At 73.3% G+C, this 225,226-nt stretch carries 208 protein-coding genes, 3 pseudogenes and 3 riboswitches (2 of these 214 running past the window's edge); of the genes and pseudogenes, 87 read left to right on the top strand and 124 right to left on the bottom strand.

Annotated features, from left to right (window positions below; translation table 11 throughout):
• The 8 genes from trpC to ACFYUY_RS06660 all read right to left on the bottom strand — a co-directional run.
• A protein-coding gene (trpC, locus tag ACFYUY_RS06695; protein ID WP_360212466.1) for an indole-3-glycerol phosphate synthase TrpC crosses the window boundary here: on the bottom strand, positions 1-798 show its 5' portion. 9 nt of this gene lie to the left of the window's left edge; 798 of the gene's 807 nt are visible here — the first part of the coding sequence; it begins with the start codon at positions 796-798; its stop codon lies beyond the left edge, outside the window.
• A 351-nt stretch (positions 799-1,149) separates the two neighbouring features.
• Positions 1,150-1,590, bottom strand: a complete 441-nt coding sequence (locus tag ACFYUY_RS06690; protein ID WP_387898526.1) for a DUF2752 domain-containing protein — start codon at positions 1,588-1,590, stop codon at positions 1,150-1,152.
• 88 nt (positions 1,591-1,678) lie between these two features.
• On the bottom strand, positions 1,679-1,951 hold the full coding sequence (locus ACFYUY_RS06685) for an HGxxPAAW family protein (protein WP_360212470.1): 273 nt from the start codon (positions 1,949-1,951) through the stop codon (positions 1,679-1,681).
• Between the two features lie 135 nt (positions 1,952-2,086).
• Positions 2,087-2,689 carry a TIGR02234 family membrane protein gene (locus tag ACFYUY_RS06680; RefSeq protein ID WP_360212472.1) on the bottom strand — a complete coding sequence of 201 codons (603 nt, stop codon included), beginning with the start codon at positions 2,687-2,689 and terminating at the stop codon, positions 2,087-2,089.
• A gap of 26 nt (positions 2,690-2,715) precedes the next feature.
• Positions 2,716-3,189 (bottom strand): hypothetical protein, encoded by a 474-nt coding sequence (locus ACFYUY_RS06675; protein WP_387898522.1) that lies wholly within the window; start codon positions 3,187-3,189, stop codon positions 2,716-2,718.
• A 41-nt stretch (positions 3,190-3,230) separates the two neighbouring features.
• Entirely contained in the window at positions 3,231-4,754 is a 1,524-nt protein-coding gene (locus tag ACFYUY_RS06670) for an anthranilate synthase component I (protein WP_360212476.1), read from the bottom strand.
• A 70-nt stretch (positions 4,755-4,824) separates the two neighbouring features.
• On the bottom strand, positions 4,825-5,196 hold the full coding sequence (gene hisI / locus ACFYUY_RS06665) for a phosphoribosyl-AMP cyclohydrolase (RefSeq protein ID WP_360212478.1): 372 nt from the start codon (positions 5,194-5,196) through the stop codon (positions 4,825-4,827).
• A gap of 73 nt (positions 5,197-5,269) precedes the next feature.
• Positions 5,270-5,746 (bottom strand): hypothetical protein, encoded by a 477-nt coding sequence (locus ACFYUY_RS06660; protein ID WP_387898518.1) that lies wholly within the window; start codon positions 5,744-5,746, stop codon positions 5,270-5,272.
• A 125-nt stretch (positions 5,747-5,871) separates the two neighbouring features.
• Here ACFYUY_RS06660 and ACFYUY_RS06655 point away from each other — a divergent pair, with 125 nt between their 5' ends.
• The gene (locus tag ACFYUY_RS06655) at positions 5,872-6,453 is read left to right on the top strand and encodes a hypothetical protein (protein ID WP_387898515.1); all 582 of its coding nucleotides are present in this window, start codon (positions 5,872-5,874) and stop codon (positions 6,451-6,453) included.
• A 25-nt stretch (positions 6,454-6,478) separates the two neighbouring features.
• On the top strand, positions 6,479-7,117 hold the full coding sequence (locus ACFYUY_RS06650) for a TIGR03085 family metal-binding protein (RefSeq protein WP_360212484.1): 639 nt from the start codon (positions 6,479-6,481) through the stop codon (positions 7,115-7,117).
• A gap of 1,270 nt (positions 7,118-8,387) precedes the next feature.
• Here ACFYUY_RS06650 and ACFYUY_RS06645 read toward each other — a convergent pair.
• On the bottom strand, positions 8,388-8,747 hold the full coding sequence (locus ACFYUY_RS06645; RefSeq protein ID WP_387898512.1) for a hypothetical protein: 360 nt from the start codon (positions 8,745-8,747) through the stop codon (positions 8,388-8,390).
• A gap of 22 nt (positions 8,748-8,769) precedes the next feature.
• Positions 8,770-10,080 carry a helix-turn-helix transcriptional regulator gene (locus ACFYUY_RS06640; protein WP_387898509.1) on the bottom strand — a complete coding sequence of 437 codons (1,311 nt, stop codon included), beginning with the start codon at positions 10,078-10,080 and terminating at the stop codon, positions 8,770-8,772.
• 197 nt (positions 10,081-10,277) lie between these two features.
• Between ACFYUY_RS06640 and ACFYUY_RS06635 the strand changes: the two genes are divergently transcribed.
• From ACFYUY_RS06635 to ACFYUY_RS06610, 6 genes are all read left to right on the top strand, one after another.
• A complete protein-coding gene (locus tag ACFYUY_RS06635; protein WP_387898506.1) occupies positions 10,278-10,796 on the top strand; it encodes an ATP-binding protein in 519 nt (172 codons plus the stop codon).
• Positions 10,797-11,093: 297 nt separating this feature from the next.
• Entirely contained in the window at positions 11,094-12,215 is a 1,122-nt protein-coding gene (locus tag ACFYUY_RS06630) for a radical SAM protein (RefSeq protein WP_387898503.1), read from the top strand.
• Complete coding sequence (locus ACFYUY_RS06625) at positions 12,212-12,343, top strand: hypothetical protein (RefSeq protein ID WP_360223309.1); 132 nt, start codon at positions 12,212-12,214, stop codon at positions 12,341-12,343. The genes ACFYUY_RS06630 and ACFYUY_RS06625 overlap by 4 nt, the downstream gene beginning before the upstream one ends.
• Before the next feature lie 70 nt (positions 12,344-12,413).
• Positions 12,414-13,223: an aminoglycoside phosphotransferase gene (locus tag ACFYUY_RS06620; protein ID WP_360223306.1), complete on the top strand. Its 810-nt coding sequence runs from the start codon at positions 12,414-12,416 to the stop codon at positions 13,221-13,223.
• Positions 13,213-13,350, top strand: coding sequence for a hypothetical protein (locus ACFYUY_RS06615; RefSeq protein WP_387898500.1), 138 nt, complete (start codon positions 13,213-13,215; stop codon positions 13,348-13,350). The genes ACFYUY_RS06620 and ACFYUY_RS06615 overlap by 11 nt, the downstream gene beginning before the upstream one ends.
• The gene (locus ACFYUY_RS06610) at positions 13,347-13,781 is read left to right on the top strand and encodes an NUDIX hydrolase (protein WP_387898497.1); all 435 of its coding nucleotides are present in this window, start codon (positions 13,347-13,349) and stop codon (positions 13,779-13,781) included. The genes ACFYUY_RS06615 and ACFYUY_RS06610 overlap by 4 nt, the downstream gene beginning before the upstream one ends.
• A 135-nt stretch (positions 13,782-13,916) precedes the next feature.
• On the opposite strand, the gene ACFYUY_RS06605 is transcribed toward ACFYUY_RS06610, so the two are convergent.
• From ACFYUY_RS06605 to ACFYUY_RS06590, 4 genes are all read right to left on the bottom strand, one after another.
• Positions 13,917-14,978 (bottom strand): FG-GAP repeat domain-containing protein, encoded by a 1,062-nt coding sequence (locus tag ACFYUY_RS06605; protein WP_387898496.1) that lies wholly within the window; start codon positions 14,976-14,978, stop codon positions 13,917-13,919.
• Complete coding sequence (locus tag ACFYUY_RS06600) at positions 14,951-15,322, bottom strand: hypothetical protein (RefSeq protein ID WP_387898493.1); 372 nt, start codon at positions 15,320-15,322, stop codon at positions 14,951-14,953. Before ACFYUY_RS06600 ends, ACFYUY_RS06605 begins: the two co-directional genes overlap by 28 nt.
• 131 nt (positions 15,323-15,453) lie before the next feature.
• Positions 15,454-15,729 carry a hypothetical protein gene (locus tag ACFYUY_RS06595; RefSeq protein ID WP_360207192.1) on the bottom strand — a complete coding sequence of 92 codons (276 nt, stop codon included), beginning with the start codon at positions 15,727-15,729 and terminating at the stop codon, positions 15,454-15,456.
• A 37-nt stretch (positions 15,730-15,766) separates the two neighbouring features.
• Positions 15,767-15,997 carry a hypothetical protein gene (locus tag ACFYUY_RS06590; protein ID WP_387898485.1) on the bottom strand — a complete coding sequence of 77 codons (231 nt, stop codon included), beginning with the start codon at positions 15,995-15,997 and terminating at the stop codon, positions 15,767-15,769.
• A gap of 340 nt (positions 15,998-16,337) precedes the next feature.
• Between ACFYUY_RS06590 and ACFYUY_RS06585 the strand changes: the two genes are divergently transcribed.
• Positions 16,338-17,324: a LuxR C-terminal-related transcriptional regulator gene (locus tag ACFYUY_RS06585; protein WP_360207198.1), complete on the top strand. Its 987-nt coding sequence runs from the start codon at positions 16,338-16,340 to the stop codon at positions 17,322-17,324.
• A gap of 170 nt (positions 17,325-17,494) precedes the next feature.
• A complete protein-coding gene (locus tag ACFYUY_RS06580; protein WP_360207201.1) occupies positions 17,495-18,280 on the top strand; it encodes a VOC family protein in 786 nt (261 codons plus the stop codon).
• Positions 18,281-18,408: 128 nt separating this feature from the next.
• On the opposite strand, the gene hisF is transcribed toward ACFYUY_RS06580, so the two are convergent.
• The 8 genes from hisF to hisD are packed head-to-tail and all read right to left on the bottom strand — an operon-like array spanning position 18,409 to position 24,240.
• Positions 18,409-19,179 carry an imidazole glycerol phosphate synthase subunit HisF gene (hisF, locus tag ACFYUY_RS06575; protein ID WP_387898482.1) on the bottom strand — a complete coding sequence of 257 codons (771 nt, stop codon included), beginning with the start codon at positions 19,177-19,179 and terminating at the stop codon, positions 18,409-18,411.
• Entirely contained in the window at positions 19,176-19,607 is a 432-nt protein-coding gene (locus ACFYUY_RS06570; RefSeq protein WP_360207206.1) for a RidA family protein, read from the bottom strand. Before ACFYUY_RS06570 ends, hisF begins: the two co-directional genes overlap by 4 nt.
• Positions 19,604-20,326, bottom strand: coding sequence for a bifunctional 1-(5-phosphoribosyl)-5-((5-phosphoribosylamino)methylideneamino)imidazole-4-carboxamide isomerase/phosphoribosylanthranilate isomerase PriA (priA, locus tag ACFYUY_RS06565; RefSeq protein WP_360207208.1), 723 nt, complete (start codon positions 20,324-20,326; stop codon positions 19,604-19,606). Before priA ends, ACFYUY_RS06570 begins: the two co-directional genes overlap by 4 nt.
• Positions 20,327-20,356: 30 nt before the next feature.
• Positions 20,357-20,992, bottom strand: a complete 636-nt coding sequence (gene hisH, locus ACFYUY_RS06560; RefSeq protein WP_360207210.1) for an imidazole glycerol phosphate synthase subunit HisH — start codon at positions 20,990-20,992, stop codon at positions 20,357-20,359.
• 43 nt (positions 20,993-21,035) lie between these two features.
• A complete protein-coding gene (locus ACFYUY_RS06555; protein ID WP_360207213.1) occupies positions 21,036-21,188 on the bottom strand; it encodes a hypothetical protein in 153 nt (50 codons plus the stop codon).
• Positions 21,185-21,778, bottom strand: a complete 594-nt coding sequence (hisB, locus tag ACFYUY_RS06550) for an imidazoleglycerol-phosphate dehydratase HisB (RefSeq protein ID WP_360207215.1) — start codon at positions 21,776-21,778, stop codon at positions 21,185-21,187. The genes ACFYUY_RS06555 and hisB overlap by 4 nt, the downstream gene beginning before the upstream one ends.
• 6 nt (positions 21,779-21,784) lie before the next feature.
• Positions 21,785-22,936, bottom strand: coding sequence for a histidinol-phosphate transaminase (locus ACFYUY_RS06545; protein WP_360207218.1), 1,152 nt, complete (start codon positions 22,934-22,936; stop codon positions 21,785-21,787).
• Complete coding sequence (gene hisD / locus ACFYUY_RS06540) at positions 22,933-24,240, bottom strand: histidinol dehydrogenase (protein WP_360207221.1); 1,308 nt, start codon at positions 24,238-24,240, stop codon at positions 22,933-22,935. Before hisD ends, ACFYUY_RS06545 begins: the two co-directional genes overlap by 4 nt.
• Positions 24,241-24,331: 91 nt before the next feature.
• Between hisD and ACFYUY_RS06535 the strand changes: the two genes are divergently transcribed.
• The 3 genes from ACFYUY_RS06535 to ybaK all read left to right on the top strand — a co-directional run bounded on the left by ACFYUY_RS06535 (position 24,332) and on the right by ybaK (position 27,269).
• Positions 24,332-25,909, top strand: coding sequence for an oxidoreductase (locus ACFYUY_RS06535; protein ID WP_360207224.1), 1,578 nt, complete (start codon positions 24,332-24,334; stop codon positions 25,907-25,909).
• Positions 25,910-26,016: 107 nt separating this feature from the next.
• A complete protein-coding gene (locus ACFYUY_RS06530) occupies positions 26,017-26,745 on the top strand; it encodes an LON peptidase substrate-binding domain-containing protein (RefSeq protein ID WP_360207226.1) in 729 nt (242 codons plus the stop codon).
• A gap of 29 nt (positions 26,746-26,774) precedes the next feature.
• Positions 26,775-27,269 (top strand): Cys-tRNA(Pro) deacylase, encoded by a 495-nt coding sequence (gene ybaK / locus ACFYUY_RS06525; protein ID WP_360207229.1) that lies wholly within the window; start codon positions 26,775-26,777, stop codon positions 27,267-27,269.
• A gap of 52 nt (positions 27,270-27,321) precedes the next feature.
• Here the strand turns inward: ybaK and ACFYUY_RS06520 are convergent, their stop codons facing one another.
• The 6 genes from ACFYUY_RS06520 to ACFYUY_RS06495 all read right to left on the bottom strand — a co-directional run bounded on the left by ACFYUY_RS06520 (position 27,322) and on the right by ACFYUY_RS06495 (position 33,958).
• Entirely contained in the window at positions 27,322-28,143 is an 822-nt protein-coding gene (locus ACFYUY_RS06520) for a hypothetical protein (RefSeq protein ID WP_387898476.1), read from the bottom strand.
• 97 nt (positions 28,144-28,240) lie between these two features.
• On the bottom strand, positions 28,241-29,056 hold the full coding sequence (locus tag ACFYUY_RS06515) for an ABC transporter permease (protein WP_387898474.1): 816 nt from the start codon (positions 29,054-29,056) through the stop codon (positions 28,241-28,243).
• Complete coding sequence (locus ACFYUY_RS06510) at positions 29,053-30,051, bottom strand: ABC transporter ATP-binding protein (protein ID WP_387898471.1); 999 nt, start codon at positions 30,049-30,051, stop codon at positions 29,053-29,055. The genes ACFYUY_RS06515 and ACFYUY_RS06510 overlap by 4 nt, the downstream gene beginning before the upstream one ends.
• A gap of 172 nt (positions 30,052-30,223) precedes the next feature.
• Positions 30,224-31,591: an NYN domain-containing protein gene (locus tag ACFYUY_RS06505; protein WP_387898468.1), complete on the bottom strand. Its 1,368-nt coding sequence runs from the start codon at positions 31,589-31,591 to the stop codon at positions 30,224-30,226.
• Between the two features lie 316 nt (positions 31,592-31,907).
• Entirely contained in the window at positions 31,908-32,954 is a 1,047-nt protein-coding gene (locus ACFYUY_RS06500; RefSeq protein WP_360207244.1) for an aspartate-semialdehyde dehydrogenase, read from the bottom strand.
• 113 nt (positions 32,955-33,067) lie between these two features.
• Positions 33,068-33,958, bottom strand: a complete 891-nt coding sequence (locus ACFYUY_RS06495; RefSeq protein ID WP_387898464.1) for a dihydrodipicolinate synthase family protein — start codon at positions 33,956-33,958, stop codon at positions 33,068-33,070.
• A gap of 72 nt (positions 33,959-34,030) precedes the next feature.
• Between ACFYUY_RS06495 and ACFYUY_RS06490 the strand changes: the two genes are divergently transcribed.
• Positions 34,031-34,918: a LysR family transcriptional regulator gene (locus tag ACFYUY_RS06490; RefSeq protein ID WP_360207249.1), complete on the top strand. Its 888-nt coding sequence runs from the start codon at positions 34,031-34,033 to the stop codon at positions 34,916-34,918.
• 79 nt (positions 34,919-34,997) lie between these two features.
• Here the strand turns inward: ACFYUY_RS06490 and dnaE are convergent, their stop codons facing one another.
• The 5 genes from dnaE to ACFYUY_RS06465 form a co-directional block, all read right to left on the bottom strand.
• On the bottom strand, positions 34,998-38,531 hold the full coding sequence (dnaE, locus tag ACFYUY_RS06485; protein ID WP_360207251.1) for a DNA polymerase III subunit alpha: 3,534 nt from the start codon (positions 38,529-38,531) through the stop codon (positions 34,998-35,000).
• A 157-nt stretch (positions 38,532-38,688) separates the two neighbouring features.
• On the bottom strand, positions 38,689-39,918 hold the full coding sequence (locus ACFYUY_RS06480; RefSeq protein ID WP_387898460.1) for a hypothetical protein: 1,230 nt from the start codon (positions 39,916-39,918) through the stop codon (positions 38,689-38,691).
• A 14-nt stretch (positions 39,919-39,932) separates the two neighbouring features.
• Positions 39,933-40,055 carry a hypothetical protein gene (locus ACFYUY_RS06475; protein WP_360207257.1) on the bottom strand — a complete coding sequence of 41 codons (123 nt, stop codon included), beginning with the start codon at positions 40,053-40,055 and terminating at the stop codon, positions 39,933-39,935.
• Positions 40,043-40,324: a hypothetical protein gene (locus ACFYUY_RS06470; protein WP_360207259.1), complete on the bottom strand. Its 282-nt coding sequence runs from the start codon at positions 40,322-40,324 to the stop codon at positions 40,043-40,045. Before ACFYUY_RS06470 ends, ACFYUY_RS06475 begins: the two co-directional genes overlap by 13 nt.
• The gene (locus tag ACFYUY_RS06465) at positions 40,321-40,683 is read right to left on the bottom strand and encodes an ATP-binding protein (protein WP_360207261.1); all 363 of its coding nucleotides are present in this window, start codon (positions 40,681-40,683) and stop codon (positions 40,321-40,323) included. The genes ACFYUY_RS06470 and ACFYUY_RS06465 overlap by 4 nt, the downstream gene beginning before the upstream one ends.
• Positions 40,684-40,876: 193 nt before the next feature.
• Here ACFYUY_RS06465 and ACFYUY_RS06460 point away from each other — a divergent pair, with 193 nt between their 5' ends.
• Positions 40,877-41,725: a helix-turn-helix domain-containing protein gene (locus tag ACFYUY_RS06460; RefSeq protein WP_387898457.1), complete on the top strand. Its 849-nt coding sequence runs from the start codon at positions 40,877-40,879 to the stop codon at positions 41,723-41,725.
• Between the two features lie 10 nt (positions 41,726-41,735).
• The gene (locus tag ACFYUY_RS06455) at positions 41,736-41,924 is read left to right on the top strand and encodes a DUF397 domain-containing protein (protein ID WP_387898454.1); all 189 of its coding nucleotides are present in this window, start codon (positions 41,736-41,738) and stop codon (positions 41,922-41,924) included.
• 72 nt (positions 41,925-41,996) lie between these two features.
• On the opposite strand, the gene ACFYUY_RS06450 is transcribed toward ACFYUY_RS06455, so the two are convergent.
• On the bottom strand, positions 41,997-44,081 hold the full coding sequence (locus ACFYUY_RS06450) for a transglycosylase domain-containing protein (protein WP_387898451.1): 2,085 nt from the start codon (positions 44,079-44,081) through the stop codon (positions 41,997-41,999).
• A gap of 587 nt (positions 44,082-44,668) precedes the next feature.
• Between ACFYUY_RS06450 and ACFYUY_RS06445 the strand changes: the two genes are divergently transcribed.
• Positions 44,669-44,881, top strand: coding sequence for a cold-shock protein (locus tag ACFYUY_RS06445; protein ID WP_360207276.1), 213 nt, complete (start codon positions 44,669-44,671; stop codon positions 44,879-44,881).
• A gap of 80 nt (positions 44,882-44,961) precedes the next feature.
• Here ACFYUY_RS06445 and ACFYUY_RS06440 read toward each other — a convergent pair whose 3' ends face one another.
• From ACFYUY_RS06440 to ACFYUY_RS06430, 3 genes are all read right to left on the bottom strand, one after another.
• The gene (locus ACFYUY_RS06440; RefSeq protein WP_387898448.1) at positions 44,962-45,780 is read right to left on the bottom strand and encodes a DUF6193 family natural product biosynthesis protein; all 819 of its coding nucleotides are present in this window, start codon (positions 45,778-45,780) and stop codon (positions 44,962-44,964) included.
• A gap of 77 nt (positions 45,781-45,857) precedes the next feature.
• Positions 45,858-46,337, bottom strand: coding sequence for a hypothetical protein (locus ACFYUY_RS06435; RefSeq protein WP_360207282.1), 480 nt, complete (start codon positions 46,335-46,337; stop codon positions 45,858-45,860).
• Entirely contained in the window at positions 46,334-46,840 is a 507-nt protein-coding gene (locus ACFYUY_RS06430) for an RNA polymerase sigma factor (RefSeq protein ID WP_387898445.1), read from the bottom strand. Before ACFYUY_RS06430 ends, ACFYUY_RS06435 begins: the two co-directional genes overlap by 4 nt.
• Positions 46,841-47,095: 255 nt before the next feature.
• Here ACFYUY_RS06430 and ACFYUY_RS06425 point away from each other — a divergent pair, with 255 nt between their 5' ends.
• Positions 47,096-47,569, top strand: coding sequence for a DUF3995 domain-containing protein (locus tag ACFYUY_RS06425; protein ID WP_387898442.1), 474 nt, complete (start codon positions 47,096-47,098; stop codon positions 47,567-47,569).
• 113 nt (positions 47,570-47,682) lie between these two features.
• On the opposite strand, the gene ACFYUY_RS06420 is transcribed toward ACFYUY_RS06425, so the two are convergent.
• Complete coding sequence (locus ACFYUY_RS06420; protein WP_387898439.1) at positions 47,683-48,072, bottom strand: RidA family protein; 390 nt, start codon at positions 48,070-48,072, stop codon at positions 47,683-47,685.
• 72 nt (positions 48,073-48,144) lie between these two features.
• Here ACFYUY_RS06420 and ACFYUY_RS06415 point away from each other — a divergent pair.
• Positions 48,145-49,057 (top strand): annotated as a pseudogene (locus ACFYUY_RS06415) (LysR substrate-binding domain-containing protein).
• Positions 49,058-49,368: 311 nt separating this feature from the next.
• The gene (locus ACFYUY_RS06410) at positions 49,369-50,454 is read left to right on the top strand and encodes a serine hydrolase domain-containing protein (protein ID WP_387898686.1); all 1,086 of its coding nucleotides are present in this window, start codon (positions 49,369-49,371) and stop codon (positions 50,452-50,454) included.
• Positions 50,455-50,527: 73 nt separating this feature from the next.
• Here the strand turns inward: ACFYUY_RS06410 and ACFYUY_RS06405 are convergent, their stop codons facing one another.
• The 4 genes from ACFYUY_RS06405 to ACFYUY_RS06390 all read right to left on the bottom strand — a co-directional run bounded on the left by ACFYUY_RS06405 (position 50,528) and on the right by ACFYUY_RS06390 (position 53,671).
• Positions 50,528-51,169, bottom strand: coding sequence for a response regulator transcription factor (locus tag ACFYUY_RS06405; RefSeq protein WP_360207665.1), 642 nt, complete (start codon positions 51,167-51,169; stop codon positions 50,528-50,530).
• Between the two features lie 119 nt (positions 51,170-51,288).
• A complete protein-coding gene (locus ACFYUY_RS06400; protein WP_387898436.1) occupies positions 51,289-52,566 on the bottom strand; it encodes a sensor histidine kinase in 1,278 nt (425 codons plus the stop codon).
• A gap of 87 nt (positions 52,567-52,653) precedes the next feature.
• Positions 52,654-53,049: a DUF3052 domain-containing protein gene (locus ACFYUY_RS06395; RefSeq protein WP_360207299.1), complete on the bottom strand. Its 396-nt coding sequence runs from the start codon at positions 53,047-53,049 to the stop codon at positions 52,654-52,656.
• Between the two features lie 43 nt (positions 53,050-53,092).
• Positions 53,093-53,671: a dienelactone hydrolase family protein gene (locus tag ACFYUY_RS06390; protein ID WP_360207302.1), complete on the bottom strand. Its 579-nt coding sequence runs from the start codon at positions 53,669-53,671 to the stop codon at positions 53,093-53,095.
• Positions 53,672-53,915: 244 nt separating this feature from the next.
• Between ACFYUY_RS06390 and ACFYUY_RS06385 the strand changes: the two genes are divergently transcribed.
• Positions 53,916-55,613: an alkaline phosphatase D family protein gene (locus ACFYUY_RS06385; protein ID WP_387898683.1), complete on the top strand. Its 1,698-nt coding sequence runs from the start codon at positions 53,916-53,918 to the stop codon at positions 55,611-55,613.
• Positions 55,614-55,755: 142 nt separating this feature from the next.
• Here the strand turns inward: ACFYUY_RS06385 and ACFYUY_RS06380 are convergent, their stop codons facing one another.
• The 6 genes from ACFYUY_RS06380 to ACFYUY_RS06355 form a co-directional block, all read right to left on the bottom strand.
• Complete coding sequence (locus ACFYUY_RS06380) at positions 55,756-56,631, bottom strand: ABC transporter permease (protein WP_387898432.1); 876 nt, start codon at positions 56,629-56,631, stop codon at positions 55,756-55,758.
• Entirely contained in the window at positions 56,628-59,444 is a 2,817-nt protein-coding gene (locus ACFYUY_RS06375; RefSeq protein WP_387898429.1) for an alpha/beta fold hydrolase, read from the bottom strand. Before ACFYUY_RS06375 ends, ACFYUY_RS06380 begins: the two co-directional genes overlap by 4 nt.
• A gap of 163 nt (positions 59,445-59,607) precedes the next feature.
• Entirely contained in the window at positions 59,608-60,069 is a 462-nt protein-coding gene (locus ACFYUY_RS06370) for a GNAT family N-acetyltransferase (RefSeq protein ID WP_360207306.1), read from the bottom strand.
• A gap of 1 nt (position 60,070) precedes the next feature.
• On the bottom strand, positions 60,071-61,009 hold the full coding sequence (locus tag ACFYUY_RS06365) for an RluA family pseudouridine synthase (RefSeq protein WP_360207309.1): 939 nt from the start codon (positions 61,007-61,009) through the stop codon (positions 60,071-60,073).
• 72 nt (positions 61,010-61,081) lie between these two features.
• Positions 61,082-61,717, bottom strand: a complete 636-nt coding sequence (gene lspA, locus ACFYUY_RS06360) for a signal peptidase II (protein WP_387898680.1) — start codon at positions 61,715-61,717, stop codon at positions 61,082-61,084.
• A 162-nt stretch (positions 61,718-61,879) separates the two neighbouring features.
• Entirely contained in the window at positions 61,880-62,347 is a 468-nt protein-coding gene (locus ACFYUY_RS06355) for a TraR/DksA family transcriptional regulator (RefSeq protein ID WP_360207314.1), read from the bottom strand.
• 618 nt (positions 62,348-62,965) lie between these two features.
• Between ACFYUY_RS06355 and ileS the strand changes: the two genes are divergently transcribed.
• Positions 62,966-66,094, top strand: a complete 3,129-nt coding sequence (gene ileS, locus ACFYUY_RS06350; RefSeq protein WP_360207317.1) for an isoleucine--tRNA ligase — start codon at positions 62,966-62,968, stop codon at positions 66,092-66,094.
• Positions 66,095-66,239: 145 nt separating this feature from the next.
• Here the strand turns inward: ileS and ACFYUY_RS06345 are convergent, their stop codons facing one another.
• The 16 genes from ACFYUY_RS06345 to rsmH all read right to left on the bottom strand — a co-directional run bounded on the left by ACFYUY_RS06345 (position 66,240) and on the right by rsmH (position 84,824).
• Positions 66,240-67,568 carry a DivIVA domain-containing protein gene (locus ACFYUY_RS06345; RefSeq protein WP_387898424.1) on the bottom strand — a complete coding sequence of 443 codons (1,329 nt, stop codon included), beginning with the start codon at positions 67,566-67,568 and terminating at the stop codon, positions 66,240-66,242.
• Between the two features lie 59 nt (positions 67,569-67,627).
• Positions 67,628-67,909, bottom strand: a complete 282-nt coding sequence (locus ACFYUY_RS06340; RefSeq protein WP_360207322.1) for a YggT family protein — start codon at positions 67,907-67,909, stop codon at positions 67,628-67,630.
• 98 nt (positions 67,910-68,007) lie between these two features.
• Positions 68,008-68,610 (bottom strand): cell division protein SepF, encoded by a 603-nt coding sequence (locus ACFYUY_RS06335; RefSeq protein ID WP_360207325.1) that lies wholly within the window; start codon positions 68,608-68,610, stop codon positions 68,008-68,010.
• A gap of 295 nt (positions 68,611-68,905) precedes the next feature.
• Positions 68,906-69,694: a YggS family pyridoxal phosphate-dependent enzyme gene (locus ACFYUY_RS06330; RefSeq protein ID WP_360207328.1), complete on the bottom strand. Its 789-nt coding sequence runs from the start codon at positions 69,692-69,694 to the stop codon at positions 68,906-68,908.
• On the bottom strand, positions 69,694-70,425 hold the full coding sequence (gene pgeF / locus ACFYUY_RS06325) for a peptidoglycan editing factor PgeF (protein ID WP_360207331.1): 732 nt from the start codon (positions 70,423-70,425) through the stop codon (positions 69,694-69,696). The genes ACFYUY_RS06330 and pgeF overlap by 1 nt, the downstream gene beginning before the upstream one ends.
• Positions 70,422-71,645: a cell division protein FtsZ gene (ftsZ, locus tag ACFYUY_RS06320; RefSeq protein ID WP_360207333.1), complete on the bottom strand. Its 1,224-nt coding sequence runs from the start codon at positions 71,643-71,645 to the stop codon at positions 70,422-70,424. Before ftsZ ends, pgeF begins: the two co-directional genes overlap by 4 nt.
• A 361-nt stretch (positions 71,646-72,006) precedes the next feature.
• Positions 72,007-72,783 carry a cell division protein FtsQ/DivIB gene (locus ACFYUY_RS06315; RefSeq protein ID WP_387898420.1) on the bottom strand — a complete coding sequence of 259 codons (777 nt, stop codon included), beginning with the start codon at positions 72,781-72,783 and terminating at the stop codon, positions 72,007-72,009.
• Positions 72,776-73,882 (bottom strand): undecaprenyldiphospho-muramoylpentapeptide beta-N-acetylglucosaminyltransferase, encoded by a 1,107-nt coding sequence (gene murG / locus ACFYUY_RS06310; protein WP_360207338.1) that lies wholly within the window; start codon positions 73,880-73,882, stop codon positions 72,776-72,778. Before murG ends, ACFYUY_RS06315 begins: the two co-directional genes overlap by 8 nt.
• A gap of 6 nt (positions 73,883-73,888) precedes the next feature.
• Positions 73,889-75,196: a putative lipid II flippase FtsW gene (gene ftsW / locus ACFYUY_RS06305; RefSeq protein ID WP_387898417.1), complete on the bottom strand. Its 1,308-nt coding sequence runs from the start codon at positions 75,194-75,196 to the stop codon at positions 73,889-73,891.
• Positions 75,197-75,349: 153 nt separating this feature from the next.
• Positions 75,350-76,804, bottom strand: a complete 1,455-nt coding sequence (gene murD, locus ACFYUY_RS06300) for a UDP-N-acetylmuramoyl-L-alanine--D-glutamate ligase (protein ID WP_387898414.1) — start codon at positions 76,802-76,804, stop codon at positions 75,350-75,352.
• Positions 76,801-77,862 carry a phospho-N-acetylmuramoyl-pentapeptide-transferase gene (gene mraY / locus ACFYUY_RS06295; protein WP_360207344.1) on the bottom strand — a complete coding sequence of 354 codons (1,062 nt, stop codon included), beginning with the start codon at positions 77,860-77,862 and terminating at the stop codon, positions 76,801-76,803. The genes murD and mraY overlap by 4 nt, the downstream gene beginning before the upstream one ends.
• Positions 77,862-79,265: a UDP-N-acetylmuramoyl-tripeptide--D-alanyl-D-alanine ligase gene (murF, locus tag ACFYUY_RS06290; RefSeq protein ID WP_360207347.1), complete on the bottom strand. Its 1,404-nt coding sequence runs from the start codon at positions 79,263-79,265 to the stop codon at positions 77,862-77,864. The genes mraY and murF overlap by 1 nt, the downstream gene beginning before the upstream one ends.
• The gene (locus tag ACFYUY_RS06285) at positions 79,262-80,914 is read right to left on the bottom strand and encodes a UDP-N-acetylmuramoyl-L-alanyl-D-glutamate--2,6-diaminopimelate ligase (protein WP_387898410.1); all 1,653 of its coding nucleotides are present in this window, start codon (positions 80,912-80,914) and stop codon (positions 79,262-79,264) included. Before ACFYUY_RS06285 ends, murF begins: the two co-directional genes overlap by 4 nt.
• Before the next feature lie 6 nt (positions 80,915-80,920).
• The gene (locus ACFYUY_RS06280) at positions 80,921-83,197 is read right to left on the bottom strand and encodes a penicillin-binding transpeptidase domain-containing protein (RefSeq protein ID WP_387898407.1); all 2,277 of its coding nucleotides are present in this window, start codon (positions 83,195-83,197) and stop codon (positions 80,921-80,923) included.
• Complete coding sequence (locus tag ACFYUY_RS06275; protein ID WP_387898404.1) at positions 83,194-83,691, bottom strand: hypothetical protein; 498 nt, start codon at positions 83,689-83,691, stop codon at positions 83,194-83,196. Before ACFYUY_RS06275 ends, ACFYUY_RS06280 begins: the two co-directional genes overlap by 4 nt.
• Before the next feature lie 158 nt (positions 83,692-83,849).
• Positions 83,850-84,824: a 16S rRNA (cytosine(1402)-N(4))-methyltransferase RsmH gene (rsmH, locus tag ACFYUY_RS06270; RefSeq protein WP_360207358.1), complete on the bottom strand. Its 975-nt coding sequence runs from the start codon at positions 84,822-84,824 to the stop codon at positions 83,850-83,852.
• Between the two features lie 598 nt (positions 84,825-85,422).
• Between rsmH and ACFYUY_RS06265 the strand changes: the two genes are divergently transcribed.
• The 4 genes from ACFYUY_RS06265 (at position 85,423) to ACFYUY_RS06250 (ending at position 91,038) form a co-directional block, all read left to right on the top strand.
• The gene (locus tag ACFYUY_RS06265) at positions 85,423-85,965 is read left to right on the top strand and encodes a carbonic anhydrase (RefSeq protein WP_360207360.1); all 543 of its coding nucleotides are present in this window, start codon (positions 85,423-85,425) and stop codon (positions 85,963-85,965) included.
• Positions 85,966-86,313: 348 nt separating this feature from the next.
• Positions 86,314-87,285, top strand: coding sequence for a MoxR family ATPase (locus ACFYUY_RS06260; protein WP_360207677.1), 972 nt, complete (start codon positions 86,314-86,316; stop codon positions 87,283-87,285).
• A gap of 1 nt (position 87,286) precedes the next feature.
• The gene (locus ACFYUY_RS06255) at positions 87,287-88,606 is read left to right on the top strand and encodes a DUF58 domain-containing protein (protein ID WP_360207363.1); all 1,320 of its coding nucleotides are present in this window, start codon (positions 87,287-87,289) and stop codon (positions 88,604-88,606) included.
• Positions 88,603-91,038 (top strand): DUF3488 and DUF4129 domain-containing transglutaminase family protein, encoded by a 2,436-nt coding sequence (locus tag ACFYUY_RS06250; RefSeq protein WP_387898399.1) that lies wholly within the window; start codon positions 88,603-88,605, stop codon positions 91,036-91,038. Before ACFYUY_RS06255 ends, ACFYUY_RS06250 begins: the two co-directional genes overlap by 4 nt.
• 102 nt (positions 91,039-91,140) lie before the next feature.
• Here ACFYUY_RS06250 and ACFYUY_RS06245 read toward each other — a convergent pair whose 3' ends face one another.
• The 3 genes from ACFYUY_RS06245 to ACFYUY_RS06235 all read right to left on the bottom strand — a co-directional run bounded on the left by ACFYUY_RS06245 (position 91,141) and on the right by ACFYUY_RS06235 (position 93,297).
• Positions 91,141-91,530, bottom strand: a complete 390-nt coding sequence (locus ACFYUY_RS06245) for a DUF3040 domain-containing protein (protein ID WP_360207367.1) — start codon at positions 91,528-91,530, stop codon at positions 91,141-91,143.
• 408 nt (positions 91,531-91,938) lie between these two features.
• Positions 91,939-92,691 (bottom strand): methyltransferase domain-containing protein, encoded by a 753-nt coding sequence (locus ACFYUY_RS06240; RefSeq protein WP_360207370.1) that lies wholly within the window; start codon positions 92,689-92,691, stop codon positions 91,939-91,941.
• A 45-nt stretch (positions 92,692-92,736) separates the two neighbouring features.
• Positions 92,737-93,297 (bottom strand): SAV_6107 family HEPN domain-containing protein, encoded by a 561-nt coding sequence (locus tag ACFYUY_RS06235; protein ID WP_387898395.1) that lies wholly within the window; start codon positions 93,295-93,297, stop codon positions 92,737-92,739.
• Positions 93,298-93,872: 575 nt separating this feature from the next.
• Between ACFYUY_RS06235 and ACFYUY_RS06230 the strand changes: the two genes are divergently transcribed.
• Entirely contained in the window at positions 93,873-94,511 is a 639-nt protein-coding gene (locus tag ACFYUY_RS06230) for a DUF4126 domain-containing protein (protein WP_360207375.1), read from the top strand.
• 31 nt (positions 94,512-94,542) lie between these two features.
• Positions 94,543-96,033 (top strand): phytoene desaturase family protein, encoded by a 1,491-nt coding sequence (locus ACFYUY_RS06225; RefSeq protein WP_387898392.1) that lies wholly within the window; start codon positions 94,543-94,545, stop codon positions 96,031-96,033.
• 44 nt (positions 96,034-96,077) lie between these two features.
• On the opposite strand, the gene ACFYUY_RS06220 is transcribed toward ACFYUY_RS06225, so the two are convergent.
• Positions 96,078-96,962: a hypothetical protein gene (locus ACFYUY_RS06220; protein ID WP_387898389.1), complete on the bottom strand. Its 885-nt coding sequence runs from the start codon at positions 96,960-96,962 to the stop codon at positions 96,078-96,080.
• A gap of 203 nt (positions 96,963-97,165) precedes the next feature.
• Entirely contained in the window at positions 97,166-98,086 is a 921-nt protein-coding gene (gene metF / locus ACFYUY_RS06215; protein ID WP_360207383.1) for a methylenetetrahydrofolate reductase [NAD(P)H], read from the bottom strand.
• 185 nt (positions 98,087-98,271) lie between these two features.
• Here metF and ACFYUY_RS06210 point away from each other — a divergent pair, with 185 nt between their 5' ends.
• Positions 98,272-99,378: a polyprenyl synthetase family protein gene (locus ACFYUY_RS06210; protein ID WP_387898386.1), complete on the top strand. Its 1,107-nt coding sequence runs from the start codon at positions 98,272-98,274 to the stop codon at positions 99,376-99,378.
• Positions 99,379-99,407: 29 nt separating this feature from the next.
• On the opposite strand, the gene thiE is transcribed toward ACFYUY_RS06210, so the two are convergent.
• From thiE to ACFYUY_RS06195, 3 genes are read right to left on the bottom strand one after another with little or no spacing between them, the layout of a single operon-like run.
• Entirely contained in the window at positions 99,408-100,070 is a 663-nt protein-coding gene (gene thiE / locus ACFYUY_RS06205; RefSeq protein WP_387898383.1) for a thiamine phosphate synthase, read from the bottom strand.
• Positions 100,067-100,432 carry an Rv2175c family DNA-binding protein gene (locus ACFYUY_RS06200; protein WP_360207391.1) on the bottom strand — a complete coding sequence of 122 codons (366 nt, stop codon included), beginning with the start codon at positions 100,430-100,432 and terminating at the stop codon, positions 100,067-100,069. The genes thiE and ACFYUY_RS06200 overlap by 4 nt, the downstream gene beginning before the upstream one ends.
• 47 nt (positions 100,433-100,479) lie before the next feature.
• Positions 100,480-101,688: an NAD(P)/FAD-dependent oxidoreductase gene (locus tag ACFYUY_RS06195; protein WP_387898379.1), complete on the bottom strand. Its 1,209-nt coding sequence runs from the start codon at positions 101,686-101,688 to the stop codon at positions 100,480-100,482.
• Positions 101,689-101,835: 147 nt separating this feature from the next.
• Positions 101,836-101,948, top strand: a riboswitch (TPP riboswitch).
• On the opposite strand from ACFYUY_RS06195, the gene thiO reads away from it, so the two are divergent.
• The 4 genes from thiO (at position 101,943) to pknB (ending at position 106,029) form a co-directional block, all read left to right on the top strand.
• Positions 101,943-103,124: a glycine oxidase ThiO gene (gene thiO, locus ACFYUY_RS06190; protein WP_387898377.1), complete on the top strand. Its 1,182-nt coding sequence runs from the start codon at positions 101,943-101,945 to the stop codon at positions 103,122-103,124. Its footprint overlaps the riboswitch before it by 6 nt.
• Positions 103,121-103,330 (top strand): sulfur carrier protein ThiS, encoded by a 210-nt coding sequence (gene thiS / locus ACFYUY_RS06185; RefSeq protein ID WP_360207399.1) that lies wholly within the window; start codon positions 103,121-103,123, stop codon positions 103,328-103,330. The genes thiO and thiS overlap by 4 nt, the downstream gene beginning before the upstream one ends.
• A gap of 2 nt (positions 103,331-103,332) precedes the next feature.
• Positions 103,333-104,130, top strand: coding sequence for a thiazole synthase (locus ACFYUY_RS06180; protein ID WP_360207402.1), 798 nt, complete (start codon positions 103,333-103,335; stop codon positions 104,128-104,130).
• Between the two features lie 120 nt (positions 104,131-104,250).
• Complete coding sequence (gene pknB / locus ACFYUY_RS06175) at positions 104,251-106,029, top strand: Stk1 family PASTA domain-containing Ser/Thr kinase (RefSeq protein WP_387898677.1); 1,779 nt, start codon at positions 104,251-104,253, stop codon at positions 106,027-106,029.
• An 80-nt stretch (positions 106,030-106,109) separates the two neighbouring features.
• On the opposite strand, the gene ACFYUY_RS06170 is transcribed toward pknB, so the two are convergent.
• Entirely contained in the window at positions 106,110-106,739 is a 630-nt protein-coding gene (locus ACFYUY_RS06170) for a molybdopterin-dependent oxidoreductase (RefSeq protein ID WP_360207404.1), read from the bottom strand.
• A gap of 229 nt (positions 106,740-106,968) precedes the next feature.
• Here ACFYUY_RS06170 and bfr point away from each other — a divergent pair, with 229 nt between their 5' ends.
• Positions 106,969-107,448, top strand: coding sequence for a bacterioferritin (bfr, locus tag ACFYUY_RS06165; protein WP_030239990.1), 480 nt, complete (start codon positions 106,969-106,971; stop codon positions 107,446-107,448).
• Positions 107,449-107,468: 20 nt separating this feature from the next.
• Here bfr and ACFYUY_RS06160 read toward each other — a convergent pair whose 3' ends face one another.
• Together ACFYUY_RS06160 and ACFYUY_RS06155 are read right to left on the bottom strand one after the other, a co-directional pair.
• Positions 107,469-107,750, bottom strand: coding sequence for a (2Fe-2S)-binding protein (locus tag ACFYUY_RS06160; RefSeq protein WP_360207407.1), 282 nt, complete (start codon positions 107,748-107,750; stop codon positions 107,469-107,471).
• A gap of 180 nt (positions 107,751-107,930) precedes the next feature.
• Positions 107,931-109,265, bottom strand: coding sequence for a class II 3-deoxy-7-phosphoheptulonate synthase (locus ACFYUY_RS06155; RefSeq protein ID WP_360207409.1), 1,335 nt, complete (start codon positions 109,263-109,265; stop codon positions 107,931-107,933).
• Positions 109,266-109,568: 303 nt separating this feature from the next.
• Here ACFYUY_RS06155 and ACFYUY_RS06150 point away from each other — a divergent pair, with 303 nt between their 5' ends.
• Positions 109,569-111,503 (top strand): anthranilate synthase family protein, encoded by a 1,935-nt coding sequence (locus tag ACFYUY_RS06150; protein ID WP_387898371.1) that lies wholly within the window; start codon positions 109,569-109,571, stop codon positions 111,501-111,503.
• Positions 111,504-111,560: 57 nt separating this feature from the next.
• Here ACFYUY_RS06150 and ACFYUY_RS06145 read toward each other — a convergent pair whose 3' ends face one another.
• The 3 genes from ACFYUY_RS06145 to ACFYUY_RS06135 are packed head-to-tail and all read right to left on the bottom strand — an operon-like array spanning position 111,561 to position 114,292.
• On the bottom strand, positions 111,561-112,241 hold the full coding sequence (locus tag ACFYUY_RS06145) for a response regulator transcription factor (protein ID WP_360207414.1): 681 nt from the start codon (positions 112,239-112,241) through the stop codon (positions 111,561-111,563).
• Positions 112,219-113,445: a MacS family sensor histidine kinase gene (macS, locus tag ACFYUY_RS06140; protein ID WP_360207417.1), complete on the bottom strand. Its 1,227-nt coding sequence runs from the start codon at positions 113,443-113,445 to the stop codon at positions 112,219-112,221. The genes ACFYUY_RS06145 and macS overlap by 23 nt, the downstream gene beginning before the upstream one ends.
• Before the next feature lie 34 nt (positions 113,446-113,479).
• Positions 113,480-114,292, bottom strand: coding sequence for a lysophospholipid acyltransferase family protein (locus ACFYUY_RS06135; protein ID WP_387898674.1), 813 nt, complete (start codon positions 114,290-114,292; stop codon positions 113,480-113,482).
• Positions 114,293-114,528: 236 nt separating this feature from the next.
• On the opposite strand from ACFYUY_RS06135, the gene ACFYUY_RS06130 reads away from it, so the two are divergent.
• Both ACFYUY_RS06130 and ACFYUY_RS06125 read left to right on the top strand, forming a co-directional pair.
• Positions 114,529-115,323: an alpha/beta fold hydrolase gene (locus ACFYUY_RS06130; RefSeq protein WP_360207423.1), complete on the top strand. Its 795-nt coding sequence runs from the start codon at positions 114,529-114,531 to the stop codon at positions 115,321-115,323.
• 10 nt (positions 115,324-115,333) lie between these two features.
• The gene (locus ACFYUY_RS06125; protein WP_387898368.1) at positions 115,334-116,122 is read left to right on the top strand and encodes a hypothetical protein; all 789 of its coding nucleotides are present in this window, start codon (positions 115,334-115,336) and stop codon (positions 116,120-116,122) included.
• A 25-nt stretch (positions 116,123-116,147) separates the two neighbouring features.
• On the opposite strand, the gene ACFYUY_RS06120 is transcribed toward ACFYUY_RS06125, so the two are convergent.
• The 5 genes from ACFYUY_RS06120 to ACFYUY_RS06100 form a co-directional block, all read right to left on the bottom strand.
• Entirely contained in the window at positions 116,148-116,909 is a 762-nt protein-coding gene (locus tag ACFYUY_RS06120) for an endonuclease/exonuclease/phosphatase family protein (protein WP_387898365.1), read from the bottom strand.
• A 136-nt stretch (positions 116,910-117,045) separates the two neighbouring features.
• On the bottom strand, positions 117,046-117,990 hold the full coding sequence (locus tag ACFYUY_RS06115; protein WP_360207429.1) for an ROK family glucokinase: 945 nt from the start codon (positions 117,988-117,990) through the stop codon (positions 117,046-117,048).
• Positions 117,991-118,182: 192 nt separating this feature from the next.
• Positions 118,183-118,560, bottom strand: a complete 378-nt coding sequence (locus ACFYUY_RS06110) for a DUF5304 family protein (RefSeq protein WP_360207431.1) — start codon at positions 118,558-118,560, stop codon at positions 118,183-118,185.
• A 241-nt stretch (positions 118,561-118,801) separates the two neighbouring features.
• Positions 118,802-119,974: an ArsA family ATPase gene (locus ACFYUY_RS06105; protein WP_387898362.1), complete on the bottom strand. Its 1,173-nt coding sequence runs from the start codon at positions 119,972-119,974 to the stop codon at positions 118,802-118,804.
• Between the two features lie 25 nt (positions 119,975-119,999).
• A complete protein-coding gene (locus tag ACFYUY_RS06100; protein ID WP_360207436.1) occupies positions 120,000-120,461 on the bottom strand; it encodes an SRPBCC family protein in 462 nt (153 codons plus the stop codon).
• A gap of 322 nt (positions 120,462-120,783) precedes the next feature.
• On the opposite strand from ACFYUY_RS06100, the gene ACFYUY_RS06095 reads away from it, so the two are divergent.
• A complete protein-coding gene (locus ACFYUY_RS06095) occupies positions 120,784-122,577 on the top strand; it encodes a long-chain fatty acid--CoA ligase (protein ID WP_360207439.1) in 1,794 nt (597 codons plus the stop codon).
• Positions 122,578-122,627: 50 nt separating this feature from the next.
• Here the strand turns inward: ACFYUY_RS06095 and ACFYUY_RS06090 are convergent, their stop codons facing one another.
• Positions 122,628-123,764: a glycosyltransferase family 4 protein gene (locus tag ACFYUY_RS06090; RefSeq protein WP_387898358.1), complete on the bottom strand. Its 1,137-nt coding sequence runs from the start codon at positions 123,762-123,764 to the stop codon at positions 122,628-122,630.
• Between the two features lie 243 nt (positions 123,765-124,007).
• On the opposite strand from ACFYUY_RS06090, the gene ACFYUY_RS06085 reads away from it, so the two are divergent.
• The gene (locus tag ACFYUY_RS06085; protein ID WP_387898355.1) at positions 124,008-125,423 is read left to right on the top strand and encodes a glycosyltransferase 87 family protein; all 1,416 of its coding nucleotides are present in this window, start codon (positions 124,008-124,010) and stop codon (positions 125,421-125,423) included.
• 78 nt (positions 125,424-125,501) lie between these two features.
• Here the strand turns inward: ACFYUY_RS06085 and ACFYUY_RS06080 are convergent, their stop codons facing one another.
• The 6 genes from ACFYUY_RS06080 to ACFYUY_RS06055 all read right to left on the bottom strand — a co-directional run bounded on the left by ACFYUY_RS06080 (position 125,502) and on the right by ACFYUY_RS06055 (position 132,772).
• A complete protein-coding gene (locus ACFYUY_RS06080) occupies positions 125,502-126,569 on the bottom strand; it encodes a hypothetical protein (RefSeq protein WP_387898353.1) in 1,068 nt (355 codons plus the stop codon).
• Between the two features lie 176 nt (positions 126,570-126,745).
• Positions 126,746-127,792 (bottom strand): NlpC/P60 family protein, encoded by a 1,047-nt coding sequence (locus tag ACFYUY_RS06075; protein ID WP_387898350.1) that lies wholly within the window; start codon positions 127,790-127,792, stop codon positions 126,746-126,748.
• Positions 127,793-128,020: 228 nt separating this feature from the next.
• Complete coding sequence (locus tag ACFYUY_RS06070; protein WP_360207451.1) at positions 128,021-129,163, bottom strand: NlpC/P60 family protein; 1,143 nt, start codon at positions 129,161-129,163, stop codon at positions 128,021-128,023.
• A gap of 10 nt (positions 129,164-129,173) precedes the next feature.
• Positions 129,174-129,327, bottom strand: a riboswitch (cyclic di-AMP (ydaO/yuaA leader).
• A 346-nt stretch (positions 129,328-129,673) separates the two neighbouring features.
• Complete coding sequence (locus ACFYUY_RS06065) at positions 129,674-130,711, bottom strand: NlpC/P60 family protein (protein ID WP_360207454.1); 1,038 nt, start codon at positions 130,709-130,711, stop codon at positions 129,674-129,676.
• A 198-nt stretch (positions 130,712-130,909) separates the two neighbouring features.
• Positions 130,910-132,271, bottom strand: coding sequence for an NYN domain-containing protein (locus ACFYUY_RS06060; protein WP_360207683.1), 1,362 nt, complete (start codon positions 132,269-132,271; stop codon positions 130,910-130,912).
• A 237-nt stretch (positions 132,272-132,508) separates the two neighbouring features.
• The gene (locus tag ACFYUY_RS06055) at positions 132,509-132,772 is read right to left on the bottom strand and encodes a hypothetical protein (RefSeq protein ID WP_387898347.1); all 264 of its coding nucleotides are present in this window, start codon (positions 132,770-132,772) and stop codon (positions 132,509-132,511) included.
• 231 nt (positions 132,773-133,003) lie between these two features.
• Here ACFYUY_RS06055 and ACFYUY_RS06050 point away from each other — a divergent pair, with 231 nt between their 5' ends.
• Together ACFYUY_RS06050 and ACFYUY_RS06045 are read left to right on the top strand one after the other, a co-directional pair.
• The gene (locus tag ACFYUY_RS06050; protein WP_360207459.1) at positions 133,004-133,786 is read left to right on the top strand and encodes a rhomboid family intramembrane serine protease; all 783 of its coding nucleotides are present in this window, start codon (positions 133,004-133,006) and stop codon (positions 133,784-133,786) included.
• Between the two features lie 39 nt (positions 133,787-133,825).
• Entirely contained in the window at positions 133,826-134,107 is a 282-nt protein-coding gene (locus ACFYUY_RS06045) for an Lrp/AsnC ligand binding domain-containing protein (RefSeq protein WP_030240061.1), read from the top strand.
• Between the two features lie 22 nt (positions 134,108-134,129).
• Here the strand turns inward: ACFYUY_RS06045 and ACFYUY_RS06040 are convergent, their stop codons facing one another.
• The 3 genes from ACFYUY_RS06040 to ACFYUY_RS06030 form a co-directional block, all read right to left on the bottom strand.
• Positions 134,130-135,494 (bottom strand): aminotransferase class V-fold PLP-dependent enzyme, encoded by a 1,365-nt coding sequence (locus ACFYUY_RS06040; protein WP_360207462.1) that lies wholly within the window; start codon positions 135,492-135,494, stop codon positions 134,130-134,132.
• Between the two features lie 50 nt (positions 135,495-135,544).
• Positions 135,545-135,662, bottom strand: a riboswitch (SAM riboswitch).
• Between the two features lie 115 nt (positions 135,663-135,777).
• Positions 135,778-136,854, bottom strand: coding sequence for an anthranilate phosphoribosyltransferase (gene trpD / locus ACFYUY_RS06035; protein WP_360207464.1), 1,077 nt, complete (start codon positions 136,852-136,854; stop codon positions 135,778-135,780).
• A gap of 137 nt (positions 136,855-136,991) precedes the next feature.
• Positions 136,992-137,417 carry a hypothetical protein gene (locus ACFYUY_RS06030; RefSeq protein ID WP_360207467.1) on the bottom strand — a complete coding sequence of 142 codons (426 nt, stop codon included), beginning with the start codon at positions 137,415-137,417 and terminating at the stop codon, positions 136,992-136,994.
• Between the two features lie 396 nt (positions 137,418-137,813).
• On the opposite strand from ACFYUY_RS06030, the gene ACFYUY_RS06025 reads away from it, so the two are divergent.
• The 5 genes from ACFYUY_RS06025 (at position 137,814) to ACFYUY_RS06005 (ending at position 142,684) form a co-directional block, all read left to right on the top strand.
• Positions 137,814-138,434 carry a heme-copper oxidase subunit III gene (locus tag ACFYUY_RS06025; protein WP_360207470.1) on the top strand — a complete coding sequence of 207 codons (621 nt, stop codon included), beginning with the start codon at positions 137,814-137,816 and terminating at the stop codon, positions 138,432-138,434.
• Positions 138,435-138,621: 187 nt separating this feature from the next.
• Positions 138,622-139,431, top strand: a complete 810-nt coding sequence (locus ACFYUY_RS06020; RefSeq protein WP_360207472.1) for a c-type cytochrome — start codon at positions 138,622-138,624, stop codon at positions 139,429-139,431.
• Positions 139,432-139,439: 8 nt separating this feature from the next.
• Complete coding sequence (locus ACFYUY_RS06015) at positions 139,440-140,492, top strand: Rieske 2Fe-2S domain-containing protein (protein WP_360207475.1); 1,053 nt, start codon at positions 139,440-139,442, stop codon at positions 140,490-140,492.
• Complete coding sequence (locus ACFYUY_RS06010; RefSeq protein ID WP_360207478.1) at positions 140,489-142,150, top strand: ubiquinol-cytochrome c reductase cytochrome b subunit; 1,662 nt, start codon at positions 140,489-140,491, stop codon at positions 142,148-142,150. Before ACFYUY_RS06015 ends, ACFYUY_RS06010 begins: the two co-directional genes overlap by 4 nt.
• Before the next feature lie 162 nt (positions 142,151-142,312).
• Positions 142,313-142,684 (top strand): GntR family transcriptional regulator, encoded by a 372-nt coding sequence (locus ACFYUY_RS06005; RefSeq protein WP_360207481.1) that lies wholly within the window; start codon positions 142,313-142,315, stop codon positions 142,682-142,684.
• Between the two features lie 40 nt (positions 142,685-142,724).
• Here the strand turns inward: ACFYUY_RS06005 and ACFYUY_RS06000 are convergent, their stop codons facing one another.
• The 4 genes from ACFYUY_RS06000 to coxB all read right to left on the bottom strand — a co-directional run bounded on the left by ACFYUY_RS06000 (position 142,725) and on the right by coxB (position 147,200).
• Positions 142,725-143,981, bottom strand: a complete 1,257-nt coding sequence (locus ACFYUY_RS06000) for an Ig-like domain-containing protein (RefSeq protein WP_360207483.1) — start codon at positions 143,979-143,981, stop codon at positions 142,725-142,727.
• Between the two features lie 176 nt (positions 143,982-144,157).
• A complete protein-coding gene (locus ACFYUY_RS05995; protein ID WP_360207486.1) occupies positions 144,158-144,574 on the bottom strand; it encodes a cytochrome c oxidase subunit 4 in 417 nt (138 codons plus the stop codon).
• A complete protein-coding gene (ctaD, locus tag ACFYUY_RS05990; protein ID WP_387898338.1) occupies positions 144,574-146,349 on the bottom strand; it encodes a cytochrome c oxidase subunit I in 1,776 nt (591 codons plus the stop codon). Before ctaD ends, ACFYUY_RS05995 begins: the two co-directional genes overlap by 1 nt.
• Complete coding sequence (gene coxB, locus ACFYUY_RS05985; protein ID WP_360207488.1) at positions 146,346-147,200, bottom strand: cytochrome c oxidase subunit II; 855 nt, start codon at positions 147,198-147,200, stop codon at positions 146,346-146,348. Before coxB ends, ctaD begins: the two co-directional genes overlap by 4 nt.
• A gap of 362 nt (positions 147,201-147,562) precedes the next feature.
• Here coxB and ACFYUY_RS05980 point away from each other — a divergent pair, with 362 nt between their 5' ends.
• Positions 147,563-148,972, top strand: a complete 1,410-nt coding sequence (locus ACFYUY_RS05980; RefSeq protein WP_360207490.1) for an aminotransferase class V-fold PLP-dependent enzyme — start codon at positions 147,563-147,565, stop codon at positions 148,970-148,972.
• A gap of 9 nt (positions 148,973-148,981) precedes the next feature.
• Here ACFYUY_RS05980 and ACFYUY_RS05975 read toward each other — a convergent pair whose 3' ends face one another.
• A complete protein-coding gene (locus ACFYUY_RS05975; RefSeq protein WP_360207492.1) occupies positions 148,982-149,959 on the bottom strand; it encodes a carbohydrate kinase family protein in 978 nt (325 codons plus the stop codon).
• Between the two features lie 280 nt (positions 149,960-150,239).
• Between ACFYUY_RS05975 and ACFYUY_RS05970 the strand changes: the two genes are divergently transcribed.
• Positions 150,240-150,449, top strand: a complete 210-nt coding sequence (locus ACFYUY_RS05970; protein ID WP_387898334.1) for a hypothetical protein — start codon at positions 150,240-150,242, stop codon at positions 150,447-150,449.
• Between the two features lie 140 nt (positions 150,450-150,589).
• Positions 150,590-151,288 (top strand): hypothetical protein, encoded by a 699-nt coding sequence (locus ACFYUY_RS05965; protein WP_360207497.1) that lies wholly within the window; start codon positions 150,590-150,592, stop codon positions 151,286-151,288.
• Between the two features lie 105 nt (positions 151,289-151,393).
• On the opposite strand, the gene erpA is transcribed toward ACFYUY_RS05965, so the two are convergent.
• On the bottom strand, positions 151,394-151,747 hold the full coding sequence (erpA, locus tag ACFYUY_RS05960; protein ID WP_030391519.1) for an iron-sulfur cluster insertion protein ErpA: 354 nt from the start codon (positions 151,745-151,747) through the stop codon (positions 151,394-151,396).
• 247 nt (positions 151,748-151,994) lie between these two features.
• Between erpA and ACFYUY_RS05955 the strand changes: the two genes are divergently transcribed.
• A complete protein-coding gene (locus ACFYUY_RS05955) occupies positions 151,995-152,855 on the top strand; it encodes a GNAT family N-acetyltransferase (RefSeq protein ID WP_360207688.1) in 861 nt (286 codons plus the stop codon).
• 126 nt (positions 152,856-152,981) lie between these two features.
• Here the strand turns inward: ACFYUY_RS05955 and ACFYUY_RS05950 are convergent, their stop codons facing one another.
• The 3 genes from ACFYUY_RS05950 to ACFYUY_RS05940 all read right to left on the bottom strand — a co-directional run bounded on the left by ACFYUY_RS05950 (position 152,982) and on the right by ACFYUY_RS05940 (position 156,111).
• Complete coding sequence (locus tag ACFYUY_RS05950) at positions 152,982-154,349, bottom strand: pyridoxal phosphate-dependent decarboxylase family protein (RefSeq protein ID WP_387898330.1); 1,368 nt, start codon at positions 154,347-154,349, stop codon at positions 152,982-152,984.
• 210 nt (positions 154,350-154,559) lie between these two features.
• Positions 154,560-155,024 carry an Lrp/AsnC family transcriptional regulator gene (locus ACFYUY_RS05945; RefSeq protein WP_360207502.1) on the bottom strand — a complete coding sequence of 155 codons (465 nt, stop codon included), beginning with the start codon at positions 155,022-155,024 and terminating at the stop codon, positions 154,560-154,562.
• Positions 155,025-155,187: 163 nt separating this feature from the next.
• Positions 155,188-156,111 (bottom strand): NADP-dependent oxidoreductase, encoded by a 924-nt coding sequence (locus tag ACFYUY_RS05940; protein ID WP_387898325.1) that lies wholly within the window; start codon positions 156,109-156,111, stop codon positions 155,188-155,190.
• 193 nt (positions 156,112-156,304) lie between these two features.
• On the opposite strand from ACFYUY_RS05940, the gene nadA reads away from it, so the two are divergent.
• On the top strand, positions 156,305-157,489 hold the full coding sequence (gene nadA / locus ACFYUY_RS05935) for a quinolinate synthase NadA (RefSeq protein WP_360207508.1): 1,185 nt from the start codon (positions 156,305-156,307) through the stop codon (positions 157,487-157,489).
• A 107-nt stretch (positions 157,490-157,596) separates the two neighbouring features.
• Here the strand turns inward: nadA and ACFYUY_RS05930 are convergent, their stop codons facing one another.
• Both ACFYUY_RS05930 and ACFYUY_RS05925 read right to left on the bottom strand, forming a co-directional pair.
• On the bottom strand, positions 157,597-157,890 hold the full coding sequence (locus ACFYUY_RS05930) for a hypothetical protein (RefSeq protein ID WP_387898322.1): 294 nt from the start codon (positions 157,888-157,890) through the stop codon (positions 157,597-157,599).
• A 38-nt stretch (positions 157,891-157,928) separates the two neighbouring features.
• The gene (locus ACFYUY_RS05925; RefSeq protein ID WP_360207513.1) at positions 157,929-158,732 is read right to left on the bottom strand and encodes a PspA/IM30 family protein; all 804 of its coding nucleotides are present in this window, start codon (positions 158,730-158,732) and stop codon (positions 157,929-157,931) included.
• A 330-nt stretch (positions 158,733-159,062) separates the two neighbouring features.
• Here ACFYUY_RS05925 and ACFYUY_RS05920 point away from each other — a divergent pair, with 330 nt between their 5' ends.
• Positions 159,063-159,617 carry a DUF3043 domain-containing protein gene (locus ACFYUY_RS05920; RefSeq protein ID WP_387898319.1) on the top strand — a complete coding sequence of 185 codons (555 nt, stop codon included), beginning with the start codon at positions 159,063-159,065 and terminating at the stop codon, positions 159,615-159,617.
• A gap of 155 nt (positions 159,618-159,772) precedes the next feature.
• Positions 159,773-160,513: a class I SAM-dependent methyltransferase gene (locus ACFYUY_RS05915; protein ID WP_387898671.1), complete on the top strand. Its 741-nt coding sequence runs from the start codon at positions 159,773-159,775 to the stop codon at positions 160,511-160,513.
• A 17-nt stretch (positions 160,514-160,530) separates the two neighbouring features.
• On the opposite strand, the gene ACFYUY_RS05910 is transcribed toward ACFYUY_RS05915, so the two are convergent.
• A complete protein-coding gene (locus ACFYUY_RS05910) occupies positions 160,531-160,731 on the bottom strand; it encodes a hypothetical protein (RefSeq protein ID WP_360207518.1) in 201 nt (66 codons plus the stop codon).
• Between the two features lie 119 nt (positions 160,732-160,850).
• On the opposite strand from ACFYUY_RS05910, the pseudogene cobU reads away from it, so the two are divergent.
• From cobU to ACFYUY_RS05875, 7 genes and pseudogenes are all read left to right on the top strand, one after another.
• A pseudogene (gene cobU / locus ACFYUY_RS05905) lies at positions 160,851-161,417 on the top strand (bifunctional adenosylcobinamide kinase/adenosylcobinamide-phosphate guanylyltransferase); the annotation flags it as partial.
• Positions 161,418-161,486: 69 nt separating this feature from the next.
• Positions 161,487-162,602, top strand: coding sequence for a nicotinate-nucleotide--dimethylbenzimidazole phosphoribosyltransferase (locus ACFYUY_RS05900; protein ID WP_387898315.1), 1,116 nt, complete (start codon positions 161,487-161,489; stop codon positions 162,600-162,602).
• Between the two features lie 92 nt (positions 162,603-162,694).
• Positions 162,695-163,474: an adenosylcobinamide-GDP ribazoletransferase gene (locus ACFYUY_RS05895; protein ID WP_387898313.1), complete on the top strand. Its 780-nt coding sequence runs from the start codon at positions 162,695-162,697 to the stop codon at positions 163,472-163,474.
• A 257-nt stretch (positions 163,475-163,731) separates the two neighbouring features.
• The gene (locus ACFYUY_RS05890) at positions 163,732-165,237 is read left to right on the top strand and encodes a leucyl aminopeptidase (RefSeq protein WP_360207527.1); all 1,506 of its coding nucleotides are present in this window, start codon (positions 163,732-163,734) and stop codon (positions 165,235-165,237) included.
• Positions 165,238-165,637: 400 nt separating this feature from the next.
• Positions 165,638-167,026 carry a dihydrolipoyl dehydrogenase gene (lpdA, locus tag ACFYUY_RS05885; RefSeq protein ID WP_387898310.1) on the top strand — a complete coding sequence of 463 codons (1,389 nt, stop codon included), beginning with the start codon at positions 165,638-165,640 and terminating at the stop codon, positions 167,024-167,026.
• Between the two features lie 61 nt (positions 167,027-167,087).
• On the top strand, positions 167,088-168,875 hold the full coding sequence (sucB, locus tag ACFYUY_RS05880; RefSeq protein ID WP_387898307.1) for a 2-oxoglutarate dehydrogenase, E2 component, dihydrolipoamide succinyltransferase: 1,788 nt from the start codon (positions 167,088-167,090) through the stop codon (positions 168,873-168,875).
• A gap of 230 nt (positions 168,876-169,105) precedes the next feature.
• Positions 169,106-169,621, top strand: a complete 516-nt coding sequence (locus ACFYUY_RS05875) for a DUF4240 domain-containing protein (RefSeq protein ID WP_360207536.1) — start codon at positions 169,106-169,108, stop codon at positions 169,619-169,621.
• A gap of 39 nt (positions 169,622-169,660) precedes the next feature.
• On the opposite strand, the gene ACFYUY_RS05870 is transcribed toward ACFYUY_RS05875, so the two are convergent.
• A complete protein-coding gene (locus tag ACFYUY_RS05870; protein ID WP_387898304.1) occupies positions 169,661-170,719 on the bottom strand; it encodes a DUF2510 domain-containing protein in 1,059 nt (352 codons plus the stop codon).
• A gap of 112 nt (positions 170,720-170,831) precedes the next feature.
• Positions 170,832-171,335 (bottom strand): GNAT family N-acetyltransferase, encoded by a 504-nt coding sequence (locus tag ACFYUY_RS05865; protein WP_360207541.1) that lies wholly within the window; start codon positions 171,333-171,335, stop codon positions 170,832-170,834.
• 72 nt (positions 171,336-171,407) lie between these two features.
• On the opposite strand from ACFYUY_RS05865, the gene ACFYUY_RS05860 reads away from it, so the two are divergent.
• Both ACFYUY_RS05860 and ACFYUY_RS05855 read left to right on the top strand, forming a co-directional pair.
• Positions 171,408-172,313, top strand: a complete 906-nt coding sequence (locus ACFYUY_RS05860; protein WP_387898301.1) for a TIGR01777 family oxidoreductase — start codon at positions 171,408-171,410, stop codon at positions 172,311-172,313.
• 503 nt (positions 172,314-172,816) lie between these two features.
• The gene (locus ACFYUY_RS05855; RefSeq protein WP_360207546.1) at positions 172,817-174,145 is read left to right on the top strand and encodes an NAD(P)/FAD-dependent oxidoreductase; all 1,329 of its coding nucleotides are present in this window, start codon (positions 172,817-172,819) and stop codon (positions 174,143-174,145) included.
• 155 nt (positions 174,146-174,300) lie between these two features.
• Here the strand turns inward: ACFYUY_RS05855 and ACFYUY_RS05850 are convergent, their stop codons facing one another.
• Complete coding sequence (locus tag ACFYUY_RS05850) at positions 174,301-176,193, bottom strand: regulator (RefSeq protein WP_360207549.1); 1,893 nt, start codon at positions 176,191-176,193, stop codon at positions 174,301-174,303.
• A gap of 309 nt (positions 176,194-176,502) precedes the next feature.
• On the opposite strand from ACFYUY_RS05850, the gene ACFYUY_RS05845 reads away from it, so the two are divergent.
• The 7 genes from ACFYUY_RS05845 to ACFYUY_RS05815 all read left to right on the top strand — a co-directional run bounded on the left by ACFYUY_RS05845 (position 176,503) and on the right by ACFYUY_RS05815 (position 184,371).
• The gene (locus ACFYUY_RS05845) at positions 176,503-177,264 is read left to right on the top strand and encodes a 3-hydroxybutyrate dehydrogenase (protein WP_360207552.1); all 762 of its coding nucleotides are present in this window, start codon (positions 176,503-176,505) and stop codon (positions 177,262-177,264) included.
• A gap of 129 nt (positions 177,265-177,393) precedes the next feature.
• Positions 177,394-178,779: an MFS transporter gene (locus ACFYUY_RS05840; protein WP_387898297.1), complete on the top strand. Its 1,386-nt coding sequence runs from the start codon at positions 177,394-177,396 to the stop codon at positions 178,777-178,779.
• An 83-nt stretch (positions 178,780-178,862) separates the two neighbouring features.
• The gene (locus ACFYUY_RS05835) at positions 178,863-180,917 is read left to right on the top strand and encodes a helix-turn-helix domain-containing protein (RefSeq protein ID WP_387898294.1); all 2,055 of its coding nucleotides are present in this window, start codon (positions 178,863-178,865) and stop codon (positions 180,915-180,917) included.
• A 237-nt stretch (positions 180,918-181,154) separates the two neighbouring features.
• A complete protein-coding gene (lipB, locus tag ACFYUY_RS05830) occupies positions 181,155-181,925 on the top strand; it encodes a lipoyl(octanoyl) transferase LipB (RefSeq protein WP_387898668.1) in 771 nt (256 codons plus the stop codon).
• Positions 181,926-182,092: 167 nt separating this feature from the next.
• The gene (locus tag ACFYUY_RS05825) at positions 182,093-183,046 is read left to right on the top strand and encodes a lipoyl synthase (RefSeq protein ID WP_360207562.1); all 954 of its coding nucleotides are present in this window, start codon (positions 182,093-182,095) and stop codon (positions 183,044-183,046) included.
• A gap of 115 nt (positions 183,047-183,161) precedes the next feature.
• The gene (locus tag ACFYUY_RS05820) at positions 183,162-183,392 is read left to right on the top strand and encodes a hypothetical protein (protein ID WP_387898666.1); all 231 of its coding nucleotides are present in this window, start codon (positions 183,162-183,164) and stop codon (positions 183,390-183,392) included.
• Between the two features lie 280 nt (positions 183,393-183,672).
• Positions 183,673-184,371, top strand: coding sequence for a DUF4191 domain-containing protein (locus tag ACFYUY_RS05815; RefSeq protein WP_387898663.1), 699 nt, complete (start codon positions 183,673-183,675; stop codon positions 184,369-184,371).
• Between the two features lie 197 nt (positions 184,372-184,568).
• Here the strand turns inward: ACFYUY_RS05815 and ACFYUY_RS05810 are convergent, their stop codons facing one another.
• A complete protein-coding gene (locus ACFYUY_RS05810) occupies positions 184,569-185,036 on the bottom strand; it encodes an RDD family protein (RefSeq protein ID WP_360207567.1) in 468 nt (155 codons plus the stop codon).
• Between the two features lie 263 nt (positions 185,037-185,299).
• Between ACFYUY_RS05810 and glnA the strand changes: the two genes are divergently transcribed.
• Positions 185,300-186,712, top strand: coding sequence for a type I glutamate--ammonia ligase (gene glnA / locus ACFYUY_RS05805; protein WP_360207570.1), 1,413 nt, complete (start codon positions 185,300-185,302; stop codon positions 186,710-186,712).
• A gap of 116 nt (positions 186,713-186,828) precedes the next feature.
• On the opposite strand, the gene ACFYUY_RS05800 is transcribed toward glnA, so the two are convergent.
• Positions 186,829-187,926 carry a PP2C family protein-serine/threonine phosphatase gene (locus ACFYUY_RS05800; protein ID WP_360207572.1) on the bottom strand — a complete coding sequence of 366 codons (1,098 nt, stop codon included), beginning with the start codon at positions 187,924-187,926 and terminating at the stop codon, positions 186,829-186,831.
• A 228-nt stretch (positions 187,927-188,154) separates the two neighbouring features.
• On the bottom strand, positions 188,155-189,372 hold the full coding sequence (locus ACFYUY_RS05795) for a cytochrome P450 (protein WP_360207575.1): 1,218 nt from the start codon (positions 189,370-189,372) through the stop codon (positions 188,155-188,157).
• A 171-nt stretch (positions 189,373-189,543) separates the two neighbouring features.
• Between ACFYUY_RS05795 and ACFYUY_RS05790 the strand changes: the two genes are divergently transcribed.
• Entirely contained in the window at positions 189,544-189,900 is a 357-nt protein-coding gene (locus ACFYUY_RS05790) for an arsenate reductase family protein (protein ID WP_387898288.1), read from the top strand.
• 60 nt (positions 189,901-189,960) lie between these two features.
• Here the strand turns inward: ACFYUY_RS05790 and ACFYUY_RS05785 are convergent, their stop codons facing one another.
• Positions 189,961-190,431, bottom strand: a complete 471-nt coding sequence (locus ACFYUY_RS05785) for a pyridoxamine 5'-phosphate oxidase family protein (protein WP_360207579.1) — start codon at positions 190,429-190,431, stop codon at positions 189,961-189,963.
• A gap of 79 nt (positions 190,432-190,510) precedes the next feature.
• Between ACFYUY_RS05785 and ACFYUY_RS05780 the strand changes: the two genes are divergently transcribed.
• Positions 190,511-191,059, top strand: a complete 549-nt coding sequence (locus ACFYUY_RS05780; protein ID WP_360207582.1) for a DUF1697 domain-containing protein — start codon at positions 190,511-190,513, stop codon at positions 191,057-191,059.
• Positions 191,060-191,231: 172 nt separating this feature from the next.
• Positions 191,232-191,780 carry an FHA domain-containing protein gene (locus tag ACFYUY_RS05775; RefSeq protein ID WP_387898284.1) on the top strand — a complete coding sequence of 183 codons (549 nt, stop codon included), beginning with the start codon at positions 191,232-191,234 and terminating at the stop codon, positions 191,778-191,780.
• Between the two features lie 80 nt (positions 191,781-191,860).
• Here ACFYUY_RS05775 and ACFYUY_RS05770 read toward each other — a convergent pair whose 3' ends face one another.
• Positions 191,861-192,823: a DUF1152 domain-containing protein gene (locus ACFYUY_RS05770; RefSeq protein ID WP_387898282.1), complete on the bottom strand. Its 963-nt coding sequence runs from the start codon at positions 192,821-192,823 to the stop codon at positions 191,861-191,863.
• Positions 192,824-192,902: 79 nt separating this feature from the next.
• Between ACFYUY_RS05770 and ACFYUY_RS05765 the strand changes: the two genes are divergently transcribed.
• Positions 192,903-193,496: a DUF6891 domain-containing protein gene (locus ACFYUY_RS05765; protein WP_387898279.1), complete on the top strand. Its 594-nt coding sequence runs from the start codon at positions 192,903-192,905 to the stop codon at positions 193,494-193,496.
• Positions 193,497-193,737: 241 nt separating this feature from the next.
• Here the strand turns inward: ACFYUY_RS05765 and ACFYUY_RS05760 are convergent, their stop codons facing one another.
• Together ACFYUY_RS05760 and ACFYUY_RS05755 are read right to left on the bottom strand one after the other, a co-directional pair.
• Positions 193,738-194,541 (bottom strand): hemerythrin domain-containing protein, encoded by an 804-nt coding sequence (locus ACFYUY_RS05760; RefSeq protein WP_360207594.1) that lies wholly within the window; start codon positions 194,539-194,541, stop codon positions 193,738-193,740.
• A 339-nt stretch (positions 194,542-194,880) separates the two neighbouring features.
• Complete coding sequence (locus tag ACFYUY_RS05755) at positions 194,881-195,939, bottom strand: alpha/beta hydrolase-fold protein (RefSeq protein WP_360207596.1); 1,059 nt, start codon at positions 195,937-195,939, stop codon at positions 194,881-194,883.
• A 498-nt stretch (positions 195,940-196,437) separates the two neighbouring features.
• Here ACFYUY_RS05755 and ACFYUY_RS05750 point away from each other — a divergent pair, with 498 nt between their 5' ends.
• Positions 196,438-197,181 (top strand): SDR family oxidoreductase, encoded by a 744-nt coding sequence (locus tag ACFYUY_RS05750; protein ID WP_360207599.1) that lies wholly within the window; start codon positions 196,438-196,440, stop codon positions 197,179-197,181.
• Between the two features lie 97 nt (positions 197,182-197,278).
• Here the strand turns inward: ACFYUY_RS05750 and ACFYUY_RS05745 are convergent, their stop codons facing one another.
• The 4 genes from ACFYUY_RS05745 to pulA form a co-directional block, all read right to left on the bottom strand.
• Entirely contained in the window at positions 197,279-197,500 is a 222-nt protein-coding gene (locus ACFYUY_RS05745; protein ID WP_387898275.1) for a hypothetical protein, read from the bottom strand.
• Between the two features lie 157 nt (positions 197,501-197,657).
• A complete protein-coding gene (locus ACFYUY_RS05740) occupies positions 197,658-199,397 on the bottom strand; it encodes a carbohydrate-binding module family 20 domain-containing protein (RefSeq protein WP_387898272.1) in 1,740 nt (579 codons plus the stop codon).
• A gap of 327 nt (positions 199,398-199,724) precedes the next feature.
• Positions 199,725-202,061 (bottom strand): M4 family metallopeptidase, encoded by a 2,337-nt coding sequence (locus tag ACFYUY_RS05735; protein ID WP_360207607.1) that lies wholly within the window; start codon positions 202,059-202,061, stop codon positions 199,725-199,727.
• A gap of 562 nt (positions 202,062-202,623) precedes the next feature.
• Positions 202,624-208,125, bottom strand: coding sequence for a pullulanase-type alpha-1,6-glucosidase (pulA, locus tag ACFYUY_RS05730; RefSeq protein ID WP_387898269.1), 5,502 nt, complete (start codon positions 208,123-208,125; stop codon positions 202,624-202,626).
• A 316-nt stretch (positions 208,126-208,441) separates the two neighbouring features.
• On the opposite strand from pulA, the gene ACFYUY_RS05725 reads away from it, so the two are divergent.
• Positions 208,442-209,407 carry a phosphatase PAP2 family protein gene (locus tag ACFYUY_RS05725; RefSeq protein ID WP_360207612.1) on the top strand — a complete coding sequence of 322 codons (966 nt, stop codon included), beginning with the start codon at positions 208,442-208,444 and terminating at the stop codon, positions 209,405-209,407.
• Between the two features lie 115 nt (positions 209,408-209,522).
• Here the strand turns inward: ACFYUY_RS05725 and ACFYUY_RS05720 are convergent, their stop codons facing one another.
• Together ACFYUY_RS05720 and ACFYUY_RS05715 are read right to left on the bottom strand one after the other, a co-directional pair.
• Entirely contained in the window at positions 209,523-212,555 is a 3,033-nt protein-coding gene (locus ACFYUY_RS05720; protein ID WP_360207615.1) for a bifunctional [glutamine synthetase] adenylyltransferase/[glutamine synthetase]-adenylyl-L-tyrosine phosphorylase, read from the bottom strand.
• Between the two features lie 198 nt (positions 212,556-212,753).
• Positions 212,754-212,840: pseudogene (locus ACFYUY_RS05715) on the bottom strand (glutamine synthetase); the annotation flags it as partial.
• Positions 212,841-213,203: 363 nt separating this feature from the next.
• Between ACFYUY_RS05715 and ACFYUY_RS05710 the strand changes: the two are divergent.
• From ACFYUY_RS05710 to ACFYUY_RS05695, 4 genes are all read left to right on the top strand, one after another.
• On the top strand, positions 213,204-213,785 hold the full coding sequence (locus ACFYUY_RS05710; RefSeq protein WP_387898265.1) for a DUF6932 family protein: 582 nt from the start codon (positions 213,204-213,206) through the stop codon (positions 213,783-213,785).
• Positions 213,782-214,684: a hypothetical protein gene (locus tag ACFYUY_RS05705; RefSeq protein WP_387898263.1), complete on the top strand. Its 903-nt coding sequence runs from the start codon at positions 213,782-213,784 to the stop codon at positions 214,682-214,684. Before ACFYUY_RS05710 ends, ACFYUY_RS05705 begins: the two co-directional genes overlap by 4 nt.
• A 521-nt stretch (positions 214,685-215,205) precedes the next feature.
• Complete coding sequence (locus ACFYUY_RS05700) at positions 215,206-215,865, top strand: HAD family hydrolase (protein ID WP_387898260.1); 660 nt, start codon at positions 215,206-215,208, stop codon at positions 215,863-215,865.
• Positions 215,866-215,903: 38 nt separating this feature from the next.
• A complete protein-coding gene (locus ACFYUY_RS05695; RefSeq protein ID WP_387898257.1) occupies positions 215,904-216,707 on the top strand; it encodes a DUF1932 domain-containing protein in 804 nt (267 codons plus the stop codon).
• An 18-nt stretch (positions 216,708-216,725) separates the two neighbouring features.
• Here ACFYUY_RS05695 and ACFYUY_RS05690 read toward each other — a convergent pair whose 3' ends face one another.
• The 3 genes from ACFYUY_RS05690 to ACFYUY_RS05680 all read right to left on the bottom strand — a co-directional run bounded on the left by ACFYUY_RS05690 (position 216,726) and on the right by ACFYUY_RS05680 (position 218,887).
• Complete coding sequence (locus ACFYUY_RS05690; protein ID WP_360207630.1) at positions 216,726-217,139, bottom strand: guanylate kinase; 414 nt, start codon at positions 217,137-217,139, stop codon at positions 216,726-216,728.
• Between the two features lie 134 nt (positions 217,140-217,273).
• Positions 217,274-218,275, bottom strand: coding sequence for an AAA family ATPase (locus tag ACFYUY_RS05685; protein WP_387898253.1), 1,002 nt, complete (start codon positions 218,273-218,275; stop codon positions 217,274-217,276).
• 264 nt (positions 218,276-218,539) lie between these two features.
• Positions 218,540-218,887, bottom strand: a complete 348-nt coding sequence (locus ACFYUY_RS05680; RefSeq protein ID WP_387898250.1) for a GntR family transcriptional regulator — start codon at positions 218,885-218,887, stop codon at positions 218,540-218,542.
• Between the two features lie 333 nt (positions 218,888-219,220).
• Between ACFYUY_RS05680 and ACFYUY_RS05675 the strand changes: the two genes are divergently transcribed.
• The 7 genes from ACFYUY_RS05675 to ACFYUY_RS05645 all read left to right on the top strand — a co-directional run.
• A complete protein-coding gene (locus ACFYUY_RS05675; RefSeq protein WP_387898247.1) occupies positions 219,221-219,823 on the top strand; it encodes a hypothetical protein in 603 nt (200 codons plus the stop codon).
• 113 nt (positions 219,824-219,936) lie between these two features.
• On the top strand, positions 219,937-220,224 hold the full coding sequence (locus ACFYUY_RS05670) for a hypothetical protein (RefSeq protein WP_387898244.1): 288 nt from the start codon (positions 219,937-219,939) through the stop codon (positions 220,222-220,224).
• 94 nt (positions 220,225-220,318) lie between these two features.
• Positions 220,319-221,320, top strand: coding sequence for a DUF2637 domain-containing protein (locus ACFYUY_RS05665; protein ID WP_387898242.1), 1,002 nt, complete (start codon positions 220,319-220,321; stop codon positions 221,318-221,320).
• Positions 221,317-221,670 carry a hypothetical protein gene (locus ACFYUY_RS05660; RefSeq protein WP_387898239.1) on the top strand — a complete coding sequence of 118 codons (354 nt, stop codon included), beginning with the start codon at positions 221,317-221,319 and terminating at the stop codon, positions 221,668-221,670. Before ACFYUY_RS05665 ends, ACFYUY_RS05660 begins: the two co-directional genes overlap by 4 nt.
• Positions 221,671-221,673: 3 nt before the next feature.
• Entirely contained in the window at positions 221,674-222,048 is a 375-nt protein-coding gene (locus ACFYUY_RS05655) for an RRQRL motif-containing zinc-binding protein (RefSeq protein ID WP_387898237.1), read from the top strand.
• Positions 222,049-222,298: 250 nt separating this feature from the next.
• Positions 222,299-223,993: a hypothetical protein gene (locus ACFYUY_RS05650; protein ID WP_387898234.1), complete on the top strand. Its 1,695-nt coding sequence runs from the start codon at positions 222,299-222,301 to the stop codon at positions 223,991-223,993.
• A gap of 88 nt (positions 223,994-224,081) precedes the next feature.
• Positions 224,082-225,226 carry the 5' portion of a hypothetical protein gene (locus ACFYUY_RS05645; protein WP_387898232.1) on the top strand. Its footprint extends 958 nt past the window's final position, so only the first 1,145 of its 2,103 coding nucleotides appear in the window; the start codon lies at positions 224,082-224,084; its stop codon lies off the right edge, out of view.

Below are 225,226 nucleotides of genomic sequence, written 5' to 3'. Positions count from 1 at the left end.
GTGCCGGACGGCGGGGTGGGCCCCGGCGGCGACCAGGTCGGCGACCGCGGCGCGCGGGTCCTTGCCGGTCACCAGGGACTCGCCCACGAGCACCGCGTCGGCGCCCAGGTTGGCGTAGGAGATCACGTCCAGCGGGCCGCGCACGCCGGACTCGGCGACCTTGACGACGCTGTCCGGGATGGCGTGGACCACGTTGCCGAAGGTGTTGCGGTCCACCTCGAGGGTCTTGAGGTTGCGGGCGTTGACGCCGATGATCCGCGCCCCGGCGTCCACCGCGCGCTTGATCTCCTCCTCGTCGTGCACCTCGACCAGCGGGGTGAGGCCGATCGACTCGGCGCGCTCGATCAGCGACACCAGGGCCGGCTGCTCGAGGGCGGCGACGATCAGCAGCGCGAGGTCGGCGCCGTGCGCCCGGGCCTCCCACAGCTGGTACGCGGTGACGATGAAGTCCTTGCGCAGCAGCGGGGTGTCCACCGCGGCGCGGACGGCGTCCAGGTCGGCCAGCGACCCGCCGAAGCGGCGCTGCTCGGTCAGCACGCTGATCGCGGCTGCCCCGCCGGCCGCGTAGTCGCCCGCCAGTGCGGCCGGGTCGGCGATCGCGGCCAGCGCGCCCTTGGACGGGCTGGAGCGCTTCACCTCGCAGATCACCCGGACCCCGTCGCCCTTCAGGGCGGCGACGCCGTCCTTGGCCTCGGGGGCCTTGGCGGCGCGCTCCTTGAGCTCGTCCAGGGAGACCCGGGCCTGGCGTTCGGCGAGGTCCTCGCGGACCCCCTCGATGATCGTGTCGAGCACACTCATGCGCCCACCTCGCTTCGCTCGGCAGGCGCTGCGCGCAACACGCACCTGTCAATGGTTCGCTCTCCCCCAGCCTGCGGCTGGAGGTACCCCCATCGCTCGCTCACGCGAAGTGCCCCCATCATTTCTGCTAGTTCGCTAGCGACGAGCCGACCGGGACGGACCCGGTGGCTCTTCGATGGTATCGGCACCGGGGGGCGCGGGGCGCATCCGCCCGGGGCGCGTCTCGCGGACCGGACGCCCCCTGGAGCGGCTCTCAACTGCGGTTTCACCGGACGTCCACCGGTCCTCGAAGCCCCCGGTGGATCGAGTGGACCGATCACCGGCCCACCATGTGGACCGGTGCCCGCCCGCTCAGACCAGCGGCGGGGCCAGTCCCGCGCCGACCGGCAGGTTGCGCACCACGGTGAACACCAGGACCAGCAGCGCGATCAGCACCCAGCGCCGGCCGCCGACCACGAGCCGGGGGCGCGGGCCGCCGGTCAGCGCGGCCCAGCCCCAGCGCAGCCAGAGCAGCGCCAGCACGCCGAGGAGCAGCACGGCCACCGCGTTGTCGTGCAGGGCTCCGGTCAGGTCGCCGTGGGTCAGCGCGTGCACGCAGCGCAGCCCCCCGCAGCCGGGGCACCACCAGCCGGTGGCGGTCAGGAACGGGCAGTCGGGGTAGTGCCCGGGGGAGTTCGGGTCCACCACGGCGACGAAGGCGGTGGGGACGGCCACCGCCGCCAGCGCGGCCAGCGGCGGGCCCAGCCGGCGCAGGACGGGCGACGGGGCGGAGGCGGTGGGGGCGGCGTTCACGCCCCGATTGTGCCCGTGTCGGGCCCGGACGGAACGGAACGGCGGGCGCGCCGCGCCCGCCGTTCCGTCGTCCGCGGAAGGTCCGTCGTCAGGCGGTGGCGGCGGCGAGGGCGGCGCGGGCCGCGTGGGCCTCGGCCTGCTCCTCGCGCGAGGCGTAGACGTTGGTGCTGGGCTGCTTGCCCATGCCCGCCATCGACATGGCCTTGCCGACCACGCCACCGGCCAGGACGACCGCCAGGCCGGCCCAGACCAGCAGCACCGACGGGAGGATCATCGCGACCCCCGCGATCCCGGAACCGATGAAGGAGATGGTCACGCCGGTCCAGGCGGCGGGGGTGTGACCGTGTGCTGCTGCTGCCATCTGATGGTGCTCCTAGCCTCTCGGGGCCCGGCCGGGCCTGCGGGGCCGCCGGCGGGTTGACGACCTCCATTGTGCCGGGCCACACACCGGCTCCCCAAAGCGGGTGCCGGGTCTATCGCGTCACACGCGTGCCGGTCAGCCGGACGTCGGGTCCTCGCCGCGGTCCAGGGCCTTCCACAGGTCCGCCGGGGTCTCGCTCCGCGCCGGGGCCTTGCGGGTCGGCGCCTCGTACCGGCTGCCCATCGCCGGCCAGCCGCGGCCGTAGCGGAGGGTGAGCAGCCCGGCGACGGCCAGCAGCAGTCCGCCGACCAGGGCCACCCACGGCCAGCCGGTGTGGCCGACCCCGGTGGCCGCCGAGCCGGTCAGGGCCAGCTTGCGGGCCGCCTCGGCGTCCAGCGCGGCGGTGTCGCCGGCGCCCGCGGCGGAGGCGGCGGCCGCGCCGAGACCCGCCAGCAGGGTCAGCGCGCCCACCGCGAGCCGGCCAGCGCCGCGCACCGCGAACACCGCCACGGCCGCCGCGAGGCCCACCAGGGCCAGCCCGCCGGGCAGTTCGGAGATCGCGCCGCCGGTGACGGACACCGCCAGGGTGCCGGCCCGGCCCTCCGCCCAGACCCGGCCGACGGCGGTCAGCACCAGGACGGCGCTCAGCACGGTCAGCAGCAGCATCACGCCGAGCGTCCGGCGGCCCGCGGAGGGGGCCGGGGCGGCGGGGGCGGGGGTCTGGTCAGGAGCGGTCACCCGTCCACTATCCCCCGCCCGACGCGTCACACCGAACCCGGGGTGGGCGGCCCGGTCGGGAACTCGTCGGTGCGCAGCACGACCGTGCGCCCGCCGAGCGGCAGGAACAGGTCGTTGCCGAACGGCACCCGCTCGGCCTCCCGGTAGGCGCCGTCGGCGGACGGCGCGGTGTGCACGGTGCAGACCGCGGCCGCCGTGTCGACCACCACGTACAGCGGGATCCCGCCGAGCGCGTACGCCCGTGCCGTCCCGGCCGGGTGCGGCCCGGCCGCCTCCAGCACCGCCTCGACACCGGCGCCCGGGTGGCGGCCGCGGTCGTCGGGCCGGGCGTCCGGGGCGACGACGGCCAGGTCGGCGGTGAGGCCGCCGCCGGGCGCTCCCGGGGCGTCGACCACCACCCCGCGCAGCACCCGGCCGCGGCCCGCCAGCTGTTCGCCGATCTGGGCGGCGGCACTGTGCAGGGCCGCGCGCCCCGGCCCGCCCTTCGGCTCCTCGGTCATCCCGGCCGCCTCTCTCGACGCCCCTCGACGGTTGCGGCGTCCTACGACATCTCCGGCGTCCGCAGCGTATTGGCGGTGGCGACGGCCCGCAGCACGGCGGCCGCCTTGTTGCGGCACTCGGTGTCCTCCCCGTGCGGGTCGGAGTCGGCGACGACACCCGCCCCGGCCTGCACGTAGGCGGTGCCGTCGCGCAGCACGGCGGTGCGGATGGCGATCGCGGTGTCGGAGTCCCCGGCGAAGTCCAGGTAGCCGACGCAGCCGCCGTAGAGGCCGCGGCGGGTGGGCTCCAGCTCCTCGATGATCCGCATCGCCCGCGGCTTGGGCGCACCGGAGAGGGTGCCGGCGGGGAAGCAGGCGGTCAGCACGTCGAAGGCGGTCCGCCCGGGTGCGACCGTGCCGGTGACGGTGGAGACGATGTGCATCACGTGGCTGTAGCGCTCGATCTGCATGAAGTCGACCACCTCCACGCTGCCCGGCTCACAGACCCGCCCCAGGTCGTTGCGGCCGAGGTCGACCAGCATCAGGTGCTCGGCCCGCTCCTTGGGGTCGGCGAGCAGCTCGGCGGCCAGCGCCGCGTCCTCGTGCGGGGTGGCGCCGCGGTGCCGGGTGCCGGCGATCGGGTGCAGCATCGCCTCGCCCTCGGTGACCTTGACCAGCGCCTCCGGGCTGGAGCCGACCACGTCGAAGCCGCCCTCGGCACCGCCGTCCGGCCCGGGGAAGCGGAACAGGTACATGTACGGGCTGGGGTTGGTGGTGCGCAGGACGCGGTAGACGTCCAGCGCGGAGGCCGGGCAGGGGGCCTCGAAGCGCTGCGAGGGGACGACCTGGAAGGCCTCGCCGGCCCGGATCCGCTCCTTGACCTCCTCGACGGCCGCCCGGTACGGCGCGCCGCCGAACGGGGAGCGGGCCTCGCCGGGGCCGGAGGGGGTGAAGGTGGCCAGGCCCGGGTCGACCGGCTTGAGCAGGTCGGCCTCCATGGCGTCGAGCCGGGCCACCGCGTCCGCGTGGGCCTCGTCCACGCCGCTGGCCAGGTCGTTGTGGTTGACGGCGTTGGCGATCAGCAGCACCGTGCCGTCGGCGTGGTCGAGCACGGCGAGGTCGGTGGCGAGCAGCATGGTCAGCTCGGGCAGCTTCAGGTCGTCCGGGTTGAGGTCGGGCAGCTTCTCCAGCCGGCGGACCACGTCGTAGCCGAGGTAGCCGACCAGGCCGCCGGTGAGCGGCGGCAGGCCGTCGTCGGTGTGCCGCGGGGTGTGCAGCGCCTCCAGGGCGGCGCGCAGCACCTGCAGCGGGTCCCCCGTGGTGGGGATGCCGACCGGCGGGGTGCCCAGCCAGCGGGCGTCGCCGTCCGGGCCGGCGGTGAGCACGGCGGCGCTGCGCACGCCGACGAAGGAGTAGCGCGACCAGCTGCGCCCCTGCTCGGCGGACTCCAGCAGGAAGGTGCCGGGTCGCTCGGCGGCGAGGCTGCGGTACAGGCCGATCGGGGTGAGACCGTCCGCGAGGAGCCTGCGGGTGACCGGGATGACCCGGGTGTCGACGGCGAGCTTGCGGAAGGCTTCGAGTTCCATGGCGGGCGGCACCTTCTGGAGTTCCGGTCGGGGTCGGGGGGAGGCGGGGTTCGGTCGGGGAACGCGGGGTTCAGGAGAGCGGGAGCACGTCGGCGTCGAAGCAGGTGCGGTCCCCGGTGTGGCAGGCCGCGCCGGTCTGGTCGACCCTGACCAGCAGCGTGTCGCCGTCGCAGTCCAGCGCCACCGACTTGACCGCCTGGACGTGGCCGGAGGTGTCGCCCTTCACCCAGTACTCGCTGCGGCTGCGGCTCCAGTAGGTGCAGCGGCCGGTGGTGAGCGTGCGGTGCAGCGCCTCGTCGTCCATCCAGCCGAGCATCAGCACCTCGCCGGTGTCGTACTGCTGCGCGATGGCCGGGAGCAGGCCGTCCTCGGTCCGCTTGAGGCGGGCGGCGATCTCGGGGGCCAGGGCGGTGGTGCCGGGGGCGGCGGGTGTGGTGGACATGGGGCCATTGTTGCAGTCCGGACCCGGCCCCCGGCACGTGCCGGACCGGCCCCCGACACCTGCCGGACACGCCCTACGACGCCTCGCGTTCGCAGCCGGACGGCCAGATCCGGTGGACGAACAGCCCGGCGGCCTCGGCCAGTCCGGCGATCCGGGCGGGTTCGCTGCCGGGTTCGCCGTCCCAGACCGCGATCAGCTCGTCGATCATGCCGACCAGGGCGCGCCCGGTGTCGTCGCCGAGTCCGCCGCGCTCCACGGCGGCCAGCCGGTGGACGGCGTTGGCCTCGTTCAACAGGCGCAGCCGGGTGGCCCGGTGCCCGTCGTCGGCACGGCCGACCGCGGGGGCGCTCGCGGGGACGATCACCTCCAGTTTGCCGCCGTGCTCCAGGACGGAGCGGGCGAACCAGCTCTCCGGCCCCTCCTCGACGCAACTGACGCCGACCAGTTCGTACGGGCCGAAGGTGGTGACCAGCTGCCAGAGGTCGCCGCGGACCAGCATCTCCGTGATGCCGCCCGACAGACCCTGGTGACCGGTGATTCCGACGCGCATTCCCAGCTCCCGGGACTCGTGTCGTGCCGCCGGGAGCCTATCCGACGGCGCGCGGACGCTCGGTACCGGGACGATTTCGGCCAACCTCCTGCCGGGCGGGCCCCCGGTGGGCCATCCTCGTGGCCATGACCTCCGAGCAGCAGCCGCCCGCAGCCGCCGAATCCCGCCCGTCCCGGGGCCTGGTCCTCACCGTCGCGGCGGTCCTGGCCGTGCTGCTCGCGGTGGTGGCCACCGTCCTGCTCTGGCCGGAGGAGCGGAAGCCCGCCGCCGCGCCGCCCCCGCCCACCCCCACGGCCACCCCGACCCCCACGCCGACGCCCACCCCGACACCGACCCCCGCCCCGACGAAGACCCCGCCGTACGCCTTCTTCCCGGTCGGCGCCTGCTTCGACCACCCGCAGCTGAGCCCGGTGATCACCAAGGCCGAGGAACGCCCGTGCACCGGCGAGCACGACGGCCAGGTCATCGCCGACCTCAAACTGGCCGACGGACTGGCCGGCGAGATCCCGATCGCGCTCGCCATGCGGGAGGGCTGCAAGGAGGCCGAGGCCGCCGCCAAGGCCCGCCAGAACGACGGAAAGACGTACTACGGGCGCCAGTTCGGCCCCGCCGGCACCAACTACCAGCAGGGCTGGCGGGACTACACCTGCACCCTGACCCTCAGCAACAAGCAGGGCGGGCCCAAGCTCACCGGCGCCCTGCGCTGACCTGTCCACGCCGTAGGCTGGCGGCATGTCGAACCACGCCCTCGCCGAGCGCCACCGTCTCGCCGAACTCCTGGCCGCCGCCGGGCCTGACGCCCCCACCCTCTGCGCCGGGTGGACCACCCGGGACCTCGCCGCCCACCTGGTGATCCGCGAGCGCCGGGCCGACGCGGCGGCCGGCATCCGGATCGGCGCGCTCGCCGACTGGACCCGGCGGGTGCAGGACGACTACGCCGGGCGCCCGTACGAGGAGTTGGTGCGCACGTTCCGCGCAGGCCCGCCGCTGCTCTCCCTGTTCGCCCTGCCCGGCGCGGACGAGGCCGCCAACACCGTCGAGTACTTCGTGCACGCCGAGGACGTCGCGCGCGCGGGCGAGGAGTGGACCGCCCGCCCGGTGCCGCCCGGCCGCGCCGACGCGCTCTGGCGCCGCCTGCCGATGATCGCCCGCTTCGAGGCCGGCCGCCGCTCCCCCGTCCGCCTCGTCCTGGAGCGCCCCGACGGCCGCTCCCTCACCGTCGGCCCCGCCGGCGCCCCCACCGTCCGCCTCACCGGCGAACCGGGCGAGCTGGTCCTCTTCGTCTACGGCCGCGGCGCCCGCACCACCCTCACCGCCGACGGCGCCCCCGACGCCGTCGAAGCCCTCCGCCACATCCTCCCGCTCCCGTAGCCCGGCAGGAGCCGAAAGCCCAGGGAGAAGCCACAGGATTTGGTGAGTGCGGCGGCCCCCTCCCCAGAGGAGGCCGACGCCCCGAGCCACAGGAACCCGGCCAAGCGGCGCCCGACCGCGAATGTGCCGACTCAACAGGCGGTTGCCGCCGGGCGGCAACCGCCTGCGTGCACGGCTCTGGCCGCCAGCAGGGCACGCCGCGCCCGCGTCGCGCCCCCGGCCGTCACGGAAGCTCCGCACCCGATGCCCGGAGCCCCCTTCCCCGGCCCCGCGCAGGACCGGCAGATGCCTGATTTCGGCACCGGGTCACGGCACTCGACACACTCCGCGTACCGGGCCGCTGAAGGACGTCCTGGGGCGCAGGGGGACGGCATCTTGTGCTGCAGCCGGTAGCGGAGCACCGCCGCGGCGGAGTGCACGGGAGCAGGCAGACCCGGCAACAAGGCCTGGGCCAGGTCGGTCGGCGAACTGCCTCGATCCAGCCATTGGAGGACCAAGGGCGCCAACTCCCGCGCCTCGGCCTCTCCGAGCCGAAGCCGGGGTTCGGGCCTGATCACCCGCAACAAGGTGGCCGTTGCCTCAAGGACCGCCTCATCAGGCACGGCCGTCGACTCCCGGGATCTCCCCGGAACACCCCCTCCCGCTTCAGGGTCGCTTCCATCGGCCGGCCCCGCGGGGAGGGAGGTTTCTTGCTCCCGGTCTTTTGGAGAGCCGCCAGCAGGACCGGGGCCCGATCGACCGGGCGCCGGAGGGGCGACACCCGGCGAGAAGCACTGCGGGGTGTCGTAGACGTGGGCCTCGCTACGGATCGTCCCGTCGAGCCGGCGGATCTTCTCGACCCGGTAGAACCCGGCCTCGGTCAGTTCCCTCAGGGCCCGGCGGACGGCGCCGCGCCCCTGCAGACTGGAGTCCGCCATGTGTCGGCCGTCCTCCCGCCAGCCGTCAGGACGCGAGAGGAGATCCGCGAGAAGACCGCGGGCGGTGTAGCTCAACTGCCGGTACTGCAGCACGGCGTTGGGAAGAACGGTGAAGTGCCGTACGTGTTCTGTACGATGGATACGCATCGGGAGGTTGTGCTCCTGGTGCCGGACCCCGGGGTGTTGGTAGCACCGCCGGGGTCGCCTTTTCTCTTGCGGTTCGGAACGTAACACGCCAACCACCGGAACGACTTCCCTTTGCAATAAGGGCGTTTATCCCATAAACCATCGAGGCTATGCGCACTGCCCGTCGGCCTCACGGCGCCCGCGCCGCGAGGCCGACCGACGACAGGTCAGACGATCCGCTCGATCTCCTCGAAGATGTCGGCGTCCGTCTCCTTCTGCCATTCCGGCAGGGCGCCCCAGTCGGCGACATAGCTCGGCTTCGGGTCCGGGATGTGCTTGTGGATCTGGGCGATCCAGCACAGGGCGACGAAGCGGCCCTTCTGCTCCCTGCTGAGCTTCGCGGTCATGCCGCCGCTCACCGTGACGAAGTCGCGAACCTGACCGAACACCGCGGCAGCCGACTCGCGCTCCCAGTCCGGAGTCTCGTCCCAGGGCGTGATGTATCCCGGCTTCGGCTCACCCGGGAAGTGCCTCCTGACCCCGGCGATCCATGCCTCACGGAAGATCCGGCCGTCCTCGTTCTCCATGCTCAGTCCTCTCGTCGTCTGTTCAGGATGGAATCGCGGGCAGACTCGCAATCTGGCTGCTCAGCATAGAGATGCGCTGGTCAGCCTTTAGTGGTTCGAGGTGGCCTCGAAGCTCACGCAACTTGCTGCTGACGTACCCTGATCCGCTCCTCCTGGCGAGCGCCAAGGCTTCACCGGCATAGCACAGTAGGTGATCACGGTCGCTTCGCTGAACTCCGAGTATGGCGAGGTCGGTGAGAACGCTCCCCCGTCGCCGCGGGGACAGCGTCGGCTTCAACGCCTCCGTGAGGGCCTTCTCCGCGAGATCCGGCCTGCATAGCCGGATGTAGCAGGTACCTCGCTCCTCAGCAAGCCGGGAACCGTCGAAGCGTAGCCAGCCACCGTTGTGGATCTGCCCCGAGAGTGCGTGGACCTGCCCTGCGACGTCCAAAGCCCGGTTACATGAGTCGAGGTCACCCAGGCCGGCATACGCCTCGGCTAGGACGGCCGCCACCCAATAGCGTGTCGAGAGTTCTCGGTCTCCTCTTTTGGCCAGCTCAGAGGCGGCGTTGAGCATGGTGACTGCCTTTGCGAACTTCCGCTCGTAAAGGCTGATGAAGGCATGCCGAGTCAGAGCACAGGCCCAAAGATCATGAGCCCTCGCCTCGCGCGCAGCGCTGGCGGCCAGGGCGTAGCAGTGAGCAGCATCGGTGTGGCGATTCCCGTCGAAGAAGATCTCACCGGCAAGCTGGAAGAGGTCTGCAGAGAGGATGCAGAGCTGCTGGCGCTCAGCTTCGGTCTTGGCCCGCTCGAAAGTCTCGATGAGCACTGCAAGTTGTTCTCGAACCATCGGATAGACCGCTGACTTGGCACCGGCGAACGAGAAGCTCCGCCACAGGTGCGCGGTCACCTGTCCGTGGAGACCCAGATCGGTGGCGGACGAAGCTGCTACCCGTTCCACAGCGTGGCCCCGATCAAGGGGCGGCAACGCAACCAGCGTCCCGGTGACGCTCAGCGCCTGGAGGAACTCACGGCGGTTCATTTCGTCAACGTCACCCGCATCCAGATAGGTCCAGGAGGCCGCAGCGGTGGCTGAGGTGACGGCCCCTGCCTGCGGAAGGGCCGCTAAGGGATCGCTGCGGCTCGGCCGCGGCCCGAATACGGCTCCGAGCTCCGAGGTGGTGACCTCCAGGAGCCGGGCGAGCCTGGGCCGGATGTGCGGCTGCGGCTCGGTCTCGCCGCGCTCCCAACGGGCGACCGTCGAACGGTCGACACCGAGTGCCTCGGCAAGCCTCTCCTGACTGTAGCCCAGGGCCTTTCGCCGTTGTGCCAGCCGTGGCCTCGTGGCTGCCATGCGGTTGCCCTTCGCTCTGCTGATGCATCGGTCCAGGTCAGAGCTCCTGGTGCATCGAGTATGCACCAGAGGCGCACCCGGATTGCTCTGGTTCGCGCCAACTGCTGCTTGTTTCCTGGGTGGTGCGGCAAACAGGCCGCGACGAAGACGCGTGAAGGCGCATAGGCGCCGATACGTCGACTTGGAGTACAACGGCTATGAGTCCGCTAAACACCCCAATGGTGCCGATGTCGGGTGAGTGGGACGTCGAGGCAGATCTCGCGTCGGTTCCCGCGACGCGCCGGAACGTCGCCCGCCTCGTTCGCTCATGGGAAGTCCCCATAGCGGATGACGCCGTGCGCGACGTGGAACTGTGCGCGGCCGAACTGCTCGCCAACGCTCTTGAACATGCAGCCGGGCCCTGCCGAGTGACGGTCCGGTGGACCGGTGTGCGTCTGCGGGTCGAGGTGATGGATGCGGACCCGGGCCTGCCACAGAGGAGCGCGCCCGACGACATGGCCACCGCCGGCCGTGGCCTCCTCCTGGTGGAAGCGCTGGCTCACTCCTGGGGCTGGTACCCGGTGGAGACGGGCAAGGTCGTGTGGTTCGAGGTGGCACCCGACCGGATCGTGACGGGAGACGCGCGGCTCGCCGTACTCGTCTCCGCGGTTCAGGTCCGGGCGCAGCAGCAGGCCCGGGCCGGCGAGAGCCGGCTGAGGACGGAGACCGTTCGGTGACCGAGCCTTCCACGCCCACTCGGTACGTAGTCCGCTTGATCGACTCCCGGAGTCCGCACTTTGTCCTGCTGGACTGCTGGGGGATCTATGACCGGGCCCGACACGAGTACGTGCGCGTTCCAGGCTCCTCGGACCGGATCAGGCGCTTCTACACCGTGTCGGCCGCCGAGGCTCACCTGCGAGTCCTACGTGCCGCTGCCGAGTCTCAGATGGTCTGAGGGTGTCGACCGTTCAACCGGACCGGCTGATCTCCCTGCCGAAGCAGCCCCAGGAACCCACCGGCAAAGGAGCCGTACCATGCACGACCTGATCGCGAGCCCGTTTCTGAACAGCTTCGTCGTGTTGCGACCAGGCCGCCTGGAGGGCATCGCGCTGCCCGAACGGCGCTTCCGGGAACTGGCGCAGTCCCACGGATCCGGGCTCGCCGTTCCACTCTGGCTCACGGACGCCGCCCGCAGCCGGTGGGGGATCGACGTCGCCCCTCGGCCGGTCAGTCATGCCGTGCACATCCGCGACGCCCCGGTGTACGGCCATAGCCGGGCGAGCTGGGAGATCAATCTCGGCTGTGACCTGGACTGCGAACACTGCTACCTCGGGGAGAAGCGGTTTGCCGGCCTGGACGCCGAAGGCAAGCAGCGGCTGCTCCTGATCCTGCGGGACGCAGGGGTGTTGTGGCTGCAGATCACGGGAGGCGAGGCGCTGATCGACCCCCACTTCGCGGCCTCCTGCCGGCTCGCGCACGACCTCGGAATGATGGTCGAGGTTTTGACGAACGGCACTCGGCTGACGAGCCCCACCATCCTGGAATCGCTCACCACCAGCAGGCCGTACCGGGTCACGGTGTCGCTCTACGGAGCGACCGCGGAGACGTACGACTCCTTCACCCGCCGCCGGGGCGCCTTCAGAAGGGTCACCCGCGGGCTGGCCGCTGGGGTCGAGGCCGGCCTTCCCCTACGGCTGGCGTTGATCGTCACCGCGCAGAACGCACACGAGAACGACCGAATGCGCGGTATGGCCGACGAACTGGGCATTCCATACAAGGAGTACACCCACATGTCGCCGACGATCTACGGCGGCGCGGAGTCGCTTGCGTCCCAGTCACCCGCCCACCTGAAGGCCCTCGAACGCTTCACGGGCTGCAACGCGGGACACACCTTCCTGCACGTCGATCCGCACGGACGGGCATCGATGTGCAAGGTCGGCCGGGACGAGCAGATCGACCTCATGGCCGAAGGCGTCGAAGGTCTCGTCCGGCTCGGCGCAATCGCCGACCGCCTCATGCTTCGCACCGGTGGCTGTTCCGGCTGTCGTCTCTCCGGACTCTGTTCGGTCTGCCGACCGCTGGCCAAGCGCTATCAGGAGGCGAAGGCACCACTGAACACCTACTGCCAACACGAACAGAAGGGAGACTCGGGATGACCGCTGTCATGGTCGAGCTGACCGCCACCCGACGTGAGGACGACGAGGCGCTGGCATTCATCGACGACATGGAGGACTTCAGTGCTGACGCCCTCCCCGGGTGCAGCGACGACAACCCGTACCGGTAGGGCGCGAGCTCCGGAGGCCGACGGCTGTGGTGCCGTCGGCCTCCGGGCCGACTCTGGGAGCCTGGGTACCGTGACCACCATCCGCATGCACTGGGCAGATCTACCCGAAGCCGTACACCGGGCCGTCGCCGCCCGCCTCGGAACGCCCATCCTTGCTTCGGAGACGGTCTCGGCAGGTTTCAACTCCGAGATCGCCGCCACGCTCACCACCGCCGACAGCACCGTCTTCGTCAAGGGGATGCGGCTGAGTCACCCACGCGTGTGGACCCAACGGCGTGAGACGGAGATCAACCCGTACGTGGTGGGCCTCGCCCCCTCGCTGCTGTGGCACCTGGACGTCGACGGCTGGAGCCTCGTCGCGTTCGAGCACGTCGAGGCCCGCCACGCCGACTACCGCCAGGCCGGGGAGCTGGAGTTGCTGGTCGGGGCTCTCAGCCGGCTCGGCCGCACCCCGTGCCCGCCGATCGAGCTGCGCCGCGCCGAGCAGCGGTGGGCCGCCTACGTGGACGACCCCGGGATGCCGGCCCGGTTCGCCGGGGGTTCCCTGCTGCACACCGACCTGAACAACGAGAACGTCCTGGTTCGAGGCGGCCGCGCTCTCCTGGTCGACTGGGCGTGGGCCACACGGGGGGCACCCTGGATCGACCCAGCCCTCTGGGTGATCTGGTTGATCGCCGCAGGCGGCCACAGCCCGGCCGCGGCAGAGACCTGGGCGGCAAGGGTTCCGACGTGGAAGAGCGGCGATCCGACCGTGGTGGACGCCTTCGCACGGGCTCAGGCGCGCATGTGGACCGACATCGCCGGAGATGACCCGGACCCGTGGACCGCTGGGCTGAACCGGGCCGCCCAGCGGTGGGCGCGGTTCCGGAGTGCTCGGTGACGGTTCGGACCTGAGCACCCACACGATCAAGCTCCCGGTCTGGCATCGTGAGCAGGATCTGAGGGTGGCCGAGCAGTACGTCCGCGCGGCCGTCGAGATCAGCGACCATCACGAGGAGCTGCCGTGACCGTCGCCTCCCCCGAGTTCGTGGCCGGCCTGGCGGCCGACGCCGAAGCCGCTGGGATCACCGGCTTCGTCGCCGCCGCCGTGATCGACCGCGACGGCCGCATCCTGCTCGTCCGTCGCAACCCGGACGACTACAGGGGCGGCCTGTGGGAGATCCCGTCCGGTACGGTCGAGACCGGGGAAACCATCGTGGATGCCCTCCGCCGGGAGACCGCCGAGGAGACCGGCCTGACCGTCGACCAGGTCACCGGCTACATCGGTCACTTCGACTACGCCGACAGCCGCGGCGGCAGGACCCGCCAGTTCACCTTCGCCGTCACGGTGGAGAAGTACGAACCCGTCGTCCTCACCGAACACGACGCCCACCAGTGGGCCCTCCCGGGTGAGCTGCCCGCGGTGAGTGACGCGGTCCGCAAGCTGATCGCACCCTGAGCTACGGAACGAGCCAATCGGGCCGGAACGCGTGCACGAGGTCCTGGCAACCGCCGAAGTGCCGCCCCACGGCGGGCCGTGGGGCGGCACCCGGGGTGGGCCTCCTCTCCCCTGTGGAGGAGGCCCACGCTCCGGTCACCAGCCGCCGGTGCCGATCTCGGTGCGGGAGCTCAGGCCGCTGCCGGTGCCCTTGTACAGGTAGAGCTTGCCGGTCTGGCCCGGGTCGGAGTCGACGGCCGCGAGGTCGCCGATGCCGTCACCGGTGAAGTCCGCACCCGCGTAGTCGGATATCCCGTTCCAGCCGCCGGTGCCGATCTCCACCCGGTCCCCCAGGCCACGCCCCGTGCCCGGGTACAGCCAGAGCTTGCCGGTGGACTTCTCGGTGGCGACGATGTCGTCCTTGCCGTCCCTGTTCATGTCCCCCGGACTGACGATCTTGTTCATCCCGTTCCAGCCGCCGGACCCGATCTCCACCCGCTTGCCGAGGGCGCCGCCGAGGCCGGGGTACAGCCACAGCTTCCCGGTGGAGTTCTCGCTCGCCACGACGTCGGCCACGCCGTCGCCGTTGAAGTCGCCCACGGCGGTGTTGTTCATCCCGTTCCAGCCACCGCTGCCGAGCTCGATCCGGCCTTCGACGCCGTGGCCGTTGCCCGGGTACAGCCAGAGCTTGCCGGTGGACTTCTCGGTGGCGACGATGTCGTCCCCGCCGTCGCCGTTGAGGTCGCCCACGGCCAGGTTGCTCATGCCGTTCCAGCCGCCGGAGCCGATCATCACCCGGCTCCCCAGTGCCCCCGTGCCGGTGCCCGGGTAGGCGAACAGCTTGCCGGTGGACACCTCGACGGCCACCAGGTCCTTCTTGCCGTTCCCGTTGAAGTCACCCGCCGTCAGGTTGGTCATCCCCGGGTCGGAGGGCCCGTCCTCGCGGATGGACTTGTTGCGGACCGGAACGTAGGTGCCGTAGCCGGGGTAGTAGGGGTAGGGGATCTCGCGGTAGTGGACGCCGCTGCCGGTGAACTCGTAGCCCATGTAGTGGCTGGAGTCGGTCCACTTCTCGAACAGCACGACGTGGCCGTTGGCGCCGCTGTTGTCGTTGAGCAGCGCGTCACCGGCCTTGAGGTCGCCCTTGCCGATCTGCTCGGTGACGCCGCGCGGGCCGAAGGTGTCGGTGGTCAGCGAGTCGTCGAGCTTCCAGGCCATCGAGACGTAGCCGGAGCAGTCGGTGCGGTACCCGTTGTGCGAGCCGGTCCAGTGTAGTCGAGGCCGATGCCGACCCAGGTCTTGGCGCGCCGGATGGCCTCGCTGCGGGTGACGGCCAGGGCCAGGACGGACGCGGCCGCCGACGAGGCCCCGGCGGCGGGCGCCTGGGCGGCCCCGACCGGCTGGCCCGCGCCACCGTACTCGCCGCCCGCGACGGCGGTGACGGCGGGATCGGCGGGATCGGCGGCGAACGCGGTGCCGCCCTGGACGACCAGGCCGAGGGAGAGCGAGCCGGCCAGCCCGAGGGCGACGGCGGACGTGCGGAGATAGGCCTTGCGGGACATGGATGCTCCTGGAAGTGGCATGCGGAGGACCGGCGCGGCGCGCAGGCGCCCGGATCACCGGAAGAAGGAACGCCGGGGTGAGTCCGGCGGGAAGGAACGCCGGAGCGGCTCCGGCAGGATGCGGACGGCCGTCAGCCGGCGACGGTGACGCGCCAGGCCCGGAAGGCCGGGGAGCGCGAGAGCGCGGCGGAACAGAGGGCCAGCGAGTGGGCGGGGGCGCGGTCGCCACTTCCGCCGCTGGTGAAGACGACGAGGTCGATGGAGTCCTGACGGGCTCTCGACTGGACGTGCTCCAGGCCGGCGCCGGGATCGGCGTGGGCCCAGAGCACGTCCTTCAGGACGTGGGCGTCGGCGTCGCTGGCCGGTCGCCGGTCGGGGCTGGTGAGCGTCAGGCGGACGATGTGCATCGGGTCGGGTTCGAGCGGCCGTCGCCGGCGGCGGCGGTCACTTCTTGTTGTCCCAGCTGATGCTGCCCGGGTCGCCCAGGCCGGGCTTGCCCTGGCCGCCCGAGCCCGCCCCACCCGTGCCGGGGTCGCTCGCCGCGGACACGCCGGCTGCGGACACGCCCGCCACGGTGTCCGGTGCGGCGGCGACGGCGGTGACGGCCGGCAGGGCGAGCGTGGCCACGACTGCCGCGGCCGCGAGGACGCCGGGAACGCGAGCGGAGATCCGCATGGAGAACAACCCCCTGGTTGCTGGTCGGTCGGTTCGTCGGGACGGACGGCTCTGGCCCCCGTCGTCCCACCCGGCCCGGGGCTCGGCGCCCCTGCGGCTCGGTGATCCATATCCTGCAGGCCCGACCGGCGCGCCGGAAGGCCTTTCCCGCGACAGCATCAGGCCTGGCAGCATCGCGCCACGACCGGCGCCCCCGGTCCGGCAGCCCCGGCCCGGCAGCCCCTGCCGCCCCACCGATGCACCGTCAGATCTCCTTGCACACATATGAGTGAACTGTGAGAATCGCGCAGACGGCCTTGACACCACCTGGCCGCGCGCATCGGCGAATCCGGGGGGAATCGTGCTCGAAGTGCTGGGACTGGACCCGGCGGCGGAGGCCGTCTACGCGGCCCTGCTGGTCGAGCCCGGGTGCGGGGTCGCCGACCTCTGCCGCCGCCTGCGGCTCTCGGAGACGGCCGCGCGGGAGGCCCTCGACCGGCTCGCGGACCTGACGCTGCTGCGCCCCTCCCAGGAGGTCGACGGCGCGCTGCGCCCGGTCAGCCCGGCGGTCGGCCTGGAGGCCGTCATCCGCCGCCAGGAGGACGACCTCGCCCGCCGCCAGCAGGAGTTGGCCGCCAGCAAGGCCGCCGTGGCCCGGGCCGTCGCCGCCTACGCCGACCTGATGCCCAACACCACCTCGGAGGCGACCGAGCGGCTGGTCGGGATGGACGCGATCCAGGCCAGGCTCGAGACGCTGGCGCGCGGCCTGCGGGAGGAGTTCCTCGCCGCCATCTCGGGCGGGGCGCAGTCCCAGGCCAGCATGGACGCCGCCCGTCCGCTCGACCGGGACGCGCTGGAGCGTGGGGTCGCCATGCGGACGCTGTACCAGGACAGCGTCCGCAACGACCAGGCCACCCACGCGTACGCCCAGTGGCTGACCGGGCTGGGCGGCCAGGTGCGGACGGCTCCCCTGCTGCCGCCGCGGCTGCTGGTCTTCGACCGGCACACCGCCGTCGTCCCGATCGACCCGACCCGGACGAGGCTGGGGGCGCTCTGCACCAGCGAGCCCGGGCTGGTCGCCTCGCTGGTCGCCCTGTTCGAGCAGGCCTGGTCCACGGCCGTGCCGCTCGGCGCCGACCAGCCCACCCATCACGACACCGGCCTCACCCCGGCCGAACGCGACCTGCTCCGGCTGCTCGGGACGGGTCTGACGGACGAGGGCGCCGGCAAGCGGCTCGGCATCTCGGTGCGCACCGTGCGCCGCCAGATGTCCGCCCTGATGGAGCGGCTCGACGCCGCCAGCCGCTTCGAGGCCGGGCTGAAGGCGGCGCAGCGGGGCTGGCTGTAGTCGCCCGCGGGGGCCCCGCCCCGCCCGAGCCGCCGAATCCGCGAGGTCAGCCGTGTCCCGGCTGCGGATGTCAGTGGTCGGGTGCAGACTCGCAGGTGGCCGGGAAGGGGGCGTGTGCGCGTCCTCGGGGGGCCGTTCCGGTCACTTCTCCGTCGAAGGGGCACCACCTCATGCTCACCACCGACTTTCCCGCCGGCGCACCCTGCTGGATCGACCTCGGCAGCCCGGACGTGGCGGCCACCGCCGAGTTCTACGGCAAGGTGTTCGGCTGGACGTTCGAGTCCGCCGGTCCGGAGACGGGCGGTTACGGGTTCCTCCAGCTGAACGGCAGGACGGTCGCGGCGGTCGGCCCGCTGCAGGACCAGGGCGCCAGGTCCGCGTGGACGACGTACTTCCACACCTCGGACGCGGACGCCACCGTGAAGGCCGTCGAGCAGGCCGGCGGCACGGTGCGGGTGCCGGCGATGGACGTGATGACGGCCGGTCGGATGGCGCAGCTGACGGACCCGCAGGGCGCCGAGTTCGCGGTCTGGCAGCCGGGTGACGTCCGCGGCCTGGACGTGGTGTCGGAGGACGCCACGCTGGTCTGGTCGGAGCTGCACAGCGCCGACCCGGAGGCCGGCTTCGGCTTCTACCGGGCGCTGTTCGGCTGGCGGGTGGAGAACTTCGAGCCGTCGCCGGGCATGAACTACCGGGTGCTCTCCACGGCCGACGGCGACCAGCAGGCCACCAGCTTCGGCGGCATCGCGCCGGTCATGTCCGCGGAGCAGCCGTCCGCGTGGACGCCGTACTTCGCCGCGGACGACGTGGACGCGGTGATCGCGAGGGCGACGGCGGCCGGCGGCTCGGTGATGATGCCGGCCGAGGACGTGCCGAACGTGGGCCGTCTCGCCTGGCTGGCGGACCCGAACGGCGCCCCGTTCGCGCTGATCAAGGGTGAGCCCCGGCAGTCCTGAGCCCCGGCAGTCCTGAGCCCGGCAGGACCCCGGAGCCCCGCCCCCACCCCGACGCCCGCCGACGACCGCACACACCGAGGGCCCGCCGCACCGGCACCACACCGGCACGACGGGCCCTCGGGCCTGCCTCAGCGCACCGGGTGCCCGGCCTCGCGCAGCGCGTTCTTGACCTCGCCGATCCGCAGGTCGCCGAAGTGGAAGACGCTGGCGGCGAGCACCGCGTCGGCGCCCGCCTCGACGGCCGGCGCGAAGTCGGCGAGCCGGCCGGCGCCACCGGAGGCGATGACGGGCACCGAGACGGCCTTGCGGACGGCCCGGATCATCTCCAGGTCGTAGCCGTCCTTGGTGCCGTCGGCGTCCATGGAGTTCAGCAGGATCTCGCCGGCGCCGAGCTCGGCGGCGCGGCCGGCCCATTCGACGGCGTCGAGGCCGGTGCCGCGGCGGCCGCCGTGGGTGGTGACCTCGTAGCCGGAGGCGGTCTCGGTGCCGGGCGGGCAGCGCCGGGCGTCGACGGAGAGCACCAGGACCTGCCGGCCGAAGCGCTGGGCGATCTCGCGGACGAGCTCCGGACGGGCGATGGCGGCGGTGTTGACGCCGACCTTGTCCGCGCCGGCCCGCAGCAGCTTGTCGACGTCCTCGACGGCACGGATGCCGCCGCCGACGGTGAGCGGGATGAAGACCTGCTCGGCGGTGCGGCGGACCACGTCGTAGGTGGTCTCCCGGTCCCCGGAGGAGGCGGTGATGTCGAGGAAGGTCAACTCGTCGGCGCCCTCGGCGTCGTAGAGCTTGGCCATCTCCACCGGGTCACCGGCGTCGCGCAGGTTCTGGAAGTTGACGCCCTTGACCACCCGCCCGGCGTCGACGTCCAGGCAGGGGATGACACGTACGGCGAGGGTCACGGCTGTTTGCCTTCCAGGGTCTTTGCCAGCCCGGTGCGGTGGGCGTCGAGCTCGACCTCGACCATCATCCGGGAGTCGATCAGGCCCTCGACCACCACCATGGTGGCCACCGGGCGGGCGGCGTCGAAGAGTTCGCGGTGGGCGCGGCCCACCTCGTCGGCGTCGCGGACGTGGGTGATGTACATCCGGGTGCGGACCACGTCGTCCGCCGTCAGACCGTACGCGGCGAGGGCCTGCAGCCCGACGCCGAACGCGGCGAGGGTCTGCCGGTACGGGTCGCCCTCGTGCTCGATCCGGCCGTCCACCCAGGCGGTGGTGCCGGCCACGTGCACGTAATCCCCGGCGGCGACGGCCCGCGAGTAGCCGAAGGCGTCCTCCCAGGGGGAGCATCCGGCGACCCTGCCGCGTACGATCCGACGTTCCGTCATCCTGAAACCGCCTCCAGGGCCTCTTCGAGGGTGAACTTCTGCTCGTAGAGTGCCTTGCCCACGATGGCGCCCTCGACACCCTCGCCGACCAGGCCGGCGATGGCGCGCAGGTCGTCCAGGGAGGAGACGCCGCCGGAGGCGACGACCGGGCGGTCGGTGGCGGCGCAGACGTCGCGCAGCAGCTGCAGGTTGGGGCCGGTCAGGGTGCCGTCCCGGTTGACGTCGGTGACGACGTAGCGGGCGCAGCCCTCCTGGTCGAGCCGGGCGAGGACGTCGAAGAGCTCGCCGCCGTCGCGGGTCCAGCCGCGGCCGCGCAGGGTGGTGCCGACGACGTCCAGGCCGACGGCGATCTTGTCGCCGTGCTCGGCGATGGCCTTGGCGACCCACTCGGGGGCCTCCAGGGCGGCGGTGCCGAGGTTGACGCGGGTGCAGCCGGTGGCGAGCGCGTTGGCGAGCGACTCGTCGTCGCGGATGCCGCCGGACAGCTCGACCTTGATGTCGAGACGGCCGGTGACCTCCTTCAGCAGCGCGTAGTTGGTGCCGGTGCCGAAGGCGGCGTCGAGGTCCACCAGGTGCAGCCACTCGGCGCCGGCGTTCTGCCAGGCGAGGGCGGCGGCCAGCGGCTCGCCGAAGGAGGTCTCGGTGCCGGAGGCGCCCTTGACCAGGCGGACGGCCTGGCCGTCGCGGACGTCGACGGCGGGAAGCAGTTCGAGGCTCATTGTCAGGACTCTTCTGTCGTCAGAGGGTCGTCAGAGGGTGTCGACCCAGTTGGTCAGGAGGGCGGCGCCGGCGTCGCCGGACTTCTCGGGGTGGAACTGGGTGGCCCAGAGCGGGCCGTTCTCGACGGCCGCGACGAACGGCTGTCCGTGCGTGGCCCAGGTGACGAGCGGGGCGTTGATCCGCTCGCTGTGGATCTCCAGCTCCCAGTGCCGCACCCCGTAGGAGTGGACGAAGTAGAAGCGGGTCTGCGGGTCCAGGCCGGCGAACATCCGGCTGCCGGCGGGCGCGTCCACGGTGTTCCAGCCCATGTGCGGGACGACGGGGGCGTCCAGCGGCTCGACGGTGCCGGGCCACTCGTCGCAGCCGGCGGTCTCGACGCCGTGTTCGACGCCCCGCTCGAAGAGGATCTGCATGCCGACGCAGATGCCCATGACGGGGCGGCCCCCGGCGAGGCGGCGCCCGACGATCCAGTCGCCGCGGACGGACTTCAGGCCGCGCATGCAGGCCTCGAAGGCGCCGACGCCGGGGACGAGCAGGCCGTCCGCGTTCATCGCGGCGTCGTAGTCGGAGGTGACGGTGACGTCCGCTCCGGTCCGTTCGAGCGCGCGCTGCGCCGAGCGGAGGTTGCCCGATCCGTAGTCGAGGACGACGACGTTCTTGCCCATGTTCAGGTGTCCAGTCTCTCTGCGTGTCCGGAGGGCGGCGTGCCTACAGGCGCATGGCGCCGGCGGCCAGGCACATCACCGAGCCGAGCGCGAGCACCAGGATGACGCCCTTGGGCAGCTTCTGCTTCCAGAACGAGATCACGCCGCCGGCCAGGAAGAGGCCGACGAACAGGAGGGCGACGGCGGTCTTGCTCACAGGGCCCCCTTGGTGGACGGGAGGATGCCGGCCGCGCGCACGTCGCGCTCGGAGGCGTAGCGCAGGGCCCGGGCCAGGGCCTTGAACTGGCACTCCACGATGTGGTGGGCGTTGCGCCCGTACGGGACGTGGACGTGCAGGGCTATCTGCGCCTGGGCGACGAAGGACTCCAGGATGTGGCGGGTCATCGTGGTGTCGTAGCTGCCGATCATCGGCGCCATGTTCTCGGGCTCGGTGTGCACCAGGTAGGGCCGGCCGGACAGGTCGACGGTGACCTGGGCGAGCGACTCGTCCAGCGGCACCGTGCAGTTGCCGAAGCGGTAGATGCCGACCTTGTCGCCGAGGGCCTGCTTGAAGGCGGCACCGAGCGCGAGGGCGGTGTCCTCGATGGTGTGGTGGGTGTCGATGTGCAGGTCGCCGTCGGTCTTGACGGTGAGGTCGAACAGACCGTGGCGGCCGAGCTGGTCGAGCATGTGGTCGTAGAACCCGACGCCCGTCGAGATGTCGGTCCTTCCGGTGCCGTCGAGATCGATCTCGACCAGGACCGAGGTCTCCTTCGTGGTGCGCTCAACGCGTCCGATGCGGGACATTCGGGGTTACAGCTCCTGACTGGCTGCGCGCGCGGAGCGCGCACGATCAAGGGTGGGGGCGGGAGACTGGACGGCCTTGGCGACGGCCTCCAGGAAGGCGTCGTTCTCGGCCGGGGTGCCGGCGGTGACGCGCAGCCACCCGGGAACGCCGTTGTCGCGGACCAGGACGCCCTGGTCGAGGATGGCCTGCCAGACCGCGTGGGTGTCGGCGAAGCGGCCGAACTGGACGAAGTTGGCGTCCGAGTCGGTGACCTCCAGGCCGAGGCCGCGCAGCGCGTCCACCAGCCGGTCGCGTTCGGCCTTGAGCCGGCCGACGTAGCCGAGCAGGGTGTCGGTGTGCTCCAGGCAGGCCAGCGCGGTGGCCTGGGTGACGGCCGACAGGTGGTAGGGCAGGCGGACCAGCTGGACGGCGTCCACCACCGCGGCGTCGGCGGCCAGGTAGCCCAGGCGCAGCCCGGCCGCGCCGAAGGCCTTGGACATGGTGCGGGTGACGACCAGGTTGGGGCGGCCCTCGATCAGAGGCAGCAGCGAGGCCCGGTGCGAGAACTCGACGTACGCCTCGTCGACGACGACCAGGCTGGGCCGGGCGGCCTGCGCGGCCTCGTAGAGCCGCAGCACGGTGTCGGCGGCGACGGCGGTGCCGGTCGGGTTGTTCGGCGAGCAGACGAAGACCACGTTGGGCCGGTGCTCGGCGATCGCGGCGACGGCGGCGTCCACGTCGATGGTGAAGTCGTCGTTGCGCGGGCCGGAGGTCCAGGCGGTGCCGGTGCCCCGGGAGATCAGCGCGTGCATCGAGTAGGAGGGCTCGAAGCCGAGTGCGCTGCGGCCGGGGCCGCCGAAGGTCTGCAGCAGCTGCTGGAGCACCTCGTTGGAGCCGTTGGCGGCCCAGACCTGCTCGCGGGCGACGGTGAACCCGGTGGTGCGGCCGAGGTAGGCGGCGAGCCCTTCGCGCAGTTCGACCGCGTCCCGGTCGGGGTAGCGGTTGAGGTCGCGGGCGGCCTCGGCGACGCGCTCGGCGATCCGGGCGACCAGCTCCTCGGGCAGCCGGTACGGGTTCTCGTTGGTGTTCAGCTGGACGGGCACGTCGAGCTGCGGTGCGCCGTACGGGGACTGTCCGCGCAGTTCGTCGCGGATGGGGAGGTCGTCGATGGCGGTCACGAGCCGGGTACCGTCCAATCGAAGCGGGCCTTGATGGCGTCGCCGTGACCGGGCAGGTCCTCGGCGTCGGCGAGGTTGACGACGTGCGCGGCGACGTCCGCGAGCGCGTCCCGGTCGTACTCGACGACCTGGACGCCGCGCAGGAAGGTCTGGACGGACAGGCCGGCCGAGTGGCAGGCGCAGCCGCCGGTGGGCAGCACGTGGTTGGAGCCGGCCGCGTAGTCGCCCAGCGAGACCGGGGTCCAGCGGCCGATGAAGACGGCGCCGGCGTTGACGACCCGGTCGGCGACCGCGTGCGGGTCCCGGGTCTGGATCTCCAGGTGCTCGGCCGCGTAGGCGTTGACGACGGCGAGGCCCTGGTCCAGGTCGTCGACCAGGATGATGCCGGACTGCTTGCCGCCGAGCGCCTCGGCGACCCGCTCGGCGTGCTTGGTCCGGGCGACCTGCTCGGCCAGCTCGGCCTCGACCGCGTCGGCCAGCGCCACCGAGTCGGTGACCAGCACCGAGCCGGAGGTCGGGCCGTGCTCGGCCTGGCTGATCAGGTCGGCGGCCACGTCGGAGGCCAGCGCGCTGTCGTCGGCGAGGACGGCGATCTCGGTCGGGCCGGCCTCCGAGTCGATGCCGATCCGGCCGGCGAAGAGGCGCTTGGCGGCGGCCACGTAGATGTTGCCGGGGCCGGTGACCATGGTGACGGGGGCGCACTCCTCGGTGCCCAGCGCGAACATCGCGACGGCCTGGGCGCCGCCGACCGCGTAGACCTCGTCCACGCCGAGCAGCGCGCAGGCCGCCAGGATCGTCGGGTGCACCCGGCCGCCGAACTCGCGCTGCGGCGGGGAGGTGACGGCGATGGCGCGCACGCCGGCCTCCTGGGCCGGGACGACGTTCATCACCACGGAGGACGGGTAGACCGCCAGGCCGCCCGGCACGTACAGGCCGACCCGCTCCACCGGCACCCACCGCTGGGTGACGGTGCCGCCGGGCACCACCTGCGTGGTGTGCCCGGTGCGGCGCTGGTCGGCGTGCACGGTGCGGGCCCGGCGGATGGACTCCTCCAGGGCGGCCCGCACCTTCGGGTCCAGCGTCTCCAGGGCCTCGGCCAGCTGCCCGGCCGGGACGCGGGTGGACTCCAGCCGGACGCCGTCGAAGCGTTCGGTGATCTCGATGACGGCCGCGACCCCGCGATGGCGTACGTCCTCGGCGATCGGTCGCACCTTCTCCAGGGCGGCCGCGACGTCGAACTCGGCACGGGGCAGCAGGTCACGCGGGTCGTCCAGCGAGCCGCGGAGGTCGATTCGAGAGATCACGCCACCCAGTGTAAGGAGTGGCCGGAATCGCTGGTCCCGTATTTCAGTCCGTGATACGAAAGGCGAGACGACCGGGGGGACGGGGGAAACCATGGCGGAGCACGCTCCGGAGGGCTGGACCGACACCGAGCAGGAGCTCTGGGAGGCCTTCCGCCAGGGTGACGTGTACGACCGGCGGTGCGGGGTCCACGCCACCGACGACCCCTTCGGCGACGCCGTCTGGGGCGCCGGGCGCACCGTCCGGGCCGAGGTCCTCGCCCACCTGCTGCTGGCCGGCCCGGCCGCCGCGCCGGGCCGGGTGTCCTCGCTGCGGATGACGGGCGTGCGGGTGACCGGGGCGCTCAACCTGGCGGGCGGCGCCATCCGCCAGTACGTCGAGCTGCGCGAGTGCCGCTTCGAGCAGAAGATCCTGATCTCCGAGGCGGAGGCCAGCACCCTGCGCTTCGTCGACTGCCTGGCCCCGCGGATGGAGGCCTCCCGGCTGGCCACCACCGGGGACCTCCACCTGGCCCGGTGCCGAATACGCGAGGGCGTCCGGCTGACGGACGCCAGGATCGGCACCGACCTGCTGCTCAACCAGACGTGGCTCGGCTGCGACCGCTTCGGCCGCGCGCTCTCCGCCGACGGCATGACCGTCCACCAGGACTTCGAGGCCGACCGGATCGAGGTCCACGGCGAGCTGAGCCTGCGCACCGCCCGGATCGGCGGCCGGCTCTCGCTGCGCGGCGCCCAGCTGCACGCCGTCCCGGACAACCGCATCTGCCTCAACGCCGTCCGCATCACCGTCGGCCACACCTGCTACCTGACCAGCTCCCTCGACGGCGGCTGGTTCGGCTCCCGCAGCTACTACGGCTCCGGCTACGGGCAGACGCCGCCGCCCGACGCACCGGGCCTGCCGTTCCGCGCCCACGGCCAGGTCCGGCTCTCCGACGCCCGCTTCGACGGCGCCTGCCTGATCTCCGGGGAATTCCACCTGGAGGGTGACGACGAGCTGTCGCTGCGCCGCATCCACACCCCCGAGTTGCGGTTCACCTGCCGGATGCGCCCCACCGGCACCGTCTCGCTCTCCCGGGCCCGGGTCGGCAACCTGGTCGACGACCCGGACGCCTGGCCGCTCGGCCGGCACCTCGGCCTCAACGGTTTCGTCTACGAGAACCTGCGCCCGGCCGCGCCCTTCACCGTCCAGCAGCGGATCGCCTGGCTGGAGGGGTCCACCACCGAGTTCCAGCCGGAGTCCTACGAGCAGCTCGCCGCCGCGCTGCGCCGCGACGGCGCCGACGACGACGCCCGCGAGGTGCTCTACGCCAAGCAGCGCCGCCGCCGCCGGACCCTGCCGCTGCCGGCCCGGATCTGGGGCCTGGTCCAGGACGTCGGCGTCGGCTACGGTTACCGGCCCGGCCGGGCGGGCCTGTGGCTGCTGCTCGCCTGGGCGCTCGGCAGCGTCTGGTTCGCCACCCACCGGTTGGCCCCGCTGAAGGCCGACGAGAGCCCGCACTGGAACCCGGTGCTGTACACGCTGAGCCAGCTGGTCCCCGTCGTCGACCTCGGCCAGCAGGGCTGGAACCCGGGCGGCCTCAGCCAGTACGTCTCGGCGGGGCTGGTCATCGTGGGCTGGTTGCTGGCCACCACGGTCGTCGCCGGCGCCTCGCGGATGCTCCAGCGGGGATAGCGGGTGCTCGGGCGGGGGTGGCGGACGCTCCGGCGGGGGGGTGGCGGACGCTCCGGCGGGGCCGACCGCGGGGCGCCGGGGGCGTGCGGGGAACTACGCTGTCCGCCGTGACAGAACGGCTGCCGCTCTTCCCGCTGAACAACGTGCTCTACCCGGGCCTCGTGCTGCCCCTGAACGTCTTCGAGGAGCGCTACCGCCGTCTCGTCGCCGACCTGCTCGAACTCCCGGCCGACACCCCGCGCCGCTTCGGCGTGCTCGCCATCAAGGACGGCCGGGAGGTCGCCCCGGTCCGCCCGGGGGACGGCCCGGCGGGGCCGCTGGACGGCCTGGGCACCGTCACCGGGGATCCGCTGGAAGCGGTCTTCCCCGTCGGCTGCGTCGCCGACGTCGCCTCCGTCCAGGAGCAGCCGGACGGCCGGTACGAGCTGCTGGTCACCGGCACGACCCGGTTCCGGCTCCGCTCGGTGGACGTCTCCGGCCCGTACCTGACCGGCGAGGCCGAGCTGGTCGAGGAGGCCCCCGGCGAGGGCTCCGGCGCGCTCGCGGCCGAGGTGGAGCGGGCCTTCCGGGTCTACCAGAAGCGCCTCGCCGGCGCCCGCGAGGCGAGCACCGTCGGCCGCCAGGAGCTCCCCGACGACCCGCAGGTGCTGTCCTACCTGGTCGCCGCGGCCTCGGTGTTCGAGACCCCGGTCAAGCAGCAGCTGCTGGCCTGCCCGGACACCGCCCAGCGGCTGCGCGCCGAACTCGACCTGCTGCGCCGGGAGACCTCGGTGCTCAGCTGGCTGCCGTCGCTGCCCGCGGTCGACCTCACCCGCCAGTCCTTCAGCCCCAACTAGCACAGCCCCGACGACCCAGGGATCCCGTGATGGCGAGGAAAGCGAAGAAGGGCGGGCAGGGAACGCCCGCGACCGTGGCCCTGGAGGGCGCCGCGGTCCCGTTCACCGTGCACGCCTACGAGCACGACCCGGCCGCAGCCTCCTACGGCGGCGAGGCCGCCGAGGCGCTGGGCGTGACCGCCGAGCGGGTCTTCAAGACCCTGGTCGCCGACGTGGACGGCGTGCTCACCGTCGGCGTGGTCCCGGTGGCCGGGCAGCTCGACCTCAAGGCCCTGGCCGCCGCCGTCGGCGGCAAGCGCGCCGCGATGGCCGATCCGGCGGCCGCCGAGCGCAGCAGCGGCTACGTCCGCGGCGGCATCTCCCCGCTGGGCCAGCGCCGCCCGCTGCGCACCGTGGTCGACGACAGCGCCCTCGCCCACCCGACCGTCTACGTCTCGGCGGGCCGCCGCGGTCTGGAGGTCGAGCTCGCCCCCGCCGACCTGGTGGCACTGACGGGGGCCGCCACCGCCGCGATCGCCCGCTGAGCCCGGCGGGAACCCCCCACCGGGCCGCCGCGGCCCGGCGTCGACGCAAGCCCTACGCCCGGTCCTCCGGCCCCGTGGTGCCGCCGCCCGGGAAACCGCCCGCCGGCCCCTGCGGCTGCCCGTACGGCTGTCCCTGCGGCTGCCCGGGGTACGGCTCCGGGTGCTGCCCCTGCGGCTGCTGTCCGTGCGGGGCCGGCCCGGCCCAGTACGGCGGCGGGTCCTCCTCCCGCTTCCCGAAGGCCGCCGAGAGCGCCAGCAGCACCACCATGGCCGCCATCGGCCAGGCCAGCAGCGCCCCCATCGCCCCCAGGTCGATGCCCGCGTCGAAGTGTCCGCCGTTGCCGACCCGGCGGGCCTCGCCGATCAGGTTGTCGCTGGGCCCGAGCCACCGCCCCAGCCGCCAGGCGCCGACGGAGCCGAGCAGCCCGCCGATCACGAGCCCGAGGGTGACCCCGATGCCGCCGCCGCGCCGCCGGGTGACGAGGAAGGCCCCGAGCGCGGTGAGGATGCCGGCGCCGAGCCCGGCGAGCACGAAGACGGCGTCGGCGCCGGCCCGCTGCTCGCCCTCCGGGTCGGCGTAGAGGATCCGGTCACCGTCCACGACCAGCGGCACCTTGGGCGCCAGCCAGGCCCACACGCCGGCCATGACCAGCCCGACCAGGATGCAGACGAGCACGGTGCCCGCGCCGATCCGCAGTTCCGGCAGCAGCCGTTCCATGAGCCGGGGCCCCGCGGGGGGCTCCGCGGCCGGTCCGGCCGGGGGCTCCTGGGTCCCGGCGTCCGGGGCCGGCGGCGCGAACGGGTCGGGGGTGGCGCCCGGCACCGCGTCCACGTCGGCGCGGGTGGGATCCGGAGGTGTGTTCGGTACGGTCACGGGCCCCATCGTTTCACGACGGCTGCTCCGGCGGGCCCTGCACCCGCTCCCCCGGGGCCGGGGAGGGCCGGGCGGGGCGGCCGGTGCCCGGCGGTGTTCAGCGGGCGACGGCGCGCCGGTAGGCCCAGGTGGCGACCGCCAGGGAGACCACGCCGACGCCCGCGCAGACCGCCAGGTCGCCCGCGACCAGCGCCCAGTCGGGGTCCGGGGTGAAGGTCCGGGCGAAGGCCTCGACGCCGTACGTGGACGGCAGCAGGTCGCGCAGCCACAGCACCGGCTGCGGCAGGTGGTCGACGGGCAGCACGCCGAGCAGCAGCGCCGCCGACATGCCGAGCTGCCCGAGCATGGTGGCGATCTCCTGCCGGGGCGCGAGCAGCCCGCAGGCGGCGCCGAGCCCGGACAGGGCGGCCCCGGCGAGCGGGACGACGGCGAGCAGCACCCAGATCTGCCCGAGCGGCAGCCCGAACATCACCGCGCCGACGACGGCGGTGGCGACGGTCCCGGGCAGCGTGAAGGAGGCGTAGGCGGCGGCCGCGCCGAGGACCACGGAGGCGGCGGGCACCGGCAGGGTGGCGTAGTGGTCGAGGCCGCCGGTGGCCCGCAGCCGGCCGAAGTACTGGGCGAGCAGGTTGAGCGCGACGAAGGCGACGACGAGCACGCTGGAGCCGGCCACCACGGACCGCGCCTCGGAGGTCTGCCCGGCGTCCACCACGCCGCGCATCATCACCAGGATGCCGACGGACTGGAAGGTGGCGACGAACAGCAGCGGGATCCGCGCGACCTTGGCCCGGGCGAGCTGGGCCCGGTAGACGGCGGCGAGGGCGGGCAGCAGGCGGGCCGCCGGGGCGAGCGGGGCGGGGGTGCCGTCCGCGGCGGGGGCGGCGGCCTGGGGCGGCACGGAGAGCAGGGTCACTTGGCCAGTCCTCCGTGGCGGCCGCCGAGCTCGAGGTAGGCGTCCTCGAGGCTCGGGGTGGCGAGGGTGAAGTCGTCGAGGGCGGCGAAGGCCGGGCCGGTGGTGACGGCGGCGACCAGTTCGCGGGCCTGTTCGGGGGTGGTGCGGATGGTCCAGCGGCGGCCCGCGCGTTCGGCCCGGCCGGCGAGTTCGGCGACGGCGGGGACGGCGAGCGGCGCCTCGTCCCGCCAGACCAGGTCGAGCCGGACGTGCCCGTCGACGAGGGCCTTGAGGCCGCCGGGGGTGTCGCAGGCGATGATCCGTCCGTCGTCGACGACGGCGACCCGGTCGAGCACGGTCTCCGCCTCGATGACGTTGTGGGTGACGAGCAGCACGGTCGCACCGCGTTCGCCGCGGCGCCGGTCGACGGCGCTCCAGACGGCCCGCCGGGCGACGGGGTCCATGCCGGTGGTGGGTTCGTCGAGGACGAGCAGCGGCCGGTCGCCGACGAGGGCGGCGGCGAAGCAGGCGAGCCGGCGCTGGCCGCCGGAGAGCTTGGCGAGCGGGCGCCGGGCGATCGGTTCGAGGCCGAGTTCGGTGAGCACGTCGGCGGCCTCGGCGCGGGCCCGGGTCCGGGTAAGGCCGCGCAGGCGCCCGGTGGTCTCGGCGGCGAGGGCGACGGTCAGCTCGTCGAGGGCGCTGGACTCCTGGCCGAGGTAGCCGAGCAGCCGGGCGGCCCGTTCGGGGTGGCGGACGACGTCGTGGCCGAGGAGTTCGATGCTGCCGGAGTCGGGGCGCAGCAGTCCGGTGAGCTGCCGGACGAGGGTGGACTTGCCGGCGCCGTTGGGCCCGAGCAGTCCGAAGATCTCGCCCTGCCGGACGGTGAGGCTGATCCCGTCGTTGGCCCGGATCTCGGTGGCGGCGTCGCCGCGGCCGGTGCGGTAGGTCCTGACCAGGTCGCGCACGGCGACGCACGGCGGGGTGTCGTGGGGTGCTCGCCCGGCCGTCTCGTTCACGACCGGAGACTCTACGCGCTCACACGGGCGAACCGGACAAGGGGGCCGGATCACCACGGCCCCGGAAGGGCCCCGGGAGCCGGGTCCGGCTGCCGCGGGAACCTCCCCGGACCCGGCGGGTACGCGCAGGAGGGCCCGCCGGACGGACCTGCCGGGGCTCCCTGGACGCTCCCTAGTCGTCCACGACCATCGATCCGCCGGGGACCCGGGCGGCGAGCTCCTTCCAGAACCCGGCCCGGATGGCGTAGCGGTCGTGTTCGTCGATCTGGTCGTCCTTGTGCGCGAGCAGGCCGAAGCGGGCGGCGTAGCGGAGCAGTTCGCCGTCCACCCGGTGCGGGATGCGCGGGTAGTCGGGCCACAGCACGGTGAGCCGTTCGACGTCGCCGAGGCGGTCGCTCCAGCGGCGGGCGAAGACCTGGCCGACTTCGTGGGCGTCGCCCCCGATGGTGGTGATGTCCTCCTCGCGGTCGGCCCAGCGCTGTTCGGAGGTGGTGAGCTGGGCGAGGGTGGGGAGGCTGTCGCCGGCGGTGACGGCGGGTTCCGGGGTGGGCCGGTCGACCCACCCGCGGTCGGAGGACCAGCGCAGGACGGGCCCGGTCGGCCCGTGCGCGTGCCCGTTGGCGTGCCCGTTGGCCGGGCCGTTGGCCACCGCGGGCGCGTGCCCGTTGGCCGGGCCGTGGGCGGCCGGGTGCCCGAGCGGGCCGTGCCCGTTGACGGCGTGGGCGCCGGGGGTGGCGGCGACGCGCCCGGCGAGGTCCTTGGGGGTGGGGACGACCTTGAGCGCCGCGGGGGGCTGGGGCCGCCCGTCGGCGGCCGGGGCTCCGGCGGGGGTGCCGGCCGGGCCGGCGGTGGCGGAGGCCGGGGCGGCGGGGGCCACCGCTGCGGGCACCCCGGCGGGCAGCGGGGCCGGCAGGGGCGCGGCGGCGGGCGGGGCGGCGAGGATCTTGGCGATCTCCTGCCGGGCACCGGGCGCGGGGAAGACGGTGGCACTCTCGCGGAGGCTGAAGGAGCCCTCGATCCACTCCCGGTCGAGGACGCGCCGTTCGTCGGCCTCGCCGACCAGGTCCTCGGACTGGTTGAAGTCGCCGTCGGCGGCCTGCAGGGCCCACAGGTGGACGACCACGCCGTGTTCCTTGGCGGACATCATGCCGGGCAGCAGGTCGCCGTCGCCGGTGATCAGCACGACGTCGGCGCAGGCCCGGTTGCGGGCGAGTTCGGAGAGTTCGGCGTGCATGGCGGCGTCGACGCCCTTCTGCACCCAGCGGCCCTCGGCCCGGGTGAGGGCGCCGAGCCGGACGGTGACCCGGGGCAGGACGCGCAGCCGGCGGTGTTCGGGCATCGGGCGGCGGTCGGGGGCGGCGTCGAACCAGTAGATCCGCAGCAGCGGCAGCCCGGTCTCGGCTTCGGCGCGTTCGCGCAGCGCGGTGATCAGCGCGGTGTGGTCGACGGTGACCCGGGAGCGGGACGGGTCGCCGGCGAGCAGGCTGGCCGCGGCACCCAGCAGGTATCCCGCGTCCACCAGGACGACACAGCGGTCCATCGCACACCTCTTTCCGCTCGCCCTCGGGGTCAGGCCGGGTGGGCGCGGTCCGCCCGGGGTGCGGGCGCGGGGTGAGGGGCCCCCGATGGCCGCCCGATCGTTGGGTCACCTTTTCCCCCCGGTCGGCGCGCCGAACCTCGGAGGATGTCGCGGTACCGCAACAGCCGCCGACGGAAACGCGAGGGCGGGCCCCGTTCAACGACGGGGCCCGCCCGAGGTCACTCCGCGGGGCGAGGCCGGGCCCGGCACGCCGGCCGGTGCGCGGCCCGGTGCGGGCCCGGCACCCGGGCCCGGCGCCCGGGTTTCGGCGGCGGGGTCAGGCCTTGAGCTCGGCGGCGACCAGCTCGGCGATCTGGACGGCGTTGAGGGCCGCGCCCTTGCGCAGGTTGTCGTTGGACAGGAACAGCGAGAGGCCGTGGTCGACGGTCTCGTCGGCCCGGATGCGACCGACGTAGCTCGGGTCCTTGCCGGCGGCCTGGAGCGGGGTGGGGATCTCGGAGAGCTCGACGCCGGGGGCGCCGGTGAGCAGCTCGACGGCGCGCTCGGGGCTGATCGGGCGCTCGAAGCGGGCGTTGATCTGCAGCGAGTGGCCGGAGAAGACGGGGACGCGCACGCAGGTGCCGGCGACCTTGAGGTCCGGGATGCCGAGGATCTTGCGGCTCTCGTGGCGGAGCTTCTGCTCCTCGTCGGTCTCGTTGGAGCCGTCCTCGACGATGGAGCCGGCCAGTGGCACCACGTTGAAGGCGATCGGGCGCCGGTAGACCTTGGGCTCGGGGAACTCGACCGCGCTGCCGTCGTGGGCGAGGGCGGCGGCGCCGTCGACGACCTTGGCGGCCTGGTCCTGCAGCTCGGCGACACCGGCCACGCCGCTGCCGGAGACGGCCTGGTAGGTGGAGACGACGAGCGCGGCGAGGCCGGCCTCCTCGTGCAGCGGGCGCAGCACGGGCATGGCGGCCATGGTGGTGCAGTTCGGGTTGGCGATGATGCCCTTGGGGCGGTCGGCGACGGCCTGCGGGTTGACCTCGGAGACGACCAGCGGGACGTCGGGGTCGCGGCGCCAGGCGGAGGAGTTGTCGATGACGACGGCGCCGGAGGCGGCGACCTTGGGGGCGAGGGCCTTGGAGGTGGCGCCGCCGGCGGAGAAGATCACGATGTCCAGGCCGGTGTAGTCGGCCGTGGCGGCGTCCTCGACGGTGACCTCGGTGCCCTGCCACGGCAGGGTGCGTCCGGCCGAGCGGGCCGAGGCGAACAGCCGCAGCTGCTCCACCGGGCCGATTCCGCCCGGGCGCCCCGCGCGCTCCGCAAGGATCTCGCGGACCACGCCGCCGACCTGGCCGGTGGCTCCGACAATGCCGATCTTCATTCCGACTACTCCTCTGGATGGTGCTGTTCACAGCCGCACTCCGCCCATCATGCCTTGTCATGCGGGTGGGGCCACCTGGTATTCCACGGTGTGAGAGGGGACGGTCCGACCGATCAGTGGTCCAGACGACTGACCAGTGCCAGCGCCGTGTCCACCTCCGCCCGCCCGGCCGGCAGCAGCGGCAGCCGGACGTCCGGGGTGGGGATCCGGCCCTGGGCGTGCAGCACGCCCTTGGTCACCGCCGGGTTGGGTGCGGCGAAGGCCGCCAGCGCCAGCCCGGTGAGCCGGTGCCCGAGCTCCCGGGCCCGGGCGGCGTCCCCGGCCCGCCAGGCGGCCGCCAGCTCGACGAACCGGGCGGTGGCCAGGTGGGCCGAGGCGAGGATGCCGCCCGCCGCGCCGAGCGCCAGCAGCGGCGAGAGGAAGGCGTCCTCCCCCGTCAGCACGGCGAAGCCGTCCGGGGCGGCGGCGAGCAGCTGCACGGCCGCCTCGTCCAGCCCGCCGGTCGCGTACTTGACCCCGACCACGCCGTCGATCGCCGCGATCTCCAGCAGGGCCGCGCCGGACAGCTGCTGCCCGGTGCGGTACGGGATGTGGTAGACGACCAGCGGCAGCGGGCTGCCCGCGGCCAGCGCGCGGAAGTGCGCGACGGTGCCGGCCTCGCCGGCCCGCACGAAGCCGGGGACGGTGACCAGCGCGGCCGCCGCCTGCGGCACCCGCTCGCGGATGGCGGCCACCGCCTCGGCGGTGGCACGGGTGTCGCCGCCGTGCGCGCCGACGGTCAGCGTCGCCCCGTGCGCGGCGCAGGCGGCCGCGGCCACGTCGATCACCGCCCAGCGCTCCTCCTCGGTCAGCGCGGCGGGCTCGCCGGTGGTGCCGAGGGCGACGAGGCCGGCCGCGCCGGCGGTCAGCAGCTCGTCCGCGAGTGCGGCCAGCGCGTCCAGCGCGACCGAGCCGTCCGCGGCGAAGGGCGTGATCAGGGGGACGTGGATGCCGGTGAGTTCCATGGTCACGATCCTGCGGCCGGCCGATCGCCCGGGTCCAGTTCACGTTCGTGATGCTTCTCGTAAGCTGAGCCGATGCTCGACGTCCGACGCCTGCGCCTGCTGCGCGAACTCGCCCACCTCGGCACCATCGCCGCCGTCGCCGAGGCGCTGTCCTTCAGCCCGTCGGCGGTGTCCCAGCAGCTGTCCGTGCTGGAGCGGGAGGCGGGCGTCCCGCTGCTGGAGCGCACCGGGCGGCGGGTCACCCTCACCCCGGCGGGGCGCAACCTCGTCCGGCACGCCGAGGCGGTGCTCGCCCTGCTGGAGCAGGCCGGTGCCGAACTCGCACACGCCCGGCAGGGGTTGGCCGGGCCGCTGCGGATCGGCACCTACCCGTCGGCGGCCCGGGCGGTCATCCCCGGTGTCCTCGCCGAACTGGCCGGCTGGCACCCCGGCCTGGAGCCGATGGTCACCGAGGTGGATCCGGCGGCCGTCGGGGCGGCGCTGCGCGCCGGCGAGCTGGACGTCGCCCTGGTCCACGAGTACGACCTCGTCCCGGCCGATCCGGAGCCGGGCCTGGCGGTGACCCGCCCGGTGTTCACCGAGCCGATGTACCTGGCGGCCCGGGCGCCCGGCACGGTCGCCGAGCAGCGCGGCGCGCCCTGGATCGTGTCCCCGCCGGGCACGCTCTGCCACAGCATGGCGGTGCGGGCCTGCGAGTCCGCCGGGTTCGCGCCCAGGATCCGGCACCGGATCGACGACTTCGCGACGGTCCTGGCCCTGGTGGCGGCCGGCCAGGGCGTCGCCCTGGTGCCGCACCTGGGCACCGCGCAGCCCCCGCCCGGGGTGGTCCTCACCCGGCTGCCGATGTACCGGCGCACCCGCGCCGCCTTCCGGGCGGGCGCCGGCTCCCACCCGGCGATCTCGGCCTTCGTCTCGGCCCTGCACGCGGCCGTCCCGGCGGGCCTGGGCGGCTGGTCCTGAGCCGGGCCCGTCCCACCCGCGGAACGGGCCCGGGGCACCCGTGGGCACCCCGGGCCCGGCGGAGATCCGGGAGCCGGCCCTAGACGACCAGGCAGCTCGGGCCGAGCAGCTGCTTGAGGTCGCCGAACAGCGCCGGGTCGGACTTCACCCGGTGCCGGTCCAGGCGCAGCACGGTGGTCTTGGTGCGGCTCTCCAGCCGCACCCGCACCTCGGTGGTGCCCCGGTGGCTCCCCAGCACCTCGCCGAGCCGGGCGACCAGCGGCGGGGTGATCTTCCCGCTCGGGATGTTGATGATGATCGGCGCGTCGGCGTGCGCGTTCGACAGGTCGGGGACGGACAGCTCCATGCCCATCAGCCGCGGCACGTCCTCCCGCTTGTCCAGCTTGCCACGGACGAACACCACGGCGTCCTCGACGAGTTGGGAGGAGACCAGCTGGTAGCTGGCGGGGAAGAACATGCAGTCGATCGAGCCCGCCAGGTCCTCGACGGTGGCGATCGCCCAGGCGTTGCCCTGCTTGGTCATCTTCCGCTGCAGGCCGGAGATGATGCCGCCGATGGTGATGATCGTCCCGTCCGGCCGCTCCGCGAGGTCGGCGACGGCGCAGTCCGCCTTGTCGGCGAGCACGTGCTCGATGCCGTGCAGCGGGTGCGAGGAGACGTACAGGCCGAGCATCTCCCGCTCCTGGGTGAGCAGGAAGGACTTCTCCCACTCGTCCTCGGAGAAGACCACGTCCAGGCCGAAGCTCGGCTCGTCGGAGGTGGCGTCGCCGCCGAACAGGTCGAACTGGCCCTCGGCCTCCTTGCGCTTGACGCCGACGACGTTGTCGATCATCGGCTCGAACTGCGCGCTGAGGCCCTTGCGGGTGTGCCCGAGCGAGTCGAACGAGCCCGCCTTGATCAGCGATTCGACGGTCCGCTTGTTGCAGACCACCGACTCCACCTTCTCCAGGAAGTCCGGGAAGGAGCTGAACTTCCCCTTCGCCTTCCGGGTGCGGATCATCGACTCGACCACCGGCCCGCCGACGTTGCGGATGGCGGTGAGGCCGAACCGGACGGTGTCGCTGCCGTGCGGGGTGAAGTCCGAGTCCGACTCGTTGACGTCCGGCGGCAGCACCTGGATGCCCATCTTGCGGCACTCGTTCAGGTAGACCGCGGACTTGTCCTTGTCGTCCTTGACGGAGGTCAGCAGGCCGGACATGTACTCGGCCGGGTAGTTGGCCTTGAGGTAGGCCGTCCAGTACGAGACCAGCCCGTACCCGGCGGTGTGCGCTTTGTTGAACGCGTAGCCGGAGAAGGGCACCAGGACGTCCCACACGGCCTGGATCGCCGCGTCCGAGTAGCCGCGCTCGCGGCAGCCCTTCTGGAACGGGACGAACTCGGCCTCCAGGATCTCCTTCTTCTTCTTGCCCATGGCGCGGCGCAGCAGGTCGGCCTGGCCCAGCGAGTAGCCGGCGAGGATCTGCGCGGCCTTCTGCACCTGCTCCTGGTAGACGATCAGGCCGTAGGTGGGCCGCAGCACCTCCTCCAGGGGCTTCTCCAGCTCCGGGTGGATCGGGGTGATCTCCTGCTGGCCGTTCTTGCGCAGCGCGTAGTTGGTGTGCGAGTTGACGCCCATCGGGCCGGGTCGGTACAGCGCGAGGACGGCGGAGATGTCCTCGAAGTTGTCGGGCTTCATCAGGCGCAGCAGGGAGCGCATGGGCCCGCCGTCGAGCTGGAAGACGCCGAGCGTGTCGCCGCGGGCGAGGAGTTCGTAGGTCGGCTTGTCGTCGAGCGGCAGCTTGAGCAGCTCGATCTTCTCGCCCTTGTTCTTCTCGATCGCCTTGACGGCGTCGTCCATGATCGTCAGGTTGCGCAGGCCGAGGAAGTCCATCTTCAGAAGGCCGAGGCCCTCGCAGGTGGGGTAGTCGAACTGCGTGATGGTGACGCCGTCGGTGTGCCGGGTCCAGACCGGGATGTGGTCGGTCAGCGGCTCGGCGGACATGATGACGCCGGCCGCGTGGACGCCGGGCTGGCGGATCAGGCCCTCGATGCCACGGGCGGTGTCGATGACCTTCTTGACGTCCGGGTCGGTCTCGTACAACCCGCGGATCTCGCCGGCCTCGCCGTAGCGCGGGTGCGAGGGGTCGGTGATGCCGGACAGCGGGATGCCCTTGCCCATGACGTCCGGCGGCATCGCCTTGGTGATGCGGTCGCCCATCGCGTACGGGTAGCCCAGGACGCGCGAGGAGTCCTTGATGGCGGCCTTCGCCTTGATGGTGCCGTACGTGACGATCATGGCGACCTTGTCGGAACCCCACTTCTCCGTCACGTACCGGATCACGTCACCGCGCCGGCGCTCGTCGAAGTCGATGTCGACGTCGGGCATGGAGATGCGCTCGGGGTTGAGGAAGCGCTCGAAGATCAGGCCGTGCGGGATGGGGTCGAGGTCGGTGATGCCCATGGCGTACGCGACCAGCGAGCCGGCCGCCGAACCACGGCCGGGGCCCACCGCGATGCCCTGGCTCTTCGCCCACATGATGAAGTCGGCGACCACGAGGAAGTACGCCGGGAACCCCATCTGGATGATGGTGTCCATCTCGTACTCGGCGAGCTTCTTGTGCTCCTCGTCGTACCCCTCCGGGAAGCGCCAGTCCATGCCCTCCCAGACCTTGGACTTGAAGAAGTCCGCCTCGGACTCGAAGCCCTCCGGGATCGGGAAGCGCGGCATGAGGTTCTTGAACTTGAACATGCCCTCGGTGTCGACCCGGGAGGCGACGAGGAGCTGGCTGTTGCGGCAGCCCTCCTGCCAGGCGTCCGAGGAGTCGAGGGCGTACATCTCGGCGGCCGACTTGATGTAGTAGCCGGTGCCGTCGAAGCGGAAGCGGTCCGGGTCCGAGAGGTTCTTGCCGGTCTGGACGCAGAGCAGCAGGTCGTGCGCGCCCGCGTCGGCCTCGGTGGTGTAGTGCGAGTCGTTGGTGACGACCGGCGGGATGTTCAGCTTCTTGCTGATCTCCAGCAGCCCGTCGCGGACCCGCTTCTCGATGTCCAGGCCGTGGTCCATCAGCTCCAGGAAGTAGTTCTCCTTGCCGAAGATGTCCTGGTAGTCGGCCGCGGACTTCACCGCCTCGTCGAACTGCCCGAGGCGCAGCCGGGTCTGCACCTCGCCGGACGGGCAGCCGGTGGTGGCCATCAGGCCACCGGACAGCTCGGAGATCAGCTCCTTGTCCATCCGGGGCCACTTGACCAGCCAGCCCTCGGCGTAGGAGCGCGAGGTCAGCTTGAAGAGGTTGTGCAGGCCCTCCTTGTTCCGGGCCCAGATGGTCTTGTGGGTGTACGCGCCGGACGCGGAGACGTCGTCCCGCTTCTGGTGCGGCTGGCCCCACAGGATGCGCTTGGTGTTGGAGCGGGCCTCGGGCGCCACGTACGCCTCGATCCCGATGACGGGGGTGATGCCGGCGTCGGTGGCCTGCCGGTGGAACTCGGCGGCGCCGTACATGTTCCCGTGGTCGGTCATCGCGACGTGGGTCTGGCCCAGCCGCTCGACCTCCTTGAACATCTGCTTCAGCCGGGCGGCACCGTCCAGCATCGAGTACTCGGTGTGGACGTGCAGATGCGCGAACGGCTGGTCGCTCAAGGCGGGGCCTCCGGAGGCTCGTGCTGGTCTGGTGGGCCGGTGAACGCGCAGGTCACAGGGGATGCCCTGGAAACAGATGTGGTCCGAACCACCTCACGGGGTCCGGACCATCACTCACACGTTCACCCGTCTACTCTAGCCCCCGCCGAGCGGCCCGCTACTCCCGGTCGGAGGCTTCGGAGGTCAGCCCGGCGAGTCGCGCCCCGGCCGCGTTCGCGACCTCGGTCGCCTCCATCGGGTCGTCCCGCAGGGCGGCCAGCCGCTCCCGCACGTGCGGGCGGTCGAGGGCGTGGGCGACGCCCAGGAGACGGGCGTCACGCTCGCAGTCCCAGAGCGACTCGGTGTACGCCTCGGCCGTCCCGGCCGGGCTGATCGCGGCCAGCGCGGCCAGGTAGGCGGGGCGCTCGTAGGAGTGCGGCGTCTGCAGCCAGAACCGGCGCAGCAGGGACACCGCGTCCGCGGCGGCCGGGCCGAGCCGGGCCAGGCCCCGGGCCGTGTGCATCGGGCCGCACCAGGTCCGCTCCACCCAGTCCCGCTCCAGGTCGGCGACCAGGGCCGGGGCGTCCTGCTCCTCACCATGGCGGGCGAGGACCTCGTGGCCGAGCCGCGCCAGCCAGGGCGTGCCGGAGACGGCCCAGTCGCGGGCGGCGGGCATGGCCCGGGGGCCGAGCTTCTCGACGATGGTCGGCAGCAGCGGCAGCGGGAACTCGCCGTCGGCGGTCCCGAGGGCGGGTACCAGGGGGACGAGTGCGGGCTCCGGGTCGCGCCCGTGGAGCACTGCCAGCGTGTCGGTCTTCTTCGCGTCGGGCTCGGCCGGGTCGGCCAGCAGCTCCAGCAGGGCGGCGCCGGACAGCCCGGTCAGCGGGTCGGGCCGCTCGGGCCCGCGCGCGGCGGTGGGCACCTCGATGCCCCAGCGGGCCCAGACCTTCGCCCAGGGCGTCGGCTCCCCGCCCCGGGCCAGCCGGGCGCGGGCGGTGTCCGCCAGGTCGTCCCACCACTCGGCGGGCCAGCGGTCGGCGACCGATTCGAGGACGGCCAGCCAGTGCTCACCGTCGGCGACGTGGGAGCGCAGGGCCTCGCGGGCCTCGGCCGAGCCGGAGAGCGCCAGCAGTTCCAGGACGCGGGTGGCGCGCTCGCGGGCGTCCTCGTCGGCGGAGAGGAGGTCGACGACGGGCCGGAGCGGCAGGTCGAGGTCGCGGACGAGGCGGGCCAGGTAGCGGTGGCGCTCGTCGACGGTGGTGTCCCAGCGCCACTCCCAGCGGATGCAGCCGTGGACCAGCTCCGCGGCCGAGGACGGGTCCTCGGCCGCCATCAGCGCGCCGAGGCCGCGGCCGCGCTGCAGGAGCCCCGGCAGGGTGTTCGCCGGGGCGTATGCGTGTCTCCTCACGCCCCCATCCTCCCTCAGGGGCGGGGGCCGTCCTCGTCGGGTGGGTGTGCTCGCAGCGCGGTGACGACCCCGAGGGCGACGGTGGCGAAGGCGAGGGCGAGCAGGACGGCGAAGGCGGCGCCGATCAGGAACCGCACGGCGTGCCCGCGTCGCGTTCGGTTTCGCGTCGGGCGTCGCGATCGGCGTCGAGGAGGAGGGTGAGGAGGTTGAGGAGGGTGGAGACGGGGGCGGTACCGAAGCGGACGAGGACACGGCCGTCGAGGGTCCGGTCGGTGGAGGAGGAGGGCCACAGGAGACCGAACTTCCGTCCGCGCTCGTGGAGTTCGGCGAGCAGGGCGCGGACGTGGTCGTCGGTGTAGTGACGGATCCGGGGGTCGGCGGGGAGCATCGGTCGGCGGCCGTTCACGCGGCGGCGTCCAGCTCGAACCAGACCGACTTGCCGCGCTGCTGGGGGTCGACGCCCCAGCGGTGGGTGAGGCCCTCGACCAGTTGGAGCCCCCGGCCGGATTCGCCGAGGAGGGCCGGCGTCTGCGGCAGGGGAGGAAGCGGGCTCTCGTCCGAGACGGAGACCCGGAGGGTGCGGTCGATCGCAAGGATGAGCACGACCGGCGCGGGCGTCCCACCGTGCCGCCAGGCGTTCACGAGGAGTTCCGTGAGGGCCAGTTCGGCGTCCGCGATGACGGAGGACGGCCAGCCGGAGCGGCTCATGGCGTCGCGCAGCGACTGCCGGGCGATGGCGAGCGAGGGCGTGTTGAGGTGGCGCATGGGACTTCTCCCGGGGCGTGAAGGAGTAATCGGGTTGTCCAGAAGCCGACTTGACGACCCATCGGATCGACGTGTCACCGACCATACCGCAACGACATCACATGTGATCCCAAATCCGGATAGGTTCATCCTCAAGTGGACCCCGCGCACGGCAGCGCGGCAGACTTGGCCCACATCGGCAAGGAAGGAACCAATGCCGCCCCGACTCAACCCGACGCTCCGTCAACGCCGCATCGGCACCGAGCTTCGGAAGATGCGCGAGGCCGCCGGCCTGTCGGTCTCCACCCTGAGCAGAGCTCTCGGCATCGACAGGACCCAGGTCAGCCAGATGGAGGCGGCCAAGGTCGGCATCAGCCCTGAGCGACTCCGTTCCTTCGCATCGGCGTGCAAGTGCATGAATCAGCCCCTGATCGAAGCCCTGGAAGCTGCCATCCAGGACCGCTCCAAGGGCTGGTGGGAGGAATACCGCGGCACCATCCCGGACGGATTCCTTGAAGTCGCCGAATTGGAGAAGGGCGCGCAGAGCCTCATGTTGTGGGTAGTCACCCACATGCCAGGCCCCTGCCAGACCATCAGCTATGCCTCATCAGTCTTCGGGCGCCTGATCCCTCCACTACCTCGGCATGAGCTGGAGACTCGAACCACCTTCAGGATGCAGCGCAAATCCGACTTGCGCCGCGAGCAGAAGCCCATCACCTGCTTCATCTACGAGTCCGTCCTGTGGACGCGGTTCGGCGGCACCGCGATCCTCCGCGAGCAGCTCGATTCGTTGATCGAAGACTCCGAGCAGCCCTGGATGACCATTCGAGTCGTGCCGTTCGACATCGACACCTTCCCCGGAGCGGTCGAGAACCTGACCTACGCCTTCGGCAGCGTGCCAGAGCTTGACACCGTTGAAGTTGAATCCTCTCAAGGCCCCATACACCTCGATGCCGCCAGCGAATTGACCAGCTACCGGTCCATCTTCAAACGCACCGAGTCCACAGCACTCAGCGAGAGCGCCTCTCGCGACCTGATCCGCAAGATCGCACGAAACCTTTGAAAGGCCCAACATGACCGACACCGAGTGGCAGAAGTCCAGCTTCAGCGGATCCGGTGGTGACTGCGTGGAGGTCCGTGTAGCCGGCGAGGCCATCGAACTCCGCGAATCCGACGAAGCCCACACCATCCTCCGCACCACCCCCACCACCCTCGCCGCCCTCCTCCAAGCCATCAAAAACGGCGAATACCACCACCCCTAGCCACAACACCCCTGCGTAGGAAGTCGGCCCGGCCGACTTCCTACGCGGCAAAAAAACGGGGTGCGGCCGCGGTCAGTGCTGCGGGTCGGTGGGGGTGCCGGCCGGCGAGCCCGTTCCGCTCGGGGTGCTGCTCGGGTCGGGCTTGGGCGCCGGGTCGGGGATGTCGGCCAGCGGCAGGCGCTGCTTGGGCGTGCCCCGCAGGGCGCCGTTCATGGCGTCCCGCCAGATCGGCCCGGGGCCGTCGGCGCCGAACACCTCGGTGTGGTACTCCCCGTTGATCCTGATGTTGCGCATCTCGACGCCGCCGTCGGGGCCGCCGAGCCAGACCGAGGTGGCCAGCTGCGGGGTGTAGCCGCTGAACCAGGCGGCCCGCTTCTTGTCCGAGGTGCCGGTCTTCCCCGCGATCTGCCGGCCGTCGTCCAGGCCGAGGTCCTTGCCGGTGCCGTTCTCGGTCACGCCGTTCAGGACGGTGTTCAGCGCCCGCGCCGTGTCCTCGGAGAAGGCCTTCTCGCACTGGCCGGCCGGGGCGGGGACGTCCTTGCCCTCCACGGTGGTGATCCTGGTGATGGCGATCGGGGCGCAGTGCGTGCCCTGGGCGGCGAAGGTCGCGTAGACGTTGGCCATCGTCAGCGGGCTCATCTCCTCGACGCCGAGGGCCATCGCCGGGACCTCCTCCAGCGGCTTGCCGCTGGCCTTGGTGGTGATGCCGAGCTTGTTGGCCATCTGCTTGACCTCGCAGAGGCCGATCTCCTGCTCCATCTGCACGAAGTAGGTGTTGACCGAGAGGGCCATCGCCATCTTCAGCTGGTAGGGGCCCTTCTCGCCGGAGGATTCGTTGGGGACGACCGCCTTGGGCCGGGAGTCGTTCTTCCAGGTGCCGCCGCAGGTCTTCATCGTGGGGTACTCCAGCTTGTTCGGAGCCGAGTACTCCTGGGTCGGCGGCAGGCCTGCCTCCAGCGCCGCCGCGGCGACGATCGGCTTGAAGGTGGAGCCGGGCTGGAAGCCGTTGCCACCGCCCATCGCCGCGTCGACGTTGAGGTTGACGACGGTCTGGTTCTTGTCCTTCGCCAGGCCGTAGGGGCGGGTCTGGGCCATGGCGAGGATCTTGCCGGTACCGGGCTCGACCATGGTGGCGGCGGCGGAGACGCTGTCGGTGACCCGCACGTTGCTGCTGACGGCGTTCTGGGCGGCGGCCTGCTTGTCCGGGTCCAGCGTCGTGTAGATGTTCAGGCCGCCGGTGTCCCAGAACTTCTTGCGGTCCGCGGCGTTCTTCCCGAACACCGGGTCCTGCTTCACGACGTGGCGCACGTAGTCGCAGAAGAAGCCCATGCCGGCCTTCGCGGTGATGCAGCCGTTCTGCGGGTCCTTGAAGTTCAGGCCGAGCGGGGCGGCCTTCGCCTCCTTGGCCTGCTCGGCGGTGATGTGCTTGTTCTCGACCATCTTGTCGAGCACGACGTTGCGGCGGTTCTGCGCGGCCACCGGGTGCAGTTTCGGGTCGTACTGGGAGGGGTTCTGCACCAGCCCGGCGAGGGTGGCGGCCTCGGCGACGGTGAGGTCCTTGTTGCTCTTGCCGAAGTAGCGCTGGGAGGCGGCCTCGACCCCGTAGGCGCCGTTCCCGTAGTAGGTGATGTTGAGGTAGTTGGTGAGGATCTGGTCCTTGGGCAGCTCCTCCTCCAGTTTGATCGCGACCTTGAGCTCCTGGATCTTGCGGCCCAGGGTCTTGCGCTGGGCCTCCAGGACGGCGGCCTGGTCGTCGCCGGCCTTCTCGACGTTGACGTTCTTCACGTACTGCTGGGTCAGCGTCGAGGCGCCCTGGGAGGCGGTGCCGCTCTCGGCGTTCTTGCTGATGGCGCGCAGCACGCCCTTGAGGTCGACGGCGCCGTGCTCGTAGAACCGGGCGTCCTCGATGTCGACCTGGGCCTGTCGCATGGACGGCGACATCTGGTCGGCGGTGATGACGGTGCGGTCGCGCTCGTAGACCTTGGCGATCAGCCCGCCCTTGGCGTCGAAGATCTGGGTCGCCTGGGTGAGCGGCGGGGTCTTGAAGTCGTCGGGGATGTCCTCGAATCCCTCCGCCGTGCCCTTGGCGGTCAGCCCGATGCCGCCGACGGCGGGCAGGGCCAGGCCTGCCAGCAGCACGCCGGACACGACGCTCACGCCGATGAAGGTCGCACCGAAACGGGCCAGCCGGAGCGGAGTGTTCCGGGGCGGGCGGGAGTCCTCACCGTCGAGGGAATTCCCTATCGGGGATTCGTTCGATTCCATTGCGAAATGCTAACTCCCGAACCTCTCCGGTCGAACGGTTTTTCGCGGGCGACTGTCACAGCCGTGCTACAGACGCCGAACCCGACCCCGACGGGACGCATCGCATACGAACTCGACAATCAAGAGGAATTCGGAATTCTGCACCGGTGACACCCGCCCCGCGCGGCGACCTTCCCTCCCGCGCCCCTCCCCCCTTCGCACCCCCTCTCCCTCTTGACGCCGCGAGGCGGGCAAAACGTTGCTCGCACGCGGCCACCTCGCCCCGACGCGGGGGTCGCGACCTCCGAGCACCCGGCACGCCAGCACGGGAAGTCGGGCGGGCCGACTTCCCGTGCCGGGTGCGCGCGCCGGTCGGGCCGGTGCGGCGGCAGCTCCCCGGTGACTCTCCGCCGATTCGCCACCACTCAGCGCTCACGCGTGCCATGATCGGCTCAGCTTTCGCAGGAACCGACAGTCGACAGATCGTGATGGGGACAGCCATGGCCGAACGCCAGAACGGCACCGTGAAGTGGTTCAACGATGAGAAGGGGTACGGCTTCATCACCCCGGAGAGCGGCCCCGACCTGTTCGTCCATTTCCGGGCGATCGAGGGCGCCGGCTTCAAGTCCCTGGTGGAGGGCCAGAAGGTCACCTTCGAGGCCGTCCAGGGCCAGAAGGGCATGCAGGCCGACAAGGTCCAGGTCGTGAGCTAGGGCCGCAGCGTTCTCGCCGTCCCCGGCCCCGGCGGCATCCGCAGGGGCCGGGGACGGCGCCGTTCCCGGCGGCACCCCGCTCAGTGCGCCGGGCCGAGGCCCTCCGGCAGCGCGGCCACCACCAGGGCGACGGCCTCCTCCGCGGTCTCGGTGCGGGCGATCAACTCCCCGCCGGTGTGCACCCCGTACGCCCCCTCCTCCGATCCGTACGCCCCCTCCTCGTACGGGAGGAGGACGTACCCGGTCCGGTCCGTCCAGGGCCGCTCGACCGCGGTGGAGAACCACAGGTTGAAGTGGCTGTGGACCGGCATCAGCCCCCGCAGCACCGGCTGCGCGTACGCCGCGGCCACCAGCGCGTGGACCCGGGGGTGCCGGTCGTAGGGCGGCGTGTGGACGCGGTCGAGCTTGATCCGCCACTCCAGTTCGACCGGGTCGAGCCGCTCCCGTTCGTGGGCGAGGGCCCAGTCCCGGTACCGGACGAACGGCGCGGCGGCCCCGGTCTCCGCCAGCCCCGCGCCGCCCGTCCACGCCGCCGTCGCCCGGGCCACCTCGGCCACGTCCGCGGTCAACCCCCCTGCCAGCGGCGCGCCGTGGCCCTGGAGCCGCACCTGGTAGGGGTGCTCACCCTCGGGCGGGTACACGACCACCCGCCGCCCCGTCCCGGCGTCGGCGTACTCCACGATGCGCTTCCACGCCCCGGCCGGCTCGGGCAGCCGGAGGCCGAGTCCCTCCGCCGTCCGCTCCAACAGCTCCGCGAGCCAGCCGTCGTCGCGCTCGTCGTCCTCGCAGTTCTCGCAGCCCTCGCACCCCTCGACGACCTCCACGCTCCCGCCGTTCCCGTCGCTCCCGCCGTTCCCGTCGTTCCCGTCACCATCGAGCCCCACCCCAGAGTCCGTCATTCCCCCAGTCTGCCCGGAGGCCACCCTCCCGCAGCACCGGAAGTCGGCCGGGCCGACTTCTCACTCCCGGCCCGGCCTCACCCCTCCCCCACCAGCGCCGCGAAGCGCGCCAACGGGTCCCCCGTAAACGGCCGCAGCGCAGGTGCGAGCAGCCGCGCGCCGCGGAAGCGCAGGCCGCCGAGGAAGGCGAAGCGGGTGGTGCCCTCGCTCTCGGGGCGGGCCGCCATGCCGCCGAGCACCAGACGGCTCTGCATCAGGCACCAGCCGGGGGCCAGGTCGATGTCGAAGGTGGCCCGCAGCCGGGTGTGGCCGTGGATCCGCGCCCGCAGCGAGCCGTCCGGCGCGGGGGCGCCGAGGTGGACGGTGCGCACATCCGGGATCCACAGCGGCATCGTGCGCTCCAGGTCCCGGGCGAGCGCCCAGACCCGCTCGAAGGGCGCGTCGATGACGGCCTCGCCAATCCGGGCCGCGCCGGGCGCGGTGGCGGCGATCACGTGCAGGCGCCGCACCGGGTCGAACTCGGCGACGGGCCACGGCGGTGTCGGGTGCTCGGTCACTGCTGCCACGCCTTTCGGAAGCTGAGTCGGGCCCGGGAGAGCCGGGACTTGACCGTCCCGGGTGCGACGGCCAGCAACGCCGCGGTCTGCCGTTCGTCCAGCCCCTCGAGGTCGCGCAGCAGCAGCACGGCGCGGTGCTCGGGCGAGAGCCTGGAGAGCACGTCGCGGACGTCCGCGGCGAGTTGGGGGTCGCCGGGAGCCGGCAGGTCGCCGAGCTCCGCGGGCCGGGAGCGCGCCGAGCGGGTGGCGTGCCGGACGGCCTCGCGCACCGCGATGGCCCTCACCCAGCCGAACAGCGCCTCCGGCTCGCGGAGTTGGCGCAGCTTGCGGAGGACGACGATGAGCGCCTCCTGCGTCGCGTCCGCGCCGTCGTCCAGCGCGATCGGGCCGCAGAGCCGGCGGACGTACGGGGTGACCAGGTCCAGCAGCCGGCCGGCGGCGATCTGGTCGCCGGCCTGGGCGGCCCGGACCAGCTCCGCGAGGCCGGGTGGCGGCTCCTGCATGGCGTGCTCTCCGTCGGTCGGCGACAGGGGTCCGAGGAGGGAGGGCCCGAACGGGCGGAACGTTCCCTGCGTCCTCGGTCCGGCCGCAGTGTTCCTCGTCACAGGAACGGACCGGCGGGCGGGGCGCTCCTCCGGGTGTCCGAACGTCCTGGCAATCCGCCTGACACTCCGCGAGGTGACGACATGAAGCAGCGTGCGGCACGAAGGATCCTGCGACCTGAGGGAACACCCCGCCCCAAGGACCGTGCACATCCGGTGCGGACGGGAGCGGGGGCCGCCGCCGTGGGGACGGTGCTGGCGGTGGACGGCCTGGTCCACCTGTACTGGGCCACCGGCCGGACCTGGCCGGCCTCCGACACCGCCCGGCTCTCCCAGCTGGTGCTCAACCTCCAGGTGCCCTTCACCCCGCAGGTGCTGGTCCCGCTCGCCGGGGTGCTGTTGTCCGGGGCGGCGCTGGTGCTGGCCCACGGCGGACGGCTGCCGGCCCTGGCCCGCCGGCTGCCCCCGGTGCTGCCGCGCCTGGCGACCGGGGTGGTGGCGGGCGGCCTGCTGGCCCGGGGTGCGGTCGGGCTGGTGTGGGCGACGGGAGCGGGCGCCGACCCGGGGGACACCTTCTACTGGCTCAACCTGCTGCTCTACACCCCGCTCTGCCTGGTGCTGGGCCGCACGGCGTGGCGGCTGTCCGCCGCACCGGCACCCGCACCCGCACCCGCACCCGCTGCACAGTAGGCAGCCGGGCCCCAGCAGTCGCCTGGTCCCCTTCAGTCGCCCGGGCACAGGGAAGCACCCGGGCACAGGACGTCGGCCAGGCGCAGGAAGTCGGCCGGTCCGACTTCCTGCGCTCAGGCACCCGGCCGCCGGGCCTCCACCTCGATCTCGATCCGCATCCGCGGGTCGGCGAGGCCGCAGACCATCATGGTGGCGGCCGGGCGGACGTCGCCGAAGCAGCGGCGCAGCACGGGCCAGCAGGGCTCGAAGTCCGCACGCTCCGGCAGCAGGTAGCGCACCCGCACCACGTCGGCGAAGCCGCAGCCGGCCTCGGCCAGCGCGGCCCCGATGGTGCGCAGGCACTGCTCGGCCTGCTCCACCACGTCGTCGGAGATGGTCATGGTGGCGTAGTCGAAGCCGGTCGTCCCGGACACGTGCACCCGGTCGCCGTCAACGACGGCACGGGCGTAGCCGATCCGTTCCTCGAAGGTCGAACCGCCGAGGATCGCGCGTCGCTCTGTCATGCGCCGCACGCTAGGCGGGCGACACCGATACGTCCAATACTCCGGAGGCCTTCTCCTGATATCCCTGGGCGTATGGAGCGCCCCGAGATCCCCCTCCCCCAGCTGCACGCCTTCGTCGTCCTCGCCGAGGAGCTGCACTTCGGCCACGCGGCCGCCCGGCTCGGCGTCGCCCAGCCGCCGCTGAGCCAGCAGATCCGGCGGCTGGAGGAGAAGGTGGGCCATCCGCTGTTCACCCGCGAGCCGGGGCGGGTGGCGCTCACCCCGGTCGGCCGGGAGCTGCTGCCCGCGGCCAGGGCGGCCCTCACCGGCCTGGCCGACGGCCTGGCGGCGGCCCGCGCCGTCGGCACCGGCGAGGCCGGCCGGCCGGCTGCGGATCGGGTTCTCCGCCTCGCTGGCCCTGACCGTCCTGCCCGGCCTGCTGCACACCTTCCGGCAACGCTTCCCTGCCGTGGAGCTGGACATCCGCGAGATGACCACCGCACCGCAGCTCGCCGCGCTGCGCGAGGGCGCCGTCGACGTCGGCCTGCTGCGCGAACCGCCCGCCGCCGAGCCGGGGCTGGACTTCCGGACGGTGCTCAGCGAGCCCTTCGTCGCCGTGCTGCCGAAGGCCCACCCGCTGGCCGCCCGGCGCACCCTGCCGGTCGGGGAACTGGCGGACTCGCCGTTCGTCCTGCTGCCCCGGGAGGTCGGCCCGCAGCTGTACGACCGGATCACCGGCCTGTGCACCGCGGCCGGATTCACCCCGCGGATCGTCCAGCACGCGGTGGAGTGGCAGACGGTCTGCGCGCTCGTCGGGGCCGGGCTCGGCGTCTCGCTGGCGCCGGCGAGCATCCGGCGCATCCGCCTCCGGGGCGTCGCCTTCCGCGGGATCTCCCCGGCCGGCGCCCGCACCCGCGTCGCGGTGGCCTGGCGCGGCGCCGACCGCAACCCCCTGGTCGCCCAGTTGCTGACCGCCGTCACCCAGGACCGGCCGACCGCGTCCTGACGCTCCCGCCCGGGCCCGGAGGAGGGAGGAGCCGCTCCCCCGATCGAGGGAGGTCCGCCGCGGACCGCCCGACCATACTGACGGCACGTGATCAGCCGGGACACGGCCGCCGCCGCGCCGCCGCCACCGCCGATCAGCGCCCGCCGGCGTGCAGGTCAGCACGCGGCCACCGACCTCCCGATTCCCTTCGGCGACCCCTCAGGAGCACGTTCGTGCGTAAGCAAACCACTGGTCTCGCCCCCGCGCCCCGGCCACGGACCACCCGAACCGGCCCGACCGGGCGGCGCGCGGCCCGGTCCGTCGCGGCCGCGCTGGCCGTCGCCGCCGTCACCGCGGGGGTCCTCGCACCGCCCGCCGCCACCGCGGCCCCCGGGCCGGACACGATCCAACGGGGCCTGAACGCCCTGGTGCGCACCGACGGCCTGCCCGCCGCGCTGGCGAGCGTCAGGAGCCCGGACGGCCGCACCCGCAGCTACACCGCGGGCGTCGGCGACGTGGCCACCGGCGCGAAGGTCCCGGTCGACGGGCAGATCAGGATCGGCAGCAACACCAAGACCTTCACCGCGGTCGTCGTCCTGCAGCTGGTCGCCGAGGGGAGGATCGGCCTCGACACCGACGTCGACACCTACCTGCCGGGCGTGGTCCGCGGCGAGGGCATCGACGGGCGCGGCATCACCGTCCGCCGGCTCCTCCAGCACACCAGCGGGCTGCCGGACTACGAGCAGGACCTCGACGAGCCCGGCCTCCGACACCGCTACTACGAACCCCGCGAGCTCCTCGACATCGCCCTCCGGCACAAGGCCGACCGCGCGCCCGGCCAGGCGTTCGGCTACAGCAGCACCAACTACCTGCTGGCCGGCCTGATCGTCCAGCGGGTCACCGGCCGGCCCCTCGCCGAGGAGATCGACCGGCGCGTCGTCCAGCGCCTCGGGCTGCGCCACACGTCCTTCCCCGCCCCCGGCGACCGCACCATCCGGGAACCCCACCCGCACGGCTACCGCAAGGACCCGGCCGGCGGCCCGCTGCAGGACTTCACCGAGATGGACCCCTCGGCCGGCTGGGCGGCGGGCCAGATGATCTCCACCAACTCCGACCTCAACCGGTTCTTCACCGCACTCCTCAAGGGTGACCTGCTGGCCCGGCCGCAGCTCGACCAGATGCTCACCACCGTCGACATCCCGGGCACCGGGGCCAGGGCAGGGCTGGGGATCATCAGCCGGCCGCTGACCTGCGGCGGCGTCTACTGGGGCCACGGCGGCGACATCCCGGGCTACGAGACCCGGGGCGGGGTCACCGAGGACGGCCGCGCCGTGAACGTCGCGGTGACCATGGTCCCGCCCTACGACGCGGTCACCCCCCACGTCGAGTCCGTCGTCGACCGGGCCCTCTGCGGCTGACGCACCGTCCGGGCCCGGCGCACCACGCGCCGGGCCCCACGGCCACCCTCACGACTTCCCGTTCCCCGCCCCCTCAGCCCGCCAGCCCCGGCACCACCAGACCGGACTCGTACGCGATCACCACCGCGTGGGTCCGGTTCTGCGCGCCCAGCTTCATCAGCACGTTCCCGACGTGCGTCTTCACCGTCTCCACGCGCACCGCGAGGGACTCCGCGATCTCCGGGTTGGACAGCCCGGTGGCCATCGCCCGCAGCACCTCCTCCTCCCGCCCCGTCAGAGCCGCGGACGGCAGCGCCTCGGCCGAGGCCAGCGGGCGGGCGGTGACCATCCGGCCCAGCGCCGCCGGGAAGAGGACCGCCTCCCCGGCCGCCACCACCCGCACCGCCTCCGCGATCTGCCGGACCGGCAGCCGCTTGAGCACGAACCCGCTGGCGCCGGCGCTGAGCGCCGCGGTGACGTAGCCGTCGTTCTCGAAGGTGGTGATCACCACGACCTTCGGCGGCTCGACCGATCCGGCCAGCAGCTCCCGGGTCGCGTCGATCCCGTTGCGGCGCGGCATCCGCACGTCCATCAGGACGACGTCCGGCCGCAGCAGCCGGGCCCGCTCGACGGCCTCCACCCCGTCCGCGGCCTCCCCGACCACCGCGATCCCCGGCTGCGCGGCGAGCAGGGTGCGCAGACCGCTGCGGGTCACCTCGTCGTCGTCCGCGATCAGGAGGGTGACGGGCGCGCCGGACGGCCCGGCCTGCGCGGCCGGGCCGTCCGGGGAGTCCGGGGAGTCCGGGGCCTCTGTGGAGCCCGGGAGGCCCGGAGCCTCCCGGGTGCCGGAGCCGGTCACGCCGCCCCCCGCACCGGCAGCCGGACCGCCAGCCGCCAGACCAGGGGCCCCTGCTGCGGCCCCTGCGGGCCCGCCTCGATCTCGCCGTTCAGCAGCCGCACCCGCTCGGCCAGCCCGGGCAGTCCGTGCCCGGACGTCGGGAAGGCCCCGCGCGGCGCACCCGCCCCGGTCGGGTTGACGACCGTCAGCTCCAGGGCGTCCGGCCCGACCGCCACCCCGACCCGGATCGGGCCGCCCGACCCGTGCCGCAGGGCGTTCGTCAGGCCCTCCTGCAGGATCCGGTAGGCCGCCCGGGAGAGCGTGCCCCGGACGTGGTCCAGGGCGCCGGACAGCTCGGGCTCGACCACCGCCCCCGCGTGCCGCAGCCGCTCCAGCAGATCGGGCAGGTCGGCCAGGGTCCGGGGCGGCGCCGTGCCGGCCTCCTCCTCGCGCAGCACGCCCAGCACGTAGTCCAGGTCCTCCAGTGCGGCCCGGGCCGACTCCTCGATGCTGCGCAGCGCGGCCCGCGCCGCCACCGGGTCGGCCGCGAGCACCTCGCCGGCCACCGCCGCCTGGATCGTCGCAGCCGTCAGCGTGTGGCCGATCGAGTCGTGCAGCTCGTGGGCGAGCCGGTTGCGCTCGGCCAGCCGCGACTCCCGCTCGGCCGCCAGCGCCAGCCGCTCGGCGGGCGAGGGCCCCAGCAGCCGCGGCGCCGCCCCGCGCAGGGCGGCCGTCGCGGCGGCGCACACGGCCGCCGCGAGCAGGACGCAGCCGAGCGCCAGCAGCCAGCTCCAGACGCCCGTCACCCGGAGCGTCCGTCCGAACAGGCTGAACCGTGCCTCCGTGCCGAGCCATCCGCCCGGCGCGGCCACCGCCAGGGCGAGCAGCAGGCCGGTCGCCAGCGCCGCCGCCCACCCCACGGCCGTGTGCAGCACCAGCCAGGCCGGCGTCCGCCAGCGGCCCCCGCCGGGCGGTGCGACCGGGGCCGTCCCGACGCCCGGCGGGCCGGCGGCCCCGCGGCGGCCCACCGGATCCGGCAGCGGCACCCGCAGCATCCGGCGGGCGAGCCGGGTCAGCACCCGCCTCGTCGCGGGAGCCAGTCCGAGCAGGCCGAGCAGCACCGCCCAGACGAACAGGACCAGCACGGCCTGCACCGCGTACGGGGCGGACCGCCACGCCGCCGCCGGTGCGAGGGCGAAGGGCAGCAGCGGCACGCTCGCCGCCGCGCCGCAGAAGGCGAACAGAACGCCCGAGTACGTGGAGCCGCTCAGCAGCGGCCGGATTCCCCTGATCATGATCGTCAGTATGGTCAGGCGCCCCGCCCGCCACCTCCCCCGATCGGGGGAGGGCCACCACCGCCCCCGGGCGGGCGGCGGAGCGCCTCAGCCCCGCAGCTCCCGCCGGATCACCAACCGCAGCCCCGACCACACCGCGTCGATCGCGCACACCTTGTTGTCCACCAGCCCGGTGGGCAGCGCGGCCTCCCGCACCCCGTCCCCGTCGAGGTCGCTCACCACCCCCGAGGACTTCTTCGGCCAGGCCACCCAGAGCCCGGCCGCCGGCCGCATCAGCGCCCGCAGGTCGGCGAGCCCGGCCCGGTAGGCGGCGCGCCCGGCCGGGAACCACACGCAGACGTCGAACGGCCCCTCCGTCACCAGGCTGACGCCCGGGGGCAGTTCGGGCACGGTGAAGCCGTCCGGCGCACCGGCGAGCAGCAGCTCGTCGCCCGCCCGGATGCCGAGCTTGCGCGCCAGTGGCGTCCCCTGCTCACCGGCCACCGCTCCGCCTCCCTGCTCCGGAGATCCGGGCTGCGCCGGGCCCTCAGGCGTCCAGCTCGGCGAGGAAGTCCAGCGCGACGGCCCAGGCCCGCTCGGCGGCCTCGGCATCGTAGTCGGCGAGGTCCTGGTCGGTGAACAGGTGCCCGGCGCCCCGGTAGCGGTGCACCTCGACGTCGGCCCCGGCCCGGCGCATGTTCAGGTACCAGGCGTTCAGCCAGTCCTCGGTCTCGAACGGGTCGGGCTCGGCGACGTGCAGCTGCACCGGGATCTCGGTGGCGGCGTCCTCGCGCAGGTCGGAGGTGCCGTGCAGGAGCAGCAGGCCGCGGGCCTTCTCGTCGGCGAGGGCGAGGTTCTGGGCGAGCGAGCCGCCGAGCGAGAACCCGGCGTACACCAGGCCGCCGTCGGAGTGCGGCGCCGCCGCGACGACGGCCCGCCGGAGCAGCTCCTCGCTGCCGCCGAGCTCGTCCTGGTGGGCGATCCCGGCCTCGATGTCGTCGAAGGTCCGCCCGTCGTAGAGGTCCGGGGTGTGGACGGTGTGCCCGGCCGCCCGCAGCCGGTCGGCGGCGGCGTGCACGGCGGGACGCAGCCCGAGGGCGGAGTGGAAGAGGACGATCTGGGCCACGGCGGGGTCCTTCGACGGCTGGGGGCGGGTACTCCTCCATGATCTCCCATGGACGGGCCGGACTCCTCCCGGCCCGAACGGCATCCGGACCGCACCCGGACCGCGCCCGAACCGCACCCGCCCGATCCCGCCCGATCCCGCCCCCGGGCCGGATCCGGCCGATCCGCGACGGACCGTCAGGCCGTCGATTTACCAACGCTTTACCAACCGGTAGCCTTCGGCCGTGAACGATCTTGTCGATGCCATGACCCCCGCCCGCCCCGGCCGCCGCCGGCTGCTGAAGGCCGGGGCACTGGTCGCGGGCGGTGCCGCCCTCCCGCTGGCCCTCACCACCCCCGCCGAGGCCGCCGGGGCCACGCCGGCCGCCCCGGCCCCGGCCCCCGCCACTGCCACCGGGTCAGACCCCGCGGCCCCCGCCCCGCGCTTCCTGCACGGCATAGCCTCCGGCGACCCCCTCCCCGACGGCGTCCTGCTCTGGACGAGGGTGACCCCCGCCCCCGAGGCCGTCCCCGGCTCCGGCCTCGGCCCCGACACCGAGGTCCGCTGGGAGCTGGCCGCCGACCAGGCCTTCACCCGCGTCACCGCCGGCGGCACGGTGACCGCCACCGCCGCCGCCGACCACACCGTCAAGGCCGACGTCCGCGGACTGGCCCCCGACACCACCTACTGGTACCGCTTCACCGCGGGCGCCACCGTCTCCCCCGTCGGCCGCACCCGCACCACCCCGGCCACCGACGCCACCCCCGCCCGGGTCCGCTTCGGCGTCGCCTCCTGCTCCAACTGGGAGGCGGGCTACTTCTCCGCCTACCGCCACCTCGCCGCCCGCGGCGACCTGGACGCCCTGCTCTTCCTCGGCGACTACGTCTACGAGTACCGGACGGGCGAGTACTGCGCCCGCGGCACGGTCGTGCGCCCGCACTCCCCCGCCCACGAGATCGTCACCCTGGCCGACTACCGCACCCGCCACGGCCAGTACAAGACCGACGAGGACCTCCGCTCCCTGCACGCGAGGATCCCCGTCATCGCGATCTGGGACGACCACGAGTTCGCCAACGACGCCTGGTCCGGCGGCGCCGAGAACCACACCCCGGGCACCGAGGGCGACTGGGCGGCCCGGATGGCCGCCGCCAAGCAGGCCTACTTCGAGTGGATGCCGGTGCGCCCGTCCGTCGCCGGGACGACGTACCGCCGGCTGCGCTACGGCCGGCTGGCCGACCTGCACCTGCTGGACCAGCGCTCGTTCCGCTCCCAGCAGGTCAAGGTGGGCGACGGCGCCGTCGACGCGGCCGACCGCACGATCACCGGCCGCGCCCAGATGGACTGGCTGAAGGCCGGGCTCGCCGCGTCCGACACCACCTGGCGGCTGGTCGGCAACGAGGTGATGATCTCCCCCGTCGCCTTCCTCTCGCTCCCGGACTACCTGCTGCGCCCGCTGGCGAAGCTGCTCGGCCTGCCCGGCGAGGGCGTGGCCGTCAACACCGACCAGTGGGACGGCTACACCCACGACCGCCGCGAGCTGCTCGGCCACCTCCGGGCGAACGGCATCACCAACACCGTCTTCCTGACCGGCGACATCCACTCCGCCTGGGCCGCCGACGTCCCGAACGAGGCCGCCACGTATCCGCTGTCCGGCAGCGTGGCCACCGAGTTCGTGGTCACCTCGACGACCTCGGACAACATCGACGACACCCTGAAGGTCGCGCCGCACACCGTCTCGCTGGCGGCGGCCACCGCGCTCAGGACGGCCAACCCGCACATCAAGTGGGTCGACCTCGACTCGCACGGCTACGGCGTCCTGGACGTCACGCCCGAGCGGGCCCAGATGGACTACTACGTCCTCTCCGACCGCACCCGCAAGGACGCCACCAGCAACTGGGTCCGTTCCTACCGCACCCGCAGCGGCACCCAGCGGATCGAACGCGTCGACGCCCCGGTCGGCTGACACCCCGGTCGGCTGACGCCCCACCGGCCCCCGTCGGCCCGCGCCCACCGGCCCCGGGCCCGCCGCACCCCGGCGGGCCCGGACGGCCCCGACCCGACGAGGCACTCCCAGAAGCGTGTCCGACGATCCCCGGGACACCTCCCTAGGACACCACGTCCTTGCGCGCGAACCCCCGGAACGCCAGCGCCAGCAGCACCACCGCGTACGAGAGCGACAGCGAGACCCCCTGCACCATCCCGCCCCACTCCAGCTGCGGCTGCAGCGCGTCCGCCCAGGCGTACTGCCAGTGCGCGGGCAGCCACTCCCGCAGGTCCCCGAGCGCCGTGACGGCGTCCAGCACCCCGGTGATGATCGAGGCGAACACCGCCCCGCCGACGGCCCCGAGCGGGGCGTCCGTCGCGGTGGACAGCCAGAACGCCAGCGCCGCGATCACGATCTCGCTGAGGAAGACGAAGGCCGCCGCGAGGGCCAGCCGGGGCAACGCCTCGCCGGCCGACAGGCTCGCCCCGGTGGGCAGCCTGAGGTCCCCCCAGCCGTACGCGGCGGTGCCGACGAGCAGCCCGATCAGGGGCAGCAGGGCCACCGCGACCGCCGAGAACGCCAGCCCGACCGCGAACTTGCGGGCCAACAGCCTGGCCCGGGGCACCGGCGCGGCCAGCAGGTAGCGCAGCGAGGACCAGCTGGCCTCCGAGGCGACGGTGTCGCCGCAGAACAGCGCGACCGGGATGACCAGCATGAACCCGGTGCCCACGAACAGCATGGTGGCCGCGAAGTTGGGGCCCGAGGCGGTGGCCAGGTCGATGAAGGTGGTCCGGTCCGGGCGGCTCGGGGTGCCGCCGATCTGGAACGCGGCGAGGATGACCAGCGGCATCGCCGCCAGCACCGCGCCGATCACCAGCGTGCGGCGCCGCCGCAGCTGGCGCATGGCCTCCACCCGCAGCGGCAGCGTCCGGCCCGCCCGGTAGCCCTCGGCGTGGTCCGCCGACACGGTGTGCTCCGCCTGCGCGACGTCGCTCACGCCGCACCTCCGATCAACGACAGGAACGCGTCCTCGAGCCGGCGCTGCGGCCCCGCACTCTCCACCGGCACGCCCAGGCGCACCAGTTCGGCCAGCAGCTCGCTGGCCGCCAGCCCGTCCAGGCGCACCAGCAGCCCGCCCTCGACGGCCTCCGCCGAACCGACCCCGGCCAGCGCGCCGACCTTCTCGACGACCGACTCCGGGTCGTACGGGGCGGGCACGCCGATCAGCAGCAGCTCGCCGGCGCCGACGATCTCGCCGACCGCACCGGTGGTGACCAGTCGGCCGCGGTCCATCACGACCAGGTCGGTGCAGCTCTGCTCGACCTCGGCGAGCAGGTGGCTGGAGACGATGACGGTGCGCCCGGCCGCCGCGTACCGGATCATCACCTCGCGCATCTCGCGGATCTGCGGCGGGTCGAGCCCGTTGGTCGGCTCGTCCAGGATCAGCAGGTCCGGCATGCCGAGCATCGCCTGCGCGATCGCGAGCCGCTGCCGCATGCCCTGCGAGTAGGTCCGCACGGCGCGGTCGAGCGCCTCGCCGAGCCCGGCGATCGCCAGCGCCTCGTCGAGGTGGGCGTCCTGCTCCGGCCGCCCGGTGGCCTGCCAGTACAGCCGCAGGTTGGCCCGGCCGGTGAGGTGCGGCAGGAACCCGGCCCCCTCGACGAACGCGCCGACCCGGGAGAGCACCGGAGCGCCGGGGCGCACCAGGTGGCCGAAGATCCGGATCTCGCCCGCGTCGGGCCGGATCAGGCCCATCAGCATGCGCAGCGTGGTGGTCTTGCCGGCACCGTTGGGCCCGAGCAGGCCGAGCACCTGCCCCTGCTCGACGCGGAAGCCCAGCTCCTTGACGGCATAGCGGTCCTGGGAGCCCTTGTAGCGCTTGCTGAGGCCGCTGATCTGCAGCGGCACCGCGGCGAGCGCCGGGTCGTACGCCGGCCCGGCGCCCGGCGTCCGGCGGCGCCGCAGCCGGGGCAGCAGGACCAGGGCGAGGGCCACCGCGACGCCGACCAGCGGCAGCACCCAGGTGCGCGCGGGCAGCGGCGCGGCCTCGGTGACGAGCTGCTCGACGGTCGGCGCGGCGAGCGCCCCGGCGGGCGCGACCCGGTAGGTGGCCGGTTCGACGGGCGAGGCGTACGCGAGGTCGGTGGCGGCGACGACCAGCCGCAGCCGGTGCCCGGCCGGGAAGGTGTGGTCGACGGCAGGCAGCGCGACGGTGACGGTGCGGCCCGCGTCGGCGCCGGTGACCCGCAGCGGGGCGGCCAGCTGTTGGGGCAGCACGGCCTTGCCGTCCGGTCCGACGTCGTACAGCTTGGCGAAGAGCACCGCGTCGGGCCGGTCGGCCTGTACCCGCAGCGGCACGGTGGGCTGCCCGGTCAGGTGCAGCGGGCGGTCCAGCGGCGCGGAGTCGAAGGCGGCGTTCTGGCCGGGGAAGTCGAGCGCCAGCCCGGCTCCGAGCGAGGCGGCCTGGCTGAGCGCGCCGATCCCGGGCACGGTGGAGATCCCGGGCGGGGCGCCGCCGGGCGGGTTCGCGAAGGTCCGCTCGCCGTCGCCGCCACCGCCGGTGAGCTCGACGGACCGGCTGCCCGTGCCGCCCAGTCCGGGGTAGCGGTCGGCGCTGGCGCCGCGCAGCACGGCCTGGAAGCCGGTGGAGTCGACGCCGCCGGTGCGGGTGACCCGGAACGCCGGGCCGGTGTCGTTGCCGCGGCCGCGCAGGTAGTGGTCGAACCAGGCGGTCACCCGGTCGTCGACCCGGGCGCTGGTGTCGGTGCCGCCGTCGTGCCCGCCCGCGAACCAGTCCACCGAGACGGGCGCGCCGTTGGCGGCGACCGCCCGGGCGATCCGGTCGCCTTGGTCGAGCGGGAACAGCGAGTCCTGCTGCCCCTGGACGACCAGCGTGGGCGCCTTGAGCTGCCCGGCCACCGAGGACGGACTGGAGCGTTCCAGCAGGGCGACGGCCTCCGGGTCCGCGTGCCCGGCGGTGGCGACCCGGTCGTACATCTGGCACAGGGTGTCCAGGAACCGGCCGCAGCCGACCTCGGCGTCCTGGGACGGGCCGGCCTGCGGGGCACCGCCCGGCTGCGCCGCCGTCCCGCCGCCGCGCAGGGCGCCGCCCGAGGGTCCGAGGTCGCCGGCCGCGCCGGTGGTGAAGAAGATCCCGGCCCAGAGCTTCTTGAAGACGCCGTCCACCGCGCCGGATCCCTCGACGCCCTGCGGGAACAGCGCGTCGGCCAGGTTCCACCAGGTGATCTGGGTGGCGACGGCGTCGATCCGGTGGTCGTAGGCGGAGGCGAGCAGGGCGACGCCGCCGCCGTAGGAGGCTCCGGTGATGCCGACCCTCGGGTCGCCGGGCGCGTCGAGCTGCACCTCGGGCCGCTGGGCCAGCCAGTCCACCAGGTGCTTGACGTCCTCGACCTCGCGGTCGGGCGCGTTGAGGCCGATCTTGCCGCCGGAGCGTCCGAAGCCGCGCGCCGACCAGGTCAGCACCGCGTAGCCCTGCCGGGCCAGCTGCTGGGCGCGCTCCCGCTCGCCCTCCTTGGAGCCGCCGAAGCCGTGCGCGAGCAGCACGGCCGGCCTGGGGCCGGTGCCGGTGGTGAAGAAAGAGGTGTCCAGCTGGACCTGCCGGTCGCTGCCGGGGGTCTCGGGCATGCTCAGGAACCGGTCCTCCTGTTGGACCGCCTGCTCACCGCCGGACGCCACCGCGGCCGTACCGGCCCCGACCACCGCCACCAGGGCGACCGCACCGGCCACCAGTCTGCGCCGTACCGTCGTACCCCGGCCGCGCCACCGGCGCCACGCCCCACCGAACTCCATAGGGGCTGATCGTATCCGCCGCAGGGGTAGGCGTCCGATAAAGCCGGCCGCCCCGCCCGCCGGGGCCGCCCTCCGACTCCGCCCCGCACCGCCCGGAAAGCCGCGTTCCCCGTGCCCGGACCGGGCACGGGGAACCGTCTGACGGCCCTCCGGGGGGAGGCGGCTACAGCACCCGGGTCATCGTCCGGTGCGGGATCCCGCCGTCCTGGTACACCGGCCCCTCCGCCGCGTACCCGAGCCGCTCGTAGAACCCGAGCGCCTGCACCTGCGCGTGCAGCTCCACCTCACGGGCGCCGCGGGCCAGTGCGGCCGCCTCGATCGCCCGCACCAGGTCCGCGCCGAGCCCGGTCCCCCGGGCCGCCGCGACGACGGCGAGCCGCCCGAGCAGCACCCGCCCCTCGACGCCGCCGGTGAGCTTCAGGGCCTGCTCGCCGTGGATCAGCCGCGCCGTCCCCAGCGGGGTGCCGTCGGCGCCGACGGCCAGCAGGTGCTCCGAGGTGGGGTCGAGGTCGTCCCACTCCTCGTCCTCGGGGATCCCCTGTTCGACGATGAACACCGCGCGCCGGACACCGTGCACCAGCGCGAGGTCCGCCTCGCCCTCGGCGACCCGGACGGTCACCGCCATGTCAGCTCTCCGCCGAGATGATGTCGAGCGCCTTCCGCAGGTCGGCCGGGTACTCGCTCTTGAACTCGACCCACTGCCCGTCCGCCGGGTGCTCGAAGCCGAGCGAGACGGCGTGCAGCCACTGCCGGGTCAGCCCGAGGCGCTTGGCGAGCGTCGGGTCGGCGCCGTAGGTCAGGTCGCCCACGCAGGGGTGGCGCAGCGCGGACATGTGCACCCGGATCTGGTGGGTGCGGCCGGTCTCCAGCTTGATGTCGAGCAGCGAGGCCGCGCGGTACGCCTCGATGAGGTCGTAGTGGGTGATGGAGGCCTTGCCGTCGCGGGTGACGGCCCACTTCCAGTCGGAGCTGGGGTGGCGCCCGATCGGCGCGTCCACGGTGCCGCTCATCGGGTCCGGGTGCCCCTGGACGAGCGTGTGGTAGCGCTTCTCGGTGATCCGGTCGTGGAACTGCCGCTTGAGGTCGGTGTACGCGCGCTCGGACTTGGCGACGACCATCAGGCCCGAGGTGCCGACGTCGAGCCGGTGCACGATGCCCTGGCGCTCGGCCGCGCCGGAGGTGGAGATCCGGTAGCCGGCGGCGGCCAGACCGCCGATGACGGTGGTGCCGGTCCAGCCGGGGCTGGGGTGCGCGGCGACGCCGACCGGCTTGTCGACGAGCACGATGTCCTCGTCGTCGTGGACGATCCGCATGCCCTCGACGGGCTCGGCGACGATCTGCACCGGGGCGGCGGGGGCGGGGATCTCGACCTCCAGCCAGGAGCCGGCGGTCACCCGGTCCGACTTGCCGGCCACGGCGCCGTCGAGCGTCACCTTGCCGTCGGCGGCCAGCTCGGCGGCCTTCGTCCGGGAGAAGCCGAACATCCGGGCGAGGGCGGCGTCGAGGCGCTCGCCCTCCAGGCCGTCGGGTACGGGGAGGCTGCGGATCTGCGCTGCGGTACTCACCCGTACGAGTATGCCGGAAACCCGGGCCGCCCCCGTCCGCCGAGCTCCGCCCGCCCCTGGCGGGAGGGCCCGCTACTCGCCCTTGGCGCTCTGCTGGTGGACGGTGCCGTCCGGGTTGCTGCCCCGGAAGGAGAGCAGCACCACGAGGATGCCGCCGCAGACGATCGCCGAGTCGGCGAGGTTGAACACCGCGAAGTGCTGGACGGAGATGAAGTCGACGACGTGCCCGCGGAAGACGCCCGGCGCGCGGAACAGCCGGTCGGTGAGGTTGCCCAGGGCACCGCCGAGCAGCAGCCCGAGCGCGATCGCCCAGGGCAGGCTGTACAGCCGGCGGGCGATCCGCCAGATCACCACGATGACGGCCGAGGCGATCATCGTGAAGACGACGGTCAGCGCCTGGCCCATGCCGAAGGCGGCGCCGGAGTTGCGGATGACCTGGAAGGTGACGACGTCGCCGATCACCTTGATCGCCGAGTGGTTCTCCAGCCGGGCCACCACCAGCAGCTTGCTGCCGAAGTCGATCAGGAAGGCGAGCAGGGCGACGACCAGCAGCACGCCGATCCGCCGGGGGCCCTTCGGCGCCTCCGCCGCGACCGGAGCGGGCGCCTCGGTGGGCTCGGTGGGCTCGGCCACGGCCACCTCCACGGCTTCGGCGGGGGTCGGGACGGCGTCGTCCCGGGTCTGGGGGGAACCTTGCGTACTGATGATCCGCTCCGCTGCCGATGGAGCTCCCCCGTCCGGAGCGGGGGAGGGTGGGCCCTGGTCGCCGGGCCCGGCGCATCCGGGCCGGATGCGCTGCAGGGGTCGGGCGACGTTACGGGGTCGAGCGTACGGCAAGCCCGACCCCCCGCGTCGCGCCGGTCGGTCGGTTCAGCGGCGTTCCTGCTTGGCCTTGCACTGCACGCAGAGCGTCGCCCGGGGGAAGGCCTGCATCCGGGCCTTGCCGATCGCCTTGCCGCAGGACTCGCAGGTGCCGAAGCCGACGCCCTCCAGCCGGGCCAGGGCGCGCTCGGTCTGGGCGAGGCTGTCCCGGGCGTTGTTGGCCAGCGCGAGCTCGCTCTCCCGGGAGATGTTCTTCGTACCGGCGTCCACCTGGTCGTCGCCGGCTCCGTCGTTGGAGTCGCGCATCAGGCCGGAGATGGCCGCCTCGGCGGCGTCGATCTCGTTGCGCAGGCGGTCCAGTTCGCTGATGAGCTCGGTGTGCAGCTCGTGCACCTCGCCGGTGGTCCACGGGTCCTCGCCGGGCCGGATCGGCAACGTGGCCGGGTCGACGGACTCCGCGCCGCGCGTCACGGTGACGGTGTCGGTGCTGCTGTTCTGCCGTGCGGTAGTGGTCACGGTCCCCTCCCCTGGATCGGCCGCCACGGCCTTGCGTGCCCGCTTGGTGGCGGTACCCGCGCCGGTTGCCTTCTCAGCCATGGCTTCGACCCCATCTACGAACGAATCGAGCCGCCGGTTCCCGGCGGCCTCCAGTGCCGGAACGATAATCCCGATCAAAACCGGTCACAACATGACATACCGACGCCTCACGATGATCCCACCCAGGCAGCCGCCCCAGCCGCCACGCCCCGCGCGCTGACCAGACTTGTGCCCAGATCACCCCCGCCTAACCGCCCCTTCCCACCCCCCGGACGGGCCCCCGGGAAACGGTTTGGACAAACGGGTTCGCCCGGCCGATACACTGGCCGTGCAAGGCGCAGATGGGACGAGTACCGACGTACGCAGCCACCAGCGACCCGGGGACGGTGCGAGCCCGGGGGTGTGCACGGCGGGAAGATCACCCCGGAGCCGCCGGAAGAACGGCCGCCCCCGGCGGCCCGGTAGACCCGGCAGCAAGCCCAAACAAGAGGGCCGCAGTCACCATCGCGGCCAAGGAGGGTGGTACCGCGGGACGGCACGCCGTCTCGTCCCTCCGGAGGATCCAGCCCACGCATCCGCCGGAGGTAGACGCCAGCGATGAGCACCTATAACCCCGTCCCCGCACAGGTCGACCTGCCTGCCCTCGAGCACCGGATCCTGTCCTTCTGGCAGGACGACAAGGTCTTCCAGCGCAGCCTGGAGCAGTCCGAGGGCCGCCCCGAGTGGGTCTTCTACGAGGGCCCGCCGACCGCGAACGGCATGCCCGGCGCCCACCACATCGAGGCCCGCGTCTTCAAGGACGTCTTCCCCCGCTACCGGACGATGAAGGGCTACCACGTCGCCCGCAAGGCCGGCTGGGACTGCCACGGCCTCCCGGTCGAGCTCGCCGTCGAGAAGGAGCTCGGCTTCTCCGGCAAGCAGGACATCGAGGCGTACGGCATCGCCGAGTTCAACGCCAAGTGCCGCGAGTCGGTGACCCGCCACACCGACGCCTTCGCCGAGCTGACCACCCGCATGGGGTACTGGGTCGACCTCGACGAGGCCTACCGCACGATGGACCCGTCGTACGTCCAGTCCGTCTGGTGGTCGCTCAAGCAGATCTTCGACAAGGGCCTGCTGGTCCAGGACCACCGGGTCGCCCCCTGGTGCCCGCGCTGCGGCACCGGCCTGTCCGACCACGAGCTGGCCCAGGGCTACGAGACCGTGGTCGACCCCTCGGTCTTCGTCCGCTTCCCGCTGACCGGCGGACCGCTGGCCGGCCGGGCCGCCCTGCTGGTGTGGACCACCACCCCGTGGACCCTGGTCTCCAACACCGCCGCCGCCGTCCACCCGGAGGTCACCTACGTGGTGGCCACCGACGGGACGGAACAGCTCGTCGTCGCCGAGCCGCTGCTCGCCAAGGCACTCGGCGAGGGGTGGGAGACCACCGGCGAGTCCTTCACCGGTGCCGAGATGGAGCGCTGGGCCTACCGCCGCCCCTTCGACCTGGTCGAGATCGAGGACGCGCACTACGTCCTCAACGCCGACTACGTCACCACCGAGGACGGCACCGGCATCGTCCACCAGTCGCCCGCCTTCGGCGCGGACGACCTCGCGACCTGCCGCAGGTACGGCCTGCCGGTGGTCAACCCGGTGCTGGCCGACGGCACCTTCGCCCCCGAGGTCCCGCTGGTCGGCGGCCAGTTCTTCAAGAAGGCCGACGAGGCCCTGGTCGCGGACCTCCAGGAGCGCGGCCTGCTCTTCCGCCACCTGCCGTACGAGCACAGCTACCCGCACTGCTGGCGCTGCCACACCGCGCTGCTCTACTACGCGCAGCCGTCCTGGTACATCCGGACCACCGCCGTCAAGGACGCGCTGATCCGCGAGAACGAGGCCACCAACTGGTTCCCCGGGACGGTCAAGCACGGCCGCTTCGGCGACTGGCTGAACAACAACATCGACTGGGCGCTCAGCCGCAACCGCTACTGGGGCACCCCGCTGCCGATCTGGCGCTGCGAGGAGGGCCACCTCACCTGCGTCGGCTCGCTGGCCGAGCTCTCCGAGCTCACCGGCACCGACCAGAGCGCCCTCGACCCGCACCGCCCGTACATCGACGACGTGACCTTCGGCTGCCGCGAGTGCGGCGGCACCTCCACCCGGGTGCCCGAGGTCATCGACGCCTGGTACGACTCGGGCTCGATGCCCTTCGCCCAGTACGGCTACCCGTACGAGAACAAGGAGCTGTTCGAGAAGCGCTACCCGGCGCAGTTCATCTCCGAGGCGATCGACCAGACCCGCGGCTGGTTCTACACGCTGATGGCCGTCGGCACCCTGGTGTTCGACAGGAACAGCTACGAGAACGTCGTCTGCCTGGGCCACATCCTGGCCGAGGACGGCCGCAAGATGTCCAAGCACCTGGGCAACATCCTGCAGCCGATCCCGCTGATGGACCAGCACGGCGCCGACGCCGTCCGCTGGTTCATGGCGGCCGGCGGCTCGCCCTGGTCGGCCCGCCGGGTCGGCCACGGCACCATCCAGGAGGTGGTCCGCAAGACCCTCCTCACCTACTGGAACACCGTCGCCTTCCAGGCCCTGTACGCCCGCACCGCCGGCTGGTCCCCCTCCGCCGCCGACCCGGCCCCGGCCGACCGCCCGCAGCTGGACCGCTGGGTGCTCTCCGAGCTCAACACCCTGGTCCGCGAGGTCGACGCGGCCTTCGAGGCGTACGACACCCAGCGCGCCGGCAAGCTGCTCTCCGGCTTCGTCGACGACCTGTCCAACTGGTACGTCCGCCGCGGCCGCCGCCGCTTCTGGCAGGGCGACGCCGCCGCGCTCGCGACCCTGCACGAGGCGCTGGAGACGGTCACCCGCCTGATGGCGCCGCTGACCCCGTTCATCACCGAGCAGGTCTGGCAGGACCTGGTCGTCCCGGTCGTCCCGGACGCCCCGGCCTCGGTGCACCTGTCCGCCTGGCCGGTGGCCGACGAGTCGCTCGTCGACGCCGACCTCTCCCGCCACATGGCGCTGGTCCGCCGCCTGGTCGAGCTCGGCCGGGCGACCCGCGCCGAGTCGGGCGTCAAGACCCGCCAGCCGCTGTCCCGCGCGCTGGTCGCCGCCCAGGGCTGGGACGAGCTGCCCGCCGACCTGCGCGCGCAGATCGCCGAGGAGCTCAACGTCTCCGCCCTGGAGTCCCTGGCGGAGGTGGGGGGCTCGCTGGTCGACACCAGCGCCAAGGCCAACTTCCGTGCGCTGGGCAAGCGCTTCGGCAAGGGCGTGCAGGACGTCGCCAAGGCGGTCGCCGCCACCGACGCCGCCCGCCTGGCCGCCGAGCTGCGCGCCGACGGCGAGACCTCGGTCGAGCTGGACGGCGAGACGGTCACGCTCTCCCCGGACGAGGTGATCATCACCGAGACCCCGCGCGAGGGCTGGGCCGTCGCCAACGAGTCCGGTGCCACCGTCGCGCTCGACCTGGCGATCACCCCGGAGCTCAAGCGGCTCGGCATCGCCCGCGACGCCATCCGCCAGATCCAGGAGGCCCGGAAGAACTCCGGCCTGGACGTCGCCGACCGCATCGTCCTGCGCTGGCGGGCGACCGCCGAGGAGACCGCCGAGGCCATCGCCGAGCACGGCCCCCTGGTCGCCGAGGAGGTCCTCGCCACCGACTTCGCCGCGGGCGCGGCGGACTGGGACTCCGAGACCTTCTCCGACGACTCCCTCGGCCTCGCCTTCCAGCTCCGCAAGGCCTGACCGACACCCGGAGCCGCCGCCACCCCTCACCGGGGTGGCGGCGGCTCCGCCGTTTCCGTCCGGCCGCCCCCTCGAACGACGGGAGCGCCCCCCGCCCGACCCTGGGGGTCGGGCGGGGGGCGCTCCGGAAGGTCGGGCTAGGACCTCAGTTGTCGCCGTCCTCGTCGATGAGGAAGCCGCGCATCGGCGCCGGGGCCTGCTGCATCGGCTGCGGCGGCTGCGGACGGACCGCGGCCATCGGCTGGGTCATCCCGGCCGGCTGCATCTGCGGCGCACCGGTGTTGCCACCGGGGGCCGGCACACCGAAGCTCGGCGCCGGGGCGTTGCCGCCGAAGGAGCTCTGACCGCCGAACGACGGCGTGCTGCCACCGAAGGACGGCTGGTTGCCGCCGAAGGACGGCGCGCCGCCCATCGAACCGGCACCGGCCGGAGCCATCGACGAGGCCGCCGGCGGCAGCGACGCGGTGGCGGGGATCCGCGGCGGGGCGAGCGAGTCGTCGGCCTGCGACTCCAGCTGGCGCAGCTGGGTCTCCAGGTACGACTTCAGACGCGTGCGGTACTCGCGCTCGAAGGCCCGCAGGTCCTCGACCTTGCGCTCCAGCGTGGCGCGGGCGGACTCCAGGGAGCCCATCGCGACGCGGTGCTTCTCCTGCGCGTCCCGCTCCAGGGCGTCGGCCTTGGCACGGGCGTCGCGCTCCAGGCCCTCGGCCCGGCTGCGCGCCTCGCCGACGATCTTGTTGGCCTCGGAGCGGGCCTCGGAGATCGCCTGGTCGGCGGTCTGCTGAGCGAGCGCCAGGACGCGGGCGGCGCTGTCGCCACCGGGGCCCTGCTGCTGCATGGGGCCGCCCATCGGGCCGCCCATCTGCTGCGGCGGGCCGCCCATGGGGCCGCCCATCGGCTGCATCTGCTGCTGGCCCATGCCCTGGCCCATCGGGTTGCCCATCTGCTGCGGGCCACCGGGGCCGCCCATGGGCTGCAGCATCTGACCGCCCATCGGCTGGACCAGCTGCTGCTGGCCGCCCATGGTCTGGTTCATCTGCTGCTGCGGGCCGCCCATCTGCTGGGGGCCGGCGGGGAGCTGCGGGGCACCGGAGGGCAGGCCGAGGGGCTGGTTGCCCATCTGCTGCTGCGGGCCGCCCATCTGCTGCTGCTGGGGGCCACCGGGGCCGCCCATCTGCTGCGGGCCGCCCGGGCCCTGCTGGCCGGGGACCGGCGGGCCGGATATGGCGGCCGGGACGGGGGCGCCGGGACGGCTGTCCTGCGGCGGCTCCTTCCGCATGTTGGCCTGGTTCTGGGCGGCGGCACGGGTGGCGGCCGCCAGCTTGGCGCGCAGGTCCTCGTTCTCGCGGAGCAGGCGGGTCAGCTCCGCCTCGACCTCGTCGAGGAAGGCATCGACCTCGTCCTCGTCATAGCCTTCGCGCAGGCGGACGGTCGTGAACTGCTTGTTCCGAACGTCCTCGGGGGTCAATGGCATCTCTTCACCTCAACGTGATCGTCGGCACACCGGCATCCTGTCGCATCGCTCACCTACGACTAGGGCCGCACAAGCGAGATCAGGACATACACAATGATCATCAGTACGAAGAAGGACAGGTCGAGCGCCACGCCCCCGAAACGCAACGGCGGGATGAACCGCCGAAGAAGCTTGAGCGGCGGATCCGTGACAGTGTACGTGGCCTCCAGGACCAGGACCATGGCCTTGCCCGGCCGCCACGAACGCGCGAACTGGAAGACCCAGTCCATGACCAGCCGTGCAAGCAGGAACACCAGGAAGACGGTCAGGGCGTAGTAGAGCACCGCCCACACGATGTCCATCGCGTTTTCCCTCTCCCCGGTCCGGCCCTGGGGCCTGCCGCTCGTCGCCTGTCGCTAACCCACTGTTGATCGGATCCACACGTAAAGTCGTGGCCGGGTCAGCTCTGGTTGAAGAACCCACCCTCGGCGATCCGAGCCTTGTCCTCCGCCGTGACATCGACGTTAGCAGGCGACAGCAGGAACACCTTCTGTGTCACGCGCTCGATACTGCCGTGCAGACCGAAGACGAGTCCAGCGGCGAAGTCTACGAGCCGCTTGGCGTCCGTGTCGTCCATCTCGGTGAGATTCATGATCACAGGGGTCCCGCCGCGGAACTGTTCCCCGATGGTACGGGCCTCGTTGTAGGTCCGGGGGTGCAGCGTGGTGATGCGGTAGGGCTCTCGTTCGTTCACTACCTTGGGCATGATCACCGGGGCGCTCTTCTCCAGGTTGTGGCGGCGTTCGGGTGTGATGGACGACACTGGTGCCATCCTCGGGGTCTCCTGCCGGATCGGGACCGCCGCCGGCACCGGCTGCGGGGTGATCGAGGAGACCGGGGCGGGCGCGGGGGCCGGCCGGGGAATGTCCTCGGTCCGCTGTCCCGTGCGAATCGGCTCGGGGTCCGCGTCGTAGTCGTCGTCGGGGTCGTACCCCTGGCCGTCGTACGTCTCGTCCTCCACGAGGCCGAGGTAGACCGCCATCTTGCGCATTGCGCCGGCCATGCTCCTGTCTCCTCCGCTCATGGCCACCGCGCAGGCGCCCGGTGGCTGCTTCGCGAAACGCGCACCTTCCGGTGGTCGCTCGCTCCGTGCGGACCGACTCCGTCCCGGCGGCCAGGCCGTTACGGCCCTGCCCGCGGATTCCGCGGTCCACCCACGACGGCGCGTCAGGCCGACGGCCGCTCAGAGTTCGTGGGGTGGGGGCCGCGGAGCTGCGATCCACGGTTCGCTAGCGCTCCGGGGAGCTGCTAGATTCTGTCCTATTTTGTCCTGCAGTCTGATCTACTACCCGGTGACGTTACCTGAGGGGTGACCTCACTCCGAGTACCGCCGTTCCGACGCGCACATGTGTCGCCCCGGCGGCAATCGCCTGCTCGAGGTCACCGCTCATCCCTGCGGAGACCATGGTGGCAGCAGGATGGTCCGTCCGTACGGCGGTTGCGATTTCCGCCAGCCGCGCGAAGGCCCGGGCCGGGTCCCCGGCCAGCGGTCCGGCCAGCGGGGCGACGGTCATCACACCGTCCAGCCGGAGCCCGGGCGTGTCGGCGATCGCGTCGGTGAGCTCCGCGACGTCCTCCGGGGCGACCCCGGCCCGGTGCCCGCCCTCGCCGTGCTCCTTGTCCAGGGCCACCTGCACCAGACAGCCGAGTTCGGGGCGCTCCGCCTTCAGCACCGCGGCCGAGAGCGACTCCACGAGCCGCAGCCGGTCCACCGAGTGCACGTGGTTGGCGTAGCCGACGACCGAGCGGACCTTGTTGGTCTGCAGCTGTCCGACGAAGTGCCAGTCAAGAGGAAGGTTTCTGCACTGCACTGCCTTGGGTGCGGCGTCCTGGTCGCGGTTCTCCGCGACGTCGGTCACCCCCAGGCCGGCCAGCAGCGCGCTGTCCTCGGCGGGGTAGGTCTTGGTCACGACGATCAGGGTGACCTCGTCGCGCGGCCGTCCGGCGGCCGCACAGGCGTCGGCGATCCGCCGCTCCACCACGTCGAGGTTGGTCCCCAGCTCCTCGTACCGGGCCCGCTGGCCCTCCGTCAGCGCGTCCAGGAAGTCCGCGCTCCCCGGGAACGGTCCGTAGATGTCGTTCGTCATCAGTGATCAGGGCCCAACCAGACGTAGCTCGCGAGCCGGCCGGTGCGCTGCTCGCGGCGGTAGGAGTAGTGATCGGCGGACTCCAGGGTGCAGACCGGTGACCGCACCGGTCCCGTGACCCCGGCCGCGGCCAGCTGGGCCGCGACCCCCTCCGGCACGTCCAGTGCCGGCGTCCCCCAGGAGGTCTCGGCGAACGCGGCGGGCACCGCCGCGGCGACCTCGGCCCGCAGCGCGGCCGGCACCTCGTAGCAGCGGCCGCAGACCGCGGGGCCGGTCGCGGCGGCGATCCGGCCCGGCTCGGCCCCCAGTTCGACCATCGCCCGCACCACCGCGGGCACCACCCCGGCCGCCAGGCCCGGGCGGCCGGCGTGGGCCGCGCCCACCACCCCCGCCACCGGGTCGGCCAGCAGCACCGGGGTGCAGTCGGCGGTCAGCACGGCGAGCGCGAGCGGCCGGTCGGTGACCACCGCGTCGACCGTCGGGGCCTCCCCGAGTGGCTGGCGCTCCGTCACCACGGCGACGTCCGCGCCGTGCACCTGGTTCATCCACACCACGTCGGCCGGGTCCAGTCCGAGCTCCCGGGCGGCTATCGCCCGGTTCTCGCGGACGGCCGCCGGGTCGTCGCCCACCGCGCCGCCGAGGTTGAGCTCCCCGTACGGCGAAGTGCTCACCCCGCCCCACCGGTCGGTGAAGGCGAAGTGAGCACCCGCGCGTACCGCGTGATCGATCACTTAAGGAAGTCCGGGACGTCGAGCTCCTCCGCCGGGCTCTCCACGTACGGCTGGCGGGCCGGCTGCACCTGCGGGGGCACCGGGGCGGCGGTGGCGGTGGCCGGGGCCTCCGCGGCGCGCGGGGCGGCCGGGGCCTCGCCCTCCGAGCGGGAGGTCACCGAACCGATGCTCCCGTAGGACGGCCGGGCGGCCGGGCGCTCCGGGGCGGCGGACGGGGTGGTCGCGGCGGCCGGGGTGGACTTGACCACCGGGTCGCGGACGATCGCCGGCGGCTGCCCGCCGTCGAAGCCGGCCGCGATGACGGTGACGCGCACCTCGTCGCCGAGCGCGTCGTCGATGACCGCACCGAAGATGATGTTGGCCTCGGGGTGGGCGGCCTCGCTGACCAGCTGGGCCGACTCGTTGATCTCGAACAGACCGAGGTCGGAGCCGCCCGAGATGGACAGCAGCACGCCGCGGGCGCCGTCGATCGAGGCCTCCAGCAGCGGCGAGGAGATCGCCATCACGGCGGCCGCCTTGGCGCGGTCCTCACCGCGGGCCGAGCCGATGCCCATGAGCGCCGAACCGGCGTCCGACATGACGGACTTGACGTCCGCGAAGTCGAGGTTGATCAGACCGGGGGTGGTGATCAGGTCGGTGATGCCCTGGACACCGGAGAGCAGGACCTGGTCGGCCGAGCGGAACGCGTCGAGCACGCTGACCTGGCGGTCCGAGATCGACAGCAGCCGGTCGTTCGGGATCACGATGAGGGTGTCGACCTCCTCGCGCAGGCTCGCGATGCCGTCCTCGGCCTGGTTGGCACGGCGCCGGCCCTCGAAGGTGAAGGGGCGGGTGACCACGCCGATGGTCAGGGCGCCGAGCGAACGGGCGATGTTGGCGACGACGGGCGCGCCGCCCGTGCCCGTGCCACCACCCTCGCCCGCGGTGACGAAGACCATGTCGGCCCCCTTGAGGACCTCCTCGATCTCCTCGCGGTGGTCCTCGGCCGCCTTGCGGCCGACCTCGGGGTTGGCGCCGGCGCCGAGGCCCCGGGTGAGTTCACGGCCCACATCGAGCTTGACGTCGGCGTCGCTCATCAGGAGGGCCTGCGCATCGGTGTTGATCGCGATGAACTCGACGCCCTTGAGACCGACCTCGATCATCCGGTTGATGGCGTTGACACCACCGCCGCCGATTCCGACGACCTTGATGACTGCGAGGTAGTTCTGCGGTGCTGCCACGTCGAAGGCCTCTCGCCTCGAATTTCCGGGTCGGCCCGGCCCGACGGGGCCGTTCCGACGGATGTCGATGGGTAGGGAGCCTGGTTTCTGACTGAATGTCCGAAATGCCGACCGCCGACCCCAACCCTAAACTTGACCTTTAGGGTTAGTCCTGTGCCTCCGTCACATCACCAGGGGGCACAGTCTGGTGACACAGGACACTAGGTGGCTCCGGGCACGCGTTTCAACGAACACGCCGAGCTTCCCTTTTTCTTTTGAGCCTATGTGATCATCGGCCGGCTAAGGAAACCGGGGTGACCACCAAGGGTCGGGCCGACACTTCGAGGCGTCAACCCCTCCCTCAGGCACAGAACCTACCGGATCATCCCGACACCGCCGGCGCCTCCGGCGCACTCACGTCAAAGTTCGTGCCCTTCTGACCCATCAACGCCACCAGGACCCGGGCCTTTCGATCGATCTGTTCCGGACTCCCCCAGCGCACCGTCGCACCCCCGCTGAGCTGCAGCTGGATGTCGTCGTAGGAATGCACGAGAACCGCCCCGGCCCGCTTGGCCACCTCGGGCGGCAGACCGGCCGCCACCGAGACCGCGCCCTGCACCAGCTGCGCGCGGGAGATGACCCCGTCCGAGTCCTTCGCCTGCTGACTGAGCCGCAGTTCCACCACCGGGACCCCGGCCGGCGGGGCCGACTCGGTGGCGAAGCTCACGCCGGCGGCGTCCACCTGGGTGAACCGTCCGTCGTCCCCCTTGACGGCGGCCACCGGAGTGCGCTGGACGACCTTCACCTGGAGGGTGTGCGGCCAGCCACGCCAGACCTCGGCCTTGGCCACCCGCGGGATCGCCTCCACCCGGTGCTGCACGGCGTCCAGGTCCACCCGGGCCAGCGGGCCGTCACCGACCCGGCCGATCGCCTCGCGGACCTGGTCCGCCGTCAGCTTGTCGTCCTTCGCCCCCTGGACGGCGACCTCGCGCACGTCCAGCACCGAGGAGAGGAAGACCACCCAGGCCAGCACGCCGAGCACCGCGGCACCGAGCACGCTCAGCACCACGACGCCCCGCCGGGAGAGCCGGAGGCGGGGAGCGGACTCCTCGTCCTCCAGCTCGTCCTCCAGCGGGTCGGCGAGCCGGCCGTCAGCCACGGCGGCGGCCGCCGCGGGAGGCCTCGATCGCCTCGTAGACCATGCCGACCAGCAGGTCGTCGGCGTCCCGGCGGCCGAACTCGGCGGCGGCCCGGCTCATGTCCCACAGCCGCTGCGGGTCGGTGAGCACCGGCAGCACGTTCTGCAGCACCCAGTCCGGGGTCAGCTCGGCGTCGTCCACCAGCAGGCCGCCGCCGGCCTTGACCATCGGCTGGGCGTTCAACCGCTGCTCGCCGTTGCCGATCGGCAGCGGGACGAACGCGGCGGGCAGCCCGACGGCCGCCAGCTCGGCCACCGTCATGGCGCCGGCCCGGCAGAGCATCAGGTCGGCGGCAGCGTAGGCGAGGTCCATCCGGTCGACGTACGGCACCGCGCGGTACGGCGGCATCCCGGGGATGTCCTCCACCTGCGGCAGCTCGTTCTTCGGGCCGACCGCGTGCAGGATCTGCACGCCGTACTGCTGCAGCCGCGGGGCGATCGCGGTGACCGTCTCGTTCAGCCGGCGCGCGCCCTGGGAGCCGCCGGACACCAGCAGGGTGGGCAGCCGCTGGTCGAGGCCGAAGTAGTGCCGGGCCTCCGGACGGGCGGCGCCGCGGTCCAGGGTGGCGATGGTCCGGCGCAGCGGGATGCCGATGTACCGGGAGTCGCGCAGCTTGCTGTCCGGCGTGGACACCGCCACGAAGTCGCTGTAGCGGGCGCCGATCTTGTTGGCCAGACCCGGACGGGCGTTCGCCTCGTGCACCACGATCGGCACCCCGGCCCGCTTGGCGGCCAGGTAGGCGGGCATCGCGACGTAGCCGCCGAAGCCGACCACGGCGTCCGCCTTGACCCGCTCGATGATCTCCTGGGCGGCCCGCACCGTCCCGCGCAGCCGGCCCGGGACGGTGATCAGCTCCGGGGTGGGCTTGCGGGGCAGCGGGACGGCCGGGATGAGCTCCAGCTGGTAGCCGCGCTCGGGCACCAGCCGGGTCTCCAGACCGCGCTCCGTTCCCAGGGCGGTGATCCCGATCGACGGGTCGTGCCTGCGGAGGGCGTCCGCGAGGGCCATGGCCGGCTCGATGTGACCGGCGGTCCCCCCGCCGGCGAGTACGACATGCACCGAAATTCACCGCTCCCTGCGTGCCGGCACCGGGGCCGGGCGCGCTGTGGTTCGTCGTCGTGGCAGCACCCGGGCCAGTCGCTTCCTGATCCGGGAGTTCTTGCTCCGGGCGGCCAGCGCCGCCTTCGCGCCGGAGGTGCTGCGCGCCAGGCACAGCAGCACTCCGATCGCGGACATGGCCGACAGCATGGCGGAACCGCCGTAGGAGAACAGCGGGAGCGGGACGCCCGCGATGGGCAGCAGTCCCAGCGCCGACCCCAGGTTGATCATGGCCTGCGCCATGATCCAGGTGGTGGCGGCTCCCGCGGCGTACCTGACGAAGGGGTCCCTCGTACCGATGGCCACACGGATACCCGCGTAGCCTAGTGCCGCGAAGAGGCCGATCACCGACAGCGTCCCCACCAGGCCCAGTTCCTCGCCGGTCGCGGCGAAGATGAAGTCGGTGTGCGCCTCGGGCAGCTGGCCCCACTTCTCGACGCCGGCGCCCAGCCCGGTGCCGAAGCCGCCGCCGTTCGCGAACGCGAAGACGCCGTGCAGGGCCTGGAAGCAGGCCCCCTCCGGGTCGAGCTTGGTGACGCCGATGCAGCTCAGCCGCTCGGCGCGGTGCGGGACGGTCACCACCAGCGCGGTGCAGACCACGACCGCCACCCCGAGGGTGGCCACGAACAGCCGCAGCGGCGCCCCGACCATCCAGAGCAGCGCGAACAGCATCGCCACCAGGATCATCGAGGTGCCCATGTCGCCGCCGAACATGATCAGCGCGAGCAGCAGCAGGGCCCCCGGCACCAGCGGGACGAGCAGGTGCTTCCAGGAGGTCAGGGTGCCGGCCTTCTGCTTGCGGGCGAGCAGGTCGGCGCCCCAGAGCACCAGTGCGAGCTTGGCGAACTCGGAGGGCTGGAACTGGAAGAACCCGAAGTCCAGCCAGTTCTGGTTGCCGTTGATCCGCACCCCGATGCCGGGCACGGCGACCAGTGTGAGCGCGCCGATCACCCCGAACATCACCGGGTAGACGATCACCCGCAGCACGGCCAGCGGCACGGAGGCGAAGCCGATCAGCAGGACCAGCCCCAGGGTGGCCGCGACCAGCTGTTTGAGGAAGTAGTACTGGGCCGAGTGGTGCTGGCCCAGCGCGAGGATCTGCGAGGCCGAGAAGACCATCATCAGGCCGAGGACGACCAGCAGCAGCGTGGTGCCGACGACCAGCAGGTAGGGCGTGAGCGGGCGGTCCAGCCAGTACCGCAGCCGGTCCCGGAAGGCCCGGACCCGGGCCAGCGGCCCGGCCGACTTGTACTTGGTCGTGGTGGCGGAGATCACTCGCCACGGCTCGGCGGCACCCTGCTCCGAAACGCCGGAATCCGCTCTGCCCTGCCCCGCCACCACGCCCCTACCCGTTCTCCCTGTACGCGGCTCGTCCGCCCGCGGGCCGCTCCGATCCGGCGCCGACGGTCGTCGGCGCGGTCCCGAGGCTCACTCGCCGGTGTCCGCCAGCTCCCGGACGGCCGCCGCGAAGAGGTCGCCGCGCTCGCCGTAGTTGGTGAACATGTCCATCGAGGCGCAGGCCGGCGCCAGCAGCACCGTGTCACCCGATCGGGCGAGCGACGCGGCCGCACGGACCACTTCGGCCATCGCCACCGCGCCAGTCTGGCCCTCGGCCGCCTCGATCACCGGGACATCCGGAGCGTGTCGCTCCAGCGCCTCCCTGATCAGCGCGCGGTCCTGGCCGATCAGGACGGCCCCCCGCAGCCGCTCGGCCGCGCCCTGGACGAGGTCGTCGAAGGTCGCGCCCTTGGCCAGGCCGCCAGCGATCCAGACGATCGGCCGGTAGGCGGCCAGCGAGGCGGCGGCGGCGTGGGTGTTGGTGGCCTTGGAGTCGTCGATGTAGGCGACCTCGCGGACCACCCCGACCTCGGCGATCCGGTGCGCGTCCGGGCGGAAGGCCCGCAGGCCCTCCCGGACGGCCTTCGGCTCGACGCCGTAGGCCCGGGCCAGCGCCGCCGCGGCGAGCGCGTTGGCGATGTTGTGCGGGGCCGGCGGGTTGACGTCCTCGACGGAGCCGAGCTCGGCCGCGCTCTTGGCCCGGTCGGCCACGAACGCGCGGTCCACCAGCAGGCCGTCGACCACGCCGAGGTTGGACAGGCCGGGGGCACCGAGGCCGAAGCCGACCGCCCGGCAGCCCTCCTCGACGTCGGCCTCGCGGACCAGCGCCTCGGTGGCCGGGTCGGCCAGGTTGTACACACAGGCGACGACGTTGCCCTCGTAGATCCGGCCCTTGTCGGCGGCGTAGGCCTCCATCGAGCCGTGCCAGTCGAGGTGGTCGGGGGCCAGGTTGAGCACGGCCGCCGAGTACGGGCGCAGCGAGGGCGCCCAGTGCAGCTGGTAGCTGGAGAGCTCGACGGCGAGCACGTCGTACGGCTCCTCGGCGAGCACCGCGTCCAGCACCGAGACCCCGACGTTGCCGACGGCGGCGGTGCGCCGGCCGGCGGCCGTGAGGATCGAGGCGAGCATCTGGACGGTGGTGGTCTTGCCGTTGGTGCCGGTGACGGCCAGCCAGGGGGCCGGCTCTCCGGTGCCGGGCAGCGGGCGGCGCAGCCGCCAGGCCAGCTCGACGTCGCCCCAGACCGGGACGCCGGCGGCGTCGGCGGCGGCGAACAGCGGGCTGTCCGGGGCCCAGCCGGGCGAGGTGACGATCAGCCGGGTGCCCTCGGGCAGGCTGTCGCCGTCGCCGAGGCGCACCGCGGCGCCCAGCGCCTCCAGTTCGGCGGCCCGGGCGACCAGGCCCGGGCCGCTGCCGCCGTCCACCACGGTGACCGCGGCGCCGAGGCCGCGCAGCACCCGCGCGGCGCTGATGCCGGAGACGCCGAGGCCGGCGACGACGACGGGCAGGTCGGTGAAGTCGGGGTTCGTCAGCCCGGGGTCGGTCATCCGGTCACCCATCCCGCGTAGAAGAGGCCGAGGCCGACGGCCACGCAGAGGCCCTGGATGATCCAGAACCGGACCACGATCAGGACCTCGGTCCAGCCCTTGAGTTCGAAGTGGTGCTGCAGCGGGGCCATCTTGAAGACGCGCTTGCCGGTCATCCGGAAGGAGCCGACCTGGATGATCACCGACAGGGTGATGATCACGTAGAGGCCGCCGAGCAGCGCGACCAGCAGCTCGGTGCGCGAGCAGATCGCCAGACCGGCCAGGGCGCCGCCGAGGGCGAGCGAGCCGGTGTCGCCCATGAAGATCTTGGCGGGCGAGGTGTTCCACCACAGGAAGCCGAAGCAGGAGCCCATCAGGGCGGCGGCGACGACGGCGAGGTCCAGCGGGTCGCGGACGTCGTAGCAGTTGGCGGTGGCGGTGATGGAGTAGGCGCAGCTCTGGGTGTACTCCCAGATGCCGATGAAGGTGTAGGCACCGAAGACCATCACCGACGCACCGGTGGCCAGGCCGTCCAGACCGTCCGTCAGGTTCACGCCGTTCGACATCGCGGCGATCATGAAGTACGCGAAGATGACGAACAGCACCGGGCCGATGGACCAGCCGTAGTCCCGCACGAAGGACAGGTGCTGGGAGGCCGGGGCCAGCCCGCGGTCGTCCTGGAACTGCAGCGCCAGCACGGCGAACCCGAGGCCGACGATCGACTGGCCGGCCAGCTTCGCCTTGGCCCGCAGACCGAGCGAGCGGCGCTTGACCACCTTGATGTAGTCGTCCAGGAAGCCGACCAGGCCGAGCCCGGCCGTCAGGAAGAGCACCAGCAGCCCGGAGACGGTGGGGCTCTCGCCCGTTATCGCCTTGGTCGCGAAGTACGCGATCAGGGTCGCCAGGATGAAGGCGATGCCGCCCATGGTGGGCGTGCCCTTCTTGCTGTGGTGCGCCTTCGGGCCGTCGTCGCGGATGTACTGGCCGTAGCCGTGCTTGGCGAGCAGCTTGATCAGGGCGGGGGTACCGAGCAGCGACAGGATCAGACCGATCATGCCGGAGAAGAGGATCTGCTTCATTACTCGGCCACACCGTCCGCGAGGAGGGCCTCGGCCACCTTCTCCAGTCCCACCGAACGGGACGCCTTCACCAGGACCACATCCCCCGGGAGCAGCTGACTGCGCAGCAGCTCGACCGCCGCGTCCGCGTCGGACACCAGCACCGACTCCTCACCCCACGAACCTTCGTTCCTCGCGCCGAGTTCCATGCAGGCCGCCTCGCGTCCGCCGACCGCCACCAGCTTGGTGACGTCGAGCCGGACCGCGAGCCGCCCGATGGCGTCGTGCTCGGCCAGGCTGTCCTCGCCGAGCTCCCGCATCTCGCCGAGCACCGCCCAGGTGCGACGGCGCTCCGGACCGCGGCCCCCCATCGAGACCAGCGCCCGCAGCGCGGCCCGCATCGAGTCGGGGTTCGCGTTGTAGGCGTCGTTGACGACGGTGACACCATCGGCCCGGTCGACGACCTCCATGCGCCAGCGGGACAGCGCACCCGCCTCGCCCAGGGCTGTCGCGGTGTCGTCGACGGACATCCCGAGCTCCACCGCCACCGCGGCGGCGGCGAGGGCGTTCGAGACGTGGTGCTCACCGTACAGGCGCAGCTGCACGGGCGCGGAACCGGCCGGGGTGGTGAGCGTGAACGATGGCCGGCCGGTGGCGTCCAGGCGAACGTCCGTGGCCCGGACGTGGGCGTCCGGTGATTCGCCGAACAGGACCACCTTCGCCCTGGTACGGGACGTCATCGCGCGCACCAGCCGGTCGTCCGCGTTGAGGATCGCGGTGCCCTCGGCGGGCAGCGCCTCGACGAGCTCGCCCTTGGCCTCGGCGATCGCCTCCTGGGAGCCGAACTCGCCGACGTGCGCGGTGCCGACGTTCAGCACCAGGCCGATCCGGGGCGGGGTGATCGTGGTGAGGTACTGGATGTCGCCCTTGTGCCGGGCGCCCATCTCCATGACCAGGTGCCGGGTGCCGGCCTCGACCCGCAGCGCGGTCATCGGGTGGCCGATCTCGTTGTTCAGCGAGCCGGGCGGGTAGACGGTCTCGCCCAGGCGCTGGAGCAGCTGGGCGATCAGGTCCTTGGTGCTGGTCTTGCCGGCCGAGCCGGTCAGCGCGACCACGGCGGTGGCCTCGGCGCGGGCGACGACGGCGCGGGCCAGCTTGCCGAGGGCGTCCACCACGCTGTCGACCATGACGGCGGGGACGCCGACCGGGCGGGAGGCCAGCACCGCGACGGCGCCGGCCGCGACGGCGGTCGCCGCGTAGTCGTGGCCGTCCACGTGCTCGCCGACGAAGGCCGCGAACAGGCCGCCGGGGCGCACCTTCCGCGAGTCGACCTCGACCGGGCCGGTCACCAGGGTGTCGGGGTCGGCGCCGTCCAGGGTTCCCCCGACTGCGGCGGCCACCTCGGCGAGGGTCAGTGCGATCACTGCTGCTCTACTCCTCGGTCGCCCCGGGCGGCCGTGGCCTGCGTGACGGACTCGCGCAGCACCTCCCGGTCGTCGAAGGGGCGGATCTCGTCTCGTACGTACTGGCCGAGCTCGTGGCCCTTGCCGGCCACCAGCACGGTGTCCCCGGCCCGGGCGCGCGCGACGGCGAGCCGGATCGCCTCCGCCCGGTCCGGGACGACCAGGACGGCCCCGCGCTCCGCCTCCGGCACCTCGGCGGCGCCGTCGAGCATGGTGGCGAGGATCGCCAGCGGGTCCTCGCTGCGCGGGTTGTCACTGGTCAGCAGGGCGGTGTCGGCGAGCCGGGCGGCGATGGCGCCCATCGGCCCGCGCTTGTGCGGGTCGCGGTCGCCGCCGCAGCCCACGACGACGTGCAGCCGGCCCTTGGTGACCTCGCGCAGTGAGCCGAGGACGGCCCGCAGGGCGTCCGGCTTGTGCGCGTAGTCGACCACCGCGACGAAGGGCTGTCCGGCGTCCACCCGCTCCAGCCGGCCCGGCACGCCGGGGACGGCGGCGACGCCGGCGACGGCCTGCTCCAGCGGCAGCCCGGCGGCGACCAGCAGGGTGATCGCGGCAACCGTGTTGGCGACGTTGAAGGGGCCGGGCAGCGGCGCGACGGCGTCGGCCTCGGCGCCGTCCGGGCCGAGCAGCCGGAAGGTGGAGCTCACCGGGCCCAGCTGGACGTCCACGGCGCGCCAGTCGGCCTCGACGGCACCGTTCGCGGAGAAGGTGGTCACCGGGATCTCGGCCTCGGCGGCCAGCCGGCGCCCGTACTCGTCGTCCAGGTTGACCACGCCGTGGCGGGACTTGCCGGGCTGGAAGAGCCGGGCCTTCGCCTGGAAGTAGTCCTCCATGTCCGGGTGGAAGTCGAGGTGTTCGGGCGTGAGGTTGTTGAACAGGGAGACGTCGTACGCCACCCCGTCGGTGCGGCCGTAGACCAGGGCGTGGCTGGAGACCTCCATGGTCACCGCGTCGGCGCCGCGCTCGGCCATCACGGCGAGGATCGCGTGCAGGTCGGTGGCCTCGGGGGTGGTGCGCTCGCTCTTGATCCGCTCGCTGCCGACCCGCATCTCGACGGTGCCGATCACCCCGGGGGCCCGCCCGGCGCCGCGCAGACCGCCCTCGACCAGGTAGGAGGTGGTGGTCTTGCCGTTGGTGCCGGTCAGCCCGATCATCAGCAGCCGCTCGGACGGACGGCCGTAGACGGCGGCCGCCAGTTCGCCCATCCGGGCCCGCGGCCGGTCGACGACGAGCAGCGGCAGACCGGTGCCGGCCGCCAGCTCGGCGCCGGCCGGGTCGGTGAGCAGCGCCACCGCACCCGCCGCCGCGGCCTGCGCCGCGAAGGCCGCGCCGTGGTGGTTGGCGCCGGGGAAGGCCACGTACACGTCGCCCGGGCGCACCGCGCGGGAGTCGTGGGTGACGCCGCTGACGGCACCCCCCTCGACGGGGTCGAGGCCCAGCTGGCGGGCCAGCTCGGCGAGCGGCAGGGCGGCGGTCCCGGCCGGGCGCGGCGGACTCACGGTGATTTGATCGGGTTTCGGCACGGCGGGAAGGCTATCCGCCGAAGGGTGCCCAGGGCCAAACCGGGCCTTCGCCGCGCCGTCGTCCAGGCCGGCCCGTTCGTTGCTCATCCTCGCTCACGGCTTCCACTCGACGGGCAGGTTCGGCGCCTGGCTGCCGCTCGGCGGGACCTGCAGGGTCTTCAGGGTGAACTCCATCACCTGCTTGAACACCGGGCCGCAGAGCTGGCCGCCGAAGTGGCCGTTGACCGGGCCCTGCAGGGTGCAGGAGACGGTCACCCGGGGTGCGTCGGCGGGGGCGAACCCGATGAAGGAGGAGGTGTAGCCGTCGTAGCCGACGCCGTTGGCGGCGCCCCGGTCGGCGGTGCCGGTCTTGCCGGCGACCCGGTAGCCGGGGATGGCCGCCTTGCCGCCGGTGCCCTGCTCGTCGTCGACGACCGACTCCAGCATCGAGGTGAGGGTCTTCGCGGTCTGCTCGCCGACCACCCGGGTCTGCTCGCCCGGCGGGGTCGGGGTGTACCGGCCGTCCGGGCTGGTGACGCCCTGGACGATGCTCGGCGCGACCCGGACGCCACCGTTGGCGATGGTCGAGTAGACCGAGGTCGCCTGCAGCGCGTTCATCTGCAGCGGGCCCTGGCCGAACGAGATGTTGTACTTCTCCGAGGCGACCAGGTCCTCCGGCTTCTTCAGCATCCCGGAGGCCTCCCCCGGGAAGTTCAGCCCGGTCGGCCGGCCGACGCCGAACTTGCGCATGTAGGAGTCCAGGACCTTGTTGGACTCCAGCTGGTCGGCGCCGAGCGTCTCGATCGCCTCGATGGTGCCGATGTTGGAGGACTTGGCGAGCACCCCGGCCAGCGTCAGGTACCAGGGGTCGTGGTTGACGTCGTCCTTGAACTGCTGCCCGGCCCGGACCAGCCGGTTGGGCACGGTGACCTTGGTGTCCCAGTTGGCCTTGCCGGTGTCCAGCACGGCGGCCAGGCTCATCAGCTTGGCGGTGCTGCCCGGCTCGTAGGCGTCGACCAGGGCCGGGTTGCCCAGCTGCGACTGCTTGGCGGTGCTGAGGTCGTTCGGGTTGATGCCGGGGGCGGTGGCCATGGCGAGGACCTGGCCGGTCTTGACGTCCTGGACGACGACGTAGCCCTTCTCCGCCCCCGAGTTGGCCACCTGGTCGGTGATCGCCCGCTGGGCGGCCCACTGGACGTCCCGGTTGATGGTCAGCTTGATGTCGTTGCCGGGGACGGCCGGGTCCCTCGACCCGCCGGCGGTGGGCACCAGCCGGCCGCCGGACTGGGCGTAGCTGCTGTGCCCGTCCTTGCCCGCCAGCTGCTTCTGGTACTGCAGCTCCAGGCCGCCCGCGCCCTCGCCCTCGCCGTTGACGAAGCCGACCAGGTTGGCGGCCAGGCCGTCGGCCGGGTAGACCCGCTTCTGGGTCTCCCGGTTGAACACGCCGGCCAGCGGGTTGGCGCACTCGTTGTCGACCCGGGTGCGGCCGCCCTGGTCGGCGGGCTTGCCCAGGAGCCGCTTCTGGGCCTGGCAGGTGCGCGAACCGGCCTGCTTCTCCAGGCCCGCCTTGAGGTCGCTGATCTGGTTCTTGGCGGCCGGGGTCTGCTGGGCGGCGAGCCGCTTGTAGCGGGTCTTGGGGGTGTGCAGGTCCGCGGCGATCCGGTCCTTGGGCACGCCGATGATCGGCGACAGCAGCGCCGCCGCCTGCTCCGGGGCGTCGGGGATGCCGGTCGCCTCCGGGGTGAACATCGCCGGGTCGGCGGTGATGTCGTACGCGTCGACGGTGGTGGCCAGGGCGACGCCGTCGGAGGACGTTATCGAGCCGCGCTCGGCGGTGATCGGGATGTTGAGGTAGCGGTTGGTGTTGGCGTCCGCGGCCAGCGCGTCGGCGTCCAGCAGCTGGAGCTGCACCAGGCGCCCGGCGAACACCGAGAACACCAGCGACATCGCCACGGTGATCACTCGCAGGCGGCGCTTGGGCTCGGCCAGCCGGAGCGCCCTGGGGCGCTGCAGCGGGCGGCGCGGGCGGACGGCGGCCTGGCTGCGGGCCGGCGGTCGGCCCTCGGGGCGGCGCTGCTGCGGCGCCCGCGGGGTGCGGGCGGCGCCGGCCCCGGCGGGCTGCGCCTTGGCGGACGGACTGCGGCCGGGCTGCTGCGACCGGGCGGGCTGGGCCTTGGCGGCGGACTGCCCGCGGCCGGACTGCGGTTTGGCGGGCTGCGGCTTGGCGGGCTGGGCCTTCGGCTGCCCCTTGGCCGGCTGCCCCTTGGCGGGCTGGGCCTTGGCGCCGGACTGGCCGCGCGGCGCACCCGCGCGGGGCGCGGCGCCCTTGGGCGCCGGGCGGCGGCCGTTGCCGGAGCCCGAGCCGCCGGAGGGCTGACGTGGCGTGCTCATCGGCCGGCACCCCCGCTCGGCTGCGGAGCGGGCGCGACCGGGGAGGCCGGGTTGATCTGGACGACGGAGTCGCCGGCCGTCGCGGCCGGGCTCGGCGGCGCGGAGGGCGCGGCCGGGGCCGACGGGGCGGGCGCCGGAGCGCTCGGCTGGGCGGCCGCCGGAGGCTGCTGCTTCACCGGCCACGGCTCGACCGTCGACCGCTTCACCGGCGGGCTGTCCTGCGCCGGTCCGGGCGTGCCGATCACCTTGCCGCCGTTCGGGACGTCCAGGAAGGCCATCCCGCCGGCCGGGACCATGCCCATCTCGGCGGCCCGCTTCGCCAGCGCGTCCGGCGCCGAGCTCTGGTCGATCTGGTGCTGGAGGCCTTGCTGCTCGTCGGTCGCCACGGTGGTCTGCTTCTGCAGCCGGGACAGCTCGAAGGAGCCCTCGTTGAGCGCCGTGTTCAGCGCCAGCAGCCCGAGCAGCCCCGCCGCCAGCAGCACCACCACGAGCACGGCGAAGGGCGTGCGCCCCCGTACCGGACGCCGCCCCGGCCGGACCGTGATCCGTGCCCTGCCCTGTCCGGGGAGTGCTCCCCGCCCCGCCCGGACCTCACCGGCCACCGGCCCCACCGCTCTCCTCCGCCCTTCGGAACCCCACCGGGGCAAACGCCTCAGCCTCGCTTGCTACGGTCCCTGATCCTCTCCGCCACCCGCAGCCGCACGGGCGCGGCGCGCCGGTTCTCCTCGATCTCCTGCTCCGTGGCCAGCTCGGCACCACGGGTGATCAGCTTGAGCCAGGGCTGGTGCTCCTCCGGGATGAAGGGCAGCCCCGGCGGCGCGGTGTTGGTCGCCCCCGCGGCGAAGTACTGCTTCACCAGGCGGTCCTCCAGCGACTGGTAGGACATCACGGCGATCCGGCCGCCGACCGCGAGGACGTCCAGCGCCCCCGGGATCGCCCGGTCCAGGACCTCCAGCTCGCCGTTGACCTCGATCCGCAGCGCCTGGAACGTCCGCTTGGCCGGGTTCCCACCGGTCCGCCGGGTCGCCGCCGGGATGGCGTTGCGCACCAACTCGACCAGACGCGCGCTGTTGGTGAACGGTTCCTTCTCCCGCTCCCGCAGGATCACCGAGGCGATCTTCCCGGCGAAGCGCTCCTCGCCGTACACCTTGAGGATCCGGGCCAGGTCGCCGTGGCTGTAGGTGTTCAGCACCTCGGCCGCGCTGATCCCCCGGGTCTGGTCCATCCGCATGTCCAGCGGCGCGTCCTGCGCGTAGGCGAAGCCGCGGTCCGCCTCGTCCAGCTGCATCGAGGAGACGCCGAGGTCGAACAGCACGCCGTCGATCCGGTCGATGCCCAGGCGCTCCAGCACCTCGGGGATCTCGTCGTAGACCGCGTGCACCAGGGTCGCCCGGTCGCCGAAGGGGGCGAGCCGCTCGCCGGACAGCTTGAGCGCCTGCGGGTCGCGGTCCACCGCGACCAGCCGCACCTCGGGGAACTGGGCGAGCAGCGCCTCGCTGTGCCCGCCGAGGCCCAGGGTGGCGTCCACCACCACCGCCCCGGGGCGCGAGATCGCCGGCGCCAGCGCGTCCATGCACCGCTGCAGCATCACCGGAACGTGCTTGGGGCCCGGCTCATTGGTGGTCATGCGCGGTGGCGCCCTTCCTCAGGTGCGAAGCAGCCCGACGTCCGGGAGCTGGGACCATTCTCGCCCACCGGTTCACGGCACGACGACGCGGCCCGTGGTCCCCGCCCGCTCAGGGGGAAGGTCATGACCGCCCGGCGCCGGGGAAGGTGCGCCAGGTGGGCACGGAGCGGGTGGAGGCCACGGACCGCGTCGGGCCGGGCGCACCGACCGGACGGGCCCGGTTGACGGGCCCCGGCGGGTGTGCTCCACTGCGCCGCAACTCTATCGCCCAGGCCCCGGCAGTCAATGGTCCGCTCCGGCGCACCACCCGGGCGGCGGTACGGATCACCGCAGGTCGCGGCCGTGGGGGCGGCCCCGGTCCGGCACCGGCCGGGGGCCCTCGCGAAACACCGCGCGCCCCACCCCCGCGGCCGGCCCGGGAGCCCGGCCGCACCGGCCCCGGCACCGGCCCCGGCACGGGCACCGGCGCATGCACCCGTGCAGGCCGGCACCACCCCGGGGCCGGGCCGCCCGTTGTGGCGATGCACCCGATCGCGGCGGCTCGTTCTGTAGCTCCTCACCCCACCGCACGGGCCAGGACGGCACTAACGTCACCACCATGACAGTGACACCCGACCGGCCCACGCCGACCGCCGCTGCCGACTCCCCCAGCCCCGCCGTCATCGACCGCTTCGTCACGGCCAACCGCGAGTACGCGGTGACCTTCCGGGACGGCGGCATGGACGCCCGCCCGGTCCAGCGGATCGCCGTGGTGGCCTGCATGGACGCCCGCCTCGACCTGTTCGCGGCGCTCGGCCTCGAACTGGGCGACGCCCACGTCATCCGCAACGCGGGCGGCGTCGTCACCGACGACACCATCCGCTCCCTCACCATCAGCCAGCGCGCCCTCGGCACCCGCTCGGTCGCGCTGATCCACCACACCGGCTGCGGCCTGCTCGGCCTCACCGAGGACTTCCGCCGGGAGCTGGAACTGGAGGTCGGCCAGCGCCCGCAGTGGGCGGTGGAGTCCTTCGTCGACCTGGACGGCGACGTCCGCCAGTCCATGCAGCGGGTCCGCACCTCCCCGTTCCTGCTGCACACCGACGACGTCCGCGGCTTCGTCTTCGACGTCCACACCGGACTGCTGCGCGAGATCCACTGACGGCCGGCGCCCCGCCCGCCCCTCCCGGCCGACGGCGTCCGGGCCGGCGGGGCCTCCCGGCGGCCGCCCCGCTCCCGAGGGTGACTTCTGACCTCCGCACGGGGGAGAATGCGCCTGCCGGTCGGACCCCGAACCACCTGGGGCGGCCAGGCCGCAGGCCGCGCCGGGCGCCGGATCCCCGATCGGAACCGCCCCCGGAACGGCCGCGTCAAGCATGGGGTGGGGTCCGGCCTCGGGGTGAGGCGGGCACAGCGTGCCAGGGAGCGTAAACGGGTGACGAGCTACAGCGATCAGGCCGGTCTCGGCGGTCCCGCGGGGGGCGGCCAGGGGGCGGACGGTTACCACCGGATCGGACTTCCCGAGCTCGCCGCGGTCGTGGACCGGGTCCGCGCCAACATCGAGAGCGTCATCGAGGGCAAGCCGGAGGCCGTCCGGATCGCGCTGACCGTCCTGCTCGCCGAGGGCCACCTGCTGCTCGAGGACGTGCCCGGCGTCGGCAAGACCATGCTGGCCAAGGCGCTCGCCCGCTCGGTCGACTGCACGGTGCGCCGCATCCAGTTCACGCCCGACCTGCTGCCCTCGGACGTGACCGGCACCAACATCTACGACCAGCACCAGCGCGACTTCGAGTTCCGCCCGGGCGCGATCTTCGCGCAGATCGTCGTCGGCGACGAGATCAACCGGGCCTCGCCCAAGACCCAGTCCGCGCTCCTGGAGTCCATGGAGGAGCGCCAGGTCACCATCGACGGCACCAGCTACGAGCTGCCGTCCCCGTTCATGGTCGTGGCCACCCAGAACCCGGTCGAGATGGAGGGCACCTACCCCCTCCCGGAGGCCCAGCGGGACCGCTTCATGGCCCGGATCTCGATCGGCTACCCGAGCCCCGAGGCCGAGTTCGCGATGCTCGACGTCCACGCCGGCGCCAGCCCGCTGGAGGACCTCCAGCCGGTCGCGCACGCCGCCGACATCCTCAAGCTGATCGACCTGGTCCGCACCGTGCACATCGCCGACCCGGTCCGCCGCTACGCCGTCGACCTGGTCGGCGCCACCCGCAGCAGCCACGAGCTGCGCCTGGGCGCCTCGCCGCGCGCCACCCTGCACCTGGTCCGGGCCGCCCGCGCCGCCGCCGCGCTCGACGGGCGCGACTACGTCACCCCGGACGACATCCAGCGCCTCGCCGTGCCCGTCCTCGCGCACCGCCTGATGCCGACCGCCGAGACCCAGCTCAGCCGCCGCACCTCCGAGCAGATCGTGACCGACCTGGTCGCCCGGCTCCCGCTGCCGCGCCCGCAGGGCGGCCCGGCCGTCCGGAGGGGCTGAGGTGCCGTCCGACCCGACGTCAGGCGTGCGGGCCGGGCTGCGCGGCCTCACCACCCGGGGGCGTTCCTTCCTCGCCGCCGGCATCACCGCGGTGCTCTGCGCCTACCTGCTCGACCAGGACGCGCTGCTGCGCGTGGGCCTGCTGCTCGCCGCCCTGCCGCTGGCCGCCGCGATGGTGGTCGCCAACACCCGCTACCGGGTGGCCAGCGGGCGCCGGCTGAGCCCGCGCCGGGCCGTGGCCGGCCAGGAGGCCCGGGTCCACCTGCGGGTCGACAACGTCTCCCGGGTGCCCACCGGCCTGCTGCTCCTGGAGGACAAGGTCCCGTACGTGCTCGGGCCGCGCCCGCGCTTCGTCCTGGACCGGGTCGAACCGCGCGGCTACCGCGAGGTCTCCTACCGGGTCCGCTCGGACCTGCGCGGCCGCTACCCGCTCGGGCCGCTCCAGCTGCGGCTGTCCGACCCGTTCGGCATGTGCGAGGTCAACCGCTCCTTCTCCGCCTCCGACGTCCTCACCGTCGTGCCCCGGATCCAGGCCCTGCCGCACGTGCGGCTCAGCGGCGAGTGGGCCGGGCAGGGCGAGAGCCGCTCCCGCACGCTGGCGCTGGCCGGCGACGACGACGTGATCCTGCGCGAGTACCGCCCCGGCGACGACCTGCGCCGGGTGCACTGGAAGTCCACCGCCCGGTACGGCGAGCTGATGGTGCGCCGCGAGGAGCAGCCGCAGCGCGCCCGGGCGACCGTCCTGCTGGACACCCGCGAGATCGGCCACCGGGGCAGCGGCCCCGCCTCGTCCTTCGAGTGGGCGGTCAGCTGCGCCGCCTCCGTCGCCGCGCACCTGCTGGAACGCGGCTACCAGACCCGGCTGCTCACCGACACCGGCCAGAGCGTCCCCGGCCCCGGCACCGGCGGCACCAACACCGCCGCCGACTCCTCCGGGCTGATCCTGGACGCCCTCGCGATCGCCGACCTGTCCGACGGCGGCGGGCTCTCCCGCGCCGAGGAGCCGCTGCGCGCCGGCGGCGAGGGCCTGCTGGTCGCCGTCCTCGGCGACCTGGACGAGGAGCAGGCCACCCGGCTGGCCCGGCTGCGCAGCCGCACCGGCGGGGCCGTCGCCCTGCTGCTCGACACCGGCACCTGGGCGGGCCTGCGGATGCTCGCCCCGGACACCGGCGGCGAGCAGTTCCAGGCCCGCGTCCGGCAGCTGCGCGAGGCCGGCTGGACCGTCCTGCCGGTCCGCTCCGGTGACTCCCTCCCGGACCTGTGGCGGGCCGCCGACGGCGCCAGGACGACCTCCCCCTACCGAGAAGAGGCCGGCGCGTGACCACCCGGGCCAAACTGACCGTGTACTCGGCGCTGGCCACCGCCCTCGCCTCGCTCTGTCTGACCCCGCTGCTCACCACCAGCAGCTGGATCGCCCACGCCTTCCTGGTGGTCGTGGTGATCGCAGCGGCCGGCGCGGGCCTGCGCCGCTCCCCGCTGTACCGCTGGACGGTCCCGGTCGGGCAGCTGCTGGTGCTGCTCCTGCTGCTGCTCGTCGGCTTCGCCGGCTCCGGCGCCCTCTGGGGCGGCCTGGTGCCCGGCCCGTCCTCGATGCGCGTCCTCGACCAGGTCTTCGCCTCCGGTCTGGACGACATCCAGCAGTACGCGATCCCGGCACCGCCCAACGCCGGCCTGCGGCTGATCCTGGTCGCCTCGATCGGCCTGGTCGCCGTGGCGGTGGACACCATCGCGGTGACGTACCGGCACTCGGCGCTGGCCGGGCTGCCGCTGCTGGCCCTGTACTCGGTCGGCAACGGCCTGGCCGGGGACCGCGGCAGCTGGCTCTGGTTCGGCCTGGCCGCGGCCGGCTACCTGGTGCTGCTGTTCGCCGAGGGCCAGGACCGGGTGTCCCGCTGGGGCCGGGTCTTCCGGGGCACCTCGCGCGGCACCGAGGGCGGGCGGGCGGTCGGCGTGGGCGGCCAGCAGATCGGCATCCTCGCGCTCGTCGCGGCCCTGCTGCTGCCCGCCCTGCTCCCGCACTGGGAGTCCGGCCTGATCGGGTCCGGCTCGGCCGGGCCCGGCGGCAAGGGCGGCTACGGCGCCGCCACCAGCCTCGACCCGCTGGTCAGCCTGGAGTCGGAGGTCACCAAGCCCACCGACACCGAGCTGCTCAGCTACACCCTGGACACCGAGCTCGCCGACCAGATCTACCTGCGGACCGGTTCGCTGGACCAGTTCGACGGCACCAACTGGAAGCTCAGCAGCACCGCGGTCACCGACCTCCCGACCACCCTGCCCTCCCCCGAGGGCCTGCGGGACGCCAACCTCCCGCGGATCGAGGGCGAGTTCCGGATCGGCAACCAGCTGGAGAAGAGCTGGCTGCCGATGCCCTACCCGGCCGCCACCGTGCAGGTCCCCAACCGGTCCGACTGGAAGCTCGACCCGCTGACCCGCACCGTCGTCCCGACCAACGACCGGGCGATCCGCGGCCTGAGCTACCACGTCACCGCCCTGGACCTGCGCCCCACCGCGAACGAGCTGCGCACCGTGCCGCTCGCCCCGCAGGACATCCGCGAGCGCTACACCGCCGTCCCCGCCGACCTGCCCCCGGTGGTCGCCCAGCAGGCCCGGGCGGTCACCGCCAACGCCCAGAACGACTACGACCGGGCGACGGCCCTGGTGAACTACTTCACCAGCTCGCAGTTCACCTACGACACCACGGTCAGCGGCGGCACCGGCAACAACGCGATCGCCGTCTTCCTGCGCGACCGCAGGGGCTTCTGCGTCCACTTCGCCTCCACCATGGCGGCGATGGCCCGCGTGCTGAAGATCCCGGCCCGGGTCGCGGTCGGATTCACCCCCGGCGACGCCAAGGGCGGGAACGTCTACTCGGTGAACGGCCGGATGTACCACGCCTGGCCCGAGCTCTACTTCTCGGGCTTCGGCTGGATGCGCTTCGAGCCCACCCCGAGCCGCGGCGTCCAGCCCCGCTACACCGAGCAGTCCAGCGTCCCGACCACCGCCCCGACCCAGCAGCCGACCGCGGCCCCGCAGAGCTCGGCGGCCGTCCCGGCGCCGACCACCAGCAAGGACTGCGACGCCAAGCTGCGTCAGATGGGCGAGTGCGGCGACAAGGGCAAGGCCGTCAGCAGCGCCGCCGACGACTCCTGGCTGCTCTCCGCCCAGGTGCTGGGCACCGCCGCCACCGTGCTGCTGGTGCTGGTGCTGCTGCTGGTGCCGATGTTCTGGCGCACGGCGCTGCGCCGGCGCCGCCTCGGTGGTGGCGGGCGCCGCCGCCCCGGCGGCAGCGGCCCGGCCGAGCTGACCGACGCCCAGGTGCTGGCCGCCTGGGACGAGCTGGTCGACTCCGCCTGGGACCTCGGGATTCCCCCGGACGAGTCGCGCACTCCGCGCTCGGCCGCCCGGCGGATCGCCGAGGAGGCGGACCTGGACGCGGAGTCGGCGGCGGCCACCGGCCGTCTGGCACTGGCCACCGAGCGGGTGCTCTACGCCCCGTCCGGCCAGGTCACCACCGCCCCGCTGGCGGCCGACGTCCGGACGGCCCGGCAGGGCCTGCTGGCCACCGCCGGCCGGGCCGGGCGGACCAGGGCGGTGCTGCTGCCGCCGTCCTCGGCGCAGTTGTGGTGGCGGATCTCCGAGGCGCTGCTCACGGCGCGTACGGCGGCTGGCAACCGGACGGCCCGGCTCTCCGCGGCGATCACCGGCCCGGTACGGCGGCTGACCTCCCGGCGCGGGCGCGACGGGGAGTCCTGACGGGGCCGCGCCCGGACGCGCGAAACGCCGGGGCGGGCAGTCGGATCGACTGCCCGCCCCGGCGTTCGTTCCGGCCGACGCGCCCGGCGCCGTGCCGTGCGCTCAGAACCCGCCGGTCTGCTCGTCCCGGCGGCGCTGCCAGCGCTGCTCCACGCGGTCCATCATCCCGGCCTTGCGGCGCGGTGCGGCGGCCGGCCGGGGGCCGGAGCCCTGGCTCGCGGGCCCGCGGCGCCAACCCGTCACGGCGAACACCGCGCACCCGAGCATCACCAGGAAACCCACGACGCTGACCCAGATCTGGTCCGGGACGACCATGCCGCCCATCAGCAGGCCGATGCCCACCACGAAGCCGCCGACGGCCAGGTAGACCCGCCGACGGGTGTAGGTGCGCAGCCCGGTTCCCTCAAGCGCAGACGCGAATTTGGGATCTTCGGCATACAGCGCTCGCTCCATCTGGTCGAGCAGTCGCTGCTCGTGCTCCGAGAGCGGCACGGAGTCCTCCTACTCGTCGGTCGCGGGTGCGACCGGTCCGCCGACCCGGTCGGGGCGGCAAGTCCAATCAGCCATCGGTGCACACGGTCGGACGCCTGTGCGGGGGACCCGGCCCGTGTCGTCCATATGCCCCACGCATCCGGCTGTCATGCTTTCCGGCTTTACCCAGATCATACGGTCCGTGGGCCCGTTACGGGGTGGTCTGCGCCGCGTGGGACGGGCCACTTCGACCGGGCGGGGCCGCATCATCCTCAACGCGGTGGGGCGCGGACAAGTGCCCGAACGGGTGGAATCCGTCCGGAGCTGGGGAGGTTCCGGAGCGCAGCGCGGCGACCGGCCGTCGTACGGGAAGCGAACCGCCGCCGCACGGTGCGCGAACCGTACGGCGGCGGAGGGGCCCGGAACGTCTCAGCCGAGCGTGGCCAGCAGGTGCAGCTGGGTCGCCACGGCGTGGAAGGCGGGCTGCGCGGCGGCGGCCTCCTCCAGCTTCAGCAGCGCCTCCATCGCGCCCGGCTCGGTGTCCACCAGCACACCGGGGACGAGGTCCGCGAAGACCCGGACGCCGTGCACGGACTCGACCGTCAGGCCCGCGCCCTCGGCCAGCAGGCCGAGCTCCTCGCCGGTGAAGCGGCGCGGCATCGGGTCCTGCTCGCCCCAGCGGCCGTCGGCGGCGGACAGCACCGTCCGGGCCTCGGTGAAGTGCCCGGACAGCGCGCGGGCCAGCACGGCGCCGTTGCGGTTGGCGGCCAGCAGGCTGACCAGGCCGCCCTTGCGCAGGGTGCCGGCGAGGCTGCCGAGCGCCTCCGCCGGGTCGTCCACGACCTCCAGCACTCCGTGGCAGAGCACCGCGTCCACCGTGCCCGGGGCGACCAGCTCGGGCAGCGTCTGGGTGTCGCCCTGGACGGCCCGGACCAGCTCCGTCACCCCGGCCTCGGCGGCGCGGCGCTCGAGGGCGAACAGCGCGTCGGGGCTGGGGTCGACCACGGTGACCCGGTGGCCCAGCTTGGCCACCGGCACGGCGAAGTTGCCGGTGCCGCCGCCGGTGTCGACCACGTCGAGCACCGGCTGGTCCAGCTCGGCCGCCCGCTTCTCCAGGGCTGCCCGCACCACCTCCCACACCACGGCGGTACGCAGGGCACTGCGGGGACGCGTCGGGTACACGGTGGGGCTCCTTGGCACGTGCAGATCGATCAGGATGCCTCCACCTTAGACCGACCGGTTGACGGGGCCCGTCACCACCGGCGGGTCGTCCACGTCCAGGGGTAACCGCGGGGCCGGCGGCGCCGGGCGCAGGCCCAGCAGCCGTTCGACCAGGCGCAGGAACAGGGCGGAGTTGCGGACCAGGTCATCGGCGTCGCGGGCGCTCGCGGCGCCCCTGATCCCGGCCTCGGCGGCGGCCCGGCGGCGCGCGCCCGCGCCGTAGTAGACGGCCCACTCGGCCAGCTCGGGGGCCACCTCGGGCAGCACCTCCCAGGCGCTGCGGATGGCTCTGCGCCGGCGTGGGTCCTTCTCCGGCCGGCCGCGCACCGCCAGCACGGCCGCCACGGTGCGCAGCGCCGCCAGGTGGGCCGCCGCGTACCGCTCCAGCGGATCCTCCAGGGCGCGCGCCCGGTCGAGGGTGCGGTGGGCGTCGGCCAGCAGGTCGAGGGCGGCGGGCGGCGCGGCCGTCCGGCGCAGGACGGGATGGACGTCGCCGCCGCGCGGCGGGTGCGGCAGGGCGGCGGGGTGGAGGCGGGCGGTGACGGGCTCAGGACGGCTGACGGTCATGGTCTCCCCCGTTCCGAGGCAGCGCGCGGACCGGGCGGCCCGTGCTCCTCCATCGTGAACGGGACCACTGACAACGCGGCCGGAAACGGGTGCCGGCGGCCGGCGCGGGCCTGTCCCCCCAGGTCCCGCGCCGCCGCCGTGCGCCGCCGCTCCGCCCCTCCCCCGAGGGCGGTGGTGGCGAGCTCCCCCCGAGCTCCCCCCACAGTGGCCGGTCTCCCCCCGGCCCGCTCCGCCGCCCCGTGTCGGCGGTGCGGTGACCGTGACCGGCACCCGAGGCGGACCACCGCCGCCGCCCCTCCGGCCCCTCGTGGCCGACTGGGGCGGACGTGGTCCGCCGACCGGTCCGTCGGCGCCCGACGCGCCGCCGTCCCGGTGCCCCTACTCTCCCGTCCCGAGGGGCCCCGGGGCCATCCGCTGACGTACTCAACCGCGGATCTGAGTATCCGTACTCAGATCCCCCGCGGCCGGTCCGCCGACGGCCGGAACCGGCGGGTCGGCGGGGGACGTCCCGGTACGGTACGGCGTGCAGTGCTCGAACGGAACGGGGGGAGCCACATCATGAGGAGGGGGAGACGATGACGGTCCTGCCGCTGATCTTCACCAGCGGACTCGCCAGCGGCATCAACGCCTACGCGGTGGTGCTGCTGCTCGGACTGCTGGGCCGGTTCGCCGGCGCGGACTCGGTGCCGCCCGCACTGGAACGCACCGACGTGCTGATCGCCGCCGCCGTGCTCTTCCTGCTGGAGGCGGTGGCCGACAAGATCCCGTTCGTGGACAGCCTCTGGGACTCCGTCCACACCGTCATCCGGCCGATCGCCGGCGCCACCGTCGGCGCCCTGATCGCGAGCGCCGACCCGGGCTCGCTGGGCGAGGTCGCGGCCGGTGCCATGGGCGGCACGACGGCACTGGTCAGCCATCTGGTGAAGGCCTCGCTGCGGATGGCCGTCAACACCTCGCCCGAGCCGGCCAGCAACATCGCGGTCAGCATGGCGGAGGACGTCTCGGTGGCGGGCCTGGTGACGCTGGCGATCTTCCATCCCTGGCTGGCCGCATCGATCGCCGCCGTCCTGCTAGCCGCGGGGCTGCTGCTGGTCTGGTTCGCGATCAACCGGATCCGGGCCTTCCGGGCCCGCCGCCGGGAGCGCCGCGCCGCCCGCGAGCAGCGCGAACAGCCCGGCCGGCCGTCGGAGGAGCAGTACGCCCGGCGTTTCTAGGCCGTGACCGCGGCGTCCTAGGATCAGTGCCATGGCACGGATCGTCATCATCGGCGCAGGAATGAGCGGGCTCGCGGCGGCCTCGCGGCTGGGCACCCTCGGACACCGGGTGACGGTCTGCGAGGCCGCCGGCACGTACGGGGGCATGGTCGGCCGGTACGAGCGCGACGGCTTCGCCTTCGACACCGGCCCCGGCCTGCTCACCCTCCCGGCCGTCTACCGCGACCTCGCCCTGAAGACCGGCCGGGAGCCGCTGGAGCAGCTCGTCGACCTGGCACCGGTGGACCCGGAGAGCCGGCACCTGTTCCCGGACGGCACGGCCGTCGACCTGCCCAACGCCTCCCGCGGCGGCGTCAGCCAGGCCCTGGACGCCGCCTTCGGCGCCGGCTCCGGCGCCCGCTGGAGCGAGGTCATGAACCACGGCCGGACGGTCTGGGAGGCGACCCGCCGCCCGCTCCTGGAGGAGCCGCTGCCCGCCGACCCGACCCCGCTGCACACCGACCCGTACCCCGTCCCGCCGCGGCGCGGCCTGCTCGCCAGGCTCGGCCGGCCGCGCCCGTGGACCCTGGCCGACGTCGCCGCCCGGGAGCTCGGCGGCCACCCCGGCCTCACCGCGCTGCTGCACGAGCACGCGCTGCGGTTCGGGCTGCACCCGCACACCGCTCCGGCCAGCGCCACCGTGCTGCCGTACATGGAGCAGTCCTTCGGCGTCTGGTACGTCCGCGGGGGTCTGCGGGCGCTGGCCGACGCCGTCCACCGGCGCTGCGAGCAGCGCGGGGTCGCGTTCCGCTTCGACACCGCGGTCACCCGGGTGGTCGTCGAGGAGGGCCGGGCCCGCGGTGTCGAGACCGCGGCCGGCCGGATCGACGCCGACCTGGTGATCGCCGCGACGGACGCCCGGCCCCTCCTCGCCCCCCGGAGCGCCGGCCTCCCCGCGCCGGCCGGCACCGGGCCGACCCCGGCGCCGGGCCGCTTCGGCGTGCTGCTCGCCCTGCGCGGCCCCCGGCCGGCGGGCACCCCGCACCGGACCGTCGTGCACGCCGCCGACCCGGCGGCCGAGTCGGCCGCCCTGGCCGGCGCGGCCACGCCCTGCGACCGCCCGACGGTGCAGGTGCTCCGCCCGGACGACCCGTCGCTGCGGCCGGACGACGGCCACGAGAGCGTGGTGCTGACCGCGACCGTGCCCGCCCAGGGCGCCGTCGACTGGACGGCCCCGGGGGTCGCGGAACGCTACGCCGACCGGCTGCTCGACCACGTCGACGCGGCCGGGCTCGGCCTGCGCGAGCGGGTGCTGTGGCGGGTCGTCCGCACCCCGGAGACCACGTTCCGGGAGACCGGCGCCCCCGGCGGCTCCGTCCCGGCCCCGGCCCTCGCCGGGCCCGCGGGCGAGTGGCTGCGGCTCCCCAACGAGTCCCCGACACCCGGCCTGTACCTCGTCGGCGGGTCGGCCCACCCGGGCGGCGGGCTGGCCCGCACCGGAATGTCGGCCTGCATCACCGCGAACCTCGTCGGCCCGGCCTGAGTCCGGCCTGAGCCCGGCCCGGGGCCCGCGCGGGCGGGCTCCGGTCAGCCCTGGTGCCAGGTGTTCTGCTGCTGGTAGCCGTAGGCGTGCTGGTCGTAGGCCTGCTGCTGGGGGATCCCCTGCTGGTGCTGCTGCTCCGGGTGCTGCTGGTGCTGCTGCTGGTCGGGGTGCTGCCAGTTCTGCTGCTGGTCCCAGCCGGCCTGCTGCTGCGGGTATGCCTGGTACTGGTCCTGCTGCTGGTAGCCCGCGTACGGGTCCTGGACCTGCTGCTGGGGGTAGCCGCCGTAGCCCTGGTCGTAGGCGAAGGCGGGCTGCTGCTGGGTCTGCCACTGCTGCTGGTCGTAGGCCGGCTGCTGCTGGGGCTGCACGGCGTCGTAGCCGGCCTGGTAGGCCTCGGCGTAGGGGTCGTGCGGCTGCTGCTGCTCGTAGTAGGACTGGGCGTAGACGCCGTCCTGGGCGAGCTCCTGCATCTCGAAGGCGGCGGTCTGCTCGACCTCGGGGGCGGCCTCGGCGACCGGGGCGACGGCCTCCGGCAGCGGGGGCTCCTCGACGGCGCTGACCTCGCCGACCCGGGGGGCGGCGGCCTCGACCGCGGCCACCGCGACGGCGCCGCCGGTCAGGGCGCCCAGCAGGGGCACCTTGGCGAGCGGGCCGGGCAGGCTGCCGTCGGCCTTGCGCAGCGACCAGCCGCCCTGGTGGCCGCGCTTCACCGAGAGGGTGACGAAGGTCTGGCCGACGGCGAACAGGGCGGCGCCGGCGCCGATCACCGGGACCGACCCGAGGACCATGCCGGCGGCCACCGCGAGGAAGCCGACCAGGGCGAGGGCCCGCCAGTGCAGCGGGGCGCGGTTCTGCAGCAGCACCTCCGCGAGGAGCCAGAGCGCCACCACCGCCAACGCGACGTACAGCAGCAGGTATCCGATGCCCATCCGCCCGCTACCTCCAGTCGCGTGCCCGCGCGCGCCGCGCGTGTGCGGCGACTGTACCGGTTCAACGGCCGGGGTACCGCATCGCGTTCCCGCCGCTCGGGAGCGGGGCGCACACGACCGAGCCCGGCACCGGCGGACCGGTGACGGGCTCGTGGGGGTGCGGCCGGGTGCGCGTCCGGGTGGGCGCGGCGCCGGGCGTCGCGTCAGGCGTGGCGCTGGTGCAGGCCCAGGTTCTGGTAGATCTCCAGCGTCGCCGTGGAGTGGTTGAGGGTGATGAAGTGCAGGCCGGGCGCACCCTCGGCGAGGAGCCGCTCCGCCATCGCGGTGGCGTGCTCCATGCCGATCGCCCGCAGCGCCGCCGGGTCGTCGATGGCGGCCCGCAGTCGGGCCTCCAGGTCGACGGGGAAGGCGGAGCCGCTCAGCTGCGGGAAGCGCTCCAGCTGCCGGGCGTTGGTGACGGGCATGATCTCCGGGATGATCGGCGTCTCGCAGCCGGCGGCGGTGACCCGGTCGCGCAGCCGCAGGTAGTCGTCGACCTCGAAGAACATCTGGGTGATCGCGTAGTCGGCGCCGGCCCGGATCTTCCCGACGAAGTGCCGGATGTCCTCGTCCCAGTCGGTCGAGCGCGGGTGCATGTTCGGCGACGCCGCGACGCCGACGCAGAAGTCGCCGATGCCCTTGATCAGTTCGACCAGCTCGTACGCGTAGGTGACGCCCTCCGGGTGGCTGACCCACTCGCCCGTCGGGTCGCCGGGCGGATCGCCCCGGACCGCGAGGACGTTGCGGACGCCCTGGTCGGCGTACTGGCCGATGATGTTGCGCAGCTCGGCGACCGAGTGGTCGACGGCCGTCAGGTGGGCGACCGGGGTGAGCGTGGTCTCGGTGGCGATCCGGCCGACCATGTTGACGGTGCGCTCGCGCGAGGAGCCGCCGGCGCCGTACGTCATGCAGACGAAGTTGGGGTCGAGCGGTTCGAGGCGGCGGATGGCGTCCCAGAGCTTCTGCTCCCCGGCTTCGGTGCGCGGGGGCATGAACTCGAAGGAGAAGGACCGCTTTCCGGCCGCCAGGAGCTCGCGGACCGTCTGTGCGCGGTCCGGTCTGGTGGAAGCGATTCCGAGTGCCATGCTGGCAGGTTATCCGGCGTTCGAAGGGGCCGGACAACTCGGTTCCACGGATTGAGACACCTGGTGGACGCCGTTCGGGTGGCCCTACCGGCCGGTAGGTCCGGGCCCGAACACCTGCTCGCACAGCCGTTCCCAGCCGCCCCGCTACGCTTGCTGCACCCCCAGCGAACCAGCGGAGCCTCATCGTGACCTCGTCCAGCAACCGGCCGGCCAACCCCATTGACGTGGAGGACGTCCGCACCCGCGTCAACGCCGCCCTCGCCGCGTTCATGGACGGCCAGGCCGCCCTGCTGGACAAGATCTCCCCCCAGCTGGCCCCCGCCACGGACGCCCTGCGCGACTTCCTGCTGGACGGCGGCAAGCGGCTGCGCCCGGCCTTCTGCTACTGGGGCTGGCGCGGCGCCGGCGGCCCGGCCGACGGCGCGGGGATCGCCAACGCGGCCGCCGCCCTCGAACTGCTCCAGGCGAGTGCCCTGGTGCACGACGACCTGATGGACCGCAGCGACACCCGCCGCGGCCTGCCCTCCGTCCACCGCCGCTTCGAGGCCCTGCACCGGGACAGCGGCTGGCGCGGCGACCGCGAGCAGTACGGGGCCTCGGCCGCGGTGCTGCTCGGCGACCTGCTGCTGATCTGGTGCGACGAGCTGTTCCTGCGCTCCGGCCTGGAGCCGGCGGCGGTGCTGGCCGCCAAGCCGGTGTTCGACCTGATGCGCACCGAGGTCATGGTCGGCCAGTACCTGGACGTGCTGGAGCCGGTGGCCGGCGACTCGGCGGACGCGGGCGCGCTGGAGCGGGCGCAGGCCGTGCTGCACTACAAGTCGGCGAAGTACACGATCGAGCGGCCGCTGCAGGTCGGCGCGCTGCTGGCCGGGGCCGGGCCGGAGCTGGTGGCGGCGTTCGGGGCGTTCGGCCTGCCGCTGGGCGAGGCGTTCCAGCTGCGCGACGACCTGCTCGGCGTCTTCGGCGATCCGGCGGTCACCGGCAAGCCCGCCGGGGACGACCTGCGCGAGGGCAAGCGGACCCTGCTGGTGGCGCACGCGATGCGCGGCCTGTCCGCCGCCGACGCCCGGCACCTGGACGAGCGCCTCGGCGCGCCGGACCTCGCCCCCGAGGAGGTCGCCGGGCTGCGCGCCCTGGTCGCCCGCAGCGGCGCGCCCGAACGGGTGGAGCACCGGATCGAGGAACTGATGCGGCAGTCGCTGACCGCGCTGGAGGCGGCGCCGCTCGCCGACGAGCGGGCCCGGGCGGTGCTGCTGGCGCTGGCCGAGGCCGCCACCGTCCGCAAGTACTGAGGCACCGCGGACAGCGGCGGACGACGGGGTCAGGCCGCGCGCACCCGGCGCGACAGCTCGGCGGCGGCGGCCCGCGGGTCGTCCGCCGCGGTGATGGCGCGCACCACCACGATCCGGCGGGCGCCGGCGGCGAGCACCTCGTCGAGGTTCCCGAGGTCGATCCCGCCGATGGCGAACCACGGCCGGTCGGTGTCCCGCGCGGCCGCGTAGGAGACCAGGCCGATGCCCGGCGCCGGGCGGCCCGGCTTGGTCGGGGTCGGCCACACCGGACCGGTGCAGAAGTAGTCCACGCCGGGCTCGGCGATCGCCGCGTCCACCTCGGACTCGGCGTGGCAGGACCGCCCGATCAGCACGTCCTCGCCGAGGATCGCCCGGGCGGCCGGCACCGGCAGGTCGTCCTGCCCGAGGTGCAGCACGTCCGGCCGGGCCGCGTGGGCGACGTCGGCGCGGTCGTTGACGGACAGCAGCTTGCCGTGGCGCCGGCACGCGTCCGCGAAGACCTCCAGGGCCTCCAGTTCCTGCCGCGCCTCCAGGCCCTTGTCCCGGAGCTGGACGACGTCCACCCCGCCGGACAGCGCCGCGTCGAGGAACTCGGCCAGGTCGCCCTGCTCGCGCCGGGCGTCGGTGCACAGGTACAGCCGGGCGTCGGCCAGCCGGGCCCGGGGGCCGGCGGCCGGCGCGGGGGTCGTCACAGCGCCATCGCCTGGGCGCGCCGCTTCACCTCGGTCGCCCGGTTCTCGCAGAGGGCCTGCGCCGGGGTCCCGGGCAGCGACGGGTCCTCGGTGAACATCCACTCGACGATCTCCTCGTCGCTGAACCCGCTGTCGCGCAGCACCGTCAGCAGGCCGACCAGGTGCTTGACCGGGCCCTCCTCGTCGATGAACGCGGCCGGGACCTGCAGCGACTTGTTGGGTCCGCGGCGTACCGCGATCAGCTCACCCTTCTTGACCATGTTGCGGACCTCGGTGACGAGCACGCCCCACCGCTCGGAGATGTCGGGCAGGTACAGCCACTCGGGGACCAGGGCATCAGTCTTCGCATCGATCTCACTCACGGCACCAGACTGCCACCTCGACGGGCCCCCGCGCACCAAGGGGCCGGTCAGAGGGCGGCGGCGGCCTTCAGCGGCACGGCCGGATCCGCCGCGCGGACCGGGTCCAGGGCGGTGCCGCGCTCGATCAGCCGCCGGCCCTGGGTGAGGTCGCGCGGCCGGTCGACGGTCAGCAGCGCGCTCGGCACCCCGTCGCGCAGCCAGAGCACCGCCCAGGAGGCGTCCCCGGGGCCGCCGCGCCACAGCATCCGGTCGCCCGCGGCGTGCCGCCCGGCGTACTGGACCATCCGCCCGAACTGCTCCGACCAGAAGTACGGCACCGGGTCGTACGGCGGCGCCTCCGCGCCGAGCACCGCGGCCGCCGCCGCCTCGCCGGACTGCAGCGCGTGGTCCCAGTGCTGGACGGCCAGCCGGGCACCGACCCGGGCGGAGGGGTAGCTGACGCAGTCGCCGGCCGCGAAGACGCCCGGCACGCCCGTGCGCAGGCGCTCGTCGACCAGCACCGCGCCGGTGCCGTCCAGCTCGACGCCGGAGCCGGCCAGCCAGTCGGTCGCGGGCCGGGCCCCGACCCCGACCACCACCTCGTCGGCGGCCAGGTGCGAGCCGTCCGCCAGCAGCACCGAGCCGGACTCCACGGCGGCGACGCCGACCCCGCAGCGCAGCTCGACACCCGCCTCGGCGTACCAGGCGGCCATCGCCGAACCGACCTCCGTCGGCAGCGCACCGGGCAGCGGGGCCGGGCCCGCCTCCACCACCGTCACCGTGCAGCCGGCCTCGCGGGCCGCGGTGGCCACCTCGGCGCCGATCCAGCCCGCGCCGACCAGCACCAGGCGCAGCCCGGGCCGCAGCAGGGCCCGCAGCGCGAGCGCGTCGTCCAGGGTGTGCAGCAGGTGCGCGCGCTCGGCGCCGGGCAGCCGCCGCGGGGTGGCGCCGGTGGCGATCACCAGTGCGCCGTAGGGGAGTTCACCGCCGTCGGTGTGCAGCACGCCGGGGGTGAGGCCGGTGGCGCGGCGGCCGGTGAGCAGCTCGATGCCGAGGTGCGGGTAGTCGATGTCGAGGGGGGTGGCGTCGGTCTTGCCGAGCAGCACCTCCTTGGACAGCGGCGGCCGGTCGTACGGCGCGTGCCGCTCCTCGCCGACCAGCACGATCCGCCCCCGCCAGCCGCCCTGCCGCAGCTTGAGGGCGCACTGCGCCCCGGCCAGCCCGGCTCCGACGACGACCACCTGATCCGTTCCGCTCAGCTCTGCCACGCCCGTCACTGTACTCAGCGCCCTCGACGCCCGGTCGAGGCGTCCACCAGGGGGACCGCACGCCCGCCCGGCCGGCCGCGGGCACCCCCACCTGCGCACTCTCCGTCCACCCCTCGTACACGCCTTCGGCCGGGCCGACCACCGGCGTTATGGTGGGGGCACGATCACGGGAGCCCGGCGGACCGGGCTGAGAGGCGGGCTGGCACGGCCTGCGACCGTCCGAACCTGATCCGGGTCATACCGGCGAAGGGAGAAGAGCAGCTTTGACACGCTTGGCACCGGGCGCCCGCGCCGACGTGCTGGTGGTCGGCGGGGGCCTGATCGGTCTCGCCGTCGCCTGGCGGGCGGCGCAGCGCGGACTGGCGACGGTCGTGGTCGACCCCTCCCCCGGCGGCGGGGCGGCCCGGGTCGCGGCCGGGATGCTCGCGCCGGTCACCGAGCTGCAGTACGGCGAGGAGCCGTTGCTGCGCCTCGGCATGGCCTCGAACGAGCGGTACGCCGCCTTCGCCGCCGAACTGACCGAGGCGAGCGGCGGCGCGGACACCGGCTACCGGCGGTGCGGCACGCTCGCCGTGGCGCTGGACTCCGACGACCGGGCGGAACTGCGCGAACTGCACGCCTTCCACCAGCGGCTCGGCCTGGACTCGACCTGGCTGACCGGCCGGGAGGCCCGCCGCATGGAGCCGATGCTCGCCCCCGGCGTGCGCGGCGGCCTGCACGTCGCCGACGACCACCAGGTGGACGGCCGCCGGCTGCTCGCCGCGCTGCTGCTGGCCGGCGAGGCCGCGGGCGTGGTCGTGCGGCGCACCCCGGCGGTCGAGCTGCTGGTCGAGGGCGACCGGGCGGTGGGGGTGCGGCTCGGCGACGGCGGGGCGGTGACCGCCGACCGGGTGGTGCTCGCGGCCGGCCCGCACAGCCACCGGCTGCCCGGCCTGCCGGACGGGGTGCTGCCGCCCGTCCGCCCGGTGAAGGGGCAGATCCTGCGGCTGCAGGTGCCCGGGGCGTACCGGCCGTTCCTGTCCCGCAACGTCCGCGCCGTGGTGCGCGGGCAGCACCTGTACCTGGTGCCCCGGGAGGACGGCGAGCTGGTGATCGGCGCGACCACCGAGGAACAGGGCTACGACACCACGGTGACCGCCGGCGGGGTCTACGAACTACTGCGCGACGCACACGAGTTGGTCCCCGGGATCACCGAACTCCCGCTACTGGAGACCTCCGCCGGGCTGCGCCCCGGCTCGCCGGACAACGCGCCGCTGCTGGGCCCGACCGCCCTGCCCGGACTGGTCGCCGCCACCGGCCACTACCGCAACGGGGTGCTGCTCGCCCCGGTGACCGCCGACCTGCTCGCCGAGTACCTGGCGACCGGCGAACTCCCCGAGCTGGCACAGCCGTTCACCCCCACCCGGTTCTCCCCCGACCGCTCCACCACGAAGGCCTCCGCATGACCGAGATCGCACTGACCGTCAACGGCGAGCCCCGCCGGGTGCCCGCCACGACCACCCTCGCCGAGGTGGTGGCCACCCTCAGCACGGCCCACTCCGGCGTCGCCGCCGCGCTCAACGAGGCCGTGGTGCCCCGGGGTTCGTGGTCGGACACGGCGCTGTCCGCGGGCGACCGGATCGAGATCCTCACCGCCGTCCAGGGAGGCTGACCATGGCCGACGACCTGCTGACCATCGCCGGGGCGACCTTCGGCTCCCGGCTGATCATGGGCACCGGCGGCGCCCCGAGCCTGGAGGTCCTGGAGCGCGCGCTGCTGACCTCCGGCACCGAGCTCACCACCGTGGCGATGCGCCGGGTGGACGCCTCCACCCAGGGCTCCGTCCTGGACGTGCTGACCCGCAACGGCATCCGCGTGCTGCCCAACACGGCCGGCTGCTACACCGCCGGGGAGGCCGTGCTGACCGCCCGGCTGGCCCGCGAGGCGCTCGGCACCGACTGGGTGAAGCTGGAGGTGATCGCCGACGAGCGGACCCTCCTGCCGGACCCGATCGAGCTGCTGGACGCCGCCGAGACCCTCGTCGACGACGGCTTCACGGTGCTCCCGTACACCAACGACGACCCGGTGCTGGCCCGCAAGCTGGAGGACGTCGGCTGCGCGGCGATCATGCCGCTCGGCTCGCCGATCGGCTCCGGCCTGGGCATCCGCAACCCGCACAACTTCCAGCTGATCGTGGAGGGCGCGAACGTCCCGGTGATCCTGGACGCGGGCGCCGGAACCGCCTCCGACGTCGCGCTGGCGATGGAGCTGGGCTGCGCGGCCGTGATGCTCGCCTCCGCGGTGACCAGGGCGCAGGACCCGGTGCTGATGGCCGAGGCGATGCGGCACGCCGCCGAGGCCGGCCGGCTCGCGTTCCGGGCCGGCCGCATCCCGCGCCGCTTCCACGCCGAGGCCTCCTCGGCGATGGCCGGCCGGGCGGACCTGGACACCCGCGAGCGCCCCGCCTTCTGACGCCGGAACACCCGCGGCGCCCGGGGGCGTCCCGTGTCACAAGCCGGGCACAGCCGGGCCCGGGGGCGGTGTCCCCAGGGTCCGGTGCGCGCCCGCGGCACTAGACTCCCCCGGGTGGACATGGCACTGCACGACCCGCTGATCGGTACCCTGCTGGACGGCCGGTACCGGGTCGAGCAGCGCATCGCGACCGGCGGGATGTCCACCGTCTACAAGGGCACCGACACCCGGCTGGACCGGGTCGTCGCCCTCAAGGTGATGCACCCCTCGCTGGCCGGTGACGACGGCTTCACCGCCCGGTTCATCCGCGAGGCCAAGGCCGTCGCCCGGCTCACCCACCCCAACGTGGTCAACGTCTTCGACCAGGGCGCGGACGGCGGGAACGTCTTCCTCGCGATGGAGTACGTGCCCGGCCGCACGCTGCGCGACCTGCTGCGCGACCGCGGCGCGCTGTCCGTCCGGGCCGCGCTGGACGTGCTGGAGCCGGTGCTCGCCGCCCTGGGCGCCGCCCACCGGGCCGGGCTGGTGCACCGCGACGTCAAGCCGGAGAACGTGCTGATCACCGAGGGCGGCCTGGTCAAGGTCGCCGACTTCGGCCTGGTCCGGGTGCTCGGCACCGCGGACGGCGCCCCCACCTCGACCAGCACCGCGACCGGCGGCACCGTCCTGGGCACCGTCTCCTACCTCGCTCCCGAGCAGATCCTCCCGGACGCCCCCACCGACCAGCGGGTCGACGTCTACGCGGCCGGCATCCTGCTCTACGAGATGCTCACCGGCCGCCGCCCGCACACCGGCGACAACCCCGTCCAGGTCATGTACAAGCACCTGCACGAGGACGTCCCGGCCCCCTCGCTGACCGCCCCGGCCGTCCCCGCCGCACTGGACGCGATAGTGGCCGGCGCCTGCGCGCGGACGGCCGACGCCCGCCCGTACGACGCGGTCGAGCTGCTCGCCGCCCTGCAGCGGGTCCGCCGCACGCTCACCCCGGCCGAGCTGGACGCCGAGCCGCCGGCCTCCACCCGGCCCAGCCCGCGCTACCCGACCAGCGAGCCGACCTCGGTCATCCAGCCGCTGCCGCACCCGGCCGACGCCCCGCCGCCCGAGCGCACCAGCGTGCTGGACGTCCCGGCGGACCTGATGGACCAGCTGCTGGTCGAGCCGCGCCCGTACGACGAGCCGACCCCGGTGCGCCGGCGCCGCCCCGGACGGCTGCGCCGCCTCCCGCGCCGCCCGCTGCTCTGGGTCGCCGCGCTGAGCGCCCTGGTGCTGGCGGTCGGCGGCGTCACCTACGGCCTCTCCGAGGGCCTGTACGGACCGGTGCCCGGTGTGCTCGGCAAGGACCGGGCCGAGGCGCAGCGGATCCTGGACAAGGAGGGCATGCACGGCCGGTTCGTCGAGGCGTTCAGCGAGAGCGTCCCGGCCGGGCAGGTCATCGCCACCGACCCCGGGGTGGGGGCGCGGGCCCGCAAGAGCGACACCGTGACGGTGACCGTCTCCAAGGGCCCCAAGCGGATCGCCGTGCCGGACGTCACCGGCAAGCCCGCCGGCCAGGCGGCCGAGGCGCTGGCCGCCGCCCAGCTGACCAGGGGCGGGGTGACCGAGACCTACGACGACACCGTGCCGGAGGGCGCGGTGATCAGCAGCTCTCCGGCGGCCGGGCAGCTGCTGCAGGAGAACGCCGCGGTGTCGCTGGTGGTCAGCAAGGGCATGGTGCCCGTGCCCGACGTCACCGGCATGAGCAAGGACGACGCGGCGAAGACGCTGCAGGCGGCCGGTTTCACGATGCAGACCACCGGGGTCAACCTGTTCGGCACGGGCAAGGTGTCCGGCCAGTCCCCCGCGGCCGGCGAGCGCCGCCCGCAGCACACCGCGGTGACGGTCAACTTCCCGTTCTTCTAGAGCGGGTCGGGCGGCCCAGCGAGCGGGTCGGGCGGCTCAGCGGAGCGGGTCGGGCGGCTCAGCGGAGCGGGTCGGGCGGCTCAGCGGAGCGGGCCGTCGCCCGGCTCCTCCTGGTAGGAGTAGCGCTGCTCACGCCACGGGTCGGCCAGGTTGTGGTAGCCGCGCTCCTCCCAGAAGCCGCGGCGGTCGGCCCGCATGTACTCCACCGCGCGGACCCACTTGGGGCCCTTCCAGGCGTACAGCTGCGGGACGACCAGCCGGACCGGGAAGCCGTGTTCGGCGGTCAGCGTCTCGCCGTTGCGGTGGGTGGCCAGGACCGTCCGCGGGTCGGCGAAGTCGGCCAGCCGCAGGTTGGCGCTGTAGCCGTACTCGGCCCAGACCATGACGTGGGTGACGCCGGGCGCGGGGGGCACCAGGTCGAGCAGGGCGGCCGCCGGCACCCCCGTCCACTCGTTGCCGAGCAGCGTGAACTTGGTGACACAGTGCAGGTCGGCGACGACGGTGGTGCGGGGCAGGGTCTGGAAGGCGGTGAAGTCCCAGCTGTGCTTCTCCGCCGAGGCGGTCGCGCCGAACACCTGGAGGTCCCAGGTCAGCGGTTTGAAGCGGGGCACCGGACCGTAGTGCAGGGCGGGCCAGCCGCGCTGCGCGCGCTGCCCCGGGGGGATCCTCGGGTCAGACGGCGGAAGTGGTTCTTGTTCGGACTGACCCATGGCTCCATGGTGACAGACGGCGGCCGGGGCCCGGCGCGCGCCCCTTCTGCGGGCCGCACGCCCCGCTCGTACGGGCCAACGGTCGACTACCCCCGGAACCTTCCCGGCTAAATCGGATATTCCGACACATGTCCTAGTGAGTGTGAACTTACTGGAATTTCCGCCCACCCCGGTGCCAGGATGCGCAACGCGGGACCAACCGCAGGCCGAAGCGCAGGGAGGCAGCGCCATGCAGGGCGATCCAGAGGTCATCGAGTTCCTCAACGAGCAGCTCACCGCGGAGCTCACCGCGATCAACCAGTACTTCCTGCACGCCAAGATGCAGGAGAACTTCGGCTGGACGAAGCTCGCCAAGTACACCCGGCACGAGTCCTTCGACGAGATGAAGCACGCCGAGACCCTCACCGACCGGATCCTCTTCCTGGACGGGCTGCCGAACTACCAGCGGCTGTTCCACGTCCGGATCGGCCAGACGGTCAAGGAGATGTTCGAGGCGGACCGCCAGGTCGAGGTCGAGGCGATCGACCGCCTGAAGCGCGGGATCGTGGTGATGCGCGCCAAGAACGACGTCACCTCGGCGAACATCTTCGAGGACATCCTGGCGGACGAGGAGCACCACATCGACTACCTCGACACCCAGCTGGAGCTCCTGGAGAAGCTCGGCGAGGCGCTCTACCTCGCCCAGCTGATCGAGCAGCCGGAGTCCTGAGGCGCCGGAGCCCCGAGGCCTCAGGCCGCGCGCAGCACCCTGACCGGGGCCGGCGCCCCGGACGCCGGCGGGGCCTGCTCCGGGGCCTCCGGGTCGGCCAGGCCGAGCTTCGCGGCGAGCCGGGCGGTCGGGCACGGCCGGGCGCCGTGCTCGCCGAGCAGCGCCTGGATCCGGCGGACGCAGGACCCGCAGTCGGTGCCGGCCTTGCAGCCCCTGGCGATCTGGCGGGGGCTGTCGGCACCGGCGTCGATCGCCTTCTTCACCTGGTCCTCGGTGACCGCATGGCACATGCACACGTACATCGCAGGTCTCCCGGGGGGGGTGGAGCGGATTGGATCTTGACTAAGGCTTGCCTTAGTTCACTAAGCCTCACCTTACCCGGCGATCCGGGCACGAAAAAGCCCCTCCGGGCTCGGGAATCCCGAAACCGGAGGGGCCTTCGTCACATCTCGGTGATCGCCCCGCTCTCCGGGGTGGCCGCCTCACTGCCCGCGGTACATCTCCGCGACCAGGAACGCCAGGTCCAGCGACTGGCTGCGGTTGAGCCGCGGGTCGCAGGCCGTCTCGTAGCGCTGGTGCAGGTCGTCGACCAGCACCTCGTCGCCGCCGCCGACGCACTCGGTCACGTCGTCGCCGGTCAGCTCCACGTGGATGCCGCCCGGGTGGGTGCCGAGCGCGCGGTGCACCTCGAAGAAGCCCTTGACCTCGTCGAGCACGTCGTCGAAGCGGCGGGTCTTGTGGCCGCTGGAGGCCTCGAAGGTGTTGCCGTGCATCGGGTCGCAGATCCACACCGGCTGCGCGCCGGAGGCGGTGACCTTCTCCACCAGGGTGGGCAGGTGCTCGCGGACCTTGCCGGCACCCATCCGGGTGATGAAGGTCAGGCGGCCCGGCTCGCGCTCCGGGTCCAGCTTCTCGATCAGGGTCAGCGCCTCGTCGACCGAGGTGGTCGGGCCGAGCTTCACCCCGATCGGGTTGCGGACCTTCGAGGCGAACTCGATGTGCGCGTGGTCCAGCTGACGGGTGCGCTCGCCGATCCACACCATGTGGCCGGAGACGTCGTACAGCTCGCCGGTGCGCGAGTCCACACGGGTCATCGCGGTCTCGTAGTCGAGGATCAGCGCCTCGTGCGAGGAGTAGAACTCGACGGTCCTGAACTCCTCCGGGGCGACGCCGCAGGCGTTCATGAACGCCAGGGCGTTGTCGATCTCCCGGGCGAGCTGCTCGTAGCGCTGGCCGGCCGGCGAGTTGCGCACGAAGTCCTGGTTCCAGGCGTGCACCTGGCGCAGGTCCGCGTAACCACCGGTGGTGAAGGCGCGCACCAGGTTGAGCGTCGCGGCGGACGCGTTGTACATCCGCTTCAGGCGCTCCGGGTCCGGGATGCGGGACTCGGGGGTGAACTCGAAGCCGTTCACCGAGTCGCCGCGGTAGACCGGGAGGGTGACGCCGTCCCGGGTCTCGGTCGACTTGGAGCGCGGCTTGGAGTACTGGCCGGCGATGCGGCCGACCTTCACGACCGGCACCGAGGCGGCGTACGTCAGCACCGCCGCCATCTGCAGCAGGGTCTTCAGCTTGTTGCGGATGTGCTCCGCCGAGACGCCGTCGAAGGCCTCGGCACAGTCACCGCCCTGCAGCAGGAACGCCTCACCACGCGCCACGGCTCCGAGCCGGGCGCGCAGCTGGTCGCACTCGCCGGCGAAGACGAGCGGCGGATAGGAGGCGAGCTCGGCAAGGGTCTTGCGCAGAGCCTCTTGGTCCGGCCATTCAGGCTGCTGCGCCGCGGGCAGGGACTGCCAGGAGTGGGGATTCGTCACGGTCACACCGCCAAGGCTACGGGGTGACGCGAGCGATTCGTGACCATTGCCCGAGGGATGAGACACGACTCGGACAATCACGTGACGGGGCTCACCCGCCCGGCCCCATCCGCTACGCTCGAGCCATGCACGCGCCCCACACCCACTCCTGGTGGTGGGCCTCCCCCAAGGGTGGCCCACCGATCGCGCGTTCCTAGACGAACACGACGGCCGCCCCTCGGGGCGGCCGTCGGCGTCTGAGCAGCCGGCCCTCCGGGAGCGGATCCACGCACCGCACCTCGCCAGTCCACCCGGAAGGAAGCCGTTCCCGTGACCACCGCCGCCGATCTGCTCACCCGTCTCACCTCCCCCGGCGCCCCCGCCTTCGCCCTGCTGCACCGCCGCACCCCGCGGCTCGCCCCGGACACCGTCGAGGTGCTGCTGGGCACCGTCGACGAGTACCCGCACCTCGCCGACCTGCCGGTCCGCAGCGGCGTGCCGGCCGCCGGCCCCGTCCACGACCTGCTCGCACTCGTCCCGTACCGACAGATCCGCGAGCGCGGCTTCGAGGCACACGATGACGGCACCCCGCTGCAGGCCCTCTCGGTGACCGAGCAGTTCGCCCTGCCGTTGGCCGAATTCAACTCCGCCCTACCGCAGTTGCCGGTGAACCTCACCGGCGGCTCGTTCGACGTCGACGACGAGGCCTACGCGGCGATCGTCCGCCGGGTGATCGAGGACGAGATCGGCAACGGCGAGGGCGCCAACTTCGTGATCCGGCGCGACTTCCGCGCCACGCTCGAGGACTTCTCCCCCGCGCTCGCCCTCTCCCTGTTCCGGCGCCTGCTGGAGCAGGAGCGCGGCGCGTACTGGACGTTCCTGGTGCACACCGGCGAGCGCGTGCTGGTCGGCGCCTCCCCGGAGGTGCACGTCCGGCAGAGCGGCGGCACCGTCGTGATGAACCCGATCTCGGGGACGTACCGCTATCCGGCCGGCGGCTCGGACATCGACTCGCTGCTCCACTTCCTCCACGACCCCAAGGAGCTGGAGGAGTTGACGATGGTCGTCGACGAGGAACTGAAGATGATGTGCACCGTCGGCGACCTCGGCGGGCAGGTGCTCGGACCCCGCCTCAAGGAGATGTCCCACCTGGCGCACACCGAGTACGAGCTGCGCGGGCGCACCTCGCTGGACGTCCGCGAGGTGCTCCGCGAGACGATGTTCGCCGCCACCGTCACCGGCAGCCCGGTGCAGAACGCCACCCGGGTCATCAAGCGCTACGAGCCGGGCGGGCGCGGCTACTACTCCGGCGCGCTGGCGCTGATCGGCCGCTCCGCCAGCGGCGGGCAGCTGCTCGACTCCCCGATCTGCATCCGCACCGCCGACATCGACCCGGCCACCGGCGGCCTGGTCGTCCGGGTCGGCGCCACGCTGGTGCGCCACTCCGTCCCGGAGTCCGAGGTCGCCGAGACCCACGCCAAGGCCGCCGGGGTGCTCACCGCCATCGGCGCCCGGCCCGCCCCCGCCCGACTGCCCGGCCCCACCGGCCCCCGGCTGGCCGACGACCACCGGGTCCAGGCCGCGCTGGACGCCCGGCGGGCCGACCTCGCACCGTTCTGGCTGCGGATGCAGACCCCGGCGGTGGTCACCGAGCCCGCGCCGACCCTGGTCGTCGACGGCGAGGACACCTTCACCGCGATGCTCTCCCACCTGCTCACCTCGATCGGCCACCGGGTCACCGTGGTGCGCTACGACCGGCCGGGGCTGCGCGAGCTCGCCGCGGCGCACGACGGCCCGCTGGTGCTCGGCCCCGGACCGGGCGACCCGGCCCTCGCGGGCGACCCCAAGATGGCCCTGCTGCGGCCGGTCGTCGCCGACGCGCTGGCCGCCGCCCGCTCCGGTGCCCGCAGCGCGCCGCTGCTCGCGGTCTGCCTCAGCCACCAGCTGCTCTCCGCCGAGCTCGGACTGGGCCTGGGCCGCAAGGCCGTCCCGTACCAGGGGGCGCAGGAGAGCATCGACCTCTTCGGCACCAAGCGGACGGTCGGCTTCTACAACGCGTTCACCGCGCGCTGCTCCGACGCCGACGCGGCCCGGCTGGCCGCCGAGGGCGTCGAGGTCGCCCGGGACGCCGTCACCGGCGACGTGCACGCCCTGCGCGGACCGGGCTTCGCGGGCCTCCAGTTCCACCCCGAGTCGGTGCTGACCCGCGACGGCGTGGACATCGTGGCGGGCCTGCTGCGCGAAACGGCGGCCGTCCGGCGCTGAGCGGGCGGCCGGCGGGCCGTCCCGGGCCGGGCGCTCGGGGCGGCCCGCGGCCGGCCGTCAGATCTCGTCGTCCAGGCCCTGCTCGATCGCGTAGCGGACCAGCTCCACCCGGTTGTGCAGCTGCAGCTTGCCGAGCGTGTTCTGCACGTGGTTCTGCACCGTCCGGTGCGACAGCACCAGCCGGTCGGCGATCTGCCGGTATGACAGGCCCTTGGCGACCAGGCGCAGCACCTCGGTCTCCCGGGCGGTCAGCTGCGGGACGGCCGGGGCGGAGGCGGGGGCCGGCTCGGTGGCCAGCCGGCGGAACTCGCCCAGCACCAGGCCCGCCAGGCCGGGTGTGAACACGGCGTCGCCGACGGCCGTACGGCGCACCGCGTCCAGCAGCTCCTCCCGCCCGGCCGACTTCACCAGGTACCCGGTCGCCCCGGACTTCACCGCCTCCAGCACGTCCTGGTGCTCGCCGCTGGCCGACAGCACCAGCACCCGCACCGCCGGATCGGCCGCGACCACCTGGCGGCACACCTCCGCGCCGGACAGGCCGGGCAGGTTGAGGTCCAGCACGACGACCTGCGGCGTGCAGGCGCGGGCCCGGCGGACGGCCTCCTCGCCGTCGCCCGCGGTGGCCACCACGTCCAGTCCGGCCTCCGCGAGGTCGCGCGAGACGGCGTCGCGCCACATCGGGTGGTCGTCCACGACCATCACCCGCACCGGCCGGTCAGTCGACGGCTGATCGGTCATCAGAACCCTTCCTCGGGACGCGCAGTTCCACCTCGACGCCCTCCCCGGGCGCCGAGTACAGCTCGGCGGTGCCGCCGAGGTCCAGCAGCCGGCCGCGGATGGACTGGGAGACGCCCAGCCGCCCGGCCCGCTCGGCCTCGCCGAGCCGGCCGGGGGCGAAGCCGGGGCCGTCGTCACGGATGCTGACCGTGACGGCCTCCGGCTCGTCCTCCACCAGGATCCAGGCCCGGGCCGGCTCCCCGGCGTGCCGGCGCACGTTGTCCACGGCCGCGCCGACCGCTGCGGCGAGTTCGCCCGCCGCCGGGGCGGGCAGCAGCACCGGGGTGCCGGGGGCGGAGAGCGTGATCCGTTCGTCGGCGTACGGGCGCAGCAGGGCGGTGAGGTCCTGCGGCTCGTCGGCCGCGCACTGCGGCGCGCGCTGTCCGGGGATCGGGCCCCCGGTCATCAGCGCCCGCAGGGCGCGCTCCTGCTCACCGGCCAGCCGGCCGAGTTCGGCGAAGTCCGCGCCGGCGTCGGCCTTCCCGGTGAGCTCGGAGCCGCGGCGCTGGACCAGCGCGAGCACCTGGAGCACGCCGTCGTGGATGTCGCGGGAGAGCCGCTCGCGCTCCCGGGTGGCGGCCTCGACCTGGAGCGCCCGGGTGAGCGTGGCCTCGCTGGCGCGGGCCAGTTCGATGACGTAGCCGATGGCGCAGCCGGCCACCATCAGCAGCACGATGTTGTGGATGTTGTCGCTGGTCGGGCCGCCGTGGCCGAGGATGTTGGCCACGCCGATCACCGAGCCGGAGGCGGCGGCCCAGCGCCAGCCCCCCTTGCCGGCGAAGCCGAGCACCGTGCCGGCGGCCCAGATGGTCGGCAGGGTGGGCGCGCCGTGGCTGATCCGGACCGGGTCGTCGGTCATCCCGCTCATCACGATGCCGGTGACGGCGAGGGCGAGGTCGGTGCCGAGCACCCACCGGGTGCAGCGCTGCGGGCCGGCGAAGGCCCGGGTGCTGGCGAGGGTCCAGAGGGTGAGCGCCCCGAGGAAGATCCAGCCGGCGACGGGGTGCAGGAAGTGCAGGTAGGAGTTGAGGTAGCGGAGCAGGGCGTAGCCGAGGGCCAGCAGCCGGAAGTAGGAGATGGCCTTCCAGAGCGGCAGTTCGACGGACATGCCCCCGGCCGCGACCGTGCCGCCGACCGCCGCGCCGGTTCTCCCGCCGTCCGTCATCCGTCCGCCCTCCCCCTGGCCCGTGCGGGCGGCGTCAGGCCGACCCGGTGTCCTTCTGCTGCTGCTCGGCGGCCTTCTCGGCCTCGGCCGCCGCCTTCTCGGCCTTCTCCGCCTCCGCGGCCTCGGCCTTCTCGGCCTTGGCGGCCGCCTTGCGCTCGGCGTCGGCCTTCTTCTTGTCGTCCGCGATCTGCCGCTTGGCGGCGGTCGCGTAGATGTCCACGTACTCCTGGCCGGAGAGCCGCATGATCTCGTACATCACCTCGTCCGTCACCGAACGGAGGATGAAGCGGTCGTTCTCCATGCCGTGGTAGCGGGAGAAGTCGAGCGGGCGGCCGATCCGGATGCCGGGACGGATCCCGAAGTTGGGGACCACCTGGCCGGGGGGCTGCACCTTCTCCGTGTCGATCATGGCGACCGGGATGACCGGCGCGCCGGTGGCCAGCGCGACGCGGGCCAGGCCGCCGACCTTGCCGCGGTAGAGCTTGCCGTCGGGCGAGCGGGTGCCCTCGGGGTAGACGCCGAACAGCTCGCCGCGGTCCAGCACCGCGATGGCGCTGCGGATCGCGGCCTCGCCGGCGCCGCGCACGCCGGAGCGGTCCACCGGCAGCTGGCCGACGCCCTTGAAGAAGGCGGCGGTCAGCCGGCCCTTGAGGCCCGGGGTGTTGAAGTACTCGGCCTTCGCGATGAAGGTCACCCGGCGCCTGATCAGCGCGGGGAAGAAGAAGGAGTCCGAGAAGGACAGGTGGTTGCTCGCGATGATCGCCGCACCCTCGGTGGGGATGTTCTCCTCACCTTCGATCCACGGCCGGAAGAAGATCCGAAGCAGTGGCGCGACGATCATCTTCATCAGTCGGTAGAACAACCCGGGCCTCCTGTTATGCGGACCGGTCGATCCTAATGCCCCGCGGCCGCCGCCCGCGCCGCGCCCCGCCCCGACGGGCCGCCGCCGGGGCCGGTCCGGCCGGGCACGGGGCCGCCGTCGGGGGTGTACGTCCCGGCCGGGGGCGTGGGACGATGCGGATTCCGCAGCTTCCCGTCCAGCGCCCCCTCCCCCAGCGCCACCCGCCCGCGAAGGAGCCCGCCATGCCGTTGCTGCCCGGTGTCGAACCGTACCGCCACCAGGGCGGACCGGTCGGGGTCCTGCTGTGCCACGGCTTCACCGGCTCCCCGCAGTCGATGCGGCCCTGGGCGCAGGAGCTGGCCGCGGCCGGGTTCACCGTCTCGCTGCCGCTGCTGCCCGGGCACGGCACCCGCTGGCAGGACATGCAGGTCACCCGGTGGGAGGACTGGTACGCGGAGGTGGAGCGCGAGCTGCTGGCGCTCGCCGCCGAGTGCGAGCAGGTCTTCGTCTGCGCCCTGTCGATGGGCGGTGCGCTGGCGCTGCGGCTGGCCGCGGTGCACGGCGCGACGGTCTCCGGGCTGGTCCTGGTCAACCCGTCGGTGCGCTCGGACACCCCCGCCAGTGTGTTGCTGCCGGTCCTGCGGCACCTCCTGCCGAGCGTGCCCGGCATCGCCGACGACATCGCCCGGCCCGGCGTGACGGAGCTCGGGTACGACCGGACGCCGCTGAACGCCGCGTGGTCGCTGGCCCGGCTGTGGCGGGACGTCCAGCAGCGGCTGCCGCAGGTGACCCAGCCGGTGCTGCTCTTCCGCAGTCCGCAGGACCACGTCGTCTCCGCGGCCAACTCCGACCTGGTGCTCGCCCGGATATCCTCGACCGACGTGACGGAGCGGCTGTGCCAGCGCAGTTTCCACGTCGCGACGCTGGACCACGACGCACCGGAAATATTCGCGGCCAGCCGGGACTTCATCCGACGGCTGGCTCCCGCGCGTTCGGCGGGCGTCACCCGGGTCGAATCCGACGATCACCATGGCTGAAGGGCCGGAAGTGCACGAGAGCAGCACGGCGGGCGGCGGGGACGAGGCACCCCGCGAGGACGGCGCGACGAAGGACGGCAGCACCGGGGAGGGCGGCACCGGGGAGGCCGGCGCGCAGAGCGCCGGGCCCGTCGACGGTGCGCCCGCCGGCGGTGCCCCCTCCGGCCCCACCGCGGCGGGGGGCGGCACCGCGAAGGCCGTCGACCGGCCGGTCCCGGAGCGGGCCGGCGAACCGGCCGACGAGCCGGCGGAGCCCCGCACCCGGCGCGCCCCCGAGCGCAGCCAGGCCGAGCAGGACGAGATCTTCGCCGCCCTGGTGGCCCAGTTCGACGACCCGGTGGACCTCACCAACCCCGACTGGCCGGAGGTCGAGAACCTCCGGGCGCAGGGCGATCTGAAGGGCGGTTTCAAGGACGGCGTCGGCCCCCGGACCGACCCGGACGACCTCGCCGACCTCGCCCCGCAGCCGCGCCCCCGCTCGGGCCGCCCGGTGCTGCCGGCGGCGGACTCCGGCCCGCGCGACTTCGAGCTGGCCGAGGAGACCGACGAGGGCCACTACGTCCCGCCGGAGCCCCCGCCGCTGCCGCCGGCCGACACGACCGCCAAGTTCGCCTGGCTCGCCGTGCTCGGCGGCCCCGCCCTGCTGCTGTTCGACGCGGTGGTCTGGCGGGAGATCTCCGGCTGGCCGGCCTGGGTCGGGGTCACCGCGTTCCTCGGCGGCTTCGTCACCCTGGTCACCCGGATGAAGGACCGCGACGAGGACGAGCCGGAGGACCCGGACCACGGCGCGGTCGTCTGAGCCCGGCCCGCCGGGCCCGGCGGGATCAGCCGGACGGGCCCCGGCCGGCCGGCAGTTCCAGCACCGCGAGCACCGGCAGGTGGTCCGTCGCGGCGCGCAGGTCGGAATCGGTGACGCCGGGGAGCCCGTGCGGCACCCCGCAGCCGAGGACGGTCGTCCCCGGGGTGGCGAAGACGGCGTCGATCCGCTGGTAGGGGCGTTCGGGGACGGACGTGAACTCGCCGCCCCAGGGCGCGGTCGGGTGCCCGTCCTGCAGCCGCGAGGCCAGCAGCCGCCAGCCGGGGCCGTCCGGGTGCTCGTTGAAGTCCCCCGCCACGATGCCGTGTTCGGCGATCCGGAGCTGGTCGAGGAGCAGTTCGAACTGGCCGTACCGCTCGTCGGCGTCCAGGCTGAGGTGGCAGCTGGTCAGGCTGAACGGGGCCGAGTCCGGCAGTCGCAGCAGCGCGGTGGCGAAGCCGCGGGCGTGCAGGCCGCGGGTCTTGGGCAGCAGCCGGTCGTACACGCCGAGCAGCCGGACGGCGCCGGGCCGGCCGAGCAGCAGCGGCCCGGCGGCGGTGCGCCCGCCGCCGGCCAGGACGGCCGTGCCGGTGCTGCGGGCGAGCCAGGCGGCCTGGCCCTCGGGCCGCCAGTAGCGCGGTGACTCCTGGATGCAGACGACGTCGGGTGCGCAGGCCCGGATCACCCGGGCCAGGGCCCGCCGGTCGTCCCGCAGGGAGCGGACGTTGTAGCTGAGCAGCCTGAGCCGGCGCGGGCCGGCCGGCGGCGGTTCCAGCGGTGGCGTGGTCATGGTCCTCCCCGGTCGCGGTCGCTGGGACGACCGTACGGCAGGGGCCGTCCGGGGCGTGCGACGGCGGCGGCGCGTCCGGGAACTGGTCGGGGTCCGGTCGCACCGCCGCCGGCGGGCTTCGGGGTGGGGTCGGGCGTCAGACGGTGCGGGCCAGGTCGGCGGCGCCGACGATGCCTGCGGCCGAGCCCATGGAGGCCAGCACGACCTCGGCGCGCGGGCGGTGCACGCCACCGGTCAGGTAGTGCTCGAAGGCCTTGGCGACCGGGTCGAGCAGCAGCCGGCCGGAGTCGGAGACGCCGCCGCCGAGGACGAAGACGCCCGGGTCGAAGAGGGCGGCGAGGTCGGCCATGCCGCGGCCGAGCCAGTCGGCCAGTTCGGCGTAGCACTCCAGGGCGAGCGGGTCGCCGGCCTCGGCGGCCTCGGTGATGTGGATGCCGCGGATGGTCTCGGCGACGCCGTCGTTGAGCTCCAGCATCCGCCGGCCGAGCACCGGGTTGGCGGCGGCCTTCTCGCGGCCGTAGCGGCGCAGCGCCCGCCCGGAGCCGTACTGCTCCCAGCAGCCCTTGCCGCCGCACCCGCAGGCCAGGCCGTCGGGGACCATGTTGAGGTGGCCGATCTCGCCGGCGACGCCGAACCGGCCGCGGTGCAGGCGGCCGTCGAGGACGATGCCGCCGCCGATGCCGGTGCCGACGGTGATCAGCACCATGTCCTGGTGGTCGGCGGCGGCGCCGAAGCGGAACTCGGCCCAGGCGGCGCAGTTGGCGTCGTTCTCGACGGCGGCGTCCAGGCCGGTGAGCTCCTCGATCCGCTGGCGCAGCGGCTCGTTCTCCCAGTCGATGTTGGGCGCGAAGATCACCGTGGAGCGGTCGCTGTCCACGAAGCCGGGGGCACCGACGCCGACCGCGCCCACGCCGGGGTGCTGCTCCTTGAGTTCGCGCACGGCCTGCGCGATGGCATCGACGGCCCACTGCGGGTCGGCCGGGGTGGGCACCCTGGTCCTGGCCAGGATCTCGCCCGCCTCGTCGACCACGCCTGCCGCGATCTTGGTCCCGCCGACATCGACGCCGATGGTCAGAGCCATGTGTCCCTCAGCTATTCACTCGTTCCCGCTGGACGGAACGGTACCGCCCAACCCGGCCCCCGTACACAGCCTCGCATACATTAACCGAAGCCAATTCTGGGCCAACCGGGCCACCATGCTTCAAAAGTCGTATCGAAGTTCCCGTAACGTCACGCATGAGAGCAACGCGATCACCGTTCGAAGGTTACGGATTCACTGCTTGGCGGACGGCTCGTCAGGGGAGTCGAGGTCGATCCGCTCGGTCGGGGCGCTCTCGCCGGCGGTCCAGCGGTGCTCGTGGCCGGTCACGGCGGCGCGGTAGGCGGCCAGCAGTTCGGACCCCGCGGCAGCCAGTCCGGAGCCCGCGGCGGCGAGGTGCCCGTAGACCTCGGGCTGCTGGGTGCGCAGCCGGTCGGCCAGCCCGGAGAGGGTGATGAGGGTGTCGGCGCTCGCCTCCTGCGCCTTCTGCCCGACGGCCGTGGCGAGCCTGCGCACCTCGTCCACCAGCGGGCCCAGCTCCGGACCGAACGGGTGGGCCTGCGGGCCGCCCTGCTCGGCAGTGGGCTCGGTCCGGTCGTCGGTGCTGGTCATCGCGGGCGCCTCCTCAGCCGTGGCCGCACCCCGCGGCCCTCGGGGCCGACGGTACCCGACGGCCGGAAGGCGCCGGGTCGGGCCGGGAGGCGGGGCAGGGCGGGGGCACGGCAGGGGCGGGGCGGCGTCGGGACGGGTCGCGGGGCCGTTGCCGGGAGGGGAGGCGGTGCCGGAAGGGGAGGCGGTGCCGGAAGGGGAGCCGGACCGGCCGCCGAGGGGCCGGGCGGCGTCGGGTGCGGTGTCAGCCCCGGGGCCAGAGCGCCGGGTCGGGCGCGAACCGCACCGAGAGCGCCCCGTCGTGCAGGCCCGCGCCGGCCACCGTGCAGCGGCGCAGCGCCGACGGCAGCGCCAGCACCCGGCGGTGCGCGCCGAGGCCGACCACCAACTCGTCACCGCGGCGCACCAGGTCCAGGTCGGCCCGGTCGGCCCCGGGCAGATCCAGGTGCCAGACCAGCAGGCCCTCCTCGGCCAGCCGGTCCTCGACCGTCCAGGGCTCCGGGGCGAGCCGCTCCGGCCCGGACCCGTCCCCGTACAGCCGGTCGGCGACCGACTCCAGGGTGGCGTCGGCCGGTCCGGTGGTCAGCACGGGGGCGTCCGTCGCCGCGGCGAGGTCGGCCAGCTCCTCCCGGCGGCGCCGGGCCAGCCCGGCCAGCCACGGGTCCGGCGAGTCCGCGGCGGTCTCCGGCAGCACGCCGTGCACCACGACCGCGTCCGGCCGGTGCCCGTGCAGGGCCAGCCCGGCCCGGATCCGGCGCAGCTCCCGGTAGGGGTGGCCGTCGGCCGGCACGACCAGCCGCACGCTGGTGCCGGGCGCGGTGATCGCGGCCCGGGACTCGGCGAGCACCGCGGACGCCTTGGTCCGCCCCTCGTACAACCACTCGGCGGGCATCGGGACGCCGGCCAGCCCCGCCAGCAGCGGGCGCAGCGCCCGGGCGGCCTGCCGCTGCTCGGGGACGAGCCGGTCCAGGTAGCGCTGGAGCTGCTCGGGCAGGGCGAGGGTGGCGATCAGCTCGGCGGGCGGCGGGGCCAGCACCACCAGGACGTCCTGGTCGGCGGCGGGCAGGGCGCGCAGCAGGGCGATCCGGGCGATGCCCGGCAGGGCGGTCAGTTCATCGGGGTCGAGCTGCTCGGCGCCGAGCAGGTCGAGGGCGGGCTTGAGCCGGGCGGTCAGCTCCCCGGCGGCGTAGCGGAAGGCGGCCTGCTCGTCGATCCGGGAGACGCTCAGACCCGGTTCGTAGCCGACGGGTTCCGGGTCCAGGCGCACCCCGAGGACGCCGTCCAGGGAGCGGTGCGGGTCGTCGGCGGCCAGCAGCCAGGTGCGGTGGCCGCGCCGGGCGGCGTGCAGGGCGGTGGCCGCGGCCACCGCGGGCGCGCCCGCGTCGCCGCTGACCAGGATGGTGCGCGTCGCCGTCATGCCGTCCGACCCCCGTTCCGTGCCGTCAGCCCTGCGCGGGCTTCTTGCCCTCGGCGTCCTCGACCCGCTTCTTCAGACCGGCCAGGGCGCGGTCGATGATGACCTTCTCGGCCTTGCGCTTGATCATGCCGAGCATCGGGATCTTGACGTCCACGGCGAGCTGGTACGTCACCTCGGTACGGCCGCCGGAGAGCGGGGCGAGCGTGTAGGAGCCGTCCAGCGAGCGGAGCATCTGGCTGCGCACCAGCGTCCAGCCGACCTCGCGGTCGCCGTCCCAGGTGTAGGCGAGGACGTGTTCGTCGCGGATGGCACCGGCGTCGAGCAGCAGACGCACCTTGGCGGCGCGGCCGTTCTCGCCGGTCTCGAGGACCTCGATCTCCTTGACCTCGCCGGTCCAGGCCGGGTAGGCGGCGAAGTCGGCGATCACGGCCATGACCGTGGCCGGGGTCGCGTCGATGGTGATGCTCGACCTGGTGTGCTCCGCCATGGAATGGCCCTCCGCCTCGTCCCTCTGCCTGCCGGTCCGGTCGAGCGATCGATCCGGTCCGCCCGGAGCAGGCTATCGCGACCGGGGATCGGCCCGGCCGCGCCCCTTTCCCGCGGGAGCGCCGGTCGGCGGACGCCGGGGCAGGCTACCGGCCGGTCACCGCGGGGCTACCGTAGGGTGCCATTCGAACGACCCGGTCACGGCCTGGTCCGACCCGGCCCGGGTGTGACACTTCGAACACCGGAGCCGACCCCCCTGGTCGAAGCTGCCTACCGGGCAGTAACGTCCTGCCGTCCCGCAGCGTCGCGAACGAGGAGCAGTCTTGCTCGACTTCAGCCTTCCGGCCCTCTACCAGGTACCGAGCGGCGGTAACCTCTCCGACCTCGTGCACCAGAACGCCGAGCGGCACCCGGACGTCGCCGTCCTCAGCCGCAAGGTGGACGGCCAGTGGCAGGAGTTGACCGCCGCACAGTTCCTCGTCGAGGTGCGGGCGGCCGCGAAGGGCCTGATCGCCGCCGGGATCCGCCCCGGAGACCGGGTCGGCGTCATGTCCCGGACCCGCTACGAGTGGACGCTGCTGGACTTCGCGATCTGGTCGGCCGGGGCCGTCACCGTGCCGGTGTACGAGACCTCCTCCGCCGAGCAGGTCGAGTGGATCCTCGGCGACTCCGGCGCGGTCGCCGTTCTCACCGAGACCGACCAGCACGCCGCGGTGGTCGAGGAGGTCCGCGGCCGGCTGCCGGAGCTGCGGCACGCCTGGCAGATCGAGCGGGGCGCGGTCGCCGCACTCGCCGAGGCCGGCCGCGAGGTCGCCGACGAGACCGTCACCGAGCGCCGCTCGACGGCCACCGCCGACTCGCTCGCCACCATCGTCTACACCTCCGGCACCACCGGCCGCCCGAAGGGCTGCCAGCTGACGCACCGCAACTTCATGGCCGAGTGCGGCAACGTGGTGGAGCGCCTGGCCCCGCTGTTCCGCACCGGCGAGAGCTCCGTCCTGCTGTTCCTGCCGCTGGCCCACGTGCTCGGCCGGATCGCCGAGATCGCCCCGGCGATGGCGCCGATCAAGCTCGGCCACGTCTCCGACATCAAGGACGTCACCGCCGAGCTGGCCGCCTTCCGGCCGACCCTGATCCTGGGCGTGCCGAGAGTCTTCGAGAAGGTCTACAACACCGCCCGCGCCAAGGCCCAGGCCGACGGCAAGGGCAAGATCTTCGACAAGGCCGCCGAGACCGCGATCGCCTACAGCCGGGCGCTGGACGCCGGCGGCGCGGGTCTCGTCCTGCGGATCAAGCACGCGGTCTTCGACAAGCTGGTCTACAGCAAGCTGCGCGCCGCGCTCGGCGGCCGGGCCACCCACGCCATCTCCGGCGGCGCGCCGCTCGGCGAGCGGCTCGGGCACTTCTACCGGGGCATCGGCTTCACCGTCCTGGAGGGCTACGGCCTGACCGAGACCTGCGCCGCCACCGCCTTCAACCCGTGGGACAAGCCGAAGATCGGCACCGTCGGCCAGCCGGTGCCCGGCGCCGACGTCCGGATCGCCGAGGACGGCGAGGTCTTCTTCCGGGGCCCGCACGTCTTCACCGGCTACTGGAACAACCCGCAGGCCACCGCCGACACCCTGAAGGACGGCTGGATCGCCACCGGCGACCTCGGCTCGCTGGACTCCGAGGGCTACCTCACCATCACCGGCCGCAAGAAGGAGATCATCGTCACGGCCGGCGGCAAGAACGTCGCCCCCGCCGTGATCGAGGACCGGATCCGGGCCCACGCGCTGGTCGGCGAGGTCATGGTGGTCGGCGACCGCAAGCCCTTCGTGGCCTGCCTGATCACCGTCGACCCGGACTTCTTCCCGAAGTGGAAGGAGCTCAACGGCAAGCCCGCCACCGCCACCGTCGCCGAGCTCAGCCAGGACCCGGACCTGCTGGCCGCCCTGCAGGCCGCCGTGGACGACGGCAACGCGGCGGTCTCGCACGCCGAGGCGGTCAAGAAGTTCCGCCTGCTGGACACCGAGTTCTCCGAGGAGAGCGGCCACCTGACGCCCTCGCTCAAGCTCAAGCGCAACGTCGTGCTGAAGGACCACGCCGCCGACATCGAGGCGATCTACCAGCGCTGACGCGGTACCGCGCGGGGCCCGGCTCGACGAGCCGGGCCCCCGCGCGCGTGTCAGCCCGCCAGCAGCGAGGTCAACCGCCCGGCCAGCAGGTCCCAGCGCCAGGAGCGCTCCACCCAGCGCCGTCCGGCCTCGCCCATCCGCCGCCGCAGCTCCTCGTCGCGCAGCAGCCGGACGGTCCGCTCGGCGGCCGCGTCGGCCGAGCCGCCCGGCACCACGTACCCGGTCTCGCCCTCCAGCACCGCGTCCGGCGCACCTCCGGAGTCGCCCGCGACCACCGGCAGGCCGGTCGCCGAGGCCTCCAGGTAGACGATGCCCAGGCCCTCGACGTCCAGCCCCCCGCGCCGGGTGCGGCAGGGCATCGCGAAGACGTCCCCGGCGCCGTAGTGGGCGGGCAGCTCGGACCACGGCACCGAGCCGGTGAAGCGCACCGCGGAGCGCACGCCCCGGGCGTCGGCCAGCTTCTCCAGGTCCGCCCGGTACGGGCCGCCGCCGACGATCAGCAGCACCGCGTCCGGCACGTCCACCAGGATCTGCGGCATCGCCTCGATCAGGGTGTCCTGCCCCTTGCGCGGCACCAGCCGGGAGACGCAGACCACCACCGGCCGGTCCGCCAGCCCGAGCCGACGGCGCACCTCGGCGCCCCCCGAACCCGGGTGGAAGGTCGTCTCGTCCACGCCCGGCGGCAGCTGCACCATCCGGGCCGCCGCCTGCGGTCCGACCGCGCCCGCGATCCGGGAGCGGGTGTACTCGCCCAGGTAGGTCAGCACGTCGGTGCCCGCACCGATCCGCCGCAGCAGCTGCCGGGCGGCCGGCAGCTGCGCCCAGGCGGCCTCGTGCCCGTGCGTCATGCCCAGCAGCCGGCCGGCGCCCGCGCGGCGCAGCGCGGGAGCCATCAGTCCGAGCGGGGCGGCGGCGCCGAACCAGACGGAGTCGCACTTCTCCGCCCGCAGGATCTCGGCCGCCCGCCGGGTGACCCTGGGTGTGGGAACCATCACCTTCGTGCGGTCGCGGATCACCGGGAACGGCTGCTCCGCGTCGAAGCGGGCCACCTCGCTGCCGTCCCGCCAGGTCGAGGCGTACACCACGACGCTCCCTGCGGGCTGACGCACGGCCATGTTGTGCACGAAGGCCTGGATGCCGCCGGGGCGGGGCGGGAAGTCATTGGTGACGATCAAGGTTCTGTGCATCAGGCCACGGCTCGCTCGGTCGGGGGGTGCTCGGTGTACCGCTGGGTGATCCGTACGATAGGTCAACACCATGACCCGCCGGGAACGGATCCGCGCACGGCAACCGTTTCACCCCCGGGTCAGTCCTAGAACCTAGGCGGCCGATGGCGGCCCGGCCGACCACGCGCCGGGCCGCCACCGCCCGCCCGGGCGTCCGTCGCACGGCGCCTCCGGTGGGACGTCCGAGACGAACGAGGGAGCGCAGTGGAGTTGGCCCCGGCCACCGAGCCCGGTACACCCAGCGGCGCCGCCGGCCCCGGCCGGACGCCGGCCGTCCGGCAGGAGTCGGTCCGTGCCCCCGGCCGCCCCCTCGGGGCGCTCGCCGCGCTCGGCGCCACCTGGCTGGCCACCCGGACGGTGCTGGTGCTGCTGATGACCGGCGTGGTGAAGGGGCCCGGCGGGGACATCACCGCCGACGTCTGGATGATCTACCACGCCTGGTACGGCGTGCTGCAGACCGGCACCTTCCCGTTCGACGACGTGACCTGGCAGTACCCGCCCGGCGCCGCCCTGGTGATCCTCCTGCCGGGCCTGCTGCCCTGGTCCTACCTGGTCTCCTTCTGGGTGATCTGCGGGATCGCCGACGTCGCCGCCACGGCCCTGCTGGTGCGCACCGGCCTGCGCCGCGGCCGCGCGCTCACCGGCGCCTGGCTCTGGGTGGTGGCCGTGCCGCTGCTCGGCCCGATGGTCTACAACCGCCTGGACATCATCGTCACCGCGATCGCGCTGGCCGGACTGCTGGCCCTGGTCCGCCGCCCGGCGATCGGCGGGATGCTGCTCGGCCTGGGCGGGATCGTGAAGATCTGGCCGCTGCTCGGCCTGATCGGCACCCCCTCCGGCCGGCGCACCCGCCGCTCCTGGACGCTGGCCGCGGCCACCGCCGTCTCGGTGGGCTTCCTGCTCGCCGCCGGGATGAACGGCGCCTTCGGCTTCCTGGCGTTCCAGAAGGAGCGCGGCATCGAGGTGGAGTCGCTCGGCGCGCTGCCGCTGCACTTCGCCCGGCTGGCGGGCGCCTGGGACGGCAAGGTCACCATGAACTACGGCTCGCCCGAGATGCTCGGGCCGTGGGTCCCGGTGATCAGCAAGGTGATGATGGCCGGCACCCTGCTGGGCTTCGCCTGGCTGCTGCTGTGGCGCTTCACCGCCAAGCGCCGCAACGCGGCCACCATGTACGACGCGGCGCTGTGCGCCCTGCTCATCTTCACCGTGACCAGCCGGGTGATCAGCCCGCAGTACCTGGTCTGGCTGATCGGCGTCGCCGCCGTCTGCCTCACCGTGCACGGCACCAGCCAGCGGCCGGTGGCGCTGCTGCTCCTGATCGCCTGCCCGCTGACGCTCGCCGAGTTCCCGCTGATGTTCAGCCGGATCCTGTCCAGCGAGCCCTGGGGCGTCACCGTGCTCGGCCTGCGCAACCTGCTGCTGCTGGCCGCCACCCTGCTGTCCTGCGTCCGGCTCTGGCGCTCCACCCGCGGCCCGGTCCAGCTGCCCGCCACGGTGGTGCTGACCACGCCCGAGCCGGTGCCGGCCGGTGTCTACCCGGTGCGTCCGGGCATCGCCTACGAGCAGGACCTCCTGGACGGCATCGACCGGCCCGGGGCACCCGCCGAGCAGCGGCGCTGACGGCGGCGTCCGCGCGGCCCGGCCCGGCGTCCAGCCCGCACGGCCCGGCGTCGACGCCCCCGCCTCGACGCCCCGGCCTCAGCGCCCCAGCGCGGCCACCTCGTCCAGCCAGAGCCGGGTGAACCCGTCCAGGCCCACGCCCAGTTCCGAGCGGAGCAGCCCGTCCAGCCACCGCTCCCGGTCCTCCCCCGGCCCGGCGGCGGCGACCGCCCGGTAGAACGCCACCAGGCGGTCGGCCCCGTACCTGCGCGCCAGCAGCTCGCAGGCCAGCCAGGCCTGTTCGTAGGCCTGCGCGATGCCGTCGGCGCCCGCGGCGAACGCCCCGTCGGCCGGCAGCGCGGTGGGCAGCCGGCCCGCGGCGACGTCCCGGGCCAGCTCGGGCGCGATCTGCTGCGGGCTGCGGCCGGAGCCCCGGTAGGCGGTCCAGTCGGCCACGCCCTCGGAGAGCCACAGCGGCGTCCAGGCCCGGGTGTCGGCCCGGGTGGCGACGTGGGTGGCCTCGTGGGTGACGACCACCTGGCGGCCGAACCCGCTGAGCCGCCCCCACGCCTCGGGGTTGACGGTCACCCGGTCCGCCGGGGTGCGCCGGGGCGCGCCGGGGGCGGCCACGGTGACGGCGGCCATGCCCGCCCAGCCGGCCGGATCGCCCTCCAGCAGCCGGGCGAACTCGGCCTCCGTCGTGGTCAGTTCGAGCAGCAGCCGGCCGGCCCAGGCGGACCCCCAGACCTCGCTCACGGCGGGTACCGCCCGGTCGGCCACGGTGACCAGCTCGGCCGGGTCGGGCCCGCCGGCGAGCGCGAGCACCAGGCAGTGCGCGCCCGGCGCGGACCGCACGGTGCCGAGGTCCCAGAGCGCCGGGGGCCCGCTCGCGGCCTCCTCCCGCTCGACCCGCCAGCCGCCCTCGCCCCGGCCCCCGGCCTCGCCTCCGCCACCGCCTACGGCCCCGAGCCGGTCCCGGACGAGGGTGATCCGGCGCGGGTGGACGACGGGGTACTCGTCGTAGCCGGTGATCCGGACCGCCAGGTCGGCGGCGGCGGTCAGCCCGTCCGGTCCGGCGGCGGCACCGAGGACCAGGTTGCGGTACTCCGCCACCGCCTCCGCCGGGCCCGACCGGGTCGGCAGCGTCCGCGCCCGCTCGGCCAGCACCGCGGCCACCTCGGCACGCCGGGCCGCCGCCTGCCGGGCCGCCGTCTGCCGAACCGGGGGCGCCGGAGCGGCCGGCGGCAGCGACAGCTGGGCCAGCCCGCCGGCCGCGAGCAGCAGCGCGGCTCGCCGCGACAGCCCGCGGCGGGGTATGTCGACCGGATCGGACGGCGGCGGGCTCAGAGCCGGACCACCCCGGCGACCGGCATCGCGTTGACGCTCTCGTAGCGGACCTTGGCGCCCGGGTACGGGGCGTGCACGATCACCCCGCCGCCGGCGTACATCCCGACGTGGTGCATGTCCCGGTAGAAGATCACCAGGTCTCCCGGCCGCGCTTCGGAGAGGCTGACCCGCTGGCCGGCGTACGCCTGGGCCTGCGAGGTTCGCGGCAGGGTCACTCCGGCCTGCCGCCAGCTGTAGTACATCAGACCGGAGCAGTCGAAGGCGCGCGGCCCGGTGGAGCCGTAGACGTAGGGCGAGCCGATCATCCGCACCGCGGCGGCCAGTGCGGCCGCCCCGCGCTCGGAGGCGGGCGGGGCGCTGCCGAGGTCCAGCCGGTCGGTGCCACGGGTGGCCCGCTGCTCGGCGTCCCTGGCGTCCTGGGCGGCCAGCCGGGCGCGCTCGGCGGCGCCCAGGCTGTTGAGCAGCCGCTGCGCCTTGGCGAGCCGCTGCTGGACCTGCTGCTTGCCCTCGGCGAGCGAGCGGCGGGCCTGTTCCAGTTCGGCGAGCTTGCCGGAGGTCTCGGTGCGGCGCTGGTCGAGCCGGCGCTGGCGGGTGACCAGCTCGTGCAGGGTCTCCTGCTGCCGCTCGGCGGCCTGGTCCAGGGTGCGGGCCCGGGTCAGGTAGCCCTCGGGGTCGGTGGAGAGCATCAGCTGGACGGTCTGCGCCAGGCCGCCGCCGCGGTACTCGGCGCCGGCCACGCTCGCCAGGTCGCCGCGCAGCTGGTTGAGCTGTTCCTGGCCGACGGCGATCTCGCCCTGGAGGACGGTCGTCTCGCCCTGGAGGCGCTGCTGGGCCTCCAGCGCGGCGTTGTACCGCTCGGACGCCTGCTCGGCCTCGTCGTAGAGCTGTTCGACCTGCGCCTTGACGTCCTTGCGGCTGGGCGGCTCGGGCGCCCCGGGGGCGGCCTGGGCACTGCCGCCGGTCGTGACGCCCAGGGCGGTGGTGGCGGCCGCGGTCAGCACCAGCGCACGGGCGAGCAGTTGGGAACGGCGGTGCACGGGCATGGCGGCGGCGGCTCCAGTCCTGCGGCACGGCCCCGCCGCCGCACCCGGTGGGCGGTCCTGGAAGCGGGAGTCCGGTGGCAGACGTTAGCGAGTCCGGGCAAGCGAGTCCAAACCCCTCCGGACCCGAATATTCGACCACCAATCGGACATCCGTCCGTGCCCGATGGAAAAGCCGCAGGCCCGGCCCTCCGTGACGGAGGGCCGGGCCCGGGTGCTCCGGAGTGGGGATCAGACCCGCACGATGGAGGCCAGCGGCATGTTGGAGACCGCCTCGTAGCGCACCGACGCACCCGGCTTGGGCGCGTGCAGCACCTGGCCGTTGCCGGCGTAGATCCCCACGTGGTGGGCGTCGCTGTAGAAGATGAGCAGGTCGCCGGGCTGCGCCTGGGAGAGGTCGCTGCCGATCCGGGTGCCGGCACCGGCCTGCTCCTGCGAGGTCCGCGGGAGCGACACGCCGGCCTGGTTGAACGCCCAGACCATCAGGCCCGAGCAGTCGAACGAGCTGGGGCCGGTGGCGCCGTAGACGTACGGCGAGCCGACCTTGGTGGCGGCGATGGACAGCGCCGCGGCACCGCGGGAGCTGCCGGCGGCGACCGGCTTGGGGGCGGGCGCCGAGGTGGTCGGGGCGCTCAGGTCGGTGCGGTTGCTGTCCCGCGAGGAGCGGTCGGCGGCCTGCTGCGCGGCCTGCTGCTGGGCGGCCTTCGCGGCGGCGTCGGCCTTGGCCTTGGCCTCGGCGGCGGCCTTCTCCTCGGCCGCGCGGAGCGCCTGACGCTCCTGCTCGGTCAGCGTGTTGAGGAGGTCCTGCGCGGCCTTGAGCTTGCCCTGGACCTCGTCCTTGGCGGCCTTCAGCTGCTGAGTGGTGGTCTCCATCTCGGCGAGCTTGCCCTGGGCCTCGGTGCGCACCTGGTCGAGCTTGCGCTGCTCGTCCTGGAGCTGCTTCAGCTGCCCCTTCTGGGTGTCACCGGCCTGGTTCAGCGTGCCGGCCTGGTTGAGGAAGTTGTCCGGGCTCGCGGAGAACATCAGCTGGACGGTCTGGGATATGCCGCCGTTGCGGTACTGCTCGCCGGCGATCTCGGCCAGGCCGCCCTGCAGGTCGGTCACCTGCGCCTGCTGCCGCGCCACCTGGTCCTGCAGGCCGGTGACCTGCTTCTGCAGCTCCTGCTGCTTCTCCTGGGCGGCGTTGAGCTTCTCGGTGGCGACCTCGGCCTGCTCGTTGAGCTGGTCGACCTGCTCCTTGACCTGGTCCTTGGTCGGCTGCGGGTCGGCGTGGGCGCCGGACTGCGCGGACAGCGCGACCGCCGCGGCGGCGACACCGGTCAGGATCGACACCCGGGCGCGGCCGGCGGGCTTGGGACGACGATGGGACGCCACGAAGGCGGGCTCCTTCTTCCTACGTCCGCCTACCGGGTGAGCTGACGGGTTCGGGCCGGAAGCGGGCCCTACGGCGCCTCACGGCCGTTCCACCGGCCGACCTGACGCCGATTCACCCCGGAGGAACGTGGTTCCCCGGCTCCGCTCCACAGCGCCCCCGACCACTGGGCTCCCCGCCGGGCGACCCTTCGGCCTGCCCCGCTGCTTCGCGAACTCGACGGAAACCACCGCCGCCACCCTGGCTGGGCGATCGACAGTGCGGTGGTTCGAGGCACGACCCTAGTAACTGAACCGTGATCCGTTCAAATCCTTGTCAGAAAAAAGATGGAAGAAGACCCAAGTTCATTTGTGAATATGACCGATGGTGATCACCACCGCACGCAAAGCTGATCGGCTTTCACCGCAAGGCCGTTCAGGAACCCGGGGCGCGCAGAAATCCGAACGCCACCCCCGGTCGGGAGTGGCGGGGATCACAGGGCCGGCGACGGCCCCGCGGTGGCTGTCCCGCCGTCAGACCCGGCGGATGGTGTTGATCGGCATCGCGTCGGCCTTCATCACCTTCACCACGTCACCGGTGTGCGGGGCGTGCACCACCATGCCGTTGCCGATGTACATCCCGACGTGGTGCCGGTCGCTGCCGTAGATCACCAGGTCGCCCGGCTGGGCCTGGTCCAGCGAGGGCACCCGGGTGCCGACGTTGCCCTGCTCCTGCGAGGTGCGCGGCAGCGAGACGCCGGCCTGGGCGTACGACCAGACCATCAGGCCCGAGCAGTCGAAGGTGGTCGAGCCGGTGGCGCCCCAGACGTACGGCGAACCCTGCTTGCTCATCGCCTTGGCGACGGCCACGGCCGCGTACCCGCTCGCGGGCGGCAGGCTGCTGAGGTCGACCCGGTCCGCGCCGCGCGAGGCCCGGTCGTCCTGCGCCTGCTGGGCGCGCAGCGCGGCCCGCTCGGAGGCGCTGAGCGAGTTCAGCAGGTCCTGGGCGGCCTTGAGCTTCTGGTTGACGTCCGACTTGGCCTGGTTCAGGTCCTTGGTCGTGGAGTCCAGCGAGGCCAGCACGGCGGCGGCCTCGGCCTTCTCCTGGTCCAGCCGGCGCTGCTGGTCCAGCAGCCCCTTGAGCGCCTCGGCCTGGCTGGTGCTGGCCTGCTGGACGCTGGAGGCCTTGTCCAGGTACCCGGACGGGTCGGAGGAGAGCATCAGCTGGACGGACGGGTCGATGCCGCCGGTGCGGTACTGCTCGCCCGCCACCTCGGCCAGGCCCGTCTGCAGCTGGGTCATCTGCTCCTGGCTGCGGGCCACCTGGTCCTGCAGCTGGTCGGCCTGCTTGCGGAGCTGGTCGGACCGCTCCTTGGCGCCGTTGTACTTCTCGGCCGCCTGCTCCTGCTCCTGCTGGAGCTGGTCGATCTGCGCCTTGACGTCCGTCTTGTTCGGCTGGGGCGCGGCGTGCGCGGCCACCTGGGCGGAGAGGGCGACCGCGGTCGCAGCAGCAGCGGTGAGCACGGAGACCCGCGCGCGGCTCGGCTGCTTGGGACGGCGGTGGGAGGCCAAGGACCGGCTCCTTCTTCCATCGGCCTCACCCGATCAGGTGAGAATCCGGAAAATAGGTTTGACGCCAGACCCTAGTGAAGATCCAAGGGATTTTCCACTCCCCCGATGGCGTGAACTCCACCCTCCCGCTGACTTCACGAGATCCCCACACCACCCCGAACCGGTCGCTGACCAGCCGTCATCCCGCCCGGGCGGGGTTCAGGGCCGCGCCAGGCGGTTCAGCAGCAGCACCGACGCCACCGGGCGTGCGCCCGCCTTCCGCACGCCCTCGGCCACCTCGCGGTCGGTGGACACCACCACCACCGGACGGCCCTGCGGCTCGGCCCGCACCAGACGCCGGATCAGCTCGTCCGCCGTCTCGCCGGTCCGGCTGAACCGCACCCGCACCCCGCGCGGTGGCGCCATGATCACCGGGACGTCCAGGTCCTGCCCGTCGAACACGCAGGTGACCTCCGCCTGGGTGCGCTGGGCGAGCATCGCCAGACCGCCCAGCAGCCGCAGCCGCTGCTGCTCGAGCGGCAGCGTCGGATAGCCGGTCTTCGTCACGTTGTAGCCGTCCACCACCAGGTGCACCTGCGGGATCGCCAGCAGCTGGTCCAGCAGCGCCGGGTCGTCCTCGGCCAGGCCGCGCCGGGCCACGTCGTGCGGCGAGGCCGACCCGGGCACCACGGCCTCGACCAGGTCCGCTGGCCGGATCTGCGAGACCGGCAGCGCCAGCTCCCGCTGCAGCCCCTGCGCCGACTGCAGCACGGTGTCCAGCAGCAGCCGCAGCCGCATGTCCTCGACGCTGCGCCCCTCCCGGGCCGACCGGCGCGCCTGCTCGGCCGAGGTCTCCAACTCGCCGACCCGGTGCCGCAGGCGGCGCGCCTCGGTCTCGGCGGCGCCGCGCTCGGCGGCCGCCTGCGCCTTCACCGCCTCCAGCTCGCCGGCCAGCCGGCGGGTCTCGGCCTGCGCGCGGCGGGTGTCGCTCTCCAGGGAGCGCACCTTCTTGCGCAGCGACTCCGCCTCCCGGCGGACGTCCTCGGACTCCGCGCGCTGGCGGTCCAGGTCCGCCCGGGCGGCGGAGCGCAGCTCCGCCAGTTCGGCCTGCAGCTTCTCCACCAGCCGGGCGGCCTCGGCGGCCGCGCCCTCGGCCCCGACCCGCTCCGCCTCGTCGCCGGCCTCGGCGACCAGCCGGCTCCAGCCCGCCGAGCGCACCAGGTAGGCGGCGGCCGCGACGTCCATCGGATCGGCGGCGCTCGGGACGCTGCCCGACTCCAACGCCTTCACCAGGTCCGGCTGGCCCAGCCGCAGCCGCTCCGCTATCCGCACCCGGAAGGCCGGCTCCGACTCCAGCGCCGCGGCCAGCGCGGTCGCCGCGTACTTGGCCCGGCGGGCCGGGGTGAACTTCACGTACTGACGCAGGCTCTGCGGCAGCTCACCGGGCGGCAGACCGCCGAGCGCGTCCGAGGCCAGCCCGACCACCCGTCGGCGCACCCCCTCGGGCAGCGGCCGGTCCAGCTTCTCCACGACGCGCTCCGGCGCCGGGCCCTCGCCGGCGCCGGGGTCCTCGCCGGGCACCACGGACTCGGACGCGGCGGCGCCGGCCGCCGGCGGCTGCGCGTCGGCAGCGGGCTGAAGCCCCTGCGCTTCGGCGGGCTCCCTCGCTGCGTCCACCACGTCCTCGGCTCCGATCCTGGTCCTACGGGGTCCGCGGCCCGCGGCCGCCGCCCCTGTCGTCACGCTCCGTGCGTCCTGTCTGCATTGTCCCAGCGCGGTGGGCGGGCGCGCCGCGCACCGCCCGCCGCACCGGGGGCGTCAGCCCTGCTCGGCCGGGTCCGCCACGTCCTCGGCACCGGGACGGGCGACCAGCTCGACCTGGTCGACGGCGTTGCACCAGCGGCAGCGCACCGACTCGACGGTCTCGCTGAGCACCTCGGTCTCCTCGACCTTGGACTCGCCGGCCAGGTCGAAGTGCAGGAACTCGGTGACCCGCGCGGAGCGGGTCACGTCGAAGCGGGTGAGGTTGCCGCACAGCGTGCAGCGCCAGCGCGTCTCGGCGGTCAGGGCGGGGACGGTCATCGGGGGTCCTCTCGGGTGGTCCCTGGGCGGGCTAGGCGCTCCCCCCGGAGCCCCGGCGTCGGCGGCGGGAGGCGGGAATGCCCGCGCCAAGCCTATTGCCTGGGGCAACCATCGCGGCCACCGGTTGCACGAAGCCGCAGGCCCGGCCCCGGCCCCGGTCCGGGGCCCCGAGTAGGCCACCTGCCGTACAGCGCGGTGTCACCCGCCCGGGCCGGAGGGATGCTTGGCCGCATGGCGCTGACGGCCCCGGGCCACACCGACGAGCGGGACGGCCGGCCGGCCGTGCCCGCCCCGGTGGTCACCTACGCCCTGATCGCGCTCAACACCCTGGTGTTCCTGCTGGGCCCGGCCGCCGGGCTCAACCCGCTGTACGGCACCGGCCAGGCCCGGGTCTGCGCGGAGCAGCGGTACGAGCAGCGCTGGGGCGCCGTCCCGGTCGAGCTGCTGACCGGGCACCCGTTGACCGCCGGGCAACTGGCCGAGGCCCCCGACCCCGTCCCCGGCTGCCCGGCCGCCCCGACCCCGGGCAAGCACCCGGCGCTGTCGGTGCTCAGCGGGCTCTTCCTGCACGCCGGCTGGCTGCACCTGCTGGGCAACCTGCTCTTCCTGCACGTCTTCGGCCCCACCGTCGAACTACGGCTCGGCCGCGCCCGGTACGCCGTCTTCTACCTGGCCGCCGGCAGCGTGGCCACGTACGGCTTCGCCCTGGCCGAGGCGCACTCCGCGGACTCGACCCGGGTGCTGATCGGCGCCTCCGGTGCGATCTCCGCCGTCCTCGGCGCCTACCTGCGCTTCCACCCGCGCTCCCGGGTGACGACGCTGGTCCCGCTGCTGCTGTTCCTGCCGCTGCGCTTCCCGGCCTGGCTGGTGCTCGGCCTCTGGTTCGCGCTGCAGTGGTGGTCGGTCCACGCGGCCGGGCCCGGGGTGGCCTACCTGGTGCACGTGATCGGCTTCTCGGCGGGCTTCCTCTACGCCTGCACGGTGGTCAGCCACCCCCCGAGACGACCCGGCTGACGCCCGATACGCTGGCGGCACCCCACAAAGGAGCCGAACGTGATCACCGCCATCGTCCTGATCAAGACCAGTGTCGACCGCATCCCGGAGATCGCCGAGGCCATCGCAGCCATCGAGGGCGTCAGCGAGGTGTACTCGGTGACCGGTGGCTACGACCTGGTGGCGATGGTCCGGGTGCGCCGGCACGACGACCTGGCCGAGGTCATCCCGGGACGGCTGAACAAGGTCCCGGGCGTGGCCCACACCGAGACCCAGATCGCCTTCCGCACCTACTCCCAGCACGACCTGGAGGCGGCGTTCGCGCTCGGCCTGGACGAGTAGTCCCCGCCGGCTCCCGGGCCGCTCAGCCCTGCCGACGGGTGTCGGCGACGCAGCGGCCGCCCTCGTTGCGGTAGTTCCAGGCCGCGCCGTCCGTGACCAGCTCCCGGACGGCGGTCAGGAAGCGGTCGACGTGCTCGTCCGGCGTGCCGGCCCCGAAGCTGACCCGGATCGCGTTCAGGCTGCGCTCGCCCGGCAGCGAGGGCTCCGGCGCACCGCACTCGGAGGGGGCGACGTCCTCGTCCCCGAGCAGGGTGCGCAGCAGCGGGTGCGCGCAGAACAGCCCGTCGCGGACGCCGATGCCGTACTCGGCGGACAGCGCGGCCGAGAAGTGCGAGCTGTTCCAGCCCTGGACGACGAAGGACAGCACGCCCACCCGGGCCGAGCCGGCACCGAACAGGTTCAGCACCTTGACCTGCGGGATCTCCGCCAGGCCGGCCGTCAGCCGGGCGACCAGCTGCCGCTCCCGGGCCTCCAGGGCGTCGAAGCCGGCCTCGGTCAGCGCCCGGCAGGCGGACGCGATGGCGTAGGCGCCGATGACGTTCGGCGAGCCGGCCTCGTGCCGGGCCGGGCCGGTGTGCCACTGGACGGCCACCGACCCGTCGTCCTGCCGGGCCACCGTCCGGGTCGCGCCGCCGCCGGCCAGGTACGGCTCGGCCGCGTCCAGCCAGTCCGCCCGGCCGGCCAGCACGCCGGCGCCGAACGGTGCGTAGATCTTGTGGCCGGAGAAGGCGATCCAGTCGACGTCCAGCTCGCGCACCGAGACCCGGTGGTGCGGGGCCAGCTGGGCGGCGTCCAGCACCACCCGGGCGCCGTGCCGGTGGGCGGTCGCGGTCAGCTCGGCGACCGGCCACAGCTCGCCGGTCACGTTGGAGGCGCCGGTGACGCAGAGCAGCTTGGGGCCCTCGGGCGCGTCGGCGAGCGCGGCGTCGAGGGCGGCGACGGCCTCGGCGTGCGAGCGCGGGGCGCGCAGGTAGCGGACGTCCAGCCCGGCGTGGGCCCAGGGCAGCAGCGAGGCGTGGTGCTCGGTCTCGAAGGCGAACACCCGGGTGCCGGCCGGGACGGCGGAGGCGAGCAGGTTCAGCGAGTCGGTGGTGGCGCGGGTGAAGACCACCTGGTCGCCCTCTCGCAGGTCGAGGAACTCGGTGACGGTGCGGCGGCTCTGCTCGAACAGGTCGGTGGAGAGCTGCGAGAGGTAGCCGGCGCCGCGGTGCACGCTGCCGTAGTAGGGGGCGTAGGCGGCGACGTCGTCCCAGACCCGCTGCAGCGCCGGGGAGCTGGCCGCGTAGTCGAGCGCCGCGTAGCCGACCTTCTCGCCGTTGGCGAGCGGGACCTGGACGTCGTGGCCGAGGACGGCGAGCGGGGCGCAGATTTCGGTGGCGATCGACACGGGGATGCACTCCTCCTGGGTGTGGGACCCCGGGAGTGTGAGTCGTCCGGCGTCCGCGCTTGCCGCACGGACGATTCGCCGAGCGACCCGGTCCTCACCCAGGGCACCCCGCCACGGACGGAGGGTTGCCGGACAGCCAGCTGGGGCTTGACGCTGTCACTCATGACCTGGACAGGACTCTAGGTCGGCCCGCGCCGGGTGGTCAAACGACCGTCCACCATCCGGACGCCCCCGGACGTGCCGGGGCCCGCACCGGCTTCCCGGCGCGGGCCCTGCGACCGCCTCAGATCCGGCTGGTCGCCTCCGACCAGCGGCGCAGCAGCTCCTGCGCCGTCCCGGAGTCGATGGCCCGCGCGGCCCGCTCCATGCCGGCCGCGAGCTGCTCGGCGAGCGGCGCCTCGCCGAGGTCCAGCGCGACCAGCGCGGCCGCGGTGTTCAGCAGGACGGCGTCCCGCACCGGCCCGCGCTCCCCGGCCAGCATCCGGCGCGCGACCTCGGCGTTGTAGGAGGCGTCCGCGCCGCGCAGCGACTCGATGCCGACCAGCTCGATGCCGACGTCCCGCGGGTCGAAGGCGGTCTCGGTGACGGTGCCGCCCTGCACGATCCACACCCGCGAGGTGGTGGTGATGGTCAGTTCGTCGAGGCCGTCGTCGCCGCGGAACACCAGGGCGGTCGAGCCGCGCCGGGCGAGCACCCCGGCGATCAGCCCGGCGAGCCGGGTGTCGAAGCAGCCGATCGCGTGCGAGGTCACCTTGGCCGGGTTGGTCAGCGGGCCGAGGATGTTGAAGGCGGTGGGCACGCCGAGGTCGCGCCGGGCGGTGGCGGCGTGGCGCATCGACGGGTGGAACTTGGCCGCGAAGCAGAAGGTGAGGCCGACCTCCTCGGCCACCTCGGCGACCCGCCGGGCGGGCAGGTCGAGGCGGACGCCGAGCTTCTCCAGCACGTCGGAGGAGCCGCTCGCCGAGGAGGCGGCCCGGTTGCCGTGCTTGACCACCTTGGCGCCGGCGGCGGCCGCGACGATCGCCGACATGGTGGAGATGTTGACCGTCTTGGCGCGGTCACCGCCGGTGCCGACGATGTCCACCGCCGGCCCGGGGACGGTGAGCGGCTCGGCGTGCGCGTACATGGCGTCGACCAGGCCGGTGACCTCGTCGACCGTCTCGCCCTTGGCCCGCAGCGCGACCATGAAGCCGGCCACCTGGACGGGGGACGCCTCGCCGCTCATGATCCGGTCCATCGCCCACGCGGTGGACGAGCGGTCGAGGTCCTCCCCCTTCAACAGCGCCGCCAGGACGTCCGGCCAGGTGCGGACCACCTGCGCGGGGTCGGTACCACCGTTCGCAGGGTTCACGTTCACCATGGCTGACTCCAGCTGTTGTCGGTCTCCCCGTGGCGGGGGGACGTCCGTACGGATGGAGTCAGCCTATCGAGCGGCGGGGTGCCCTCGGCGCTGTCTTCTCTAGTACTGAGACGGCCCGGTCCGAAGACCGGCCGGGCTCACTGGCCGGCCGGGGCCCGCTTGGCCAGCCGGGCCCGCAGCAGGGTGGCGACGGCCTCGGCCAGCGCCACCGGGTCCACCGGGTGGGAGATCGCGGCGTCGGCCCGGCTCCAGGCGGCCAGCCAGGAGTCCTGCGGCCGGCCGATCAGCACCAGCACCGGCGGGCAGCCGTAGATCTCGTCCTTCAGCTGGCGCCCGAGCCCGAGCCCGCCGGCCGGAACCGCCTCGCCGTCCAGCACGCAGAGGTCCACGCCGCCCTTCTCCAGGGCCTTGATCACCGCGGGGGTGGTCGCGCACTCCAGGTAGGACAGTTCCGGAAGGTCCTCGGCGGGCCGGCGGCCGAGTGCCGTCAGCACCTGCTCGCGGGTGTTGCGGTCGTCGCTGTAGACGAGGACGGTGAGCGTCTCGTCGGTCGTGTACGCCATGGGCCCTGCTCCCTCAAGTGTGATCCGGACCACGTTCGCCTGATCCGGATGCTACTCCCGATCACCCGCCGTCGAGGCCCCCTCGCGGACGTTCCCTCCCCAAGCCGCCGCGCCCGGGGCTCACCCGCCCGGAGGACGCGCCGTCACCCGGACCCGCCCGGTCCACCCGTACGGCCGACAGGGCGCCCCCGCACTACCCCGGGAGGCCCTGCAGGGCGTGCACCGACACGCAGGGCAAGGGGGTCGTAGGGCCCTCCGAGGAACCGTCAGAAAAGGGACACGCCGCTGCTCAGCCCCCGTCCGGGCACCCCGCCGCCCCCCAGGGGGGCATACCGCACGCACCGGACACTCCGAGGGAGACCCCCCGGCGTGAAGACGGAATAAGGGACCGACATAATGTCCGTCGTGGCGACAGCAACAGCAGTAGAAACCGGGCACGCGCACGGATCGGTCAACCGGCCGAACATGGTCAGCGTCGGAACGATCGTCTGGCTCAGTTCCGAGTTGATGTTCTTCGCGGCCCTCTTCGCGATGTACTTCACGCTCCGCTCCGTCAAGGGGCCGGAGTTCTGGACCGAGAAGGCGAGCGCACTCAACGTGCCGTTCTCCTCGGTCAACACCACGATCCTGGTGCTCTCCTCGCTGACCTGCCAGCTCGGTGTGTTCGCTGCCGAGCGCGGGGACGTGAAGAAGCTCCGCTCGTGGTTCGTCATCACCTTCGTGATGGGCGCGATCTTCATCGGCGGCCAGATCTTCGAGTACACCGAGCTGGTCAAGAAGGACGGCCTGTCGCTGTCCTCCGACCCGTACGGCACGGTGTTCTACCTGACCACCGGCTTCCACGGTCTGCACGTGACGGGTGGTCTGATCGCCTTCCTGCTGGTCCTGGGACGGACGTACGCAGCCAAGCGCTTCACGCACGAGCAGGCCACCGCCGCGATCGTGGTGTCGTACTACTGGCACTTCGTCGACGTCGTGTGGATCGGCCTGTTCGCGACCATCTACCTGATCAAGTAACCAGCTGATCAGGTCGCTGGCCACCGGCTCCGGCCCCGCCCTCACCGGCGTCGGGCCGATTCTGCCGGTGGCGACGCTCCCAACCGACCGACCGCGCGCGCAGCCCTAGACAGGCAGCCTCGTGCCGGCCAGACCGGCCGCCGGGTGCACCCACCAGTCGACCAGATCCTGACACCGGGGTTATTCCGTGAAAAAGCTCTCCGCACGACGGCGCCACCCATTGGCGGCGCTGGTCGTCCTACTTCTCGCCCTGGCGGCAACCGGGGGGCTGTACGCCGCGTTCGCGCCCGCCGACAAGGCGCAGGCGGACGTCGCCGCGCAGTCGCTCGCGATCGATGAGGGCAAGAAGCTCTTCGCCGTGGGCTGCTCCTCCTGCCACGGCCTGAACGGCCAGGGCAGCAGCGACGGTCCTAGCCTGGTCGGCGTCGGCTCCGCGTCCGTCGACTTCCAGGTCGGCACCGGCCGCATGCCGGCCCAGCAGCCCGGCGCCCAGGTGCCGCGCAAGAAGAACATCTACTCGCAGGCGGAGATCGACCAGCTCGCCGCCTTCGTGGCGTCGCTCGGCCCCGGCCCGGTGACGCCGAGCCAGGAGCAGTACACCTCGACCAACCCGGACGACATCTCCAAGGGTGGCGAGCTGTTCCGCACCAACTGCGCCCAGTGCCACAACTTCGCCGGCCAGGGCGGTGCCCTGACCAAGGGCAAGTACGCCCCGTCGCTGGAGGGCGTGGACGCCAAGCACATCTACGAGGCCATGCAGACCGGCCCGCAGAACATGCCGTCGTTCCCGGACACCACCATGCCCGAGGAGCAGAAGAAGCAGATCGTGGCCTTCGTCCGCCACACCACCTCCGATGAGCCCAACCCCGGCGGTCTCACGCTCGGCAGCCTCGGTCCGGTGACCGAGGGCCTGTTCGGCTGGATCTTCGGTCTCGGGACGCTCATCGCGGTCGCGATCTGGGTCGCCGCCCACACCACCAAGGCCAAGAAGTCATGAGCCACGACATGTCAGAAGAGAAGCTTCCGGAGTCGCACGGCTCCGCCGGCGAGGTCGCCGGTCACGGCGACCCGTTCGCCGACCCGGGCCTGCCGGCCCACGAGCCCCGTCGCACCGACATCGACGAGCGGGCCGCCAAGCGGGCCGAGCGTCAGGTCTCGCTGATGTTCGTGGTCTCGATGCTCGCCACCGTCGGCTTCATCGCCTCGTACGTGGCCATCGACCCGGACAAGATCGTCTACATCTTCCCGCTCGGTCACGTCAGCGCGCTGAACTTCGCGCTCGGCCTGACCCTGGGCGTCGCGCTGTTCATGATCGGCGCGGGCGCGGTCCACTGGGCCCGCACCCTGATGTCGGACGTCGAGCTGCCGGCCGAGCGTCACCCGATCGAGGCCGACGACGAGGTCCGCGCGGACGTCATCCAGCAGTTCCAGACCGGTGCCGCCGAGTCGGGTTTCGGCCGTCGCAAGATGATCCGCAACACCCTCATCGGCTCGATGGCGCTCGTCCCGCTCTCGGGCGTCGTCCTCCTCCGCGACCTCGGGCCGCTGCCCGAGAAGAAGCTGAAGGAGACGGGCTGGAACGAGGCCACCCCGGCCCACCCGATCCAGCTCATCAACATGAACACCAGCCAGCCGATGAAGGCCGAGGACGTCGTCGTCGGCTCGCTGACGTTCGCCATGCCCGAGGGCCTGCACGTCCACGACGAGGACTTCCAGCAGGCGATCGCCAAGGACGCCCTGATGCTGGTGCGCATCGCACCGGAGGACATCAAGGACGACAAGTCGCGTGAGAAGGGCTTCGAGGGCATCCTCGCCTACTCGAAGATCTGCACCCACGTCGGCTGCCCGATCAGCCTCTACGAGCAGCAGACCCACCACGCGCTCTGCCCCTGCCACCAGTCGACCTTCGACCTGGCGGACGGCGCGCGCGTCATCTTCGGCCCGGCCGGCCACCCGCTGCCGCAGCTGAAGATCACCACTGACGAGAAGGGCTTCCTGGTCGCCACCGGCGACTTCGACGAGCCCGTCGGCCCGAGCTACTGGGAGCGTGCTCGATGAGTAGCGCGAGCAGCACCACCTCCGGTGCCACCAAGCCCGCCAGCACGCGCGCCAAGCCCGCCAACAAGTGGGAAGCCGCCGCTGACTGGACGGACGGCCGGCTGGGGATCTACTCCCTCGCCAAGGCCAACCTGCGCAAGATCTTCCCGGACCACTGGTCCTTCATGCTGGGCGAGATCTGCCTCTACACCTTCGTCATCATCATCCTGACCGGCGTCTACCTGACGCTGTTCTTCAAGCCCTCGATGGCCGAGGTCGTCTACAACGGCTCCTACGTCCCGCTCAAGGGCATCGGGATGTCCGAGGCGTACGCGTCGACGGTCGACATCAGCTTCGAGGTCCGCGGCGGTCTGCTGATCCGCCAGATCCACCACTGGGCCGCGCTGGTCTTCGTGGCGGCGATGCTCGTGCACATGATGCGCGTGTTCTTCACCGGCGCGTTCCGCAAGCCCCGTGAGATCAACTGGGTCTTCGGCTTCCTGCTGCTGGTCCTGGGCATGTTCGACGGCTTCTTCGGCTACTCGCTGCCGGACGACCTGCTGTCGGGCACCGGCATCCGCTTCATGGAAGGCGCGATCCTCGCCGTCCCGCTGGTCGGCACCTACGTGCAGATGTTCCTGTTCGGGGGCGAGTTCCCCGGCCACGACATCGTGCCGCGCTTCTTCACGATCCACGTGCTGCTGATCCCGGGCATCATGCTCGGCCTGCTGGTGGCGCACCTGATCCTGGTCTTCTACCACAAGCACACCCAGTGGGCGGGCCCGGGCAAGACCGAGAAGAACGTCGTCGGCATGCCGCTGATGCCGGTCTACATGGCCAAGGCCGGTGGCTTCTTCTTCCTGGTGTTCGGTCTCATCGCCGCCATCTCGGCGATCGCCACGATCAACCCGATCTGGGCGTACGGCCCCTACCGCCCCGACCAGGTGTCCACGGACGCCCAGCCGGACTGGTACATGGGCTTCTCCGAGGGCCTGATCCGCGTCATGCCGGGCTGGGAGATCAGCGTCTGGGGCGGCCACACCCTGAACCTGGGTGTGTTCATCCCGCTGATGATCTTCCCGCTGGTCCTGGTCGCCATCGCCGTCTACCCCTTCATCGAGGGCTGGATCACCGGCGACAAGCGCGAGCACCACATCCTGGACCGCCCGCGCAACGCGCCCGTCCGCACCGCGCTCGGCGCCGCCTGGATCAGCCTGTACCTGGTGCTCCTGGTCGGTGGTGGCAACGACCTGTTCGCCACCCACCTGCACCTGTCGATCAACTCGATCACCTACTTCGTCCGCGTCGGCTTCTTCGTCGTCCCGGTCATCACCTTCATCGTCACCAAGCGCTGGTGCCTCGGCCTCCAGCGCCGTGACAAGGAGAAGGTGCTGCACGGCCGCGAGACCGGTGTCATCAAGCGCCTGCCGCACGGCGAGTTCGTCGAGGTGCACGCCCAGCTGCCGCAGAAGGACCTCTTCAAGCTCACCGCCCACGAGCAGGTCCAGCCGGTCGAGCTGCCCGCCCAGGCGGACGAGAACGGCGTGGCCCACCGGGCCGGCCTCCTCACCCGCACCCGGGCCAAGCTCTCCCGCGGTTTCTACGGCGAGGGCGCCCAGATCCCCAAGCCGACCTCCGAGGAGCACCACGAGATCACCAGCGGCCACGGCCACCACTGATCCCGTACGCCCCGCGGCGTCGCACCCGAGGGCCGCTGACCAGAGTTCTTCTGGTCGGCGGCCCTCGGGCTTTGCCGTCCCCCGCCCGACCCCGTCAGACCGGCCCCCTCCACCCGGCCCCGTCCGACCGGCCCCACCCGTCCGCAGCCCCCAGGAGCCACCGTGCAGCTGTCCGTCGACCCCGCCGCCGCCACTCCCCCGTACGAGCAGATCCGGGCCCAGATCGCCGAGCGCGCCCGCTCCGGCGAGCTGCCCACGGGGCTGCGGCTGCCCACCGTCCGGGCGCTGGCCGAGGAGCTCGGACTGGCCGCCGGGACGGTGGCCCGGGCCTACCGGGAGCTGGAGGCGGACGGCGTGGTGGAGACCCACGGCCGGCGCGGCACGCTGATCGCCGCCACCGGTGACACCGCGCACCGGCTGGCCGCCGCGGCGGCGGCCGACTACGCGGACCGGGCGAGCCGGCTGGGGCTCTCCCGCGCGGACGCCCTGGCCGCGGTGGACACCGCCCTGCGGCTGGCCCTCCCGGAGGCCTAGGGTCCGGGAGGGCCGGTCGCAGGGCCGTGCCGGAGGCCGGTCAGACCTCGGGGCGGACCATCCCGGAGGCGTGCGCCTGGGCGGGCGGCTCGGTGGTGCTGACGGGCTGTCCGAGGGCGCTGTGCTTGACCCAGTCCGTCCAGGTGAGGTTCCAGTCCCCGAAGCCGTTGCCGAACGGCTCCATGGTGGCGCCGAGGCTGTTCACCACCGTCACCAGGTCCCCCACCCGGGTGTTCTGGTAGAACCACTTGGCGTTGTCGGTGCTCATGCCGGTGCAGCCGTGGCTGACGTTCGCCACGCCCTGCGAGCCGACCGACCAGGGCGCCGCGTGGACGTACTCGCCGCTCCAGGTCACCCGGGTGGCCCACTCCACGTTGAGGTCGTAGGACTCCGAGCTGCCGGCGGCTATGCCGATCGTCTCGCCGCTCATCCGGACCGAGCGCTCCTGGCCGAGCACCACCTTGACGCCGTTGCGGGTGTCGAAGCCGGGCTTGCCGGTGGTCACCGGGATCGTCCGGACCACCTCGCCGTCCCTCTTGAGGGTGAGCTCGTGGGCGGCCGCGTCGACCACCGACTCGACCCGCTCGCCGATCCGCAGCCGCAGCGTGCTGCGGTCGCCGCCGTAGAGGCCGTCGGCGATGCGGCTGCCGGTGGCGTCGAAGGCCAGCGAGACGGTGGTCCCGGCCGGCCAGTACTCCTGCGGGCGGAAGTGCAGGTTCTTGTCGTCCACCCAGTACCAGGCGCCGGTGACGGCGGGCTGGGAGGTGACCGTCAGCAGGCGCTCGACCTCCTGACGGGCCTGCGGGTCCTTGACGGCCTCGGAGAGCTGCACGGTGAGCGGCTGGCCCACCCCGTAGACGCCGGTGCCGGAGGAGTCCGGGCCGAGCTTGGCGGTCAGCAGCCGCTGGGCGGCCAGGGTGCTGAAGCCCGCGGTGGTGTCGCCGCGGCCGCCCTTGCCGTCGTCGGCGGCGATCCGCACCGAGTAGTCGGTGGCGGCCTTGAGCCGGCCGGTGGTCCGCCAGCTGCGCTGGTCCTCGGCGAGCTGCCCGGCCACCACCCGCCCGTCCGGGCCGACCACGGTGACGTCGGTGAGCCGGCTGCCGTCCACCGCGGTGACGGTGACGGGCTGGGACGGGTCGACCTTGCCCTCGGCCGAGAGGTGGACCAGCGGGGCCGCGTCGATCCGATGGGGGCCGACCGCCTCCTCGTCGCCGGACGAGCAGGCGGCCAGCGGGGCCAGCACTGCGAGGGCCAGCGAGATGCCGCCGATGCCTGCGATTCCGCGCCTGTCGGGCATGACCGCCTCCGGGGTTCGCACGATTGATCAGATCGTAGGAACGGCGTCCGGAGAAGCGACATCCGAGCGACCCCGGGTTCGCCCGGGTGAGTGAGTCCGTCACCCCGGGGACGCAACGGGGCCGCTCCCCCCGTGCGGGAGGAGCGGCCCTGGTGTGCGTGGCTCGAACCGGAGGACTACTGGTTCTGGTTCTCGCCCCGGTAGAACTCGAAGACCCAGCCGAAGAGGCCGACCAGGATCACCGGCAGCGCCCAGAACATCAGCCACCAGCCGAAGATCACGCCCATGAACGCGAGCGCGCCACCGATCGCCAGCGAGAGCGGCTGCCAGCTGTGCGGGGCGAAGAAGCCCAGCTCGCCGGCGTCGTCCGCGACCTCGGCCTCGGGGTTGTCACCCGCGCCGCTGTCCACCCGGCGGGCGGTGAAGGCCAGGTAGTACCCGATGAAGGCGCAGAGGGCGAAGGCCAGGAACAGCGCGGTGGTGCCGGCCGCCTCGATGCCCAGGTCCGAGTGGTTGGTCCACAGGCCGTAGGTGATGGCCATCGCCAGGACGAAGACCGCGAGGCCGAGGAAGATCTTTCCCTGTTCCTTCATCAGGCGTCGCCCTCCTTCTTGCCCTTGTCCAGCTTCGGGGCGTCGTACTTCGCCGGGGTCACGCCGGCGAGGTGCTTGGCAGGCTCACCGTGGTTCTCGAGGTAGTCCAGCGCGGCGATCTCCGGGTGGTGGAGGTCGAAGGCCGGCGATTCGGAACGGATCCGCGGCAGCGTGAGGAAGTTGTGCCGCGGCGGCGGGCAGGAGGTCGCCCACTCCAGCGAGCGGCCGTAGCCCCACGGGTCGTCGACCTCGACCTTCTCGCCGTACTTGGCCGTCTTCCACACGTTGTAGATGAACGGCAGGATCGACAGGCCGAGGATGAACGAACCGATGGTCGAGACGGTGTTCAGCGTGGTGAAGCCGTCCGAGGCCAGGTAGTCCGCGTAGCGGCGGGGCATGCCCTCCGCGCCGAGCCAGTGCTGCACCAGGAAGGTGGTGTGGAAGCCGATGAACAGCGTCCAGAAGGTCATCCGGCCGAGGCGCTCGTCGAGCATCTTGCCGGTCATCTTCGGCCACCAGAAGTGGAAGCCGGCGAACATCGCGAAGACGACGGTGCCGAACACCACGTAGTGGAAGTGGGCGACGACGAAGTACGAGTCCGAGACGTGGAAGTCGATCGGCGGCGAGGCCAGCAGGACACCGGTCAGACCACCGAAGAGGAAGGTGACCAGGAAGCCGACCGTCCACAGCATCGGCGTCTCGAAGCTCAGCGAGCCCTTCCACATGGTGCCGACCCAGTTGAAGAACTTCACACCGGTCGGGACCGCGATCAGGAAGGTCATGAAGGAGAAGAACGGCAGCAGCACCTGGCCGGTGACGTACATGTGGTGCGCCCACACCGTCACGGACAGACCGGCGATCGCGATGGTGGCCGCGATCAGGCCGGAGTAGCCGAACATCGGCTTGCGGCTGAAGACCGGGATGATCTCCGACACGATGCCGAAGAACGGCAGCGCGATGATGTACACCTCGGGGTGACCGAAGAACCAGAACAGGTGCTGCCACAGCAGCGCCCCGCCGTTGGTCGGGTCGAAGACGTGCGCCCCGAACTTGCGGTCCGCCTCCAGGGCGAACAGCGCGGCGGCCAGGACCGGGAAGGCCAGCAGGACCAGCACGGCGGTCAGCAGGACGTTCCAGACGAAGATCGACATCCGGAACATCGTCATGCCGGGGGCGCGCATGCAGATGATCGTGGTGATGAAGTTGACCGCACCGAGGATCGTGCCGAAGCCGGAGAAGGCCAGGCCCATGATCCACATATCGCCACCGACACCCGGCGAGTGGACGGCGTCCGACAGCGGCGAGTAGGCGAACCAGCCGAAGCTGGCGGCGCCGTTCGGGGTGACGAAGCCGGCCACCGCGATGACGGAGCCGAAGAGGTACAGCCAGTACGCGAACATGTTCAGACGCGGGAACGCCACGTCCGGAGCGCCGATCTGGAGCGGCATGATCCAGTTCGCGAAGCCCGCGAACAGCGGGGTCGCGAACATCAGCAGCATGATCGTGCCGTGCATGGTGAACGCCTGGTTGAACTGCTCGTTCGACAGGATCTGGGTCCCGGGACGAGCCAGCTCGGCGCGCATGACCAGGGCGAGGATGCCACCGATCAGGAAGAAGGCGAACGACGTGCCCAGGTACAGGGTGCCGATCGTCTTGTGGTCAGTGGTGGTCAACCACTTGATGATGGTCGAACCCGGCTTCCGGGTCCGCTGCGCCCCGACCGTGACGGCCCCGGCGCCCCCGCCGGCCGCGGCGGGCTCGTTGAGGATGGTCACTTGTCTTCACTTCCCATGGAGATGACGCCGGAGGGCACCGCGCCGTTCTGGCCCTTGGCTCGCAGCTCCGCCAGGTGCTTGTCGTAGTCGGCGCGGTCGACGACCTTGACGTTGAACAGCATGCGCGAGTGGTCGGTGCCACACAGCTCGGCACACTTGCCCATGTACTCGCCCTTGACGTTGGGGGTGACCTCGAACTTGTTCACCACGCCCGGCACGACGTCCATCTTCATCAGGAAGTTGACGGGCCAGAAGTCGTGGATGACGTCACGCGAGGTGAGACGGAACTGCACCGTCTCGTTGACCGGCAGCCACAGCGTCGGAGCGTCCTTGGGCGTACCGACTTCGTACGCGGCGTCCTTGTTGGCCGGGTCGGGGGTCTCGGTGTTCTCGTAGTTGAACGCCCAGCTCCACTGGAAGCCCACCACGTTGACCACGTGCTGCGGCTTCTCGGAGACGGAGATCAGCTTCGACTCGTCGCGGGCGACGAAGTAGAAGAGCACCGAGACGATGATGATGGGGACCGCGGTGTAGAGCGCCTCGATGGGCACGTTGTACCGGGTCTGCGGAGGAACCTCCACACCGGTGCGCTTGCGCCGGTGGAAGATCACGCTCCAGAGGATCAGACCCCACATCAGTGCGCCGACCACCAGTGCCGCGATCCAGGAGCCCTGCCACATGTGAAGGACCAGGGGTCCTTGCTCAGTGACGGGACTCGGGAGGCCAAGCCTGGGGAGGTCGTTGGCCGAGCAGCCGGTGGCGGTCGCGATGACGAGGCCCAGTGCCAGCGCCTGAGGCAGCTTCCGCCGCATCGTGCGCCGCGGCGAGCGGTCGGAGCCGTTGGGACTCACGTAGCGCCTTCCCGAAGTCTCGCCCGCCTTCGCGTCGCCCCGTGGAGGATTGTGAGCCTCCCCGGCGACCCGTCCACGGGCACGGTTTGAATGCTTATGCGGGCCAAACCCTACTCCAGCCTTATGCGCTCCTGACGGGGAGCCCCCCGTAACGCGCCGCCCGGTCGCCCGATCAGGCCCGGCAAGGGCTGCACCGCAGGTCATCGCAGGCATTCGAGGTCGATACGCCCGATCGGGGGATCACCTCGAACAACCCGGGTGACGACCCGTCGGACGCGGACGAAGCGGACATTCGGGGTGATCGACTGACGGCCGGTAAGTGATGTCGCCCCGCCGGAACGCCCCCGGGAGTGCCGTTAAATGTGACCGTGTACTTCGACGCGGCCTCGACGGCCCCCCTGCACCCCGTCGCACGGCAGGCGCTGACCGCCGCCCTGGACGAGGGCTGGGCCGACCCGGCCCGGCTGTACCGCTCCGGCCGGCAGGCCCGGATGCTGCTGGACGCCGCCCGCGAAACGGTCGCCGAGGCCCTCGGGGCGCGGGCCGACGAGATCTCCTTCACCGCGAGCGGGACGCAGGCGGTGCAGCTCGGCGTGCTCGGCGCGCTGGGCGGGAACCGGCGGCGCGGCGGCCACCTGGTGCACTCCGCGGTGGAGCACTCCAGTGTGCTGCACGTCGCGGAACGCCGGGAGGCCGAGGGGGGCACCGTCTCGGTGGCGCCGGTGGACCGCACCGGACGGGTCGACCCGGACGCCTTCGCCGCACTGCTGCGGGCGGACACCGCACTGGCCGTCCTGCAGAGCGCCAACCACGAGGTGGGGACCGTCCAGCCGGTCGGCGAGGTCGCCGACCGCTGCCGGGAGGCCGGCGTCCCGCTGCTGGTCGACGCGGCGCAGAGCGTGGGCCGGGTGGACGTGCCCGCCGGCTGGTCCCTGCTGACCGCGAGCGCGCACAAGTGGGGCGGGCCGCCCGGGGTGGGGGTGCTGGCGGTGCGCAAGGGCGTCCGCTACGCCTCGCCGCTGCCGGCCGACGAGCGCGAGGGCGGGCGGGTCCCGGGCTACGTGAACGTCCCGGCGATCGTCGCCGCGGCCGCCTCGCTGCGGGCGGTGCGGGCCGCGGCGGAGCAGGAGAACGCCCGGCTGCACGCGCTGGTGGAGCGGATCCGGGCCCGGGTGCCGCGGCTGGTACCCGAGGTCGAGGTGGTCGGCGACCCGGTGCGGCGGCTGCCGCACATCGTCACCTTCTCCTGCCTGTACGTCGACGGCGAGGTGCTCCTCACCGAGCTGGACCGGGCTGGCTTCGCCGTCTCCTCCGGCTCCTCCTGCACCTCCTCGACGCTGACCCCGAGCCACGTGCTGGCCGCGATGGGGGTGCTCACCGAGGGCAACGTCCGGGTCTCGCTGCCCACCGGCACGTCGGAGCAGGACGTCGAGCGCTTCCTCACCGTGCTGCCGGACCTGGTCGCGGGGGTGCGGGCGCCGCTCGGGCTGGACCTGCCGGCGCCGGTGGCGGACCCGGCGGCGGGGACGCCGGAGACCCTCGTGCTCGACGCGCTGGGCAAGCGGTGCCCGCTGCCGGTGATCGAGCTGGCGAAGCGGATCGGCGAGGTGCCGCCGGGCGGCACCGTCGCCGTGCTGGCGGACGACGAGGCGGCCCGGCTGGACATCCCGGCCTGGTGCGGGATGCGCGGCCAGGAGTACGCGGGCGAGGCCCCGGCCGCCGACTTCGGCGGCGACCGGGGCTCGGCCTACCTGGTGGTGCGCCGGTCCTGAGGGGCCCGGTTACCTGACCAGGTGCGCGCGGACGTCCGCGGCGGCCTCGGCGCCGTAGGCGGCCTCGAAGCGCTTCAGGAAGGCGACCGGGCGCAGCTCGTACTCCTGGGTGCCGACGGTCTCGATCACCAGGGTGGCGAGCATGCAGCCGAGCTGGGCGGCGCGCTCCAGCTCGAGCTGCCAGGACAGGCCGGTCAGGAAGCCGGCCCGGAAGGCGTCGCCGACGCCGGTCGGGTCGACCTTGGCCTCCTCGGCGGCGCAGCCGACCAGGATCGGCGCCTCGCCCTTGCGGTCGATCCGCACGCCCTTGCTGCCCAGGGTGGTGACCCGGGTGCCGACCCGGGTGAGCAGCTCGTCCGCGTCCCAGCCGGTCTTGGTCTCGATCAGCGCGGCCTCGTACTCGTTGGTGAAGAGGTACGCGGCGCCGTCGACGATCTCGCGGATGTCGTCGCCCTCCAGGCGGGCCAGCTGCTGGGAGGGGTCGGCGGCGAAGGCGTAGCCGCGGGTGCGGCACTCCTGGGTGTGGCGGACCATGCCCTGCGGGTCGTCGGCGCCGATCAGGACGAGGTCGAGGCCGCCGACGCGGTCGGCGATCGGCTTGAGCTCGATGTTGCGGGCCTCCGCCATGGCGCCGGTGTAGAACGAGGCGATCTGGTTGTGGTCCTCGTCCGTGGTGCACATGAAGCGGGCCGTGTGGCGGGTCTCGGAGATGTGGACGGAGGTGCAGTCCACGTTGTTGCGCTCCAGCCAGCTGCGGTACTCCGCGAAGTCCGCGCCGGCCGCGCCGACGAGGATCGGGCGCAGCCCGAGCACGCCCATGCCGAACGCGATGTTCGGGGCGACCCCGCCGCGACGGATGTCCAGGGTGTCGACCAGGAAGGACAGCGACACGGTGTGCAGCTGCTCGGCGACGAGCTGGTCGGCGAACCGACCGGGGAACGTCATCAGGTGGTCGGTGGCGATCGAGCCGGCGACGGCGATACGCACGGGAGGTCTCCTCAGGATGGCTTCAGGGCCAACGGGCAGGCACGGGTGAACCCACTCACGGTACCGGGCCCCGGCCGGGCAGCAGCAAGAGTGCCGCAAGCGGCTCCGCCCGCACCGCCATGGTGGCACCCGTTGACGTCGAACGTGTACTACCTCCGGGTAGCACTGGTGGGGGGCCGAACCCCGGCCTAGGGTCGGCGACAGGGGCCGTGCCGAGCCGGGCGGGCCCCGTCGTCGACCGTGGCGGTGCGGCCACGGCCCCTGATCGGAGCGATGCCCGATGATGCCCGACCACTTCCCGCTGTCCGTCCTCCGGCCCGACGCGGACGGCGAGACCCTCGACGCGCTGGTGAGTTCGTCCCGGCGGCTGCGCCGCTTCTGGCCGCTGCTGGCGGCCGGCCCGGAGCCCACCGCGCCCGTGCGGGCCGGCATCCGGGTGCCGTCCGGCGCGCAGCGGCTGGTCGCGGGGATGGCCGAGTACGGCAACTGATCCGGCGGCCCGATCCCCCGCCCGTCCCCGCTCCCCCGTGACGGGCGGGGCGGGGCGGAACCGGATCGGCCCGGGACACGTCACATCCGCGCGGAGCGGCCGAGCGGCCGGAGCCGCCCAGCTCTCGGGAGGATGTGCAGATGGATCTGGAGACGACGCCCCGGCGCGGTCGGCGGGCGATGGCCCTGGCGGGTCTGGCCCTGGCGGCGGCGGTCACGGTGACCGGGTGCAACGGCGACGGCAAGTCGGCCTCGGACGCGGCACCGGCCGGCGCCACGGCCTCGGCATCGGCCTCCGGGTCCGCCTCGCCCGGCCCGACGGCCTCCCCGCAGGCCCCCACGCCGGACGCCACCCCGCCCTCCTCCGCCCCGGTCACCGCGCCCGTCCCGGCCAGCCCGGCCCCGCAGCCGACCGGTGCGGCCCCGGCCCCCTCGCAGCCCTCCGCGACCGCCACCCCGGGCACTCCCCCGGGCAACGGGATCGCGGTGGGCGAGCCGAACCCGAACGGGACGGCGGGCGCCCGGCCGGCCGTCTCCTACCGGGTGGACGGCGGCACCAAGCTGACCGTGTACTTCTTCGGCGGGGTCTGCCAGCAGTACGGGCTGAAGGCGGACGAGTCGCACCCGGGCCGGGTCGACGTCCGCGTGGTGGTGGCGGCGCCGATGACGCCCGGGCAGGTCTGCAACGCGCTGGCCAAGCGGCAGTCGGTCTCCACGGACCTGCGGTCGCCGCTGACCGGGCGGACGGTGACCGACCAGTCGTCCGGCCAGGAGGTGCCGCTGGACGCCGATCCGCACATCGGACCGGACCCGGTCACACCGGACGTCGCCGGGCGGTAGGGCCGGCCCGCGGCCGGACGGGCCGGTGCGACGCGAAGGCGGCCCCGGGGAGGGATCCCCGGGGCCGCCTTCACGCGTGCCGTGCTGCTCGACGGAGCGGCGGGCCTAGCTGAACGAGTCGCCGCAGGCGCAGGAGCCGGTGGCGTTCGGGTTGTCGATCGTGAAGCCCTGCTTCTCGATGGTGTCGACGAAGTCGACGGTGGCGCCGCCCAGGTACGGGGCGCTCATGCGGTCGGTGACGACCTTCACACCGTCGAAGTCCTTGAGCACGTCGCCGTCGAGCGAGCGCTCGTCGAAGAACAGCTGGTAACGCAGGCCGGAGCAGCCACCGGGCTGGACGGCGACGCGCAGCGCGAGGTCGTCGCGGCCTTCCTGCTCCAGCAGGCCCTTGACCTTGGCCGCGGCGGCATCGGTGAGGAGGATGCCACTCTCGACGGTGGTCTCGTCCTGGACGGTCATCTGCTTTCTCCCGGTCTTTGACGACGGTCTGCCGCCAGTGCCAACCAACGGCCGCCCGGATTCATTTCCCGGACGGAGGTCGTTTTCGCAGGCCTGTCGGCGGCGGAATTTCCGTGGACCGGGTGTGCCACCCGCGTCCCATGCGCTCCCCATGCTCGCACAACCCGGGAGGACCGGGCACCGCCCCGAGCTGCGGATCCGGTTGAACGGGCCCCGCGGCGGCCCGCCGGGCGCCAGGATGGTGGCCATGATCCTGCGCCCGGTCAGGGACACCGCCGCCGACGCGGAGGCCGTCCAGGACGTCTCCGCCGCCGCGTCCGCCGATCCGTCCGAGCCCGGCACCGCCGCCGCGCCGACCCCGCTGCAGCTGGCCGGGACCAGGCACCTGGCCCGCACCGATCCGGGCGGCTGCTGGCTGGCGGAGAGCGGCGGGGAGCCGGTCGGGGCGGTGCTGTCGCTGCGCCGCGAGGGCCTGTGGATGCCGTCCCTGTTCGCGGTCCGTCCGCAGGCGCAGGGCAAGGGCGTGGGCCTGCTGCTGCTGGAGCGGGCGGCGGCGCACGCCGGGGGCTGCCTGCGCGGGATGGTCTGCGCCCCCGACTCCCCGGCGGCGGTGCGGCGCTACCGGCTGGCGGGGTTCACCCTGCACCCGGCGATGCGGCTGGCCGGGCGGGTGGACCGGGCCGGGCTGATCGACCCGGGGGACATCCCGGTGCACCGCGGCAACGCCACCCACCGGCACCTGCTGGACTCGGTGGACCGGCGGCTGCGCGGCTCGGCGCACGGGCCGGACCACGAGCTGATGCTGGGCCACTTCGAGGAGCTGCTGATCGCCGACTCGCTGGCCGGCAGCGGCTACTGCTACCGGGACGGCGGCGCCGTGCGGCTGTTGGCGGCCACCACCAAGCGGATCGCCGCCCGGCTGCTGCGCGAGGCGCTGGCCCGGGTGCCGGACGGGGTCGAGGCGCGGGTGGACTTCGTCACCGCCGAGCAGGAGTGGGCCCTGGACGTCGGCCTGGAGGTGGGGCTGGCCGTGCGCGGGCGCGGCTTCCTCGGGCTGCGCGGGATGCGGCCGCCGGCGCCGTACCTGCCGAGCGGCTCCTTCCTGTGAGTCCGGGCGGCCGGGTCCGGGCGGCCGGGTGCGGGCGGCCCGCGGGCGCCGCGGCCACGGCCCGGGCACGACGGGACCCCCGCCGCGGGGTGCGGCGGGGGTCCCGTCAGGAGCGTCGGCCCGGACTCAGGCCATGGTGGCCAGGATCTCCCGGACCATCTCCATGGTGGTGCCCGGGTGCAGGAAGGCGAAGCGGGCGACCGTCTCGCCGTCCCAGCCGGTCGGGGTGACGAAGCCGATCTGGTCGGCGAGGAGCTGCTGGGACCAGCGGTAGTAGTCCTCGTTCGTCCAGCCGGTGCGCTTGAAGCAGACGGCCGAGAGCTGCGGGTCGAACAGCAGCTCCAGGTGCTCGGTCTCGCGGATCAGCTGGGCGGTGTCCCGGGCGAGCTGGAGGCCGGTCTCGATGGCGTCGGTGTAGGCCTGGGTGCCGTGGACGGCCAGCGAGAACCAGAGCGGCAGGCCGCGGGCGCGCCGGGTGAGGTGGTAGGCGTAGTCGGTGGGGTTCCACTCGTCGCCCTCGGTGTGCAGGACGTCGAGGTAGGAGGCGTCCTGGGTGTGCACGGCGCGGGCGAGCTGCGGGTTGCGGTAGACCAGCGCCGCGCAGTCGAAGGGCGCGAACAGCCACTTGTGCGGGTCGACGACGAAGGAGTCGGCGTGCTCGATGCCGTTGTAGCGCTCGCGGACGGAGGGGGCGAACAGGCCCGCGCCGCCGTAGGCGCCGTCCACGTGGAACCACAGGTCGCGCTCGCGGGCGACCTCGGCGAGGCCGGCGAGGTCGTCGACGATGCCCTCGTTGGTGGTGCCGGCGGTGCCGACGACGGCGATGACCGTCTCCGGGTGGGGGTCGGCGGCCAGGGCGGCGCGCAGCGCCTCGCCGGTGAAGCGGCGGTCGACGGTCGGGACCTTGAAGGCCTCGACGCCGATGATGTTGAAGGTGTTCTTGACCGAGGAGTGGACCTGGTCGGCGACGGCTATCCGCAGGCGCGCCTCGGGGCCGACGCCGAGCCGGCGGCGGGCGGTGTCACGGGCGACGACGAGGGCGGAGAGGTTGCCCGCGGAGCCGCCGGAGACGAAGGTGCCGCCGGCCGAGGCGGGCATGCCCGCGCGGTCGGCGATCAGGCGCAGCACCTGGTTCTCGGCGGCGATCGCGCCGGCCGCCTCCAGCCAGGAGATGCCCTGCAGGGAGGCGCAGGAGACCACCATGTCGAAGAGCAGCGCGGCCTTGGTCGGGGCGCACGGGATGAACGACAGGTAGCGCGGGCTGTCCGCGGAGATCACCGCGCGGGACAGCTCGTGGTCGTAGAGCTTGAGCACGTCGGCCGGGCTGTTGCCGTGCTCGTTGAGCAGGCCGGCCAGCTGGGTGCGCAGGTGCTCGCCGTCACCGGGGTGGTCGAGGGGGACGGGGTCGTACTGCAGCCGGTCCCGCATGTAGTCGAAAACCAGGTCGACCAGTTCGTTGTCGGGCCGGTGCATGCGGTCGGGGGCTGCGGACACGGCTGTCCCTCTCGGCAGTGGGGGTGCGGGGGTGTTGTGGATCGTGTCCGGTCGGCGGGACGGTTCACCGCGTTGGCCGGACGTGATCAGCGTAGGCAGCCGGAGGGCTTCGCCGCGCGTCGGAACGCGGCTGGTCAGGCAGGTTTCGGGCGTCTTCGGGCCGGTCGGCGCAGGTTTCCTGCGCGGTGTGCCGTTACCGCCGGACGGGTTTCAGCCGATGAGCTGGGATAGGACGACGGAGGAGCGGCTGCGCTGGACGCCGGGCTCGCGCCGGATGCGCTCGATGACGGCCTCCAGGTGGCGCATGTCGGCGGCGCGCAGGTGCACCAGGGCGTCCGGGTCGCCGGTGACCGTCCAGGCGGCGACGACCTCGGGGAACTGCCGCAGGCTGGCGAGGATCTCCTCGGGGGCGGTCCGCTCGCGGCAGTAGACCTCGACGAAGGCCTCGGTCTGCCAGCCGAGCACCGAGGGGTCGAGCACGACGGTGAAGCCGCGCACCACGCCGCGCGCCCGCAGCCGGTCGATCCGGCGGCGCACGGCGGTGGCGGAGAGGTTCACCTGCAGGCCGATCTCGGCGTAGGAGGCGCGGCCGTCGCTGCCGAGTCGGGCGAGCAGGAGCCGGTCGGTCTCGTCGAGATCGGCCCCGATCACCTCGTGCGCTCGGCTGCTGGTCATCGGTGCGGTGCTCCACGGGTCGTACGGTGGCCGGCGGCGGGGCCGACAGGGCGGCGCCGCCGTCATCCGTCACTGCTGAAACGGTTCGCCACCATTCTGGCGGATCTCGGCAGCGGGTTCACCGCGATCGGATGACGGCCCCGGGTCGGCCGGCCGTCCGCCGTCAGTCGACCAGCAGGACGATCTTGCCGCGGGTGCGGCCCTCCGCGCCGAGCGCCTGGGCGGAGGCCGCCTGGGCCAGCGGGAAGGTCGAGGCGACGGTCACCGTCAGCCGGCCGTCGTCGGCGAGCGCGGCCAGTTCCGCCAGGCCCTCCCGGTCCGGGCGGACCCAGACGTAGTGGCCGCCGAGCGCCTTCACCCCGAAGTCCGCGGTCGAGGCGATCCGGCCCGGATCCGCGACCAGGCCCGCCGAGACCTGCACCGCGCCGCCGCCGACCAGGTCCAGGGCCGCGTCCACGCCGCCCGGGGCGAGCTCCCGGACCCGGTCGGCCAGGCCCTCGCCGTAGGTCACCGGTTCGGCGCCGAGGCCGCGCAGGTAGTCGTGGTTGCGCTCGGCCGCGGTGCCGATCACCCGGGCGCCCCGGGCCCGGACCAGCTGGACGGCCAGGTGGCCGACACCGCCGGCCGCGGCGTGCACCAGCAGCGTCTCCCCCTCGCGCAGCCGCAGGGCCCGCAGCGCCTGCAGCGCGGTCAGCCCGGCCAGCGGCAGGCCGCCGGCCTGCGCCCAGTCCAGTGCGGCCGGCTTGCGGGCGAGGGTGCGGACCGGGGCGGCGACCAGCTCGGCGTAGGTGCCGTGCTCCACCGCGTCCTTGCGCACGTAGCCGTACACCTCGTCCCCCGGCGCGAACTCGGTCACGCCGCCGCCCACCGCACGGACCACGCCGGCCGCGTCCCAGCCCATGACCATCGGGAAGTGCGCGTCCAGCAGGCCGTCCAGGGCGCCCTCGCGGACCTTCCAGTCCACCGGGTTCACCCCGGCCGCGCGCACCTGGACCAGGACGGAGTCCGGGCCGACCTTCGGGTCGGGCAGCTCGGTGTACTCGACCACCTCGGGGCCGCCGTAGCGGTTGATCGCGATTGCCTTCATGGCCCCAACCCATACCCCCGACCGGTGCCGCCACCGATTCGGCCACGCCGGGAAGGGTCCGATCCGGCGAGCGGTTCTCGTCACATCGACAGGATGGCCATCGTCACTCTGACGCTAACCGGTTATCATAGATAGTGTCAGATAGACGAAAAGGCTTCACCGCTTGATCGGCCGCACAGAAGGGCACCCGCCCGTGACCACCACCATCACCGAGACCCACGGCGTCGACCCCGCTCCGACGCCGCTCGCTCTGCTGCTGCTCGGCCGTGAGGCCGACCCGAACAGCGAGCGCGGCGTCGACTGCCCCGGCGACCTCCCCCCGGCCTCCGACCCGAACCTCGTCGAGCGCGCCCGCGCGGCCAAGGCCGCGCTCGGCGACCGCGTCTTCATCCTCGGCCACCACTACCAGCGCGACGAGGTGATCGAGTTCGCCGACGTCACCGGCGACTCCTTCAAGCTCGCGCGCGACGCCGCGGCCCGCCCGGAAGCCGAGTACATCGTCTTCTGCGGCGTGCACTTCATGGCCGAGTCCGCGGACATCCTCACCACCGAGGCCCAGCAGGTCGTCCTGCCGGACCTCGCGGCCGGCTGTTCGATGGCCGACATGGCCACCGCCGAGCAGGTCGCCGAGTGCTGGGACGTGCTCACCGACGCCGGCATAGCCGACGTGACCGTCCCGGTCTCGTACATGAACTCCTCCGCCGACATCAAGGCCTTCACCGGCCGGCACGGCGGCACCATCTGCACCTCCTCCAACGCCCGACGCGCCCTGGAGTGGGCCTTCGAGCAGGGCCAGAAGGTGCTCTTCCTCCCCGACCAGCACCTGGGCCGCAACACCGCGGTGCGCGAGATGGGCCTCTCGCTGGACGACTGCGTCCTGTACAACCCGCACAAGCCCAACGGCGGCCTGACCGTCGAGCAGCTGCGCAACGCCAAGATGATCCTCTGGCGCGGCCACTGCTCGGTGCACGGCCGGTTCAACCTGGACTCCGTGAACGACGTGCGCGAGCGGATCCCCGGCGTCACCGTGCTGGTCCACCCCGAGTGCCGGCACGAGGTCGTCGAGGCCGCCGACATGGTGGGCTCGACCGAGTACATCATCAAGGCCCTGGACGCCGCCGAGCCCGGCTCCAAGTGGGCCATCGGCACCGAACTGAACCTCGTCCGCCGCCTCGCCAAGGCGCACCCGGACAAGGAGGTCGTCTTCCTGGACCGGACGGTCTGCTTCTGCTCCACCATGAACCGGATCGACCTGCCGCACCTCGTCTGGGCGCTGGAGTCGCTGGTCGAGGGCCGGGTGCCGAACGTGATCACCGTCGACCCGGAGACCGAGAAGTACGCCAAGGCCGCGCTGGACCGCATGCTGGCCCTGCCGTAGCCGGCCGGCGGCCCGCGGGGAGCGGGCCGCCGGGCGCACGCGAAGGGCGGGCCCCCTCCCAACGGAGGGGGCCCGCCCTTTCGTCTGGCACCGGACCTGCGGCGAGGCTACTCGGGGTAGCCCGGGATCACGCCCTCGCCGTCGGCCATCAGCAGTTCGCGGACCTCGTGGATCGTCGCCTCGGCGCTCGGCAGGATCAGCTCGGACGGCTCCAGCGAGTCCAGCGGCACCGGGGTGCCGAACCGCTTCACCGCCTCCAGCAGCTTGCCGTACGCCCGGCGGAAGAGCTCCTCGTCCCCCGACTCCACTGCGGTGACGAGCTCGGCGTCGAGCTCGTTGAGCAGGTTCAGGTGGGCGTCGCCCACCTCGTACTGCCCCTCACCCATGACCCTCATGATCATGCCGTGCGTCTCCCTGCTTCGTGGGGGTGGAGCTCAGATCACTTGTTGTAGTTGATGCGCGGGGTGTCCTGCTGCGGGTGGGCCTCCGGCTGCTGCGGACGGCCCTGCTCGATCGCGGCCGGACCGGAGGACGGGCCCGCCAGCTCGGCCTTCATCCGGGCCAGCTCCAGCTCGACGTCGGTGCCGCCGGCCACCCGCTCCAGCTCCGCCTCGATGTCGTCCTTGCGGCCGAGGCCGCTCGCGTCGTCGAGCGCGCCGGACGCCAGCAGCTCGTCGATCGCACCGGCGCGGGCCTGCATCTGCGCGGTCTTGTCCTCGGCCCGCTGGATGGCCAGGCCGACGTCGCCCATCTCCTCCGAGATCCCGGAGAAGGACTCGGCGATGCGGGTCTGCGCCTGCGCCGCGGTGTAGGTCGCCTTGATGGTCTCCTTCTTGGTGCGGAAGGCGTCCACCTTGGCCTGCAGCCGCTGGGAGGCGAGCGTGAGCTTCTCCTCCTCGGCCTGCAGGGCCTGGTACTGCGTCTCCAGGTCGGTGATCTGGGACTGCATGTTGGCCCGGCGGGTCAGCGCCTCGCGCGCGAGGTCCTCGCGGCCGAGGGACAGCGCCTTGCGGCCCTGGTCCTCGTACTTCGCGGACTGCTGCTGGAGCTGGGTCAGCTGGAGTTCCAGGCGCTTGCGCGAGGTCGCGACGTCCGCGACGCCACGCCGTACCTTCTGCAGCAGTTCGAGCTGCTTCTGGTAGGAGTAGTCGAGCGTCTCACGGGGATCCTCCGCCCGGTCCAAGGCCTTGTTCGCCTTGGAGCGGAAGATCAGCCCCATACGCTTCATGATTCCGTCGCTCATGGGCCTCGGGTGCCCCCTTCTCCGGCCTGCGGTCTCTATCTCGGTACCAGACACGACGAGTGTATGTGCAGCGAGCCCGTCGCCGCAGTGCACCTGCCTGCTACAAGACTGCTACAGCGGCAAGTGGTAGTTCCTCCTCCCCGGGGTGGATCCGCCTCTCATCCCCTCCATGGTCCATCCGATCGATCCCCTACGGGAAGGGTCGGGAGGCCCCGGCGGCGACGATCGATATGCGTTTGGGTCCGAGGGCACCCGTGGAAGCCGCGCCGCACCCCGTACGCTGGTGGTGTGTTCCGACGCCGTTCAGATGATGCCGCTGCCTCCGCCGCCGTGCTGGAGCAGGACGAGACGACCCAGGCCCGCCACCCCGAGGCCAAGAAGGGGCGCCCCACCCCCAAGCGCAACGAGGCCGAGGCCAACCGGCGTACCCGGGTGACGGTGCCCAAGGACCGCAAGGAGGCCGCCCGCCAGGCCCGTGACCGGATGCGCACCGAGCGCGAGAAGCAGCGCACCGCGCTGCTGGAGGGCGACGAGCGCCACCTCCCGGCCCGTGACAAGGGCCCGGTGCGCAAGTTCGCCCGCGACTTCGTGGACGCCCGCTGGTCGCTCGCCGAGTTCTTCCTCCCGGCCGCCGTGGTCATCCTGGTGCTCAGCATCGTCAAGGTGCCGACCCTCCAGCTGCTGTCCACGGTGCTGTTCCTGCTGTTCTTCGTGCTGGTGATCCTGGACTTCGTCCGGCTCGGCTTCGGTCTGCGCAAGCAGCTCGCCGAGCGCTTCGCCGGCCAGAACACCCGCGGCGCCGTCGCCTACGGCCTGATGCGCATCCTGCAGATGCGCCGGCTGCGACTGCCCAAGCCGCAGGTGCGTCGCGGGGAGAAGCCCTGACCGCCGAACCGGTGGACTACGGCTGGGCCCCGCCCTCCTGGGAGGGGCCCGGCCTGTACGCGTTGCCGGGGCAGGGCGACGGCGGGCACGACCGGATCCAGGAGCGCCGACTGCCCTCCCGCAGCGGCTCCTTCGCCGGCGGCACCGGCGCCTGGCTGGAACGCCACGGCGGCCTGCGCGACTTCGTCAGCCAGGAGCTGGTCTCCCGGCAGCTCGCCGAACAGCTGACCGGCCGCACCGCGCAGCGCGTCCTCGACATCGGCTGCGGCCAGGGCACCCAGGCGCTGCGCCTGGCCCGGGCCGGCCACTACGTCACCGGCATCGACTCCGACCCGGTCGCGCTCGGCGTCGCCCAGGGGGCGCTCGCCGAGGAGCCGGCGGAGGTCCGCGGGCGGCTTCAGCTGCTCAGCGGCGACGCCCACCAGTGCGGGCGCTGGTTCGGCCCGCGCAGCTTCGACGTCGTGCTCTGCCACGGCGTGCTGATGTACCTGCCCGACCCGGACCCGATGATCGCCTCGCTGGCCCGCCTGCTGGCGCCCGGCGGGCTGCTCTCGCTGCTGGTCCGCAACCGCGACGCGCTCGCCCTGCGGCCCGCCGCCGCCGGGGACTGGCGGGCCGCACTGGACGCCTTCGAGACCGACCGGTACTACAACCGGCTCGGCCTGGCCGCCCGCGCCGACCGGCTCGCCGACGTCACCGTCACGCTCTCCGAGGTGTCGGTGCCGCTGAAGCACTGGTACGGCGTGCGGGTCTTCACCGACACCGCGCCCGAGGACACCGCCCCGCCCGTGGACGGCCGGCAACTGGCGCAGCTGCTGGAGGCCGAGTACCGGGCCGGACGCACCGACCCGTACCGGCAGGTCGCCGCGCTGCTGCACGTGGTCGGGGCCAAGTAGGCCCCGCCCGGCGCGGGTTACGCCTCGTGCAGGCTCATCGAGTAGATCACCCGGTCGTCGTCGAGCAGGACGGCCGTGTCGACGCCGCCCTCGGCGAGCTGCTTCCAGCTCTCCCCGATCCACGTCTCGGCGTCCCCCTGGCCGGCGAACTCCTCCTGGCCGCCGTCGGGCGCCACCACGGTGCCGTCCGCCTTCTCGTACCGCCACGTCCAGACCATGCTGGCTCCTCCCACTGACGACGCTGCCTGTGCACTGCCCTGTGTGCTGCGCACCTTAGCCTGCCCGGCCCGATCTTCCGTATGCCTCGTCGGGCAGGATGAGCACCATGGCGACCCACCCCGCACTCCCCCGCACCCTGCTGCTCGGCGGTGCCCGGTCCGGCAAGTCCACCCGGGCCGAGCAGCTGCTCGCCGACCGCCCCGACGTCCTGTACGTCGCCACCGGCGGCACCCGGGACGGCGACGCCGAGTGGGCCCAGCGGGTCGAACTGCACCGCGAGCGGCGGCCGTCCGGCTGGCGCACCGCCGAGACCTGCGACCTGGAGGCCGTGCTGGCCGACTCCGCCGACCCGGCGCCGGTGCTGATCGACTGCCTCGCCCTGTGGCTGACCGCCGTGATGGACGAGTGCGGCGCCTGGGACGACCGGGTGTGGGCGGACGGCGGCGAGGCCGCGGTGCAGCGGCGGTGCGAGGGGCTGGCGCGCGCCTGGGCGACCACCGCGCGCTCCGTCGTCGCGGTGAGCAACGAGGTCGGGATGGGCGTCGTCCCGGCGACCGCGGCCGGCCGGCGATTCCGCGACACCCTGGGCCGGCTCAACATGGCCGTGGCGGACGGCTCGGAGCGGGTTCTGCTGGTCGTGGCCGGACAGGTGATGGCGATCAAGGACGAGCGACCGGTGCGCTGAGCGCCCCCGGCCGACGGCATCGCACGCCAGCCTCGGCCCGAACATCCGCGGCGTGTAGCCTTCCGGACGATGGACACGACCGTGGATCTCGATACGTTCTCCTCGCTCGTCGAGCGCCCCGACGAGAGCGCCCGCAGGGCCGCCGAGGAACGCTGGCAGGAGGCCGGCCGGCCGCGCGGCGGCCTGGGCAGGCTCGAGGAACTGGGCAGCTGGCTGTCGTCCGTGCAGGGGCGCTCCCCGGTGCGGCCGGTGTCGGCCCCCAAGGTGCTGCTGTTCGCCGCCGACCACGGCGTCGCCGCGCTCGGCGTCTCCCGGCTGCCCGCCGAGGGCGGCACCGCCGCCCGGGTCCGCGCGGTGCTGGACGGCACCGCGCCGGTGGCCCGGCTGGCCCGGCGCTACGGCGCCGAGGTGCGGGTCGTCGACGTCGCGGTGGACGCCGACCCCTCCGACTTCCCCGACGAGGTGGTCACCCACCGGATCCGGCGCGGCTCCGGCCGGATCGACGTCGAGGACGCGCTCACCCCCGAGGAGACGGCACGGGCCTTCCGGGCCGGCATGGCCGTCGCCGACGAGGAGGCCGACGCCGGCACCGACCTGGTGCTGCTCGGCGACCTCGGGGTCGGCGCGACCACCGTCGCCGCCGTGCTGGTCGGCGCCCTGTGCGGGACGGACGCGGCCGCGGTCACCGGGCGCGGCTCGGGCATCGACGACCGGGTCTGGATGGTCAAGTGCGCCACCGTCCGCGACTCGCTGCGGCGGGCCCGGCCGGTGCTCGGCGACCAGCTGGCCCTGCTCGGCGCCACCGGCGGCGCCGACTTCGCCGCGATCACCGGCTTCCTGCTGCAGGCCGCGGTCCGGCAGCTGCCGGTGGTGCTGGACGGCGTCGTCTCGGCCGCCTGCGCCCTGGTCGCCCAGCGGATCGCCTTCCGCGCCCCGGAGTGGTGGCGCGCCGGGCAGTCCAGCGGCGAGCCGGCTCAGGCCAAGGCCTACGACCGGCTCACCCTGACGCCGCTGCAGGACCAGGGGATCACCCTCGGCGAGGGCGTCGGCGCGCTGCTGGCCCTGCCGCTGCTGCAGGCCGCGGGCGACGCGCTCGCGGACGAGGCGCCGAAGGCGTTCGTCCCCGCGGGGCCGAAGGAGCAGCCGAAGCTGCCGTCGGCGGCTGACCTGCTGCGCCGGCTGTAGCCGCGCCGCCAAGGATCACCAGCGCCCCGTCCGGGGCCGGGGAGGGCCCCGGCACCCCGGCCGGGGCGCTTCCGGTCGAAGGGAAACACGCCGTGCAGGGCGCCAGTTGGGCCGAGGGCTTGCGGTTCGCCTTCGGGACGTTGTCGGTGCTCCGGGTCCGGGTGGAGCGGTGGGACCGCGCCGCCGGCGGGCGGGCGATGACGGCCGCCCCGCTGGTGGGCCTGGTGCTCGGGGCGCTGGCCGCCGGGGCGGGGGCCCTGGTGGCCTGGCGGGCCGGCGGAGCGCTCGGCGCGGTCACCGCGGTGGGTGTGCTGGCCGCGCTGACCCGGGGGCTGCACCTGGACGGGCTGGCGGACGTCGCGGACGGCCTGGGCAGCGGGAAGCCGGCCGAGGACGCGCTGCGCATCATGAAGCAGTCCGACATCGGCCCGTTCGGCGTGCTGACCCTGCTGCTCGCGCTGCTCGCGCAGGTCGCCGCGCTGGCCGGGCAGTTCGCGGAGTCCCTCCCGCGCGGGGCCCTCGCGGTGCTGGCCTCGGCGGTGGCCGCGCGCTGCGCGCTCGCCTGGGGGTGCCTGCGGTCGGTGCCGCCCGCCAGGCCGGGCGGGCTGGGCGCGATGGTGGCGGGGACCGTCCCGCCCGCCGGCGCGGCGCTGGGGACGGCCGCCGCGGCGCTGGTGCTGGCCGCGCTCGGAACGTTCGACGGATCGTCAGCCCTTCGCCTCCCCGCGTCCGTTGTGCTCGGCGTCGGCTGCGCATGGCTGCTGCTGGGACGGTGTGTGCGGCGGTTCGGCGGGATCACCGGGGACGTGCTCGGAGCGATGGCGGAAACCGCCGCGACCGGGACGCTGTTCGCCTTGGCGTTGCTGGGCTGACACCGGGCGGCGCGTGATCCCACCATGCGGACTACCATGCGGGGAGCACCGCAGCCCTGCACCGTGGCAGGTCCTGCCCGCCCGGCGTTCACCGAGGAGCCGGGGCCTCTGGTGTGCGCGCCCGCCGCGGGCGGCCGCGCGCGCCAGGGGGCCCGGACCCGGCTCGCGCCGGCGGACCGGCCCGCGACGGCTGGCTGCGCCGGTGCGGCAGTCAGGCCGCGACCGGCCGTGGACCGCGAAAGAACAGGACGCATTACGTGACTGCATTGTCTGTGAGCACCTCCTCCGCCGCCTCGCTGCGCGCGGACGCGCTGGTGGTCGGTGTCGCGAAGGGCCCCAAGGGCATCGCGCTGGCCCCCGGCGCCGAGGCCGTGAACGAGGCGTTCGAGGGCAAGCTGGCCGAGGTCCTCGGCACCCTGGGCGCGACCGGCGCCGAGGGCGAGGCCGTCAAGGTTCCCTCCGCCGCCGGCCTGAAGGCCGCGCTCGTGCTCGCGGTCGGTCTCGGCGAGGCCGCCGAGGACGGCTACCAGGCGGAGACCCTGCGCCGCGCGGCCGGTGTCGCCGCCCGTACCCTGGCCGGCGCCAAGAAGGTCGCCCTGGCCCTGCCCGTGGAGTCCGCGGACGACGTCGAGGCTGTCGCGCTCGGCGGTCTGCTGGGCTCGTACGCCTTCGGCGCCTACAAGGGCAACGGCAACGGCAAGGAGCCGGTCGGCGAGCTGGTCGTGCTGACCGCCCGCAAGGGCAGCAAGGACGCCAAGGCCGCCGTGGAGCGCGCCGCCGTGGTCGGCGAGGAGATGAACCGGGCCCGCGACCTGGTCAACACCGCGCCGAACGACCTGAACCCGAAGAGCTTCGCCGCGATCGCCCAGGCGGCCGGCAAGGAGCACGGCCTCAAGGTCGAGGTGCTGGACGAGAAGGCGCTGCTCAAGGGCGGCTTCGGCGGCCTGCTGGGCGTCGGCGGCGGCTCCGCCAACCCGCCGCGGCTGGTCAAGGTGGCGTACACCCACCCGAAGGCGAAGGCCTCGCTGGCGTTCGTCGGCAAGGGCATCACCTACGACTCGGGCGGCATCTCGCTGAAGCCGGCCGGCCACAACGAGACCATGAAGTGCGACATGGCCGGCGCCGCCGCCGTGTTCGCCGCCGTGGTGGCCGCCAAGCGCCTGGGCCTGGTCGTCAACGTGACCGCCTGGCTGGCGCTGGCCGAGAACATGCCGTCCGGCTCCGCCACCCGCCCGGGCGACGTGCTGCGGATGTACGGCGGCAAGACCGTCGAGGTCCTGAACACCGACGCCGAGGGCCGCCTGGTGCTGGCCGACGCGATCGTGCGGGCCGGCGAGGAGAACCCGGACGTCATCGTCGACGTGGCGACCCTGACCGGCGCGATGGTGCTGGCCCTGGGCCACCGCACCTTCGCCGTGATGTCCAACAACGCCGAGCTGCGCGAGAACCTGCACACCATCGCGGGCGAGGCGGGCGAGCAGTCCTGGCCGATGCCGCTGCCGGCCGACCTGCGCAAGGGCATGACCGAGTCGACCATCGCCGACCTGGCCAACATGGGCGAGCGGATGGGCGGCGGCCTGGTGGCCGGCCTGTTCCTGCAGGAGTTCGTCGCCGAGGGCACCGACTGGGCGCACCTGGACATCGCCGGCCCGGCCTTCCACGAGACCGCGCCGTTCGGCTACACCCCGAAGGGCGGCACCGCGAGCGCGGTGCGCACCCTGGTCCGCTACGCCGAGCAGACCGCGGCGGGCGCCAAGGCCTGATCGGCCACCCGCTCCACGGGGGTCCGGCGCGTCCGCGCCGGGCCCCCGTCGACGTTCCCGGGCCGGTTACCTGCGAGTAGACGCGGGGACCGCCCCGCACCCCTGTTCGCTGCGGGCGAAACTTTGTTCCACACTGCGGAAGAGGCTGCCGCAGAGGAGCTCGACAACTCCCGGAAAGCAGCTGTCAACCCCCCGTTGAGCTGCAACGATGCCCTTCCGTCGGGGGTGTTCCCGCCCCGGTGACCACTCCGTGGGACACCCCTGGGGTGGACCCGGACATCAGCCACCGCGAACAAGTGCGAAGATGTATTTCCGGCACGACTGGGCGCCCCACAAAGGCTTCCGACCCACCGGACCGCGACCGGCCCGGCGACCCACCCCATTGCATGGAGGACGTGACGTGGCGAACGACGCCAGCACCGTTTTCGACGTAGTCATTCTCGGAGGCGGAAGCGGCGGTTACGCCGCGGCGCTCCGCGCCGCTCAGCTGGGCCTGAGTGTCGCCCTGGTCGAGAAGGGTGAGCTGGGCGGCACCTGCCTGCACCGCGGCTGCATCCCGACCAAGGCGCTGCTGCACGCCGCCGAGATCGCGGACGAGACGAAGGAGGCCGCCGAGTTCGGCGTGCTGGCCACCTTCCAGGGCATCGACATCAACGGCGTCCACAAGTACAAGGACGACGTCATCGCCGGCCTGTACAAGGGCCTGCAGGGCCTGGTCGCCTCCCGCAAGGTCACCTTCGTCCAGGGCGAGGGCAAGCTCTCCTCGCAGACCTCGGTGGACGTCAACGGCCAGCGCATCGAGGGCCGCCACATCGTCCTCGCCACCGGCTCCGTCCCGCGCTCGATCCCGGGCCTGGAGATCGACGGAAACCGCGTGATCTCCTCCGACCACGCCCTCAAGCTCGACCGCATCCCGAAGTCGGCCGTCATCCTCGGCGGCGGCGTGATCGGCGTCGAGTTCGCCTCGGTCTGGAAGTCCTTCGGCGTCGAGGTCACCATCGTCGAGGCGCTGCCGCACCTCGTCCCGCTGGAGGACGAGAACTCCTCCAAGCTGCTGGAGCGCGCGTTCCGCAAGCGCGGCATCAAGTTCGAGCTGAAGGCCCGCTTCTCCGGCGTCGAGTACACCGAGACCGGTGTCCGCGTCTCCACCGAGAACGGCAAGCAGATCGACGCCGACCTGCTGCTCGTGGCCATCGGCCGCGGCCCGGTCTCGGCCGGCCTCGGCTACGAGGAGAACGGCGTCGCGATGGACCGCGGCTACGTCCTGGTCGACGAGTACATGCGCACCAACGTGCCCACCATCTCGGCCGTCGGCGACCTCGCCCCGACCCTGCAGCTGGCCCACGTCGGCTTCGCCGAGGGCATCCTGGTCGCCGAGCGCCTGGCCGGCCTCAAGCCGGTGCCGATCGACTACGACGGCGTCCCGCGCGTGACCTACTCCAACCCCGAGGTCGCCTCCGTCGGCATCTCGGAGGCCAAGGCCGTCGAGCTGTACGGCAAGGAGAAGGTCGTCACGCTCAAGTACAACCTGGCCGGCAACGGCAAGAGCAAGATCCTGAAGACCGCCGGCGAGATCAAGCTCGTCCAGGTCAAGGACGGCGCCGTGGTCGGCGTCCACATGGTCGGCGCCCGCATGGGCGAGCAGGTCGGCGAGGCTCAGCTGATCTACAACTGGGAGGCGCTGCCGGCCGAGGTCGCGCAGCTCATCCACGCGCACCCGACCCAGTCCGAGGCCCTGGGCGAGGCGCACCTGGCGCTGGCCGGCAAGGCGCTGCACGCGCACGACTGATCACGCCCCGCCCCCACACCCCATTTCCAGTACGCAAGACTTGATAGGAGTCGCTGAAACCATGGCGGTCTCAGTAACACTGCCCGCGCTGGGCGAGAGCGTTTCCGAGGGCACCGTCACCCGTTGGCTGAAGGCCGAGGGTGAGCGTGTCGAGGTCGACGAGCCGCTGCTCGAGGTCTCCACCGACAAGGTCGACACCGAGATCCCGGCGCCGGCCTCCGGCATCCTGGCCTCGATCAAGGTCGCCGAGGACGAGACCGTCGAGGTCGGCGCCGAGCTGGCGATCATCGACGACGGCTCCGGTGCGCCGGCCCCCGTCGCCGCCCCGGTCGCCGAGGCCGCGCCCGTCGCCGCCCCGGCCCCGGCCGCCGAGGCCCCGGCCGCCGAGGCCCCGGCCGCCGCTCCGGCTCCGGTCGCCGAGGCGCCGGCCGCCCCGGCCGCCCCGGCCGGCGACGCCACCCCGGTGCTGCTCCCCGCCCTGGGCGAGTCCGTCACCGAGGGCACCGTCACCCGCTGGCTGAAGGCCGAGGGTGAGACGGTCGAGGTCGACGAGCCGCTGCTCGAGGTCTCCACCGACAAGGTCGACACCGAGATCCCGTCGCCCGTCGCCGGTGTCGTCGTGAAGATCCTGGTCGGCGAGGACGAGACCGCCGAGGTCGGCGCCCAGCTCGCGCTGATCGGTGCCGCCGGCGCCGTCGCCGCCGCTCCGGCCGCCGCTCCGGCCCCGGCCCCGGTGGCAGCTCCGGCTCCCGTGGCCGCCCCGGCTCCGGCTGCCCCGGCCGCTCCGGCCCCGGTCGCCGCCGCCCCGGCCCCCGTCGCCCCGGCCGCCCCCGTGGCCGCCCCGGCTCCGACTGCCCCGGCCGCCCCCGTGGCCGCCCCGGCCCCGGTCGCCGCCGCTCCGGCCGCCCCGGTGGCCGACGCCGGTGACGCCTACGTCACCCCGCTGGTGCGCAAGCTCGCCGCCGAGCACGGCATCGCGCTGACCTCCGTCACCGGCACCGGTGTCGGCGGCCGCATCCGCAAGCAGGACGTCATCGCCGCCGCGGAGGCCGCCAAGGCCGCTCCGGCCCCGGTCGCCGCCGCCGCTCCGGCCGCTGCCGCGCCGAAGGCCGCCGCCGCGCCGTCCGCCCTGCGCGGCCAGACGGTCAAGATGACCCGCATGCGCAAGGTCATCGGCGACAACATGATGAAGGCCCTGCACGAGCAGGCCCAGCTCACCAGCGTGGTCGAGGTGGACGTCACCAAGATCATGGCGCTGCGCGGCCGTGCCAAGGACTCCTTCCTCGCCCGCGAGGGCGTGAAGCTGTCCCCGATGCCGTTCTTCGTCAAGGCCGCCGCCCAGGCGCTGAAGGCCCACGCGGTCGTCAACGCCCGGATCAACGACGCCGAGGGCACCATCACCTACTTCGACACCGAGAACATCGGTATCGCGGTGGACTCCGAGAAGGGTCTGATGACCCCGGTCATCAAGGGTGCGGGCGACCTCAACATCGCCGGCATCTCGAAGAAGACCGCCGAGCTGGCCGCCAAGGTCCGCGACAGCAAGATCACCCCGGACGAGCTGTCCGGTGCCACCTTCACGATCAGCAACACCGGCTCGCGCGGTGCCCTGTTCGACACCGTGATCGTGCCGCCGAACCAGGCCGCCATCCTGGGCATCGGCGCCACCGTCAAGCGCCCGGTCGTCATCGAGGCCGACGGCGGCACCGCCATCGGCATCCGCGACATGACCTACCTGTCGCTCTCCTACGACCACCGCCTGGTGGACGGCGCCGACGCCGCCCGCTACCTGGTCGCGGTCAAGGAGATCCTGGAGGCCGGCGAGTTCGAGGTCGAGCTCGGCCTGTAAGGCGCTCCCCGGTCGCTCCGACCCCGCGGAACCCCGCACCGTCCCCGGACGGTGCGGGGTTCCGCCGTTCCCGGAGGGGGGCGGTCGCGGCGGCGAGCGGTCGGGTGGGGGGCGGTCGCGGCGGCGAGCGGTCGGGCGGGGGCGGTCACGTCACTCCCCGGAGGGTCGCCCAGCGTTTCGCCGGGCCATGGCATGCGCCGGGGCGGGCGAACGGGGATGCTTGAGCGGTGATGGACGAGACCGACTTCTGGCAGATCATCGACGAGACCCGGGAGGCCGCCGACGGCGACCCGGACGATCAGGCCGACCGCCTGGTGGAACGGCTGGTCCAACTGACCCCGGACGACGTCATCGACTTCGCCCGGCTGTTCGAGGCCCGGTTCCAGCGCGCCTACCGCTCCGACCTGTGGGGCGCGGCCTACCTGCTGCTGGACGGCGCCTCCGAGGACACCTTCGACTTCTTCCGCTGCTGGCTGATCGGCCAGGGCCGGGACGTCTTCGAGGGCGGGCTGGCCGAACCGGACGACCTGGCGGACCTGCTGCCCGAGTTCGACGAGGAGGAGGACGGCGAGGCCGAGGACCTCGGCTTCGCCGCCGACGAGGCGTACGAGCAGCTCACCGGGCTGCCGCTGCCCGAGGTGGGCGGGCGGCAGGCCGGCCGGCCCTCGGGGGCGTCGCTGGACTTCGACGACCCCGACGTCATGGCGAAGCGGTTCCCCAAGCTCTGGGAGCGCTACGGCGACTGACCCCGCGCCCGGGCACCCGATCCGGGCGCCGGCCCCGGATCAGGTGGTGCTGCCGCCGCCCGACGTGCCGTCCTGCTGGATCCCCTTGAGGATCTGGTCCAGCACGGAGGCGTCGGGCGCCTTCGGGTCGTCGTCCACGCCGCCCTGGAAGACCACGAAGCCGCCTCCCTTGGCCGGCACCGCGGCCAGCAGGACGTAGCCCTGGGTGCCGTCCGAGGTGCGGACGTGCCAGCGCACGGCGTAGCCGAAGACGCCCGCGACGGTGGCGTAGCCGGAGCCGGAGTCGGTGTGCGAGGTGATCCCGGTGAAGATCTGCCCGGCGTAGGTGGGCATCGTCGCCTCGGCCGCCGCCTTGGCGGTGGCGCCCTGGACGGTGTCCTTCTCGACCGAGAACTGCCCGCGGATGCAGGAGTTGCCGTCCGCGCAGGTGTAGCGGCCGGTGCCGAGGAAGACCGTGGAGTGGGTGGAGTCCGTCCCGGCGTCCCAGCCGTCGAGCACCGGGACGGTGATCGCGTGCTGCGCGTCCGGGACGGTGGACTTCACGGCCGGGGCCGGCTTCGGCGTGGGCAGCGTCGGGGTGACGGTGGGCGCGCTCGCGGTCGGGCTCGGGGAGGGGCTGGAGCCCTGGGTGATGGTGACCGTCGGGACCGGGGTCGGGTCGGCCTGCGGGGAGCCGCCGCTGTTGAGCACGATCCCGGCGATGATCCCGCCCACGGCCAGCACCCCGAGGCCGATGCCGACGAGCATGCCGGGCCTGACCCGGCCGGGCGCGGGCTGCGCCGGGTAGCCGTAGCCGTAGCCCACGCCCTGGGCGGGCGATCCGCCCTGGCCGTCCTGGCCGGGGTAGCCGTAGCCCGGGGCCGGGGCGCTGCCCGGGTAGCCGTAGCCGGGGGTGTCCTGCGGGCCGCCGTAGCCGTAACCGGGCTGCTGCGCGGAGGGCTTCCAGCCCTGGGTGGGGGCGTCGGCCACCCCGGCGGCGCCGCCCTGCAGCGGGCGCACCTCACTGGTCCAGGCGTTGCCGTCCCACCAGCGCTCGTGACCGGCGGTGCCGTCCGCACCGGAGACCGGGTACCACCCGGGGGGCGTCGAGTTGCTCACGGCCGTACGGTACCCGGCACGGCGGCGGTCCAGACAGGGCGCTTTGGTCACGACTCTGCACCACCCGGCCGCGACTGACGGGCCGTCAGGTGCGGCCGTTGGCGGTGCTCGGTCAGGTTCGGTCGACGAGCCGGCGGGCCATCCATACGTCGTCCACGTAGGACCCGTCGATCAGGAACTCCTCGGCCAGCGAGCCCTCGACGACGAAGCCGCAGCTCTCGTAGAGGCGGCGGGCCGGCACGTTCCAGCCGAGCACCCGCAGGGTCATCCGGCGCGCGCCGTCCGCCCGGGCCGCCTCGCAGGCCGCCTCCACCAGGCGACGGCCGACGCCCCGGCCGCGGACCGCGCCGTCGACGGCGAGGCCCTGGATCTGGCGGACGTGCCGGTTGCTGGCCAGCGGGGTCGGCGGGACCTGGCGGACGTAGCCGACGATCCGGCCGCCCAGGAGGGCGAGCAGGAACTGCTCCGGGGCGTGCCGGTCGTCGAAGACGCCGTCCCCCTCGGGCGGCAGCGGGGCGACCTCGGACAGCGGGGACCACGCGGCCCGGTTGAGGACCGCGAGTTCACGCTCGTCCTCGGGCCGGGCCGGGCGGATGATCAGTTCGTCGTCGAGCATGCGCGTCATACTAGTGAGACGCGCCCGGACGTCACAGCGGTTAACCGCCGGCACGACTGGAAGGATGGGCGCATGCGCATCGTTGTCACGGGCTCCACGGGATTGATCGGTTCGGCACTCGTCCGCTCCCTGCTGGCGGACGGCCACGAGGTGGTCCGGCTGGTCCGGCGCCGGTCCAGGACGGGCCCGCAGCCCGACGGCAGCACGGCCATCGGCTGGAACCCGCTGCTCGGCCAGGTCGAGCGGGGCGGACTGGCCGGAACGGACGCGGTGGTGCACCTGGCCGGCGCCGGGGTCGGCGACCACCGCTGGACGGACTCCTACAAGCGGGAGATCCGGGAGAGCCGGGTCCTCGGCACCGAGACGCTGGCCGTCGCCCTGGCCGAGCTGAAGGAGCCGCCGCGGGTCCTGGTCAGCGCCTCCGCGGTCGGCTGGTACGGGCAGACCGGCGACCGGGTGATCGACGAGGACTCCCCCGCCGGCGACGACTTCCTCGCCGAGGTCTGCGTGGAGTGGGAGGCGGCCGCCCGGCCCGCGGAACGGGCCGGGATCCGCGTGGTGCACCCGCGCACCGGGATGGTGCTCTCCGCCGCCGGCGGGGCCGGTGCGCGCCTGCTCCCCCTGTTCAGAATGGGCCTGGGCGGGCGGCTCGGCGACGGCCGGCAGTACTGGAGCCTGCTCTCGCTGGAGGACGAGGTCGCCGCGCTGCGCTTCCTGATCGACCGGGACGACCTCTCGGGCGCCGTCAACCTCAGCGCGCCCGAGCCCGCCACCAACGCCGAACTGACCGCCGCGCTCGGCCGGGCGCTGCGGCGCCCGACTCCGTTCCCGGTGCCGGAGGCGGTGCTCCGGGTGGTGCTCGGGGAGCTGGCGGTCGAGGTCGTCGGCAGCCACCGGGTGGTGCCGCGGCGGCTGCTGGACGCCGGGTTCCGCTTCGCGCACCCGGACGTGGACGCGGTGGTGCGCTCGGCGGTGTGACGAGTGGTCCGACGGGCGGGTGCCCGTGTGGTGCGGCCGGCGGTCGACGAGTGGTCCGACGGGCGGGTGCCCGCGGTGGTGCGCTCGGCGGTGTGACGGGCGGTGGCGGGGCGGGTGCTCCGCCGCCACGGTGCGACGGGTCGGCGGCCGCGTGCCGGTAGGCCCGTCGGCGTACCCCGGCTACGGCATCCACCCTGGCCAGGGGCATATGCCGGGCTGAGGCCGGACGGGGCTCCGGGAGGGGGCGCACGGGAGCACACCCCGGGCGCGTTGCACGCCCCCGGTGACCGTGCGCGCCCGTCGACCCCGGAACCCGGCCGTCACGGCGCACTGTCCGTGACCGCGCCCCCGCCCGGTGCCGCACGACCCCTCCCTGCCCTCGGATCGGGCCCGGTGCGTCTGTCTGATGCTCACACCGACTGGGCATCACATCGTCGGACCGTGTCCCGGCACCCCGCTGCCTGCGTCGGCCGGAGCCCCGGGACCAGGGAGGGAGCACGCCCGTGCCCACGTACGACTTCACCCGCCGCGCCCGCCGTCCGTCCGACCCGGACGTCGTCGTGGTCGGCGCCGGACTCGCGGGCCTGGCCGCCGCCCGCGCACTCACCGGCCACGGCCTCACCGTCCAGGTCCTCGAGGCCACGGACCGGATCGGGGGCCGGATGGCCACCCGCGAGCTCGACGGATTCCGGCTCGACGACGGCGGCCACCTGCTGAACACCGCGTTCCCCGAACCACGCCGCGTGCTCGACCTCGACCGGCTCGACCTGCGCCCGCTCGCGCCCGGCGTACTCGTGCACAGCGGCGGCCGCCGCCACCGCACCGGGGACCCCCAGCTCACCACCGCCCGGCAGGCCGCCACCCGGGCCCCGCTCGGCACCACGCTCGACAAGGCCCGGCTCGGCAGCTGGCTCGGCCGGCTCGCCGCCACCCCCGCCGGCAGGCTCCAGGCCCGCCCGGAGACCACCACCGCCCGCGCGCTGACCGGCCACGGGCTCGCCCCGCGCACCGTCGACGGTTTCCTGCGGCCGCTGCTCAGCGCCCTGCTCAGCGACCCGGCCCTCGGCACCAGCAGCCGGATCGCCGACCTGGTGCTGCGCTCCTACGCGCGCGGCCGGCTCTGTCTGCCCGCCGACGGGATCGCGGCCGTGCCGGCCCAGCTGGCCGCCGCCCTGCCCGCCGGCACCGTGCGCACCGGGGTGCAGGTCACCTCGGTCACCGCCGACGGCGTGGAGACCCTCACCCACGGGCGGATCGGCGCCCAGGCCGTCGTGCTCGCCACCGACGCGCGGTCCGCCGCCGACCTGCTGCCCGGGCTGCGGCTGCCGGACTTCCACCCCGTCACGACCTTCTACCACGCGGCCGACCGCGCCCCGCTGAGCGAGGCCGTCCTGCTGCTCGACGGCGACCGGCCCGCCGGGCAGCCGCCGCTGGTCTCGCACTCGCTGGTGCTCAGCGAGCTGCACCCCTCGTACGCCCCGGCCGGGCAGGCGCTCATCGCCACCACCGTGCTCGGCCGGCGGTCCTTCGACGCGGGCGGCCCGGCCGGGCTGGAACCGGCGGTCCGGGCCCGGCTCGCGGAGCTGTACGGCACCCCGACGACGGGCTGGCAGTTCCTGAGCGTGCGGCACGTCCCGGACGCCGTGCCCGCGATGCCGCCGCCGCACAACCCCCGGCGCCCGGTGCGGGTGCTGGCCGGCCTCTACGTCGCCGGGGACCACCGGGACACCAGTAGCGTGCAGGGGGCACTGGTGTCCGGCCGGCGGGCAGCGCAGGCGGTGCTGCGCGACCTCGGCGTGCCGGCCTCCGCCCGGGAGGCCGCGGCGGCCTGACGGCCCCGGGGCCGCCCCGCGGACGGGGTTCGACGACGGACCGGGGCCCGGCCGGGCCGGTGGTCCGGGCCGGCGACGGGATCGGCTCCGCCGAGCTGCGCGGCAGCCCGCCGGAACGGGCGGGCGCCGCGTGGCCGACCCCGCCGCCCCGGGCCTCAGATCACCCCCGCCTGGCGGGCCGTCTCCTCGAAGGCACGGGCCACCGGGCTGCCCCGGTAGGGGGTGAGGCGGCGGTGGAAGTCCCTGACGTACTCCAGCGAGCGGGCCGAGCGCATCTCCCCCGCCGCCCGCAGCGCGTCGGTGGCCATCGTGCAGGCCTCGTCGAGGTCCCCCATGCCGAGCCGGGCGGTGGCCAGCACCAGCCGGCAGAAGATGCGGCTGCGCGCGTAGGCGGGCGAGCGCAGCCGCAGCGACTTCTCGGCGTGCTGCGCCGAGGTGCGCCACTGCTGCAGGTCGCGGTAGCAGTGGGCGAACTCGTCGGAGAGCTGTGCCTCGTCGAAGTACCGTGCCCAAGAAGGGAGTTCGTCGCCGGGGCGGGCCGCGGCCAGGGCCCGTTCGGAGCGCACCAGGGCGGTGGTGCAGGCCCTGACGTCACCCAGCAGGCCGTGCCCGCGCGCCTCGGCGGCGTGCATCAGCGACTGCACCACCGGCGGCACCGCCGTGCCCACGCCCTGCTGGGCGACCCGGGCCAGCTGGACGGCCTCCCGGCCGTGGCCCAGGTGGACGGCCTGCTGGCTCATCGTCACCAGGACGTACCCGCCGAGCGCGCGGTCCCCGGCCGCCTGCGAGAGTCGCAGCGCCTGCACGAAGTAGCGCTGGGCGAGGCCGTGCGCGGCGATGTCGAAGGACGTCCAGCCGGCCAGCCTGGTGAGGTCGGCGACCGCGCCGAACAGCGCCCGGCCGATCTGCTCGCCGTAGCGGCCGCGCAGCATCGGCTCGGCCTCGCTCTCCAGGTAGCGCACCAGCGCCTGCCGGGCGTGCCCGCCGCCGTAGGCGTGGTCGAGCGCGCGGAAGAGGTCGCCGACGGCGCGGATCGCGGCGATGTCGCCGCGGCCGACCCGCAGCGCGGGGCGGGACTCGCGGGCCGGGTCGTGGTACGGCGGCTCGACGGCGGCCGGCGGGCGGCGGCTCTGGGTGGGGACCCGGCCGACGGCGGGCACGGCGGCGGTGCCGGTGGTGCCGGCGGTCGGGCGTGCGCCCGGGCCCTGGGCGCGCGCCGGGCCCGCGGCGGACGCACCGGGCGGGCCCTGGGCGGCCGTGCCCGTGGGGGGCGGTCCGGTGGCGGCGTCGGGGCGGGCCAGCGTGGAGCCGTCCCGGGCGACCCGCTCGTCGGTGCGCCCGATCAGCCAGTCCCGGCTGGGGACGACCAGGCCGGCCGGGGTGAAGGCGATCCGGCGCAGCTCGGACTGCGGGCCGTTGTCCTTGCGCCACATGCTCGCCACGATGTCCACCGCCTCCTGCGGGGTCTCGGCGAACTCCAGGCCCGCGTACACCGGGGCGCAGGCGTCCAGGCCGAGGTCCTGGGCGGTGAGGCGGCGGCCGAGGCGGCGGGTGAAGACCTCGGCGATCAGGGCCGGGGTCGCGCCGCGCGGCTGCTGGCCGCGCAGCCAGCGGGTGACGGACGTCTTGTCGTAGCGCAGGTCGAGACCGTGCTCCAGGCCGAGCTGGTCGACCCGGCGGGCCAGACCGGCGTGCGAGAAGCCGGCCTCCTCGATCAGCGCGGCGAGCTGGCCGTTCTGCGGGGCCGGACCGGAGTGACCGGTGTGCCCGCCGGAGGGCGCCGGGGCCGGCCCGGCGCCTTCGTGCCGGTCGGCTGCGTGCCGGTCGCCTTCGTGCCGGTCGGGTGCGGCCTGCGCGGGCAGCCGCGGGTCGCCCGCGGTCGGGTCGTCGGCCGTCAGAGGGTCGGCCGTGAGGGTATCGGCGGTCCGGGTGTCGGCGGTCAGGGTGTCGGGGGCGTCCGGAAGGGCCCGGCCGACCGGACCTCGGTGCTGGCCGAGCGGGTCGAGCGGTCCGTACGCCGGGCGGTCGGTAGCAGGCCGTTGGGGCATGTCAGTCAACACCTCTCGGACGTCGCACCTGGCTCCACCAGCGCTTCGGCTGCCTGGGGCGGCGCCCCCTGTCGGGAATCGGCGTGAATGTAGCGAGCATTCGGGCGCTATGGGTGGATCTGACCGAGCAATCCTCCGAACGGGTGAAGCAACCGCGCCCATTGTGGGGAAGCGGGGGCAGGATGTGTTTGGCGTTCCGCGGTCGAACCGTCGATCGGCCGTCATGGCGGTGAGCACCACTGTCGTTCGACGGGCTGTGGCGGTCCACCACATGGGAGCCGGGGCCCCGGATTCCTACCGTTCTCGGCCATGGACACCACTTCAGCCCGCCCGCTCGACGGCCGGACGGCCCTGGTCACCGGGGCCGCCTCGGGCATCGGCCGGGCCTGCGCCGAGGCCTTCGCCGGGGCCGGCGCCCGGGTCTACGTCGTCGATCTCGCGGCCGGCCCGGCCCGGGAGCTCGCGGAGCGGATCGGCGGCCTGGCCGTCGTCGCGGACCTCGCCGACCCGCAGGCCGTGGAGGCCCTGCCGGACGACGCGGACATCGTGGTCAACAACGCCGGCCTCCAACACGTCGCCCCCGTGCACGAGTTCCCGCCCGACCGCTTCACCCTCATGCAACGCGTGATGGTGGAGGCCCCGTTCCGCATCCTGCGCCGCACCCTCCCGCACATGTACGGGCAGGGGTGGGGCCGGGTCGTCAACATCTCCTCCGTCCACGGCCTGCGCGCCAGCGCCTTCAAGTCCGCCTACGTCACGGCGAAGCACGCCCTGGAGGGCCTGAGCAAGACCGTCGCCCTGGAGGGCGCCCCGCACGGCGTCACCAGCAACTGCGTCAACCCCGGCTACGTCCGGACCCCCCTGGTGGAGAAGCAGATCGCCGGCCAGGCGCTCGCCCACGGAATCGGCGAGGACGAGGTCGTCGAACGGATCATGCTCGAGCGCACCGCCGTCAAGCGCCTGATCGAGCCCGCCGAGGTCGCCCAGCTCGCGCTCTGGCTCTGCACGCCCTCCGCCGCCTACGTCACCGGCACCAGCCTGCCCATCGACGGCGGCTGGACGGCGCACTGACCCCTCGCCACCCGTGGCCGCCCGCCCCGTCCCGACCACCGGGACTGTGTGGGTGGCCCACATCGTCCCGACGGTCGGCGCTCCCTACCTTGTGGCGACACCGTCCCCCCCGTCCCGGAAGTGGTGACCATGACCTCCCCCGCACCCGTTCCAGCAGCGAGCCGTTCACTCCCCCGAGTGGTGGCCGCGAGCCTGATCGGCACGACCATCGAGTGGTACGACTACTTCCTCTACGGCACGGCCGCCGCGCTGGTGTTCAACAAGCTCTTCTTCCCCAACAGCGACCCGCTGACCGGGACCCTGCTCTCCTTCCTCACCTACGCGATCGGGTTCGCGGCCCGACCGGTCGGGGCCCTGGTGTTCGGCCACTTCGGCGACCGGGTGGGCCGCAAGAAGCTGCTGGTGCTGAGCCTGCTGCTGATGGGCGGGTCGACCACCCTGATCGGGGCGCTGCCCACCTACGACTCCATCGGGGCGGCGGCCCCCGTGCTGCTCACCGCGTTGCGCCTGGTGCAGGGCTTCGCGCTCGGCGGGGAGTGGGGCGGCGCGGTGCTGCTGGTGTCGGAGCACGGGGACCAGCGGCGGCGCGGGTTCTGGGCGTCCTGGCCGCAGGGCGGCGCGCCGGCCGGGAACCTGCTGGCGGCGGGGGTGCTGTCGCTGCTGACCTCGGTGCTGCCGGACGACGCCTTCCTGTCCTGGGGCTGGCGGGTGCCCTTCCTGCTGTCGGCGGTACTGGTCGGGGTCGGGCTCTGGATCCGCCTCGCGGTGGACGAGTCCCCGCTGTTCCGGCAGGCGCTGGCCGCGGCCGAGCAGCGGCGCAAGAGCGAGGCCGAGGCCGAGCAGCCGCCGCTGGTGGCGGTGCTGCGCCACCACTGGCGGGAGGTGCTGGTGGCGATGGGCGCCCGGATGGCGGAGAACATCTCGTACTACGTCATGACCACGTTCGTGCTGGCGTACGCGGTGACCCACGCGCACTTCGCGAAGCAGACCGCCCTGAACGCGGTACTGATCGGATCGGCGGTCCAGTTCGCCCTGATCCCGCTGTTCGGCGCGCTGTCCGACCGGGTCGGCCGCAGACCGGTCTACCTGGTGGGCGCGGTCGGCGTCGGCGTCTGGGCGTTCGTCTTCTTCGGGCTGGTGGACACCCGCTCCTTCGGACAACTGGTGGTCGCCGTGACGGTGGGGCTGGTCTTCCACAGCGCGATGTACGCGCCGCAGGCCGCCTTCTTCTCCGAGATGTTCGCGACCCGGATGCGCTACTCGGGCGCCTCGATCGGCGCCCAGTTCGCCTCGGTGGCGGCCGGCGCACCCGCGCCGCTGATCGCGACCGCGCTGCTCAAGGACTACGGCAACGCCACCCCGATCGCGGTGTACGTGGCCGTCGCGGCGGCGGTCACCGTCCTGGCGGTGCTCTGCGGACGGGAGACCCGGGGCCGGGACCTCACCGGGGTGGAGCCGGCCGCGGGGGCCGGGGCCGCCGACACCACCGCGATCGGAACGCCCGCCACCACCTGACGGCGCGACGGACGGCGGCTCGGCCCGGCGGCCGAGCCGCTACGATCGCGCTTCCGTCCCAAGGGCACGCGACCCACTGCCGATTGGCGGCACGCACGATGAACGACCCCCTCGACCCCGGACCCGTCGCGGACCGCACGGCGAACGGCACCGCGAACAGCTCCGCGGACCGCACCGCGAACGGCTCCGTCCAGGACGGCCCGGACGGCTCCCCCGCCGTCCCGACCCCCCGGGCCGCCCCGGACGACCCCGCGGCCGCCGCGCCCGCGCTGCGCCGGCTGCTGGACCTGCTCGCCTCGGGCGCCGCCACCGAGGACTTCGCCGACGTGCTCGCCGACGCCCGCCGCCGGGGAGCGCCCGCCGATGTGCTCGCCGAGCTCGACGACGCCACCTGGCAGGCCCTCCGCGTGCACCGCACCCTGCGCCAGCACCGCCGCCGGGAAGCCGAGTTGACCGCCCTGTTCGACACCGCGGGCGACCTCGCCGCCTCCCGCGACCTGGACGCCGTGCTGCAGGCGATCGTCCGCCGGGCGCGGATGCTGCTCGGCACCGACACCGCGTACCTGACCCTGCCGGACGAGGCCGCCGGCGACACCTACATGCGGGTCACGGACGGCTCGGTCTCCGTCCTCTTCCAGACCCTGCGGCTCAGCCTCGGCGACGGACTCGGCGGACTCGTCGCGCAGACCGCCCGCCCGTACGCGACCCCCGACTACCGCACCGACGAGCGGTTCCACCACACCGGCACCATCGACGCCGGCGTCCTGGACGAGGGCCTGGTGGCGATCATCGGGGTGCCGCTGCTGCTCGGCGGGCGGGTCATCGGGGTGCTCTTCGCCGCCGACCGCTCGCCGCGCGCCTTCTCCCCCGACGAGGTGGCGCTGCTCTGCACGCTCGCCGCGCACGCCGCGATCGCCCTGGACACCGCCAAGGCCCTGGCCGACACCCGGGCCGCGCTCGCCGAACTGAACAGCGCCAACGAGCTGGTCCGGGCGCACTCGGCCGCCGTCCAGCGCGCCGAGCAGGCGCACGACCGGCTCACCGACCTCGTGCTGCGCGGCGCCGAGGTGCCCGACGTGGCCGCCGCCGTCGCCGCGCTGCTGGGCGGGGAGATAGCCGTCCTGGACGCCGAGGGGGAGTCGCTCGCCGGGCGGTCCGCACCCGCCGCCGAGCTGGCCGGGGCGGTCGCCGCGTCCCGGGCCGAAGGCCGCTCCGTCCGGCACGGCGACCACTGGGTGTGCGCCGTCCTCGCCGGGCACGACACGCTCGGCACCCTGGTGCTGCGCGGCCGGCCGGACCTCGACGACGCCGACCGGCGGCTGTTCGAGCGGGCCGGCGTGGTGACGGCACTGCTCCTGCTGCTGCGCCGCTCGGTGGCCGAGACCGAGAACCGGATCCGCGGCGAACTGCTCACCGACCTGCTGACCGCCCCCGACCGCGACCCGGCCGGGCTCACCGCCCGCGGGCGCCGGCTCGGCGTCGACCTGGCCCGTCCGCACCTCGTCCTGGTCGCCGAACCGGCCGGCCCCACCGGGCCCCCCGACCGCGGCCGGCTGGTCGGCGCGGCCCGGCGCCACCTGTTCGGCACCCGCGGCGTCAGCGCCGAGCACGGCGAGGCCGTCGTCCTGCTGCTGCCCGAGGCGGGCGACCCGGAGGAGGCCGCGCGGCAGGCCGCCGAGCGGCTGGCCCGACTGGCCGGTTTCCCGGTCACCGTCGGCGCCGGCCGCCCCGCCGCCGGCCCGCCCGCGCTGGCCGCCGCGTACGCCGAGGGGCTGCGCTGCGTGCGGGCCCTGCGGGTGCTCGGCCGCGCCGGGGAGGGCGCCTCGGCCCGCGCACTGGGCTTCCTCGGAGTGCTGCTCGGCGGCGGGCACGACGTGGACGGCTTCGTCGGCACCACGCTCGGCCCGCTGCTGGCCTACGACGCCCGGCGCGGCACCGAACTCGTCCGCACCCTGCGCGCGTACTTCGACTGCGGCGGCAGCCTCACCCGGGCCAAGGACGAGCTGCACGTCCACGTGAACACCGTCGTCCAGCGGCTGGACCGGGTCGAGGCGCTGCTCGGCCGGGACTGGAACCAGCCCGAGCGCTCCCTCGAACTCCAGCTGGCGCTGCGGCTGCAGCTGCTCTCCGGCGACTAACCGGCCTGCTCCGGACGGGGCCGCGCCGCCCCCGGAGGGGCGCCGGGGAGCTCCGATCGGGTGGCTGGACGGTCCGTCCGGGCGTGGGCGTACAGTGGCGAGGTTGGTCTCGAACGCCTGGCAAGGAGCAGTCGTGAGCGAGCGGAGCGAGCGGTCGATCGGGAGTTGCGCGTCCCGCGGAGCGACCGCCCAGCGCAGCGAGGTGGGCGCGTGAGCGAGAACGTGCGGTTCGTCCGGATGGGCATCGGCGAGGGCGCCGTCGCCTACCAGGAGGCCTGGGAGGAGCAGCAGCGCCTGCACGCGCTGCGGGTCGCGGACGAGATCCCCGACACCGTGCTGCTGCTGGAGCACCAGCCCGTCTACACGATGGGCAAGCGCACCAACCCCGCCGACCTGCCGCTGGACGGCACCCCGGTGGTCGAGGTCAACCGGGGCGGCGAGATCACCTGGCACGGCCCCGGCCAGCTGGTCGGCTACCCCATCGTCAAGCTGCCCGACCCGATCGACGTGGTCGCGTACGTCCGGCGGCTGGAGGAGGCGCTGATCCGCGCCTGCGGCGAGTTCGGCGTCGGGACCACCCGGGTCGAGGGCCGCAGCGGGGTCTGGGTGCTGGGCGATTCCATCCCGGACGCCGTCGTCGACCCGGCCCAGGTCGTCGACATCGGCAAGCTGACCCTGCGGATGGGCCTGCCGCTGGGCATCGACCCGCGGCTCGCCGGCCCCGAGTACGCGCCCTCCAACGCCGGCCAGCGCGGCGACGACCGCAAGCTCGCCGCGATCGGCGTCCGGGTCGCCCGCGGGGTGACGATGCACGGCTTCGCGCTCAACTGCGACCCGGACATGACCTGGTTCGACCGCATCGTGCCGTGCGGCATCCGGGACGCCGGGGTCGCCTCGCTCGCCGGGGAGCTGCGCCGCGACTTCACCGTCGGCGAGGCGCTGCCGGTGGTCGAGCGGCACCTGGCGGACGTGTTCGCCGAGCTGCCCGAGCCCGCGCTCAGCCGCTGAGGCCCCCGCCCCCGGGTACCCTCCCTGGGGCCGCCCCGGCGGGAACCCCCGGGAATCTACCGGCCGGTAGCTCTGTTGCCCTGCGATTGCAGGGCGGTAGGCCCGGCGAAGGCCGTACAACCACAGGCGTACCCTGGGGGTACCCCGTCTAGTTCTAGGAGTCGCACGTGTCCGCTGTCGCGCCCGACGGCAGGAAGCTGCTCCGCCTGGAGGTCCGCAACAGCGAGACCCCCATCGAGCGGAAGCCCGAGTGGATCAAGACCCGCGCGAAGATGGGCCCGGAGTACAACGCCCTCCAGTCGCTGGTGAAGAAGGAGGGGCTGCACACGGTCTGCCAGGAGGCCGGCTGCCCCAACATCTTCGAGTGCTGGGAGGACCGCGAGGCGACCTTCCTCATCGGCGGCGACCAGTGCACCCGCCGCTGCGACTTCTGTCAGATCGACACCGGCAAGCCCGCCGAGTTCGACCGTGACGAGCCCCGCCGGGTCGCCGAGTCGATCGTCACGATGGACCTCAACTACGCCACCATCACCGGCGTCGCCCGCGACGACCTCGCCGACGGCGGCGCGTGGCTGTACGCCGAGACCGTCCGCCAGGTGCACGCGATGACCGCCGAGCGCCAGGGCGGCCGCACCGGCGTCGAGCTGCTGATCCCCGACTTCAACGCCGTCCCCGAGCAGCTGGCCGAGGTCTTCTCCTCCCGCCCCGAGGTGCTCGCGCACAACGTCGAGACCGTCCCGCGGATCTTCAAGCGGATCCGCCCGGCGTTCCGCTACGAGCGCTCGCTGGACGTCATCACCCAGGCCCGCGCGGCCGGGCTGGTCACCAAGTCCAACCTGATCCTCGGGATGGGCGAGACCCGCGAGGAGGTCAGCCAGGCGCTGGCCGACCTCGTCGGCGCCGGCTGCGAGCTGATCACCATCACCCAGTACCTGCGCCCCTCGCTGCGCCACCACCCGGTCGAGCGCTGGGTCAAGCCGCACGAGTTCGTCGAGCTGCAGCAGGAGGCCGAGGAGCTCGGCTTCGCCGGCGTCATGTCGGGCCCGCTGGTGCGCTCCTCGTACCGGGCCGGCCGGCTCTACCGGCAGGCGCTGGAGCGGCGCGAGCAGGCCGCGGTCTGACCCGGCGCCCCCGCGCCACCCGCACCCCGCGAAAGGGCGGAGCTCCGGCTCCGCCCTTTCGGCTTCATCGTGCTTTGACTGGCTGGTCACGGGCTGGTAACACGGGGTGGTGACGATGGAACTCGTCGCGATCGTTCGATTCTTCTCAGCCACCAGGGAGCTGTTCGGCATGCGGATGCGGATCCGGTCGGTGGGTGTCGCCCTGCGGCTCGCCGAGAACGTCCTGCTGGCGGGCGGCCAGCGGCAGGCCCGGCGCAACGCCTGGGCGGCGGTCTGCGAGAACCGCCGGTACGCGGCGGACCGCCGGCACGACGCCGGAGCCGTCGGCGCCAAGTCGGCCCCGTAGCGCCTGCGGGGCCCGACCGCGCCGGGCCCGACCGCGGGGCCGACCGCGCGGGGCCCCGACCCACGCCGGGCCGACCGCGCGGCGCTGGAGCGGTCTCGGCCGCGGACCCGGCCGGCACCGCGCCGGACGGCGGGCCCGAGCGCCCCGGAGTCCCGCGGTCGCAGGACGTCACCGCCCCGGGCACAGCCGTCGCCGTACGCAGTCGGGTACCCGCACACGGGTCACGGTTGGGGGCGAACGGGTACCCGGGCTTGGATATCCCGTACCCGTGCCACGTACCATGAGCGTTATGGCGAGGGAAACATCCGAGAACCCCGGGCGACTGAAGCAGATCCGCCTGGCGTACACCATGACCAAGAAGGTCGACACCAAGATCGGCCTGATCATCGCCGGCGTCGGCCTGCTGACCTTCGGCGTGTTCCTCGCCATCGGCTTCGCAATCGACCACCCCGTCTACCTGGGGATCCTGGGCTTCATCGTGGCCTTCCTGGCCATGGCGATCGTCTTCGGGCGCCGGGCCGAGCGCGCGGCGTTCGGACAGATGGAGGGGCAGCCGGGCGCCGTCGCGGCGGTGCTGAACAACATCCGGCGCGGGTGGAGCTCCAACTCCACCCCGGTGGCGGTGACCCGCAACCAGGACGCGGTCTACCGCGCCGTGGGCCGGGCGGGCATCGCGCTGATCGGCGAGGGCAACCCGAACCGGGTGCGCCAGCTGCTGGCGTCCGAGAAGAAGAAGATGGCCCGTGTCGTCGGCGACGTGCCGGTGCACGACATCGTGGTGGGCAACGGAGAGGGTGAGATCCCGCTCAAGAAGCTGCAGATCCACCTGATGCGCCTGCCCCGCGCCATCACCGCCGCCCAGGTCACCGAGACCAACGACCGGCTGCGCGCGCTGGGCGACCTGCTCTCCAAGGCGCCCATCCCCAAGGGCCCGATGCCCAAGGGTGCCCGGATGCCCAAGGGCGGCCAGGTCCGCTGACCCCTCCCCACCACGAACGCGAACGGCCCCGCCGCGGAGACTCCGCAGCGGGGCCGTTCGCTTGTCGTGGTGCTCTGGCCGTGGTGCGCTGGCCACCGACCGCGGCCCGTCGGCCGTCCGGCGTGCTGACGAGCCGGCCGCCCGGATCCGGACCTCCGGATCGGAGCCCCTGGATCCGAACCTCTGGATCCGAACCTCTAGATCCGGACCTCGACCGTGCCGACGGCCTTGTCGTGCAGGCCCCGGGTGTCGCGGTCCCAGACCAGCGGCGGCACCACCAGGCACAGCAGCAGGGTGCGCAGCAGGACCTGCGGGATGGTGGCGCGGCCGCCGTCGAGGCGGACCACCCGGAGGCCGAAGAGCCGCTTGCCGACGGTCGTGCCGGTGGTGGCGAGCAGCACCGACGCGACCAGGAAGTAGAGCGGGCTGGTCCACAGGTTCGCGTGGCCTGCGCTGCCCTTGCCGATCAGCCCGTAGGCGATCAGGGCGACGAGCCAGCCGTCGACGAACAGGGCGCCGATCCGGCGGCCGGGGCCGGCGAGCGAGCCGGAGCCCTCCTTGGGCAGTCCGAGACGCTCGCCGCGGTGGCCGAAGTCGGCGCCCATCTTCTCGGCGGCCGCCTTCGGGCCGTCGATCCACGATCCCAACGCTTCTCTGGTGTCCACGAATCCACACTAACCGGGCGGTCGGCCCGGACCGCCACCGGCTCCCCCGAACGCCACGAGCGGGTGAATCGTGTCGCCGGGGCTTTCCAAGTGGTCCAGACCACTTGCGGAGGGGCGCCCCTGACCGGGAGGCGTTTTGCCCCGTCCCGTACGTCTTTGCCGCCCGCGCGAGGGCCGTGGTTAACATTTACGAAACGGCCGGGTCACCGGCCGGAAACGGGCCATTCCTAGGGTGAGCCCCATTCGCACGCCGAGGAGGATGTATGTTCAACAACGCCGCCGAAGTGAAGCAGTTCATCCAGGACAACGATGTGAAGTTCGTCGATGTCCGTTTCTGCGATCTGCCGGGCGTCATGCAGCACTTCTCCGTACCTGCGGCGACCTTCGACCCGTCCGAGACCCTGATGTTCGACGGCTCGTCGATCCGCGGCTTCCAGGCCATCCACGAGTCCGACATGGCCCTGGTCGCGGACCTCGCCACGGCCCGCCTCGACCCGTTCCGGGCCGAGAAGCACCTCAACATCAACTTCTTCATCCAGGACCCGGTCACCGGCGAGGCCTACAGCCGCGACCCCCGCAACGTCGCCAAGAAGGCGGAGGCCTACCTCGCCTCCTCCGGCATCGCCGACACCGCGTTCTTCGGGCCCGAGGCCGAGTTCTACGTCTTCGACTCGGTCCGCTTCGACACCAGCGCCAACGCGTCCTTCTACCACATCGACTCGGAGGCCGGCGCCTGGAACAGCGGCGCCGCCGAGGGCGACGTCCGCGGCTACAAGGTCAAGTACAAGGGCGGGTACTTCCCCATCCCGCCGGTGGACCACTTCGCCGACCTGCGCGCCGAGATGTCCCTGGAGCTGGCCAAGTCCGGCCTGGAGGTCGAGCGGCAGCACCACGAGGTCGGCACGGCCGGCCAGGCCGAGATCAACTACAAGTTCAACACCCTGCTGCACGCCGCCGACGACCTGATGCTGTTCAAGTACATCATCAAGAACGTCGCCTGGCGCAACGGCAAGACCGCCACCTTCATGCCGAAGCCGATCTTCGGCGACAACGGCTCGGGCATGCACGTCCACCAGTCGCTGTGGAGCGAGGGCTCGCCGCTCTTCTACGACGAGCAGGGCTACGCCGGCCTCTCCGACATGGCCCGCTACTACATCGGCGGCCTGCTCCGGCACGCCCCCTCCCTGCTGGCCTTCACCAACCCGTCGGTGAACTCCTACCACCGCCTGGTGCCCGGCTTCGAGGCACCGGTCAACCTGGTGTACTCCCAGCGCAACCGCTCCGCCGCGATCCGCATCCCGATCACCGGCTCCAACGCCAAGGCCAAGCGCATCGAGTTCCGCGCGCCCGACCCGGCCTCCAACCCCTACCTGGCCTTCTCCGCCATGCTGATGGCCGGCCTCGACGGCATCCGCAACAAGATCGAGCCGCTGGAGCCCGTCGACAAGGACCTCTACGAGCTGGCCCCGGAGGAGCACGCCAACGTCCCGCAGGTGCCCTCCTCGCTCCCGGCCGTCCTCGAGGCCCTGGAAGCCGACCACGAGTACCTCCTCGCCGGCAACGTCTTCACCCCGGACCTGATCGAGACCTGGATCGACTTCAAGCGCACCAACGAGATCGCCCCGATCGCCCTCCGCCCCCACCCCCACGAGTTCGAGCTCTACTACGACCTGTAGGCCGGGTCGCGGCCGATCCACCGGTCAGGACCGGTGGGTCGGTTCGGACGGTCGGACCACTCGGGCCCCGTCGTGCTCCTTCGGGAGGGCGGCGGGGCCCGGTGCGTGGGTGGGGGTCACGGGGCGTCGGGGGTGAGGGCGAGGACGGCGAGGTCGTCGGCGAGGAGGCCGGCGTACTCGTGGACGTCCTGGGCCAGGAAGGACACCAGCCGGTCGGGCGAGGTCGTCCCGAGGGCGGCCAGCCGCGGGGCCAGCGGGTAGAAGGTGCCGGTGGCGTCCCGGGCCTCGCTGACGCCGTCGGTGTACAACAGCACCGTGCGGCCCGGGGGCAGGGCGACGGCGGTCGGCTTGCCGCGCTCCTCGGCGGGGCCGAGGTGGCCGAGGCCGAGCGGGAGCTCGTCGGCGCAGGACACCGGGGTGATGGTGCCGTCGCCGAGCAGCAGCGGGGTGGTGTGGCCCCGGTTGACGATCTCCACGCAGTCGGAGCCCGGCCGGTACTGCAGCAGGACGGCGGTCACGAAGAGCTCGTCGTCGCCGCGGTCGGCGGCGTCGCGCAGCACGGCCCGGTCCAGCTGGTCGGCGAGGTCGACCAGCTCCGGGGTGTCGTGCGCGGTGGCCCGGAAGGCGCCGAGCACGTCGGCCACCGTCCGGACCGCGCCGAGACCCTTGCCGCGGACGTCGCCGAGCAGCACCCGGACGCCGAAGCGGGTGTCGCACACCTCGTACAGGTCCCCGCCGACCAGCACCTCGGCCTGGGCCGGGCGGTAGAGGCCGGCCACCCGCAGGCCGCCGGCCCGGTCCGGCACCGGGCGCAGCACCGTGCGCTGCAGGGTCTCGGCGACCGTCCGGGCCTGCAGCAGGTTGCGGTTCTGCCGGGTGCGCTGCCACGCGAGGGCGGTGCCCATCACCCCGGAGAGCAGGGTGGCGATGTAGACCCAGACGTGGTGCTGCTCGTTGATGTGGCCCGCGCGCAGGGCGAGGACGAGTTGCAGGGCCAGCGAGCCGACGGTGGTGGCGGCGGTCAGCACCGGGCCGTAGCTGAACGCCGCGACCACCGGCAGGGCGGTCAGCAGGAAGCCGGCGGCCACCGCGTCCGGGACGACCGCCTCGGCGGTCAGGTCGAGCAGGAGCAGCAGCACCGGCAGCCAGGGCACCCAGCGCGGCACCCTGGGTTCCACGGCCACCGGGTGCGGTGGGCGGGGTGCTGTGGGCACGGCGGGGACCTCCTGGACGAATGTCCCGGATTGACCGGGTTCGCCCCTCCATGCTCTCCCACGGACGGCCCTGCCACGAACGGTCGAACGTCCCGGATCCCGACGGCCTGCCGGCCGGCACGTGCCACCGGGCCGACCGAGGCCGAGCGGGCCGAGCGGGCCCGACCGCCCGGCAGTCCGGCAGTCCGGCAGTCCGGCAGTCCGGCAGTCCGGGCGGTCGGGGCGCGGTCAGCGGACGGAAACGGGCAGCGTCTCGAAGCCGCGCAGGACCAGGCGGTCGCGGCGGGTCGGAACGCCGCCCGGGGCGAGCCGGGGGAAGCGGGCGAGCAGCGCCGGCACCGCCACCTCCGACTCCAGCCGGGCCAGCTGGGAGCCCAGGCAGTAGTGCGGCCCGCCGCCGAAGCTCAGCGGCTGGCTGTCCGTGCGGCGCGGGTCGAACACCTCGGGGCGGTGGTGGCGGGCCGGGTCGTGGTTGGCCGCGCCGAGCAGCAGCAGCGCCACGTCGCCGGGCGGCACCGGCAGGCCGTCGACGGCCAGGTCGTCGGCCAGGGCCACCCGGGAGGTGAGCTGGACCGGGGAGTCGAAGCGCAGCACCTCGTCGGTGAAACCGGCCGGGGTGACCGCGCCGCTGCGCAGGCCCGCCACCACCTCGGGGTGGCGGAACAGCAGGGCCAGACCGTTGCCGAGCAGGTTGGTGGTGGTCTCGAAGCCGGCGACCAGCAGCAGCACCAGGTTGGCCAGCAGCTCCCGGGCCGGCAGCCGCTCCGGGTCGTCGGCGGCGATCCGGGCCAGGTCGGTGACCAGGTCGTCCTGCGGACGGGCGAGGCGCTCGGCCGCCAGCGCCGTGAAGTAGTCGGCGAGCTCGTCGGCGGCCGCGTCGGCCTCGGCCAGCTCGGAGCGGTCGTCGACGAACTCCAGCGCGACGGTGAGGTCGGAGGCCAGGCCGCGGAAGCGGTAGCGGTCCCGCTCGGGGACGCCGAGCAGCTCACAGATCACGCCGACCGGGAGGCGGAAGGCGAAGGCGTCCATGAAGTCCACCGGGGAGCCGTCCGCGCCCTGCTCGGCCATCTCGTCCAGCAGCCGGGCGACCGCGGCCTCCACCGCCGGACGCAGCGCGGCGACCCGCCGGGCGGTGAACACCGAGGCGATCAGCGGGCGGACCCGGGGGTGGTCGGGCGCGTTGCGCTGCAGGATCGAACGGCCGAACAGCGCCAGCGAGGTGTGCTCGGCGAACTCCGGGGTCAGGCCCGCCATCATCTCGGCGGTCGCGACCGCGAAGGCCGGGGTGCGCAGCACCCGGTCGACCGCCGCGTGCCCGACCACCAGGAAGGTGCCCGGGCCGGCCGGCATCACCGTGCCCAGCTCGTGCGCCCGCGCGTACAGCGGGTACGGGTCCGCCGTGCCCTCGCCCGTCAGCAACTGCTCGATGATCGCCGCGCCGTCCATCCGCTGCTCCCCTCCGGGGGCCCTTCTCCTCGGGCCCCGATTCCTGGTTCGTGAACCACCGTCGGGCGCGGCGGAGTTCCCGTCCCGGCCGGGCCATCCGGGCGGGACGGCCCGGCCTGCCCGGCCACCGGTGGGCGGAGGGCCGTCGGCCGGCTCGGTAGGCTGGACGGCATGGAGATCTGGATCAACCCGCGTTGCGGCAAGTGCCGGTCCGCGCTCGGCGTGCTGGAAGCCGCCGGGGCCGCGTACACCGTCCGGCGCTACCTGGAGGACCCGCCCACCGCGGCCGAACTGGAGCAGGTGCTGGAGCGGCTGAACCTGGAGCCCTGGGACATCACCCGCCTCGACGAGCAGGTCGCCAAGGACCTCGGGATGAAGCAGTGGACCCGGGAGGAGGGCGACCGGGCGCGCTGGATCGCGGCGATGGCCGAGCACCCGATCCTGATCCAGCGCCCGATCATCACCGCGGACGACGGCCACGCCGTCGTCGCCCGCACCCCGGAGGCCGTCAAGTCCGTCCTGGGCTAGCCGTCTCTTCCGAATCCTGCCGGGCCGGAATCGAGCCCGGCGGAGCCTGACCCGGGCCGGTCAGTGCAGCTGGATCCGCTGCACCGGCCGGCCCGGGTGCCAGTTGAGGACCCAGAGGTGGCCCTCCCCCACCGCGGTGTGCACGACCTGCTCCAGCTCCAGCCGGAAGGCGTGGAAGGGGGTGGGCGGCGGCTCGGGCAGATCCGCCGCGTAGGCGGCCAGCTCGGTCTCGTCGGTGATCTCGACCGCGCGGCCGGAGACCTTGGAGTCACCGCCCTCCATCCGCTCGCCCCCCGGGTGGGCGTGCAGCGCGAAGCGGCCGTCCCGCTGGAGGTCGCGCGCCTTGGCGGAGCCGTACATCGACCCGAGCATCAGGTCGGCGCCGACGAAGTCGACCTCGGTGCCGCTCACCCGGGGCGATCCGTCCTTGCGCAGCGTCGCCAGGACGTGGTGCTTCTCGGCCTCGAACCGGGCCCGCACGAGGGGCGCGAGGTCCGGGGCCTCCTGCTCGAAATCCTGCCAGGTAGCCATGGCGCCAGTCTGGCACCCGGTACCGACACCCGCCGGGCACCGCCGGACGGCTGTCGGTGCCCGGTGCCAGACTGGCGGGGTGACCACCACGACCACGTACATCGCCTTCCTCCGCGCCATCAACGTCGGCGGCCGGACGGTGCGGATGGAACGGCTGCGGGAGCTCTTCACCGAGCTCGGGCTGGACGGCGTCCGGTCCTACATCCAGAGCGGCAACGTCTTCTTCACCACCGACGAGCCGGACCGCGCCGCCCTGACCGCACGCATCGAGCAGCACCTGGAGCAGTCCCTCGGGTACCCGGTGCCGGTGCTGCTGCGCACCGTCGACGAGGTGGCCGAGCTGCTCGCCGCCGAGCCGTTCCGGGGCGTCGAGGTGACACCGGACGTCCGGCTGGTGGTGGCCTTCCTGTCCGAGCCGCTGCCTGCCGACCTCGCCGTCCCGTACACCTCGCCCAAGGGCGACCACGAGGTGATCGGCGCCGACCCGGGCGCCGCGTACGTGGTGATCCACCTGAGGAACGGCAAGTGGGTGACCGGGGAGCTGTTCGGCAAGGCCTACCGGGGCTCGGTGACCTCCCGGTTCCTGCACACCACGGAGAAGATCCTGGCGGCGGCCCGCAAGGGCTGACACCCCGTCGGGCCGGTCGCCTGACCGGTCGTCGGGACGGCCCGTGGACCGCCCCCGGACGGCCGGAACCGCGCGCGCCCGGCCGGCGTCTGGAGTGCAGTGACGTACTCATCGGGCGCCGGCGGGCGGCGCGTTCTGGACAGTCCCGGCCGGCTGAGCCGACAATCGGGCCATGACGACGTCTCCTGAGTTCCGCGGCGGCGCGCTCCGGCCGTCCGACGCCGAACGGGAGCAGGCCCTCGGCGCGCTCCGGGACGGCGCGGGCAGCGGGCGGCTGTCGCACGACACCTTCCTCGGCCGGATGGAGATCGTCCTCCAGGCCACCAGCAAGAGCGAGTTGGACGCGGCGATGACCGGGCTGCCGACGGGGAACCCGGTCGAGCGCCTCGTGCTGCGGGCGGTCGGCCGGGTCTCCGCGTTCGGGGACCGGCTGAACCGCGCCTGGCGCACCGAGCGGCTGCCGGGGCTGAGCCTCCCGCAGGCCGGTGCCGTCCAGTTGACGATCGGCCGGATCCCCGGCTCCGGACTGCGGCTGCACGACGCCTCGGTCTCCCGCCAGCACGCCGAACTCCGGCACGAGGGTGGAGGCTGGGTGCTGTACGACCTCGGTTCGACCAACGGCACGCACGTGAACGGCCGCCGGATCGCGGGCGGCGTCCGCGTCCGGGCCGGCGACCAGGTCCGCTTCGGGAACCTGGAGTTCCGGCTGGCCTCCGGCTGACCGTGCCCCGGCCCGGCGGCACGGAGGGCGGTGCCGGGTGGCGCTGACCGCGGGCCGCCGGCGCCCGGTGGCGCTCTGCGTCAGTGCGGGAACTGCCGGGGCGGGCGCTGCCGGGGCAGGTCGTCCCGGAACTCCTCGATGACGGTGCTGATCTGGCGGGTCAGCACGGTGTGCTCGATCCGGTCCAGGTAACGGTTCTCGGCGGCCAGCGCCTCGACGGTCACCCCGAAGTAGAGCGTCATCAGCGGATTGACGAAGAGCTCGCCGCCCTTCGTCCGGTCGGTGAACCGGACGTCGCCGAACTCGCCGCGCAGCGCCGCCGCCACCGAGCCGTTGACGATGCTGGGGTGCTCGGGGAAGGCGGCCCGGGCGTGCTCGACGGCGTCCAGGTAGAGCACGCCCTCCCGGCTGCCGCGGGGGATGGAGAAGGCGCCGAGGTAGCCGCCCGCTCGCTCGATCGCCGCGAGGTTCTCCAGCACCAGCGCGTGGTTGACGCCGTGGTGGGCGTCGATGCCGAAGCCCAGGCAGGCGACCAGCCGTTCGGGCACTCCGGTGAGACCGGCCACCGCGGCGAGGCTGGCCATGTCCTCCTCCGGGGTGCCGAGACCGGCCTCGTCCCCGCGCATCAGGATGTCGGTGCCGCCGTCGACCAGCAGCACCGCGTCGACGCCCAGGCGGCCGGTGAGCGCCCGGTAGGCCTCGCGCAGCGGCTGGACGCCCACGGACGGGAACGCCCACACCGTGTCGGGCATCCCGTGCCGGTGCAGCCAGCGCGCCAGGGTGCGCTCCGGGAAGTAGCCCTCGGGGGCGGCGGTGTCCGGGCCGATCCGGGCCACCTCGGGCTCCGCCCAGACCTCGGCGGGCAGGCCGTAGAGGTGGGTGAAGGAGAGGTTCGCCAGGTGCACCTCCTTGCCCGCGGCACGCAGGGCGAGGGCGATCGGCAGACCGGCGTACACGTCGAAACCGCCCCCGGCGCCGGCGATGAGGATGCGCTCGGCGGCCAGCAGCCGGGAGAGCAGCGGGGGTTGCAGCAGTGAGGTCATCGGCGGACGGTAGCACCGGGTGCCCGCGGGCCGGCGCCGAGGGCCGGGCGTTGTCAGTGACGGGTGCGAGGATCGCCGCATGACCCAGGAGACGGACGTCGACCCCGAAGTCCTGCGCGAAGCCCGCGAGCGGGCCCGCGAGTTGATCCGGTGCGGCTTCCAGGAGCCGGACGAGATAGCCGAGTCCCTGGTCGAGGTCCTCGACGACCAGGGACTGACGCAGGAGGAGGCGGAGCGGATCGTCGCTCCGCTGTGGGACGAGCGGCTGGCCGAGCAGGCCTCCTGGCCCGCGACCACGGACGTGGACCGCCTGGAGGCGGCGTTCGACGCGCTGGAGGAGCAGGGCGTCGTCGCGGCGATGGACTTCACCTGCTGTGCCACCTGCGGCTACGAGGAGATCGGCGGCGAGGCCGACGAGGGCTCGCACGGGTTCGTCTTCTTCCACCAGCAGGACACCGAGGCGGCCGCCGCCGGTCAGGGCCTGATGCTGCGGTACGGCGGTTTCCGCACCGGGGCGGAGCCCGCCGGGGTGGCGGAGCGGCGGACGGTCGAGGTCGGCCGGGCGGTGGTGGCCGCCCTGGCGGCGGCCGGGTTGCCGGCGGAGTGGGACGGCTCGCCGCACACGGCGATCCGGGTCGCTCCGCTGCTGTGGCTCAACCGCCTGCCGGAGTGACGGTGGTGGCGTCGGCGGCGGGGCCGCGGTGGCGACCTGCGCCGGGGCGCCGGGGGTCAGCCCCCGAGGACTCCGAGGGCACCGCGGACGCCGTGGACTGCCGGGGACGCCGGGGAGTGAGGCCTGCGCGAACGGACGCCGGCGAGATGGGCCGGTGCGGTGCACCGCAGCGCGGGCGTCGGCATATGCCTCCGGCGCATGCCACGCGCGTAGACGAACGGCCCGAGAAAAGGCCGGGCAGTCAGTCGGCGATGCCGCCCAGGTCGCCGGGCACGCTGTCGCCCGGCCCGCCCGACGCGCCCCAGAGCTGGGCGGTGCAGCGCTGGTAGGTGGCCTGCCAGTGCGGCCAGTTGCGGGCCACGTCGTCGTCGCAGTCGGCGAGCAGCCGCTCGACCGTCGCCGGCTCCACCCCGTCCAGCAGCCAGGCCAGCGCGTCCGCCGTGCCCGGGCCGTCCGCCGAGCGCAGCAGGTCCAGCAGCTCGCCCAGGCCGCCGAGCCGGGAGGTCTCCGGGACCACCAGCTCCATCCGGGGCAGCAGTTGGCGCTCCTCGATCCGCAGGTGCGTCTCCAGCCGGGCCGCCAGGTCCTCCATCGCGTACGCCACCGGCCAAGCGCTCCCGGTGTCCCGGCTGGCGATCCGGACCAGCGTGGTGACCCGGGTGAAGGAGTGGTCGAGGTTGTGGTGGTCGGCCTCCAACCAGTTGAGCAGCAACCGCAGCTCGGGCGCGAAGCGGCGCACGATCGGCCAGATCCGGGTGTCCTGCTGCTCGTGGTGGCAGGTCAGCATCGCGGTCACGAAGGTCCAGTGCCGCAGCAGCGCCTCACCCGCGTCGTCCTCGCCGGGCTGCAGCAGGCGCAGCGCGTTGGGCAGCCGGGCGAGGTCGCGGCGCAGCGCGGAGTGCACCAGCCGCAACCCGGCGAAGCGGGCCGTCGCCGGCTCCTCGTCGGCGGCCAGCGCGGACGCGGCCGCACCCCTGGAGTCGGCCCCGGACTGCGCCTGCTCGGGCACGGCGGGGGACGGCTGGGGCAGCAGGTGGATCGGCATGGGACTCTCTTCACGAGGTGGCGGATCGGGCGGGCCGGCCGGTGGGACGCGGCGCCATCCAAAGTGCTCACAGTCGATCAGAAGCGAATCAATGTCCGATTGACGCGCAGGTCACAGGCGTTTATGCACCCCCGGGCGGCTGCGCCGGGGACGCCGCCGGAACGCTACGGAGACCGCCGCCGGGCGGGCGGGGGCGGGGCCGGGCACAGCCCGACGCAGCCGGGCCCGGGGTGGGAACGGGGGCCGGCCCGGGAACGCCGAGGGCCCGGGACACCCGTGCGGGTGTCCCGGGCCCTCGGCCGCGTTCGGCGTGCGCGCGCACCCGTCCGCCGTACCGGGTCAGTCGGCCGCAGGCCCGGCCAGGTTCTTGCTCAGCCACTGCAGCGTGTCCGGGATCATCTTCTTGAAGTCCGAGGTCAGGTGCTTGCCACCGGGCTGCTCGTAGTACTCCAGGGAGGTGGGCGGGGCGGCCTTGGCCACCCAGGCCTTGACCAGCTTGGTCTCGTACGGGTTGGCGCCGCCCGCGGTGACCAGCATCTTGACGTCGGCCTTGCTCTGGGCGACCAGCACGTCCGGGTTGTTGGCCGCGCGCTCGGCGTCGTGGCCCTTCCAGAGCCCCGAGTCGGGGACGTAGTAGCCGTCGATCGGGACGGCGGCCTTGTAGACGTCCGGGTGCTGCAGGGCGAGCTTGGCGCTGCAGAAGCCTCCGGTGGAGGCGCCCATCACGCCCCAGCCGTCGCGGCCCTTGAGGGTGCGGAAGTTGGCGCGCACGAAGTCCGGGATGTCCTGGGTCATCCAGGTGCCCATCTTGGGCTGGCCCGGGATGTCGGAGCAGTCCAGCGCGTTGTGCTCGTCGCCGTTGAAGTTCTGCACCGGCATGATCATGATGAACGGGTGGGCCTTGCCGGCCTTCACCAGCTCCGCGTTGCTCTCCTGGATCGGCAGCTGGTTGTCGGTCCAGGTGTTGTAGCCGTTGCTCTGGCCGCCCGCGAAGAGGGTCAGCACCGGGAAGCCGGTCTTGGCGAACTTGGGGTCGTTGTACTCCGGCGGCAGCCAGACCCAGACCTTGCCGGACACCCCGGACTTCGCGCCGGTCACCGTGGTCACCATGATCGGGCCGGCCGCGGTGTCCCGGGCCTTGGTCAGGGCGGCCTGCGGACCGGTGGGCATCAGCACCTTCCCGGTGGCGGCCGTGGGCTCCGCGGTGGTGGGCGATCCGGTGCCGGTGCCGCTCGGGCTGCCCGCCGCAGTGGTCCCGCTCGCGCCCGGGGTGCCGGCCGCCTTGGCGCCGTCCCCCTTCCCGCCGCCGGAACTCCCGCAGGCCGCGAGCGAGGCGGCCAGGGCGAGTGCGGCGGCGCCGGTCAGGACGGCGCGGGAACGGGACGACTGCCTAAGCACGGTGAGGACTCTCCGACCGATGTCGCGCCCGGTCCGTCTGACCGGGCGGCGGCCCCCCGGTGGGGCCGGACAGGCCCGGGGGCACGACGGTGGTACGGCCCCCGGAACGGCGGCGTGCCGCCCCTCGCGGTGGCGCGCCGTCCTGCGATCTTATGACGTGGGCCGGGGTGACCCGGTTGCGCGGCGGGCACCGTAAATCCAATGTTTGTTCGCGATCGGGTAAAGGTCTTCACCGCTCCCGCCGGACGGCGGGGGCCGGACGGCGGGGGCCGGACGGCGGGGGACACAGCGGTCGGCCTGCCCGGGGGCACCGATTTTGGGGCCTTCGACCAGTGACGCCGGCCGCCCCATCCGCGACGATCGCCTCGACGGGGCTGCCAGGCGGCCCCGGCCGGCCCCGCCGGACCGGGTCCGCACGGACCGAGCAGGGCACCCGAGCAGAGCAACCGCACAGAGCAACCGCACAGAGCAACCGCACAGAGCACCGAGGAGAGCGCCATGCCCCAGCAGATCGCCGTCGTCACCGGAGCCGGGAGCGGCGTCGGCCGGGCCGTGGCGGTCGAGCTGGCCGGGGCCGGCTGGCAGGTGGTACTGGCCGGCCGGCGGGCCGAACCGCTGCGGGAGACGGCGCGGCTGGGCGGCACCCCGGCCGTCGCGGTGCCGACCGACGTGACCGACCCGGCGGCGGTGGACGCGCTGTTCGCGGAGACCGCCGAGCGCTTCGGCCGGGTGGACCTGCTGTTCAACAACGCCGGCACCTTCGGCGCGGCCGTCCCGGTGGAGGAGCTCGAGGTGGCGGCCTGGCGGGCCGTGGTCGACCTCAACCTGACCGGTGCCTTCCTCTGCGCCCAGGCCGCGTTCCGGCAGATGAAGGCACAGGACCCGCAGGGCGGCCGGATCATCAACAACGGTTCGATCTCGGCGCACGTCCCGCGGCCGCACTCGATCGCCTACACCGCCACCAAGCACGCCGTGACCGGGCTGACCAGGTCGCTGTCGCTGGACGGCCGCCCGTACCGGATCGCCTGCGGGCAGATCGACATCGGCAACGCGGCGACCGACATGACCGCCGCGATGGGCGCCGGGGTCCGGCAGGCGGACGGGCGGATCGCGCCCGAGCCGACCATGGACGTGGCCGACGTGGCCCGCACCGTCCGGCACATGGCCGAGCTGCCACTGGAGGCGAACGTGCAGTTCGCCACCGTGATGGCGACCGCGATGCCGTACATCGGCCGCGGCTGACGGCCGGGAGCGGGCGGACGGAACGGCAGGGCGCGGCGGGGCCGACGGAACGTCGCGACGCGGCGGGAGCCGGCAGGACGCGGGCCCGGCCGCCCGCCTACTCGTCGTGCGAGTGCCGGTACCGCAGCCCGCCGCCGTCCTCGTCCAGCCGGTAGACGCTGGTGGTCGGCCAGTACTCGCCGTTCTCGGCGACGGGCAGTCGGGCCCGCAGGACCATCCGGAGCACGGGCGGCGGGGCGGCGGCGTGGACGAGCTTGCGGTGTCCGTCCCAGCGGCCGCCGCACAGTTCGAGGTCGAGGACGAGGGGGGTGGTTCTCATCCCGCGATGGTGCCAGCGCCGGACCGCCGCCCGGGGGGCGAAGCGGTGCGGCCACTCACACGGGGGACCCCTGTCAGCCTGGGCTGACAGGGGTCCCCGCATCACGGACGGCCCCCGGGGCCGTCCCGAGGGCCCGGCCCCCGGGGCCGGACGGGCCTTACGGGCGCCAGGTGTCGTTCAGGGTGACCGTGCCCGAGGAGGGCGCGGTGGCGCTCCGGTTGGCCCCGGACTCCCAGGTCACCGCGCCGTTGGCGTCCTTGCGCACGTACTTGTACTGGAAGGCCGTGCCGGCCGGCAGGGGGAGCGACAGCGACCAGACGGGGTAGCCGGCCGAGGAGAGCGGCAGAGCCTTGGCCGGGTCCCAGCCGCCGAGGGCGGGGACGTCCCCGACCACGTAGACGTTCTGGCCGTACGCGGTGGTCGCGTTGACGTTGAACGAGGCGCCGGTGGTCGCGGCGACCGCGCCCTGGACGTAGAGCGCGACCGCGTCGCCCGCGCCGACCGTCGCGGTGAACTGGCCGTTGGCGCCCACCTGGTAGGTCGGGCCGGTGCAGCCGCCGCCCGGCTGCGGGTCACCGTGCTGGACGTCGCAGTAGGTGCCGGCCGGCAGCCCGGTCTGGAAGGTCTGGGTGATCGCGCCGTTCTCGTGGTTGATCGCGACGTAGCCCTTGTTGCCGCGGCCGAACGCGATGGCGTTGTTGCCGTTGGACCACCAGTTGGTGACGCCGGTGCCGGCGACGGCGTTGCGGAAGCCGACCATGTTGGCGACCTGCCGCCAGGCGTGGGTGCAGTTCCAGCCGTCCTGGTAGCAGGCGTTGACGGTGCCACCGTTGGGCGGGCCGTCGTCCTTGTTGGTGAAGGAGTAGCCGGAGTAGACGTTGGGCGCGCCGTACGGCGAGGCCAGCAGGAAGACGTTGGCCAGCGTGTAGGTGTTGCCGTAGGTGTAGTTGAGGGTGGAGCCGTTGCGCTCGGTGTCCCAGTTGTCGATGAAGCTGCGCGCCTGGCCGCTCGGCAGGTAGCCCCAGGAGGCGCCCCAGCCGTTCAGGTTGGCGAGCTTGTCGCTGGTGAACATCCGCTTGAGGTCGGTGCCGACCCGGAACTCGTCCACGTCGCCGGTGCCGGTGTACTCACCGGGCTGGATCGGCTCGCCGGCGCCGTAGATGACCTCCTGCACCCAGTAGGCGCCCGGGTTGGCCATCTTGGCCTTGATCGCGGCGAGGTCGGCGGCGGCGATGTGCTTGGCCGCGTCGATCCGGTAGCCGTCGACGCCGAGCGCGCCCAGGTCGTCGAGGTAGTGCGCGATGGTGGTCCGGACGTAGGAGCTGCCGGTGTCCAGGTCGGAGAGGTTGACCAGCTCGCAGTTCTGGACGTTGGAGCGGTCCTGGTAGTCGGTGATCGGCTGGCGGCAGGGGTGGAAGTCCTGGTCCTGGTAGGTGCCGGGGTAGGTGTACTTGCTGTACGCGGTGCCGCCGGTGCCGGTGCCGGAGCCGGCCGCCATGTGGTTGACCACCGCGTCGGCGATCACCTTGACGCCGGCGGCGTGGCAGGTGTCGACCATGTTCTTGAAGGACGTCCGGTCGCCGAGCCGGCCGGCGATCCGGTAGCCGACGGGCTGGTAGGAGGTCCACCACTGGGGGCCCTGGATGTGCTCCTGGGGCGGCGAGACCTCGACGAAGCCGTAGCCCTTGGGGCCGAGGGTGGAGGTGCAGGCCTGGGCGACCGAGTCGAAGCGCCACTCGAAGAGCGTGGCGGTGACGTCCTTGCCGTTGGCGGTGGGCGGGGTGGCCCCCGCGGTGGGGGCTCCGAGGGTGGTGCCGAGCGAGAGCGCGAGCGCCGCCGAGGCGGCGAGCGCTCCGGCCGCGCGGACGGGCCGGCGGGTGGGGGCGGTGGTGACCACGTCGTCTCCTGGGGGTGGCTGGGGTGGGGCAGCCGGAGGGTGAAGCCTGCAGGAAGTTTCTGTAACTTGCCGGAAACTTGCAGCGCTGAACCTAGAGCCGTCGACACACACCGTCAAGAGCCTGGAAAGAACGTTTCTGCATACCCCGCGCCGGGCTCGGAATCCACCCCCGCCGGACCCGGCGCCCAGCCCCGGCCGGACACACGACAAGGACCCGCCGGACGTACGACAAAGGCCCGCCGGACGCACGACAAGGGCCCGGCAGCCGTGGCTGCCGGGCCCCTCACCTGTCCTGGTTCACCGGGCCCGAGGAGGCCCGACCCGACCTCAGCCGGTCTGGACGGAGGTGTCGTCGATCACGAAGCTCGTCTGCAGCGAGGAGTCCTCGACGCCGTTGAACTTCAGGGTGACCGTCTGGCCCGCGTAGGACGAGAGGTCGAAGGTGCGCTGCTGGTAGCCGGCCGCGGCGTCCACGTTGCTGTAGGTCTTCAGCGTGGTGCCGTTGACCGAGACGGTCAGCTTGTCGTAGACGGTGGAGCCGGTCTCGGCGGTGTCGATGTGCAGCCAGAAGCTCAGCGTCGCCTTGCAGCCGGCCGGGATGGTGACCGTCTGGGACAGCGAGTCGGTGTGGCTGGAGCCGTAGCCGTTCAGCCAGGCCTTCCAGGAGCCGCCGTGGGCCGCCTGCGAGGAGCTGTTGTCGACGACGCCGGAGCTCGCCGTCCACGGGGAGGCGCTGCCGGTCTCGAAGCCGGCGTTGCCCAGCAGCTGCGCCGGGGTGCAGCTGCCGCCGCCACCGCCGGTGACGGTCCAGGTGAAGCTGGTGTTGCCGCTCTTGCCGGCCGAGTCCGTGGCCGTGACGGTCACGTTGGAGGTGCCGGCGGCGGTGGCGGTGCCGCTGATCACGCCGGTGGAGGCGTTGATCGACAGGCCGGCGGGCAGGCCGGAGGCGCTGTAGGACAGCGGGGCGGTGCCGCCCGTGGCCTTGATCTGCAGGTTCACCGAGCCGTTGAGCGCGGTCGACTGGTTGCCCGGGTTGGTGACGGTGACGCCGCCCGGGTTGGGCAGCGAGCCGACGTTGACGCCCGCCCAGGCGGTGCTGACGGCCGTGAGCTCCGCGCTGCCGGCACCGTACAGGTCGGTGGCCGCCTTCTCCGTCGCGGTGCGCGCCGCGGCGTAGTTGGTGGTGGAGGTCATGTAGGTGGTCAGGGCGCGGTACCAGACCTGCGCCGCCTTGTCCCGGCCGATGCCGGTGACCGCGATGTTGTTCTGGGTCGGCGAGTTGTAGCTGACGCCGTTGATGACCTTCGCGCCGCTGCCCTCGGCCAGCAGGTAGAAGAAGTGGTTGGCGACGCCGGAGGAGTAGTGGACGTCCTTGTTGCCGACGGTGGAGGACCAGTAGTCGGCGGACTGGCCGTCCTTGGACGGCTTGTCCATGTACCGCAGCGGGGTGCCGTTCCCGTTGATGTCGATCAACTCACCGATCAGGTAGTCGGGGTTGTCGGTCGGGATGTTGGCGTAGAACTCCACCATGGTGCCGAAGATGTCCGAGGTGGCCTCGTTGAGGCCGCCGGACTCGCCCGAGTAGTTCAGGTTGGCGGTGGCCGCCGTGACGCCGTGGCTCATCTCGTGGCCGGCGACGTCGAGCTCGGTGAGGGGGTGGGTGTTCGAGTCACCGTCACCGTAGGTCATGCAGAAGCAGGAGTCGTCCCAGAACGCGTTCACGTAGTTGTTGCCGTAGTGGACGCGGCTGTAGGCGCCGACACCGTCGTTGCGGATGCCGTTGCGGCCGAAGGTGTTCTTGTAGTAGTCCCAGGTGGCCGCGACACCGTAGTGGGCGTCGACCGCCGCCGACTCGCCGTTGGCGACGGTGCCGTCGCCCCAGGTGTCGGTGGACTTGCTGTACAGGGTGCCGGTGCCCGAGGTCCCGTGGTTCAGGTTGGTGGTGTACATCCCACCGCGCGTGGTGTCCTTCATCTGGTAGGACGACCCGGACTGCGAGGTGCCGATGTTGACGTTGCCGACGAAGACGCCCTTGCCGGTGCCGGTCTGGATGCCCTCGAACTTCTGGATGACCTGACCGCTGGTGGCGTCGGTGACCACGTGCAGCTTGCTCGGGGTGCCGTCCGACTCGGTGGAGGAGACGACGGTCTCCCAGGCGAGGCGGGGGTTGTTGTCCGCGGCCCAGACGACCAGGCGGGGCGCGCTCTCCAGCGCGGCGCCCGACTCGGCGGCGAGCGCGGCCGACTGCGCGGCCGGCGCCGCCAGCTTCGGCGTGGTGCCGACTCCGCTCAGCGAGGCGCTGCTGGCCCGGTCCACGCCCTTGGTCGCGCCGGTGGCGGACTGGTGGACCACCAGGTCGCCGCCCAGGACGGGCAGCCCGTTGAGGGTCCGCTCGTACCGCAGGTGACGGGTGCCGTCCGCGTCCTGCACGACGTCCTTGGTGACGAGCTTCTCGTCGCTGCTCAGGCCGAGGGTCTGGGCGAGGGGCGCGGACTGCTGGTTCGCCGAGGCGATCAGCGCGGCCCGGGTCGTCTGCTGGGCGGCGACGGCGGCCGGGGCGTCCGGCGTGGCGGCCTGGGCGATGACCGGTATGCCGGTCACCAGCAGCGCGGTGGTGGCGGCCATGACAACCGCCGCCTTCCGGGCGTGAGCGTAACGGGACATGCGGACTCCTTTTCCGACCGGTGCGGGTTCGCACGCGGTGGAGAGAACCTGGGCCGCAGGGTTGCGGCGCAGTGGGGGCCCCCGCCCGCGGTGTGCGACGGGGGTGCGGATGCGGTGCTCACAAGTCGTTGCAGGATCGGGACGCGCTGCACCTGAACTGGCCGGCTGCACCGGGGGGTGGGGCCCCCTCGTCTGCAGCCGGAGGAATCGTGGCAGCAAACGAGCCGTTAATGACAGATGCATGCCACGGAATGGCCGATTCATTACCGAAACCGTATGCACGACGGTCCGTCAGTTGTGTTACCCCTTTGCGAACTCGTGAACACGGTTTTCATGGTCCGGGTAAAGTTCGATCACTTCCGGATGTCACTGACCAGCACTCAGGGCTCCCGCCCGGTCCGGCGGGCGGCCGACAGCGCCCCGCGGGCGCGGCACATCACAGTTCCGGCCGTGCCAACGGCTGTTTCCGGCCACCTCGCGGCCAAAACGACACGGGTCCCGCGCCGCCACAACGGCGGTGCGGGACCCGTGAGTTCCGGTTACGGTCCGATCGGCTCCGGGATCACCCCTGGACGAACACCGCCACGGTGCGGCCGGGCACGGTGAAGGTGCCCGTCGCGGCCTCGAAACCGGACTGCTTGACCACCTGGTCCGTGCCGCCCGCCTGGACGGGGTGCAGGGCCTGGGCCGTCCCCTTCAGGGCCGCCACGGTCTGCGTCTGAGCCGTGGGCGTGGCGTTGAAGACCACGGTGACGCCCTTCTCCGCCCCCTTCAGCCCGGTGCCGTCCAGGTGCAGGGTGATCACCCCGGGCGTCTCGCCGGACGTGCCGGAGAGCGGGTAGGAGAGCCGCTGCTGGACCGCCGCCAGGGTGGGCAGCGAGAACAGCGGCGAGGACTGCTTGATCCGCAGGAACTGCTGGTACTGCGCGGCGGTCGCGCGGATGTCGGCCGCCCCCACGGTGAGCCGGGGGTTCGCCAGCAGGGACTTCGCGGTGGGCCACAGGTCCTTGTTGTCGGCCGCGGGCGGCAGCCCCCGCCCCCAGCCGTTGCCGTCCGCCGCGTCCCAGTGGATCGCGTTGAACCAGTCGCCCGAGTCGTAGGAGTTGGCGTCCAGCGACTTGGACCGCAGCTGGTCGCTGCCGGCCTGGGCGAAGCCCGCCCCCTGGGTGAGCGCGGTGAGCGAGAGCCCGAGCGCCTGCATCCGGGCCCGGTCGGCGGGCGCGGTGCCGGCCGGCAGCTTGTAGGCGAGCGCGTCGAACAGGTCGGTGTTGTCGTGGGCGTCCACGTACTCCACCGCCTCGCCCGGCACGGCCGCGTACCCGGTCGGGGCGCCGTTGTAGTCGACCTGGGCGCCGGTGACGCTCCGGCCCCGGCTGTCGGTGAAGGAGTACCCGGCCAGGTTGCCGGTCAGTCCGACCTTCAACTGGTCCATCTGGTGGAGCAGTCGGGCCTTCTGCTCGTCCGCGGTGCCGTTCGCGGGCGAGCCGTTCGGGTCGGTGTACAGGCCCGAGGCGAAGCCCTGCTGGGGTGCGGAGGAGAGCATGAAGTTGCCGCCGCGGGCGGCGTCCCGGATCCGGTCGTCGAAGGTCGCGATGCCGGTGCCGGCCATGTTGAGCTGGGTGGCCTGCTCGAAGCGGGCGCCGTTCGCGACGACGCCGAAGTTCCAGCCCTCGCCGTAGAGGAGGACGTTCTTCCCGTCCACGCCGTCGGAGTCGGGCGTCATCTTCCGCAGCGCGGCCTGCACGTCGAGCATGGTGGACTTCGGGTCCAGGCCCATCAGGTCGAAGCGGAACCCGTCGACCTTGTACTCGCGGGCCCAGGTCGTCACCGAGTCGACCACCAGCCGGTTCATCATGGCGTGCTCGGGCGCGGTGTCGGCGCAGCAGCTGTCCGTGGTGATCCTGCCGTCGGCGTCCAGCCGCTGGTAGTAGCCCGGCACCACCCGGTCGAGCACCGAGTGCTCGGCCTGACCGCCGGCGGCGGTGTGGTTGTAGACGACGTCCAGCACGACCCGCAGGCCGGCCTGGTGGATCGCCTGCACCATCCGCCGGAACTGCACCGTGCGGGCGGTGCCTTCGGGGTCCGTCGCGTACGAGCCCTCGGGCACGTTGTAGTGCAGCGGGTCGTAGCCCCAGTTGTAGGCGTCGTCGGCGGCGACCGCCGCCACGCACTCCTGCTGCTTCGGGCCGTCCGCCGGGAGGGACTTGAGGTCGCAGGCCGGCAGCTTCTGCTCGGCCCGGTTCTCCCGGATGGTGGCGATGTCGAAGGTCGGCAGCAGGTGGATCGTCGTCACGCCGGCCTTGGCGAGGTCCCGCAGGTGCTGCATGCCCGCGGACTGCGACTCGGTGAACGCCAGGTAGGTGCCGCGTTCGGCGGCGGGCACGGTGCCGTCCTCGACGGAGAAGTCGCGGACGTGCAGCTCCTGGATCTGCTGCTGGGCGGCGGGGACGGCCTTCGGGCGGGCATGGTCGTCCCAGCCCTGCGGCTTGAGCGCCCCGGCGTCGAGATCGGCGACCAGGCTGCGCCGGGAGTCGGTGGACAGCGCGACGGAGTAGGGGTCGGTGACGGTGTTGACCACCAGCTGCTGCACCGAGGGCGCCCAGACCTTCACCTGGTACAGGTAGTACTTGCCGTCCAGTTCGGCCTTGTCGCGGACGACCTCCCAGACGCCGGTCTCGTCGTCCCGCTTCAGCGGGAGCGTCCGCGGGGTGCCGCCGGTGGCGCCGTCGAAGACCTGGACGGACACCTCCTGCGCGGTCGGCGCCCAGAGCGAGAGCGCCACCTTGCCGTCGTAGTACGCCGGCCCGAAGTCGACCTTCCCGGTCCGCCGGGCGTACAGGTCGTCCAGGACGCCGGGGGTCTGCACACCGGTGGCGGCGAGCACGGCGCCGCTGGGCAGGTGCTCGGTGAACAGCAGCTGGCTGCGCAGCGCCGCCGGGACGCGGGCGGTGTCCCGGGCGTCCACGGTGAAGGCCCGGTAGCCGGCCAGGTGCGGGAACGCGGCCTTCTGCGCCGCGGTCAGCCCGCCCTGGACGGGGGTGAGCCGGATCCACCGGCCGGGCCCGGTCAGCACGCCCTTGTCGGCCTTGATGCCGCCCGCGGGGTCGTAGACCAGCTGGGCGCTGGTCCCGCCGGCGAGGGCCTGGTCGCTCGCGCCGTGGTTCGCCGGGACGACGACGGTCCTCGCGTCGATCCACTGCGCCTTGGCGGTGCCGAGGTCGATCTGCGAGGAGGCGGCGGCGTTCTGCGGCAGCAGGTGGCCCTCGCGGCCGCCGAGGATCCAGATCTCGCGGCCGTCGACCGCGAAGTCCAGCGACTGGTCGGCGGGCAGGTCCTTGTCGTTGCCCTTGTGCAGGATGTAGCTGAGGCTGGTCGCGCCGGGGGCCAGCGGTACCTCGAAGACGGCGCCGAAGGCGTCGCGGCGCGCCGGCGTCAGCGGCTTGCCCCAGTCGGTGGGGGTGGCGGCGCCGGTCCAGTCGTGCAGGCCCCAGCCGTCGTAGTCGCCGTCGGCCCGGTTGTAGTGGATGACGGCGGTGTTCGCCGGCGGCGTGCCCGTCGGTCCGGGGTTCGCGGTGCGGACGGCCGGGTCGCCCTGGGCGAGCCAGACCTCACCGGTGCTGCCGACGTCGACGTGCCGGTCGGCGTCGACGTCCTTGACGCCGTTCTTCTCGACGATGAAGCCGACGTCCGAGGCGCCCGGCTTGAGCCGCACGTACGCGAAGGCGCCGTACGCGTCGCGGCCGGTGAAGGCGTGCCCGGCCGGCCACGGGGTGGATTCGCCGTCGGCGAGGTCGCCCCAGGCGTAGAGGTTCCAGCCGTCGTAGTCCCCGTCCGGGCGCTTGTAGTGGACGACGGCGTACGGGCGGGAGCCGGCCGTGGGCAGCGGCTTGGGGGCGGGGGTGCCGGTGGTGAAGCTCGCGGTGGCGGAGCGCAGCCGGCCGGCGGAGTCCTGCACGACGGCCTTGTAGCGGACGACCGTGCCGGGGGCGACGGCGCTCAGGTCCTGGGTGACGAGGTACTTCCCGGTGTCGGCGGTGCCCAGGGTCTGCCAGGGCCCGGTGCCGATCTGGGCGGCGAAGGTGACGCGGTCGAAGCCGCCGCCGGTCGTGGCGCCGACCGTGACGAGGCCGGTCGAGCCGTCCGCGGGCGGCTGCAGCGAGAGCTGCGGGCCGGCGGCGGGGGCGGCGAGCCGGGCGTCGGCCTTGAGGACGACCGAGGAGAGCGCGGGCACCGTGACGGTGACCTTGCGGTCCGCGCCGCTGGTGACCCGCTCCCCCGCCGAGGGGTAGATCCGGTCGAAGCCCGTCCCGGCCGAGAAGGTGTCGAGGGTGACGGTCTTCGCCTCGGTGGCGTTGTTGACCGCCACCAGGTACTCGACCTGCTGCCCGGCGTCGATCCGGGAGAAGGCGTAGACCCCGGGGCCGTCGGCCGCGTAGCGCTCGATCTGGGCGCCGTCGGCGAGGGCCGGGTTCTCCCGGCGCAGCGCGGCCAGGGCGGCGACGCCCCGGTAGAGCGGGCCGTCCTGTCCGTAGCGGTCGGCCGGGCCGGTGGCGCCGCCGAGCACGCGGTCGGTGTTGTAGGAGGGCGTGGCGGAGGCGAAGACGTCCTGCCGGGCGTCCTTGTCGCCGCCCGCTCCGGTGAAGCCCTGCTCGTCGCCGTAGTAGACGACGGGCTGGCCGCGGGTGAGGAACTGCAGCTCGTTGCCGAGCCGGTCCTTCTTCAGCAGGGTGGCGTCGTCGGCGCCGGGGTTGTCGGCGAGCAGGAAGGAGCCGAACCGGCCCATGTCGTGGTTGCCGAGGAAGGTGGGCAGCTCGTAGGCGTCGGTGTCGGCCGTGGTGTAGCGGTAGTCCTGGCCGTAGACGTCGGCGAGGTTGCGGGCCGAGCCGCCCTGGGAGACGTAGGAGCGGGCCGCGCCCTGGAACGGGAAGTCCAGGGTGGCCTGGAGCCTGCCCTTGGTGACGTACGGGGAGGTGGTCGCCGGGTCGCCGGAGTAGACCTCGCCGAACATGAAGAACCGCTTGTTGCCCTGCTTGGCGGCGAAGTCCTTGAGGGCGGGGGCCCACTGCTGCCAGAACGCCATGTTGACGTGCTTGACGGTGTCGATCCGGAAGCCGTCCACGCCGGTGTCCTGGACCCACTGCTGGTAGACCTTCTCGAAGCCCTTGACCACCCTGGGGTTCTGGGTGTCGAGGTCGTCCAGGCCGCTGAAGTCGCCCTCGGTGGCGGACTCGCCGACGAAGGTCGAGTCGCCGCGGTTGTGGTAGAGCGAGGGGTCGTTGAGCCAGGACGGGGTCTTGGCGGTGGCGTCGGCGGGGGTGCGCAGGACCGGGGTGTAGGGGAAGGAGTCCTTGGTGATCCGCGGCCAGGGCGCCGCGGAGTCGGCGACCGCGGTCTCGTCGACGGGGTTGCCGTCGGCGTCGAGCGTCGGGTAGGCGCCGGTGGAGCGGTAGGCGTGCTGCTGTTCGGCGGCGTCGACGACGTCGGCGGTGTGGTTGGTGATGACGTCGAAGAAGACCTTGATGCCGCGGGCGTGGGCCTTGGCTATCAGTTCCTTGAGCTGCTCGTTGGTGCCGAAGTGCGGGTCGACCTGGGTGAAGTCGGTGATCCAGTAGCCGTGGTAGCCGGCCGAGGCCTGGTCACCCGTGCCCTGCACCGGCTTGTTCTTGAAGATCGGGGCCATCCAGATCGCGGTGGTGCCGAGGTCCTGGATGTAGTCGAGCCGCTGGATCAGGCCGGCCAGGTCGCCGCCGTGGTAGAAGCCCTTGTCGGCGGGGTCGAAGCCGTTGTCCATCCGCCCGCCGGTGATGCCTCCGGTGTCGTTGCGGGTGTCGCCGTTGGCGAAGCGGTCGGGCAGGACGAAGTAGAACTGTTCCCGGGTGAGGTCGTGCCGCCCGGAGGTGGCCGCCAGGGCGGCGTCCGAGGGCGGGGCCGGCGGGGCGGCGGCCAGGGCGGCGGGGGCGCCGCCGAGGGTGGCGGCGGTCAGTGCGGCGGCCAGCAGGACGGCCGTGCGGCCGGGTCTGCGTCGGTGGGTGCTCCGCGGCGGGTGGAGCCGGGCATCGGCCACTGAGGGTCTCCCTTAGGGGAAGGGCGATCGAGTTCCCTGGAAGCTAGCGGCCTGCAATATGTTTCAGCAAGATGCAGAAACCGTTTCGTCCCGGGAAAACGCAGGCCCCAGGCCCTCTCGACCACCCCGATTACTCCCTTCGAGCGGGCGGCGTGACAATGGGACGTATGTCCGTCCCACCGGTAGCCACCAGACCCGATCGCACCCCCTCCCCCGGTGGGAGCCGGCCCCTAGCCCTCAAGGGGGACAACCGGTGAAGAATCCACTGCCGGAGGATGAGCAGACGGCGACGGGAGGTCTGGCAGACTTCTCGACCATGGGGGAACCGACCGAGATCCAGCAGCGCCGCACCGAGCGCGCCGACGCGGCGCACGGCGACGGCTCCGACGCACGGCCGGCCTCCCCGGGGCGCCTGCCCGACGGAGCCACCCGCGCCGCCCGGTCCCGCACCGCCGTGCTGCGCGGCCGCATCCGCGACCAGCGCCGCTCACCGGCCCGGCCGAGGCTCTGGTTCGAGCTGGCCCTGATCGGGATCAGCTACTGGATCTACTCGATCGTGCGCAACGCCGTCCCCGAGCAGGCGACGACGGCCCAGAAGCACACGACGTGGATCTGGGACCTCGAACAGCACCTGGGCATCGCCGTCGAGCGCTCGATCAACCACGGCGTGGACAGCGTCGGGTGGCTCATCACCGGGATGAACTACTACTACGCCACACTGCACTTCGTCGTCACGATCGGCGTGCTGGTCTGGCTGTACCGGCGCCACCCCGGCCGCTACGCGGCCGCCCGCACGGTGCTCTTCGTCACCACCGCGATCGCCCTGGTCGGTTTCTACTTCTTCCCGCTGGCACCGCCCCGCCTGATGACCGACGGCGGGTTCATCGACACCGTGAAGGCCCACGGCACCTGGGGCTCGATGGCCTCCGGGCCCGCCGCCCACGTCTCGAACCAGTACGCGGCGATGCCCTCGATGCACATCGGCTGGTCGATGTGGTGCGGCCTGGCGATCTTCTTCCTGGCACGCCGGACGTGGGTGCGGGTGCTCGGCCTGCTCTACCCGGCGGCCACCCTGGTGGTCATCGTCTCCACCGCCAACCACTTCTGGATGGACGCCGTCGGCGGCGAGATCTGCCTGGCCGTGGGCTTCCTCGCCGCCCGCTGGCTCTACCACTCCTGGGCGTACCGGCTGCCACAGGTGCCCGCCCGGGAGACGGCGGAGGAGCCGATCACCGTCCCGGAGCAGTGGAGCGAGCCCGCCGTCAGCAGCGCCCGGCGGTAACCGCCCGCCCGCACGACCCACCAGGAGGGGCCCCGACCGGGGCCCCTCCGGCGCGTCCGGGCTCACCCGTGGTCCTCGCGCCTCCGGGACACCCGTGGTCCTCGCGTCTCCGGGCTCAGCCGTAGAACAGCCGCTCCACCACCGCCCGGGCCCGCCGGGTGGTGCGCCGGTAGTCGTCCACCAGCTCCCCGCTGTGCCCGGCCCCGTACCCGAGGTAGCGGGCCACCCCCGCCAGCTCCCGGGCCTCCCCGGGGAAGCTGTCGCCCGGCCGGCCGCGCACCAGCATCACCGCCGACCGCACCCGGGACGCCAGCACCCAGGCCGCGTCCAGCACCTCCGCGTCGGCCGGATCGACCAGACCGGCCCCTGCGGCGGCCGCCAGCGCCGCCCTGGTCCGGGTGGTGCGCAGGGCCGGCAGCTCGTGCCCGTGCTGGAGCTGCAGCAGCTGCACCGTCCACTCGACGTCCGCCAGCCCGCCGCGACCGATCTTGGTGTGGGTGGTCGGGTCGGCCCCGCGCGGCAACCGCTCCGCCTCGATCCGCGCCTTGATCCGGCGGATCTCCATCAGGTCCCGCTCCGGCACCCCGGTGCCCGGGTAGCGCAGCGGGTCCACCAGCTGCCGGAAGCGGGCCCCCAGGTCCTCGTCCCCCGCCACCGGCTCGGCGCGCAGCAGCGCCTGGCTCTCCCAGGCGTGCGACCAGCGCCGGTAGTACGCCGCGTACGAGGCGAGGGTGCGCACCAGCGGGCCGCTGCGCCCCTCCGGCCGCAGGTCGGCGTCGACCAGCAGCGGCGGCTCGGTGGACGGCGCGCCCAGCAGGGTCCGCAGCTCGTGGCAGACGGCCTGGGCGGCCCGGGCCGCGTCCTCGTCCAGCGAGCCGAGCAGCGGCTCGTGGACGAAGAGCACGTCGGCGTCCGAGCCGTAGCCCAGCTCGCGGCCGCCGAGGCGGCCCATCGCGATCACCGCGATCCGGGTCGGCAGGTCCCCGTGCTCGGCCTCCCAGCCGGCCACGCAGGCGCGCAGCGCGCCCTGCAGGGTGGCCGCGTTGATCGCGGTCAGCGCCTCCCCCGCGGCGTCCAGCGCCTCGGCCGGGTCCTCGCCGAGCCGGCCCAGGACGTCCGCGGCGGCGGTCCGGAACAGCTCCCGGCGGCGCACCGAACGGGCGGCCGCCACGGCCGCGGCGGTGGAGCCGGCCCGGCCGACGGCGGCCAGCACCTCCTGCTGCAGGGCGGCCCGGCCGCGCGGTTCCAGGCCCTGCGGGTCCCCCAGCATGGCCACCGCCTCCGGGGCCCGCAGCAGCAGGTCGGGGGCGAGCCGGCCGGCCGACAGCACCCGGGCCAACTGCTCGGCGGCGGCGCTCTCGTCCCGCAGCAGCCGCAGGTACCAGGGGGTGCGGCCGAGCGCGTCGGAGACCTGGCGGAAGTTGAGCAGGCCGGCGTCCGGGTCGGACGAGTCGGCGAACCAGCCGAGCAGCACCGGCAGCAGGGTGCGCTGGATCGCGGCCTTGCGGCTCACCCCGGAGGCGAGCGCGCTGAGGTGGCGCAGCGCGGCGGCCGGATCCGCGTAGCCCAGCGCCTCCAGCCGGGCCCGGGCCGCGTCCGGGGTGAGCCCGGTCGCGCCCGCCGGCAGCTCGGCGACGGCGTCCAGCAGCGGCCGGTAGAACAGCTTCTCGTGCAGGCGGCGCACCTCCACCGCGTGCCGCTTCCACTCGCGCTGCAGCGCGGCCACCGGGTCCGAGCGGGTGTCGTCGTTGATCAGCCCGGCCAGCGACCGGGCCAGCCGGCGCTGGTCCTCCTCGCCGGTCGGCATCAGGTGGGTGCGGCGCAGCCGGTGCAGCTGGATCCGGTGCTCCAGCGAGCGCAGGAAGCGGTAGGCGGTGTCCAGCGAGGCGGCGTCCGCCCGGCCGACGTACCCGCCGCGGGAGAGCGCGGCCAGCGCCTCCAGGGTGTTGCCGCTGCGCAGCGCCCGGTCGGTGCGGCCGTGCACCAGCTGGAGCAGCTGCACCGAGAACTCGACGTCCCGCAGCCCGCCCGGGCCGAGCTTGAGCTGGCGGTCCAGCTCGGTGGCGGGGATCGAGTCGATCACCCGGCGGCGCATCTGCTGCACGTCGGTGACGAAGTTCTCCCGGGCGGCGGCCTGCCAGACCATCGGTGCGAGCGCCTCGACGTACGCGGCGCCGAGCTCGGCGTCCCCCGCGACGGGGCGGGCCTTGAGCAGCGCCTGGAACTCCCAGGTCTTCGCCCAGCGCTGGTAGTAGGCGAGGTGGCTGGCCAGGGTGCGCACCAGCGGGCCGTTGCGGCCCTCGGGGCGCAGGTTGGCGTCCACCGGCCAGATGGTGCCCTCACCGGTGGTGTCCGAGCAGAGCCGGGTCAGGGCCGCGGCCAGCCGGGTGGCGGCCCGGACCGCCTCCTGCTCGTCCACGCCCTCGCGCGGCTCGGCGACGAAGATGACGTCCACGTCCGAGACGTAGTTGAGCTCCCGGCCGCCGCACTTGCCCATCCCGATCACGGCGAGTCGGCAGGCCCGGGCCGCGTCCGGGTCCTGTTCGGCGGCGAGGTCCAGGGCGGTCTGCAGGGTGGCGCCGGCCAGGTCGGCGAGTTCGGCGGCGGTCTGCGCGAGGTCGGTGGTGCCGGTGAGGTCGCGGGCCGCGATGGCGAGCAGGCAGCGGCGGTAGGCCGTGCGCAGGGCGTCCGCCGGGGTGCGCGCACCCTGCCGACCGCCGTCCTGGACGCCCTCGGCGAGCGCGCGGCGGAAGTCCTCCGGGCCCGGGTGCATGTCGCGCAGCTCGAAGGTGACCAGCACGTGCCAGTCGTGCGGGTGACGGGCGAGGTGGTCGGCGAGCGCGGTGGAGACGCCGAGCACGCCGAGCAGCCGGTCGCGCAGCGGCTTGGAGGTGGTCAGGGTGTCGCGCAGGGTGTGCCGGTCCGCCTCGTCGGCGGCCTCCAGCAGCCGGGCCAGGCCGAGCAGGGCGAGGTCGGGGTCGGCGGTGGCACCGAGCGCGTCCAGCAGCACCGGGTCGTCGGCGAGGCCCTCCAGTCCCGGACCGGCCAGCAGCCGCACCGCCTGCGCCGGGTCGGTGAACCCGCGCCGGACCAGCCTGATCTCCGGCCGGCTGACCCGGCTCCCGGCCCGCTGCTCCTCCACCGCCATGGCCCCTCCATCCGTCCGCCCCAGCAGGTTACGCGCCCGCGCGGCCCGCCGCCGGGCGCGAGCGCCGGACGGCCCCACCGGGCGGGGAGCCACCCGGCGGGGGGGGCCGCCGGGGAGTCGCCCCCCCCACACGGGACGGCCCGCCGTCATCCGGTCGGACGACAGCGGGCCCCGGCCGTTCGACCGAACGTCAGCCGCTCACAGCACCTGCAGGTTCTTGCGCAGCTCGAAGGGGGTGACCTCGGAGCGGTACTCCTCCCACTCCTGGCGCTTGTTGCGCAGGAACTGATGCAGCTGCAGGACGGAATCGATCAGCCGCCGGTTACCGGCCGCGGAGGGGTCGTTGGGCGGTGCTGTTGGTCGCTGCTGGCCAGCCCCGGACGGCCCACAGACGGCCCCAGGCAGAAGGACTGCTTTACAAGGAGAGGCGTTCGACGCCCAGCGTGACCTGCGGCTCGTCCACCTTGCCGGTTCCCAAGCTGCCGCACCGCCGGCGCCCGCGACTGACCGCCACGTACCGCCCGATCTGGCACGCCCGTGGCACACAGCGAGCGCGGGTACCTCACGTATTCGTAACTACCCCTTGCACACAAACCGTAGCAACGAGAACATCCTCTGGACGCGCCACAGTACGCATCGGGAGGTCTAGTGGTTCCTGAATGGGGGGATAACGGCTTCCTGTCGCCCGGCCGCTACAGGGTCGATCCGGAGACCGCCGAGAGGCTGCTTGTCAGCGACGCCCGCTTCGAGGGCTCTCGGACCAGGCGCCAGCTTTGGGACGGGCTGGAGAGCTATCTAAGCCGCTTCTTTGAGCTGGAGGATCGCCACAGGGATGCCGTGGGAAGCCTAAGCCTGGTCCATGCCCTATGGCTCGGTGGAAGCTACGTCAGCACGAAACTTGACCCTCAGAACATCGACCTCACTGTCTTGATCGATGAGCGCGCAGTCGCCTCCATGCATGGGCTGGCAGGTACGCGGTGGCTGACCTCCGCGTTCAGCCGCAAGGCTAGGCTCGCCGAGTTCGGAGTGTCGCCGCTCCGGGTTGGATACCGCCCCATCGCGTCTGTCTTCCGCGCCGAGCAGCTGGAACCCTCAGAGCAGGAGTACCTTCGAGAGCGGGGCGCCTGGGATGACTGGTGGCAGCGTTGTCGTATCGATGGAGTAGACAAGACTGAGCCCACCGTCGAGAGTGCGGCACCGAGGCGTGGCTACTTGGAGGTGACGCTGTGAGTACCAGTTGGCGCCAGCGGGTACTTGAACGCAACCGCCTGGCCAACGCACAGTTCTTCGCCGACCAAGAAGAAGATCATCTTAGCAGTGAGGCATACCAAGAGGACCTTCGCAAGAACTGGCTGGAGGCGGCACGGCACTATGATCCGACCGCCCGGCTTTACGAGGAACTAACCGTACGCCTGAGAGGCGAAGCGGCCGATCGCGGCGCACTGGACTTCCGGGTTGGCGATGCACTGCTCAAGCCACTCCGGGAGGGGGTCTCGGCCGCCGCCAGGAAAGACGTTGATCTTGAGCTCACCGGGGTCTCCAGGGGAAGCACCGTCCTGCATATCCACCCCAAGTTTCCCGAAATCGCAAGTAGCGATGCTCCCGAAATCATAGAAGTCGACTCATCGGCAGCCGATCCCGCGATTAGGGACCTCCTGAAGTTGATAGATGCCGCCGAGCATGAACAGGATGTGCGGCAGTGGGAGCGCATTGTTCCTTGCCTCGACGGCCTAGTCGAAGCTCTAGACAGGTTCGATCTTTCAATGGAGATGCGCTGGAGCAGCCTTGACGGCTCCGTTCGAGCATCGCACCTTTCTGGACGGGGAAAGAGTTATGTGCGAAGCCTCCGCGCACTGCAGCTCTCCAGGACAAAAATGGCCGTGACTGGTCGAATTACCGAGCTGCGCGAAAAGGGTCTAGTGAAGATCAAGACTGGGTCCGCAAAGAATTCGACGGCGTACGAAATCCGCGTCTCGCCAGAGCACCTGATGAGCATGCACCTGGAGCTCGGCGTGACGGTTTCTTTTGTAGTCGAAGTCACCAAGAAAGTAGACAAGCTAGGCCGCCCAAAGTCAACCGAGTACAACTTTGTCCGGATCGGCGACAGCCAGGAAATGTTCTTCGAATAGCCGCGCACCGACACGAGGGCGGCGGAGCGGTTTTGGCCGGTGTCCTGCCTGGTTTGGGGTCGAGCATGATCGGGGGGCCGTAAGCTGTTGCGACTCGGTCAGGGCTTTTGGGCCTGACCGCAATTTGGCCGAGTGGCCCCCCGTTCTTGCTCGACTCGGGGCCCGAGCCTGGGAGGTGGGTAAAAGCGTGGAGCCGCCCGACCCCAGCCACGACGGGCTCTAACCTCGGCTACTCTCCCGGCTGCACGTTCGACGTGCGCGGCCGGCCGCCGACGGAGCGGGGCGCAGACAGGAGCGACGGCGAGCGGCAGGGCCGCGCGCTGGCGCGCCGTGCGCGCCCTTGAACCCGTAGGGAAGATCTGCCTGCCGGTTGCCGGCCGGCCGCCGGCCCGGGAAGCTGGATCGCGCTATCGAGCGAACACCAACGCCAGCGCCCGACGCTACTGCGTTCCTGATCACAGCCTGAAGTGCTCGGCACCCGACGCCGCGTGCCCGCTCGCGACGTCGGTAGGGTCGTCGCCATGGGCAGGCTCGTCCTCATGGACCTCGATGACACGCTGATCAACCGGCGCGACGCGGTGACCGCGTGGGCAGCCGACTTCAGCGCCGATCGACGCCTACCGCCGAGGGCCACGCAGATGCTGGCCGAGGCGCTGCAGGACCGCGCCCGGCCCGAGACCTTCGAAGGCCTGCGAGTCGAACTCGGGCTGACTGAGCCGCCGGAGGAGCTGTGGGCCACCTACCGTGCGGGAATGGCCGCGAAGGTGGTGTGTGACTCGGCGACGTTGGCCCGCCTCGATCTGCTCCGAGCTGCCGGGTGGTCCGTAGGCGTGCTGACCAACGGCCCGACCGACATCCAGCAGGCCAAGCTTGCCACCGCGGGCATCCTCGACCACGTGGACGCGGTGTGCATCTCCGAGGAGGCCGGGGCTCGGAAGCCGGATCCTGCAGTCTTCAGGACGGCTGCTTCGCGTTGCGGCTTTGTGCTTCCGGCAGAGGCCTGGATGGTCGGCGACAACCCAGTGACGGACATCGCCGGGGCCAGCGCTGCCGGCCTGCGAACGGTCTGGATATCGGCTGGCACCGCCTGGACCGTGCCCGGGCTGACCCCCGACCACATCGCAACGACCGTCGGCGATGCAGCGGACTTCCTGCTCAGACTTCCAGAAGGTGCACGATGACCATCAAGCCGACCGTGGGGATCCTTCACCCTGGAAGCATGGGTGCCGCGGTGGCCGCCTGCGCCCGACCGAACGCGGCGCGGGTGCTCTGGTGCCCAGCGGGCCGCAGTCCGGCCACCGCAGCTCGGGCCGAGCAGGCCGGTCTGGAGCCGGTCGCCGATCTGGGCGACTTGGTGGAACAGGCCCACGTCATCGTCAGCCTCTGTCCGCCGGCCGCTGCCGAGCGCCTGGCTCACGACGTCGCCGAGCGCCGGTACGCCGGCATCTACGTGGAGGCCAACGCCATCAGCCCGGAGCGCATGGCCCGCATCGCCGAGCTGCTGGGGAGCTCCGCCCGGGCCGTGGTCGACGGCGCAGTCATCGGCTCTCCGCCGATCAACGGGAAGCGAACCCGGCTGTACCTCTCCGGTCCGTCCGCCGCCGTCTCGGTGTTGGAGAGGCTGTTCGCCGGGAGCGCGGTAGCAACTCCCGTCCTCGGGGACGAAGTCGGGCGGGCATCGGCCCTGAAGCTGGCGTACAGCTCGTACCAGAAGGCGTCCCGTGTGCTCGCAGCGGTCGCCTTCGGCGCGGCGCGAGCACACGGCGTGGATGATGCGCTGCTCGACGTTGCCGGCGCGCGGCAGGGCAGCTACCTGCTGGAGACCGGGTACATCGCCAAGACGGCCGCCCGGGCGTGGCGATGGGGGCCCGAGATGGACGAGGCCGCCGACATGGTGTCCGGGGTCGGGTTGCCTGAGGAGTTGCTGAGGGCCGTCTCGCAGACCCTCGCTCGGTGGGAGGGCAGCAAGGACCTCGCCGAGCTGACGCCCGACGAGGCCCTTGACCAACTCGCCCGCCCGTAGAAGCTGTTGCGGCGGCCGCTACCGACCGCCGCCCACGATGAGCTCGTCGATGAGCAGGGCGGCGCCTGCAGGGTCCACGGTGCTGGTGTCCAACGACAGATCCCACACCTGCCCAGGGTGCGCCTCGACGTCAGCTTGGGTGGCGTCCCAGGCACTCAGGCGTGCCTCTGTGTCGTGGTCCCCCCGACCAGCAGAGCGGGCCGCGGTCACTTCCCGTCCGCACCACAGGAGCACCACGGCCCAGTCCGCCGGATAGCCGTCGAGCAGGGCGGCGATGCCGTCGACCTGCCCCAGGTGCACGATCGGGGTGCCTGCCTCGAAAGCGGCGTCCATTCCGGGCCGGTCGATGACGTAGGTATTGCCGTACCGGCTGTTCTGGTAGATGACATCGCCCGCCGACTCCAGCTCGGCAAGCTGCTCGGGAGTGCCCATTCGGTACCCCTCAGACTTCCCGCTTCCGACCTTGAGCCTGGAGAACAGTCGGTAGTCCCCAAGCTCCTGGAGGGCCCGGGTCACCGTGTCCTTTCCGGCTGCCGGCGGGCCGTAGAGGACAAGGCCGCGGGGGGTCACAGCCCACCCCCGCTCAGCGCGTCGCGGGCCTGGTCCGCGGCGGCGACGGCCGCACCGAGTCGGTTGTCCACCACGAAGTGCGGACCGGCCGGCCTGAGCTTCAGGTCGACTGTGGCCAGGTAGTCCTCCCAGGCCTCCATCTTCCACATGTCCCGGGCGGCACCTCGGAACTCGATGTACTCCCTCATGGAGTCGGGGTCACACTCGACCCAGATCGCGGCCACGGCAACACGCTTCGCCTTGCATCGGTTGTAGAAGCGCTGCATCCAGTCCGCCTGCGAGAACTCCGCCAGGAACGGCGCGTCGAGAATCACCGAGGTCCCGCAATTCAGGTTGTCCCACGCAGCCTCCATGAGGCAGCGGTATTCGAGCGGCCTCACCTTCTCCCGATAGAGGTTGGAGCTCCGGTCGTTGGCCTCGCCGCCGAGAGCCAGCAGCAGCTGGTCGACCAGCGGCCGCGTTAGTGAGTCCTTATCGAGAATCGGCCATCCCGTGAGGCGTCCGATGAACTTGGCGTACTCGGATTTTCCGGAACCGGCGTAGCCGCCAACCAGGAGAATGACCGGGCTGGCGACATCGCCGCCTGCGCGGCGCCTCCATTCCTCCACGATGCGGGTTCGGAATGCCTCGACGTCAACCCCTTCCACACCTTCGCGGATACTGCCGAGCGCCTCAAGGATGGTCTCGGCCAGATCTGGGGCAGCCTCTGCTGAACGCGGCTTGGGCACTGTAGCGACCTCTCCGGGGAGAGCTCGGCGAAAACCCAGCTCCGCCTCATTGAGACGGTAGAGAATGCAGTAGGCCCGGCGATAGTCAGGGCGGGGGTACGCGGTCCCCTTCTCGTGTGCCCAGACTGTCTGAAAGTTGGCCGCAAGGCTGAACTTGTGCCGCTCGCCGATTTCCCGCAGCTTCTCGCCGACTTCCTCAAGGGTCAGACCGTGGGACTCCCTGACCCCTTTGAGGACTGTCGGATTCCAATCTGGGCGCTGCCGAGCCATATTCCCCTCCTAGGAAACTGCTCGTGCCGCGAGTGTAGCGGCTCGTTGAGTCACCTGAAAATCGCGATAGAAGTCGTGATACTACTCGTGTAAAGATGCTCCGCCGAATACCGGTAAAGATCCGTGATACCGATTCCTTGGCCGCCGGTGTGAACTGAGATCAGTCCGCACCACCAAGGAGGTAGCAATGGGGAGCCAGCCGCACCGATATGCAGAGAGGGGACCGCGGCGAACCCGCGATCCCCCGATCCCCCCGCCCGACCGTCACCTGGCCTCAAGCTCCGCAACGCGAGCAGCCAGCGCGCGAAGTTCGTCTCGGACCTCCGCCAGTTCCCGCTGCAGCTGCTCGGCGCCGCCGGCCAGCACACCTGCCCTGATCCCTGCATCCGAAGCCAGGAACGCCGCCTTGCCCTGGTGGCTCACCACCAGACCAGCCTCTTTCAGGTGCGTCACGGCCGCCCGGGCAACCGTCTGCGTCACCTCGTACTGCTCCCGGAGCTCCGCCAAGGACGGAATCCGCCCGCTGGCAGCGAACTCACCGGCAGCGATCCGAACGCAAAGGGCATCTGCCACTTGCCGGTAGGCGGGCTTTTCTCCGGTCCACTCGACCATCAACACTCCACATCTCTGCGTCTCTGCCTCATAGTGCCGCACCCATCGCCCGGAACCAATGCTTCCGCATGTCGCCCACCCGATGGACTTGCCAACTCTGCCCACTCTGCCTCACAGTTGAACTGTGAGGCAGAGAGAACAAAGCTCTCAAGTCGCGCTATTCCAGCACGTCAACGCGCTGATCCCACCTGAGCTCCACCTGACGATTCAGGAGGCTTCGCCATGCTCGCCATGTCCCGCACCACCCCCGCTCCGGCTGTGACCGGCCGTTCCTACGCCTGCCGTGTGGCGTCGCTGACCAGCGGTTCCTCCCGGATTTCAGAGGGAGCGTGGGTGGCGAAGGCACAGGGCGACGAGCGGCGGCGGCGGGCAGTGGCGTGCCGACTGGGCCGGTTGACCGGGAATCGTGCACCGCGGTGGAGCGGCGAGATCAGCGAGCAGGACTGGCGGACGGTGCTCGCGGCCGGCGCGGCGGCCCTGGCCGAGGCCGGAACAGTCGCCCGCGAAGCCGTCGAGGAAGAGCACGCCACGTGCACCACCTGCAGGGCCCGGCTGAACCGGGTCAACACTGGCACGCTGTGCAACCCCTGCCAGGCCGCGGCTGCCAGCGAGCAGGAGAGCCAGCAGCAGGCGCCCGCCGGTAAGCGCCTCGAACCCGACCGCGAGCGCCTGGCCGACACGGCAAGGGAGTTCGCCCGGAGTACCGCCGCGCGCAAGGATTCCAGGGTGGTCGACCGGACCCGAATGGGCCGTGTAGAGGCCCTGATCGACGAGCTGCTGGCTGCCCGCCCGGCGAGTGCACTGGACGTGGTCGGCGAGGACGAGCGCAAGCTGGTCGCCGCCTGGAGCCCGTTCCGCAACGGGCCGCGTCACATCGTGCTGTGCGCGGACGGCTCCCGCCGTTACGGCAACGGCGCGCTGGCGCCGGAGCACTAAGCCCCAGCTCAACCTACCTACCGCCTGCGCGGTGGACGGCTCCCGTGTCCTTGGCCGGAAGAGGAGCCGCCCCCGCCAGGTCCACCCCTCAAAACGAGAAACGAGGCAGACCCATGTGGTCGATTGTTGCAGGCCAGACAGCCCTGGACGACAACGAGTTCGCTGAGCTGGCGCTCGGCGTGGACTCGGAGCTGACCCGGCTGTTCGCCGGGGTGCCGGGTGAGAGCGACGCCGAACGCGAGGTCCGCATGGACGCCGCGGCCGACATCCTGGCGGACCTGCACCGGGAGGACCCGGCGCTGGCCGCCTACGCCGAGCGCTTGCTGAACACGGCGCCGGTGCCGCTGCGACGCCGAGCAGGCACCCGCCCCGACGCGGCCGCTGGGCAGGTGGCGGCGTGAGGGCGGGCCCCACGCTCACGGCGCTCACGGCCGCTCACCACGTACTCACGACCCGCTCATCCCGCACCGGGAGATGGTCGCGGTGAAGGCGCCGATGAGCCCCGAGCAGATCCGTTCCGCGGAACGGGCGCTGGCCGTGGGGACGTGGACGATCACGCTGGGCGCGGTGCTCTACAGCGTGCTCACGGTGACCCCGCTGATGTCCCACCACACCCCCGACGGCTGGGAGTGGACGGCGCCGATCCTGCCGCTCGTGGTGGATGCGGCGGTGGTGATCGTGGTCCGGATGGACAGCACCCTGGCCCGCCTGGGCGGCGATGGCGGCCGGTGGCCGGTCGTGCTGCGCTGGATGACCGGCGCCATGACGGTGCTGCTCAACGTGGGTCAGAGCGCGTTGGACCGGGACCGGGTTGGGGTGGCGGTTCACGCGGTGGCGCCGCTGCTGCTGATCGTGACGGCGGAGACGTCGCTGGCCTACCGGCGGGCGATCGCCGCCGCGCTGGGCGCCCGTGAGGCGCGTGAGCGCGATGAGCGGGCCGAGCGCGAGCACCGTGCCGAGGAGCGCCGCCGGCAGGAACGCGCGGACCGTCTGGCCGAGTACGACCGTGCCGACCGGGCCGAGCGTGAGCGCCGTGAGCACGACGCCCGGATGGCCCGTGAGCACGATGAGCGGGTCGCGCACATGGCCCGCGAGGAGCGTGCCGACCAGGCCCGCCGGGCCGCCGCCGAGCGCGAGGAACAGCAGCGCCGCCAGGACGCGGAGCGGGCCGAGCGTGAGCACCGTGAGCGGGCCGTGAGCGAGCGTGAGCGCCGTGAGCGCGAGCGTGAGCAGAGCGCCGAGCAGGAGATCGAGCAGCTGCGGCAGAAGCTCCTGACCGCGCCCGCCGCCGACGATCGGCTGCCCGAGGACAAGGCCCGCCTGACGATCCAGAGCTGCGTGGTGGCCCAGGTGCCGCAGCGCCGGGCGGCCGACCTGACCGGCTGGTCCGCCGGGTGGGTCGCCGCCCGCTACCGCGAGTTCAGCGCGGCCACGCCTGAGCGCCCCGCCCTGCACGCCGTCCCCACCACCGACACCACCGAGGAGCAGGCATCGTGACCACCGAGACGACCACCACCGCAACCGCTGGAGGCCAGGCCGACGCCGGCCGCGCCTTGCTCGCCCTCCTCATCACCCACCCCGACCTGCCCACGCCGAACATCGGCCTGCAGCGGCTCAAGCCCTCCACCGGGCCGTGGATGTGGGGCGTGCGCGCGACCCTTCACGACGACCTCGGCGAGTTCGAGCAGTGGCGCGCCGCCCTCGACCTCGCCCCCGCCGCCGTCGACCACAAGCAACAGGTGGGCGGCACCCTGGCCTGGCTCATCGCCCGCGGCACCCCCTTCGGCGTCCCGCTCGAGCTGGTCGGCTTCTACGAGCTGTCCGAGCCCGCCATCGCCGGGGCCTGAGCCGTGAGTCGCCCTCGCCACTGGGACCCCGACGGCTCCCGCCACGGTGGCACGCCCACCTACCCGTGGCGCATGGCCCCGGCGGGCTACTTCACCCGCCGACAGCTCCGCGCCAAGGGCCTGCGCCCCGGCGGACAGGACGTCGCCGCACAGATCATGTGGCGCTCCCGCTACGGCGGCACTCGCCCCGCCTACCTCTACCGGCTCGCACTGGCCCGGCCCGTACGACCCATGACCCCGGCGCGCGCCGCTGCCCTCGCCAAGGCCAACGCCGCGCGCCGCACCTGCCCCACCTGCCGACACGACGTCGGCTACGTGCTCCCCGCACACCTCGGCACCTGCCTGCCCTGCGCCGAGCCCGCCGCCCTCGCGGCCTGACCACCGGCGACGCCATCGCCATCCGCCCGTGACACAGATTGGAGGTACTGGCATGCCCGACATCGCCCCGGCCACTCCCGGAGCCGTCGAACCGCCCTTCCCGCAGCCCCACGCACTCACCCCGCCGCCGCGTACCCCCGGTCGCAGCGTGCGCTGACTTCAGCGATCTACGGCCCGGAACCGCCGACAGCACGCCAGCACGACGGCGGTTCCGGGCCCTCCGTCCTCACAGAGAACCGGAGCGCCCATCATGTCTGAGCCCGTGGCCTCGACGCTGGTCGAGGTCGTCCCCGCACCCCAGAACCAGCCACCCACCCCCACCCCGGCCAAGGCCGCGCAGAGTGCCCCGCCGCCCGGGGCCGTTCCGGGCATGCCGCTGGCGGTGGCCGCCGTCAACGCCCTGGGCACCGCCAGTGCCGGAGCGCTGGCGCTCGGCGGCCCCGTCGGCGCCGTCGCGTTCGGCACAGTGGCCGGCGCCGCCGCCCTGGGCGGCCTGGCCCGCCGAGCCCGCAACCGCCGCACCACCGGCCGCACCCTCCCCGCCGCTGCTGCTCGTGCGGCGGCTGGACGCTCGGCCGCCATCCCGCACGCATCCGCCTCGCCCGGACGCCGGGCCGCCGGATGGGGCACGCTCACCAACGCCACTGCCCCGCAACGCCGTTACGGCTCGCCGGGCGCCTCCGACGGCAGTGCCGCGTCGTACCGGTCCGGCCTCGGCCCGGCCGGGCGCCGAGCAGCTGCCGGGGCCGCACCCGGGCACCGCCCCGCCGAGCGGCAGGGGCTCGGCCCGGCGCGAACGGCCGGAACCATCCCCCCGGCCCGCGCCGCCGGGGTGGGCGCTGCCAGCCACTCGGGTCGCGGGGCGGGCCAGGCCGGACCGACCGCGAGTCCCGCTGCGGCCGCCCGGGCCGGCGGTGGCTTGCGGCACCGCTCGGCGTCCGCCGCGCACACCCTGGCCAAGGCCACCGGCCGGCTTCCCCGCCGGCCGAGCAGCGGCCCCCGGGCCCACGGTGACCAGGGCGACCCCCGCGCCGGCCGGCAGGAACGCCGGCTGGCCCGGGTCGCCGGCCGGACCGCCCGGCGCGTCGCGAAGGGCCAGGCGCGGGCGGAGCGCGCGGCCGGTATCGACGCGTCGACCGGCGCCGGCGCCCGCCCGGGAGGCCGGCGCGGCGCGGTCGGTCAGGTGTCCCCGGTGCAGTCGACGGCGCTTCGGCGCTCGGCGATGCGTCACCGGGCCCGGATGGCCGGCACCGCCGCGGCCACCGGCCTGGTCGGCCTCGCCTCGGCCGTGGCCGGCAACTGGCGCCACAAAGGCAAGGTCAGCAGCCACATGCGGCGCACGTGGCAGCGTCTCGCGGCGCGCGCCCGCACCGTTCGGGCCACCCGGGACGCCGCGATCCTCGGCACCGCCAACCCCGAAGACACCACCCGCGCCGCGGCGGCGGCCGTGCCGGTCCCGGCCGAGACGGTCAACGTCCCCGGCCAGGCCACCCCTGGCGCGGCCGATGGCCCCGACCGGCAGCAGCCCGGCCAGGGCCCCGTGACCCGCCCGATCCCCCTCGGCAAGCCCACCGTGAAGGAGACCGCCATGTCCGACGACACCCCCGCGTTCAGCCTGTTCGTCGCCGCCGAAGAGATGCTCCGGGCCGCCCGGACCTTCGACCCCGAGACGATGGACGGATTCAAGGCGCTGGTCGAGGAACTCCCCGCCGCCTACGTCCTCCTGCAGGAGGTGCTGCGCGTCCTCGCGGAGAAGTCCGCCGAGCAGCTGCCCGTCGACCCGGCGGTCGTCGAGGAGATCAGCCAGGGCTACCAGGCCATGAACCGCGTGGTCCACGCCCTCGAAGAGGTCGGCCCCACGTTCCGGCAGGCCCACGCGGACGACCTGGAGCGCAAGGAGAACCCCCGCAACGGCCTGGAAGCCGAGCGGAAGTGGAACGTCTAGCACTGCCGATCACCCCTCCCCCCTTTCCGGCCGGGCCCGTCCACACCCTGTGGACGGGCCCGGCCCGCTACCGGCTGGAGACCCCGCCATGACCAAGACCAACAAGACCGAGATGCGGGTGGACTGGACGGCCCGGCACGGCCTGGTGACCGGCACCCTGAACGGCGTCGGAGGAGCCCTCACCGTCACCGCGCTCGGCCACGCCACCGACATGCCCGCCACCTGGGCCCTCGCCGCCGGCGCCGCCGGAGCGCTCGGCACCATCGCCGCGGGCCTGCGCCGACGCCTGACCGGCGCGACCATCGTGTTCCGGAGCACGTGCTGGATGGTCGCGGGCGGCTGGTCGTCCTGGGCCCTCGACCACGGCGGCCCCTGGCAGTGGCCCGACCTGGGCACGCTCGCCGTCGCCGGAATCGCCGCCGGCACCCTGGGCGCCGCGTTCGCCGCACACGAGGAAGTCGAGCAGGCCCGGCGCACACACCTCCTCCTGATCGGGGCCCGCCGCCAACTCGCCGCCGAGTGGACCGACCGGATCCGCCGCGTCTGCAACGTGGAGGTAACCGTCCTCGGCGTCCAGCACTGGCCCTCCGGCGCCGGCTACACCCTGGAAATCGAGCTCCCCGAGGGAGGCACCACCCGACGCGCCATCACCGACCGCGCCGAAGGACTCGGATCCGACCTCGACCTGCCCGACGGCTGCGGCCTGCAGGTCATGCCCGGCATCTCCCGCCGGCGCGTACTCATCCAGGTCACCACCAAGGTCATCACCGATGAACTCCTCTTCCTTGCCGAGGACATCACGGAAATCACCACCGTCAACAACCCGATCCCGGTCGCGCTGCTCTCCGATGGCGCGCGGGCGGAGATGGACCTGCGGCAGGCCTCCACGATCGTCACCGGCCCCACCGGCAGCGGCAAGACCAACTGGCTCCACACCCTGATCGCGCGCCTGGACCAGACCAACGACACGCTGGTGTGGGTGATCGACCTCAACGGCGGCTCGATCGGCCTGCCCTGGCTCAACGCCTGGCGCGACGCCCAGTTGGGCCGCGAGGGTTCGCGCTGGGCTGACGCGGACATCCCCGTGCCGGGCGTCGACTGGGTCGCCTCCACCGTGGAGGAGGCGCGGCGGATGCTCGCCGCCGCCGTTCGCATCGCCAAGGCCCGCAAAGTGGCCTATCAGGAGGCGATGCGCGACGCCAACGACGACAAGCTCCCCGTCGGCCCGCGGAT

It is taken from the genome of Kitasatospora sp. NPDC004745 (assembly GCF_042873275.1).
Classification (GTDB): domain Bacteria; phylum Actinomycetota; class Actinomycetes; order Streptomycetales; family Streptomycetaceae; genus Kitasatospora.
This window is presented reverse-complemented; position numbering and strand designations above follow the sequence as displayed.

Excerpts from the sequence above, each read along its gene's own strand:
- ACFYUY_RS06455 (WP_387898454.1), top strand. The coding sequence starts at position 41,736 with ATGACCGACACCGAGTGGCAGAAGTCCAGCTTCAGCGGATCCGGTGGT.
- ACFYUY_RS05815 (WP_387898663.1), top strand. The coding sequence starts at position 183,673 with ATGAGCGTTATGGCGAGGGAAACATCCGAGAACCCCGGGCGACTGAAG.
- ACFYUY_RS05745 (WP_387898275.1), bottom strand. The coding sequence starts at position 197,500 with ATGAGAACCACCCCCCTCGTCCTCGACCTCGAACTGTGCGGCGGCCGC.
- ACFYUY_RS05845 (WP_360207552.1), top strand. The coding sequence starts at position 176,503 with ATGGACACCACTTCAGCCCGCCCGCTCGACGGCCGGACGGCCCTGGTC.
- ACFYUY_RS05785 (WP_360207579.1), bottom strand. The coding sequence starts at position 190,431 with ATGGCTACCTGGCAGGATTTCGAGCAGGAGGCCCCGGACCTCGCGCCC.
- ACFYUY_RS05965 (WP_360207497.1), top strand. The coding sequence starts at position 150,590 with ATGGATCTGGAGACGACGCCCCGGCGCGGTCGGCGGGCGATGGCCCTG.
- ACFYUY_RS06370 (WP_360207306.1), bottom strand. The coding sequence starts at position 60,069 with ATGGCGGTGACCGTCCGGGTCGCCGAGGGCGAGGCGGACCTCGCGCTG.
- ACFYUY_RS06340 (WP_360207322.1), bottom strand. The coding sequence starts at position 67,909 with ATGGACATCGTGTGGGCGGTGCTCTACTACGCCCTGACCGTCTTCCTG.
- ACFYUY_RS06000 (WP_360207483.1), bottom strand. The coding sequence starts at position 143,981 with ATGCCCGACAGGCGCGGAATCGCAGGCATCGGCGGCATCTCGCTGGCC.
- lipB (WP_387898668.1), top strand. The coding sequence starts at position 181,155 with ATGGGCATCGGCGAGGGCGCCGTCGCCTACCAGGAGGCCTGGGAGGAG.
- ACFYUY_RS06505 (WP_387898468.1), bottom strand. The coding sequence starts at position 31,591 with ATGGACCGCTGTGTCGTCCTGGTGGACGCGGGATACCTGCTGGGTGCC.
- ACFYUY_RS05775 (WP_387898284.1), top strand. The coding sequence starts at position 191,232 with ATGACGACGTCTCCTGAGTTCCGCGGCGGCGCGCTCCGGCCGTCCGAC.
- ACFYUY_RS06015 (WP_360207475.1), top strand. The coding sequence starts at position 139,440 with ATGTCAGAAGAGAAGCTTCCGGAGTCGCACGGCTCCGCCGGCGAGGTC.
- ACFYUY_RS05725 (WP_360207612.1), top strand. The coding sequence starts at position 208,442 with ATGGGGGAACCGACCGAGATCCAGCAGCGCCGCACCGAGCGCGCCGAC.
- ACFYUY_RS06635 (WP_387898506.1), top strand. The coding sequence starts at position 10,278 with ATGAGTCCGCTAAACACCCCAATGGTGCCGATGTCGGGTGAGTGGGAC.
- ACFYUY_RS05875 (WP_360207536.1), top strand. The coding sequence starts at position 169,106 with ATGGACGAGACCGACTTCTGGCAGATCATCGACGAGACCCGGGAGGCC.
- ACFYUY_RS06160 (WP_360207407.1), bottom strand. The coding sequence starts at position 107,750 with ATGTACGTGTGCATGTGCCATGCGGTCACCGAGGACCAGGTGAAGAAG.
- ACFYUY_RS05790 (WP_387898288.1), top strand. The coding sequence starts at position 189,544 with ATGGAGATCTGGATCAACCCGCGTTGCGGCAAGTGCCGGTCCGCGCTC.
- ACFYUY_RS06430 (WP_387898445.1), bottom strand. The coding sequence starts at position 46,840 with ATGCAGGAGCCGCCACCCGGCCTCGCGGAGCTGGTCCGGGCCGCCCAG.
- trpD (WP_360207464.1), bottom strand. The coding sequence starts at position 136,854 with ATGGTGAACGTGAACCCTGCGAACGGTGGTACCGACCCCGCGCAGGTG.
- ACFYUY_RS06145 (WP_360207414.1), bottom strand. The coding sequence starts at position 112,241 with ATGACCGATCAGCCGTCGACTGACCGGCCGGTGCGGGTGATGGTCGTG.
- ACFYUY_RS06055 (WP_387898347.1), bottom strand. The coding sequence starts at position 132,772 with ATGACCGTCCCCGCCCTGACCGCCGAGACGCGCTGGCGCTGCACGCTG.
- ACFYUY_RS06030 (WP_360207467.1), bottom strand. The coding sequence starts at position 137,417 with ATGGCGTACACGACCGACGAGACGCTCACCGTCCTCGTCTACAGCGAC.
- priA (WP_360207208.1), bottom strand. The coding sequence starts at position 20,326 with ATGAGCCTCGAACTGCTTCCCGCCGTCGACGTCCGCGACGGCCAGGCC.
- ACFYUY_RS06675 (WP_387898522.1), bottom strand. The coding sequence starts at position 3,189 with ATGACCGAGGAGCCGAAGGGCGGGCCGGGGCGCGCGGCCCTGCACAGT.
- ACFYUY_RS05735 (WP_360207607.1), bottom strand. The coding sequence starts at position 202,061 with ATGTCCCGTTACGCTCACGCCCGGAAGGCGGCGGTTGTCATGGCCGCC.
- ACFYUY_RS06400 (WP_387898436.1), bottom strand. The coding sequence starts at position 52,566 with ATGATCAGGGGAATCCGGCCGCTGCTGAGCGGCTCCACGTACTCGGGC.
- ACFYUY_RS06225 (WP_387898392.1), top strand. The coding sequence starts at position 94,543 with ATGGCACGGATCGTCATCATCGGCGCAGGAATGAGCGGGCTCGCGGCG.
- ACFYUY_RS06645 (WP_387898512.1), bottom strand. The coding sequence starts at position 8,747 with ATGGAGAACGAGGACGGCCGGATCTTCCGTGAGGCATGGATCGCCGGG.
- ACFYUY_RS05670 (WP_387898244.1), top strand. The coding sequence starts at position 219,937 with ATGTGGTCGATTGTTGCAGGCCAGACAGCCCTGGACGACAACGAGTTC.
- ACFYUY_RS06650 (WP_360212484.1), top strand. The coding sequence starts at position 6,479 with ATGTCGAACCACGCCCTCGCCGAGCGCCACCGTCTCGCCGAACTCCTG.
- ACFYUY_RS05840 (WP_387898297.1), top strand. The coding sequence starts at position 177,394 with ATGACCTCCCCCGCACCCGTTCCAGCAGCGAGCCGTTCACTCCCCCGA.
- ACFYUY_RS06025 (WP_360207470.1), top strand. The coding sequence starts at position 137,814 with ATGTCCGTCGTGGCGACAGCAACAGCAGTAGAAACCGGGCACGCGCAC.
- ACFYUY_RS05765 (WP_387898279.1), top strand. The coding sequence starts at position 192,903 with ATGACCCAGGAGACGGACGTCGACCCCGAAGTCCTGCGCGAAGCCCGC.
- ileS (WP_360207317.1), top strand. The coding sequence starts at position 62,966 with ATGAGCACCTATAACCCCGTCCCCGCACAGGTCGACCTGCCTGCCCTC.
- ACFYUY_RS05795 (WP_360207575.1), bottom strand. The coding sequence starts at position 189,372 with ATGGACGGCGCGGCGATCATCGAGCAGTTGCTGACGGGCGAGGGCACG.
- bfr (WP_030239990.1), top strand. The coding sequence starts at position 106,969 with ATGCAGGGCGATCCAGAGGTCATCGAGTTCCTCAACGAGCAGCTCACC.
- ACFYUY_RS05650 (WP_387898234.1), top strand. The coding sequence starts at position 222,299 with ATGTCTGAGCCCGTGGCCTCGACGCTGGTCGAGGTCGTCCCCGCACCC.
- ACFYUY_RS06330 (WP_360207328.1), bottom strand. The coding sequence starts at position 69,694 with ATGACGAACGACATCTACGGACCGTTCCCGGGGAGCGCGGACTTCCTG.
- ACFYUY_RS05760 (WP_360207594.1), bottom strand. The coding sequence starts at position 194,541 with ATGCCGATCCACCTGCTGCCCCAGCCGTCCCCCGCCGTGCCCGAGCAG.
- ACFYUY_RS05750 (WP_360207599.1), top strand. The coding sequence starts at position 196,438 with ATGCCCCAGCAGATCGCCGTCGTCACCGGAGCCGGGAGCGGCGTCGGC.
- macS (WP_360207417.1), bottom strand. The coding sequence starts at position 113,445 with ATGACGGACGGCGGGAGAACCGGCGCGGCGGTCGGCGGCACGGTCGCG.
- ACFYUY_RS05665 (WP_387898242.1), top strand. The coding sequence starts at position 220,319 with ATGAGCCCCGAGCAGATCCGTTCCGCGGAACGGGCGCTGGCCGTGGGG.
- ACFYUY_RS05820 (WP_387898666.1), top strand. The coding sequence starts at position 183,162 with ATGGAACTCGTCGCGATCGTTCGATTCTTCTCAGCCACCAGGGAGCTG.
- ACFYUY_RS06180 (WP_360207402.1), top strand. The coding sequence starts at position 103,333 with ATGGCCGACGACCTGCTGACCATCGCCGGGGCGACCTTCGGCTCCCGG.
- ACFYUY_RS06655 (WP_387898515.1), top strand. The coding sequence starts at position 5,872 with ATGACCTCCGAGCAGCAGCCGCCCGCAGCCGCCGAATCCCGCCCGTCC.
- pknB (WP_387898677.1), top strand. The coding sequence starts at position 104,251 with ATGGCACTGCACGACCCGCTGATCGGTACCCTGCTGGACGGCCGGTAC.
- ACFYUY_RS06375 (WP_387898429.1), bottom strand. The coding sequence starts at position 59,444 with ATGGAGTTCGGTGGGGCGTGGCGCCGGTGGCGCGGCCGGGGTACGACG.
- ACFYUY_RS06630 (WP_387898503.1), top strand. The coding sequence starts at position 11,094 with ATGCACGACCTGATCGCGAGCCCGTTTCTGAACAGCTTCGTCGTGTTG.
- ACFYUY_RS06490 (WP_360207249.1), top strand. The coding sequence starts at position 34,031 with ATGCTCGACGTCCGACGCCTGCGCCTGCTGCGCGAACTCGCCCACCTC.
- erpA (WP_030391519.1), bottom strand. The coding sequence starts at position 151,747 with ATGACCGTCCAGGACGAGACCACCGTCGAGAGTGGCATCCTCCTCACC.
- ACFYUY_RS05865 (WP_360207541.1), bottom strand. The coding sequence starts at position 171,335 with ATGCTCGACGACGAACTGATCATCCGCCCGGCCCGGCCCGAGGACGAG.
- ACFYUY_RS06420 (WP_387898439.1), bottom strand. The coding sequence starts at position 48,072 with ATGACAGAGCGACGCGCGATCCTCGGCGGTTCGACCTTCGAGGAACGG.
- mraY (WP_360207344.1), bottom strand. The coding sequence starts at position 77,862 with ATGAAGCAGATCCTCTTCTCCGGCATGATCGGTCTGATCCTGTCGCTG.
- hisH (WP_360207210.1), bottom strand. The coding sequence starts at position 20,992 with ATGGGCAAGAACGTCGTCGTCCTCGACTACGGATCGGGCAACCTCCGC.
- ACFYUY_RS06090 (WP_387898358.1), bottom strand. The coding sequence starts at position 123,764 with ATGCACAGAACCTTGATCGTCACCAATGACTTCCCGCCCCGCCCCGGC.
- sucB (WP_387898307.1), top strand. The coding sequence starts at position 167,088 with ATGGCGGTCTCAGTAACACTGCCCGCGCTGGGCGAGAGCGTTTCCGAG.
- ACFYUY_RS06135 (WP_387898674.1), bottom strand. The coding sequence starts at position 114,292 with ATGAAGATGATCGTCGCGCCACTGCTTCGGATCTTCTTCCGGCCGTGG.
- ACFYUY_RS06570 (WP_360207206.1), bottom strand. The coding sequence starts at position 19,607 with ATGACGGAACGTCGGATCGTACGCGGCAGGGTCGCCGGATGCTCCCCC.
- ACFYUY_RS06345 (WP_387898424.1), bottom strand. The coding sequence starts at position 67,568 with ATGCCATTGACCCCCGAGGACGTTCGGAACAAGCAGTTCACGACCGTC.
- ACFYUY_RS06670 (WP_360212476.1), bottom strand. The coding sequence starts at position 4,754 with ATGGAACTCGAAGCCTTCCGCAAGCTCGCCGTCGACACCCGGGTCATC.
- ACFYUY_RS06285 (WP_387898410.1), bottom strand. The coding sequence starts at position 80,914 with ATGAGCAACGAACGGGCCGGCCTGGACGACGGCGCGGCGAAGGCCCGG.
- ACFYUY_RS06335 (WP_360207325.1), bottom strand. The coding sequence starts at position 68,610 with ATGGCCGGCGCAATGCGCAAGATGGCGGTCTACCTCGGCCTCGTGGAG.
- ACFYUY_RS06495 (WP_387898464.1), bottom strand. The coding sequence starts at position 33,958 with ATGGAACTCACCGGCATCCACGTCCCCCTGATCACGCCCTTCGCCGCG.
- ACFYUY_RS05940 (WP_387898325.1), bottom strand. The coding sequence starts at position 156,111 with ATGAAGGCAATCGCGATCAACCGCTACGGCGGCCCCGAGGTGGTCGAG.
- ACFYUY_RS05860 (WP_387898301.1), top strand. The coding sequence starts at position 171,408 with ATGCGCATCGTTGTCACGGGCTCCACGGGATTGATCGGTTCGGCACTC.
- ACFYUY_RS05910 (WP_360207518.1), bottom strand. The coding sequence starts at position 160,731 with ATGGTCTGGACGTGGCGGTACGAGAAGGCGGACGGCACCGTGGTGGCG.
- ACFYUY_RS06445 (WP_360207276.1), top strand. The coding sequence starts at position 44,669 with ATGGCCGAACGCCAGAACGGCACCGTGAAGTGGTTCAACGATGAGAAG.
- ACFYUY_RS06460 (WP_387898457.1), top strand. The coding sequence starts at position 40,877 with ATGCCGCCCCGACTCAACCCGACGCTCCGTCAACGCCGCATCGGCACC.
- ACFYUY_RS05925 (WP_360207513.1), bottom strand. The coding sequence starts at position 158,732 with ATGAGCGACGGAATCATGAAGCGTATGGGGCTGATCTTCCGCTCCAAG.
- ACFYUY_RS06075 (WP_387898350.1), bottom strand. The coding sequence starts at position 127,792 with ATGCCCGTGCACCGCCGTTCCCAACTGCTCGCCCGTGCGCTGGTGCTG.
- ACFYUY_RS06130 (WP_360207423.1), top strand. The coding sequence starts at position 114,529 with ATGCCGTTGCTGCCCGGTGTCGAACCGTACCGCCACCAGGGCGGACCG.
- ACFYUY_RS06170 (WP_360207404.1), bottom strand. The coding sequence starts at position 106,739 with ATGGGTCAGTCCGAACAAGAACCACTTCCGCCGTCTGACCCGAGGATC.
- ACFYUY_RS05955 (WP_360207688.1), top strand. The coding sequence starts at position 151,995 with ATGATCCTGCGCCCGGTCAGGGACACCGCCGCCGACGCGGAGGCCGTC.
- hisI (WP_360212478.1), bottom strand. The coding sequence starts at position 5,196 with ATGTCCACCACACCCGCCGCCCCCGGCACCACCGCCCTGGCCCCCGAG.
- ACFYUY_RS06535 (WP_360207224.1), top strand. The coding sequence starts at position 24,332 with ATGGCGGAGCACGCTCCGGAGGGCTGGACCGACACCGAGCAGGAGCTC.
- ACFYUY_RS06265 (WP_360207360.1), top strand. The coding sequence starts at position 85,423 with ATGACAGTGACACCCGACCGGCCCACGCCGACCGCCGCTGCCGACTCC.
- ACFYUY_RS06500 (WP_360207244.1), bottom strand. The coding sequence starts at position 32,954 with ATGAAGATCGGCATTGTCGGAGCCACCGGCCAGGTCGGCGGCGTGGTC.
- ACFYUY_RS06580 (WP_360207201.1), top strand. The coding sequence starts at position 17,495 with ATGCTCACCACCGACTTTCCCGCCGGCGCACCCTGCTGGATCGACCTC.
- ACFYUY_RS05850 (WP_360207549.1), bottom strand. The coding sequence starts at position 176,193 with ATGCCCCAACGGCCTGCTACCGACCGCCCGGCGTACGGACCGCTCGAC.
- ACFYUY_RS05700 (WP_387898260.1), top strand. The coding sequence starts at position 215,206 with ATGGGCAGGCTCGTCCTCATGGACCTCGATGACACGCTGATCAACCGG.
- ACFYUY_RS06595 (WP_360207192.1), bottom strand. The coding sequence starts at position 15,729 with ATGCACATCGTCCGCCTGACGCTCACCAGCCCCGACCGGCGACCGGCC.
- ACFYUY_RS06605 (WP_387898496.1), bottom strand. The coding sequence starts at position 14,978 with ATGGCCTGGAAGCTCGACGACTCGCTGACCACCGACACCTTCGGCCCG.
- ACFYUY_RS05930 (WP_387898322.1), bottom strand. The coding sequence starts at position 157,890 with ATGATCATGAGGGTCATGGGTGAGGGGCAGTACGAGGTGGGCGACGCC.
- ACFYUY_RS06660 (WP_387898518.1), bottom strand. The coding sequence starts at position 5,746 with ATGCGCGTCGGAATCACCGGTCACCAGGGTCTGTCGGGCGGCATCACG.
- ACFYUY_RS05945 (WP_360207502.1), bottom strand. The coding sequence starts at position 155,024 with ATGACCAGCAGCCGAGCGCACGAGGTGATCGGGGCCGATCTCGACGAG.
- ACFYUY_RS06625 (WP_360223309.1), top strand. The coding sequence starts at position 12,212 with ATGACCGCTGTCATGGTCGAGCTGACCGCCACCCGACGTGAGGACGAC.
- ACFYUY_RS05900 (WP_387898315.1), top strand. The coding sequence starts at position 161,487 with ATGGACACGACCGTGGATCTCGATACGTTCTCCTCGCTCGTCGAGCGC.
- ACFYUY_RS06220 (WP_387898389.1), bottom strand. The coding sequence starts at position 96,962 with ATGGGCATCGGATACCTGCTGCTGTACGTCGCGTTGGCGGTGGTGGCG.
- ACFYUY_RS06105 (WP_387898362.1), bottom strand. The coding sequence starts at position 119,974 with ATGACGGCGACGCGCACCATCCTGGTCAGCGGCGACGCGGGCGCGCCC.
- ACFYUY_RS06120 (WP_387898365.1), bottom strand. The coding sequence starts at position 116,909 with ATGACCACGCCACCGCTGGAACCGCCGCCGGCCGGCCCGCGCCGGCTC.
- ACFYUY_RS05680 (WP_387898250.1), bottom strand. The coding sequence starts at position 218,887 with ATGGTCGAGTGGACCGGAGAAAAGCCCGCCTACCGGCAAGTGGCAGAT.
- thiS (WP_360207399.1), top strand. The coding sequence starts at position 103,121 with ATGACCGAGATCGCACTGACCGTCAACGGCGAGCCCCGCCGGGTGCCC.
- ACFYUY_RS05995 (WP_360207486.1), bottom strand. The coding sequence starts at position 144,574 with ATGAAGGAACAGGGAAAGATCTTCCTCGGCCTCGCGGTCTTCGTCCTG.
- ACFYUY_RS06600 (WP_387898493.1), bottom strand. The coding sequence starts at position 15,322 with ATGTCCCGCAAGGCCTATCTCCGCACGTCCGCCGTCGCCCTCGGGCTG.
- ACFYUY_RS05695 (WP_387898257.1), top strand. The coding sequence starts at position 215,904 with ATGGGTGCCGCGGTGGCCGCCTGCGCCCGACCGAACGCGGCGCGGGTG.
- ACFYUY_RS06465 (WP_360207261.1), bottom strand. The coding sequence starts at position 40,683 with ATGCGCCACCTCAACACGCCCTCGCTCGCCATCGCCCGGCAGTCGCTG.
- ACFYUY_RS06115 (WP_360207429.1), bottom strand. The coding sequence starts at position 117,990 with ATGGCTCTGACCATCGGCGTCGATGTCGGCGGGACCAAGATCGCGGCA.
- hisB (WP_360207215.1), bottom strand. The coding sequence starts at position 21,778 with ATGTCCCGCATCGGACGCGTTGAGCGCACCACGAAGGAGACCTCGGTC.
- ACFYUY_RS05970 (WP_387898334.1), top strand. The coding sequence starts at position 150,240 with ATGATGCCCGACCACTTCCCGCTGTCCGTCCTCCGGCCCGACGCGGAC.
- ACFYUY_RS06100 (WP_360207436.1), bottom strand. The coding sequence starts at position 120,461 with ATGGCGGAGCACACCAGGTCGAGCATCACCATCGACGCGACCCCGGCC.
- glnA (WP_360207570.1), top strand. The coding sequence starts at position 185,300 with ATGTTCAACAACGCCGCCGAAGTGAAGCAGTTCATCCAGGACAACGAT.
- ACFYUY_RS06235 (WP_387898395.1), bottom strand. The coding sequence starts at position 93,297 with ATGACCGTCAGCCGTCCTGAGCCCGTCACCGCCCGCCTCCACCCCGCC.
- ACFYUY_RS05690 (WP_360207630.1), bottom strand. The coding sequence starts at position 217,139 with ATGGGCACTCCCGAGCAGCTTGCCGAGCTGGAGTCGGCGGGCGATGTC.
- murD (WP_387898414.1), bottom strand. The coding sequence starts at position 76,804 with ATGACCGACCCCGGGCTGACGAACCCCGACTTCACCGACCTGCCCGTC.
- ACFYUY_RS06440 (WP_387898448.1), bottom strand. The coding sequence starts at position 45,780 with ATGACGGACTCTGGGGTGGGGCTCGATGGTGACGGGAACGACGGGAAC.
- ACFYUY_RS06385 (WP_387898683.1), top strand. The coding sequence starts at position 53,916 with ATGACCCCCGCCCGCCCCGGCCGCCGCCGGCTGCTGAAGGCCGGGGCA.
- metF (WP_360207383.1), bottom strand. The coding sequence starts at position 98,086 with ATGGCACTCGGAATCGCTTCCACCAGACCGGACCGCGCACAGACGGTC.
- ybaK (WP_360207229.1), top strand. The coding sequence starts at position 26,775 with ATGGCGAGGAAAGCGAAGAAGGGCGGGCAGGGAACGCCCGCGACCGTG.
- ACFYUY_RS06050 (WP_360207459.1), top strand. The coding sequence starts at position 133,004 with ATGGCGCTGACGGCCCCGGGCCACACCGACGAGCGGGACGGCCGGCCG.
- rsmH (WP_360207358.1), bottom strand. The coding sequence starts at position 84,824 with ATGACCACCAATGAGCCGGGCCCCAAGCACGTTCCGGTGATGCTGCAG.
- ACFYUY_RS05720 (WP_360207615.1), bottom strand. The coding sequence starts at position 212,555 with ATGGCGGTGGAGGAGCAGCGGGCCGGGAGCCGGGTCAGCCGGCCGGAG.
- ACFYUY_RS05770 (WP_387898282.1), bottom strand. The coding sequence starts at position 192,823 with ATGACCTCACTGCTGCAACCCCCGCTGCTCTCCCGGCTGCTGGCCGCC.
- ACFYUY_RS06230 (WP_360207375.1), top strand. The coding sequence starts at position 93,873 with ATGACGGTCCTGCCGCTGATCTTCACCAGCGGACTCGCCAGCGGCATC.
- ACFYUY_RS06280 (WP_387898407.1), bottom strand. The coding sequence starts at position 83,197 with ATGAGCACGCCACGTCAGCCCTCCGGCGGCTCGGGCTCCGGCAACGGC.
- ACFYUY_RS06685 (WP_360212470.1), bottom strand. The coding sequence starts at position 1,951 with ATGGCAGCAGCAGCACACGGTCACACCCCCGCCGCCTGGACCGGCGTG.
- ACFYUY_RS06640 (WP_387898509.1), bottom strand. The coding sequence starts at position 10,080 with ATGGCAGCCACGAGGCCACGGCTGGCACAACGGCGAAAGGCCCTGGGC.
- ACFYUY_RS05685 (WP_387898253.1), bottom strand. The coding sequence starts at position 218,275 with ATGGCTCGGCAGCGCCCAGATTGGAATCCGACAGTCCTCAAAGGGGTC.
- ACFYUY_RS06110 (WP_360207431.1), bottom strand. The coding sequence starts at position 118,560 with ATGACCAGCACCGACGACCGGACCGAGCCCACTGCCGAGCAGGGCGGC.
- ACFYUY_RS06010 (WP_360207478.1), top strand. The coding sequence starts at position 140,489 with ATGAGTAGCGCGAGCAGCACCACCTCCGGTGCCACCAAGCCCGCCAGC.
- ACFYUY_RS06590 (WP_387898485.1), bottom strand. The coding sequence starts at position 15,997 with ATGCGGATCTCCGCTCGCGTTCCCGGCGTCCTCGCGGCCGCGGCAGTC.